Origin of the sequence: Streptomyces sp. AK08-02 (genome assembly GCF_033795085.1) — a bacterium.
In the GTDB taxonomy this organism is placed as follows: Bacteria; Actinomycetota; Actinomycetes; order Streptomycetales; family Streptomycetaceae; genus Streptomyces; species Streptomyces echiniscabiei.
Genome location: NZ_JARAZV010000001.1, coordinates 518,073 through 744,560, shown reverse-complemented (window position 1 = coordinate 744,560; position 226,488 = coordinate 518,073). Strand labels below are relative to the sequence as shown.

General features: G+C 70.6%; 211 protein-coding genes, 7 pseudogenes and 1 riboswitch (2 of these 219 running past the window's edge). Of the genes and pseudogenes, 91 read left to right on the top strand and 127 right to left on the bottom strand.

All coding sequences use genetic code 11. The annotated features are described in order from the left end of the window. Positions 1-781, bottom strand: the 5' portion of a protein-coding gene (locus PV734_RS03330; protein WP_319288711.1) for a PP2C family protein-serine/threonine phosphatase. Its footprint begins 413 nt before the window's first position; 781 of the gene's 1,194 nt are visible here — the first part of the coding sequence; the start codon lies at positions 779-781; its stop codon lies off the left edge, out of view. Positions 782-1,116: 335 nt separating this feature from the next. Here PV734_RS03330 and PV734_RS03325 point away from each other — a divergent pair, with 335 nt between their 5' ends. After that, positions 1,117-2,292, top strand: a complete 1,176-nt coding sequence (locus PV734_RS03325; RefSeq protein WP_319288710.1) for a serine hydrolase domain-containing protein — start codon at positions 1,117-1,119, stop codon at positions 2,290-2,292. Positions 2,293-2,385: 93 nt separating this feature from the next. On the opposite strand, the gene PV734_RS03320 is transcribed toward PV734_RS03325, so the two are convergent. The 7 genes from PV734_RS03320 to PV734_RS03290 all read right to left on the bottom strand — a co-directional run bounded on the left by PV734_RS03320 (position 2,386) and on the right by PV734_RS03290 (position 8,233). After that, a complete protein-coding gene (locus PV734_RS03320; protein ID WP_319091975.1) occupies positions 2,386-2,733 on the bottom strand; it encodes a DUF1330 domain-containing protein in 348 nt (115 codons plus the stop codon). A 70-nt stretch (positions 2,734-2,803) separates the two neighbouring features. After that, positions 2,804-3,409, bottom strand: a complete 606-nt coding sequence (locus PV734_RS03315) for a hypothetical protein (protein ID WP_319091974.1) — start codon at positions 3,407-3,409, stop codon at positions 2,804-2,806. Then, positions 3,406-4,800, bottom strand: coding sequence for a hypothetical protein (locus tag PV734_RS03310; protein WP_319091973.1), 1,395 nt, complete (start codon positions 4,798-4,800; stop codon positions 3,406-3,408). The genes PV734_RS03315 and PV734_RS03310 overlap by 4 nt, the downstream gene beginning before the upstream one ends. Then, positions 4,797-5,630 (bottom strand): ABC transporter ATP-binding protein, encoded by an 834-nt coding sequence (locus PV734_RS03305; RefSeq protein ID WP_319288709.1) that lies wholly within the window; start codon positions 5,628-5,630, stop codon positions 4,797-4,799. Before PV734_RS03305 ends, PV734_RS03310 begins: the two co-directional genes overlap by 4 nt. After that, positions 5,627-6,445, bottom strand: a complete 819-nt coding sequence (locus tag PV734_RS03300) for a zf-HC2 domain-containing protein (protein WP_319091971.1) — start codon at positions 6,443-6,445, stop codon at positions 5,627-5,629. Before PV734_RS03300 ends, PV734_RS03305 begins: the two co-directional genes overlap by 4 nt. Beyond that, positions 6,442-6,993 (bottom strand): RNA polymerase sigma factor, encoded by a 552-nt coding sequence (locus PV734_RS03295; protein ID WP_319288708.1) that lies wholly within the window; start codon positions 6,991-6,993, stop codon positions 6,442-6,444. The genes PV734_RS03300 and PV734_RS03295 overlap by 4 nt, the downstream gene beginning before the upstream one ends. 109 nt (positions 6,994-7,102) lie before the next feature. Then, a complete protein-coding gene (locus PV734_RS03290; protein WP_319288707.1) occupies positions 7,103-8,233 on the bottom strand; it encodes a hypothetical protein in 1,131 nt (376 codons plus the stop codon). Between the two features lie 128 nt (positions 8,234-8,361). On the opposite strand from PV734_RS03290, the gene PV734_RS03285 reads away from it, so the two are divergent. Together PV734_RS03285 and PV734_RS03280 are read left to right on the top strand one after the other, a co-directional pair. Continuing rightward, positions 8,362-9,222, top strand: coding sequence for a metalloregulator ArsR/SmtB family transcription factor (locus PV734_RS03285; protein WP_319288706.1), 861 nt, complete (start codon positions 8,362-8,364; stop codon positions 9,220-9,222). Next, positions 9,219-9,821, top strand: coding sequence for a dihydrofolate reductase family protein (locus PV734_RS03280; RefSeq protein WP_319091967.1), 603 nt, complete (start codon positions 9,219-9,221; stop codon positions 9,819-9,821). Before PV734_RS03285 ends, PV734_RS03280 begins: the two co-directional genes overlap by 4 nt. Before the next feature lie 27 nt (positions 9,822-9,848). Here PV734_RS03280 and PV734_RS03275 read toward each other — a convergent pair whose 3' ends face one another. After that, the gene (locus PV734_RS03275) at positions 9,849-10,466 is read right to left on the bottom strand and encodes a TOPRIM nucleotidyl transferase/hydrolase domain-containing protein (RefSeq protein ID WP_319091966.1); all 618 of its coding nucleotides are present in this window, start codon (positions 10,464-10,466) and stop codon (positions 9,849-9,851) included. A 138-nt stretch (positions 10,467-10,604) separates the two neighbouring features. After that, positions 10,605-11,444, bottom strand: coding sequence for an endonuclease/exonuclease/phosphatase family protein (locus PV734_RS03270; RefSeq protein ID WP_319288705.1), 840 nt, complete (start codon positions 11,442-11,444; stop codon positions 10,605-10,607). A gap of 298 nt (positions 11,445-11,742) precedes the next feature. On the opposite strand from PV734_RS03270, the gene PV734_RS03265 reads away from it, so the two are divergent. Together PV734_RS03265 and PV734_RS03260 are read left to right on the top strand one after the other, a co-directional pair. Beyond that, complete coding sequence (locus PV734_RS03265; RefSeq protein ID WP_319091964.1) at positions 11,743-12,249, top strand: SRPBCC family protein; 507 nt, start codon at positions 11,743-11,745, stop codon at positions 12,247-12,249. 671 nt (positions 12,250-12,920) lie between these two features. Beyond that, positions 12,921-14,261 carry a jacalin-like lectin gene (locus PV734_RS03260; protein ID WP_319288704.1) on the top strand — a complete coding sequence of 447 codons (1,341 nt, stop codon included), beginning with the start codon at positions 12,921-12,923 and terminating at the stop codon, positions 14,259-14,261. Positions 14,262-14,433: 172 nt separating this feature from the next. Here the strand turns inward: PV734_RS03260 and PV734_RS03255 are convergent, their stop codons facing one another. Then, complete coding sequence (locus PV734_RS03255) at positions 14,434-15,210, bottom strand: NPP1 family protein (protein ID WP_319288703.1); 777 nt, start codon at positions 15,208-15,210, stop codon at positions 14,434-14,436. A 253-nt stretch (positions 15,211-15,463) separates the two neighbouring features. Between PV734_RS03255 and ligA the strand changes: the two genes are divergently transcribed. Beyond that, entirely contained in the window at positions 15,464-17,551 is a 2,088-nt protein-coding gene (gene ligA, locus PV734_RS03250) for an NAD-dependent DNA ligase LigA (protein WP_319091961.1), read from the top strand. Between the two features lie 336 nt (positions 17,552-17,887). Here ligA and PV734_RS03245 read toward each other — a convergent pair. Continuing rightward, a pseudogene (locus tag PV734_RS03245) lies at positions 17,888-18,054 on the bottom strand (deaminase); the annotation flags it as partial. Between the two features lie 49 nt (positions 18,055-18,103). Continuing rightward, positions 18,104-19,105, bottom strand: coding sequence for a threonine/serine dehydratase (locus tag PV734_RS03240; protein WP_319288702.1), 1,002 nt, complete (start codon positions 19,103-19,105; stop codon positions 18,104-18,106). Positions 19,106-19,356: 251 nt separating this feature from the next. On the opposite strand from PV734_RS03240, the gene PV734_RS03235 reads away from it, so the two are divergent. From PV734_RS03235 to PV734_RS03220, 4 genes are all read left to right on the top strand, one after another. Further along, a complete protein-coding gene (locus tag PV734_RS03235; protein WP_319091959.1) occupies positions 19,357-19,575 on the top strand; it encodes a hypothetical protein in 219 nt (72 codons plus the stop codon). 270 nt (positions 19,576-19,845) lie between these two features. Then, on the top strand, positions 19,846-21,576 hold the full coding sequence (locus PV734_RS03230; protein ID WP_319288701.1) for a SpoIIE family protein phosphatase: 1,731 nt from the start codon (positions 19,846-19,848) through the stop codon (positions 21,574-21,576). Between the two features lie 283 nt (positions 21,577-21,859). Then, positions 21,860-22,519, top strand: coding sequence for a hypothetical protein (locus PV734_RS03225; RefSeq protein WP_319288700.1), 660 nt, complete (start codon positions 21,860-21,862; stop codon positions 22,517-22,519). A gap of 147 nt (positions 22,520-22,666) precedes the next feature. Continuing rightward, positions 22,667-23,635 (top strand): hypothetical protein, encoded by a 969-nt coding sequence (locus PV734_RS03220; protein ID WP_319288699.1) that lies wholly within the window; start codon positions 22,667-22,669, stop codon positions 23,633-23,635. Positions 23,636-23,663: 28 nt separating this feature from the next. On the opposite strand, the gene PV734_RS03215 is transcribed toward PV734_RS03220, so the two are convergent. Genes PV734_RS03215 through PV734_RS03200 form a run of 4 tightly spaced genes read right to left on the bottom strand, consistent with a single transcriptional unit; the run spans position 23,664 to position 28,425 of the window. Further along, positions 23,664-25,055, bottom strand: a complete 1,392-nt coding sequence (locus tag PV734_RS03215; protein WP_319288698.1) for an acyl-CoA reductase — start codon at positions 25,053-25,055, stop codon at positions 23,664-23,666. After that, positions 25,052-26,404, bottom strand: a complete 1,353-nt coding sequence (locus PV734_RS03210; RefSeq protein ID WP_319091954.1) for a hypothetical protein — start codon at positions 26,402-26,404, stop codon at positions 25,052-25,054. The genes PV734_RS03215 and PV734_RS03210 overlap by 4 nt, the downstream gene beginning before the upstream one ends. A gap of 1 nt (position 26,405) precedes the next feature. Beyond that, positions 26,406-27,170: an ABC transporter ATP-binding protein gene (locus tag PV734_RS03205; protein ID WP_319091953.1), complete on the bottom strand. Its 765-nt coding sequence runs from the start codon at positions 27,168-27,170 to the stop codon at positions 26,406-26,408. 16 nt (positions 27,171-27,186) lie between these two features. Then, entirely contained in the window at positions 27,187-28,425 is a 1,239-nt protein-coding gene (locus PV734_RS03200) for an ABC transporter substrate-binding protein (RefSeq protein ID WP_319091952.1), read from the bottom strand. A 128-nt stretch (positions 28,426-28,553) separates the two neighbouring features. Here PV734_RS03200 and PV734_RS03195 point away from each other — a divergent pair, with 128 nt between their 5' ends. Beyond that, on the top strand, positions 28,554-31,319 hold the full coding sequence (locus PV734_RS03195) for a branched-chain amino acid ABC transporter permease/ATP-binding protein (protein ID WP_319288697.1): 2,766 nt from the start codon (positions 28,554-28,556) through the stop codon (positions 31,317-31,319). Positions 31,320-31,389: 70 nt separating this feature from the next. Here the strand turns inward: PV734_RS03195 and PV734_RS03190 are convergent, their stop codons facing one another. The 5 genes from PV734_RS03190 to fabG are packed head-to-tail and all read right to left on the bottom strand — an operon-like array spanning position 31,390 to position 36,891. Further along, the gene (locus tag PV734_RS03190) at positions 31,390-32,184 is read right to left on the bottom strand and encodes a glucose 1-dehydrogenase (protein WP_319091950.1); all 795 of its coding nucleotides are present in this window, start codon (positions 32,182-32,184) and stop codon (positions 31,390-31,392) included. Positions 32,185-32,200: 16 nt separating this feature from the next. Continuing rightward, on the bottom strand, positions 32,201-33,409 hold the full coding sequence (locus PV734_RS03185) for an acetyl-CoA acetyltransferase (RefSeq protein ID WP_319091949.1): 1,209 nt from the start codon (positions 33,407-33,409) through the stop codon (positions 32,201-32,203). Further along, entirely contained in the window at positions 33,406-34,848 is a 1,443-nt protein-coding gene (locus tag PV734_RS03180; RefSeq protein ID WP_319091948.1) for an OB-fold domain-containing protein, read from the bottom strand. Before PV734_RS03180 ends, PV734_RS03185 begins: the two co-directional genes overlap by 4 nt. Before the next feature lies 1 nt (position 34,849). Next, positions 34,850-36,100 carry an acetyl-CoA C-acetyltransferase gene (locus tag PV734_RS03175; protein WP_319091947.1) on the bottom strand — a complete coding sequence of 417 codons (1,251 nt, stop codon included), beginning with the start codon at positions 36,098-36,100 and terminating at the stop codon, positions 34,850-34,852. A 44-nt stretch (positions 36,101-36,144) separates the two neighbouring features. Continuing rightward, complete coding sequence (gene fabG / locus PV734_RS03170; protein ID WP_319091946.1) at positions 36,145-36,891, bottom strand: 3-oxoacyl-ACP reductase FabG; 747 nt, start codon at positions 36,889-36,891, stop codon at positions 36,145-36,147. A gap of 115 nt (positions 36,892-37,006) precedes the next feature. Here fabG and PV734_RS03165 point away from each other — a divergent pair, with 115 nt between their 5' ends. Next, complete coding sequence (locus PV734_RS03165; RefSeq protein WP_319288696.1) at positions 37,007-38,233, top strand: acyl-CoA dehydrogenase family protein; 1,227 nt, start codon at positions 37,007-37,009, stop codon at positions 38,231-38,233. Between the two features lie 534 nt (positions 38,234-38,767). Here the strand turns inward: PV734_RS03165 and PV734_RS03160 are convergent. Then, positions 38,768-39,349, bottom strand: coding sequence for a DUF2889 domain-containing protein (locus PV734_RS03160; RefSeq protein WP_319288695.1), 582 nt, complete (start codon positions 39,347-39,349; stop codon positions 38,768-38,770). Beyond that, positions 39,346-40,200, bottom strand: a complete 855-nt coding sequence (locus PV734_RS03155; protein ID WP_319091943.1) for an enoyl-CoA hydratase-related protein — start codon at positions 40,198-40,200, stop codon at positions 39,346-39,348. The genes PV734_RS03160 and PV734_RS03155 overlap by 4 nt, the downstream gene beginning before the upstream one ends. Positions 40,201-40,368: 168 nt before the next feature. Between PV734_RS03155 and PV734_RS03150 the strand changes: the two genes are divergently transcribed. After that, positions 40,369-41,172: a FadR/GntR family transcriptional regulator gene (locus tag PV734_RS03150; RefSeq protein WP_319091942.1), complete on the top strand. Its 804-nt coding sequence runs from the start codon at positions 40,369-40,371 to the stop codon at positions 41,170-41,172. Positions 41,173-41,317: 145 nt separating this feature from the next. Further along, positions 41,318-42,499 carry an amidohydrolase family protein gene (locus PV734_RS03145; RefSeq protein WP_319091941.1) on the top strand — a complete coding sequence of 394 codons (1,182 nt, stop codon included), beginning with the start codon at positions 41,318-41,320 and terminating at the stop codon, positions 42,497-42,499. 39 nt (positions 42,500-42,538) lie between these two features. Here PV734_RS03145 and PV734_RS03140 read toward each other — a convergent pair whose 3' ends face one another. The 6 genes from PV734_RS03140 to PV734_RS03115 all read right to left on the bottom strand — a co-directional run bounded on the left by PV734_RS03140 (position 42,539) and on the right by PV734_RS03115 (position 47,435). Next, complete coding sequence (locus PV734_RS03140; protein WP_319091940.1) at positions 42,539-43,636, bottom strand: serine hydrolase domain-containing protein; 1,098 nt, start codon at positions 43,634-43,636, stop codon at positions 42,539-42,541. Beyond that, positions 43,629-45,044, bottom strand: a complete 1,416-nt coding sequence (locus PV734_RS03135) for a class I adenylate-forming enzyme family protein (RefSeq protein ID WP_319288694.1) — start codon at positions 45,042-45,044, stop codon at positions 43,629-43,631. Before PV734_RS03135 ends, PV734_RS03140 begins: the two co-directional genes overlap by 8 nt. A gap of 82 nt (positions 45,045-45,126) precedes the next feature. Next, complete coding sequence (locus tag PV734_RS03130) at positions 45,127-45,549, bottom strand: MaoC family dehydratase (protein ID WP_319091938.1); 423 nt, start codon at positions 45,547-45,549, stop codon at positions 45,127-45,129. Beyond that, on the bottom strand, positions 45,546-45,998 hold the full coding sequence (locus PV734_RS03125) for an FAS1-like dehydratase domain-containing protein (protein WP_319288693.1): 453 nt from the start codon (positions 45,996-45,998) through the stop codon (positions 45,546-45,548). Before PV734_RS03125 ends, PV734_RS03130 begins: the two co-directional genes overlap by 4 nt. Positions 45,999-46,014: 16 nt before the next feature. Beyond that, entirely contained in the window at positions 46,015-46,869 is an 855-nt protein-coding gene (locus tag PV734_RS03120; RefSeq protein WP_319091936.1) for an enoyl-CoA hydratase-related protein, read from the bottom strand. Continuing rightward, entirely contained in the window at positions 46,866-47,435 is a 570-nt protein-coding gene (locus PV734_RS03115) for a PaaI family thioesterase (RefSeq protein WP_319091935.1), read from the bottom strand. Before PV734_RS03115 ends, PV734_RS03120 begins: the two co-directional genes overlap by 4 nt. 147 nt (positions 47,436-47,582) lie before the next feature. Between PV734_RS03115 and PV734_RS03110 the strand changes: the two genes are divergently transcribed. Next, positions 47,583-48,779 carry a CoA transferase gene (locus tag PV734_RS03110; protein ID WP_319288692.1) on the top strand — a complete coding sequence of 399 codons (1,197 nt, stop codon included), beginning with the start codon at positions 47,583-47,585 and terminating at the stop codon, positions 48,777-48,779. A gap of 22 nt (positions 48,780-48,801) precedes the next feature. On the opposite strand, the gene PV734_RS03105 is transcribed toward PV734_RS03110, so the two are convergent. The 4 genes from PV734_RS03105 to PV734_RS03090 are packed head-to-tail and all read right to left on the bottom strand — an operon-like array spanning position 48,802 to position 52,425. Beyond that, positions 48,802-49,557: an SDR family NAD(P)-dependent oxidoreductase gene (locus tag PV734_RS03105; protein ID WP_319288691.1), complete on the bottom strand. Its 756-nt coding sequence runs from the start codon at positions 49,555-49,557 to the stop codon at positions 48,802-48,804. Next, complete coding sequence (locus PV734_RS03100; protein ID WP_319288690.1) at positions 49,557-50,078, bottom strand: nuclear transport factor 2 family protein; 522 nt, start codon at positions 50,076-50,078, stop codon at positions 49,557-49,559. Before PV734_RS03100 ends, PV734_RS03105 begins: the two co-directional genes overlap by 1 nt. After that, a complete protein-coding gene (locus tag PV734_RS03095) occupies positions 50,075-51,256 on the bottom strand; it encodes an acyl-CoA dehydrogenase family protein (protein ID WP_319288689.1) in 1,182 nt (393 codons plus the stop codon). The genes PV734_RS03100 and PV734_RS03095 overlap by 4 nt, the downstream gene beginning before the upstream one ends. 47 nt (positions 51,257-51,303) lie before the next feature. Further along, on the bottom strand, positions 51,304-52,425 hold the full coding sequence (locus PV734_RS03090) for an acyl-CoA dehydrogenase family protein (RefSeq protein WP_319091930.1): 1,122 nt from the start codon (positions 52,423-52,425) through the stop codon (positions 51,304-51,306). Positions 52,426-52,533: 108 nt separating this feature from the next. Here PV734_RS03090 and PV734_RS03085 point away from each other — a divergent pair, with 108 nt between their 5' ends. Both PV734_RS03085 and PV734_RS03080 read left to right on the top strand, forming a co-directional pair. After that, positions 52,534-53,355: an enoyl-CoA hydratase/isomerase family protein gene (locus PV734_RS03085; protein ID WP_319288688.1), complete on the top strand. Its 822-nt coding sequence runs from the start codon at positions 52,534-52,536 to the stop codon at positions 53,353-53,355. 27 nt (positions 53,356-53,382) lie between these two features. After that, positions 53,383-53,883, top strand: a complete 501-nt coding sequence (locus PV734_RS03080; RefSeq protein WP_319288687.1) for a MaoC family dehydratase — start codon at positions 53,383-53,385, stop codon at positions 53,881-53,883. Here the strand turns inward: PV734_RS03080 and PV734_RS03075 are convergent. Both PV734_RS03075 and PV734_RS03070 read right to left on the bottom strand, forming a co-directional pair. Continuing rightward, positions 53,862-55,268 carry a glycoside hydrolase family 1 protein gene (locus tag PV734_RS03075; RefSeq protein ID WP_319288686.1) on the bottom strand — a complete coding sequence of 469 codons (1,407 nt, stop codon included), beginning with the start codon at positions 55,266-55,268 and terminating at the stop codon, positions 53,862-53,864. The genes PV734_RS03080 and PV734_RS03075 overlap by 22 nt on opposite strands. Before the next feature lie 125 nt (positions 55,269-55,393). Then, entirely contained in the window at positions 55,394-56,260 is an 867-nt protein-coding gene (locus PV734_RS03070; RefSeq protein WP_319288685.1) for a crotonase/enoyl-CoA hydratase family protein, read from the bottom strand. A gap of 96 nt (positions 56,261-56,356) precedes the next feature. Between PV734_RS03070 and PV734_RS03065 the strand changes: the two genes are divergently transcribed. Genes PV734_RS03065 through PV734_RS03055 form a run of 3 tightly spaced genes read left to right on the top strand, consistent with a single transcriptional unit; the run spans position 56,357 to position 59,362 of the window. After that, positions 56,357-57,124 carry an enoyl-CoA hydratase/isomerase family protein gene (locus tag PV734_RS03065; RefSeq protein WP_319091925.1) on the top strand — a complete coding sequence of 256 codons (768 nt, stop codon included), beginning with the start codon at positions 56,357-56,359 and terminating at the stop codon, positions 57,122-57,124. A gap of 58 nt (positions 57,125-57,182) precedes the next feature. Then, entirely contained in the window at positions 57,183-58,343 is a 1,161-nt protein-coding gene (locus PV734_RS03060) for an acyl-CoA dehydrogenase family protein (RefSeq protein WP_319288684.1), read from the top strand. Next, the gene (locus PV734_RS03055) at positions 58,340-59,362 is read left to right on the top strand and encodes an LLM class F420-dependent oxidoreductase (RefSeq protein ID WP_319091923.1); all 1,023 of its coding nucleotides are present in this window, start codon (positions 58,340-58,342) and stop codon (positions 59,360-59,362) included. The genes PV734_RS03060 and PV734_RS03055 overlap by 4 nt, the downstream gene beginning before the upstream one ends. A gap of 4 nt (positions 59,363-59,366) precedes the next feature. Here PV734_RS03055 and PV734_RS03050 read toward each other — a convergent pair whose 3' ends face one another. The 6 genes from PV734_RS03050 to PV734_RS03025 form a co-directional block, all read right to left on the bottom strand. Then, positions 59,367-60,116 carry a FadR/GntR family transcriptional regulator gene (locus PV734_RS03050; protein WP_319091922.1) on the bottom strand — a complete coding sequence of 250 codons (750 nt, stop codon included), beginning with the start codon at positions 60,114-60,116 and terminating at the stop codon, positions 59,367-59,369. 17 nt (positions 60,117-60,133) lie between these two features. Then, positions 60,134-60,544 (bottom strand): Zn-ribbon domain-containing OB-fold protein, encoded by a 411-nt coding sequence (locus tag PV734_RS03045; RefSeq protein WP_319091921.1) that lies wholly within the window; start codon positions 60,542-60,544, stop codon positions 60,134-60,136. Beyond that, positions 60,541-61,695 carry a thiolase family protein gene (locus PV734_RS03040; RefSeq protein WP_319091920.1) on the bottom strand — a complete coding sequence of 385 codons (1,155 nt, stop codon included), beginning with the start codon at positions 61,693-61,695 and terminating at the stop codon, positions 60,541-60,543. Before PV734_RS03040 ends, PV734_RS03045 begins: the two co-directional genes overlap by 4 nt. Before the next feature lie 4 nt (positions 61,696-61,699). Then, positions 61,700-63,274 carry an AMP-binding protein gene (locus PV734_RS03035; RefSeq protein WP_319288683.1) on the bottom strand — a complete coding sequence of 525 codons (1,575 nt, stop codon included), beginning with the start codon at positions 63,272-63,274 and terminating at the stop codon, positions 61,700-61,702. Positions 63,275-63,311: 37 nt separating this feature from the next. Then, the gene (locus PV734_RS03030; protein ID WP_319288682.1) at positions 63,312-64,802 is read right to left on the bottom strand and encodes an aldehyde dehydrogenase family protein; all 1,491 of its coding nucleotides are present in this window, start codon (positions 64,800-64,802) and stop codon (positions 63,312-63,314) included. Between the two features lie 93 nt (positions 64,803-64,895). Continuing rightward, entirely contained in the window at positions 64,896-66,038 is a 1,143-nt protein-coding gene (locus tag PV734_RS03025; RefSeq protein WP_319288681.1) for an acyl-CoA dehydrogenase family protein, read from the bottom strand. Between the two features lie 101 nt (positions 66,039-66,139). Between PV734_RS03025 and PV734_RS03020 the strand changes: the two genes are divergently transcribed. The 6 genes from PV734_RS03020 to PV734_RS02995 are packed head-to-tail and all read left to right on the top strand — an operon-like array spanning position 66,140 to position 71,494. Continuing rightward, positions 66,140-66,895 (top strand): glucose 1-dehydrogenase, encoded by a 756-nt coding sequence (locus PV734_RS03020; RefSeq protein WP_319091916.1) that lies wholly within the window; start codon positions 66,140-66,142, stop codon positions 66,893-66,895. A gap of 10 nt (positions 66,896-66,905) precedes the next feature. Beyond that, positions 66,906-67,676, top strand: coding sequence for an enoyl-CoA hydratase/isomerase family protein (locus PV734_RS03015; protein WP_319091915.1), 771 nt, complete (start codon positions 66,906-66,908; stop codon positions 67,674-67,676). Between the two features lie 32 nt (positions 67,677-67,708). Then, positions 67,709-68,863 carry a CoA transferase gene (locus PV734_RS03010; protein ID WP_319091914.1) on the top strand — a complete coding sequence of 385 codons (1,155 nt, stop codon included), beginning with the start codon at positions 67,709-67,711 and terminating at the stop codon, positions 68,861-68,863. A gap of 22 nt (positions 68,864-68,885) precedes the next feature. Next, on the top strand, positions 68,886-69,797 hold the full coding sequence (locus PV734_RS03005; RefSeq protein ID WP_319091913.1) for an SDR family NAD(P)-dependent oxidoreductase: 912 nt from the start codon (positions 68,886-68,888) through the stop codon (positions 69,795-69,797). After that, entirely contained in the window at positions 69,794-70,306 is a 513-nt protein-coding gene (locus PV734_RS03000) for a DoxX family protein (protein WP_319091912.1), read from the top strand. Before PV734_RS03005 ends, PV734_RS03000 begins: the two co-directional genes overlap by 4 nt. A 30-nt stretch (positions 70,307-70,336) precedes the next feature. Beyond that, on the top strand, positions 70,337-71,494 hold the full coding sequence (locus PV734_RS02995) for an acyl-CoA dehydrogenase family protein (protein ID WP_319091911.1): 1,158 nt from the start codon (positions 70,337-70,339) through the stop codon (positions 71,492-71,494). 1,058 nt (positions 71,495-72,552) lie between these two features. Here PV734_RS02995 and PV734_RS02990 read toward each other — a convergent pair. Genes PV734_RS02990 through PV734_RS02960 form a run of 7 tightly spaced genes read right to left on the bottom strand, consistent with a single transcriptional unit; the run spans position 72,553 to position 79,561 of the window. Beyond that, positions 72,553-73,668: an acyl-CoA dehydrogenase family protein gene (locus PV734_RS02990; RefSeq protein WP_319288680.1), complete on the bottom strand. Its 1,116-nt coding sequence runs from the start codon at positions 73,666-73,668 to the stop codon at positions 72,553-72,555. Continuing rightward, entirely contained in the window at positions 73,665-74,945 is a 1,281-nt protein-coding gene (locus PV734_RS02985) for an acyl-CoA dehydrogenase family protein (RefSeq protein WP_319091908.1), read from the bottom strand. Before PV734_RS02985 ends, PV734_RS02990 begins: the two co-directional genes overlap by 4 nt. 16 nt (positions 74,946-74,961) lie before the next feature. Beyond that, complete coding sequence (locus PV734_RS02980) at positions 74,962-76,110, bottom strand: thiolase family protein (protein ID WP_319091907.1); 1,149 nt, start codon at positions 76,108-76,110, stop codon at positions 74,962-74,964. Beyond that, positions 76,107-76,592: a Zn-ribbon domain-containing OB-fold protein gene (locus PV734_RS02975; protein WP_319091906.1), complete on the bottom strand. Its 486-nt coding sequence runs from the start codon at positions 76,590-76,592 to the stop codon at positions 76,107-76,109. Before PV734_RS02975 ends, PV734_RS02980 begins: the two co-directional genes overlap by 4 nt. A 1-nt stretch (position 76,593) precedes the next feature. Beyond that, on the bottom strand, positions 76,594-77,505 hold the full coding sequence (locus tag PV734_RS02970) for an SDR family oxidoreductase (RefSeq protein WP_319091905.1): 912 nt from the start codon (positions 77,503-77,505) through the stop codon (positions 76,594-76,596). A gap of 14 nt (positions 77,506-77,519) precedes the next feature. Then, on the bottom strand, positions 77,520-78,239 hold the full coding sequence (locus PV734_RS02965; RefSeq protein WP_319091904.1) for a hypothetical protein: 720 nt from the start codon (positions 78,237-78,239) through the stop codon (positions 77,520-77,522). Next, the gene (locus PV734_RS02960; protein ID WP_319288679.1) at positions 78,239-79,561 is read right to left on the bottom strand and encodes a phenylacetate--CoA ligase family protein; all 1,323 of its coding nucleotides are present in this window, start codon (positions 79,559-79,561) and stop codon (positions 78,239-78,241) included. Before PV734_RS02960 ends, PV734_RS02965 begins: the two co-directional genes overlap by 1 nt. A gap of 162 nt (positions 79,562-79,723) precedes the next feature. Between PV734_RS02960 and PV734_RS02955 the strand changes: the two genes are divergently transcribed. From PV734_RS02955 to PV734_RS02925, 7 genes and pseudogenes are all read left to right on the top strand, one after another. After that, a complete protein-coding gene (locus PV734_RS02955) occupies positions 79,724-80,488 on the top strand; it encodes an electron transfer flavoprotein subunit beta/FixA family protein (RefSeq protein ID WP_319288772.1) in 765 nt (254 codons plus the stop codon). Between the two features lie 138 nt (positions 80,489-80,626). Further along, positions 80,627-81,583 carry an electron transfer flavoprotein subunit alpha/FixB family protein gene (locus tag PV734_RS02950; protein WP_319288678.1) on the top strand — a complete coding sequence of 319 codons (957 nt, stop codon included), beginning with the start codon at positions 80,627-80,629 and terminating at the stop codon, positions 81,581-81,583. An 85-nt stretch (positions 81,584-81,668) separates the two neighbouring features. Next, positions 81,669-82,751, top strand: a complete 1,083-nt coding sequence (locus tag PV734_RS02945) for an amidohydrolase family protein (RefSeq protein ID WP_319091901.1) — start codon at positions 81,669-81,671, stop codon at positions 82,749-82,751. Between the two features lie 16 nt (positions 82,752-82,767). Further along, a pseudogene (locus tag PV734_RS02940) lies at positions 82,768-84,915 on the top strand (GNAT family N-acetyltransferase); the annotation flags it as partial. A gap of 127 nt (positions 84,916-85,042) precedes the next feature. After that, positions 85,043-85,177 (top strand): hypothetical protein, encoded by a 135-nt coding sequence (locus PV734_RS02935; RefSeq protein WP_319288771.1) that lies wholly within the window; start codon positions 85,043-85,045, stop codon positions 85,175-85,177. Then, complete coding sequence (locus tag PV734_RS02930; protein WP_319091899.1) at positions 85,174-86,148, top strand: LLM class flavin-dependent oxidoreductase; 975 nt, start codon at positions 85,174-85,176, stop codon at positions 86,146-86,148. The genes PV734_RS02935 and PV734_RS02930 overlap by 4 nt, the downstream gene beginning before the upstream one ends. A 16-nt stretch (positions 86,149-86,164) precedes the next feature. Next, positions 86,165-86,701, top strand: coding sequence for a PaaI family thioesterase (locus PV734_RS02925; RefSeq protein ID WP_319288677.1), 537 nt, complete (start codon positions 86,165-86,167; stop codon positions 86,699-86,701). 43 nt (positions 86,702-86,744) lie between these two features. On the opposite strand, the gene PV734_RS02920 is transcribed toward PV734_RS02925, so the two are convergent. Further along, positions 86,745-87,896 carry an acyl-CoA dehydrogenase family protein gene (locus tag PV734_RS02920; protein ID WP_319091897.1) on the bottom strand — a complete coding sequence of 384 codons (1,152 nt, stop codon included), beginning with the start codon at positions 87,894-87,896 and terminating at the stop codon, positions 86,745-86,747. Positions 87,897-88,187: 291 nt separating this feature from the next. On the opposite strand from PV734_RS02920, the gene PV734_RS02915 reads away from it, so the two are divergent. The 3 genes from PV734_RS02915 (at position 88,188) to PV734_RS02905 (ending at position 92,609) form a co-directional block, all read left to right on the top strand. Next, positions 88,188-88,886, top strand: a complete 699-nt coding sequence (locus PV734_RS02915) for a TetR/AcrR family transcriptional regulator (protein ID WP_319091896.1) — start codon at positions 88,188-88,190, stop codon at positions 88,884-88,886. 320 nt (positions 88,887-89,206) lie between these two features. Beyond that, on the top strand, positions 89,207-90,967 hold the full coding sequence (locus tag PV734_RS02910; RefSeq protein ID WP_319091895.1) for a cellulase family glycosylhydrolase: 1,761 nt from the start codon (positions 89,207-89,209) through the stop codon (positions 90,965-90,967). 295 nt (positions 90,968-91,262) lie between these two features. Continuing rightward, positions 91,263-92,609 (top strand): jacalin-like lectin, encoded by a 1,347-nt coding sequence (locus PV734_RS02905; RefSeq protein ID WP_319288676.1) that lies wholly within the window; start codon positions 91,263-91,265, stop codon positions 92,607-92,609. 166 nt (positions 92,610-92,775) lie between these two features. Here the strand turns inward: PV734_RS02905 and PV734_RS02900 are convergent, their stop codons facing one another. The 7 genes and pseudogenes from PV734_RS02900 to PV734_RS02870 all read right to left on the bottom strand — a co-directional run bounded on the left by PV734_RS02900 (position 92,776) and on the right by PV734_RS02870 (position 98,760). Then, positions 92,776-93,903 carry an LLM class flavin-dependent oxidoreductase gene (locus tag PV734_RS02900; RefSeq protein WP_319288675.1) on the bottom strand — a complete coding sequence of 376 codons (1,128 nt, stop codon included), beginning with the start codon at positions 93,901-93,903 and terminating at the stop codon, positions 92,776-92,778. A gap of 28 nt (positions 93,904-93,931) precedes the next feature. Next, a pseudogene (locus PV734_RS02895) lies at positions 93,932-95,028 on the bottom strand (LLM class flavin-dependent oxidoreductase). Continuing rightward, positions 95,025-95,590, bottom strand: a pseudogene (locus PV734_RS02890) (F420-dependent methylene-tetrahydromethanopterin reductase); the annotation flags it as partial. The pseudogenes PV734_RS02895 and PV734_RS02890, both read right to left, overlap by 4 nt. Next, a pseudogene (locus PV734_RS02885) lies at positions 95,586-95,723 on the bottom strand (GNAT family N-acetyltransferase); the annotation flags it as partial. The pseudogenes PV734_RS02890 and PV734_RS02885, both read right to left, overlap by 5 nt. Positions 95,724-95,822: 99 nt before the next feature. After that, the gene (locus PV734_RS02880) at positions 95,823-96,848 is read right to left on the bottom strand and encodes an ABC transporter substrate-binding protein (protein WP_319288674.1); all 1,026 of its coding nucleotides are present in this window, start codon (positions 96,846-96,848) and stop codon (positions 95,823-95,825) included. Between the two features lie 89 nt (positions 96,849-96,937). Next, a complete protein-coding gene (locus PV734_RS02875) occupies positions 96,938-97,732 on the bottom strand; it encodes an amino acid ABC transporter ATP-binding protein (protein ID WP_319288673.1) in 795 nt (264 codons plus the stop codon). After that, entirely contained in the window at positions 97,729-98,760 is a 1,032-nt protein-coding gene (locus PV734_RS02870; RefSeq protein WP_319091889.1) for an amino acid ABC transporter permease, read from the bottom strand. The genes PV734_RS02875 and PV734_RS02870 overlap by 4 nt, the downstream gene beginning before the upstream one ends. A gap of 537 nt (positions 98,761-99,297) precedes the next feature. Further along, positions 99,298-99,407, top strand: a riboswitch (SAM riboswitch). A 34-nt stretch (positions 99,408-99,441) separates the two neighbouring features. Here PV734_RS02870 and PV734_RS02865 point away from each other — a divergent pair. From PV734_RS02865 to PV734_RS02850, 4 genes and pseudogenes are all read left to right on the top strand, one after another. Further along, positions 99,442-99,558: a putative leader peptide gene (locus PV734_RS02865; protein ID WP_319091888.1), complete on the top strand. Its 117-nt coding sequence runs from the start codon at positions 99,442-99,444 to the stop codon at positions 99,556-99,558. A 324-nt stretch (positions 99,559-99,882) separates the two neighbouring features. Continuing rightward, positions 99,883-101,442, top strand: coding sequence for an ABC transporter ATP-binding protein (locus PV734_RS02860; protein ID WP_319288672.1), 1,560 nt, complete (start codon positions 99,883-99,885; stop codon positions 101,440-101,442). Continuing rightward, positions 101,439-102,263 (top strand): DUF1684 domain-containing protein, encoded by an 825-nt coding sequence (locus tag PV734_RS02855; RefSeq protein WP_319091887.1) that lies wholly within the window; start codon positions 101,439-101,441, stop codon positions 102,261-102,263. Before PV734_RS02860 ends, PV734_RS02855 begins: the two co-directional genes overlap by 4 nt. A 74-nt stretch (positions 102,264-102,337) precedes the next feature. After that, positions 102,338-103,260 (top strand): annotated as a pseudogene (locus PV734_RS02850) (LLM class flavin-dependent oxidoreductase). A gap of 347 nt (positions 103,261-103,607) precedes the next feature. On the opposite strand, the gene PV734_RS02845 reads toward PV734_RS02850, so the two are convergent. Next, positions 103,608-105,254 (bottom strand): rhamnogalacturonan lyase B N-terminal domain-containing protein, encoded by a 1,647-nt coding sequence (locus PV734_RS02845; protein WP_319288671.1) that lies wholly within the window; start codon positions 105,252-105,254, stop codon positions 103,608-103,610. A 253-nt stretch (positions 105,255-105,507) separates the two neighbouring features. Here PV734_RS02845 and PV734_RS02840 point away from each other — a divergent pair, with 253 nt between their 5' ends. Together PV734_RS02840 and PV734_RS02835 are read left to right on the top strand one after the other, a co-directional pair. After that, entirely contained in the window at positions 105,508-106,257 is a 750-nt protein-coding gene (locus tag PV734_RS02840; RefSeq protein WP_319288670.1) for a DUF6250 domain-containing protein, read from the top strand. Further along, complete coding sequence (locus tag PV734_RS02835; RefSeq protein ID WP_319288669.1) at positions 106,250-109,012, top strand: Tat pathway signal sequence domain protein; 2,763 nt, start codon at positions 106,250-106,252, stop codon at positions 109,010-109,012. The genes PV734_RS02840 and PV734_RS02835 overlap by 8 nt, the downstream gene beginning before the upstream one ends. Positions 109,013-109,091: 79 nt before the next feature. On the opposite strand, the gene PV734_RS02830 is transcribed toward PV734_RS02835, so the two are convergent. The 4 genes from PV734_RS02830 to PV734_RS02815 all read right to left on the bottom strand — a co-directional run bounded on the left by PV734_RS02830 (position 109,092) and on the right by PV734_RS02815 (position 115,105). Then, positions 109,092-111,329, bottom strand: coding sequence for a S9 family peptidase (locus PV734_RS02830; protein ID WP_319288668.1), 2,238 nt, complete (start codon positions 111,327-111,329; stop codon positions 109,092-109,094). Beyond that, on the bottom strand, positions 111,302-113,086 hold the full coding sequence (locus PV734_RS02825) for an N-acetylglutaminylglutamine amidotransferase (protein WP_319288667.1): 1,785 nt from the start codon (positions 113,084-113,086) through the stop codon (positions 111,302-111,304). The genes PV734_RS02830 and PV734_RS02825 overlap by 28 nt, the downstream gene beginning before the upstream one ends. Positions 113,087-113,263: 177 nt before the next feature. After that, the gene (locus PV734_RS02820; RefSeq protein WP_319092027.1) at positions 113,264-114,451 is read right to left on the bottom strand and encodes a glutamate--cysteine ligase; all 1,188 of its coding nucleotides are present in this window, start codon (positions 114,449-114,451) and stop codon (positions 113,264-113,266) included. Between the two features lie 198 nt (positions 114,452-114,649). Beyond that, positions 114,650-115,105, bottom strand: coding sequence for a DUF4383 domain-containing protein (locus PV734_RS02815; protein WP_319091880.1), 456 nt, complete (start codon positions 115,103-115,105; stop codon positions 114,650-114,652). A 217-nt stretch (positions 115,106-115,322) separates the two neighbouring features. Here PV734_RS02815 and PV734_RS02810 point away from each other — a divergent pair, with 217 nt between their 5' ends. Then, positions 115,323-116,288, top strand: a complete 966-nt coding sequence (locus PV734_RS02810) for a YihY/virulence factor BrkB family protein (protein ID WP_319288666.1) — start codon at positions 115,323-115,325, stop codon at positions 116,286-116,288. A gap of 27 nt (positions 116,289-116,315) precedes the next feature. Here PV734_RS02810 and PV734_RS02805 read toward each other — a convergent pair whose 3' ends face one another. From PV734_RS02805 to PV734_RS02790, 4 genes are all read right to left on the bottom strand, one after another. After that, positions 116,316-116,615 (bottom strand): hypothetical protein, encoded by a 300-nt coding sequence (locus PV734_RS02805; RefSeq protein WP_319288665.1) that lies wholly within the window; start codon positions 116,613-116,615, stop codon positions 116,316-116,318. A 195-nt stretch (positions 116,616-116,810) separates the two neighbouring features. Further along, on the bottom strand, positions 116,811-117,956 hold the full coding sequence (locus PV734_RS02800) for an RNA polymerase sigma factor (RefSeq protein ID WP_319091877.1): 1,146 nt from the start codon (positions 117,954-117,956) through the stop codon (positions 116,811-116,813). Between the two features lie 8 nt (positions 117,957-117,964). Beyond that, positions 117,965-118,372, bottom strand: a complete 408-nt coding sequence (locus tag PV734_RS02795; RefSeq protein ID WP_319091876.1) for a YciI family protein — start codon at positions 118,370-118,372, stop codon at positions 117,965-117,967. A gap of 169 nt (positions 118,373-118,541) precedes the next feature. Next, positions 118,542-119,555 (bottom strand): LacI family DNA-binding transcriptional regulator, encoded by a 1,014-nt coding sequence (locus PV734_RS02790; protein WP_319288664.1) that lies wholly within the window; start codon positions 119,553-119,555, stop codon positions 118,542-118,544. Positions 119,556-119,757: 202 nt separating this feature from the next. Here PV734_RS02790 and PV734_RS02785 point away from each other — a divergent pair, with 202 nt between their 5' ends. From PV734_RS02785 to PV734_RS02775, 3 genes are all read left to right on the top strand, one after another. Beyond that, a complete protein-coding gene (locus PV734_RS02785; protein WP_319288663.1) occupies positions 119,758-122,445 on the top strand; it encodes a cellulosome protein in 2,688 nt (895 codons plus the stop codon). 195 nt (positions 122,446-122,640) lie between these two features. Beyond that, positions 122,641-123,297 carry an ATP-dependent Clp protease proteolytic subunit gene (locus PV734_RS02780; protein WP_319091873.1) on the top strand — a complete coding sequence of 219 codons (657 nt, stop codon included), beginning with the start codon at positions 122,641-122,643 and terminating at the stop codon, positions 123,295-123,297. A gap of 1 nt (position 123,298) precedes the next feature. Continuing rightward, positions 123,299-123,901: an ATP-dependent Clp protease proteolytic subunit gene (locus PV734_RS02775; protein WP_319091872.1), complete on the top strand. Its 603-nt coding sequence runs from the start codon at positions 123,299-123,301 to the stop codon at positions 123,899-123,901. 28 nt (positions 123,902-123,929) lie between these two features. On the opposite strand, the gene PV734_RS02770 is transcribed toward PV734_RS02775, so the two are convergent. Further along, a complete protein-coding gene (locus PV734_RS02770; protein ID WP_319091871.1) occupies positions 123,930-124,337 on the bottom strand; it encodes a helix-turn-helix transcriptional regulator in 408 nt (135 codons plus the stop codon). A 103-nt stretch (positions 124,338-124,440) separates the two neighbouring features. On the opposite strand from PV734_RS02770, the gene PV734_RS02765 reads away from it, so the two are divergent. Both PV734_RS02765 and PV734_RS02760 read left to right on the top strand, forming a co-directional pair. Then, positions 124,441-125,217, top strand: coding sequence for a class I SAM-dependent methyltransferase (locus PV734_RS02765; RefSeq protein WP_319288662.1), 777 nt, complete (start codon positions 124,441-124,443; stop codon positions 125,215-125,217). 288 nt (positions 125,218-125,505) lie between these two features. Further along, positions 125,506-126,393, top strand: a complete 888-nt coding sequence (locus tag PV734_RS02760; RefSeq protein ID WP_319091869.1) for an RNA polymerase sigma factor SigF — start codon at positions 125,506-125,508, stop codon at positions 126,391-126,393. Between the two features lie 76 nt (positions 126,394-126,469). Here the strand turns inward: PV734_RS02760 and PV734_RS02755 are convergent, their stop codons facing one another. Further along, positions 126,470-126,922: an ATP-binding protein gene (locus PV734_RS02755; protein WP_319091868.1), complete on the bottom strand. Its 453-nt coding sequence runs from the start codon at positions 126,920-126,922 to the stop codon at positions 126,470-126,472. A gap of 103 nt (positions 126,923-127,025) precedes the next feature. Beyond that, a complete protein-coding gene (locus tag PV734_RS02750) occupies positions 127,026-128,345 on the bottom strand; it encodes a DUF6777 domain-containing protein (protein WP_319091867.1) in 1,320 nt (439 codons plus the stop codon). Between the two features lie 161 nt (positions 128,346-128,506). Between PV734_RS02750 and PV734_RS02745 the strand changes: the two genes are divergently transcribed. Next, positions 128,507-129,796: a streptophobe family protein gene (locus tag PV734_RS02745; protein ID WP_415924139.1), complete on the top strand. Its 1,290-nt coding sequence runs from the start codon at positions 128,507-128,509 to the stop codon at positions 129,794-129,796. A gap of 146 nt (positions 129,797-129,942) precedes the next feature. Continuing rightward, complete coding sequence (locus PV734_RS02740) at positions 129,943-130,245, top strand: nuclear transport factor 2 family protein (protein ID WP_319091866.1); 303 nt, start codon at positions 129,943-129,945, stop codon at positions 130,243-130,245. A gap of 27 nt (positions 130,246-130,272) precedes the next feature. Here PV734_RS02740 and PV734_RS02735 read toward each other — a convergent pair whose 3' ends face one another. The 4 genes from PV734_RS02735 to PV734_RS02720 all read right to left on the bottom strand — a co-directional run bounded on the left by PV734_RS02735 (position 130,273) and on the right by PV734_RS02720 (position 134,746). Further along, entirely contained in the window at positions 130,273-131,298 is a 1,026-nt protein-coding gene (locus tag PV734_RS02735) for a serine/threonine-protein kinase (RefSeq protein WP_319091865.1), read from the bottom strand. Next, positions 131,298-131,900, bottom strand: a complete 603-nt coding sequence (locus PV734_RS02730; protein ID WP_319288661.1) for a hypothetical protein — start codon at positions 131,898-131,900, stop codon at positions 131,298-131,300. Before PV734_RS02730 ends, PV734_RS02735 begins: the two co-directional genes overlap by 1 nt. 14 nt (positions 131,901-131,914) lie before the next feature. Further along, positions 131,915-134,266: an FHA domain-containing protein gene (locus PV734_RS02725; protein ID WP_319091863.1), complete on the bottom strand. Its 2,352-nt coding sequence runs from the start codon at positions 134,264-134,266 to the stop codon at positions 131,915-131,917. A 69-nt stretch (positions 134,267-134,335) separates the two neighbouring features. Beyond that, positions 134,336-134,746, bottom strand: a complete 411-nt coding sequence (locus tag PV734_RS02720) for a hypothetical protein (RefSeq protein WP_319091862.1) — start codon at positions 134,744-134,746, stop codon at positions 134,336-134,338. A gap of 331 nt (positions 134,747-135,077) precedes the next feature. Here PV734_RS02720 and PV734_RS02715 point away from each other — a divergent pair, with 331 nt between their 5' ends. Further along, positions 135,078-135,374: a DUF1905 domain-containing protein gene (locus tag PV734_RS02715; RefSeq protein ID WP_319091861.1), complete on the top strand. Its 297-nt coding sequence runs from the start codon at positions 135,078-135,080 to the stop codon at positions 135,372-135,374. A 38-nt stretch (positions 135,375-135,412) separates the two neighbouring features. Here the strand turns inward: PV734_RS02715 and mgrA are convergent, their stop codons facing one another. Continuing rightward, the gene (gene mgrA / locus PV734_RS02710) at positions 135,413-136,405 is read right to left on the bottom strand and encodes an L-glyceraldehyde 3-phosphate reductase (protein ID WP_319091860.1); all 993 of its coding nucleotides are present in this window, start codon (positions 136,403-136,405) and stop codon (positions 135,413-135,415) included. Between the two features lie 119 nt (positions 136,406-136,524). Here mgrA and PV734_RS02705 point away from each other — a divergent pair, with 119 nt between their 5' ends. Together PV734_RS02705 and PV734_RS02700 are read left to right on the top strand one after the other, a co-directional pair. Further along, positions 136,525-137,424 carry a LysR family transcriptional regulator gene (locus PV734_RS02705; protein ID WP_319091859.1) on the top strand — a complete coding sequence of 300 codons (900 nt, stop codon included), beginning with the start codon at positions 136,525-136,527 and terminating at the stop codon, positions 137,422-137,424. Positions 137,425-137,452: 28 nt separating this feature from the next. Further along, positions 137,453-137,968, top strand: coding sequence for a mycothiol transferase (locus tag PV734_RS02700; protein ID WP_319288660.1), 516 nt, complete (start codon positions 137,453-137,455; stop codon positions 137,966-137,968). On the opposite strand, the gene PV734_RS02695 is transcribed toward PV734_RS02700, so the two are convergent. Both PV734_RS02695 and PV734_RS02690 read right to left on the bottom strand, forming a co-directional pair. After that, entirely contained in the window at positions 137,950-139,020 is a 1,071-nt protein-coding gene (locus tag PV734_RS02695; protein ID WP_319091857.1) for an adenosine deaminase, read from the bottom strand. The genes PV734_RS02700 and PV734_RS02695 overlap by 19 nt on opposite strands. Before the next feature lie 75 nt (positions 139,021-139,095). Further along, on the bottom strand, positions 139,096-139,491 hold the full coding sequence (locus tag PV734_RS02690) for a VOC family protein (protein WP_319288659.1): 396 nt from the start codon (positions 139,489-139,491) through the stop codon (positions 139,096-139,098). A gap of 193 nt (positions 139,492-139,684) precedes the next feature. Between PV734_RS02690 and PV734_RS02685 the strand changes: the two genes are divergently transcribed. After that, entirely contained in the window at positions 139,685-140,566 is an 882-nt protein-coding gene (locus tag PV734_RS02685) for a phosphatase PAP2 family protein (RefSeq protein WP_319288658.1), read from the top strand. Next, positions 140,502-141,209: a dienelactone hydrolase family protein gene (locus PV734_RS02680; protein ID WP_319288657.1), complete on the top strand. Its 708-nt coding sequence runs from the start codon at positions 140,502-140,504 to the stop codon at positions 141,207-141,209. The genes PV734_RS02685 and PV734_RS02680 overlap by 65 nt, the downstream gene beginning before the upstream one ends. A 152-nt stretch (positions 141,210-141,361) precedes the next feature. Here the strand turns inward: PV734_RS02680 and PV734_RS02675 are convergent. The 3 genes and pseudogenes from PV734_RS02675 to PV734_RS02665 form a co-directional block, all read right to left on the bottom strand. After that, a pseudogene (locus tag PV734_RS02675) lies at positions 141,362-142,309 on the bottom strand (hydrolase); the annotation flags it as partial. 221 nt (positions 142,310-142,530) lie between these two features. Beyond that, complete coding sequence (locus PV734_RS02670) at positions 142,531-143,430, bottom strand: aldo/keto reductase (RefSeq protein ID WP_319091853.1); 900 nt, start codon at positions 143,428-143,430, stop codon at positions 142,531-142,533. A gap of 87 nt (positions 143,431-143,517) precedes the next feature. Further along, positions 143,518-144,888, bottom strand: a complete 1,371-nt coding sequence (locus PV734_RS02665) for an RICIN domain-containing protein (protein WP_319091852.1) — start codon at positions 144,886-144,888, stop codon at positions 143,518-143,520. Between the two features lie 221 nt (positions 144,889-145,109). On the opposite strand from PV734_RS02665, the gene PV734_RS02660 reads away from it, so the two are divergent. The 12 genes from PV734_RS02660 to PV734_RS02605 all read left to right on the top strand — a co-directional run bounded on the left by PV734_RS02660 (position 145,110) and on the right by PV734_RS02605 (position 157,857). Next, positions 145,110-146,276, top strand: coding sequence for an acyl-CoA dehydrogenase family protein (locus PV734_RS02660; protein ID WP_319288656.1), 1,167 nt, complete (start codon positions 145,110-145,112; stop codon positions 146,274-146,276). Between the two features lie 59 nt (positions 146,277-146,335). Continuing rightward, positions 146,336-147,103, top strand: a complete 768-nt coding sequence (locus PV734_RS02655) for an SDR family NAD(P)-dependent oxidoreductase (protein WP_319091850.1) — start codon at positions 146,336-146,338, stop codon at positions 147,101-147,103. A gap of 90 nt (positions 147,104-147,193) precedes the next feature. Continuing rightward, positions 147,194-147,964, top strand: a complete 771-nt coding sequence (locus PV734_RS02650) for a FadR/GntR family transcriptional regulator (RefSeq protein WP_319091849.1) — start codon at positions 147,194-147,196, stop codon at positions 147,962-147,964. Between the two features lie 164 nt (positions 147,965-148,128). Further along, positions 148,129-148,926 carry an enoyl-CoA hydratase/isomerase family protein gene (locus PV734_RS02645; protein ID WP_319091848.1) on the top strand — a complete coding sequence of 266 codons (798 nt, stop codon included), beginning with the start codon at positions 148,129-148,131 and terminating at the stop codon, positions 148,924-148,926. A gap of 3 nt (positions 148,927-148,929) precedes the next feature. Next, positions 148,930-149,898 carry an acyl-CoA dehydrogenase family protein gene (locus tag PV734_RS02640; protein ID WP_319288655.1) on the top strand — a complete coding sequence of 323 codons (969 nt, stop codon included), beginning with the start codon at positions 148,930-148,932 and terminating at the stop codon, positions 149,896-149,898. Next, positions 149,895-151,040, top strand: coding sequence for an acyl-CoA dehydrogenase family protein (locus PV734_RS02635; RefSeq protein WP_319091846.1), 1,146 nt, complete (start codon positions 149,895-149,897; stop codon positions 151,038-151,040). The genes PV734_RS02640 and PV734_RS02635 overlap by 4 nt, the downstream gene beginning before the upstream one ends. A gap of 23 nt (positions 151,041-151,063) precedes the next feature. After that, on the top strand, positions 151,064-152,647 hold the full coding sequence (locus tag PV734_RS02630; protein ID WP_319288654.1) for a FadD3 family acyl-CoA ligase: 1,584 nt from the start codon (positions 151,064-151,066) through the stop codon (positions 152,645-152,647). 14 nt (positions 152,648-152,661) lie between these two features. Next, complete coding sequence (locus tag PV734_RS02625) at positions 152,662-153,873, top strand: CaiB/BaiF CoA transferase family protein (RefSeq protein ID WP_415924148.1); 1,212 nt, start codon at positions 152,662-152,664, stop codon at positions 153,871-153,873. Further along, positions 153,870-154,760, top strand: coding sequence for an enoyl-CoA hydratase/isomerase family protein (locus PV734_RS02620; protein WP_319091843.1), 891 nt, complete (start codon positions 153,870-153,872; stop codon positions 154,758-154,760). Before PV734_RS02625 ends, PV734_RS02620 begins: the two co-directional genes overlap by 4 nt. After that, positions 154,760-155,905: a thiolase family protein gene (locus PV734_RS02615; protein ID WP_319288652.1), complete on the top strand. Its 1,146-nt coding sequence runs from the start codon at positions 154,760-154,762 to the stop codon at positions 155,903-155,905. Before PV734_RS02620 ends, PV734_RS02615 begins: the two co-directional genes overlap by 1 nt. Before the next feature lie 11 nt (positions 155,906-155,916). Further along, a complete protein-coding gene (locus PV734_RS02610) occupies positions 155,917-157,065 on the top strand; it encodes an acyl-CoA dehydrogenase family protein (RefSeq protein ID WP_319091841.1) in 1,149 nt (382 codons plus the stop codon). A gap of 18 nt (positions 157,066-157,083) precedes the next feature. Then, positions 157,084-157,857, top strand: a complete 774-nt coding sequence (locus PV734_RS02605) for an SDR family NAD(P)-dependent oxidoreductase (protein ID WP_319091840.1) — start codon at positions 157,084-157,086, stop codon at positions 157,855-157,857. A gap of 9 nt (positions 157,858-157,866) precedes the next feature. Here PV734_RS02605 and PV734_RS02600 read toward each other — a convergent pair whose 3' ends face one another. Both PV734_RS02600 and PV734_RS02595 read right to left on the bottom strand, forming a co-directional pair. Next, positions 157,867-159,135, bottom strand: coding sequence for an amidohydrolase family protein (locus PV734_RS02600; RefSeq protein ID WP_319288651.1), 1,269 nt, complete (start codon positions 159,133-159,135; stop codon positions 157,867-157,869). After that, positions 159,129-160,133, bottom strand: a complete 1,005-nt coding sequence (locus PV734_RS02595) for a CoA transferase (RefSeq protein WP_319288650.1) — start codon at positions 160,131-160,133, stop codon at positions 159,129-159,131. The genes PV734_RS02600 and PV734_RS02595 overlap by 7 nt, the downstream gene beginning before the upstream one ends. Before the next feature lie 49 nt (positions 160,134-160,182). Between PV734_RS02595 and PV734_RS02590 the strand changes: the two genes are divergently transcribed. Then, the gene (locus PV734_RS02590) at positions 160,183-161,139 is read left to right on the top strand and encodes an enoyl-CoA hydratase/isomerase family protein (RefSeq protein ID WP_319091837.1); all 957 of its coding nucleotides are present in this window, start codon (positions 160,183-160,185) and stop codon (positions 161,137-161,139) included. Positions 161,140-161,252: 113 nt separating this feature from the next. On the opposite strand, the gene PV734_RS02585 is transcribed toward PV734_RS02590, so the two are convergent. The 6 genes from PV734_RS02585 to PV734_RS02560 are packed head-to-tail and all read right to left on the bottom strand — an operon-like array spanning position 161,253 to position 166,235. Beyond that, positions 161,253-161,984: an enoyl-CoA hydratase-related protein gene (locus PV734_RS02585; RefSeq protein ID WP_319091836.1), complete on the bottom strand. Its 732-nt coding sequence runs from the start codon at positions 161,982-161,984 to the stop codon at positions 161,253-161,255. 30 nt (positions 161,985-162,014) lie between these two features. Next, positions 162,015-162,326 (bottom strand): hypothetical protein, encoded by a 312-nt coding sequence (locus tag PV734_RS02580; RefSeq protein WP_319091835.1) that lies wholly within the window; start codon positions 162,324-162,326, stop codon positions 162,015-162,017. A gap of 40 nt (positions 162,327-162,366) precedes the next feature. After that, positions 162,367-162,729 (bottom strand): hypothetical protein, encoded by a 363-nt coding sequence (locus tag PV734_RS02575; RefSeq protein WP_319288649.1) that lies wholly within the window; start codon positions 162,727-162,729, stop codon positions 162,367-162,369. Next, positions 162,726-163,433 (bottom strand): ABC transporter ATP-binding protein, encoded by a 708-nt coding sequence (locus PV734_RS02570; protein WP_319091833.1) that lies wholly within the window; start codon positions 163,431-163,433, stop codon positions 162,726-162,728. The genes PV734_RS02575 and PV734_RS02570 overlap by 4 nt, the downstream gene beginning before the upstream one ends. Then, entirely contained in the window at positions 163,430-164,140 is a 711-nt protein-coding gene (locus PV734_RS02565; protein ID WP_319288648.1) for an ABC transporter ATP-binding protein, read from the bottom strand. Before PV734_RS02565 ends, PV734_RS02570 begins: the two co-directional genes overlap by 4 nt. Beyond that, entirely contained in the window at positions 164,121-166,235 is a 2,115-nt protein-coding gene (locus PV734_RS02560; protein ID WP_319288647.1) for an ABC transporter permease, read from the bottom strand. The genes PV734_RS02565 and PV734_RS02560 overlap by 20 nt, the downstream gene beginning before the upstream one ends. Positions 166,236-166,349: 114 nt before the next feature. On the opposite strand from PV734_RS02560, the gene PV734_RS02555 reads away from it, so the two are divergent. Genes PV734_RS02555 through PV734_RS02535 form a run of 5 tightly spaced genes read left to right on the top strand, consistent with a single transcriptional unit; the run spans position 166,350 to position 170,030 of the window. Further along, positions 166,350-166,820, top strand: coding sequence for a pyridoxamine 5'-phosphate oxidase family protein (locus tag PV734_RS02555; protein WP_319288646.1), 471 nt, complete (start codon positions 166,350-166,352; stop codon positions 166,818-166,820). A gap of 56 nt (positions 166,821-166,876) precedes the next feature. Further along, complete coding sequence (locus PV734_RS02550; RefSeq protein ID WP_319288645.1) at positions 166,877-167,296, top strand: nuclear transport factor 2 family protein; 420 nt, start codon at positions 166,877-166,879, stop codon at positions 167,294-167,296. Then, positions 167,293-168,396 (top strand): acyl-CoA dehydrogenase family protein, encoded by a 1,104-nt coding sequence (locus tag PV734_RS02545; RefSeq protein WP_319288644.1) that lies wholly within the window; start codon positions 167,293-167,295, stop codon positions 168,394-168,396. The genes PV734_RS02550 and PV734_RS02545 overlap by 4 nt, the downstream gene beginning before the upstream one ends. Before the next feature lie 10 nt (positions 168,397-168,406). Continuing rightward, positions 168,407-169,195, top strand: a complete 789-nt coding sequence (locus tag PV734_RS02540; RefSeq protein ID WP_319091827.1) for an acyl-CoA dehydrogenase family protein — start codon at positions 168,407-168,409, stop codon at positions 169,193-169,195. Positions 169,196-169,232: 37 nt separating this feature from the next. Next, positions 169,233-170,030: an acyl-CoA thioesterase gene (locus tag PV734_RS02535; protein ID WP_319288643.1), complete on the top strand. Its 798-nt coding sequence runs from the start codon at positions 169,233-169,235 to the stop codon at positions 170,028-170,030. 17 nt (positions 170,031-170,047) lie between these two features. On the opposite strand, the gene PV734_RS02530 is transcribed toward PV734_RS02535, so the two are convergent. Together PV734_RS02530 and PV734_RS02525 are read right to left on the bottom strand one after the other, a co-directional pair. Beyond that, positions 170,048-171,193 carry a thiolase family protein gene (locus PV734_RS02530; protein ID WP_319288642.1) on the bottom strand — a complete coding sequence of 382 codons (1,146 nt, stop codon included), beginning with the start codon at positions 171,191-171,193 and terminating at the stop codon, positions 170,048-170,050. Next, a complete protein-coding gene (locus PV734_RS02525) occupies positions 171,186-172,631 on the bottom strand; it encodes a class I adenylate-forming enzyme family protein (RefSeq protein ID WP_319288641.1) in 1,446 nt (481 codons plus the stop codon). The genes PV734_RS02530 and PV734_RS02525 overlap by 8 nt, the downstream gene beginning before the upstream one ends. 54 nt (positions 172,632-172,685) lie before the next feature. On the opposite strand from PV734_RS02525, the gene PV734_RS02520 reads away from it, so the two are divergent. Together PV734_RS02520 and PV734_RS02515 are read left to right on the top strand one after the other, a co-directional pair. After that, positions 172,686-173,456: an SDR family NAD(P)-dependent oxidoreductase gene (locus PV734_RS02520; RefSeq protein ID WP_319091823.1), complete on the top strand. Its 771-nt coding sequence runs from the start codon at positions 172,686-172,688 to the stop codon at positions 173,454-173,456. Further along, positions 173,453-174,220 (top strand): SDR family NAD(P)-dependent oxidoreductase, encoded by a 768-nt coding sequence (locus PV734_RS02515; RefSeq protein ID WP_319288640.1) that lies wholly within the window; start codon positions 173,453-173,455, stop codon positions 174,218-174,220. The genes PV734_RS02520 and PV734_RS02515 overlap by 4 nt, the downstream gene beginning before the upstream one ends. Before the next feature lie 72 nt (positions 174,221-174,292). Here PV734_RS02515 and PV734_RS02510 read toward each other — a convergent pair whose 3' ends face one another. The 9 genes from PV734_RS02510 to PV734_RS02470 form a co-directional block, all read right to left on the bottom strand. Beyond that, positions 174,293-175,138 carry an SDR family oxidoreductase gene (locus tag PV734_RS02510; protein ID WP_319091821.1) on the bottom strand — a complete coding sequence of 282 codons (846 nt, stop codon included), beginning with the start codon at positions 175,136-175,138 and terminating at the stop codon, positions 174,293-174,295. Next, on the bottom strand, positions 175,135-175,590 hold the full coding sequence (locus PV734_RS02505; protein WP_319091820.1) for a VOC family protein: 456 nt from the start codon (positions 175,588-175,590) through the stop codon (positions 175,135-175,137). Before PV734_RS02505 ends, PV734_RS02510 begins: the two co-directional genes overlap by 4 nt. Then, positions 175,587-176,681: a CoA transferase gene (locus PV734_RS02500; RefSeq protein WP_319091819.1), complete on the bottom strand. Its 1,095-nt coding sequence runs from the start codon at positions 176,679-176,681 to the stop codon at positions 175,587-175,589. The genes PV734_RS02505 and PV734_RS02500 overlap by 4 nt, the downstream gene beginning before the upstream one ends. Continuing rightward, the gene (locus PV734_RS02495) at positions 176,678-177,634 is read right to left on the bottom strand and encodes a TIGR03564 family F420-dependent LLM class oxidoreductase (protein WP_319288639.1); all 957 of its coding nucleotides are present in this window, start codon (positions 177,632-177,634) and stop codon (positions 176,678-176,680) included. Before PV734_RS02495 ends, PV734_RS02500 begins: the two co-directional genes overlap by 4 nt. Positions 177,635-177,703: 69 nt before the next feature. Next, positions 177,704-178,123 carry a cobalamin B12-binding domain-containing protein gene (locus tag PV734_RS02490; RefSeq protein ID WP_319091817.1) on the bottom strand — a complete coding sequence of 140 codons (420 nt, stop codon included), beginning with the start codon at positions 178,121-178,123 and terminating at the stop codon, positions 177,704-177,706. After that, positions 178,123-179,700: a methylmalonyl-CoA mutase family protein gene (locus tag PV734_RS02485; RefSeq protein ID WP_319091816.1), complete on the bottom strand. Its 1,578-nt coding sequence runs from the start codon at positions 179,698-179,700 to the stop codon at positions 178,123-178,125. Before PV734_RS02485 ends, PV734_RS02490 begins: the two co-directional genes overlap by 1 nt. Continuing rightward, positions 179,697-181,124 carry a FadD3 family acyl-CoA ligase gene (locus PV734_RS02480; protein ID WP_319091815.1) on the bottom strand — a complete coding sequence of 476 codons (1,428 nt, stop codon included), beginning with the start codon at positions 181,122-181,124 and terminating at the stop codon, positions 179,697-179,699. Before PV734_RS02480 ends, PV734_RS02485 begins: the two co-directional genes overlap by 4 nt. After that, positions 181,121-182,299 carry an amidohydrolase family protein gene (locus tag PV734_RS02475; RefSeq protein WP_319091814.1) on the bottom strand — a complete coding sequence of 393 codons (1,179 nt, stop codon included), beginning with the start codon at positions 182,297-182,299 and terminating at the stop codon, positions 181,121-181,123. The genes PV734_RS02480 and PV734_RS02475 overlap by 4 nt, the downstream gene beginning before the upstream one ends. A gap of 36 nt (positions 182,300-182,335) precedes the next feature. Then, positions 182,336-183,889, bottom strand: coding sequence for an AMP-binding protein (locus tag PV734_RS02470; RefSeq protein ID WP_319288638.1), 1,554 nt, complete (start codon positions 183,887-183,889; stop codon positions 182,336-182,338). A 65-nt stretch (positions 183,890-183,954) separates the two neighbouring features. On the opposite strand from PV734_RS02470, the gene PV734_RS02465 reads away from it, so the two are divergent. From PV734_RS02465 to PV734_RS02455, 3 genes are all read left to right on the top strand, one after another. Next, positions 183,955-184,986 carry a ferredoxin--NADP reductase gene (locus tag PV734_RS02465; RefSeq protein WP_319288637.1) on the top strand — a complete coding sequence of 344 codons (1,032 nt, stop codon included), beginning with the start codon at positions 183,955-183,957 and terminating at the stop codon, positions 184,984-184,986. A 47-nt stretch (positions 184,987-185,033) separates the two neighbouring features. Continuing rightward, positions 185,034-185,756: an enoyl-CoA hydratase/isomerase family protein gene (locus tag PV734_RS02460; protein WP_319288636.1), complete on the top strand. Its 723-nt coding sequence runs from the start codon at positions 185,034-185,036 to the stop codon at positions 185,754-185,756. Between the two features lie 112 nt (positions 185,757-185,868). Then, entirely contained in the window at positions 185,869-186,648 is a 780-nt protein-coding gene (locus tag PV734_RS02455) for an alpha/beta hydrolase fold domain-containing protein (protein ID WP_319288635.1), read from the top strand. Here PV734_RS02455 and PV734_RS02450 read toward each other — a convergent pair. From PV734_RS02450 to PV734_RS02385, 14 genes are all read right to left on the bottom strand, one after another. Beyond that, the gene (locus tag PV734_RS02450; RefSeq protein WP_319091809.1) at positions 186,602-187,171 is read right to left on the bottom strand and encodes a TetR/AcrR family transcriptional regulator; all 570 of its coding nucleotides are present in this window, start codon (positions 187,169-187,171) and stop codon (positions 186,602-186,604) included. The genes PV734_RS02455 and PV734_RS02450 overlap by 47 nt on opposite strands. Positions 187,172-187,356: 185 nt before the next feature. After that, positions 187,357-187,668, bottom strand: coding sequence for a DUF1330 domain-containing protein (locus PV734_RS02445; protein WP_319091808.1), 312 nt, complete (start codon positions 187,666-187,668; stop codon positions 187,357-187,359). A gap of 42 nt (positions 187,669-187,710) precedes the next feature. Beyond that, positions 187,711-187,899: a ferredoxin gene (locus PV734_RS02440; protein WP_319091807.1), complete on the bottom strand. Its 189-nt coding sequence runs from the start codon at positions 187,897-187,899 to the stop codon at positions 187,711-187,713. Further along, positions 187,896-189,185 (bottom strand): cytochrome P450, encoded by a 1,290-nt coding sequence (locus tag PV734_RS02435; protein ID WP_319288634.1) that lies wholly within the window; start codon positions 189,183-189,185, stop codon positions 187,896-187,898. Before PV734_RS02435 ends, PV734_RS02440 begins: the two co-directional genes overlap by 4 nt. An 85-nt stretch (positions 189,186-189,270) precedes the next feature. Next, a complete protein-coding gene (locus tag PV734_RS02430) occupies positions 189,271-190,125 on the bottom strand; it encodes an NAD(P)-dependent oxidoreductase (RefSeq protein WP_319091805.1) in 855 nt (284 codons plus the stop codon). Continuing rightward, positions 190,125-190,679, bottom strand: coding sequence for a DoxX family protein (locus tag PV734_RS02425; RefSeq protein WP_319091804.1), 555 nt, complete (start codon positions 190,677-190,679; stop codon positions 190,125-190,127). Before PV734_RS02425 ends, PV734_RS02430 begins: the two co-directional genes overlap by 1 nt. Then, a complete protein-coding gene (locus tag PV734_RS02420) occupies positions 190,676-191,596 on the bottom strand; it encodes an alpha/beta fold hydrolase (RefSeq protein ID WP_319091803.1) in 921 nt (306 codons plus the stop codon). The genes PV734_RS02425 and PV734_RS02420 overlap by 4 nt, the downstream gene beginning before the upstream one ends. Continuing rightward, positions 191,593-193,266, bottom strand: a complete 1,674-nt coding sequence (locus PV734_RS02415) for a thiolase C-terminal domain-containing protein (RefSeq protein WP_319288633.1) — start codon at positions 193,264-193,266, stop codon at positions 191,593-191,595. The genes PV734_RS02420 and PV734_RS02415 overlap by 4 nt, the downstream gene beginning before the upstream one ends. Beyond that, positions 193,263-194,630: a cytochrome P450 gene (locus PV734_RS02410; protein WP_319288632.1), complete on the bottom strand. Its 1,368-nt coding sequence runs from the start codon at positions 194,628-194,630 to the stop codon at positions 193,263-193,265. The genes PV734_RS02415 and PV734_RS02410 overlap by 4 nt, the downstream gene beginning before the upstream one ends. A 19-nt stretch (positions 194,631-194,649) precedes the next feature. Then, positions 194,650-194,841 carry a ferredoxin gene (locus tag PV734_RS02405; protein WP_319091800.1) on the bottom strand — a complete coding sequence of 64 codons (192 nt, stop codon included), beginning with the start codon at positions 194,839-194,841 and terminating at the stop codon, positions 194,650-194,652. A gap of 79 nt (positions 194,842-194,920) precedes the next feature. Beyond that, positions 194,921-196,291, bottom strand: coding sequence for an ABC transporter substrate-binding protein (locus PV734_RS02400; protein ID WP_319288631.1), 1,371 nt, complete (start codon positions 196,289-196,291; stop codon positions 194,921-194,923). A 54-nt stretch (positions 196,292-196,345) separates the two neighbouring features. Next, positions 196,346-197,554, bottom strand: coding sequence for a CoA transferase (locus tag PV734_RS02395; RefSeq protein WP_319091798.1), 1,209 nt, complete (start codon positions 197,552-197,554; stop codon positions 196,346-196,348). Then, positions 197,551-198,987 carry an aldehyde dehydrogenase family protein gene (locus tag PV734_RS02390; RefSeq protein ID WP_319288630.1) on the bottom strand — a complete coding sequence of 479 codons (1,437 nt, stop codon included), beginning with the start codon at positions 198,985-198,987 and terminating at the stop codon, positions 197,551-197,553. Before PV734_RS02390 ends, PV734_RS02395 begins: the two co-directional genes overlap by 4 nt. A 34-nt stretch (positions 198,988-199,021) precedes the next feature. Further along, positions 199,022-199,753, bottom strand: coding sequence for an SDR family oxidoreductase (locus PV734_RS02385; RefSeq protein WP_319091796.1), 732 nt, complete (start codon positions 199,751-199,753; stop codon positions 199,022-199,024). Positions 199,754-200,062: 309 nt separating this feature from the next. Between PV734_RS02385 and PV734_RS02380 the strand changes: the two genes are divergently transcribed. From PV734_RS02380 to PV734_RS02360, 5 genes are read left to right on the top strand one after another with little or no spacing between them, the layout of a single operon-like run. Continuing rightward, on the top strand, positions 200,063-200,773 hold the full coding sequence (locus tag PV734_RS02380) for an SDR family NAD(P)-dependent oxidoreductase (protein WP_319091795.1): 711 nt from the start codon (positions 200,063-200,065) through the stop codon (positions 200,771-200,773). Beyond that, positions 200,770-201,303 (top strand): carboxymuconolactone decarboxylase family protein, encoded by a 534-nt coding sequence (locus PV734_RS02375; RefSeq protein WP_319091794.1) that lies wholly within the window; start codon positions 200,770-200,772, stop codon positions 201,301-201,303. The genes PV734_RS02380 and PV734_RS02375 overlap by 4 nt, the downstream gene beginning before the upstream one ends. A 34-nt stretch (positions 201,304-201,337) precedes the next feature. After that, entirely contained in the window at positions 201,338-202,603 is a 1,266-nt protein-coding gene (locus PV734_RS02370) for an aromatic ring-hydroxylating dioxygenase subunit alpha (RefSeq protein ID WP_319288629.1), read from the top strand. Beyond that, the gene (locus tag PV734_RS02365) at positions 202,590-202,910 is read left to right on the top strand and encodes a hypothetical protein (RefSeq protein ID WP_319091792.1); all 321 of its coding nucleotides are present in this window, start codon (positions 202,590-202,592) and stop codon (positions 202,908-202,910) included. Before PV734_RS02370 ends, PV734_RS02365 begins: the two co-directional genes overlap by 14 nt. Before the next feature lie 6 nt (positions 202,911-202,916). After that, positions 202,917-204,134, top strand: coding sequence for an amidohydrolase family protein (locus tag PV734_RS02360; RefSeq protein ID WP_319091791.1), 1,218 nt, complete (start codon positions 202,917-202,919; stop codon positions 204,132-204,134). Between the two features lie 39 nt (positions 204,135-204,173). Here the strand turns inward: PV734_RS02360 and PV734_RS02355 are convergent, their stop codons facing one another. Genes PV734_RS02355 through PV734_RS02330 form a run of 6 tightly spaced genes read right to left on the bottom strand, consistent with a single transcriptional unit; the run spans position 204,174 to position 210,207 of the window. Next, positions 204,174-204,965, bottom strand: a complete 792-nt coding sequence (locus tag PV734_RS02355) for an enoyl-CoA hydratase (RefSeq protein ID WP_319091790.1) — start codon at positions 204,963-204,965, stop codon at positions 204,174-204,176. A gap of 27 nt (positions 204,966-204,992) precedes the next feature. Continuing rightward, positions 204,993-206,141 carry an acyl-CoA dehydrogenase family protein gene (locus PV734_RS02350; protein WP_319091789.1) on the bottom strand — a complete coding sequence of 383 codons (1,149 nt, stop codon included), beginning with the start codon at positions 206,139-206,141 and terminating at the stop codon, positions 204,993-204,995. After that, on the bottom strand, positions 206,138-206,989 hold the full coding sequence (locus tag PV734_RS02345) for an acyl-CoA dehydrogenase family protein (protein ID WP_319288628.1): 852 nt from the start codon (positions 206,987-206,989) through the stop codon (positions 206,138-206,140). The genes PV734_RS02350 and PV734_RS02345 overlap by 4 nt, the downstream gene beginning before the upstream one ends. After that, positions 206,979-207,920, bottom strand: a complete 942-nt coding sequence (locus PV734_RS02340) for an NADPH:quinone oxidoreductase family protein (RefSeq protein WP_319288627.1) — start codon at positions 207,918-207,920, stop codon at positions 206,979-206,981. The genes PV734_RS02345 and PV734_RS02340 overlap by 11 nt, the downstream gene beginning before the upstream one ends. Then, entirely contained in the window at positions 207,917-208,933 is a 1,017-nt protein-coding gene (locus PV734_RS02335) for a phosphotransferase family protein (RefSeq protein ID WP_319288626.1), read from the bottom strand. The genes PV734_RS02340 and PV734_RS02335 overlap by 4 nt, the downstream gene beginning before the upstream one ends. Beyond that, a complete protein-coding gene (locus PV734_RS02330) occupies positions 208,930-210,207 on the bottom strand; it encodes an acyl-CoA dehydrogenase family protein (RefSeq protein ID WP_319288625.1) in 1,278 nt (425 codons plus the stop codon). The genes PV734_RS02335 and PV734_RS02330 overlap by 4 nt, the downstream gene beginning before the upstream one ends. Positions 210,208-210,383: 176 nt before the next feature. Here PV734_RS02330 and PV734_RS02325 point away from each other — a divergent pair, with 176 nt between their 5' ends. Then, positions 210,384-211,034: a TetR/AcrR family transcriptional regulator gene (locus PV734_RS02325; RefSeq protein WP_319091784.1), complete on the top strand. Its 651-nt coding sequence runs from the start codon at positions 210,384-210,386 to the stop codon at positions 211,032-211,034. 112 nt (positions 211,035-211,146) lie between these two features. Here PV734_RS02325 and PV734_RS02320 read toward each other — a convergent pair whose 3' ends face one another. Continuing rightward, complete coding sequence (locus PV734_RS02320) at positions 211,147-212,472, bottom strand: aldehyde dehydrogenase family protein (protein ID WP_319288624.1); 1,326 nt, start codon at positions 212,470-212,472, stop codon at positions 211,147-211,149. A gap of 125 nt (positions 212,473-212,597) precedes the next feature. Then, positions 212,598-212,951, bottom strand: a complete 354-nt coding sequence (locus PV734_RS02315; RefSeq protein ID WP_319091782.1) for a YciI family protein — start codon at positions 212,949-212,951, stop codon at positions 212,598-212,600. Between the two features lie 98 nt (positions 212,952-213,049). Between PV734_RS02315 and PV734_RS02310 the strand changes: the two genes are divergently transcribed. After that, on the top strand, positions 213,050-214,096 hold the full coding sequence (locus tag PV734_RS02310; RefSeq protein ID WP_319288623.1) for an acyl-CoA dehydrogenase family protein: 1,047 nt from the start codon (positions 213,050-213,052) through the stop codon (positions 214,094-214,096). A 69-nt stretch (positions 214,097-214,165) separates the two neighbouring features. On the opposite strand, the gene PV734_RS02305 is transcribed toward PV734_RS02310, so the two are convergent. From PV734_RS02305 to PV734_RS45765, 3 genes are all read right to left on the bottom strand, one after another. Beyond that, positions 214,166-215,311, bottom strand: a complete 1,146-nt coding sequence (locus PV734_RS02305) for an LLM class flavin-dependent oxidoreductase (protein WP_319288622.1) — start codon at positions 215,309-215,311, stop codon at positions 214,166-214,168. Between the two features lie 94 nt (positions 215,312-215,405). Beyond that, entirely contained in the window at positions 215,406-215,960 is a 555-nt protein-coding gene (gene ssuE, locus PV734_RS02300) for an NADPH-dependent FMN reductase (protein WP_319091779.1), read from the bottom strand. Positions 215,961-216,225: 265 nt separating this feature from the next. After that, entirely contained in the window at positions 216,226-216,303 is a 78-nt protein-coding gene (locus PV734_RS45765) for a putative leader peptide (protein WP_415924147.1), read from the bottom strand. A gap of 245 nt (positions 216,304-216,548) precedes the next feature. On the opposite strand from PV734_RS45765, the gene PV734_RS02295 reads away from it, so the two are divergent. The 3 genes from PV734_RS02295 to PV734_RS02285 all read left to right on the top strand — a co-directional run bounded on the left by PV734_RS02295 (position 216,549) and on the right by PV734_RS02285 (position 218,520). Then, complete coding sequence (locus PV734_RS02295; protein ID WP_319091778.1) at positions 216,549-216,989, top strand: SPW repeat protein; 441 nt, start codon at positions 216,549-216,551, stop codon at positions 216,987-216,989. 213 nt (positions 216,990-217,202) lie between these two features. After that, positions 217,203-217,487 carry a GlsB/YeaQ/YmgE family stress response membrane protein gene (locus tag PV734_RS02290; RefSeq protein ID WP_319091777.1) on the top strand — a complete coding sequence of 95 codons (285 nt, stop codon included), beginning with the start codon at positions 217,203-217,205 and terminating at the stop codon, positions 217,485-217,487. Positions 217,488-217,638: 151 nt separating this feature from the next. Continuing rightward, complete coding sequence (locus tag PV734_RS02285; protein WP_319091776.1) at positions 217,639-218,520, top strand: GNAT family N-acetyltransferase; 882 nt, start codon at positions 217,639-217,641, stop codon at positions 218,518-218,520. Positions 218,521-218,566: 46 nt separating this feature from the next. Here the strand turns inward: PV734_RS02285 and PV734_RS02280 are convergent, their stop codons facing one another. Further along, positions 218,567-219,343, bottom strand: coding sequence for a GNAT family N-acetyltransferase (locus tag PV734_RS02280; protein WP_319091775.1), 777 nt, complete (start codon positions 219,341-219,343; stop codon positions 218,567-218,569). Between the two features lie 199 nt (positions 219,344-219,542). Here PV734_RS02280 and PV734_RS02275 point away from each other — a divergent pair, with 199 nt between their 5' ends. Then, entirely contained in the window at positions 219,543-220,034 is a 492-nt protein-coding gene (locus PV734_RS02275) for a nucleoside deaminase (RefSeq protein WP_319288621.1), read from the top strand. A 19-nt stretch (positions 220,035-220,053) separates the two neighbouring features. On the opposite strand, the gene PV734_RS02270 is transcribed toward PV734_RS02275, so the two are convergent. Next, positions 220,054-220,974, bottom strand: a complete 921-nt coding sequence (locus PV734_RS02270; protein ID WP_319288620.1) for a GNAT family N-acetyltransferase — start codon at positions 220,972-220,974, stop codon at positions 220,054-220,056. Between the two features lie 189 nt (positions 220,975-221,163). Between PV734_RS02270 and PV734_RS02265 the strand changes: the two genes are divergently transcribed. Then, entirely contained in the window at positions 221,164-222,771 is a 1,608-nt protein-coding gene (locus PV734_RS02265; RefSeq protein ID WP_319288619.1) for an alpha/beta hydrolase, read from the top strand. 83 nt (positions 222,772-222,854) lie between these two features. On the opposite strand, the gene PV734_RS02260 is transcribed toward PV734_RS02265, so the two are convergent. Further along, a complete protein-coding gene (locus PV734_RS02260; RefSeq protein ID WP_319288618.1) occupies positions 222,855-223,295 on the bottom strand; it encodes an SsgA family sporulation/cell division regulator in 441 nt (146 codons plus the stop codon). Between the two features lie 484 nt (positions 223,296-223,779). On the opposite strand from PV734_RS02260, the gene PV734_RS02255 reads away from it, so the two are divergent. Continuing rightward, on the top strand, positions 223,780-225,222 hold the full coding sequence (locus PV734_RS02255; protein WP_319091770.1) for a PP2C family protein-serine/threonine phosphatase: 1,443 nt from the start codon (positions 223,780-223,782) through the stop codon (positions 225,220-225,222). A gap of 6 nt (positions 225,223-225,228) precedes the next feature. Here PV734_RS02255 and PV734_RS02250 read toward each other — a convergent pair whose 3' ends face one another. Next, a protein-coding gene (locus PV734_RS02250) for a hypothetical protein (RefSeq protein ID WP_319288617.1) crosses the window boundary here: on the bottom strand, positions 225,229-226,488 show its 3' portion. The gene runs 246 nt beyond the window's last position; only the last 1,260 of its 1,506 coding nucleotides appear in the window; its start codon lies beyond the right edge, outside the window — the gene reads right to left on this strand; the stop codon is at positions 225,229-225,231.

The window sequence follows — 226,488 nt, the reverse complement described above, 5'->3', positions numbered from 1 at the left end:
GCCCGGTGGCCAGACCGTGGTTGTGGCTGAGCAGGGCCTCGTGGGCGTGGCGGGCCTGCTTGAGAGCGTCGCATCCGCTGCGGCGCGCCTGGCGCAGCGCCCCGACCAGCAGGGTGGCCAGCAGCGCGGAGTCCGTGTCGTGTCCCATGGCGTCGGTGATGGACAGGTGGAGGGTGTCGCGGTCGAGGGTGTAGTCGTACGTGTCGCCGCCGATGTCGTCGGCCGGGACCAGTCCGCCGGCGAGGGTGAACTGGTCCGCCTCACAACAGGGAGCCGAAGGAAGCAGCTGATGCTGGATCTCCGCCGCCAGGCTGGTCGCGGTGGTCCGCCGGCCCAGGTGGTACAGGTCGGTGAACCGGCGGTCCGTGACGATGATGTACGCCAGCGCGTGTGCCGCGTCGCGGACCTGTCGCAGCACGGTGTCGTCCGCGGCCTGCAGGGTCACCTCCAGGACTCCGAGGCAGTCGCCACGATTGGTGACCGGCGTGATGACGCGCTCTCCGCCCTCGCCGTCCGGTACCACATGCTGGCGCTGGCTCCGCAGAACACCGTCGTAGACGCTGCCCTGAAGGTCGATCGGCTCGGCGTTGCCGGGCGCCTGACCGTCGGCCGCGGCGAGGCGTACCAGCCGCTGGCCGATCAGGTCGACGAACAGGAAGGACACCTGCTCGGCACCGAACCGCTTCTGCAGGTCGTGCGCCACCACATCGACGGACTCTCCGGGCGGGGCCGCTTCCGCGGCGGCCAGCAACTCGCCCAGTTCCAAATCTCCACCCCTCACGACAACCTCCTATCGGCTACCGCAACTTCTTCCCCAACTCTGCGTGTCCTCACCTGACCCGCCTGTTTTGCCTGGCCAGAGACGGTGCCCAGGCAAGACGACGCAACCGGCACGAGGTGGTGACGACGTACGGACGGCTTCCGCGACGATCCGAAACGGGTGGGCGTGGCGAGAGACCTCGGGGTCGGGATCCGGGCCGGTGGGCGGTCGTCGGAGCCGTGCCGCATCCGGGTGCCCACTCGGCCGTATGCAGCAGCGGCTGAGGCAGTCGAGTGCCGTGCCGCCGATGCTGGGCGTGCCGTGCTCTGCCCTCCCAGCCTTGCCGAGGAGTTCCCGTGCCGCATTCCCCTCTCCCCCGCCTGCGTATTCCGGCCGGCGCCGCGCTGGTCTGCGCCTGTCTCGCAGCCCTGGTGTACGCGCCCGCCGAGGCCGACACGCCCGGCTCCGCCACGGACCGCGCGCTGCGGAGTCAGCTCGAAGAACTGGTGAACGCTCCGGGTGGCCCGCCGGGCGTCATCACCGTGCTCCAGCGGGGGAACTCACGCCGGGTCATCCGGGCCGGAGTCGCCGACCTCGACACCGGCAGACCGGTCGAACCGACCGACCACATGCGTATCGCCAGTACGGCGAAGGCGTTCAGCGGCGCCGTGGCACTGCGGCTCGTGGACCGGGGCGCGCTCCGGCTCGAAGACACCATCGGCCGACGGCTGCCCGCACTCCCCCGGGCCTGGCACGCGGTGACCCTGCGCCAGCTTCTCACCCACACCAGCGGCCTGCCCGACTTCAGCCGGAGTGAGGAGTTCCTCAGCCTCCTCAGGGCAGATCCGCATCACCACTTCGACTCCCGGCGGCTGCTCGACTTCGTGGCCGACGAGCCGCTGCTGTTCCCTCCCGGTTCGCGGTACCAGTACTCCAACTCCGACAACATCGCCGTCGCCCTGATGGCCGAGGCCGCGACCGGGAAACGCTACGAGGAGCTGCTGCGGTGGTTGGTCCACCGTCCGCTCGGGCTGCGCGACACGAGCCTCCCGCAGGGCTTCGAGATGCCGGAACCGTACATGCACGGCTACGACGTCCCCGTCCAGCCGCCGGCCGCGCCGGAGGACGTCAGTGAGCTGATCGGCGCCTCCGGGGTGTGGGCGTCGGGCGGAATCATCTCCACTCCGAGGGACATGACAAGGTTCATCCGCGGTTACGCGGGCGGCGCGCTGATCTCCCGGGCGACCCTGCGCGAGCAGCGGCGTTGGGTCGACGGCGCCTCCGAACCGGCGGGTCCGGGCACGAACAAGGCCGGGGCGGCGATCTTCCGTTACACCACGAGGTGCGGAGTGGTGCTCGGCCACACCGGAAACACACCCGGGTACACCCAGCTGATCGCCGCGACCCCGGACGGAGAAAGGTCACTGACGTTCTCGCTCACCACCCAGGTGAACGAGGCGACAAAGCCCCAACTGCTGGAGAGGCTGCGCGAGATCGAGGAGAACTTCGTGTGCGCGCTGCTCCGGAACTGACACCGGAGCCCCGTCCCCGGCAGGCGGCACATCGGGGACGGGGCGTCGCCATTGGACGGCGGACCGAAGCGGTCGCTGTCCAGGACCCGCGGGTCACTCGGCGGACAAGGCCTCTCGCAGCGCCTTCGCGGAGGCGGCCGGGTCATAGCCCTCGGGTACGCCTTCGACGAGGATGATGTCGCCCTGGATGTGCCGCGAGCGCAACGGGGCGATCTCCTGGTAGACGGGCGAGTCCCACCAGGCCCGCGCCTCGACGATGCCGGGGAAGCCGATCACCACGACACCCCCGGGCCAGCTTCCCTCCTTCACCTCGTGCTGCGCGAAGTGCACGAGGAAGCGGCCGCCGTACGGCTCGAAGGTGGCGGGTATGCGTTCGATGTATTCGGCGATCTCCGGATGCGGGGTTGCCTCTTGTAAGTGGGCGATGGCGTAGGCGGGCACGATGTCCTTTCGGTAGGCCGAACTCTCTACGCCGGAAGCATGGCATGGACCCGACGAACCGGGGAGGCCGCTACCTTTTGGGCATCCGAAGGAAGCGGATCCAGGCGTTCGGTCCCGTCACGGCGTAGGCCACGGTGCCGGTGATCGCGAGGACGAGCGCCGTGCAGCCGGCCGTCGTCGAGTCGGGCGGCAGCACCATCCAGGTCGCCACCCGCATCGGCGCGCTCGTCGCGGGCGGAGCGAAGCACGCGAAGGAGAGCCAGGTGAAGGGCACGGTCCATGCGTACTGACCCCCCGCGAGCACCGCGCCCAGGGCGGCCAGCCCCATCAGACCCGCGCTGTCCCGGACGACGAACGCGGTGGTGGCCATGGGCGGGCCCGCTGTCCGCAGTGTCAGCGGCACCGCCGCGACGACCGCGCCGGCGAGCAGCACATGCGCCGCTCTGCGCGGCACCCAGCGGATCGAGGCCGTCCGGTCCAGCGCCAGGTCCTGCCCGCTGAGCCCGACCGAGGCCGCCATCACCCCCGTAGCGAGAACAAGGACCGGAATTCGCGGATCGACCTGCCCCCCGCCTCCGTCCCTGGCGAGCGCCCACACCGCCACCGCGCTGATCACCATCACGGCGAGCGACGCGGGCACCTGTCGCGAGCGGGCGTACAGCGTCAGCCACCTCACCGGGACGCACCGCCGGACAGCACGTCGAACGGGTCACCCTCGCAGGAGAGTGCGGCGGTGCGCATCGTGTTGATGCGCGAGAGCTGCTCCGCCCGCGGAAGCGACATGAGCTTCTTCCACACCGGGCGGGCCTCGGCGTCCACCTCACCACGCAGATTTCCCGGTGTGCCGGTCAACGGTTCGAAGTCGCCGAGGACCCAGCCCGCCGCGACGGCCTGCGCGTATTCGTCTCCCCCGAAGCCGCTCCAGCCGACGGGAGTGCACCCGGGCACCATGCCCTCGGCGATCAGGGCCCGGGTCAGGTCGTCGCCCTTCGCGGCGGTGACGATGTCGTCGTCGAAGTCGAGGAGCAACGTCTCGCGGGACCACCTCGGTGTGGAGCCGGTCGGCAGCAGAGAGGTGTTCTCACGGATCGCCACCGGCGCCCGGCCGCCCAGGGCACCGTGCAGCAGACGCAGCGCCTCCTTGCCGGGGCCCGCGAGGCCGGCGAGGCGGTCCTGGTGCGTCTTCGTCACGCACACCGGCCCGTCGCACACCGACTCCACGGCGGTCTTGTCGACGACGTAGATCCGGTGCGGGTCGGAGGGGAGGACGAGCAGGGCGATCACCGCACCCGCCATCACGGGGACCAGGGCGGTCAGCCGGGCGCGCCAGGTGGCGGCGACGAGCAGCGCGAATCCCGTCCCGGCCATGCCGAGCACCCAGATCGTCTGCCCGACGTGCACGGACGCGGAGAGCGTGACGAACACATTGCGCACCTCCTCCACCGCCGGTGACAGCAGCGAGACCCGGTTCGGCTCCGTGGTGGGGACGCCCAGTGCCGTGTTGGTCTCCGTCCGGCCCAACGACAACTGCATGAGGACCGTGAACACGAAGGCGGTCATGGCCAGCGCGGGCGGAGTCAGCACCGAGGGCAGAGCCCGCCCGGCCCCCATGCCCAGCACGGCCCCCGCCACGAGGAAGAGCGCCCCGAGGAGCGAGATCGGCAACCACCCGAGGTGTGTGTAGTCGGTGCTGGGGATGACCTGGACCGCGCCGACAAGGACGAGAAGCGCGAAGGCCGAGGCCAGTGTGATCGCCGTCGTGCCCGCCGACGTGGCCGCACGGTGCCAGGGGGGCCGCGGCGTGCTTGTCAGCAGCTCGGACATCTTCGAGCGGTGGTCGCGCAGGCCCTGCAGCGCTCCGAGCCCCACGACGAGCGGCCACAGGTAGAACAGCAGGCCGCGGGTCACCAGGGCCATGGACGTCCACTGAGCCGTCCACGCCGTGGTGCCCTGCCACCACGAGCCGAACAGCAGGTACAGGAACGCCAGTGCCGTCGTCAGTACGAGGGCGCCGGCCCACGGGGCGACGGAGCGTTTCAGCTCGATGCGCAGGACACCGGTGTTCACCAGGTACCCCCTGTCCGGCCGGGGCTCTGCAGCAGCGCCGAGTAGCCGCGCTCCATCGGGCTGTCCCCCACGTCCTTCGGGCCGCCCGCCGCCGCCAGCTCGTCCGGAGAGCCCTGGAAGACCAGACGTCCCTCGGCGAAGAGGACCACGTCGGTGCAGGCGGCGGCGACGTCCTCGACCAGATGCGTCGAGACGAGCACGCAGGTGTCCGTGCCCAGCTCCTGCAGCAGCTTGCGCAGCCGCAGCCGCTGCGCCGGGTCCAGGCCGGCCGTCGGCTCGTCCAGCAGCAGGATCGTCGGGTCGTTGACGATGGCCTGGGCGATCCCGACCCTCCGCACCATGCCACCCGACAGGGCTTTCATCTTCTCGTCGGCACGGTCCGCCAGACCCACCCGCTCGACGGCCCGCTGCACCGCCGCGGGGACATCCGCCTTCGGCACCTCCTTCAGCCATGCCATGTACTCGACGAACTCGCGGACCGTGAACCGCTTGTAGTAGCCGAACTCCTGCGGCAGGTAACCGATCCGGCGCCGCAGCGCACGGTGTTCACCCCTGCCGCCCACGGACTCGCCGAGCATCTCCAGGGTGCCCTCGGTGGGGCACAGCACGGTGGCCAGAGTACGGATGAGGGTGGTCTTGCCCGCCCCGTTGGGGCCGAGGAGACCGTGCACGCCGGTACCCAGTGACAGATCGAGGCCGTCGACGGCCATCCGTTTCCCTCCGACCCTCACCTTCAGCCCGGTGGCCTGGATCTCCCAGGCGTAGGCCGTCGGCGCGATGTCGGCCGCGCTCACCGCGGACGTCATGTCATGTTCCTTTCCGTTGGTCATCGATGGGCTCCCAGTACGGAGTAGGCGCCCCTGCGAGCGATCACGACCCCGCTGCCGAGAACGAGAATCAGCGCCCACGCGGGCAGATTGCCGGCCTGCAGGGCGAAGGTCGTACGGCTGGTGGCGAGGGTCGGCGCCACGACCACGGCGGCCCATACCCCGCCCAGTACGACGGCGGCGCGGGTCACCCCGACCACACCGCCGAGCGCCAGTGTCGCCGCGGTGAAGGCCAGACAGGGCAGCAGCCACTGAGCCACCATCACCCCCGTCATCCATCCGCCCATCAGCAGAGCGGGGACGACCACACCGAGCACGGAGGCGGTGCGCCGCAGCACCAGGTAGAGCCCGGCCCTGGGCACCGAGGCCGTCAGTTCGTAGGCCGGGTCCAGACCGCGTGACCAGGACGCCGCGACGCCGAGCACGGGCAGAACCGGCGCGAACAGCAGCACCAGCGACACCTCCCCGGTGCCGCTGCCGACCGTGTCGAGCAGCAGGGCCAGCAGTGTCACGCCCACGACCATGGCCAGCCACGGCACCATGGTGGGCGTCATCCACCTCGCCAGGCGTGCCGACCAGCGCCGTCCGCGCGGCATCGTGGGAGTGACCGCCAACCGGTCCTCCAGGCCGGACCACACGGTGTCGACCAGCGACGCCACCGCGGGCACCTCGGCATCGACGACCGCCGCCAGCCGGCCACGGCACTCCCGGCACATTTCCAGATGGGCCTCCACGGCCCACACCTCGTCGGCGGCGAGGTCCGTGCCACCGCGCGCGTAACCCTCGATGATCCGCATCGACGCATGTTCCCCACTCACGCCAGTGCCCTCCGCATCGCGATACGGGCCCGGCGCGCACGGGTCTTGACCGTGCCCTCGGGCAGCCCGAGCAGGACCGCGGTCTCGCGGACGGACAACCCGTCGAGGACCAGGGCCTGCAATATCTGTCTCAACTCCGGCGCCAGGCAGCGCAGCGCGTCCCCGACATCACCGCCGACGGTCCCCGCGAGCGCCTCCTCCTCGGCGGCGGGCGCCGCGTCGGGAACGGCTGCGGCCCGCGGTGGCTCCGCGTGGTGAGCCCGTCGCCGGAACGCGTCGACCAGACGGCGCGCCGCGATCGTCCACAGCCAACCGGTGGCCGACCCTCCGACAGCGGCCCCGGCGAAGGCATCCGCCGCGCGCCACACCGCCAGATACGTCTCCTGCATGACCTCCGCGACGATCTGCTCGTCCCCGCACCGGCGGCGCAGCCGCACCGCCATCCACGGCGACGTACGCCGGTACAGCTCCTCGAACGCGGCACGGTCGCCCTTTGCCACCAGCCGGACGAGACGCTCCTCGTCCAACTCGTGCGGCGCTGCCCTCATTGATCTCACGCCCGCTAGACGCCCGAGCCGGGCGACAGGTTTTCCTCCCGGCGTGATCCCCGTCACATGCGGAGGATCCCGTGGGCGCCATTCACCTCAGCCACCCGGCTTACCCACGCTGCCCGTATCGCCGCCATTCGCGTCCGCCGTCGCGGGAGATCCACAGCCCTTCGCCCTTCACCAGGTCGTATGTCGACGTCGTCGCGTCGGCGATGCCGTAGAGGGTGGTGCCGTCGACGGTGAACGAGGTGAAGTTCACCGGTGTCCGCAGTTCGCGGAAGGTGCTGTTGGCGCGGTCGACGGCCAGCCAGTAGCGACCGCCTTCCTCACCGACGAGCAACCGGCCGTCCGCGAGCAGTTCCAGGACCAGCGCGTCGGGGCCGCGTCTCAGGTCCTTCCAGGCGATTCCGCCGGCGAGGACCTTCCGCCAGTGCCTGCCGGTGTCCGTCGTCAGCAACAGGCCCCGCACGCCCTCCCCCTGAATGAGCGACACCGCCGCGATCCCGCCCCGCACGGCAAGGGCACCACCCAAGTACGGCTCGGGGACGGCCGTGGAGCCGACGGTGCGCCCGCCGCGCTGCCGTACGACGCGGTTCGGGGCGTCCGTCAGTGGCTGGTCCAGGCTCCAGACCGTGCCCCGCTCGTCGACGGCGAGGCGGACGGCGCCGTCGGGTACACCGGCCGGGGGCGCGACGGTTCGCGTGGCCGGGCGGTAGATGAGCGTCGGCTCCGGTGCGGCGAGCAGAACGTCGCCGGGGAGGGCGCGCAAGGGGGTTCCGGTCACGACCGCCTTGTGCCGCTCGCCGCGTACGTCGAGAGTCCACGCTCCCTCCGTCCCGTCCGCCTGCGGCACCCGCACGAAGCCCCCGTGCGTTCCCTTGAACGCGGGCGGCACCGCCTCCGCGTCCCCGTGCTCCGCCTGCTCGGCGACCGTGCGGCCGTCTGGGCCGACGATGCGCCAGGCGGTGGCGGCCGGCCCCTCGTCGTCCTCGACATTGCCGGCCTCATACGTCAGAAGCAGCGAGCCGTCGTCCGCGCGGCTCACGCCGAGAGGTGCGCCGGCCATCTCGATGACGTCGGCGGCGCGTGGGTGAGGATCTTCGATGACGCGCTTGTACTTCGCCTCCCGGTCCTCGGGCCCAGCAGCGCCGGAACCACCCTGACCACAGGCGGTCAACGCCAACGCCGTACTCGCCACGAGCCCGACCGTCCGCCTGCCGCGTTTCCTCGACCACACCATTGCCGCATCCTCACACGCGGCGTCCGCCGCCACCCCGACACCTGCCTGCACCTCGCCGGATCGCAAGCTCCGAACCCATGCGAATAATTCCTTGACACGAATATTCTCCACAGTGAATACTTCTCGTCATGGACGCACTCCTCGCCGCACTGGCCGACCCGACCCGCTGGCGTCTCGTGAGCCTGCTGGCCGAGCAGCCCCGTTCGGTCGGCGTTCTGGCTCAGCTCACCGACGCACGCCAACCGCAGACGACCAAGCATCTGCAGACCCTTGAGCGCGCCGGCATCGTGACCTCCCGACGCACCGGCCAGCGCCGTATCTACACACTCCGGTCCGCTCCGCTGCGCGAGCTGGCGGCTGCGCTCGGCCAACTGGCCGACGCCAGGGACCAGGCCGACGGCCCCCATGCGACCCACGACCGCTACGGGCTCAGCGTCCGGTCGGAGCGGCTCGCCGCCCAGGATCCGGGGTGGGCCGACGGCCGCACGTTCGGCTTCCACCGGTCGCTGGCAGGACCCCCCGAGCTGGTCTGGCGCCACCTCACCGAGGCCGCTCTGCTCGCGTCCTGGTGGACCCCCCAGGATCTCCGGGCGTCCGAGCTCGTCTTCGAGGCGCGCACCGGCGGCCGGATCGTCCAGGAGTACCGCGACGCCGAAGACTTCGACGACACGAATCCGGCCGCCGGGCGCGCGGAGGGAGTCGTCGAAGACGTGCGGACCGGTGAGCACCTCGCCTACCGGCTCTCCCCACTACTGCCCGACGGCCGCCCCGCCTTCACCGCCCACGTCTCCATGGACCTCGGCCCCGCCGACACAGGCACGGACCTCGACGTCCGCTGGCGGATCACCGACAGCACTGTCGAGTCCGCGGACTTCGTCGCGGGCATCGAGATCGGCTTCGGGCAGAGCCTCGACAAGCTCGCGGCAACCCTCGACACGTACGCACACGACACCAGCACCAGCACCACCGACACAAGGAGCACGAAATGACACAGCACAGCGCCGGCCGCCGCGTCGTCACCAACATGGCGCTCTCCCTCGACGGCCGCTACGCCGGTCCGGACAACCCGCTGGACATGGGATGGGTGATGCCGTACGCCGTGACCGACGTCGCCCGCGACCATCTGACCAGCCTCTGGGAGCCGGCGACGACGGCACTGCTCGGGCGGGTCAACGCGGAGGGATTCCTGGGTTTCTGGCCCACCGTCATCGGTATGGAGGGTGCTGACCCCCGCGACGAGGGCTTCGCCAAATGGCTTGTCGACACCGACAAGGTGGTCCTCTCCTCCACCCTCACCGAGGCCCCGTGGGAGCGGACGGCGATCGTCAGCAAACCGGCCGCAGAGGCGGTCGCGGACCTCAAGGCCACCGAGGGCGGCGACATCCTCGTACTCTCCAGCGCGAGCGTCATCAAGGCGCTACTGGCGGCCGACCAGGTCGACCGGCTGGCTCTCACCGTCTTTCCGGTCTTTCTCGGCGGCGGGCCGCGCCTCTTCGACGACGGCCTGCCCGCGAACCAGTGGACGCTCGTCAGCCAGACCGCGGGCGAGCACGGCACACTGGCCCTCGTCTACGACCGAGTCCGCTGAGCGGCGGGACTGACGCGGCTGCTCGGTTCAGAGGGCGGCGAAGAGGTCGTCCAGCGGGGCGGGCACCTGGTCGGGCGCGAGGGCTTCGACGAGAAGACGGCCGTAGCGGATCTTGCGGCCCTTCTTCGTGCCGATGAAGCGCCGCAGTTGCTGATGCCGCGGCCGGCCCTGTTGGGCCGGCTGCTGCAGGAAGGTCTGCCACGGGCGCAGTTCGTCCTCGGCCCGGACGATTTCCTCCACCCGCGTCGGGCCCAGCGCACGGATGAGTTCGTCCTCCAGGTCCGCCGCACAGACGAAGACGTTCGGGTGCGGGGCCGAGGCCGAATCGATCCCCCGGTCGAAGAAGGGCTTCTCGCGCTCGTCGCACAGACCGACCAGCCGCAGGCCCAGACCGGCCGGACCGAGAAGCGCCGCGTAGCGTCCGACGCTCATGGCCCCGCCCATCGACATCGCGCACACCCCCTCGGCCGCCAGGGCCCGGTTCCGTCCCTCGGCCAGCGCCTCGACGGCCGCCAGATCGCTCAGCCCCTCCAGCAGCACCGCCGTACGCACCCCGAGCTGCTCCGCCAGCTCTTTCGCCGGACCGCCGGAGCCACCTCGCGCCCAGCCAGCGACCTCGTCCCGGAACATCCCCATGTCGACCATGCCGGGGAGTCTGCTACCTCCGCCGAGGGCAGCGCACGCGATATTCCACTGCTCGACCGCACGAGTGCGTGCAGTACGGACGAACGCCGACCAGAACGTTTCCTCCGACCACGTACCTCTGAGCACCTCGGGTCAGGTTCAGGTCAGGTCCAGGTCGCTGTACACCAGATGGTGGTCCGAGTACGAAGTCGGTTGCACTCGTTGCCTGAGCGGAGTGATGCCTCGCAGGAAGATGTAGTCGAACTTGCTGTTCCAGTCGGTGGTCGGTTCGCAGGTGGCGGCGGCCGAAGCATGGCACTCGGGGTCCGCGTCCACGGCCAGCGCCCACATCCGGGTGAGTTCGGGAGCGTCCGCCACCGCGTTGAAGTCGCCGATGACGATCGCACGCTTGTGCCGGGAGACCTCTGCGGCAAGTACCCGTGTCTGGCCCGCTCGGACCGTTTCCTGTCGCCGCTGCGCGAGGTGGGTGTTGAAGACCCGGACACGCTGGCCGCCGACCATGGTGGTGACTGCCAGGTAGCCACGGTCCTCGGATCCTCCGTCGGGATACTCCACTTTGACGCGGTCGGTCATCGGCGCCGCGGAGAGGATCGCCTGACCGAAGCCTCCCGGATTCCACGGCACTCCCCTGCAGCGGCCCCAACTCTTGAGAACCGACCCGTACTCGACGTGGTAGACCAGCCCGTGCAGATTCCTCAGATACTTCCGGATCTGCTCGACGTCACCCACGCAGGCCTCCTGCAGACCGATGACCTGGGGCGCGTATCTGGCGATCTCCGCCGCCCGGTCAACGTTGCTTTCCTTGCAGGGGTTGCAGATGTTCCACGTCATGACCCGGTTCGGCACCACATCCCTGACGGCCTCGACGGGCAGTGAACTTCCAGAGCGGTCATCACCCGGTGCCCTGGAGCCGACGAGCACCACGCAGGCCACGGTCAGTACGCCCGCGAGCAACCGCGCGCCCCTTCCGAGCATCATCGTCTCCTCAATGTGGACGCACGGCATCGGCCGCTTCCCTGCACGAGATTAGGCGACGAGGTTGTGAGCGACTTGCCGTCGGACCCCTCGCAGTCACCGATCTCCGTACGGTTCAAGCTCGTTGCGCCTGCTCAGGGCCGCTGGTGGGCCGTGAATTCGTACGCCGATGGGCCGACGGGCCGTTGTCCGACACCTCACTCCGGCGGCGGATGCGCCGGACGCTCCGTTCGCCCCGGGTTCGCCCGCTCCGGAATGGGCACTTGGCTGTGAGCCGAGGCAGGACTCCCGGAGGTGTGGCGTGGCGGTACGACATCGTTTGATCAAGGTGAGTCCGCAGACCGTGTGGACCGTCCTCGCGGACGGCTCCCGGTACGCGGAGTGGGTGGTGGGAACGTCGGACTCCGAGCCGCTGCGGGGACAGTGGCCGCAAGTGGGTTCGACGATCGCATACGAGGTCCGCGTAGGCCCCATGCGGCTCACCAACGAGACAGTGGTCCGGCATTGCGTAGAGGGCTCCGAGCTGGGGCTGGAGGCGCGAGCGGGCATCCTGGGCACGGCGAGGATCGCCATCGAACTCCGCCCTTGGGGAGAGCACTGCCTGGTCATCGCGGACGAGCACCCTCTCCAGGGCGCGGGCGGGCTGCTCCACAACGTCGGAGTGGACGCGCTGATCCAGTTGCGCCACCGCGCGATGCTGGCCCGGCTGGCCCGGGTGTGCGAGGCACAGCAAGGGGACCGCCGGCCGGAGCACCTCCAGGCACGGCGCACGGCGGCTGTCCATGGCGCCGACGGCGGTCCCGCCTGACACGGTGGTGAACCGAGCCGGCCTCAACGGGCCGGTGCCCGCCGATCCACCGGCCGACGAGGGACGGGGTGCGCAGGTACCCGAAGAGCAGCCCTGACCGGGGGCATGGTGCGGCACAGCTGGGACGTCGACCGACTTCGCCGGTCATCCCCTCGGCGGCCACCTCTTCAGCTGCCCCGCACCAGCGGCTTCTCTCCGCCCCGGGCCCAGTCCCGCCCGCCCTGAAGCACCTGTCCGAGGGCTGTGTCTCGGGTCCACCTGCGCCCACCCGGGCGGCGCGGTCCACGGGGCTCCGGGCGCCAGTGCCGACCACGCGGCACCGTGCCGACGCCGGCTCGCCGGCCGCACAATCCGTTGCAGGCCGACCGTTCGCGCGGCGTCGGCCGTTTCCCATGTGCGGGATGTACCGGCCTCATCGGATGTGCCGCATCTACGGGCCGCACGGGATGCGCCGTCCGAAGCCAACCGGGTCGGCCCGGCCGCGCCCCCGCCACCCGATTCGACGCGGGCCACGCGGCCAACGCGGGCCGAGGAACGTCCGGCCCGTCCGCGCAGGGCAAGAGACTCCTGTGAATACGCGCCCGCCCCCTCGACAGAACCTGGGTAACCAGCGGTAACTTCTGCCACGTCCCCCACCGCAACCGCTTTCCCTCCCCAGGAGGCACTCCACCATGCGCAGACTCTCCGCCTGCCTCGCGGTCGGCGCCGCCGTCCTCGGCGGGCTCACCGTGGTCGCCCCACCCGCCGCGGCCGCCGACTCGGGCAGCTTCAGCGTGCTCAGCTACAACGTGGCCGGCCTGCCCGAGGCCATCTCCAGCGCGCCCACACCCCGCGAATCCAGCACCACGACGATCGGCCAGCGGATCGCGTCGTACGACATCGTCAACGTCCAGGAGGACTTCAACTACCACTCGTACCTCTACGCGGCCGACACCGCTCACGCCTACCGGACGGCCACGAGCGGCGGCGCCGGCATCGGCAGCGGGCTCAACACACTGTCGAAGATCGCTTACGACGGGGACGACTTCGAGCGGGTCGGCTGGAACTCCTGCACCTACGGCTCCGGCGACTGCCTCACCCCCAAGGGCTTCACCTTCATGCGCGAGCGCCTCGCCGAGGGCGTCTACGTCGACTTCTACAACCTCCACACCAACGCCGGCACCAACGACGACGACCTCGCCGCCCGCGCGGACAACCTCAGCCAGCTCACCGCCTTCATCACCACCCACTCGGCAGGCAACGCCGTCGTGGTCATGGGCGACACCAACACCCGCTACACCCGCTCCGGTGACACCATCGCCGAGTTCACCGCCGCCAACGGCCTCACCGACGCCTGGGTCCAGCTGATCCGTGGCGGCAGCGCACCCGTCAAGGGCAGCGACGCCCTGGTCTGCGACCAGACGGGGACCACCGTCCCCAACACCTGCGAGGTCGTGGACAAGATCCTCTACCGGGGCAGCAAACTCGTCTCGCTCAACGCCACGTCCTACAACAACGAACACGCCAAGTTCCTCACCGACGCCGGGCTGATGCTCTCCGACCACGACCCGCTCACCGCCGGCTTCACCTGGTCGCGCAACGCCGCCTTCCAGCTCAGCGACCAGTTCGGCGGCCCGCACGGCGACTACTACAACGACATCGGCAGCGTCACCGCGGGCGCCCGTGCCACCACCCTCGCGTTGCGCTCCGGCTCCCGGGTCGACCAGATGAGCGTGACCCTGGAGAACGGCACCACACTCGCCCACGGCGGAACGGGCGGCACCGCGTCCTCATTGACGCTGGCCGGCGGCGAGTACGCGACTACGGCGTACCTGTGCCAGGGCGTGAAGGACGATCACACACGGATCTTCTACGCGAAGTTCACGACCAACCTCGGCCGCACCCTGGCCGGCGGCACCACGACCTCCGACTGCGTGACCCGCACCGCACCGACGGGCTGGCAGATCGCCGGATTCCACGGACGCGCCGGTGACGAGGTCGACAAGATCGGCTTCATTTACACCCAGCGCTGAGCGACCGACCCAGGTGTGGCCTGTGCGCGCGGACTTCCGACGAGGGACGAGACCTTCGGCGCGCACATGGCCACGCCCCGCTCCACCGGACCGGGACCGGGAACAACCGGGAACCGGGGAATGGATCGGTCTCCCCTCGGTTCAGCGGGCGATCCATCCCCCAGTGTCTCCGTCAGGCGTAGGGGTCGAAAGTGATGTCGGTCGGCTTGGCCTTGTTGAGATGGTCGGCGAACTTGGAGTCCTGTAGTGGGAAGTTCGCGCTGCCCCAGTCGGAGGCGTTCAGCGTGTCGCGCAGGTGGGACGCCAGGTTGTCCCAGGTGAGCAGGTTCTCCTGGTGCCAGGCGCCGGTGTCGTTCTCCGGAGTCTCGCCCCACTCGGCGAAGCGGAAGGCGTGGGTGCTCGCGCCGTCCTTGTGGTAGACGATCTCGACGCGCTGACCGCTCATCGGTACGTCGGCGATCGGATGGATACTGAAGCCGCCGTGCCGGGAGGCCGACAGGTAGGACGGCGTGTCCGCGCCCTGCCGGGCCCAGACGACGACGCACTCCCAGTCGTGCCGGTGCCCTATGCCGGGCGAGGCCTCGTCCTTCTCGAAGTAGCTGGCATAGACGATTCCGCACCAGCCGTTGTTGCACTTGGCCCGCGAGTAGGTGTTGGCGCGCCCGAGGTGGCTGTCGCGGCACTCGCCGGTGATCGGGCCGGTCGGCTTGAGACCGCCGTTGAGGTTGCCGTCCGGGTCGATGGCGGCGGCCGGGTAGCAGCTGTCCGTGTCGTAGTCGTACACGGGCTCGAAGTACTTCTGGAAGGTGGTCGCGTTCTCGGGCAGGTTCTGCAGGACACCTGCGGAGGCGCTGAAGGGCAGGGCGACGGTCAGGACGACAGCGCTGCCGGCGACGGCGGCAACTCTGGCGACGCGGAAGCTTCTTCCGCTGCTGGCGGCTCGGGGCAAGGGGTGCTCCAGTCTTCGGTCCGTTCATCCCGGACATGACATCCGGGTCGGGAAGGAGACTGGCAGGCCGAGCGATCATTGGAAGGGCTTTCTACCAAACACACAGCGGCTCTTGACCCAACTCGACGGCACGGGCGAAGGCACGGGGCCCCCGCGTGAGTCAGGGGTGTCCCGTAGAGGCGGCCTCGTCCGGCCGGTCGGCCGGACTTCATCGGCCGGGGCATTGTCAGTGGTGGCAGGCAAGATGACCGGCATGACAACACCAGCTGCAGTGATCGTGGATGCCGCCGCCTACGCGCAGGCGGTCGAGGACGCGGTGAAGGCGTCGGCCGGCTACTACACGGGCGGCACCTCGGCGCTCGACGACGACGCCTACGACCGGCTGGTGCGCGCGATCGCGGAGTGGGAGGCCGGTCATCCCGAGCAGGTGCTGCCCGGATCGCCGACCGGGAAGGTCGCGGGCGGCGCTGTGGACGGGGATGTCCCGCACACGGTGGCGATGCTGAGCCTGGACAACGTGTTCTCCCCCGAGGAGTTCACCACCTGGACGACATCGCTGGCCAGACGTATCGGCCACGACGTCTCCCGGTTCAGTGTCGAGCCCAAGCTCGACGGTCTCGCCATCGCCGCCCGTTACACCCGAGGCCGCCTCACCCGACTGGTCACGCGCGGCGACGGGACGGCCGGAGAGGACGTCTCGCACGCCATCGGCACCGTCGAGGGGCTGCCCGACGAACTCGCCGAGCCGGTGACAGTGGAGGTACGCGGCGAAGTCCTCATGACCACCGCTCAGTTCGAGTACGCCAACACCGTACGGACGACGCACGGCGGCACTCCGTTCGCGAACCCGCGCGGCGCCTCGGCCGGCTCCCTGCGGGCCAAGGACCGCGCGTACACCGTGCCGATGACGTTCTTCGGATACGGACTGCTCTCCATGCCCGGAACCGACACAGAACTCGCCGGGCGGCTGGGCGGACTCGCGCACAGCGAACTCATGGCACTGGCCGGCGAACTGGGGGTGAACACCACCGCGACCACCGCCGTACCCGGCATCACCGCCGACACCGTCGAGCAGGTGCTGGCCCGCGTCGGACAGATCGCCGGTCTGCGGTCGGAGTTGCCCTTCGGGATCGACGGGATCGTCATCAAGGCCGACCTCGCCGACGACCAGCGGACCGCCGGGGCGGGATCGAGGGCCCCACGCTGGGCGATCGCCTACAAACTCCCCGCCGTCGAGAAGATCACCCGCCTGCTGGAAGTCGAGTGGAACGTGGGCCGTACGGGCATCATCGCCCCGCGCGGTGTGCTGGAGCCGGTCGAGATCGACGGTGCCACCATCACCTACGCCACGCTCCACAACCCCGGCGACATCACCCGCCGCGACCTCCGTCTGGGCGACCACGTCATGGTCCACCGCGCCGGTGACGTCATCCCCCGCGTCGAGGCTCCTGTCGCCCACCTGCGCACGGGGGACGAGCGGCCGATCGTCTTCCCCGAGGTGTGCCCGCGGTGCGGGGCGGGAATCGACACCAGCGAACAGCGCTGGCGGTGCGAGAACGGCCGCAACTGCCATCTGGTGGCCGCCCTCTCCTACGCCGCCGGCCGCGACCAGCTCGATGTCGAAGGTCTCGGGCACACGCGCGTGGTCCAGCTCGTCGACGCCGGTCTGGTGAAGGATCTCGCCGACCTGTTCTCGCTCACGCGGGAGCAGTTGCTGGGCCTGGAGCGGATGGGCGAGACGAGTACCGACAACCTCCTCGCCGCGATCAGTGCGGCGAAGGATCAGCCGTTGTCGCGCGTGCTGTGCGCTCTCGGGGTGCGCGGCACCGGCCGCTCCATGTCCCGTCGTATCGCACGGCACTTCGCCACCATGGACAACATCCGCGCCGCGGACGCCGAGGCGATGCGGCAGGTCGAGGGCATCGGCACGGAGAAAGCCCCCTCCATCGTCGCCGAACTCTCCGAACTGGCCCCGCTCGTCGACAAACTCGCGGCAGCCGGGGTCAACATGACCGAGCCCGGCGCGACCCCGCCCGCCCCCGCGACCGAGAGCGCCGAGGACATCCCGGAGGGCACCGGGGCGACAGGCGGGCCCCTGACCGGGATGACCGTCGTGGTGACCGGGGCGATGACCGGTGTACTGGAGAACCTCAGCCGCAACCAGATGAACGAGCTCATCGAACGGGCCGGGGGCCGCTCGTCCTCCGGCGTCTCGAAGAAGACCAGCCTGGTCGTCGCCGGCGACGGTGCCGGATCCAAGCGCGCCAAGGCCGAAACCCTGGGCATCCGTCTGGCCACCCCGGACGAGTTCGCCGCCCTCATCACCGACTACGTCGGCTGACCGCTTCCCGGGCGCCGCGGGGTGCCCCAGCTCACACCGCACAGGGCCGAACGGCGGAACATCCAGGGGTGGTTGACGGTTCATCTGTATGTGGCTGCGGAGGGGACAGTGTCCCCGGGCCTCACCCATAGCCCATGGGGAAGATCGTTCGGCTGAAGCCCCATGGAGCCTTTCGCCGCGAGGCGACCGCCCTCCGCACGCCACCACCCCCGCCCCGGCTGGTCTCCCCCGTCCAGCCGGGGCTTCGTGCTGTGCGGCGACCGCTCCAGCGTTTCGCGGTGGCCTTGTCGACCTCACGAGCAGGCCCTGGTGTCACTTTCGCCAGGACAGGCGGTGCACCACGCCGCCGAGCCGGACATCCTTGCCCTGGGCCGCCACCCGCGCCTGTTCGAGCACCGATTCGGGTCACCGTCGACGAAATGGAACGTGGTGCCGGAGAGCGTGAACGAGGGACGCTCATGGTGGGTCATGACGAACACCGGGGTGTGGAAAGGGAGTTCGTCAAGAGAACTCATCGGCGTGTCCACGACCGGTCCGAAGTCGGCTTACCGGCTACCCGCCATCCTTGTCGGCCACGATCTGTGGACGGGCAGCCGCTCCCACCCATCGGCGATAGGTGTCCACGTCGACATTGCTGCCGCACACGATGGTGACCACATGTCGGCCGACGAAGCGCTCCCGGTCTTCGAGGATCGCCGCGACGCCGAGCGCGGCCGATGGTTCGACGACCAGACCCGCGTGATCGAGAAGCATCCGCATACCGGCGATGATCGACGTCTCCTGAACCAGGACGGCGTCGTCGGCGACCACGAGGAGGTCGTCGAGGACGGCGGGGATGGGACGCCGACCGGCGACGCCGTCAGCGATGGTGTCGGTCGAGTCGGTGGTGACGACACGTCGTTCGCGCCACGAGTGTGTCATCGCCGGTGCGCCCAGAGGCTGGACGCAGATCACCTCGACCCCGGGCGCCAGGGCCTTCATCACATGGCCCACGCCGGTGGCCAGCGCCCCGCCGCCGAGAGCGATCAGGACGGCGTCGAACGACTGCGTGGAGTCCGCCAGTTCCAGACCGATGGTCGCCGCACCCTCGCAGGTCTCGATGTCCAGGCTGTCCTCGACCAGTCGGATGCCGTCGAACCGCGCGATGGCCGCCGCCCGCTCGCGAGCCATCTCGTGATCGCCGTCCACCAGCTCCAGCACGGCGCCCAACGCACGGATGCGGTCGAGTTTGGTGGTGGTCGCGAAGCGGGACGCCACGACGGTCACGTCGAGTCCTCGGCCGCGCCCGGACCAGGCGAGGGCCTGGCCGAGGTTGCCCGCGCTGGCGCACACCGCGGCTCGTGCGCCTTCAGCGGCGAGCAGGCTCGCGACCAGCTCGGTGCCGCGGCCCTTGAAGCTACGGACCGGATTGGCCGTTTCCAGCTTGATGCTCACCGTGCAGCCCAGGTCAGGCTCCAGCGCCTCACAGCGATACAGCGGAGTACTGAGGAAAACCGGATCGATCAGCCGACGTGCCGCCCTGATCCGATCGGTGTCGAAGCGTGTCTCCCGCATGGCACAGCAGGGTAACGCCACCACCATTCCTCCCCCGGTGAACGCTTACCGATCTCACTGTTCGCGAATGATCGACTGGCTTGGATCAGGTTGTTCGCGTATCTGTTTTAAGACGTCATGGTTCGTATGAGTTTCAGGCAAGATGGGTAATTCCCCGCTACGGTGCTTGCGTTGCTGTGCACTCAGGGGGGCTCGTGGAACTGGTTGTGCGATTCTTGATTGCGGTCATCGGTGGGCTCCTGTGCCTACTCATGACGTTCCTGGTCGGGGCAAGCGGCTTCCTTTTCGCTGTGGTCTGCATCGTGTTCGCGTGCACCGTCGGGGTCCTCGCCGGCGTACTCGGCGGCAAGGGAGGGCGCGAGTTCGCGATGGACACCGCCCGAACTCCCATCAGGTCCCTGCGGGCCACCGGCCGTGGCGTCGCCGGGATCTGGGAATTCTGGTCGAGCATGGTGTCCAACGACGACTGAGCGCCGGACCCTCAGGCTGGTGGCGCCACATCGCCGACCGCGCCCGCCCTGACGACGTTCCCGCGTCCCGTCGGCGTCGCGACCGACCCGACCACGGGTGGCCGGCGCTCGGGGCCGCCCGGACGCCGACCGAGGCCGACACACGCGAACAGCCCGTGTCGGTTTGCCCACCGTGAGCGAGAGTGGGGCTGAATCGGTCGATGGCGGGGCAGTCGGAAAAGCAGACACCGTCAAGGAGGCGGACCGCAAGCCAGGTAGGGAGATCAGGGCATGGCAGGACCGGAACATACGGATACCCACGGGAAACGGCCCGTGGCGCCGCCGAGCGCCGGGCTCGTGGAGACGTTGGAAGCCGTCGGGACCGGGGCCTACGTCGTGGACGAGCAGGGCCGGATCATCGCCGTCAACTCCCGCGCCGAGCAGCTTCTGGACCGGTCGGCCGGAGATCTTTTCGGCAACGACGCGCACGACCTGTTGCACAGGGACGCGCACGGCCATCCGCTGCCCAGGACCCGGTGCCGTATGCGGCAGGCTTTCCACGCCCGGCGCACCGCTCAGGCCGAGGAGGACTACTTCGCGCGCGGGGACGGCTCTCTGCTGCACATCTCGTGGCTGATCACCCCCTTCGACCTCGGCGAGCACGTCCTCGGCGAGCATGGACACAGCACGCTCGTCATCTTCCACCTGCGGCACCCGCCGGCACTCTCACGGCCGCTGCCGGAGGCCGCACTGTTGCCGGAGATCGAACGGCTCGCTCTGCTGGCCGCGACCACCACACAGCTGACCTCCACTCTCGACGTCGAGGAGGCACTACGGCGGCTGGTGACCCTGGTGGTGCCCCGGCTGGCGGACTGGGCGATCATCGATCTGATCACCGAGCGCGACGAGGTGTGGCGCACTGTCGTGGCCGAGGCGGACGGTGACGGCGTGGTTCATCACGAGGAACTCCAGGGGCCGATGCCACCGGTACCCGAGGAGTCCCCGATGCCCCTGTCCAGGGCGTTGCGCGGGGTCGCGTCGACCCTGGCCGGCCCGCAGACCTACCAGGGGCCACCGGACTCCGGTATCGCCGTCGAACAGCGCCGTCTGTTCGACGCCACAGGCATCCACTCGGCGGCCATCGCCCCCATCCGCAGCACACGTGCCGTCCTCGGCGCGCTGACCCTGGGCCGCGCCAAGCAGTCGGGGGACTTCGCCACCGTCGACCTCCCCCTCATCGAGGACATCGCCCGCCGCGCGGGCCTGGCTCTGGACAACGCGCGTCTCTACCAACGCCAGCGCAAGGTCGCCGAGACCATGCAGAACCACCTGCTCCCCCAGATGCCGCGCGTGCCGGGTCTGCAGATGACGGTGCGCTACCTGCCGGCGCCCGACGCCTCGCAGGTCGGCGGCGACTGGTACGACGCCTTCTCCCTGGCCGACGGTGCCACCGCGCTGGCCATCGGCGACGTGGTCGGCCATGACCTGGAGGCGGCAGCCGGCATGGCACAGGTGCGCAACATGCTCCGCGCCTACGCCTGGGCCCTCCAGGAGCCCCCCAGCCAGATCGTCGAGCGCCTCGACGAGGCGGTCCTGCACATCACGGACGTCTCCATGGCCACCATGATCCTCGCCCGGATCGAAGAAACCCACGACAGCCAGTGGAAGCTGACCTGGACCAACGCCGGTCACCCGCCGCCGCTGCTGATAAGCCACGACGGGCTGGCCGACTATCTCACCGACGGCCACGGCATTCTGCTGGGCACCGGATCCCACAGGCCCCGCTCGGACGCCACCGCCCTGCTGCCACCCGGATCCACTCTCCTGCTGTACACCGACGGCCTGATCGAGGAGCCCGGACACACCCTCGACGAGGGCCTGCACCGACTGCGCCGTCACGCCGCCGCCCTCGCCCACCGCCCGCTGACCTCCTTCATCGACGAGATGCTGAGCCGGGTCCGCCCCAGCGCCAACGACGACGACGTCGCCCTCCTCGCCCTGCGGGTGCCCGCCCGACCGTAGCCGTCCGCTCCGAGGTGCGGGATCCGCCGGTCACGAACGTCCGCCACAGACCCGCAAAGGCGAACAGTCTCGACAGCACTCGACAACAGTGATGCCCGGCAACGCAGTTGTGATCCAGGCCAACCCAACATGAACACCGTCGAACAACCTGCTCCGCGCGCCCGTAGTATCTCTGTACCGAGGCAAGCCCTCACCAGGTGCGACGTACTCACCGCTCGACCCAGGCGCCTGCTCCACGAGTTGACTCACCGCCTGCGGACGCCCCCGAGGAAAGGTCGGCAGCATGCCCGACAACAAGACCACCACCACCGAACTGACATCGCAGTACATGGCACAGGTGGCCAACGACCTTGATCGCAATGCCAAGGAACAGGACCGCATCGGCGCGGAGATCGACGCCCTGCAGGAACAACTGCGCGCTCTGCAGCACGACAACACCGTGCTGACGAACATGCGAAACGCGCTCGGCGCCACGGACACCGCCACCCAGCCCGCACCCAAGTCAGCGGCGGCACCCGCGGTGCCTCGGCAGAAAGCCACCCCGCAGCGCAGCGCGGGCAAAGGGACACGGGCGAAGAAGACGGCCACTGCTCAGGGCAGCGAGCCGACCGGGAAGGTGAGTGCCAAGAAGTCCGAGGCCGTAGTCAAGTCGGCGGCCACGAAGGCGGCTCAGCCCACCCTCGTCGAACTGATCCGCCGCCACCTCGCCGATCAGAGTGAACCCCGCTCCGCGGCGGAAATCGCCACCGCACTGGGTGAGGCCCACCCCGACCGTGACATCAAGACGACCGTCGTACGCACGACAGTCGAGGGGCTTGTCGCCAAGAGCCATGCCCAGCGCACCAAGCAGGGCCACTCCGTCTACTACACCACCACCGACGCGCAGGCCCCGACCCCGCACGCGGCGGCCCCGGCCTCCGACGAGCAGCCCGAGGCGAACTGATCACGGTTCCCCGGCTCATCCCACTCACCCAGCTCGCTGAACTCACCCAACTCACCTGTCCAGCAAGGCAGTCGACGCCGACGAGCCGGGCTCACCGCGCGTCGCGGACCATTGCGCCGAGGGACCCGCGCGATCACACTGGCCCGCATGGGGGACTGGATAGGCCTGTTCAGCGTCTGGGGTGTTTTCTACGCTGTCTACAAGTCGACCGAATGGCACGAGCTTCGGCGCGACAGGCGGATCACCGCCGAGGCCGTTGAGCGGCACCTGGTCGCGGAGCGGCAGCCGGAGGACGCGGGCCCCGGCGGAGAACCCGTGCTCGGGACGACGTCACTGGCCCTGATCGCCCATGGCGAGGGTTGGGCGCTGTCCACCCTCGTCGTCGACATGCTTCTGCACCGCGTTCTGCAGCCGTCGAAGGCCGCCGGTCCCGGCCGGCTGCAGGTGCGGCTGCCTAGATCCCGCGGCCAGGCGGTGTTCGACCGGGCCTTGGCCGAACGCAGCGCGGCATGGTCCCGGGAGCAGCGGATCATCGTCGATGCCTGCGGCGGATCGAACTCCCCGCTGCGCCTTTCCGGTGTGACCGTCATGGGGGCCTTGCGTGCGGAACTGGTCGCCGAGGGGTACATCCGCCCGCCCGACGCCATGACCGTCGAGGTCGAATACCCTGCCTCGCGCACCACGATCGCGGGCTCCGTCGTCTGTCTGCTCCTCACCGGCCTGCACGTGGTGTGGTGGGACCCGGACAACAGCGACCTCATGCCGTGGGTGGTCCTGGGCATCCTCGTGAGCGGATTCTGGACACTGGCCATGGTGGTGGAAGGGAGTACGTCCTTCACCAGGGGTGCCGAGCTCCCCAGCGCCACCGCCCGCGGCGAACGAGTGGTGGCCGAGGCCCGTGCTCACTGGGCAGCGGTGGACCCGGCCGGGCGCTCCGAGCCGTACTCGCCCGACGAGGCCGTGCGGGCCATGGCAGTGTTCGGTCAGGGAGCACTCGACCACGTCACGCGGTTCGACTCCACCGTCAAGGGCCTGTTCGAGGAGCAGAAGGCGTACGACGATCGACGTCACGCCGAGTACCTGAGCCGTCGGTGGGGGGAACGGCCGGACTCATGAGACTCCCGCCGTTCGCACCTCCGTCCGATCACTCGTCGTTCACCCAGCGCATGAGCCGTTGCAGGGGGTAGAAGCCGTCGTGGGAGAGGCCCGGTGGCATGCCGCCCGCTCCGCCGAGGGACACGACGCGTTGCGCTCCGGCGCAGGCGAGGGCGTCGCGCAGTTCCGGTTTGCGGGTGTCGGGGCAGACGCCGACCGTCTGGGTGGCGACCCCTGCGTGGAGGACGGCTTCGGACAGGGCGGCGACCGGGACGACGTTGACGATTTTTCCGTCGGGATGGAAGTCCACCGGCTCCGGCGAGCGGATGACCAGGCCTCGGCCGTCGTATCCGCCCCACACCCGGTAGTCGGGCGCAAGTGAGCGCAGTACGTCGATCTCCTCGCGGAGTTCAGCGGCGACCCGAGGGCCGTCGGCCGAGCTGAACTCCCTGGCGACGCCGAGCCGTTCGCACAGCAGTGCGGCGTACCGGTCGGCGTCCTCCGCCGTGCCCTCGACGAACTGGAAGCGGCTCGCCACGCACGCCTGCTGGTTGAAGAACGTGGCGTCGGCGGCTCCGGCGTCGGCCGCCCGGGCCAGCGACTCGGGAGAGTCGAAGACCTCTCTGCCGATCAGCGAGATGGACGTCTTGGGGTCGAAGGACACGAGCTCGAACCCCGGACCGACGTATCGCAGTGCCCCGCGGACAGTGGACTCGCCGCCCCAGGCGACCAGCTTGTCGAAGAACTGGGGGCGGAACAGCACGCTCTCCACCGTCTCGTCGCCGCCGCGCCAGTACGCGGCGGAGAACGAGCGCACCACGGGGTGGCCGGGGGCGACGGCCGCCATGGTGCGCAGGATCGTGGTCGCCGTGAACAAGTCGTTCGAGGGCAGTTTGAGAAGGTTGACGCCTTTGGTGAGGGCTCCGCGTACGACGGACATCGCGGCCACACCGGGGGCGTTGCCGGCGATGATGTGCACCAGTCGCGGCGGGAAGGCCCGGGTGGCCGCGATCCTGTCCCCGGGCAGCCGTACCTCGCGCCAGCCGTCGAGGACGTCCGCGCCGCCGAGTTCGTGGTCGATCTGGGCGTACAGGCCGGGGCGTTGGAAGGTGCGCCACAGGGCGGCGTAGGCGCGTTCCAGGACCTCCTCGGGGAGTGGACTGACCCGTGCCATACGGTCCAGGGCCTCGGCGAGCAGGCCCTCGCGATCCGCTTTGAGGGCCTCGCCCGTCTCCACCAGCAGGTCGACGATCTCAGCCACGGGCACGTGGAAAGCGGGGCCGGGTTCGGTACGGGGCCACACGAGGCGGTCCAGGTCGAGGGCCGGCGCGGTGAAGGTGGCGCCCGTGCGGCCGTGGGTGGTGTGCGGGCCCGCGTCGACCTCGCCGCGGATGACATGGACGACGGCCACCGGATCCGCCTTGGTTGTCGTGGGCGTCATCCGTGGATCATCCCTCGCACGTAGGAGTCGAGTGTCGCGGCGCAGGTGATCTTGTCGTCGCCGCCGAGGTCGCCGTAGCGCTGGATGTCCGGCAGGACCGTCGGTCCTGATCGGCCGCAGTCGCACGGGGAGAAGTCGACGAAGACCCGGTCGCCGCTGATCAGTCCGCCCCAGCGGCCTTCCAGGGACACGTCCAGGAAGGCGAAGCGCCCTTCCACGACGCCGTGTTCCGTGTTCAGAAGCGTCTCGCCCGGCTCGTCCAGCACGAGCGGGATCACCCACGGTGGAATGTGATACCGGCCCTTCTCGCAGGCGGGGCATGACCCCTGGAGTTCGGTCATGCCGTAGCTGCGGACGCGCCTTACCCCGTCGTAGAAGGCGGTGAACCGGGCCTGGTAGTCGTCGGGCAGCGCCCGCCCTTTGTTGCCGCCGCCGCTGAGGACCAGTGTGTCGGGGTGCAGGCTCCCGTCTGCGACGCCTCGGGCGCGGAGGGCCTGGATCAGGGTGAACTGCTGGTTGTTCATGCCGGCGATCAGCAGCGGCTCGTCGCGGTGGGCGGCGATGTCGTCGACGATCCGGGCGAGAGCCGCGCCCAACTCCTCCTCGCGGCTCCCGGACGCGGCTTCGAAGGAGCTGATCTCCTGCGGGGTCGCGACGCCCTCCGCCATACGGCGCCGCAGCAGGGCGCTGCCCATCAGCTCGGAGACCCGCATGGGGTCCTCGGTGAGCAGCAGGGTCTCCCCGGGCCTCGCGAAGACGTCCGCGTGCCAACGGAAGCCGTCGATGGAGCGCATCGGGCCGCTCGCCGGTGCGAGCAGGTAACCGCGGCGAGTGGGCTCGGGCGGGAGCGGTTCGGGCCAGCAGGTGAGGTGTTCCAGGATGTCGTGGAGGAAACCCAGGTCGCTCGCCGCACAGTTGAGGAAGGAGACCTTTCCGGAGGTGCCGCTGGTGATGTAGGGGCGGTGTCCCGCGGCAGTGATGCGGTCGGTCCACTCGTCGATGTCGGTGACACCGTCCACGTCGACGTCGTCCGGCTCGAGTGCCGACACCGTCGTGTACCAGCGCAGGAGCCGGTCCCATCGGCCCGCGGTGATGAGGGAGACGGGGTACGACTTGTAGCTGGTGTGCGAGAAGAGAAGGGGGACGAGATCGTCCAGTCCCGTGATCTCCCGCACGCCGGTCTCCTCCGCCCGGGTGCGCAACAGCGGGATGCGCTCGCGGTGGGCGGTGAAGGTCTCACGTGCGGCTTCGAGTTGCAGTTCCTTCAGGTCGTCGGCGGGTCGGTCGAAGGCGTTGCCGGACGGGACGAGGGATCGGATCAGCTCACGTGTGCTGGGCAGGGCACCCACCTCAATCGGTCGGGACGGTTGTCTTGTCGGCGAGGTCTGTCCTGACGGCGAGTCGGGTCCTGTCGGCGGCTGCCGTCCCGGCGAGATAGGACGACTCGATCGCGGCCAGCTCGCCACGCAGTTCCCCGGGAGTGCCGGTCATCGTGACGCGGCCCCGGTGCAGGACGTACACGCGGTCGGCGATGTCCAGCACCTTGCGCACATGCTGTTCGACCAGCAGGGCGCCGAGACCGCGGTCGGCCGCCTCGCGCACCGCGCGCAGGAGACGGTCGACCACGAGCGGGGCGAGACCGAGGGACAGTTCGTCCGCGAGGAGCAGCTTGGGGGCGCGGCCCAGCGCGCGGGCCAGCGACAGCATCTGCTGCTCGCCGCCGGACAGCATGCCCGCGCCGGTCTTCAGTCGTTTCTCCAGTTCGGGGAAGAGTGCCAGGGCCGGCCCGGTCGCCACCCGGCCGACCCGCAGGTTGTCCGCGGTGTCGAGCCGGGTGAAGACCGCACGCTCACCGACGTAGGCGAGGCCCTGACGGGCACGGCGGTGCAGCGGTGCGCGGCTGGTGTCACCCAGCCAGCGCACGTCGCCGCTCATCGGGGCGAGGTCGCCCGAGAGCGCCCGGAGTGTCGTGGTCTTGCCCGCGCCGTTGGGGCCGAGCAGTGCGACCACCTCGCCGGGACGGACCTCCAGGTCGAGTTCGCGTACGACGGGCTGGGTGCCGTATCCGGCGGACAGGGCACGGGCTTCGATCAGGGGTGGTCCGGTGTCACGCACGGCCGGTCTCCTTCGGTCAGCCGGCCGACATCGCCGTCAGCATCTTGCGGACGTCCACGAAGGTCGAGCCCTCCTTGGCCCATTCGATCTTCCCGTCCCGGATGGTGAGTTCGGTGGCGGTCGTGTTGTGGATGCGGTTGAGCCCCTTGATCGGCAGGGCGGTCGACTCGTTCCAGGTCAGGGGCGGGGTCAGACCGCCGGTGTCGATGCCCGAGGTGGTGTTCAGCTCCGCCACCAGGGTCTTGGACGTGATGGCCGACAGCTTCTTGGCGGCTTCGGTGAGGACCTTGAAGGCGACCCAGGTCGTCTCGTTCGCGCCGTTGCTCGTGTCGATGTCCGTGCCCTTGGCGGCCTGGACGAAGTCCTTCCAGGCCGCGTCGGCGGTCGGCGGGTAGTAGCCGGTGATCGCGGCGCCCTCGAGCGGGCTGCTGCTGCCTCCGGTCTGGGCGGCCAGCTCCGGGGTGAGGTTGCCGACGACGCTGGCGAGCTCGGTCTTCGCGCCGGACTGGACGTACGACTTCACGAACAGGCCCGAGGCGGTGCCCATGATGACGCTCACGCAGTCGCTGCCCTTGGTCGCGGCGGCGACCTGTGGGGCGAGGTCGGTGGCGGTGAGCGGCACCTTGATGTCCTTGGGGGCCGACCCTCCGGCCGAGACCGCGCCGAGGGTGAGGAACTGGGAGACGACGGCTGCCGCGGCCACGTCGTAGCGCACACCGGAGATCTTCTTGCAGCCGCTCCGCACCAGCTGCTGTCCGTGCGCCGCGAACACCGCCGGGGTGCCGCCGTTGACCGGGAACGACAGGGGGTTGGAGAACTCGGCCGCCGAGACGCCGGTCCCGCCGAGGTAGGGGATACCGGCCTTCTGGAGGATGGGCATGTAGCGGTCGCCGGCGAGGCTGTACGAGCCCACGACCGCGACGACCTTCTCGGCGACCGCCTGCTGGGCGCACTTCTCCGCCTCGTCGGGGTCGTTCTTCTCGTTGCAGGTGACGACCTTCAGCGGGCCGCCCTTGATGCCACCGTTGGCGTTGATCCACTTCTCGTAGGCCTGGGCGGTGAGCCGGACTCCGGGCTGGGCGCTGCCCTGGGTGTCCTCCGGGTCCCAGACCATCACCTTGACCGGTGCGCCCGTGAGCGAGGAGGTCTGGGTCGAGCTGTCGGACGCCTTGCCTCCGCAGCCTGCGGCAAGCAGCGCTCCGGTCAGCGCGAGACAGGTCGCTGCGGCACTTCTGCGTCTGCGTGAGTCGTTCATGGTTCCTCCGCGGAGCTCTTCGTCGAGTTGGCGAACAGCATGGGGTGCGTTTTCGAGTTAGTGAAGTACTCTCGGCACAATTATTTAAATGAATGTGCTGTCTGGCCTCACTCCCGAGAGGTTTCCCGATGGACGACATCCTGCGTTTCGCCCTGCTGGGCCTGGGTCTCGGAGCGCTCTACGCGCTCACCGCGCACGGCATCGTGCTGGTCTACCGCGGCTCCGGCGTCCTCAACCTCGCGCACGGCGCGATAGGGATGGCGGGCGCCTATGTGCAGTGGGAGCTCGCCACCGAGCACGGCGTCCCCTACTGGCCCGCCACCGCGTGCGGGGTGCTCGCCTCCGCGCTTCTGGGTGTGCTCACCCATCTGCTGGTGCTGCGCCCGCTGCGCCGGGCGTCCACCCTGGCCCGGCTCGTCGCCACGCTGGCGGTGTTCATCGTGCTGACCGCCGTCGCCGTCAAACGCTACGGCGCCGGCCTGGAGTTGGTGCCCGGCAAGCTGCCGACCCGGCTGCTGACGATCGCCGGGGCGACGGTCTCCGAGGACCGTCTCTGGCTGATCGGCATCGCGCTCGCCGTGACCGTGGCCCTGCATCTCCTCTACAAGCGAACCCTGTTCGGCCTCGGCACGACCGCCGTCGCGGAGAACGAGGGCGCCGCCGCCTCGCTCGGCTGGTCCCCGGATCTCATCGCCACCGGCAACTGGGCCCTCGGATCGGCGCTCGCGGGACTGACCGGGATCCTGATCGTGCCGGTCATCGGTCTGTCGGTGACCGGCCTGACCACCCTGCTGCTGAGCGCGCTGGCCGCCGCCCTGGTCGGCAGGTTCTCGTCGTTCCCCGTCACCCTGGCCGGCGGTCTGGCCATCGGGATCGTGCAGTCCGAACTCACCCGCTTCGGCTCCGGCGTGACCGGCCTCGCCTCCTCTGTGCCCTTCCTCTGCATCGCCCTGGTGCTGGTCGCACGCGGCCGGGCGCTGCCGCTGCGCGGAACCTTCCTCGACCGGCTGCCGGCCCTGGGCACCGGAAGGGTGCGCCCCGTGCCACTGGCGCTGGCCGTCGTGGTCGCGCTGCTGCTGGTGAGCATGTCGACACCGCTGTGGGCCGACGCCGTCACCAACACCCTGGTGCTGTCGCTGATCATCCTGTCGATCACCGTGGTGACCGGATACGCGGGTCAGGTCTCGCTCGCGGCCTACGCCCTCGCAGGAACGGGCGCCTTCATCGCGGGGCACGCGGCGGCCGACTGGGGCTGGCCGTTCGAACTCGCTCTCTTGGCAGGGGTGTTGGGGACGGTTCCGATCGGTCTGCTGTTCGCGCTGCCGGCGGTCCGCACCCGTGGCGTCAATCTCGCGATCATCACGCTGGGGCTCGGCACCACACTGGAGGCGATGGTCTTCCAGAACACCGGCCTGTCGACCACCCCGGGCAGTGACGGCATCGTGGTGGGCAAGCAGACCCTCTTCGGGATCGGTGTCTCCGGCGTCGACCATCCACAGCGGTACGCCGCCGTGGTGCTCGTGCTGTTCGTCGCGGCAGCCCTCGTCGTGGCCAACGTACGGCGCAGCCGCACCGGCCGTCGGCTGATCGCCGTACGGGCGAACGAGCGGGCCGCCGCCGCTCTCGGTATCGACGTCCGAGCGGCCAAGCTCTACGCCTTCGGCCTGTCGTCGGCCATCGCCGCGCTCGCCGGAGTACTGACCGGCTTCCGCTCGACCTCGGTCGTCTTCTCCGACTTCGCGTCCTTCGACTCCATCACCGCACTCGGCCTCGCCGTCATCGGCGGCGTCGGTTTCCTCGTCGGCCCCCTGTTCGGCGCGACCTTCGCCGCCGGCACGGTGGGTGCACGATTCGGGGACCTGGTGCTGCCCGGGCTGAGCGACTGGATGCCCTTGATCGGCGGGATCATTCTGGTGCTGACGCTGGTGGGCAACCAGGACGGCATCGGCAAGGACGTCGGCAGACCGGCGAAGGCCATCCGGCGGAGACCGGCGCCGGAACGCGGTCGCGTCGCGAGCGCACGGACGGAAACCGTCCCGACCGGAGCGACGGGGACTGCGGAGGCTGCGGGGGCTGCGGGGGCTGCGGACTCGGGGCAAACAGCCGCCTCGGACGTACCCCGTGCCGAGCCCCTCCCCCTCCACGTGCGAGACCTGACCGTGCGCTACGGCGGTGTCGTCGCCGTCGACGGCCTTTCACTGGACGTCGAACCGGGCCAGGTGGTGGGGCTCATCGGCCCCAACGGAGCCGGCAAGACCTCCGCCATCGACGCCGTCACGGGCTTCACCCGGGCCTCGTCCGGCGCGGTCCGCCTGGACGGGCGGGAGGTGACCCGCCTGCCGGTGCACCGGCGTGCCTCGGCCGGGCTGAGCCGGTCCTTCCAGTCGCTGGAACTGTTCGAGGACATGACGGTCCTGGACAACCTCTACGCCGCCTGCGACCGACCCGGCCGGTGGGCATGGCTCACGGACCTGATCCGTCCCGGCAGCCGTCCACTGCCCGCCCATGTGCTGGTCGCCATAAGGGAGTTCGGTCTCCAGGACAGTCTGGACCGGCCGGTGGGCGACCTGTCGTACGGGGAACGGCGGCTGCTGGCCATCGCCCGCTCGGTGGCGGCCTCGCCGTCCGTGCTGCTCCTCGACGAACCGGCAGCGGGCCTCTCCGACGACGAGACACGGGAACTGGCCCAGCTGGTACGGCGACTCGCCGAGGACTGGGGCATGGGAGTGCTGCTCGTCGAGCACGACGTCGACATGGTCATGAGCGTCTGCGACCAGATCGTCGTGCTGGACTTCGGGCACCGGATCTGCGCCGGCACCCCGGAGGAGGTGCGCCGTGACCCGGCGGTACGGGCGGCCTACCTGGGCGACCTGGAGCCGGAGGCGATCACCTGATCACCGTCCCGTGACGAATCGGAGGCGCCTCCCGTGAGGGAAGCGCCTCCGAACCGTTCCACGAGCCGTCTCAGGCGTCGCGCAGATCCGCGACGTACGGCTGGTGGGCGAGCAGGCCGCCGTCCACACGCAGGGTGTGGCCGGTGATGAACGTCGACTCGTCGGAGGCGAGGAAGACGACCGCCGAGGCGACGTCCTCCGGCCGGCCCAGGCGCGGGGTGAGGTGGTGGCGAAGCATCGCCTCCCGGATCGCCCCGTGCGCCGAGCCGGAGCTCGCCGGGGTGACGATGAACCCCGGCGCGACGGCGTTGCAGCGCACGCCCTGTTTGCCGTACTGGGTGGCGACGTACTGCGTGAGGTTGATGAGGGCGGCCTTGGAGGCGCCGTACGCCGGGTTGCGCAGGTCGCCCGCCAGGCCGGCGCCGGACGAGGTGTTGATGATCGAGCCACCACCGCGCGCGATCAGATGCGGGACGGCCGCCTGGATGGCGACCACGGTCCCCCGCAGGTTGATCCGCATCGTGTCGTCCCAGACCGCCGGGTCGGCCGCCAGGACGGCGAGGTCCTGGCGGGCGGCCAGATGGGTGGCCGCCGCGTTGTTGTGCAGGATGTCGAGCCCGCCGTACGTGTCGACGGCGGCGGCCACCATGGCTCGTACGCTGTCGACGTCCCCCAGGTCGACGGTGACGGTCATGGCGGAGCCTCCAGCGGCGCGGATCTCCTCCATGACCGTCCCGGCGCCGTCGGGGTTCAGGTCCGCGAGGACCGTGTGCGCTCCCTCGGCCGCGACACGGCGTGCGGTGGCGGCGCCGATGCCGGAGGCGGCGCCGGTGACGATCGCGATCTTGCCTTCGAGTCGCCCCATGGCCGAACCGCCTTTCTCAGTGCGTGAGTTCGTTGCCGACGACGGAGACGAAGGAGACGCATTCGCCCGGTCCGCCGCCGAGGTTGTGGGTCAGGGCGAGGGAACGGCCTTCGGCCAGGGACGTCACCGTCCGCTCGGGCGGCGCCTCGCCCCGCAGTTGCAGCCATGCCTCGAACATCATGCGCAGGCCGGAGGCGCCGATGGGGTGGCCGAAGGCCTTCAGGCCGCCGTCCGGATTGACCGGCAGCGAGCCGTCCAGGTCGAACGAACCGCTGGTGACGTCCTTCCACGCCTGGCCGCGTTCGGAGAACCCGAGGTCCTCCATCAGCACCAGTTCCGTGGGGGTGAAGCAGTCGTGCACCTCGGCCAGGGCGAGTTCGGTGCGCGGGTCGGTGATGCCCGCCTGCCGGTAGGCCTCCCGGGCCGAGGCGACGACCTCGGGGAAGGTGGTGAAGTCGTACTCGGGATCGAGGAGCCCGTCCGCCGGTCCCGCCACGAAGGACAGCGCCTTCACGAAGATCGGCTTGTCGGTGTACCTGTAGGCGTCCTCGGCGCGGACGACGATCGCGGCGGCCGAGCCGTCGGAGACGCCCGAACAGTCGAAGACGCCGAGCATGCCCGCGATGATCGGGGCCGACCGGATGCGCTCCAGCGGGACCTCCTTGCGGAACTGGGCACGTGGGTTGCGGGCCCCGTTGACGTGGTTCTTCCAGGCGATGCGGGTGATGACGTCCTTCATCTCCTCGTCGGACAGCCCGTACTTGGCGGCGTAGGCCGGGGCGAGGAGCGAGAAGTTGGCCGGGGCCGTGATCTCGCCGCGGCTGTCGTCGCCGGCGCCCGGTATCGCGGTGCCGGACAGCCCTGACATACCGGAGTCCTTGAGTTTCTCCACGCCGACCGCCATCGCCACGTCGTACGCCCCGGACGCGACGGCGTAGCAGGCGTTGCGCAGGGCCTCGGAGCCGGTCGCGCACATGTTCTCGACGCGGGTGACCGGCTTGTTGGGGAGATGGAGCGCCCGGCTCAGGGTCAGCCCCGACACTCCGGAGGCCTGGGTGCCGAACCAGTACGCGTCGATGTCGTCGAGGGTGATGCCTGCCGAGGTCACGGCCTCGCCCACCGCGTCGATGAGCAGATCCTCGGCCGAGCGGGTCCAGTGTTCGCCGAAGGTCGTGCAGCCCATGCCCACGATGGCGACCCGGTCCCGAATTCCGTGCGAGCTCATCCGTGTGTCTCCTCGGTCTCGCCGCCGGTGCGCACCGGCCGGGCCTTCCAGAAGTAGTTGTGGACGCCGGCGGCGGTGACCGTGCGCCGGAACGTCATCTCGACCCGCGCGCCGATGACGGCGTCGGCCTCGGTCGCGTCGGTCAGCTGGCAGCGGAACCGGCCGCCGCCGTCGTAGTCGACGACCACGACGAGCATCGGCGGGCTCGGCGTGTGGGCCAGCCGGTCGACGGTGAACGTGGCGACCGTGCCGCGCACCCGCTCCATCGGTTCGTCGGTCATGGCGTCCACGCTCCGGCACGACGAGCACACCCGGTCCGGCGGCAGATGCCGGGTGCCGCACTTCTCGCAGCGGGAGGCGACGAAGCCGTACTTCCAGGCGGTACGTCGGTGCGCGGGCGGAGCGTAGGGCGGCTCGGGGTCCGGCCGGCGGGGTGGTTCGCGGTCGAGCAGGCCGCGCCAGGTGAGATAGGTGGCGTACGGCATCGGGGCGCTGCCCGCGGCGATCTGGGCGGCGACCGGGCGGGCGGCGCGGTGGGCCGGGAGCGCGTCGGTGGTGCGCAGCAGGAGGACTCCGGCGCCGTCGCCGAGCACGACGAGGGCGATGGTCTCGCCGGGTGCGGCCCGGTCGAGGACGTCGGCGAGGAGCAGGCCCGGCTGGGCGGTGCCGGCGTTGCCTATCACCCCGGTCAGGTCCGGAGTCACCGCCTCGGGACGGGTGCCCGACCCTCGCCTGACGGCGGCGCACGCGCGCGCGTGCAGACCGGAGACGACGAGGTGGTCGATGGCGTCACGCTCCAGTCCGGCCTGGTCGAGGGCGGCGGTGAGCGCCTTGTCCGCGAGGGAGACGTAGATCTCCTCGGCGAAACGCTCCTCCCAGACCCGGGACGCGGGGGCGCCCGGCAGCCGCCAGCGTTCGAGGATCTCGTCGCTGACCGTGTCGTGGGCGAGGAGTTCGGCCAGGACGGGGGCGCCGTTGCGGTGCCCGCCGAAGACGAACGCCGCCGCGCCGTCCCCGCCCGCGACCTCGTCGCTGCCGCCGGGCAGCCCGGTGCGCAGGTCCGACAGGACGGCCAGGGTCGGGACGGCGGAGCGGGCGGCGGTGACCAACGCACCGAGTCCGGAACGTACGGAGCCGGCCATGTCCACGGCGAGCACGTGTTCGTCGAGGCGGAGCGCGGCGTGGACGGCGGTCGCGTTGGTCTTGTCGAGGTACGCGGGTGCGGCGGTGGCGAGGAAGAGCTGCCCGACGCGGGGGCGCAGGCGGTCGCCGGCGAGGGCGTCGCGGGCAGCCTCGACGGCCATCGACGTGGTGTCCTCGTCGTAGCCCGCGACGGCCCTGGTTCCCTTGGCCGCCGGGGTTCCGAGTGTCGCGGCGACATCGGCGCGGGCGAGGCGGTGGTACGGCACATGGGCGCCGTATGCGATCAGTCCGGCCATGTCAGCGTCCTCCGATGGCGTGGGTTGTGTGCGTCGGCCGTTCGAAGACCGCGGCCAGGCCCTGTCCGCCGCCGAGGCACATGGTCTCCAGGCCGTAGCGGGCCTGACGGCGGTCGAGTTCGCGCAGCAGGGTGGCGAGTATGCGACCGCCGGTGGCACCGACGGGGTGGCCCAGCGAGATGCCGGAACCGTTGACGTTGAACCGCTCGAAGTCGGTCTCGGTCAGGTCCCAGGCACGGGTGCAGGCCAGCACCTGGGCGGCGAAGGCCTCGTTGAGTTCGATCAGGTCGATGTCGGAGAGCTTCAGTCCGGCGCGCTCCAGGGCCCGGGCGGTCGCGGGTACGGGCCCGATGCCCATCGTCTCCGGCGGCACGCCGACGACGGCCCAGGAGACCAGGCGTGCCAGGGGGCGCAGCCCGAGTTCGGCGGCGCGTTCCGGGTGGGTCACGACACAGAGCGAGGCTCCGTCGTTCTGCCCGCTGGCGTTGCCGGCCGTGACGGTCGCCTCCGGGTCCTGACGGCCGAGCACCGGACGCAGCTTCGCGAGTTTCTCCAACGAGGAGTCGGGGCGCGGGTGTTCGTCGGTGTCGACGACCGTCTCGCCCTTCCGGGTGCGCACGGTGACGGGCACTATCTCGTCGTCGAAGCGGCCTTCCCGCTGGGCGGCGACGGCCTTCTCGTGCGAGCGCAGGGCGAGTCGGTCCTGCTCCTCGCGGGGGATGGCGTACTCGCGTCGCAGGTTCTCGGCGGTCTCCAGCATGCCCCCGGACACGGGGTGGTTGACACCGCCGGAGGTGACGCGGCCACGTGCCAGCCGGTCGTGCAGGGTGGTGCCGGCGCCGCGTACACCCCAGCGGACGTCCGTGGTGTAGAACTCGGCCTGGCTCATGGACTCGACGCCACCGGCGAGCACGAGGTCGCTCGCGCCGGTCTGCACCTGCATCGCCGCGTTGATGATCGCCTGCAGGCCGGAGCCGCAGCGCCGGTCGATCTGGAGTCCCGGTACCTCGACGGGCAGTCCCGCGTCCAGGGCGGCGACGCGTCCGATGGCGGGTGCCTCGCCGTTGGGATAGCACTGGCCGAGCAGGACGTCGTCGACGGCGGCGGGTGGTATGCCCGTCCGTTCCAGCACCGCGCGGACCACCGTGGCGGCGAGTTCGGCCGCCGTCACGTCGCGGAAGACTCCGCCGTAGCCGCCGACGGGGGTACGCACGGGTTCGCAGATCACCGCGTCACGCAGGAGGGCGGGCATCGCGTGGGCCTTTCATGAGGGGGCCGTATCGCTTTCTTGGGGGCTCACATGTACCGGCCGCCGGTCACCTCGACCACGGCTCCGGTGAGGTAGCTCGCCATGTCGGAGGCGAGGAAGAGGACGACCTGGGCGACCTCGGCGGGTTCGCCCGCGCGGCCCAGGGGGATCTCGGCGAGCTTCGCGTCCCAGGCCGCCGGAGGCATCGCCTCGGTCATGGCGGTGCGGATCAGACCGGGCTGTACGGCGTTGACGCGGATGCCCGCCCTGGCGAGTTCCTTGGCGGAGGCCTTGGTGAGGCCGACGAGGCCGGCCTTGGCGGCGCTGTAGTTCGTCTGGCCGAAGTTGCCGACCTTGCCGGCGATGGACGAGATGTTGACGATGCTGCCGCCCTGTCCGTGCGCCCGCATCGCCTCGGCGGCGAAGCGGGTGCCGTTCCAGGCGCCGGTGAGGTGGACGTCGACGACGGCACGGAAGTGGGCGAGGGGCATCTTGCGGAGGGTCGCGTCCCGGGTGATCCCGGCGTTGTTGATCATGACGCCGACCGGGCCGAAGCTGTCGGCGCAGTGGGCGACGAGGGCGGCGACCTCGTCCTCGTCGGTGACGTCGCAGCGCAGCGAGGTGGCGGTGACGCCGTTCTCACCGAGGCGTTCGGCGGCCTCGGCGGCCGCGGCCTCGTTGATGTCTCCGAGGACGACGCGTGCGCCCGCGTTGCCGAGGACCCCGGCGATCTCGAAGCCGATGCCCTGTGCGCCGCCGGTGATCACCGCGTTCCGGCCGTCCAGCAGTCCCATGTCCGCCCGCCCCTGACTCGACGCTATTCCCGTTAAATAGATAACCTATTATGCTGAAACAATCAATACAGCGATCAGCTGTACGGACAGGGCGTCGGACGAGGAGCGAACACAGGTGGACATCAGCTACCCCCCGGCGACCGAGACGTTCCGTACCGAGGTCAGGGCGTTCCTCGCCGAGACGCTGCCGCCGGACTGGAAGGGCATCGGGGCGCTGGACGAGGACGCGGCCCGGGCGTTCGCCCGCGACTGGCGCGGGCGGCTCGTCGAGCGCGGCTACCTCTCCCTCACCTGGCCCGAGCAGTACGGCGGTCGCGGCCTGTCCAAGCTCCACCAGGTCGTCCTGATGGAGGAACTGGCCCTGGCAGGAGTGCCGTTCGGCCTGCCGCAGGACACCTTCGGCGTGAAGATGCTGGCGAACACCCTGCTGCGCTGGGGCACGGAGGAGCAGAAGAGCCACTTCCTCCCCCGCATCCTCAGCGGCGAGGACACCTGGTGCCAGGGGTACTCGGAACCGGACGCCGGTTCCGATCTGGCCTCCCTCAAGACCCGTGCGGTGCGGGACGGCGAGGAGTGGGTGATCGACGGCCAGAAGGTGTGGACCTCCGGCGCCCATCACAGCGACTGGATCTTCGTCCTGGCCCGCACGGACCGGGAGGCGTCCAGGCACCGGGGCATCTCCTTCCTCCTGGTCCCGCTCGACCAGCCCGGCGTCGAGGTACGGCCGTTCCGCATGATGAGCGGACAGCTGCACTTCAACGAGGTGTTCTTCAGCGGCGCCCGCACCCGCGCCGATCTCGTCGTCGGCGGTGTCGACAACGGCTGGACGGTGGCCCAGAGCCTGCTGGGCGTCGAGCGCGGCGAGGAGGCGGCGACCAACCCGATCCTGTTCCGGGCCGAGGTGGAACGGCTGGTGGAGCTGGCGCGGCTGTACGGCAAGGACCAGGACCCGGTCTTCCGCCAGCGGATCGCCTGGTGCTGGTCCAAGGTCGAGATCATGCGGTGCCTCGGCTACCGCATCCTCACCGGCTGGCTCAAGGGCGCCGAGCCCGGCCCAGAGTCGTCGATCGCCAAGCTGTACTGGAGCGAGTACCACACCGAGGTCACCGATCTGGCGATGGACATCATGGGCCTGCACGGCCAGGTACCGGTCGGCCGGCCCCCCTTGCGCACCTACCGCACCGACGACCCCGGCGCCGCGAACTCCTCGGCGTCCTGGTCGACGACGTATCTGATCTCCCTCTCGGGCACGATCTACGCGGGCACCTCGCAGGTGCAGCGCAACATCCTCGCGGAGAAGGTACTGGGCCTGCCGCGCGAGCCGAGGGTGAGCGCGGGGTAGGGCCGGAGCGGACGCCCGCCGGGCAGGAGCCGGGGCGGGCGAGCCCCGACCGGACGGGCCCTCGCCCGACCCGCCGAGCAGACCCCGTGCGGCCGGGCGTCCCGCCCACGCCGGACGGGCTCCCGCCCGACCCGCCGGGCAGACCCCGCTCAGCCGCGCCTCCCACCCACGGGGGTGGGACATCCGGCCGGACGGGTGCGACGACCCGACTGGTCGTGAGCGGGCCCCGGCCGAACCGGCCCTCCCTTCGGCCGGGCAAGCCGAACACCCTGCCGGACAGTTCGACGCCACTGGCGAGTGTCGGGTGAGCCCCGGCCGAGCCGCACGTCCGACCCCGCCGAGCAGACCCCGGTCGGCCGCGAGCCCGGCCTGACAGGTTCGCCACCCCGGCCGCACCTGGGGCGAACCCCGGCCAGGCGGCACAGCCGGCCTGCCGTTCCGGATGAAGTCCGGGCGAGTGCGAAGCCGGGCGGGCCGGGGCGCCACCAGCGCCGGGCCGGGGCGAGTCTCGGTCGGTCAGGGGTGTCCGACAGGTCAGTGGTGTCCGGGGTGTTCGAAGGCGCTCAGGTTCGGGACCGGGCGGGGGCCCGTGCCCGGGCGCCATCCGGCGGCCAGTTTGCGCAGGCCGGCACCGTCCGGTGCCCAGATGTGGCAGCTGTTCAGCACACCGGCGGTGGCACGCGGATCGTGGTCGTGATCACCGGCGGCGGCCCGGCGCCGAGCCGCCGCCGACATCGCGGCCTGCACGGCCGCGGGGCCGAGGGCGCGGGACAGCTCGTAGAGGTGTGAGCAGCCCAGGACACCGCGAAAGCGTTCCTGGATCGCCCTGTTGTAGCCGGCGGCCACGCTGAGCCCGGCCAGGCCGTCGAAGGCCGGGGCGATCAGCGGGCACTCCGCGTGCGGGAAGCCCAGCATGTCCGCCTCGGCGACCGTGATCACCATGTCGGTGAGCCGGATCCGGACGCTCAGCGCCATGCTGTGGACGATCCCGCCGGGCGGCTCCTCCCAGGGTCGCTCGTCGCGGAGTCGTGCCTCGACGGAGATCTCGCCGCCCGGCTCCTCGTAGGCGGTGACGGTGATCGTACGGCGGTGCAGCGGGAGTTCGGCGCGGGTCATGACGAGGCCTCCTCCAGCTCGGACACGGAATCCACCGGGGCTCCCTCGCTCTCCCCCTCCCCCAGCCCCGGAAACTCCGGTTGTCGGCGCTCGATGAAGCTGCGCACACCCTCCCGGTAGTCCGGGGCACGCTTGGCCACGGCCAGGAGCGCCGCCGCGTTGTCACGGCTCTCCGTGAAGGACCGCGCCTGGTCGTCCGCGAGCTGCCGTTTGATGAGCGACATCGCGTACGGGCTGGCCGTGCGGGCCAGTTCGGTCGCGTAGGCGAGGGCCGCCGGGAGAAGTTCGTCCGGCTCGACGAGTCGGCTGACCAGCCCCATCGCACGGGCCTCGGTCCCGGTGAAGCGGCGCGAGGACAGCAGCAGGTCGGCGGCGTTGCCGTGGCCGACCAGCCGGGGCAGGATCCAGGACACACCGTCCTCGGCCACCAGTCCGCGTGCGCTGAAGGCGGCGGCGAACCTGGCGTGCGGCACGGCGAAGCGGACGTCGCACATCAGGGCCTGGTTGAATCCGATGCCGGCGCAGGCGCCGTTGACGGCCGCGACGACGGGCTTGGGGAAGGTCATGGGGCGGGTGCGCGGGGGCAGCCGGTCGGTGGGCCAGGGGCGGGCGCCGGACGACGCCCCGTCCAGCACGCTCATGTCCATGCCGGGGCAGAAACTTCGTCCGGCGCCGGTGAGCACCACCGCCCGGACCCCTGGGTCCGCCTCCGCCCGGTCGAAGAGTTCGTTGTAGAGCAGCTCCATCTCCAGCGTCCAGGCGTTGTGCCGCTCCGGCCGGTTCAGGGTGATGAGCATGACCCCGTCGGCGGTGAGTTCGGTGAGGATCACCGGGGTCGGATTCTCGGCCATCGAGGTCACTCCCACGGGCCCGTTGGTTTTATAGCTAGATGAATCATCTATATACCAAAGACCGGTCGTGGCACCAGATCAGGTGCCGTGAAGAGAAGATCAATCAACCCTTGACCTGGTACCCTTCATGCACTAAGACGATTCATTTCGCTATATGAGGAGCCCACCGTGGCCGAGGCAGCCCGCGCACGCGAAACGGCGATCGTGCCCGTCCCCGCCCGCACCCGCGTCGGACGCCAGGTGCGAGTACCCAAGACCGCCGAACTGGTCGCCGCGCACCTGCGCCGCCAGATCGTGCGGGGCGAGCTTCAGCCGGATGACGCGCTGCCGCCGGAGTCCGGCCTGATGGAGCAGTTCGGCATCTCCCGCCCGACGCTGCGCGAGGCGTTCCGCGTACTGGAGTCGGAGTCGCTGATCACGGTGCGCCGCGGCGCCCACGGCGGTGCCCGGGTGAGCGCTCCCGACTCGGACGTCGCCGCCCGCTTCGCCGGCCTGATCCTCGAGTACCGCGGGGCGACCCTCGGTGACCTCTACCACGCCGCGGCCCTCATCGAGCCACCCTGCGCCCGCCAGCTCGCCACCAAGCACAGCGCGGGCGACATCAAGCGGCTGCGCGACGCGATCGCGGCCGAGAAGGCCGTCCTGGACGACCCGCTGGCCCTGGTCGAGGCGCAGGACGCCTTCCATGCCCTGCTGGTCGAACTCACCGGCAACCAGACGATGATCCTGCTGTGCGGCATGGTCCGCAACATCATCGACCGGGCCAACGCCTCGTACACCGCGGCCGCCGCCGACGCCGAGGCGCAGAAGACGCAGGCCCTCAAGGGGCACCGGGCGCACGTGCGAATGGTCGGCCTGATCGAGTCCGGCAAGGCGGACGAGGCCGAGAAGCTCTGGCAGCGGCACATCTCCAGCGCCGACGACGTGGTGAACTCCGCCGGACCCAAGACGGTGCTCGAACTCCTCGACTGACCCCACCCCTGCCCCCCTGACCCCGCTCCCCCACCTTCACCGGCACCTCCTCGACCCCGCTTTCGGCCACCCCCTTGCCTCCGAGAAACAGTTAGATAATTATAGGAGGCGTACCGATTAGCTACGGGGTCCGGAGGCGACGGCCATGGCCGAACAGCGCAAACCCATCTTCGACTGCGACCAGCACATGTACGAGGAGCGGGACTCCTTCACCCGCTATCTCCCCAAGGAGTTCCTCGGCTCGGCGGTCGCACCGGTGACACTGCCGGACGGGCGGGAGGTGATCCTCGCCGGGGACCGCATCGTCGTATGCCTGGAGCCGGAGTTCGGGCAGGTCTACCGACCCGGCTCACTGAAGGAGATGCTCAAGGCGATGGCCTCGGGCAATCCCGAGGAGACGTACCAGTTCGAGCCGATGCACGAGTCGTACCAGAACCGCGACGCGCGGCTGCGGGTCATGGACGAGCAGGGCCTCGACCAGTCGATCATCTACCCGGGCGGCTGGGCCCTGGTCGCGGAGGAGTACGTGAAGGGCGTGGAGCCCCTCTACGCCAACTACCACTCGTTCAACCGCTACATGAACGAGGTGTGGGGCTTCGACCACCAGGGCCGCATCTACGCCCCGGCACTGCTGTCGCTGCGCGATCTGCCCAGCGCGGTCAAGGAGTTGGAGTACGTCCTGGAGCAGGGCGCCCGCTTCATCCTGCTGCCCACCGGACCGATGTACGGCCGCTCGCCGGGCGACCCGTACTTCGACCCGTTCTGGAAGCTGGTCAACGAGGCCAAGGCCAGCGTCTGCTACCACATCAGCGAGTTCTACTACAACTCGCAGGTGGCGCCCTCCTGGGGCTTCGACCCCCACCCCATCCACTTCCGTATGTCGGCCTGGCAGTGGCAGAACACCTACGGCCAGCGCCCCATCGAGGAGACGCTGTCCGCGCTGATCTTCGACAACCTCTTCGGACGCTTCCCCGACATCAACGTCCTGGTCTCCGAGTTCGGCTCCGAGTGGGTTCCGCACTTCGTTCGCCACATGGACAAGAGCCGGGGCATGGGCCGCAACGGCCCCTGGATCGGCGGGCAGTTGGACGAGCGGCCGAGCCAGATCTTCCGCAAGCACATCCGCGTGGTGCCCTACCCCGAGGACGACATCGTGGGCGTGGTGAAGCGTCTCGGCTACCACGAGTCCATCGTCATGGGCTCCGACTTCCCGCACGCGGAGGGCCTGGCGCAACCTGCCGACTTCCGCAAGCTCATCACGGAGCTCGACGAGTCGGCGCAGGACGACATCATGTACAACAACGCTCAGCAGCTGATCAGCCGCTGAGCGTCGTACCACCCCGCCTGGCGGCGGGCCTGATCCGCACTAACGGACCAGGCCCGCCGCCAGGTTCGCGACGTCGGTGAGCAGTGCGGTACCGCGGGGCGAGTTGTCGTAGCCGGCGAGCGGGTAGCCGTTGCTCAGACAGGCGAAGGACAGGCCAGACTCCGGGTCCATGAAGCCCAGTTGGTAAGCCGCCCCGGCGCTCCCGAAGAGCGCCGGCGAGCCGGTCGACGGGAGGTTGCTCCCCGCGTCGGGACCGGCCACGGTGACGAACAGTCCCATGCTGGTACGACGGCTGCCGCCGCCTCCGTAGATCCGCTCCCCGTACGGGTGATCGGTCAGCCTGATCCGCGTGCCCTCCGCCACGGCCTCCGGCTTCCACAGGCCGGAGTGGACCAGTGCCTGGAAGTAGAGGGCGACGTCGGCGGCGGTGGCGACCAGGGCGTGGCTGGGCTCTCCGGCCGCCAGGACCTCCGGGTCGGACAGGTACCACGGCCCCCACGGGTCGGGGTCCTGGTCGTCGTCGGTGCGGTCGGTGGCGAGCATCGGGGCGACGCTGCCCGGCTGCCGGTCCACCGGCACCCCCAGCTCGATCGACAACAGCCCCAGCGGTTCCACCACCCGTTCGCGCAGAAAGTCGGCGAAGGCGAGGCCTGTACGCCGTTCGACGATCTCGGCGATCAGCCAGGCCGCCGAGGTGAGATGGAACTGGAAGCGGCTGCCCGGCGGGGAGTCGAGGCGCCAGCGTCCGAAGGCGGCGAGCCGCTGCTCGCGGTCGAGCATCTTCGGGTACCCGAGGGGTGCGAAGGGGAAGCCAGCGGTGTGTGTGAGCACCTGCTCGACGGTCACCGTCTCCTTCCCGTTCGGCGCGAACTCCGGAATGATCGCGGCGACTTGTTCGCCCACGTCGAGCAGCCCGTCGCCGATCAGCTTCCACACCACGCCCGCGACGATCGACCGTCCGACGGACTGCAGGACGTACCGGGTGCCGGCGCGCGCGTCGCCGAAGGTCTCGAAGGCCACCAACCGTCCCTCGTGGGCGACGGCGACCTGCGCGGACGGCAGAGGCCCGTGTTCGACCTCCTGACGGACCCTGCCGAGGAGGGTGTCGAGGCGGAGCGGGTCGACCTGGTCAGGCACTGGTTTCTCCTTCGTGCGGTTCCCGCAGCCGGCGGCGGACGACCTTGCCGTTGGCGTTGCGCGGCAGGTCGGCCACGAACCACCAGCGGACGGGGACCTTGAACCCCGACAGCCGGGCGCGGGTGTGGCTTCTGAGCGTCGCCGGGTCGGGCGGGGCGTCGGGGTCGGCCGGCACGACGAAGGCGACGACGGTCTGTCCGAGCCGCTCGTCGGGCACGCCCGTCACCACCGCGTCGGCCACGCCGGGATGTGTGGTCAGAACCGTCTCGACCTCCAGCGGGTGCACGTTCTCACCGCCGCGGATGATCATGTCGGTGCGTCGGCCGAGGAGATAGAGGTAGCCGTCGTCCGCGATCCGGCCCAGGTCGCCGCTGTGCAGCCAGCCCTCGGCGTCGATCCGGAAGAAATGGCCGGCCCGGGCGTGGATCTCGCCGACGCCGTCGGACCCCGCGTCGTCCACCCTGACCTCGACGCCGGGGGCGGGCCGTCCCACCGAGCGCAGCAGTTCGGTGCGTCCCGCGACCGCCTCCCGGTGGTCCTCGGGGGTGAGCACGCTGATCGGTGAGCCCTCGGTCTGTCCGAACATGTTGAGCATACGGACGCCGGGCATGGCCTCGTACGTCCGTCGCAGGGTGCCGGGGCGTACGGGCGCTCCCCCGTACTGGAGGGTCCGCAGTGTCTCGTGCCGGGCCTCGCCGGCCGCCAGCAGAGTCTCCAGCATCGCCGGGACCATGCTGGTGTGCGTGGTGCCGAGGTGCCGCAGCAGTGTCCAGCCCTCGACGGTGAAGCGGGGCAGCCCGGTGATCAGCGCGCCGGCGGCGAGGGCGACGGCCAGGTTGCCGAGGCCCGCGATGTGGTGGAAGGGCGCACTGCCGCCGTAGAAACTGTCGGGGTCGAGCGCGCACAGGCTTCCGTTGACGCGGGCGCGTGCGGCCAGGCGTCCTTGGGTCATGGGGACGGGTTTGGGTAGGCCCGTCGTGCCGGAGGTGTGGAGGACGGCGGCGAGGCCGTCCGGCTCGGCCGTCAACTCCCGCCCGGACGCGCGCAGTTCGGGCAACACCGCGAGACGTCGGCCCGAGAGTGCGGCCACCTCGCTGCCGAGGCGGGCGAACTCGGTTTGCGCCAGGAGGACTTGGGTATCCGTCGCCTTCACCACCGTGGCGATCTCGTGCGCGGTCATCCGGACACCGAGCGGCGCGAGCGGGTGGCCGGATCCGGCGCCGCCGATCACCAGGGCGAGGGCGTCGGCGGAGGTGGCGACCAACGCGGGTACCGGCGAGCCGGGTTCGAGGCCCAGAGTGTCGAGCCAGTCGGCCGCGCCGGACGCGTGGTCGAGGAGTGCACGTCCGGTCCAGGTCAGGTCACCGAACCGGACCGCGGGCCGGGTGTGGTCGTAGGCGCGGTTCACCTGCGCGGTCCACGTCTCCCGCGTTGCCGGCGGTTCTCGCCTCTCCTCCACGCCCCGCGTTCTCTGTCCGGCGTTCACCGGCTCAGGGCTCCAGGCGGGCCGCCGCCGTGCCGGCGACCACCTCGACACCGTCCTGGTTGACGGTACGCAGCGAGAAGTGGGCGACCGGCCCGTTGCCGGTGTCCTCGACGGACTCGACGGTGGCCGTGGAGGTCAGGGTGTCGCCGGGCCAGACCTGTGCCTTGAAGCGGACTCCGTAGCGCAGGAGCGACTCGGTGCCGACCCAGTCGGTCAGGATCCGGCCGGTCATGCCCATCGTCAGCATGCCGTGCGCGAACACTCCCGGGTAGCCGGCGGCCTCGACGGCGAAGCGCTCGTCGGTGTGGAGCGGGTTGAAGTCGCCTGAGGCGCCCGCGTACTGCACGATCCGGGTGCGCTTCAGGTCCTCGACGAGGACGCGCTCACGTGTCTCGCCCACTTTGATCTCGTCCGTGCTCAGGCTCATCGGGCGTCCTTCGGGGTCGCGGGGCCCTCGGGTACGACGGCCACGGTGACGGCGCTGACGACCGGCTCGCCGTCGGCGTCCCGGTACTCGGTGATGCGCTCGCTGAAGAGGAGCCGGCCGCTGCGGCCCTGCTTCTCCCAGCTGCGGCCAGGCACGGTGTGCGCGTGAAGCGTCTCACCGGCGCGCACCGGGCGGTGGTACTCGAAGTGCTGCTCGGCGTGGAGCCCGCCGCCGCCCTCGGCCATCACGCCGGGGCCGCCGCCGGATCCGTACCACTCCTCCCCCGGCTTGGGCCGCAGGTGGTACTCGGGGTCGTAGTGGGCGCTCGCCATGGTGAAGGTGGGCGGTGCGAGGGCGTTCGCGCCCTGGAACGCCGGGTTCTCGTCGCCGACGGCACGGGCGAACATCATGATGTGCCCGGCCTCGACGGGAAACGGCTGCCCTGTCATCGTCATGCCTCTCGGTTCAGTACGGCAGGAACGCGTCGCGGGTGGCCTCGTCCGGGTCGAAGTCCGGGGGCAGGCCCTCGAACTTCGGCTCGCGTTTCTCCACGAAGCTCGCGACGCCCTCACGGAAGTCCGGCGAGCCAGCGAAGAACTCCATGGCGGAGTAGGACCGGGCGAGCGCGTCGGTGAAGGTGCGGTCGAGGTCGCCGTACACCTGGTGACGTACGACGGCCATGGCGCGGGGGGAGCAGTTGCGGGCGATGTCCCGGGCGTAGGCGCGGGCGGCGTCCAGCAGGTCCTCGGGTTCGACGACGCGGCTGACCAGGCCGAGGTCCTTCGCCTCGTCGGCGTCGAAGACCCGGCCGGACAGCAGCAGGTCGAGCGCCTTCTCCAGGCCGATCACGCGCGGCAGCACGTACGGCAGGTTGTACTCGCCGGCCAGGCCGCGCCGGGTGAAGGCGGTGGTGAAGCGGGCCCCCCGGGCGGCGAAGCGGATGTCGCAGATCAGCGCCTGGATGAGGCCGATGCCCGCGCAGGCGCCGTTGACGGCGGCGATCATCGGCTTCGGCAGCAGCCGCCTGCTGTACATGGGGACGCGGGCCTGGAGGTTGAGGGACTGGCCAGGCCGGGCGTTCTGCTCCAGTCGCTGGACGTCCATGCCCGGGCAGAAGGCCCGGCCCGCACCCGTGACGATCACGGCACGGACGGCCGGATCCTGTGCGGCCTCGTCCAGGAGCGCGAAGAACCGGCGCTCCATGGGCAGGCTCCAGGCGTTCCTGCGCTCGGGCCGGTTGAGGGTGACGGTGGCGACGCCGTCCTCGTCGACCTCGTACAGCACCAGGTCGTCGTCCTGGGCGGGCTGCTCGTCAGTCATCGCGTCATGCCTCCGTCAGCGGTTCGATGGTCGGTGGGCTCTGCGGGGTCGATGGAGCCGGTGGGATCGGCGGGGACCACGGAGTCGGCCGGGGGTATCGGATCGCCGACGCCCTGCCGTTCCCCGGAGATGGTCACGACCACCTGTCCCCGGGCGCAGATGCGCCCGTCGGTCATCACATCGACGTCGGCGAAGTGCAGCCGGTGGCCGCGGCGCACACAGCGTGCGTAGGCGACGGCCTCGTGGCCTCGTGCGGGCGCGAGGTACTGCACCGACATCGACACGGTGCTGAGCCGGCTCCCCTTGGTGAAGTCGTGCCCCGCGATCACGGCTCCCGAGCCGGCGGTGTCGATGAGGGCCGAGATCACCCCGCCGTGGAAGAGGCCCTCGTGGGCGGAGAGGGACTCCGCGTAGGGCAGCACGATCTCGACGGCTTCCGGGTCCCAGCGGGTCACCCTGATACGGCAGCGGCGGTTGAAGGCGACCCCGCGCTCCCAGCGCGCCCGGAACCAGGCCCGGCGTTCGCGCTGTTCCTGTTCGCTGAGGGTCCTCGCCGCGACGGTCATCAGCACGCCCTCCGGTCTCGGCCTGTCGACCGATCCATATAGTTACATGAATTGGATAGTTGAAGCAATCAAGCGGGCCTTGATCCTGGCGCCAGATGTATTATTTATATAACTCATTCGCTGTCTGTGAACAGAGGGAGAACCCCGATGCCGTCGACCGCCCTGGCCGGGATCCGCGTCCTCGATCTGTCCCGCGTGCTCGCCGCGCCCCTGGCCACACAGCTCCTGGCCGACCTGGGCGCCGAGGTCATCAAGGTGGAACGGCCCGGAACGGGCGACGACTCACGGTCGTACGGGCCACCGTTCGCCGCCGGCACGGACACCGCCGCCTTCTATCTCTCCTGCAACCGCAACAAGCGGTCGGTCACGCTCAACCACGCCACCGCCGAGGGGCAGGAGTTGATCCGCGCCCTGGCCGCCCGGTCGGACGTGCTGGTCGAGAACTTCCGCACGGGAACGCTGGCGAAGTACGGCCTCGACCACAAGAGCCTGCGCGAGCTCAACCCCCGGCTGGTCTACCTATCGGTCACGGGCTTCGGCCAGACCGGCCCGTACGCCGAACGCCCCGGCTACGACGGCGTCTTCCAGGCCATGTCCGGGATGATGAGTGTCTCCGGGCACCCCGAGGAGCCGATGAAGGTCGGCGTCAGCATGGTGGACATCCTCACCGGCCTGTACGCCTCGACAGCCGTACTGGCGGCCCTGCGGCACCGGGACGTCACCGGTGAGGGCCAGTTCATCGATCTGTCCCTGCTGGACTGCGGACTGGCCTCCCTGTCGCACTTCGCCATGAACTACCTCGTCTCCGGCGAGGTGCCGACGCGGCGCGGCAACGGCGGCTACGGCGGAATCCCGTCCCAGGCGTTCATGTGCCAGGACAAGCCGCTGTTCCTGGTCGCGGGCAACGACAAGCAGTTCGCCGCGTTCTGCGCCGCCGCCGACCGCACCGACCTTCTCCAGGACCCCCGGTTCACCACGACCTCCGCCCGGATCGCGCACCGCGAGGAGATCCTGCCGGTCCTGGAGGCGGTCCTGCGCACCCGGACCCGGGACGACTGGCTGGCACTGCTCGACCGACACGGCGTTCCGGCAGGCCCGTTCAACGAGATGCCCGAGGTCTTCGCCGACCCCCAGATACGGCATCGGGAGATGCTGGTGGAGGTCGAGGACCCGGTGTCGGGGCGGCTTTCGTTGCTCGCCAACCCGATCCGGTTCACGGCGACACCGGTCGCGGGGTACGCCCCGCCGCCCGCGCTGGGCGAGCACACCGCCGAAGTCCTCACCGGGCTCGCCGGTGTGACGGAGGATCAGCTCGCGGGGCTGCGGGCCCGGGGCGTCGTATAGGCCGTCCTGGGAGGGGCCGGCCTCACCCGATCAGGGTGCGGCCGCCCTCCAGCATCAGCGTCGCGCCGGTCAGATAGGCCATGTCGTCGCTGACCAGCGCGGCCACCCCCCGCCCGATGTCGGTCTCCGGGTCGCCCATCCTGCCGAGCGGAATACCCGCGAGCACGCTCTCCGCCTTCTCCGGGTGAGCGGCGAAGAACGCCTCCGCCGCCGGGCTCAGCGCCGCCGGGCAGACCACGTTCACACGGATCCCGTACGCTCCCCACTCCCGCGCGGCGACCCGTGTCAGCCCCCGGACGGCCTCCTTGGCCATGGCGTAGGCCGCGAAGCCCGTCTCTCCCTGCACCGCGGCCGACGAACCCAGGTTGACGACGCTGCCGCGACTGGCCCGCAGATGGGGCAGAGCCGACCGCATCGCGTGGAAGGTCGCCAACGGGCCGCTGCGGTAGGCGAGTTCGACATCGTCGTACGACGTCTCCTCCAACCGGCGCTGGACGGACGTCTGCGCGTTGTTCACGAGCACGTCCAGTCCGCCGAACGCCCGTACCGTCTCGGCCACCATCCGGTCGACGTCGGCCCGTTCACCGACGTCCCCGATGACGGTGTGGGCCCGGCCGCCGCGCCCGGTGATCTCCCCGGCGGTCTCCTCGAGTGTGGCCTCGGTACGGCCCGTGATCACCACCGCCGCCCCCTCGGCCGCCAGCGCGAGCGCGATTCCGCGGCCCACGCCCTGCCCGCCGCCGGTGACCAATGCCGTCCTCCCCGCCAACCGCCGCATCACGTCTCCTTCCAGAAAGGTCCCCAGGACGGGAACGCGTCGGGCAGCGCCGGATGTCCGGCGCCCTCCCAGCCCTCGAATCCGACCTGCTGGGGACGTTCGGTCACATCGGCCGCGTACCAGTGCTGCTCACGGCGCCGGGAGAAGTACCACTCGCCGTCCACGCGCGCGTAGTCGTCGAGGTAGCGGATCGCCATGACGATCCACCGCTCCCCCACCTCGTGCTCGGCACGGCAGTAGACGGATCCGGTGGCCGTGTCGCCGCCGGAGAACTCGATGCGGTGTCCGCAGATCTGGTGGACGGAGCGGTGAAAGCCCCGGACGAGCGGATCGATGTACGTCAGCAGCGCCTCCCGGCCCTGGCCGTGGCGTCCCATGGACACGTCGGGCCGGAAGCAGCCGGCCCAGGCGTCGAGGTCACGGGCGTCCACGGCGAGCGCGTAGCGGACGGGCAGTTGCTGGATCGCCAGGTGCGACTCGACACGGTCGAGACGTTCCGTGAGCGTGGGCGCCGGGGTCACGGCCTGGGCTCCTTCGGCAGACCGAGCACCTGCTCGCCGATGATGTTGCGCTGGATCTCGCTGGACCCGCCGTAGATCGTCTCCGCCAGGGAGAGCAGGAAGGAGCGCTGCCGGGTGTCGAGACCGTAGTCCGCGCCGCAGATCTGCCCGGCGGGCCCGGCCAACTCCTGTGCCAGATGGCCGAGTTGCTGATGGCGCGTGGACGCGTACAGCTTCGCGGTCGTGGCCTGGGCGCCCGGGACGCGGCCTGCGGTCAGTTCGGCGATGGTCCGCAGGTTGGTGGTGCGCATGATGCGTACGGAGATCCAGGCGTCGACGATCCGGCGGCGCAGCATCGGGTCGTCGAGCGCGCCCCGCTCCCGGGCCAGGTCGATCAGCGCCTCGGCCTCTCGCTCGAACGTGAGCTGCTGGGGCAGGAGGGTGGTACCGCGTTCGATGCCGAGTGTGGCCATCGCGGTGCGCCAGCCCTGGCCGACCTCGCCGACGACCAGGTCCGCGCCGGTCCTGGCCTCGGAGAGGAACACCTCGGCGAACTCGTCCTGTCCGGCGAGGTTGCGGATGGGGCGGATCTCGACGCCCGGCTGGTCGGTGGGCACGAGCAGCATGGTCAGGCCCTTGTGGCGGACGGAGTCCGGGTCCGTGCGGGCCAGGACGTAGAGCCAGTCGGCGTGCATGCCGAAGGACGTCCACACCTTCTGCCCGCTCACCACCCACTCTCCCGCGTCGTCGCGCTCGGCCCGGGTGCGGACCGAGGCCAGGTCGGAGCCGGCGCCGGGTTCGCTGAAACCCTGGCCCCACAGTTCCTCGACGGCGAGGATCGGCGGCAGGAAGCGCTTCTTCTGCTCCTCGCCGCCCACTTCGAGGAGCATGGGGCCGAGCAGGTCGAGGGCGTTGACCGTCGCCCGGTAGGGGGCGTTCACCCGGGCGTACTCGTACTCGAAGACGATCTCCTCCAGCAGTCCGAGGCCTCGTCCGCCGTACTCCGCCGGCCAGCCGACGCCCAGCCAGTTCCCGGCGGACAGCTCGCGGTCCCAGGCGAGGCGGACCTCCCAGGCGGCTCCGTCGGTGGGGCCGCCCACGCCCCGGTGCTCGGCGAACTCGCCCACGAGGTGGTCCGCCAGCCAGTCCCGCAGTTCGTCGCGGAAGTCGCGTACGGCGGGCCCGAAGTCCAGTTCCATGTCTGCTGCCTCCTTGTGGTGTCGGAGTGTGGTGTCAGACCCTGTTGTCAGATGCCGAGCCGGGCCGCGAGCAGCTCCCGGTGGTAGGACGGGGAGCCGAGCAGCACCTCGGAGCTCTTGGCCCGCTTGAAGTACAGGTGCGCGGGGTGCTCCCAGGTGAAGCCGATGCCGCCGTGGACCTGGATGTTGTCGCCTGCGGCCCTGGTGAACGCCTCCGAGCAGAAGGCCTGTGCCAGGGCGGCCGCGACGGCGATCTCCGTGTCGTCGCCGGCGTCCAGCGCCCACAGCCCGCCGTACGCGGCCGAGCGTGCCGCCTCGATGTCCGTCAGCATGTCGGCGCACTTGTGCTTGATCCCCTGGAACGAGCCGATGGGCCGCCCGTACTGCACCCGTATCCCGGCGTAGTCGACGGCGGCGTCCAGGGCCGCCGTCGCGCCCCCGACCTGTTCGGCGGCGAGGAGGACGGAGGCGGTGGCGAGGGTGCGTTCCAGTGCGGGCCACGCCTTCCCCTCGGCGCCGAGCAGCCGGGCGGGGGTGTCCGTGAACTCCAGCCGGGCCTGTTTGCGGGTCTGGTCCAGGGTGGGGAGGGGGGTGCGGGTGAGGCCCGGCGCGTCGGCGGCGTCGACCGCGAAGAGGCTGACGCCGGCGGGCGTACGGGCGACGACGAGGAGCAGGTCTGCGAGGTGGCCGTCGGGTACGTAGGTCTTCGTACCGGCCAGGTGCCACCCTTGGGCGCTGTCGTGGGCGGTGAGACGGATGCCGGGCTCGTCCCAGCGGCCGCTGTCCTCGGTGAGCGCCAGCGTGGCCACCGCCTCGCCGGACGCGATGCCCGGCAGGAGATCGTGCCGGGCCCGCTCGTCGTCGCAGCGCAGCAGGGCCTCGGCGGCGAGGGCGACGGTGGGGAAGTACGGCCCGCACAGCAGCGCGCGGCCCGCCTCCTCGAAGACGATGCCGAGGTCGACGTAGCCGAAACCGGAGCCGCCGTACCGCTCCGGGACGGCGAGTCCCTGCAGGCCGAGTTCACCGGCCATCCGGCGCCAGAGGAAGTCGTCGTGGCCCTCCGGATCGGCGGCCAGCCGGCGTACGGCCGCCTCGTCGGAGTACTTGGCCAGGAACGACCGTACGACTTTGCGCAGTTCGTCCTGTTCCTGAGTGAAGGCGAGGTCCATGCCGACCTTCCCGTTCTCGGTGCGACGCGTCTGCCGATCGCTTGCCGCACTCCGCTCGATACAGTTAGATAATTATAGTATCCGCACTGATTACACCAGGAGCGCGACGTGACCGATCTCTACGCCCCGTTCACGAGCCTGACCTTCGAGCGGCCCTCGCCCGGCGTGCTGCGTGTCGTGCTCGACGCCCCGAACCTCAACGCGGTCGATCCACGCATGCACGGGGAGCTGGCCGAGATCTGGCCGGTGATCGACCGGGACGAGCAGACCCGGGTGGTGCTGTTCCAGGGGGCGGGCCGGGCCTTCTCGGCGGGCGGGACCTTCGACTCCATCGACGCCATGACCGGGGACTACGCGGTGCGTGCCCGGGTGATGCGGGAGGCCCGGGACATGGTCTACGGGGTGATCAACTGCTCCAAGCCGGTGGTCTCGGCGATCCATGGTCCGGCGGTCGGGGCGGGGCTGGTCATCGGGATGCTCGCGGACATCTCCGTCGCCGCCCGTACGGCGAAGATCGTCGACGGGCACACACGTCTCGGGGTCGCGGCCGGTGACCACGCGGCCATCTGCTGGCCGCTGCTGTGCGGCATGGCGAAGGCCAAGTACTACCTGCTCACCTGCGAGGCACTCACCGGCGAGGAGGCCGAGCGGATCGGCCTCGTGTCCAAGTGCGTGGACGACGCGGACGTCCACGCGGAGGCGCTGCGCGTGGCGACCGTCCTGGCGGCCGGTCCCACCAGCGCCATCAGCTGGACCAAGCGGTCCCTCAACCACTGGTACCGCACCGCGCAGCCGATCTTCGAGGCCTCCCTCGGGCTGGAGTTCTTCGGCTTCGGCGGACACGAGGTCGTCGAAGGGCTGGCCGCCCACCGCGACAAGCGCGCCCCCGACTTCGAGGGCGTGGGCGAGAAGCACCCGCTCGATCTCTGACCACCCCACGAGAGGAACCGATCGATCATGACGCCACAGCAGCTCACCACCGAGGTCCCGCCCCTGGTCAAGGGGTTGACGTACGAGGAGATGCCGGTCGGGCAGGTCTTCCGGACCGCCCGCCGAACGGTCACCGAGACCGACCTGGTCAACTTCGTCACCTGGGGCGGCTTCACCGAGCCGCTCTTCTGGGACGCCACGCACGCGGCGGAGGGTGGATACACCGGCCGGCTGGTCCCGGGCGGGCTGACCTACTGTCTCGCCGAGGGGCTCGTCCTGCAGACGAACGTCCTGCACGGCACGGGTCTCGCCTTTCTGCACATGGAGCTGACCGTGCGGGCGCCGGTGTACGTCGGTGACACCCTGCACGCGATCGTGGAGACGACGGGCTGCCGCCCCTCCAGCAGGCCCGGCCGGGGCGTGGTGACGAGCCGGATCACCGTACGCAACCAGCGGGACGAGGACGTCCTCGTCTACTGCCCGGTACGGCTGATCCGCGGCCGGGACTACGAGGCGCCGACGCCCTGACCAGGAGCCCTGGGTACGAGGCTCAGCCCGCACGCCGGACCGGCGGGGGGCGCCCCGGCGAAGGCTCCGCGGTGCAGCCAGTCGGCCGGCATCGCGGGCTCCGGCGCGACCTCGTGGTCCGGGACCGCCATCGCGTAGAGGCGGGTGTAGCGGAACTTGGCCTCCAGGTTGTCGAGGACCGACCAGTACTCGTAGCCGCAGACCTCCACTCCGGCGTCGACGAGCCGGGCCAGCCAGGAGAGCCGGGCGCGGAGCAGACCGCGCCGCCGGGCGTCGTCGCTGCGGCCCGTGTCGTCGACCAGGTCCAGGTCTCCCATGCCGTTGTCGACGACGGCCAGCGGGGGCAGCAGGTCGCCGTACAGCTCGTACAGGCCGGCAACGGCGTCGGCGAGCCCTTCGGGGATGATCGGCCAGCCGTAGGCGGTCGTCTCGACGTCGTCGAAGGGGACGATCGCGAAGCCGAGGCCCACGAACAGCCGGTTGACCTCGTTGAGGGCTCCGCCGCACTTCGCGGCAGGCAGTACGCGGGGCAGGTTCTCCGGCGCGGTGACCCGGAACGGGGTGTGCCAGGACAGACCGAGCAGGTCCTGGGCGGTCGCGATGACCTCCAGGTCACCGGGGTGCACGCAGCCGGTGGCGGCCACAGGACTGTCGTCCTCCTCGGTCACCATGTGCTCGCCGAGCAGCAGGGGGTCGAGGAAGATGCGGTTGGTCCAGCTCTCCAGTCGCTCCAGGGCGAGACGGTCGTAGGGGTCGTCCGTGGCCGCGTAGCCGCCGACAAGCGTGATCGTCGTCCCGATCCGGCCTCGGACGCCGACGGCTCGGAGGGCCTGGGTGGCGAGCCCGTTGGCGAGCAGGATGTGGTGTACGGCGGGCAGCCCCGCGCGGCCCGCGCCCCGGCCCGGGGAGTACATTCCGGCCACATGGTCCGCGAGGGTGGGACCGGCCAGGTCGGTCGAGGTGATCCAGCGCTCCACCCGGTCGCCGAACCGCCGGCCCAGTTCGGCCGCGTACGCGGCGAAGTGCTCGGCGGTGTCACGGGCGAGCCAGCCGCCGGCCGCGTCCAGCCAGGGCGGCAGCGTACGGTCGAACAGGGTGAGCGCGGGGCGGGTCCCCTGTGCGAGCAGGCCGTCGAGCGCGCGGTCGCAGCGGTCCAGCGCCGCCGGGTCCCAGCTGCCGGGGCCGCCGGGCTGGAGCTGCGGCCAGCCGGCGACCATACGGTGCGCGTCCGGGGTGACGCCGAGCAGCTGCCCGATGTCGTCGGTCCACTGCCGGAAGTGCCCGCCGCGTTCCTGCGGGGGTGGCGGCGGGGCCGCGAGAGTGTCCGCGGTGGCGACCCCCCAGTCGACGCCGCGAAGGGATTCGTGCAGGAAACCATCGTTCATGGTTACCGTCCAGGCGGTGAATGGTTCAGCGCATTCAACTGAATGCCCGCCGTCGGGACGCTAACACTTCGAGCAAACTACGACAATGTTTCAGCCAGATCTCCTCGGCTCGGGGAGCTCCGGCCCTAGTCCCCCAGGGGACGGAACTCCTCGTCCTGCCACCAGGGGTAGACGGGCGGCATGTCCTCGCTGATCCGGCCCGGAAACTCGGGGGGCCGTTTGGCCAGGAAGGACTCGACTCCCTCGACGGGGTCGGGGCCGCCGCCGATCTCGCTCATGATCCGCGAGTCGAGCCGGTGCGCGGCCATGGGGTGCGGCTCGCCGAGCATCCGCCACATCATCTGCCGTGCGAGGGCCACCGAGACCGCCGAGGTGTGGTCGGCGATCTCCCGGGCCAGTTCGTACGCCGCCGGCAGGAGCTCCGCCGGGGGGTGGACGGAGCGGACGAGCCCGGCGGCAAGGGCCTCGTCGGGGCCGAAGACGCGGCCCGTCGCGACCCACTCCATGGCCCGCTGCATACCGACCGCGCGAGGCAGGAACCAGCTCGCCGCCGACTCCGGCACGATGCCGCGGCGGGCGAAGACGAAGCCGAACCTCGCCGAGGTCGACGCCAGCCTGATGTCCATGGGCAGGGTCATGCTGGCCCCGACACCCGCCGCCGGGCCGTTGATCGCCGCGATGACCGGCTTGGTGCTGGAGAAGATCCGCAGCGCGACCCGGCCACCGGTGTCCCGGTGCCGTGCGCCCGCCTTGCGGTGGTCGAAGGACGAGCCGCCCGAGCTGACGTCGGCACCCGCGCAGAAGCCGCGTCCGGCGCCGGTCACCACGATCACCCGTATCCCGTCGTCCTCGTCCGCCGCGTCCAGGACGTCGAGCAGGTCCTGCATCATCCGGGGGTTGAAGGCGTTGAGTTTCTCGGGCCGGTCGAGGGTGACGGTGAGGATCCGGTCCGTCACCTCGGCCCGCACGGTCTCGTACTCCTGCTCCGCCACGCGCGTCCTCCGTCACTCCACGGGCCAGTTCCCAGAAAGCTTAATTAGTTATAGCATTCAACTCTAATAACTGATCCCTGGACGATGGCGGTGGAGATGACGGATCTGGTGGTGACGGCCGTCGGGCCGGTCCGGCTGGTCGAGTTGAACCGGCCGGAGCAGCTGAACGCGATGAGCGAGGAGCTGCACACCGGCCTCTCGTCGGTGTGGGCCGAGATCGCCGCGGACCCCGCGGCACGGGCGATCGTGCTCACCGGGCGCGGCCGGGCGTTCAGCGCCGGCGGCAACTTCGAGATCATGACCCGGGTCCAGCGCGAGAGCGCCTTCCGGGAGCGGAACGTCGACGAGGCCCGGCGGATCATCACCGGACTGGTCCGCTGCCCGCTTCCCGTGATCGCGGCGGTCAACGGCCCCGCCGTCGGCCTCGGTTGCAGCCTGGCCCTGCTGAGCGACCTCGTCCTGATCGCCGACGACACCTACCTCGCCGACCCGCACGTCCAGGTCGGCCTGGTCGCCGGCGACGGCGGTGCGTACGTCCTGCCACTGCTCGTGGGGCTGACCCGGGCGAAGGAGCTGCTGTTCCTGGGCGACCGGGTGAGCGCCCAGGACGCGGTCCGGCTGGGCATCGCCAACCGGGCCGTACCCGGGGACAAGCTCCTGGAGGAGGCCATGGACCTGGCCGGACGCCTGGCCGCCCTGCCCGCGCAGGCACTGCGCGAGACCAAGCGCGCGGTCAACCGGCACCTGGAGCAGGCCCTCGACACCGTGATGGAACCGGCCCTGCTCGCCGAGCGGGACACCATGCACTCGCCGGAGCATGTCGCGGCGGTCGAGCGGATCGTCGCGTCGCGCGCCCGACGCTGAACCACCGCCCTGAACCGAGGAGTTCAGCCTGAGAGCTGAGCCGGAGAGGAGTACTCGGATGGACTTCGCGTTCAGCGAGGAGCAGGAGGAACTCGGGCGCACGGTGCGGGCGTTCCTCGCCGACACCTCGCCCGAGACCGAGGTGCGGCGCCTGATGGAGACCCCGGAGGGCTTCGACCGGGCGCTGTGGCGCCGGATGGGCTCGGAGCTCGGGCTGCAGGGGCTGGCCGTGCCCGAGGAGTACGGCGGAGCCGGCTGCGGGCCGGTCGAGATGGGCGTCGTCATGGAGGAGATGGGACGCGCGCTGCTGTGCGCGCCCTTCCTGTCCTCGGCCGTGCTCGCGACGACCGCGCTGCTGCGGTGCGCCGACGAGGAGGCCCGCAAACGCCTGCTGCCGGGTCTGGCCGCCGGCGAGCTCGTGGCGACACTGGCCCTGACCGAGGACTCCGCCCGCTGGGACGCGTCGGGAGTGCGGCTCACCGCCCGCGAATCCAACGGGAGTTGGTTGCTCACGGGGCACAAGACGTTCGTCCTCGACGGCTCCGCCGCCGACGTCGTCCTCACCGTGGCCCGAACCGACGAGGAAAACGGTGACGGGACCGGTGACGGCATCGGCGTCTTTCTGGTGGACGGCGACGCGCCCGGACTGACCCGGGAACCGCTGCCCACGATGGACCCGACCCGCCGGCAGGCGCGCCTCGACTACGTCGGCGTGCCGGCGATCCGGCTGCGGACTCACGGCGGCGGCTGGGAGCTGGTCGCGGAGGTCCTGGACCGGGCCGCGGTGGCGCTGGCCGCCGAACAGGTCGGGGTGGCCTCCCGCACACTCGACACGGCCGTGGAGTACGCCAAGGTGCGGCACCAGTTCGGACGGCCGATCGGCTCCTTCCAGGCCGTCAAGCACCTGCTGGCCGACGTGCTCCTGGAGGTGGAGTCGGCGCGGGCCGCAGCGCACTACGCCCTGCTCGCCGCCGAGAACGACGCCCCGGACCTGCCCGCCGTGGCGAGCCTGGCCAAGGCCTTCTGCTCCGACGCCTGTCTGCGGGCGGCCACGGAGAACATCCAGGTCCACGGCGGAATCGGCTTCACCTGGGAGCACCCGGCCCATCTGTATCTCAAGCGGGCCAAGACGTCACAGCTGCTGTTCGGCGACCCGGCGTACCACCGGGAACTGCTCGCCCAGCGCATCGGCATGGAAGCGGTCGGAGGAGCGGTATGAAGGTCGACGGCAAACTCAACGTGTGGAGCACCGGCGAGGTGGTCGAGGAGGCACGGCACCACGAGAAGGCCGGTTACGACGGCCTGTGGGCCTCCGAGTCCAAGCACGACCCCTTCCTGCCACTGCTGCTCGCGGCCGAGCACACCGAGCGGCTGGAAGTCGGCACCGCCATCGCGGTCGCGTTCGCCCGCTCCCCCATGCAACTCGCTTACACGGCACACGACTTGCAGACGTACTCCGGCGGGCGTTTCTCACTCGGCCTCGGCAGCCAGATCAAACCGCACATCGAGCGGCGCTTCTCGATGCCGTGGAGCCGGCCCGCGGCCCGTATGCGGGAGTACGTGAGCGCGCTGCACGCCGTCTGGGCCGCCTGGAACGAGGGCGTGAGGCTCGACTTCCGCGGCGACTTCTACACGCACACGCTCATGGCTCCCTTCTTCTCTCCCCCGCCCGCGCCCGGCGGCCCGCCCAAGGTGTTCGTGGCCGCTGTCGGGGAGGCGATGACCCGGGTGGCGGGCGAGGTCGCGGACGGCCTCCTCGCACACGGGTTCACCACCGAGCGCTATCTGCGGGAGGTCACACTGCCGACCGTGGAGGCCGGCCTGGCCGCCACCGGCCGCACCCGCGACGAGTTCTCCGTCTCCCATCTCCTGCTGACCGCGACCGGCCGCACCGAGGAGGAGATGGCCCGCGCGGTGGACGGCACCCGTCGGCAGATCGCCTTCTACGGCAGCACGCCCGCCTATCGCGGGGTCCTCGAACTGCACGGCTGGGGCGAACTCGGCGACGAGCTCAACGCCCTCTCCAAGTCGGCCCGCGAGGACAAGTGGGAGGCGATGGGCGGCCTCGTCGACGACGAGGTGCTGCACACCTTCGCGGTGGTGGCGGAGCCGGAGCGGGTGGCGGACGAGATCCGGCGCCGGTACGGGGCGCTCGTCGACCGGGTCTCCTTCTACACCGCGTACGAGATCGGCGCCGAGGTGTGGGAGCCGATCGTGCGGGACCTGCGCGACAGCTGACCGGTCAGCCGAGCAGGTCCAGGACCGTCGTCATGGACCTGCTTCGCAGCAGGTAGTCCTCCGCCTCCTGGAGGTGGACGCGCCACAGTTCCTCGGCGGCCTCGCCCTGGCGCGCGGCGACCAGGTCGACGAGCGCGCCGTGGGCGCGGAAGCCCCGGCGGTTGGCCCGGACGTTCTCGGGGCTGCCGGCGTCGAGGTCGACGTGGGACCAGTTCGCCTGGTCGATGATGTGCCGGACCATGCCGTTGAGGACGGCGAGCGTCTCGTTGCCCGCCAGTTCGACGACGAGGGCGTGGAACTCCATATGGGCGCGGATGAAGGCCGACGGGTCGTCCATGAGCGCCTCGGCCTCGGCGACGGCGGCCCGCAGCCGCTCCAGGTCCTCGTCCGTGCGCTGCTCGGCCAGCAGCCCGGCGCACGGCGCCTCGATCACCGTACGGGCGTCGTACACGTCCTTGAGCGTCGTCCCCCGGTACTCCAGCACCACGCCCGCGTAACGGGCGGCGACCGTACCCTCCGGGATCTGCACCCGGGCCCCGCCCCGGGCGCCCCGGCGCACGTTGATCAGCGACTCCGACTCCAGTACCCGGAACGCCTCGCGCAGCGTCGGCCGGGAGACGGCGAACTCCTCCATGAGCGCCGTCTCGGAGGGCAGCGCGTCGCCCTCGGCGAGTTCGCCGCGCACGATCATCCGGCGCAACCGTGCCGCCACCAGCTCGGCCATCTTGGGGACCCGTACCGGCGTGTTCGCCACCGTGTCCACCTCCGCCCTCAGTGAGTGTTCTCCGGGTTCTCCGGTACGAAATACGGCAGCGCGATCTCGTCGGTGAGGGCGCGGAAGTCCACGCGGACGCGCATCCCGACGACGACGTCGTCGGGGTCCCCGGCGTCCACGTGCGAGAGCAGGGTGCCCCCGTCGTCCAGGTCGATCACGGCCAGTGCGAAGGGGGTGTCGAAGCCGGGGCCCGGCGCGCGGTGCACGACGGTCACCGAGTAGACGCTCCCCCGGCCCGCGCTGGGCGCGTACCGCCAGTCCCGCGACATACAGCCGGGGCAGGCGGGCTCGGGCACGAAGAACCGCAGTCCGCAGGTCGGGCACCGGGGCACGACCAGCTCACCACGCCGGGCCGCGTCCCAGAAGGGCCGGGACAGCTCGGTGGGCACGGGTACGGGCCTGCTCATCGCATCCTCCCGAGGACGCTCATCTCGTAGTGCTGGGCACCCGAGCCGGCGTTCCCGACGACCGCGAGTTCCGCGCCCTGGATCTGATGCACCGCCGTGCCGCGCAACTGCCGTACGGCTTCGACGACTTTGAGGGTCATCTGCTGGGTCCCGTTCCAGGCGTACGCCAGACAGCCGCCGTCCGGGTTGACGGGATGCCTGCCGCCGACGGCGATGGCCCCGCTCGCGGCCAGCGGGCCGCCCTCTCCCTCCCCGCACAGTCCGAGGATCTCCAACTGCCGGATGATCTCGAAGGAGTTGGGGTCGTAGAGGGAGAAGACGTCCACGTCGTGCGGGCTGACGTCGGCCATCGCGTAGGCGCGGGTGGCGGCGTCCCGGCCGAGCCCGCCGACCTCCCGGTGCAGCGCCGGGTTGGCGTACGCGGCCTGGTGGTACTCCATGCCGCCGCCGAGCACGGCGACGGGCGGGTGCGGCAGGTCGCGGGCGCGTTCGGCGGTGGTCACCACGAGGGCCGCGCCGCCCTCACCGACGATGCAGCAGTCCAGCAGATGGAACGGCGTGGCCACCGTGCGGGAGGCGAGTACGTCCTCGGCGGTGTACGGGCCGCGCCCGAACATCATCGCCTCCGGGTTGGTGGTGCCGTTGTTGCGGATGGTGGCGGCGACCTCCGCGAGCTGGCGGGGGGTCGTGCCGTACTCGTGCATGTGCCGTGCGGCCACCAGCGCGAACTGGGCGACGACATAGCTGCCCCACACGTCGGCGAACTCCAGCGGCGTCCCGGCCCCGACCGGGCCCGCCCCGCGCGCGACCAGTTTGCAGCCGCCGACCACCACGGTGTCCGCGAACCCGGCCCGGACGGCTGCCGCCGCTTTCAGCAGGCCTCGCGAGCCCGCGTTGTCGAGCATCGAGTCGCTGGTCCAGCGCAGGTCCCGGCCGAGCATCCGTGCCCAGGAGCTGCCCTCGCCGGGCACGCCGCCCGGGCCGGGCCAGTCGACCTGGGCGCCGTCGATGTCACCCGGGGTCAGTCCGGCGTCGTCGATCGCTCCACTCACGGCTTCGAGGGCCAGGTCCATGGCGTCGCGGTGTGGCAGTGACAGGGCCTGCTCGGTGGCGTACACGCCCGCGACGACGGGCTGTCGGCTGTCCGTCACCGTGTCACCGGCCCGCGCCGAGTGTGTCGCCGCCGGGGTAGCCGCCCCCGCCGAAGCACTCGTCGAGGGCCTCGTAGTCCTTCGCGAAGTCCTTGGTGCGCGGCAGCGCCTCGACGAAGTCCACCGTCTTCGGCTTCTTGTACGAGGCGATCCGGGCCCGGCAGTGCTCGATGACGTCCGCCGCCGTCACCGGCCCGGCGTCGGGCCGCAGCACGACGACCGCCTTGACGTCCTGCGCCCAGCGCTCGTTGGGCACGCCGATCACGGCGGCCTCCTTGACCGCGGGGTGCGCTTCGATGCAGTTCTCGACCTCGGCGGGGAAGATGTTCTCGGCCGCCGACTTGAGCATGCGGGTCGTCGTCCCGAGGAAGCTGATCGTGCCGTCGCTCTCGCGCCGTCCGAGGTCGGTGGTGTGCCACCAGCCGAAGCGGAAGCGTTCCTCGTTGATCTCAGGCCGGTTCCAGTAGCCGAGGTGTACGAGGTCGCCGCGGACGCAGATCTCGCCGGCCACCCCGGCCGCGCACTCCTCACCGGCGCCGTCCAGGACGCGTACGGCGGTGAAGGGGCCGGGGCGTCCCGCGTTGCCGGCGCCCGCGCCGCCGTGGGCGGCGGTCACGGCGAAGCCGGTCACCTCGGTCTGCCCGTAGCCTCGGCCCTCGCCGCCCCCGTTGCGGGTGAAGCGGCTGGTGTCGGTGGGCACGGTGCCCTGCCACAGGGGTGCGGCGACGCTCGCTCGCAGGTGCGAGAGGTCGTGTCCGGCCTCGCGGTTCAGCTCGACGAGTCGCGCGATGGTCGGCGGCATCAGATAGGCGTGGGTGCACCGCTCCGCCGCGAGGAGCGGGAGCAGTTCCTCGGCGACCACGCGTCGGACGACGACGTTCTTGCCGCCGTGGACGAAGGCCGGGACACCCCAGAACTGGTAGTTGCCGATGTGGAACATCGGTCCGGCGCCGAGGAAGGAGGTCTCCGTGCCGATGTCCCCCATCCAGGCGGCGCTCGCCCCCATGGAGAGGAGGTTGCGGTGCGACAGCATCGAGCCGGACTGCCGTCCGGAGATCGCCGCGGTGTAGATGACCAGCAGGGCGGAGTCGGGGTCCACCTCGGCGTCGGGGTTCTCCGGTGACCCGGAGGCCAGGAAGGACTCGTAGGAGTCGGCGCCCTCGGAGTCGTGACGCAGCCACAACGCCCGGGTGTCGCTGCCGAGTTCGGCCCGCGCTTTGGCGACCGTGTCACCGATCTCCTCGTCCTGCCAGACGACGACCCTGGGGTCGAAGTCCTCGACCGCGAACGCCATTTCGGGGGCTGCCCAGCGCCAGTAGCCGGGGCAGACCATGGCACCGATCTTCGCGGCGGCGCCGAGCAGCTCCCAGATCCGGAAGGAGTTCTGGCCCAGCCACAGGATGCGGTCGCCGGAGCCGACGCCCGCGTCCGTGAGGGCGCCTGCGAGTCGGTTGGTGCGCTCGTCCAGCTGGGGCCAGGTCAGCCGGACGTCGCCGTCGACGAGGGCGACGCCGTCGGGAAAGGACCGTCGGTGCTCACGGATGAGGTCGCCGAACGTCAGGCGACGGGCGGAATGCATACTGTTGGCTCCAGGGGCTTGGGAGAGGTGGGGGCCGTCAGACGCGGCCGATACCCACACCCTTGACGTTGACGAACTCGTCCAGACCGGCCTTGCCGCCTTCCCGCCCGAACCCGCTCATGCCGACGCCGCCGAACGGTGTGGCAGGTGAAGTGATGGGATTCGGCCCGGGGTTGACGTAGACCGTCCCGGCCTTCAGGCGCGGCACCAGTCGGTTGACGCGGCCGATGTCGCGGGACTGGATGTAGGCGGACAGGCCGTACTCGCTGTCGTTGGCCAGGGCGACGGCCTGGTCCTCGGTGTCGAACGGGGTGATGGCCAGGACCGGGCCGAAGACCTCCTGCTGGGCGAGGTCGCTGCGGTTGTCGACGTCCGCGAAGACGGTCGGCGTCACGAACCAGCCGTCGGAGTCGATGCGCTCGCCGCCGTACACGAGCCGGCCCGCACGATCCTCGACCGCCTTGCCGACCATGTCCCGGACACGGTTGCGGGCAGCTTCGTCGATGAGGGGTCCGATGTACGTCGCCGGGTCGAGCGGGTCGCCCACGGGCAGGTGGGCGACGACCGCGGTGACGCGGGCGACGACCTCTTCGTAGATCGGGCGCTCGACCAGCAGCCGGGTGGGCAGTGCACAGCCCTGCCCGGTGTTGCTCATGGCGAAGGCCGCGCAGTACGGCACGACCGTGTCGAGGTCGGTGTCGGCGAAGAGGAGGTTGGCGGACTTGCCGCCCAGCTCGAACAGGACGGGCTTGAGGCTCCGGGCGGCGGTCGCCATGATGCGGCGTGCGGTGGCGGGGCCGCCCGTGAAGGAGATCTTGTCGACGCCGGGGTGCGCGACCAGGGCCTCTCCCGCGTCACCGAGTCCGGTGACGACGTTGATGACGCCGTCGGGGATGCCGGCCTCGCGGGCCAGGTCGGCGAAGAGCAGGGCGGAGAACGGGGTGGACTCGGCCGGTTTGATGACGACGGTGTTGCCTGCCGCGAGCGAGGGCGGGACCTTCATCGCCAGGGACAGGGCGGGCGAGTTCCAGGTGATGATGTGGCCGATGACGCCGTAGGGCTCGGCGATCGTGTACTCGACGTTCTCGTGCGGGCTGCAGGCGGCGCCGACCATGCCCTCGATCTTGTCCGCCCAGCCGGCGTAGTACTCGGTCCACTCGGCGACGTGGAGTCCGACGTTCTCGGCCCAGCCGCCGATGCAGACGCCGTTCTCCAGGGGGCAGATCGCCGCGAAGTCGGGGATGTGGTCGCGCAGCAGTCCGGCGAAGCGGGTGAGCAGGCGGCGGCGCTCGGCGGGCCGCATGCTCCCCCACACCTCGAAGGCCTGACGGGCGGCGGCCACGGCCTGGTCGACCTCGGTGGGCCCGGCGAGCGGGACATGGGCCTGGACGAGCCCGGTGGCGGGATTGATGTGCTCGTAACTGCCGCCGCTCGTTTCGTGGAGATCCTTGCCCCCGATGACGAGCCGGGGACGCGGCAGGTCACGCTCGGCACGATCCTGGTGCAGTTTCACGTCGACCGTGACCACGATGCCTCCTGGAGCCCGGTACTCTCGGATCCGTACAGCTTAAATAGATAACCTATTTAGCCGAACCAATCAATGCTGAACACTCACCGCTCTTCACAGCCCCAGCGACCGCCCGACGATCTCCTGCATGATCTCCGAGGTGCCGCCGAACACCCGCTGCACCCGGCTGTCGCGCCAGATCCGGGCGATCTCGTACTCGTTCACATAGCCGTAGCCGCCGAAGAGCTGCATACAGCGGTCGATGACCTCCCACCCGGTCTCCGTGGTCCAGTACTTGGCCGCGGCGGCCTCCTCGGCTGTCAGCTCCCCCTCGAACAGGGCCATGATGCAGCCGTCCAGATGGACCCGGGCGACCTGCAGCCTGGCCTTGATGTCGGCGAGGGCGAACCGGTTGGCCTGGAATCCGCCGATGGGCCGACCGAAGGCGGTGCGGTCCTTGGCGTACCGCAGGGCGCAGTCGAAGGCCCGCTCGGCGGAGGCGAGGGCGGCCACGGCGATGGCGAGCCGCTCGGTCGGGAGGTTGCCCATCATGTGGTAGAAACCGCGCCCCTCCTGGCCGATGAGGTTGTCGGCGGGGACACGGACCTCACGGAAGAAGAGTTCGGCGGTGTCCTGGGCCTTCATGCCGACCTTGTCGAGCTTGCGTCCGCGTTCGAAGCCCTCGGTGCCGCGTTCCACGACGATCAGACTGATGCCCTTGTGCCCGGCGTCCGGGTCGGTCTTGCAGGCGACGATGACCAGGTCGGCCAGGATGCCGTTGGTGATGAAGGTCTTGGAGCCGTCGATCACCCACTCGTCGCCGTCCCTGCGGGCGGTGGTGCGGATGCCCTTGAGGTCGGATCCGGCGGCCGGCTCGGACAGCGCGAGCGCGCAGATCGTCTCGCCGCTGATCACGCCCGGCAGCCAACGGGCCTTCTGCCGCGGGGTGGTGAGGTTCATCAGATAGGGCGGGATGACGTCGTTCTGCAGCCCGAGGCCGATGCCGACCGCGCCCGCGGCCGCCATCTCCTCCGCCATGATCGCGTTGTAGCGGAAGTCCCGGATCCCCTGGCCGCCGTACTCCTCGGGGAACTCCCAGCCGATGAGCCCGGCCTTGCCCGCGGCGGCCCACGCGGCGCGGCTCACCTGCCCCTCGCGCTCCCACTCCTCGGTGTACGGGACGCATTCCCGCAGGTAGTAGGCGCGGGCGGTCTCGCGGAACAGGTCGTGCTCCTCGGTGAAGATCGTACGGTGCATCCTCGGCTCCACTCCTGCATCCCACACGGTCTGCATCTCGCTTATTCAGCTGAAGTAGTTATACGATAGCGCTGTTTCTGGACCTGGGCGAGGGAGGACGCGTGAGCGTACGGGACAAGGTGGCGCTGGTCACCGGAGCCGGGCGGGGCATCGGCGAGGCGATCGCCGACGCTCTGGCCGCCGCCGGAGCCTCGGTCGCCGTCTGTGACGTGGACGCGGAGGCCGCCGGAAAGGTCGCGGCCGGGCTTGCCGAGCGGCACGGGGTACGGGCGATCGGAGTCGGCGCGGACATCTCCGACGGGGCTGCCGTACGCGCGGCGGTGGAGCGGGTGCGCGCTGAACTCGGACCGGTGGACGTGCTGGTCAACAACGCGGCCGTCGACGTCATCGGCCGGTTCGTCGACAGCGACGAGGAGACCTGGGACCGGATCATCGCAATCAACCTGCGCGGGACGATCACGGTGACTCGGGCGGTGCTCGACCCGATGATCGAGCGCGGCGGCGGCCGGATCGTCCACATCGCCTCGGACGCCGGCCGGGTCGGCTCGTCCGGCGAGGTCGTGTACTCCGCGACGAAGGGTGGCGTCATCGCCTTCGGCAAGGCCCTCGCCCGCGAGGTCGCCCGGTACGGCATCACCGTGAACAGCGTCTGCCCCGGACCGACCGACACCGCGCTGCTCGGGCAGGTCGCCGAGTACAGCCAGAAGATGTACGACGCGACCGTGCGGGCCATCCCGCTGCGCCGTGTCGCCCGGCCCGCCGAGATCGCCGGTGTGGTCGCCTTCCTCGCCTCCGACGACGCCGCCTACGTGACCGGGCAGACACTCTCGGTCAGCGGCGGCCTGACGATGGTGTGAGGTGGGTTCCATGTTGCGTGTCGAACTCCGCGACCAGATCGCCGTGTTGACCCTGGACCGACCGGAACGGCTCAACGCCGTCGGCACCGGGATCGTGGAACGGCTCACGTGGGCCCTGCACGACCTCCGCGACAACGACGACGTACGCGCCGTGGTGCTGGCCGGAGCGGGCCGGGCCTTCTCGGCCGGCGCCGACATCGGGGAGATCGAGTCGTGCACCGCACCCGGACAGTTCCGTGCGTTCGTGGGGCGCCTGACGGACGCGTACGCGCTTCTGGAGAACTTCCCGAAACCCTCGGTCGCCGCCGTCCACGGATTCGCGTACGGCGGCGGTCTGGAGCTGGCGCTCGCCTGCGACCTGCGGGTGGCGGAACGCGGTACGCGCCTCGGGCTGCCCGAGATGAAACTGGGCGTCCTGCCGGGCGCGGGCGGTACCCAGCGGCTCCCGCGCCTGCTGCCACCGGCGATCGCCAAGCAGATGATCCTGACCGGCGAACCGATCGACGCGGAGCGCGCCTGGCAGCTCGGCCTGGTCAACGAACTCGCCGAACCCGGCGGAGCGCTCGCCGCCGCCGAGAAGCTGGCCGTCGGCCTGGCCGCCGGCGCGCCGCTCGCGCTCGCCGCGGGCAAGCGGCTGATCGACCACGGGCTCGGCATGGACCTGGAGACGGCGATCGCCTACGAGCGGGAGACCGTCACGGTGCTGTTCTCGACCGAGGACCGGGCCGAGGGGCTCAAGGCCTTCCGGGATCGCCGCCCGGGCGAGTTCCGCGGTGTGTAGCGAACCGTCCCCGACAGCTGTGGAGGTGGGCCGTGCGGCCTTTGGAAGGCGTTTCCGTCATCGAGCTGGGCATGTGGGTGGCGGCTCCGGCCGCGGCCACCATGCTGGCCGACTGGGGCGCGGACGTGATCAAGGTGGAGGCGCCGACCGGCGACCCCAACCGGTACACGCTCAAGCACGTCGGTCAGGAGATCGACAGCGAGCCGCCGTTCGAGACGGACAACCGGGGCAAACGCGGGATCGTCCTCGACCTGCGCTCGCCGGACGGCAAGGACGCACTGGAGCGGCTGCTGGAACGCGCCGACGTCTTCGTCACCAACCTCCGCCCCGGCGCGCTGGAGCGGCTGGGACTTGCCCCGGACGACCTGCGGGCCCGCCATCCCCGCCTGGTCGTCGGCACGTTGACGGGCTACGGCTGGACGGGAGAGGAACGTGACCGGGCCGGGTACGACGTCTCCGCCTTCTGGGCCCGCCCCGGCATCGCCGGGATGCTCAACCCCGCCGGTGAGCCACCCCCCGGAATCCGCCCCGGACTCGGCGACCGCACCGCCGCCTCCAACCTGGTTGCTGGAGTGCTGGCCGCCCTGCTGCGCCGCGAACGCACCGGCGAGGGCGGCGTGGTGGACGTGTCGCTGCTCCGGTCCGGGACGTACGCCAACGGCAACGACCTCGCGCTGCAGAACTTCTTCGGCAAGCGCGGCCGTACCCGGCACCGGAGCGAGCACGAGTCCCCGCTCTACAACTCCTACCGGGCCGCCGACGACCGCTGGTTCTGGCTGGTCGGTCTGGAGGGCAACCGGCACTGGCCCGGCGTGATCAAGGCGCTCGGCCGCCCGGACCTGGAGACGGACGAGCGGTTCGCGACCGGCAGGGCCCGCCGTGGCCACGTACGCGAACTGATCGCCGTGTTCGACGAGGAATTCGGAAGGCTGCCGCTGGCCGAGTGGGCGGCCCGGTTCGATGCCGAGGGCGTGTGGTGGGCGCCCGTGCAGACCCTGGCGGAAGTGTCCGCCGATCCACAGGCGGAGGCCGTGGGGGCGTTCGTCGAGCAGCCCGGTATGGGCGAGGGGCCGCCGTTGCGGACGGTGGCCACGCCGGTGAGTTTCTGGGGCGTGGACGACAAGCCGCGTACCGGCGCACCGACGCTCGGCGAACACACCGACGAAGTGCTCCGCGAACTCAACTGACTCTTACATCTGGAGGTACGGCGTGGGCATCCTCGACGACAAGGTCGCCATCGTCACCGGCGGCGGCAGAGGGCTTGGCCGGGCGCACTGTCTGGCGCTCGCCGAGGCCGGCGCGACCGTGGTCGTGAACGATCTCGGCTCGGGCATACACGGCGAGCAGACCGGCGACTCCCCCGCCGACGAGGTCGTCGCCGAGATCACCAAGCTCGGCGGCCGGGCGATCGCCAACCACTCCTCGGTGACGGACTGGGCGGCGACCGAGACCATGGTCGCGGACACCGTCGCCGAGTTCGGCCGCCTCGACATCGTCGTGAACAACGCGGGCATCGTGCGCGACCGCATGCTGTTCTCGATGACCGAGGCCGAGTTCGACACCGTCATCGCGGTGCATCTGAAGGGCACCTTCGCGCTGACCCGGCATGCGTGCGCGTACTGGCGTGAGGCGTCGAAGCAGGGTGAGCGAGTCGCGGGCCGCGTGATCAACACGACGTCCGGAACCGGCCTGTTCGGCAACCAGGGCCAGTCCAACTACGGGGCGGCGAAGGCCGGAATAGCCGGACTCACCGTCCTCACCGCCCTGGAGATGCGCAAGTACGGTGTCACCGCGAACGCCATCTCACCGATCGCGGCGACACGGATGACGGACGGGCTGGCCGTCGGCGAGTCCCTCCAGGCCGTCGAGGGCTTCGATCCGCGCGATCCCGCCAACGCCTCCGGTGTCGTCGTCTACCTGGCCTCCGACAGCGCGGCCTGGCTGACCGGCCAGGTCCTGCGCATCGAGGGCAACCGGCTGAACCGGCTGCAGGGCTGGACGGTCGCCGCCGTCCACCCGAGCCAGTCGGGGAAGGCCCTCACCTACGACGAACTCGTCGACGCCATACCGCAGTTGTACGGCGCCGTGCCTGTCGGCCGGGCGACGGGGGTCGGCCAGTGAAGGGCCACGACGCCGCCGCTCTCGTGCTGCGCGCGACCCTCGGCCCGATGCTCTTCGCGCACGGCTGGAACAAGGTCGCCGGACCGGGTGGGCTCAAGGGCACCACGGGCTGGTTCGAGGCGCTCGGTCTCCAGCCGGCCGAGGTGCACGCCCGTATGGCGGCGGGCACCGAGATGGCCGCCGGGGTGGGCATCGCGCTCGGCGCCGCCAACCCGCTCCCCGCGGCGGCGGCCGTCGGCCTGATGACCGTGGCCGCGCGGACCGACCATCGGGGCAAGGGCTTCTTCGTCTTCAGGGGCGGCTGGGAGTACGCCGGTGTCGTGGGCGGCGCGGCCGTCGCACTGGCTGCCCTGGGCAACGGCCGGTACTCGCTCGACGGCCTGATGCGACGCCAACACGCGGGCAGCCGGCACGCGTTGCTGGCGGCCGGGATCGGCACGGCGAGCGCGGCGGCACTGTTGGCGCTGTGCTACCGGCCCGCGAAGAAGCCTGACGAGACAGATCAATGAGACCGATGAGGGCAACAAGGGAGAGTCGACATGGACGCGGCTGACTTCAGCGCGGTGCTGTCCGAGGTCCGGCGTTTCGTCCGGGAACGTGTCGTACCGCTCGAAGCGGAGATCGACGAGAAGGACGAGATGCCCGCGGACATCCGCGAGGCGGCGAAGAAGATGGGCCTGTTCGGATTCGCGCTGCCCGAGGAGTACGGCGGGCTGGGTCTGACGATGTACGAAGAGGCCCAGCTGATGTTCGAACTCGGGTACACGACCCCGTCGTTGCGATCCATGTTCGGGACGAACAACGGCATCGCGGGACACGTCCTGATGGTCGGCGGCACCGAGGAGCAGAAGGCGCACTGGCTGCCGAGGATCGCCTCGGGCGACGTCCTGGCGTCCTTCGCGCTCACCGAGCCCGACGCGGGGTCCGACCCGTCGACCCTCACCACGCGTGCCAGGCTCGACGGCGACACCTGGGTGATCAACGGTGCCAAGCGGTACATCACCAACGCCCCGCTCGCCGATGTCTTCATGGTCTTCGCCCGCACCGACCCCGACGCCCCCCGCACCCGGGGCATCTCCACCTTCCTGGTCCCGGCCGACACCCCGGGCCTGACCGTGGCTCCCAGGGACCACAAGATGGGCCAGTTCGGCGCCTGGACGGCGGACGTCCACTTCGACGACGTACGCGTCCCGGCCGCCGCGCTGGTCGGCGGTGAGGACGGACTCAACCGGGGCTTCTCCACGGCGATGGGCTGCATCGCGCACGGACGCGTCCACATCTCCGCGTTGATGGTCGGCATGGCCGAGCGGCTGGTGGACGAGTCGGTCGCGTACGCGAGCACCCGCAAGCAGTCCGGGAAGCTCATCGGCTCCTTCCAGCTCGTGCAGGGCCTGATCGCCGACTCGCAGACCGACTACTACGCCGGCCGCGCCACGGTCCTGGAGGCCGCGCGCGCCTTCGACGCCGGGACCGACACCAAGATCGGCCCGTCCTGCACGAAGTACTTCGCCAGCGAGATGGTCTGGCGGGTCGCGGACCGCGCGGTCCAGATCCACGGCGGGGCGGGCTACATGCGCGGGGTCGCCGTCGAACGCTTCTACCGTGACGCCCGGCTGTTCCGAATCTACGAGGGCACCAGCCAGGTCCAGCAGGTCATCATCGCGAAGGCCCTGCTGGGCGAGGCCGCGCGCGGCTGAGTGACACACAAGGAAAAGGCTCCGGAGATTCGTCACCTGCGGGTTCTCGCAGTTCAGCGGATACGAGGGCGGCCTCCGTCTGATGCCTTGCTCCGTCACAGAGGCGCCATACGCTACCGGGCGGTTGCGGTCGGCATGGCGTCGCATGGACGGGCCCGGCAGATGGGCGACTTCGCATCCTCGATCCACGTGACGTCATCGCTGTCCGGCTACCGCAGACTCAGCCCCATTACGAGCGCCATTCCCGCAGCTACCCGGCCGGACTCATTGCACACAACCGAATTGACGGCTGACAGGGGATGCGTCAGCGGTGCAGCGGTGTGACATTAGAAGGTAGGGCGTCGAGCAATAAGACGGTTTTGAGGTCGCGACGCCCGACTGGAAAGGTCGTGATGCCAGTGACTGCCGACTCCACGCTGACTGACGCTCAGAGCGATGAAATCTTCGCTGAGCTGGATGAGGCCGCGGGGCGTCTTCGAGATGTGCAGCAGAAGGCTCGTCAGCTACTCCTGGGAGAGGACAACGGCAATGACGGGGGCACTCGCTGCTTCGTACCCGAATGCGGTTGCCCCTTCTACAGGTCTCCTGGCTCCGGGCACTCCAGCCTCTGCTCTCGTGTCACCTGTCGTCATCATTTCGCCTCCCACGACTTTCGCTAGCGCTGCAGCCGGAGTTACGGGGGGCCAGGCCCAGAATCCGCTCGCCGCAACCACACCTCTGGAGGGCACCATGCAGCAATACGACCTGACGGACGCCCAGAGGAAGGCGTTCGAAGAGAACGAGGCCGACTTCCGCAGATTCGACGACCAGATACGCGGCGTCCAGGAAACCGCCCGAGCACGACTGACGAACAGCGGCTGGGCTGTCGGCCAGAACGACGGCTTCCCTGTCTGTCCTGCTGGTGCCCCGACTTCCAGGCCGGCGGCCCGCAGGGAAGTTGCAAACGAGTCAGCTGTCGGCATGCGCTCATCAATCACGACATGCCGACCTGAAGCCTGCCTGCGGACCAGGGCGCCACCCTGAATTCCTTGCCGACATCGACAGGAATTCCATCCGGCTCAGATCCCGAGCCGGTCCAGCAGTCGCTCGTGGTAGACGGCCGGTCCCCCGAACAGCAGCTGCGAGGACTTGGCGCGCCGGAAGTACAGATGGGCCGGGTGTTCCCAGGTGAAGCCGATGCCGCCGTGGACCTGGATGTTCTCCATCGCCGCGAACATGTACGCCCGTGAGCAGCACGCGTGGGCCACGGCGGCGGCGACCGGGAAGTCCGCGGCCCCGCCGACGGCCAGCAGTGCCGCCTCCCGGGCGGAGGCCTCCGCCAGTTCGACCTGGACGAGCATGTCGGCGCACTTGTGCTTGACGGCCTGGAAGGAGCCGATCGGCCGGCCGAACTGATGCCGGGTACGGGCGTACTCGGCGCTCATCTCCAGGCACCTGCGTGCCCCGCCCGCCTGTTCGGCGGCCAGCCCGACCGAGGCCGTGTCCAGGACCTTGGCCATGATGCGCCCGCCCGCGCCCTCGACGCCGACGGGCGTCGCGGCCACGGCGTCGAAGGTCAGCCGGGCCATCGCACGGGTGGCGTCCAGGGTCTCCATCGCCACGGACGCCACGCCCGGGGCCGTCCGGTCCACCGCGAAGAGCGAGGGACCGGCGACGGTGCGGGCGACGACGAGGACCAGGTCGGCTGTCGTTCCGTCGATGACGAAGCACTTGCGGCCGGTCAGCGTCCAGCCGCCGTCGCCGTCCGGAACGGCGCGCGCGGAGATCAGGGCGGGGTCCCACGAGCCGTCCTCCTCGGCGACGGCGAGGGTGGCCGTGGTCCGCCCGTCCGCGATACCGGGCAGATGGCGTGCGCAGGCCTCGCTGTCCCCCGAGGCCAGGAGGGCCTGGACGGCGAGCACGACCGTGGAGAAGAAGGGTGCGCACAGCAGGGCACGGCCCATCTCCTCCATGACGACGCCGAGTTCGACCGCTCCGAAGCCGTCACCGCCGTACTCCTCAGGGATCACCAGGCCCGGCAGCCGCAGCTGGTCGGCGGCCTGCGCCCACACGTCGGTGTCGAAGCGCGGCTCGCTCTCCATGAGCTTGCGCACGGCCTCCTCGGGCGACTTGGCGTCCAGGAACTCCCTGACGGACGCGCGCAGTTGCCGCAGCTCGCTCTCGTCGGCGGTCACGACCGCACCTCCTTGGCAGCGGCGCGGGGGGCCACGGGTTCCTTGGGCAGGCCGAGGACGCGCTCCGCGAGGATGTTCTTCATGATCTCCTCGGTGCCGCCGAGGATGCGCAACGCCGGTGTGGCGAGCAGGAGTTCCGACCAGGCGTAGGTGCCCCACCGCCCGGTGTCGGCGATGATCCGCGGGCCGAGGCAGTCGGACACGAAGTGCGCGGCACGGGTGAGGTTCTGGCCGTACAGCAGCTTGGAGACGGACCTCTCGGGTCCGGGGGCGATGCCCGCCCGCAGGGTGCGCCGGGCGCGGTCGTTGAGGTAGCCGGTGGCCATGGCGTCCACGAGGAGCTCGGCGAGGCGTCCGCGCAGGGCCCGGTCGTCCCAGGTCCAGGTGGCGCGCATGAGCGCCGAGAGATGCTCCGGGGACAGGGCGGCCCCCACCGGTCCCGCGCCCTCGCTGCCGACCGTGTTCCGCTCGTTCATCAGGGTGGTCAGGGCGACCGTCCAGCCGCCGTCGACCTCGCCGAGGCGGTGGTCGTCGGGGACGCGTACGTCGGTGAGGAAGACCTCGTTGAAGTCCGCGCCGCCGGTCATCTGCCGCAGTGGCCGGACGTCGACGCCGGGAGCGTCCATGGGGACGAGGAAGGCGGTGATCCCACGGTGTTTGGGCGCGTCGGGGTCGGTGCGGGTCAGCGCGACGCCGATCTCGCTGTGCTGGGCGACCGACGTCCACACCTTCTGTCCGTTGAGCACCCAGGTGTCGCCCTCACGGACGGCCCGGGTCGCCACGCTCGCCAGGTCGGATCCGGCGCCGGGTTCGCTGAACAGCTGGCAGGCGATGGCGTCCCCGCGGTACATCGCGGGCAACCAGCGTTCCCTGATGTGGGGTTGGGCGTGGGCAAGGATCGTCGGCCCGATCATGCCGAGGCCGACGACGCCGAGCACGCCGGTGTCGGGGACGGCGTACTCGGACTCGACGGCGTCGTAGAGCAGGTCGTGGACGGGGGTCAGACCTCGGCCGCCGTACTCGGGCGGGCCGGTGATCCAGCCGAAGCCGTTCTCGTGGCGGATGCGCTGCCACTCGCGCGCCAGCCGCACCTGCTCCGCCTCCTCGTCGGGCGGGAGGCTGCTGAAGTACGCCATCGAGTCGTCGCCCTCACCCCAGGCGACGGCGGTGCGGTCGGGGGCCTTCACCGCCCGTGCGTCGAGGAAGCGGCGCGCTTCGGCGGCGAAGTCCCGCATGTCCTGCGTGTCGTGGCTGTCGTGCTCTTCTCGAGGTCGCATCGCGTTGGCTCCGCTGTCAGGTGGAGAGGATCGTCACCGCCGACGCGCCCGGCGCGCCGTACAGGTGGGTGTAGCCGACGCGGGGCGTGCCGGGGATCTGCCGGGCCCCGGCCGTGCCGCGCAGTTGGAGGACGATCTCGTGGATCTGGCGCAGCCCGGACGCGCCGATGGGTTCTCCGTTGCCGAGCAGTCCGCCGTCGGTGTTGACCGGGAGCCGGCCACCGATCTCGGTGGCGCCCTCGGCGATGAGGCGTTCCTGCTCGCCGTCCTTGCAGAGCCCGTTCTCCGCCATGTGGATGATCTCGGAACCGGCGTCGGTGTCCTGGAGCTGGGCGACGTCGACGTCCTCCGGTCCGATGCCGGCCAGCTCGTAGGCGGCCCGGGAGGCGTCCACGGTCGGGCTGTCGACGACCTCGCCGACCGGGAACGACGGGCTCTGCACCTCGAAGGCGCCGAGCCTGCGGCTGCGCAGGGCGGTGGAGCGGACGCGGACGGGCTTGGCGGCGTACTTGTGTGCCTGGTCGGCGCGGCACAGCACCAGGGCGGCGGCGCCTTCGTTGGGCCCGCAGTACATGAACTGCCGCAGCGGATGGTTGAGGACCGGGGACGCCAGAACCTCCTCCGGGGTGAGGGGGGTTCGGCGCCAGGCCTTCTCGTTCGCCGCCGCGTTGCCGAAGTTCTTCGAGGCCACCCGGGCGAGCGTCTCGTGGGAGATGCCGTGCTCGTGCATATAGCGGTTGATCTTCATGCCGAAGAAGTGGGTGGTGAGGAACAGCCCGGTCTGCCCGTACCAGGAGGGGATGCCCGCCACGGACGGATCGGCCGCGAACGCGCCGCGCGGGTGTTTGTCCAGGCCTATCGCGATGGTGAGGTCGTGCTCACCGGTCTCGATGGCCCGGGCGGCGAGTGCGACGGCCGTGCCGGCGGTCGCGCAGCCGTTGAAGACCCCGCGCAGCGGGATCCCGGTCAGGCCGAGCCGCCCCACGATCGCGTCCGGGTTGGCGACCTCGTAACTGCCGATGTAACCGCCCTGGATCTGCGGCCACTTCACTCCGGCGTCGGCGAGTGCGAGCCGCACCGCGTCCGCGCCCATGTCCAGTGCCGGCTTCCCGGGGAACCGCCCGAAGGGGTGGAGTCCCACGCCGATGATGACGGCTTCGGTCATGCTGTCGCCTCCTCTGACTCGACGGGTTCCTCGGCCGGCGTGAACGCGAACGTGACGACCTCGGTGCCGTCGTCCCGCACGGTGTAGGGCACCAGCGTCAGCCGCATGGCCTGGCCGATGCGCAGCCTGCGCGGGTCGGGTTCGGTGAGACGGGCCTCCACCAGCAGTTCGCCGGGGAGTTCGACGTAGCCGACCGCGTAGGGCTCGAAGGCCTCGGGGCCGTCGTACGGCGGGGACGGCGGGCGGAAGTCCTGGGTGGTGTACGTCCACAGCGTCCCGCGATCCGCGAGCAGCCGTTCCTTCGACGAGGTGCTCGCGCACCGTACGCAGTCCGGGGCGGCCGGGAAGCTCACCAGGCCGCAGTCCGCGCACTCGGAGCCGATCAGCCGGGTGGGCCGGTCCGCGGCGGGCGGCCAGGTGAACAGCCCCTCGGCGACCGGCCGCCCGGACCTGGTCCCGTCCGTGGTCGTCGACTTCGTCATCTCATGCTCCGTTCCGGTTGCCGAGGGCGTCGGCGTTCGGCGCCGCCTTGGCCACCAGGTTGGGGACGACGGAGGTCAGTTCCTCCGGTGTCCACCGGGTCTCCGCGCTCGCGCCGGGACCGTTGACCCAGCCCTCCAGTACGGTGATCCGGTTGCCGACGACGCCGAAGACCCGGCCGGTGACCTCGCGTGACGCCGCCGAGCCGAGCCACACCACGAGGGGTGAGATGGCCTCGGGGGTGAGGTCCTGGTTCTCCGCGGCCCGCCGCATCATCTCGATGTCCTCGGTCAGCCGGGTGAGCGCGGTGGGCGCGATGGCGTTCACCGTCACGCCGTAGCGGGCGAGTTCGGCCGCCGCGATGACGGTGAGGCTCGCGATTCCGGCCTTGGCGGAGCCGTAGTTGGACTGTCCCGGGTTGCCGAAGATGCCGGACGGGGACGTCGTGTTGATCACCCGGGCGTCGTTGGCGTGACCGGCCTTGGCGCGCTCGCGCCAGTACGCCGCCGCGTGGTGCAGGGTGGCGAAGCTGCCCTTGAGGTGGACGGCGAGGACGCTGTCCCAGTCCCGCTCGGTCATCGACACGATCATCCGGTCGCGCAGGATGCCGGCGTTGTTGACCAGCACGTCCAGCCCGCCGTAGGTGTCCACGGCCTGCCTGACGAGGCTGCCGGCGCCGTCCCAGGCGGAGATGTCGTCCGTGTTGGCGACGGCCACGCCGCCCGCCTCGACGATCTCGTCCACCACCGCCTGGGCAGGCCCGGCCGAGCCGCCCCCGCCGTCCCGCGCGCCGCCGAGGTCGTTGACCACGACCTTCGCGCCGTGCGCGGCGAAGGCCAGGGCGTGCGCCCGGCCGATGCCGTTGCCTGCACCGGTGACGACCACGACACGGCCGTCGACCACTCCTTCGGACATCCTCGACTCCTCGCTCATGAAAGCTGATCGGCCTCGCCGAACAGGACCCTCGGGTCCTCGCTGCCGCAGGCGCACCGGCCGGCGACGACGCGACCCGCGACACCCAGCGGTGTCTCGGCGAGCGGCGATGCCCGCTGCTCCCCCGCCGCCACGGACAACTCCCCGTCCCGCTCGCCGATCCGCCACTCGGCGGCGTTGACGTGCGCGCCGGCGCGCTCGGGACACTCCAGAGCGAGCGCCGGTCCGAGCGGCGAGAACAGACAGGCGGGCACGCCCACCGCGCGCAGGATCGGTACGGCGGCGGGCCTGGCCAGGACGACGGCCGTCGGGCGGAACAGCTCACCGAGGTCGGCGGCTCCGGAAAGGCCCTCCAGGGTCTCGGCGGACAGTCCGATCACCGCGTGCGGCCGCAGTTCACGGTGGAAGACCGAGGTACGCCGGTGGTCCCAGCCCATCGCCTCCGCGATCCCGTACGTCACCTTCAGCGAGCGCAGGGCGCCGATCGCCGCGTGTCCCCAGAAGCCCTCGAAGCCGGACATGGTCAGCAGCGCCCGCTGCCCGGCGGTGAGGCCGTGCTCGCGCAGACGTGCGCCGACCCAGTCGGTGTCCCGGGCGAGTTCGGCCCAGGTCAGTTCCGTCTCCCCGGCGCCGTCGGCGGCGGGGAAGCGTACGAGGTAGGCGAGGTCCGGGCGGTCGAGTGCCCTGGCCCGGGCCAGGGTGTCGGCGCGGGCCATCAGCTCTTCACCACCCGGGGGAACTTGGCGACGCTGGTCATGGTCTTCAACAGGTCCTCCTCGGTGCGCAGGTCGAGCACCGGCTCGACCCCGGTCCGGGTCCGCACGGCCTCGCCCAGCCGTCCGGCCAGGGCGTCGACGTCGCCGGTGAGCGCGGGGTCGTAGCCGACGCGCAGCCGCAGTTCGTCGACCTCACGGCCGTTCCTGACGATCTGGAACACTCCGGCCACCGTTTCCGGCTGTTCCTCCACGGCCTGCCAGATGTCCCGCAGCACCACCGAACGCCCCTGGACGAGCGTCTCGTCGCCGCTTCGGCCGGCCACCCACATCCGGGCGTGCGTCCGGCCGCAGCCGCAGGTCTCGCCGGACAGCCGGACCAGGTCCTCGCTGCGGTAGCGGATCAGCGGCGCGGCCCGGTTGTCCAGGTCGGTGGCGACCAGTTCGCCCAGGTCGCCCTCGGGGACCTCGCGCCAGCCGTCCGCGCCGAACTCCACGCACTCCGCGAAGACGGTGTCCTCCCAGAGGTGGAAGCCGTCGTGCTCACGGCACTCCCAGGCGGTGCCGGTGTCGGCGGCGCTGGTGTACTCGTAGACGTCGATGCCCCAGTCGTCGCGGATCCGCTCACGCATCTTGCGGCTGAGGGGCTGCCCCGCGCAGGAGGCACCCTTGAGGGAGGAGAACGCCTCCTTGAGGTCCGTCTTCTCCGCGAGGTGCTCCAGCTCCACCATCTGCGGATACATCATCTGCAGATAGGCCGGCCGGTAGGTGCGCAGGGCCTCGACGACCTCGTGCATCTTCCCCATCCAGGTGTCGACCTCGATCACCACCGCGCCCAGCGCCTGGTAGCCGGGGTCCATGAGGTTGCGGAAGGTGCCGGGCGGACTCAGCACCCGGTCGCCGGGCCGCAGGCCCAGCTCCCACAGATCCCGTACCTGCGCGGTCACGAGCGGCGGGGCGTCCTGCCAGATCTCGGCGAAGAACTCCGGGTCACCGGTGGTGCCCGAACTGGAGGAGACCGAGGTCAGCTCCTCGACCGGCACACACAGCAGGCCGCCGAAGGGGTCGCCGGTACGGGCCCGGTAGGCGCGCACCATGTCCTTGGTGATGAACGGCACGCGTTGGCGGAAGTCGCCCAGGGACCGGATGTCGCGCGGACGGACCCCGTGCGCGTCCCAGAGTTCACGGTAGAAGGCCGAGTTGGTGTAGGCGTACTCGACAAGCTCCAGGACCCGTTTCTCCTGCTCCGCCCGCAGCTGCTCGCGGGGCATGGTCTCCACCTGGGGCTCGAAGTACCTCTCAGCGGTGTCCCTGTCACCGACCATGGCGCCTCCTCGCGGCTCAGTGCCCAGATCTTCCAGCTATCAGCGCAATCAGTCAACCAATTCGACGGATTCACAGCGGGGTCTCGCGCTTCACCCATCTATATAGTTAACTATTAACACTCATTCAACCTGCTGGAGGGTGTCGTGAAGATCGTTGTCTGCGTGAAGCACGTGCCCGACGCCGCGGCGGACCGCACCTTCACCGAGGACGGCACCACCGATCGCGCGTCGGTCGACTCACTCCTGTCCGAACTCGACGAGTACGCCGTCGAACAGGCCCTGCGGATCGCGGAGTCGGACGACGTCGACGCCGAGATCAGCTACCTGACGGTCGGACCCGAGGACGCCCGCGACGCGCTGCGCAAGGCGCTGGCCATGGGCGGTGACTCGGCGATCCATGTGAGCGACGACGACATCGAGGGCAGCGACGCCTTCGGTACGTCGCTCGTCCTGGCCAGGGCCATCGAGCGGCACGGCTTCGATCTCGTGCTCTGCGGGATGGCCTCGACGGACGGCACCATGGGTGTCGTACCGGCGCTCCTGGCCGAGCGGCTCGGCGTCCCCGCCGTCACCCATGTCGAGGAGCTGACCGTCGAGGACGGCCGGGTGACCGGTCGCCGCGAGGGCGACGCGGCGACCGTGCGCGTCCAGGGTGCGCTGCCTGCCGTGGTGTCGGTGACCGACCGTTCCGGGGACGCTCGCTACCCCTCCTTCAAGGGGATCATGGCCGCGAGGAAGAAGCCGCTGGAGACCCTCGGCCTCGCCGACCTCGGGCTCGACGCCGAACAGGTCGGGCGAAGCGCTGCCCGGTCGGCCGTCGGCACCGCGACCCGGCGTCCGCCGCGCACCAAGGGCGAGATCGCCGTCGACGAGGGAGCCGGCGGTACCGGGCTGGCCGCGTTCCTGACCGCGAAGAAGTTCGTCTGACCCGTTCAGGGGCCGTTCCCGACCTACTCCATGGCCGCCCCTGACCTACCCCCGTGCCACTCACGGCCTCCCTCGCCGGACTCTTCCCCGTCCCTCCCCCGCTTTCCCCCGACCCGACCCCGAAAGGAGTGCGGCACCATGGCCGAGATCCTCGTCCTCGTCGACCACAGCGACGGCGCCGTACGCAAGACGACCCTCGAACTCCTCACCCTGGCACGCCGGTTGGGTGAACCCTCGGCCGTGTTCCTGGGGGTCGGCACGGACGCCGCGACCGAGACACTCGGCCGGTACGGCGCCCACAAGGTCTACGTGGTGGCCGCTCCCGAGGTCGACGAGTACCTCGTCACCCCGGCGGTCGACGCCCTCACCCGGATCGCGGAACGCACCGGCCCGGCGGCGATCCTGCTGCCGTCCGGTCCGGACGGCAGGGAGACCGCCGCGCGGGTCGCGCTCCGACTCGGCTCCGGGCTCATCACCGACGCCGTCGACATCACCGCCGGACCGGACGGCCCGGTGACCGAGCAGTCGGTGTTCGCGGCAACCCACCAGGTCACGGCCCGCGTCACCCGAGGCGTCCCGGTCATCACGGTCAAGCCGAACGCCGCCGCGCCCGAACCGGCCCCGGTCACCCCGGTCGTGGAGAAGCAGGACATCGAGTTCGGCCCGGCCTCCGCCACCGTCCGGATCCTGTCCCGCGCACCGAGGGAGCGCGGCGACCGCCCCGAGCTGACCGAGGCCGACATCGTGGTCTCCGGCGGCCGGGGCGTGAACGGCGACTTCGCCGTGATCGAGCGGGTCGCCGACGCCCTGGGCGCGGCCGTCGGAGCCTCCCGGGCCGCCGTGGACGCGGGTTGGTATCCCCACAGTCACCAGGTCGGCCAGACCGGTACGCAGGTCTCGCCGCAGCTCTACCTGGCCGCCGGCATCTCCGGCGCGATCCAGCACCGGGCGGGCATGCAGACGTCCAAGACCGTCGTCGTGGTCAACAAGGACGCCGACGCTCCCCTCTTCGAGCTCGCCGACCACGGCGTCGTCGGGGACCTCTTCCAGGTGCTGCCGCAGCTGGTGGAGGAGATCGAACGGCGAAGGAGCTGATCTCCCGCCCGCACGGCCTTCCCTTCCACCGCTCATACAACTAAAATCGCTAACTGATTGCATCCATTGACCTCGAAGGAGCGTCATGTCGTCGAAGATCTGGGTCAACTCGGGTGACTCCCACGTGATGGAGCCCGCCGACGTGTGGACCGAGAGGCTGCCGGCCCGGCTCGGCGCCCGCGCCCCGCGCAGCGAGCGCGGTGAGAAGTACGAGATGCTCTACATCGACGGTGAGCGCATCGACCGACAGCTCGGTGACTTCATGGACGCCATGCGTCCGCCGGGCGCCTGGGATCTGAAGGTCCGGCTCAAGGACCTCGACCAGGAGGGCGTGTGGGGCCAACTGGCCTTCCCCTCCATGGGGTTCTGGCTCGTGTCGATCACCGACCGGGAGCTCGCCCGGGAGACCGTACGGGCGTGGAACGACTGGGCCTACGACGAGATCCTCAGCAGGAACAAGCGGGTCATCACCACCGCGTGTGTCTCGACCGCCGACATCGACGACGCGGTGGCCGAGCTGGAGCGGGCCGCCGAGATGGGCTTCCAGGCGGTCTTCCTGCCGTGCGCGACCCGACCGGGTGAGGAGTACGCCCTCGACCGCTGGGAACCCTTGTGGACCGCGGCCGAGCGGGCGGGCATCGTGCTCGGCTTCCACATCGGCACGGGCGGTGAGAACGTCGTCTTCCGCGGTCCCGGCGGCGCCGTCGTCAACTACATGGAGACGACCTATCCGGGCATGCGGGTGGTGTCCCACCTGGTCGCGGGCGGCGCCCTCGACCGCCATCCGGACCTGAAGATCCTCATCGCGGAGGGCGGCGCGGGCTGGATGCCCGCCATCGGCGACCGGATGGACGAGGCGTACCGCCAGCACGGCATGTTCGTCCGGCCGAAGCTGAGCCGGCTGCCCAGCGAGATCATCCGGCAGCAGGTGTACGCGTCCTTCCAGCACGACAGGAGCTCGGTGGAGATCGTCGAGTCGACCGGGTACCGCAATGTGATGTGGGGCGACGACTACCCGCACCTGGAAGGCACCTACGGCCACACCCAGTCCACGCTGCACGACCTGTTCGACGGCGTGCCGGACGACATCCGTGAACGCGTGACACGCGGCACCTTCAACGAGCTGTTCAAGCTGCCCGAGCAGACTCCCCAGGAGACGGCGGTCTGAGCGGCGGCCGAACACCGTGACCACTCCCCCCTACCCCGAGGACCTGGAGCGGCCCGGGCTCGTCAGGACCGGGCGGTCGACCTTCCTCCGGCCCATCCGGCCCGAGGACGCCGACCGCCTGGTCGCCTTCGTCGGCAGCCTGTCGCGAGCCACCCTGGCCTACCGCTCCCTCGGCCCGGTGACCCGGCTGCGCGACGACGTCATCCGGCGCGGCGCGCACGTGGACTACCTCAACGAGCTGGCCCTCGTCGCCCTGGCCGGCGAGGAGATCGCGGGCGTCGTCCGCTACGTCCGCGATCCGGCCGAACCGGAGCACGCCGAGGTCACGTTCACCATCCGCGACGACCACCAGAGCGAGGGTTTCGGCCGACTGCTCCTGGAGCACATCGCGGCCGCCGCCCGCACGCGCGGCATCCGGGTGCTGGAGGCCGACGTCCTCGCCGACAACACCCGGATGATCAACGTCTTCCTCGGCTCCGGCTTCCGCGTCGAGGCCGGCCCGCCCGGCCAGATCCTCCACTTCGAGATCGCCATCGACCCGCAGGCCCTGGCCGTCGCCCGGGCCGAGCGCCGTGAGCACACAGCCGTACGGCGCTCCCTGCGGCCCCTGCTGGAACCGCGCTCGGTCGCCGTGATCGGCGCCAACCGCGGCCCCCTCACCATCGGGCACGAGATCGTGGCCAACCTGCTGCGCGGCGGCTTCGGCGGCAGCGTGTTCCCGGTCAACCCGCGGGCCGAGCGGATCGCCGGGGTACGGGCGTACGCCTCCGTCGGGGCGCTTCCCGAGCCGCCCGAGCTGGCGCTCGTCGCCGTGCGGGCCGAGGCCGTGCCCGAGGTCGTACGCGAGTGCGCCGACGCCGGTGTCAAAGCGGTGGTCGTCGTCTCGACGGGCTTCGGTCAGACCCGGGCCGAGGGGCGGGCGACCGAGCTGGAGCTGGCCCGGTTCGCCCGGGCCTCCGGAATGCGGCTGGTGGGCCCGAACTGTATGGGCGTCGTCAACACGACCCCCTCGGCACGGCTGGCCGCGACCTTCTCGCCCGCCCTGCCCACGCCCGGCCGGGTCGCCATGTCCAGCCAGTCGGGGCCGCTCGGGCTCGCCGTGCTCGACTACGCCCGGCGCCTGCGGCTCGGCTTCTCCGGCTTCGTGTCCGTGGGACACGCCGTGGACGTGTCCACCAACGACCTCCTGCAGTGGTGGGAGGAGGATCCGGGAACCTCGGTGATCCTCCTGCACGTCGAGACCTTCGGCAATCCGCGCCGGTTCGCCCGCGTCGCCCGCCGGATCGCGCCGCGCAAGCCGATCGTCGCCGTCCACCCGGGCCACGCCGACTCCACGGTGAGTTCGCTGTTCGCCCAGTCCGGCGTGATCCGCACCCGCGGTCTGCAGGAGCTGTTCGACGTGGCCCTGCTGCTCGCCCACCAGCCTCCCCCGCCCGGGAACCGGGTCGCCGTGATCACCAACGCGGGCGGGCCGGCGGCCCTGACGGCCGGGGCCTGCGCGGCGAGCGGTCTGCGCGTACCGGCGCTCGGCGAGCACACCCGCCAGGCGCTGCACTCGGCGCTCGCGCCCCGGGCGGAGGTCGCCAACCCGATCGATCTGACGCCCATGGCCACCGCCGCCCACTACCGGCAGGCGCTGGACGCGGCCCTCGCGGACGACGGCATCGACGCGGCCATCGTCCTGTTCATGCCGCCGCTGGCGGACAAGGCCGACGAGGTGGCGTCGGCGATCCTCGACGCGGCCTCGGCCCGGCCGGAGAAGCCGGTGGTGGCCAGTTTCCTGGGCGGCGCCGGCGTCGCCGACCTCCTGCACCGGGGCGACCTGGTCGTGCCGACGTACGCGTTCCCGGAGGCGGCGGCCGGCTCCCTCGGGCACGCGGCTGCCTACCAGGCCTGGCGCAGCACCCCGGCCGGTGTCGTACCCGACCTTCCGGGCGTCGACGCCGACCGCGCCCGCTCGCTGTTGGCGGGATGCGCCGCGGGACCGGTTCCCGCGCACCTCGCCGCCGAACTCCTCGCCTCGTACGGAATCGCCGTACGGGACACGGAACCGGGGCCCGGCCCGGACGCGTTCCTCGCCGTCAGCGCCGACCCGGTGTTCGGGCCGGTGGTCGCCTTCGGTCTGACCGGGGACTACGCCGATCTCATGGCGGACGTCGCCCACCGGGTCACCCCGCTCACCGACCGCGACGCCCGCGAGATGGTCCGCTCGCTGCGGGCGACCCCCCCTGCTGGAGAGCCGGGGTGTGGAGTTCGCGGCTCTGGAGGAGACCGTCGTACGGATCTCGGCGATGGTCGAGGACCTTCCCGAGATCGAGTCACTGGAACTGCGGCCGGTACGGCTGCTGCCGCCCGGCGGCGGGGTGGCCGTCGCACACGCGACGATCCGCCTCGCGGCCGATGGAACAGAAGGAGCCCTTTCATGAAGGTGGGCATCTACTTCGACCTGCGCAACCCGCCGCCGTGGCGGCAGAGTTGGTCGCGGGTCTACGGGTTCGCACTGGAGATGTGCGAGGAGGCTGACCGGCTGGGCCTCGACTCGGTCTGGTTCTCCGAACACCACGGCTTCGAGGACGGCTACCTCCCCCAGCCGCTCACCATGGCCGCCGCCGCGGCGACCCGCACCCGGCGGGTACGTCTGGGTACGGCGGTCATCCCCGCCCCGCTGCACGCGGCCCCGGAACTCGCCGAACAGGCCGCGCTCGTGGACATCATCAGCGACGGCCGTCTCGACCTCGGCCTCGGCACCGGCTATCGCGTGCCCGAGTACCGGCTCTTCGGCGCGGACCTCGCCAAGCGCTACACCACGACCGATCAGCGTGTACGGGAGATCCGCGGCCTGTGGGCCGAGTCCCTGGTCACCCCCGGCCCGGTCCAGGACCCGCTGCCGATCTGGCTCGGCTACCAGGGCCCGCAGGGCGCCCGGCGGGCCGGCCGGCTCGGCACCGGGCTGCTCTCGCTCAACCCGGCGCTGCTGACGCCGTACCGGGACGGGCTCGCCGAGAGCGGGTACGACATCTCGACGGCCCGTATGCAGGGCTCGTTCACGACGTTCGTCACCGAGGACCCCGAGGGCGACTGGCCGGTGGTGCGCAAGCATCTGGCGTACCAGTGGGACAGCTACCGCCGCTACATGGTCGAGGGCACCGATCAGCCCCTCCCCCGGCCCATCGATCCCGAGAAGTGGCGGGAGACGGGGCTGAGCGCGACCGGTGTCGGCCAGTTCCTGTACGGCACCCCGCAGGACACGGCCGAGGCCATCAGGGCGTACGTGGCAGGGCTGCCGGTGGAAGGCGTGTTCCTGTGGGCCTCGCTGGCCGGGATGCCCGAGGAGATGGTCGCCCGCCAGGTCCAGCTGATCGCCGGGAAGCTGCGCCCGCTGCTTGCCGATGTCTGACACGAGGGGTTCGAGCATGTCGAGGACGACGCCCGGGCCCGGGCCGGGGTCCGGGCCATGGGCCGGGGCGGACTTCCAGGAGCCGCCCCGCACTCCCGGCGGGGTCGCTCTGTGCGGTGCGTGCCGCGCTGCCGGGTCGTGTCGGCTCGGGGTGGGCCGGGAGCGGCTCGACGAGGACGGCGTGGCGTGGTTCGAGTTGGCCTGCCCACGAGACCAGGAGGGCGGGCCCGAGGTGGCGCACGGTGGCTGGACGGCGGCCGTGCTGGACGACTGCCTCGGCCATCTTCCGCTGCTGCACCGGGTGTTGAGCGTGACGGCGGAGCTGACCGTGAGCTTCGTCAAGCCGGTTCCGGTGGAGCGTCCGCTGGCGGTCCGGGCCTGGGTCGAGCGGCGCGAGGGCTCCCGCTGGTACATCGCGGGCGAGATGACGCTGCTGCCGACGCGCGCCGTGCTGGCCCGGGCCTCCGGAATCTGGGTGACCCGGGACCAGGGCCACTTCGCCCGGCATCAGGAGTGGCTCGCCGGTCAGCGCGCCGACACCGAGGGCCAGTAACGCCCGGGGCGGGCAGGGCGCGTGGGGCGTCTGGGCCCGAGGCTCAGTAGGAGCGGAGTCCCATACTGCGGGCGATGCCGTTGCGCTGGATCTGACTCGTGCCCCCCGAGATGGTGGCCACGATCGACTCCCGGTACCGGAAGCTCATCACGCTCTCCGTGGAGAAGCCGTGTCCCGCGAGGACCTGCATCCCGAGCCGGGCGGCCGCCACATAGGTCTCCGACCCCTTCAGCTTCGCCATCGAGCCTTCCCTGGTGCAGGGCTTGCCCTGGGCGAGCAGCCAGGCGGCGCGGTAGGCGAGCAGCCGGGCGGAGTCGATCTCGGTCTGCAGGTCGGCCATGGCGTGGGCGAGCGCCTGGAAGTTGCCGATCGGCCGGCCGAAGGCATGCCGGGTACGGGCGTACTCCAGCATCTCGTCCAGGGTGGACTGGGCCGCTCCCAGATAGCCGCCGCTGATGATCACCTTCTCCAGCTCGATGTTGGAGAGCATGATCTTCCAGCCTTCGTCACGCGGGCCGACGAGGTTCTCCCTGGGAACCAGGGCGTCGTTGAAGAAGACCTCGTTGGTGCCGAGGATGTGCCGGGCCAGGGTGGGCGTCCGGCGCACCTCGACGCCCTCCGTCGAGGGGTCGACGAGCAGGAGGCTGATGCCGCCGTGCTTGGGCTCGCGAGGCCCGGTGCGCACGTAGGCGGCGATGGTGGTGTCGGGCAGGCCGCCGCCCGTGCACCAGGCCTTCTGGCCGCGTACGAGGAAGTGGTTCCCGTGGTCCTCGGCGGTGGTGCGCAGGGCCGCGGCGTCGGATCCGCTGTCCGGCTCGCTGAGGCCGACGGCGAGCCGGTGCCGACCCGTCATCACCTGCTCGCGGATGAAGTCGCGCTGCGTCTCGTCGCCCCAGCGGAACACGGTGATCCCGGGGATGAGTACGCCGATGTAGCACATGGCGACGTCGAAGCTGGCCCGGCCCAGTTCCTCGGCGATCAGGATCAGTTCGAGCGGCCCGCCGCCGTCACCGCCCTCGTCCTCGCCGAACGGGAGGGAGAACCAGCCCAGGTCGGCCATGCCCCGGAAGAGTTCGGGCGGAAAGACGCCGTCCTCGTCCCACTGCTTGGCCCTCTCGGCCGGACACACGTCGGCCACGAACTGCCGTGCCGTCGCGCGCAACAGGTCCTGCTCGTCGGTCAGCCCGAAATCCACGGCCACTCCTCGCCACTACCAGGCTATTCATCTACCTAATTATTCTATGTTAGCTGATACATCTCCCGGCGTCGCGGCATGGTCACGGAAATCGCCCAACCTTCCCTCCCGGACACCTGTTCACCGACAGGTCGGGCCCGTGCGCCGCGAGACGGGCGCGCCGGTGCCGGCCAACCGTGACCCCGACTCGCTGTTCACGGCCGTCGATGACCTCCAGGCCCACTGCCAACGCGCGGACACGGGCCGACGGTCCTGCGGCTGCACGACAGCGGCCGCGGGCATACTTTTCCCGTGCCGACATCACGAGATCAGACACGAGGAGGTGGGGCGCCGGTACGGCGCTCTCCCGGCCGTCCACCCGTCCCGTTCGAGCGGATCATCGCCGCGGCGGTGCAGATCGTCGACGAGGAAGGGGCCGACGCCCTGTCGATGCGGACGCTCGCCCAGCGTCTGGGCTCCGGTACGGCCACGCTCTACCGGCACTTCGACAACCGGGCGGCCCTGGTGGCCCACGTCGTGGACCGCTTGTTCGGCGGGATCGAGATCACGGACGACGAGTTCGCCGCCATGGGCTGGCGGGAGGCGTGCCGCACCGGGATGCAGGCCATGTTCGACGCCGTGAGCCGGCACGAGAACATGGCACCCCTGCTCGTCGAGGGGATCCCTGCAGGCCCGAGCGCGATGGCCGTGCGCGAGCGTTACATCGCCGTCCTGCTCGCCGGCGGATTCCCGCCCCGGGTGGCGGCGTACGCCTACGCCACGCTGTCCCGCTATGTGCTGGGCTTCGCGATCCAGGTCCACGGGTACAACGGCGGGGACCGGTCAGGCAGCGACGCCCAGGGCTCCGCCGCCTTCCGGGCCGCGGACCCCTCCCTGTATCCCGCCACCTCGACGGTGGCCGCCTGGCTTCCGGTGCCGCTGGAGGAGGAGTTCCGCTTCGGCCTGGAACTGGTCCTGGACGGGCTCGGCCGGCTCCGCGACGGCGACTGACCGTCAGCGACTCGCACACACGCGCGTTCTGCCACCCCCCGACCCGGCCAAGCGGGTTCGCGAGTTGAAGCGCTTCGACGCTGCCATCGGCCTGACGGGCTGTCAATGAGGTGACGGGAAGAAAATTTCCTGACCTCCCTGCCCTTGTCCCGCGAGAGACATGTCATTAGCCTTCCCCGCCAGGTGAAGCGCTTCGACACTCCTCAACCATCCAAAGCCCCCACGTCGTCGGCCCGGGAGGGCCGGCCCCTTCCTCGACCATCTGTCGCCGCATCCCCCACGGGCGGAAACTCCGCTCGGCCAACAGAGAAGGATCAAGGATGAAGGGAACGCACAACCCCACCCGGCGCCGCGGAAGCGGCCCCGGCCGCCTGCTCGGCCTGCTGGTGGCGCTGATCGCCGCGATCGGGCTGACCGGCGCCACCGCGTTCGCCGTCCCGGGCCACAGGGGCACGCCCCTGATACGGCTTCCGCTGTCCACGCTCGCCGCCGGCCCGGTGGACACGGTGGCCGCGATGCAACCCAGCTGGAACCTGGGCAACACCCTCGACGCCATCCCCGACGAGACGTCCTGGGGCAACCCACCGGCCGACAAGGCCCTGTTCGACACCATCAGGGCACAGGGCTTCCGCAGCGTCCGCATTCCCGTCACCTGGAGCGGCCACCAGTCCTCCAACTCCCCCTACACGATCGACGCGACCTGGATGAACCGCGTCAAGCAGGTGGTCGACTGGGCGCAGGCCGACGGACTCCACGTCGTACTCAACGTCCATCACGACTCGTGGCAGTGGATAGCCGACCTGCCGACCGACCACGACAACGTCCTGGCCCGTTTCAAGGCCACCTGGAGCCAGATCGCGGCCAAGTTCCGGGACTCCCCGCAGACCCTGCTCTTCGAGAGCAACAACGAGCCGCAGTTCAACAACACCACCGACACCCAGGGCAATCAGTACAACAACGAGCTCAACACCGCCTTCCACACCCTGGTGCGCCAGTCCGGCGGCAACAACGCGACCCGGCTGCTCATGCTGCCCACCCTCCACACCAATGCGAGCCAGGACTTCCTGGACATCCTGGCCGCCGAGATGAAGTCGCTGAACGACCCGAACCTCGTCGCCACTGTGCACTACTACGGCTACTGGCCGTTCAGTGTGAACATCGCGGGCGGCACGCGGTTCGACGCCACCTCGCAGAAGGACATGACCGACACCTTCACCCGGATCCGCGACACCCTGACCTCCAAGGGGATTCCGGTCTACCTGGGCGAGTTCGGCCTGCTGTCGTACCCCGACCACAACCACCCGGCCCGCGTCGAACCGGGCGAGGCGCTCAAGTACTTCGAGCAGTTCGGCTACGAAGCGCGCACGGCCGGAGTGACCACAGCTCTGTGGGACGCCTTCAACTTCCTGAACCGCACCACCCTGCAGTGGCGCGACCCCGCCCTCATCAACCAGATCAGGTCGAGCTGGACCACCCGCTCCGGAACCGCTTCCTCGGACCGGATCTTCCTGGCGAAGTCGAGCACCATCCCCACCAGGACCCTTGCTCTCAACCCGAACGGCGGCAGTTTCCTGGGACTTTGGCAGGGCGGCACCATGCTCGCTCCGGGCCGGGACTACACCGTCTCCGGCAACCAGCTCACTCTCACGGCCACCGCGCTCACCCGGCTGGCCGGCAACCGGGCCTACGGGGTGAACGCGACCGTCGAGGCCCGGTTCAACCGGGGTCTGCCCTGGAAGATCCTGGTGACCACGTACGACAGGCCGGTGCTCTCGAACGCGACCGGCAACACCAACGGCGTCACCGTCCCCACCCAGTTCCGCGGTGACCTGCTGGCGACCATGGAGGCCACCTACGCCGACGGCGGCAACGCGGGCCCGACGGACTGGACGCCCTACCAGGAGTTCAACGAAGCCTTCTCCCCCGACTACCCGGGCAACGCTCTCCTGCTCACCTCGAAGTTCGTCAACTCACTGCGGGACAACGCGCAGGCGACGCTCACGTTCCATTTCTGGAGCGGTGCCACCGTGACGTACCGCGTGACGAAGTCCGGAGGTTCGGTGACCGGCACCGTCGGCTGACGGACGCTTCCTCGCCCCGGGCGCCGGACCCGGCGCCCGGGGTTCACCCCGATCCGCCCAGGTTCCCGGGTGGCCGCACACTCATGGAACCGGGCCAGAAACATGGAGACATACGGTCGCTGACCTTGCGTCCGTCCGAACGTTCCCTGAAGAGAATCCCGCCGTTCGCACCCCCGAGGAGTCTGGCCCAGACCACCTGGTCAAGTTTCGATCTCGTCCGCCCAAGGCGGCGACAGAAGCGGGTTACCAGCGGTACGTTCCCGCTGCCCCCTCCACATCACAGGAGTTCAGCTTCATGCGCCGTCTTCTCACCTGCCTCACGGCCGCGGCCGTCACCTGCGGCGGGTTCGTCGCCACCGCGTCCCCAGCAGCGGCAGCGGACCCGGCCTCCGGGACCTTCAGCACCCTCACCTACAACGTCGCGGGCCTGCCGGCGATCCTCTCCAGCGCGTCCACGCCACGTGACACGAGCACCACGACGATCGGCCAGCGCATAGCGCCGTACGACATCGTGCACGTCGAGGAGGACTTCAACTACCACTCCTACCTCTACGCCGCGGACTCGGCGCACGCCTACCGCACACCCACCAGCGGTGGCGCCGCGATCGGCAGCGGGCTCAACACCCTGTCCAAGCTCCCGTACGACGAGGACGACTTCGAGCGGGTGCACTGGAACTCCTGCCAGTGGGACTCCGGTGACTGCCTGACACCCAAGGGGTTCACCTTCATGCGTGAGCGCCTCGCCGAGGGCGTCTACGTCGACTTCTACAACCTGCACACCAACGCCGGCACCAACGACGGCGACGAGGCCTCACGCGCCGACAACCTCAACCAGCTCACCGCCTTCATCAAGACCCACTCCGCGGGCAACGCCGTCGTGGTCATGGGTGACACCAACACCCGCTACACGCGCGCCGCGGACACGATCGCCGAGTTCGGCGCCGCGAACAGGCTCACCGACGCCTGGGTCCAGCTGATCCGCGGCGGCACCCCGCCCACCAAGGGCAGCGACGCCCTCGTCTGCGACCAGACCGGCCCCACGGTGCCCAACACCTGCGAGGTCGTCGACAAGGTCCTCTACCGAGGCAGCAAGCTGGTCTCGCTGAACGCCACGTCCTACAACAACGAACACGCCAAGTTCCTCACGGACGGCGGTCTCATGTTGTCCGACCACGACCCGGTCTCGGTCGGCTTCTCCTGGTCGCGCAACGCCGACTTCCAGCTCAGCGACCAGTACGGCGGGCCGCACGGCGACTACTACAACGACATCGACGCCGTACCGACGGGCGCCCGCCCTGTCAGCCTCACGCTGCGCAGCGGCTCCCGCGTCGACAGCGTCGCTCTGACCCTCGACAACGGCACGGCCCTCACCCACGGCGGCACCGGCGGCACGGCGTCGTCCCTGACCCTGGGCAGCGGGGAGTACGTCACCTCCGCCCAGCTGTGCCAGGGATCGAAGGACGGCCACACCCGGATCTTCTACGCCAAGTTCGCCACGAACCTCGGCAGAAGCCTCTCCGGTGGCAGCACCACGTCCGACTGCGTGACGCGCACCGTGCCGTCGGGCTGGCAGCTCGCCGGGTTCCAGGGGCGCGCGGGCGACGAGATCGACAAGCTCGGCTTCATCTACACGAAGCGCTGACACCCCACCCTGTACCGAACGGGCCTCAGGTCCGGCTCCGACCGGGCGGCTCCACCCGAGCCGACCCGGTCGTGGCAGGCGAAACCGTCGGCGGCGGTCGTAGGCGGACTCGGCGCCGGGGTGGTCGACCGCGGGATCGCTGCCCTCGACGCCGAGATCGACCGCCTCACCTCTTGCGCCACTCCTCGGCCAGCAACTCGTAGGACCGCACCCGGTCCTCGTGGCCGTGGGTGATCGTGGTGATCAGCAACTCGTCGGCGCCGGTGGCCTCCTGGAGCTGTTCCAGGTGGTCGGCGACCGTGGCAGGGGAGCCGACGAACTGGGTGTCCACGCGGTCCTGGACCAGGGCCCGGTCCGCGTCGGACCACACGTGGGAGCGCGCCTCGTCGGGCGTGGGGAACGGGATCGCGCCCTCGGCGTTACGAATGCTGCGCACCCAGAGTCCGTAGCCGGTGGCGAGCTCACGGGCGGTCTCGTCGTCCTCGGCGACCACGACGTCCGCGGACACGCTGACGTACGGCTTGTCCAGGACGTCGGAGGGCTGGAACGCGGCGCGATACCCCTCCGCCGCCTCCAGCACCGAAGCCGGACTGACGTGGTAGTTCGCCGCGAACCGCAGACCGTTGCGGCCCGCGACCTCCGCGCTCTCGCCACCGCTGCTGCCCAGGATCCAGATCTCGATGTCGGCGCCCTCTCCCGGCACCACATGGGCCTCGACACCGTCCGCGGAGCGGTATGTGCCCGCCAGCAACGCCAGGATGTCGTCGATCTGCTGACCGTATTCCTGGGACCGGGCGTCCGGCAGCAGGAGCAGCTCGCGCTGCAGGGCGACGCGCGGTGAGTCGAGCAGGTGCTCGAAGGAGAAGCGAGGCGGAATGCGCAGGCCGTTCGGGGTGTGGCCGTCAACCACCTCGGTCGCGTTCGGTACCGGGGTGGCAGGTCCACCGGGCGGGCGTCCACCGGAACGGCCGAGACCCAGGTCGAGCCGGCCCGGGTGCAGCGCGTCGATCAGGCCGAACTCCTCGACCGTGGACAGAGCGGTGCGGTGCCCCAGTTGTACGGCACCGGAGCCGAGCCGGATGGTCGAGGTAGCGGACGCGGTCAGGGCGAGGACGGCTGCGGGCGAGGTACCGGCGACGCCCGGGTTGAGGTGGTGTTCGGCGTACCAGAAGCGGGCGTACCCGAAGCTCTCGGCCTGCCGGGCCAGGTCGATGGAGTTGCGGAGCGCCTCCGTGGCGGTGGAACCGGACGAGATCGGAACCAGGTCGAGGACGCCGAGGGGGATGTCTGACATGGGCGAAAGGACTCCTCGGTAGGTCGGCTCAGTGGTCGGCGGGCACCGACCCGGGCACGGGCAGGGACCCTCCCTGCACCGGGCCCCAGGGAAACGGCGGATCGGGGATCTCGCTGCGCAGCACCGGTGCGATGTCCGACTGGAAGAGTTCGAGGGAATCCCGGTGTTGACGGTCCGTCAGCCCCCCGGCGTCAGCGTGCAGATGCAGCAGGGTGTGCCCGAACTGCTCGTGGTAGCGGTGCACCTTCTCGATGATCTGCTGGGGGCTGCCGATCAGCGCCGAGCTGCGCTCCACGAAATCCTCCAGGGTCGGGAAGACCGGCTCAAGGCCCAGCCTTTTCTGGAACTCAAGGTTCCCCTCGAACACGGGCCGGTAGGCGGCGATCGCCTCCTGGGAGCTGCGGGCCGTGTAGAGGCCCGCCGTTCCCGCGCCGACCGCGACGGCAGCCGGATCGTGGCCGTAGTGCTCCCAGCGTTCACGGTAGTAGCGGATCAACTCCGCATAGGGCTCTATGGGGTTGGTGACGTTCGCGGAGAAGAGCGGGTCGCCGTGGCGGGCGGCGAGGTCGACCGACTCCTTGCTGGTCGCGCTGCCGTGCCAGACCCGGATCGGCTGCTGGAGAGGGCGGGGCCAGACCTCCGCGTCCTTGAGTTCCGGACGGAAACGGGTCTCGGCGGTCACCTTGTCCTGGCGCCAGATCCTGCGGAACACCTCGTAGCTCTCGGCGTTGCGCTCCCACTGGTCGTCGGGGGTGACATGGAACAGGTCCCGCTGGGCGGCCCCGTTGCCCTTGCCGATGATCAGTTCGAGGCGTCCACCGGAGAGATGGTCGAGGGTCGCGTAGTCTCGTAGGCCCGCACCGGGTCGAGAAGGCTGAGTGTCGTGACGGCGGTGAACAGCCGGATCCGGGAGGTGAGGGCGGCGATGTGACTGAGGACGACGGGCGGCGAGGAGGAGATGAAGGGCCGTTCGTGCCGCTCCCCCACACCGAAGCCGTCGAAGCCCAACTCCTCGGCGAGGAGTGCGTTGTCGAGCACCTCACGGAAGCGGTCCTGAGTGGACTTCCGCACGCCCGTCACCGGGTGCGGGGCGTGCACGATCAGGGTGATGGACAGGAACTTCATGACGCCGCACGTGCGTTGCGGACCTCGTCGGGGTGGGTGAGGCCGAGGCGGTCGCGGAAGGTGGTGCCTTCGTACTCGGTGCGGAAGACGCCGCGTTCCTGGAGGAGGGGGACGACGGTGTCGGCGAATCCGTCCAGCCCGCCCGGGGTGATGTGCGGGACCAGGATGAAGCCGTCGCTGGCATCGGCCTGGACGAAGTCGTTGATCGTCGCGGCGACGGTGGCGGGGGAGCCGACGAAGTTCTGCCGGTTGCCCGTCTCGATGACCAGATCACGGATGACCAGTTGTTGGCCTGTGCGCGTTCACGCCATTCGCGGGCGGTGGCGAGCGGGTCGCGGTACATGCGTACCTGGGCGCGGCCGCGGGAGAGGGTGTGTTCGCCGAGGTCGGGGTCGATGTCGGGGAGGGGGCCGTCGGGGTCGTAGGCGGACAGGTCACGGTTCCAGACGAACTCCAGGTGTTTGATGGCGGTGGCCCCGCTGACCTGGAGGCGGCGTACCTCGCGGGCGAGTTCCTCCGCCTCGGCGTCCGTGTCGCCCAGGACGAAACTCGCGGCGGGCAGGAAAGCGGGCGGCACGGCCGACTCGCTCGGCGAGATGGGCGTGCGGGCCTGTCAGCGCGGCCCAGGCCGCGTTGTCCAGGAGGTGCGGTTCCGTCGGGCTCGGGGACGTGGCGTGGTGGACGCTGGTGGACATGTCGGTGCGAGTCTCCGTATCTGAAGCGCGACTCTGGAACGCGGTCGGGCGCGGCCGGGACTCCGCCGCCACGGGCGGAGTCCCTGGGACGGGTGAGGATCAGGAGTTGTCGAGCGGCAACCCGGGCGGGTTGACCTGGGACGTGCTGACGGCCTCGTTGGAGAGGTTCCAGGCAGCGAGCCACTTGGCGTAACTGCCGTTCTTGATCAGCTGGTTGATCGCGTCCGCGATCGGCTTGGCCAGCCCGCTGTCCTTCTTCGCGGTGGCCGCGATGAGACCCTGCAGCGACGCTCCCGCACCGGAGAACTTGCCCGCGTTGCGGGTCGGGTTGGGTGTCTTGGCGACCTGGGTGATGTGGTAGGCGATACCGGGGTTGGGGCCGAAGTAGGCGTCGATCTTCCCGCTGGACAGCGCCAGGTAGAGGCTGTTGTTGTCCTGGAAGTACTTGACGTTGAGCTTCTTGCCCTCCTTCTCCAGCTTCGCCTTCCACTCCAGCAGGATCTTCTCCTGGTTGGTGCCGGCGCCCACCGAGACGGTCTGGCCCGCGAGATTCTCGTAGTTGTCGTCGAAGTTCCAGGTGCTCTTGTTCAACACCTCGAAGGCGAGGTTGTCCTGCCGGTAGGAGGCGAACTCGTACTTCTTCTTGCGCTCCTCTGTGTCGGTGACGTTCGAGAACGCCACGTCGACCTTGCCGCTGTCGATCCCGACGAACAGGTTCTCCCAGGTCGAGTTCTTCACCTCCGGCTTCAGCCCGAGAACCGCGGCCACCAGCCGTCCGAGATCGGGTTCGGCACCGGTGAGGGTCTTCTGGTCGTCGCCCACGTACGCCAGCGGCGGGAACCCGGAGGGCAGCGCACCGAGCCCGATGACCAGCTTGCCGCTCTCGGCGACCTTCTTGGGCAGCTCGGCGCTGATCGACTTCACCTCGGTGACCTTCAGCTGGGTCTCCTTGGCCGCACCGTTGGAGAGGGCGCCGACGGTCACCGTCCCGGCCGGCGCGCTGTCGGTCCTGGTAGCGGCGTCGCTGTCGCCTCCGCAGGCGGCGAGTCCCGCGGCGAGAGAGACGACGGCTGCGGACGCGGTGACGCCGCGGTGGAATCTGCTGCGGAGGCTGAGGGTGCGCATGGCTGTCCTTGGTTTCCTTGTCGGTTGTGCGGCGAGGGTGTGGGGGCGGTCCGGGCGGACCGCGAGCTTGAGGAGGAGAGCCCGGTGGGTCAGAGGACCTTGCTCAGGAAGTCCCTGGTCCGCTCCTGTTTCGGGTGGTCCAACACCTCATCGGGCGGGCCCTGTTCGACGATCCGGCCGGCGTCCATGAAGACCACCCGGTCGGCGATCTCACGGGCGAAGCCGACCTCGTGGGTGACGATGACGAGGGTGGTGCCGCTGCCGGCCAGGTCCTTGATGACGGCCTGTACCTCGCCGACCAGTTCGGGGTCGAGGGCGGAGGTCGGCTCGTCGAAGAGGATGACGCCGGGGCGCAGGGCGAGGGCACGGGCGATGGCCACGCGCTGCTGCTGGCCGCCCGACAACTGCCGTGGATAGGCGGCCACCTTGTCGGCCAGGCCGACCCGGTCCAGGAGTTCACGGGCGAGTTCGGCGGCCTGATCCCTGCCGAGCCTGCCGGTCGCCACCGGAGCAGCGGCCACGTTGTCGAGCACGGTCAGGTGCGGAAAGAGGTTGAAGTTCTGGAAGACGAAGCCGATACGGCTGCGCTGGGTGAGGATCGTCCGCTCGCTGAGCTCCTTCAGACGGTCACCGTGCCTGCGTACGCCGATCAGCTCGCCGTTGACGCTGACGTGGCCGATCTCGGGCTTCTCCAGGTGGTTGATCACCCTGAGCAGGGTGGACTTGCCCGAGCCGGACGGGCCGAGGATCACGGTGACCTCGCCGGGCCGCACGGTCAGGTCGACTCCGTTCAACACCCGGTGGGTGCCGTACCACTTGTGCACATCGTGCACCTCGACGGTGGCGGCCGTGGCCGGCGTGGCGTCGAGCGTCCCGGCGGTCATACGGCGGCCTCCTTGCGGATGCGGGCGTGGAGGTCGGTGACCCCGGTCCGCAGCTTCTGCAACGGTGTGGGCGGCAGGGTGCGGGTGGCGCCCCGGGCGTAGTACCGCTCGACGTAGAACTGGACGACGGACACGACGCTGGTGAGGATCAGGTACCAGACGGTGGCGACCAGCAGCAGCGGCACGATGTCGCCCGGGTAGGTGCTGCCCATGCTCTGCACGCTGCCGAAGAGGTCGAGCAGGGACACGTAGAAGACCAGCGAGGTGCCCTTGATCAGGCCGATCAGCTGGTTGACGTAGTTCGGGGTGATGGAGCGCAGCGCCTGCGGGAAGACGATCTTCGCGAACTGGTACCGCTTCGGCAGGCCGAGGGCGGAAGCCGCCTCGTGCTGGCCCTGGTCGACGGAGAGGATGCCGCCGCGGACGACCTCCGCCGCGTAGGCCGCCTCGTTGAGGCTGAGGCCGACGACGGCGACGACCATGTCGGTGGCGAGCCGCGACTCGTCGAAGGTGAAGAACGCCGGGCCGAAGGGGACACCCAGGCTCAGCGTCTGGTACAGCGCGCTGAAGTTGTAGAGGAAGAGCAGGACGACGATGAGCGGCACCGAGCGGAACAGCCAGATGTAGACCCAGCTCACGGCGCGCAGTACGGGGCTCCCGGAAAGCCGGGCCAGGGCGAGGAAGATGCCTCCGAGCAGGCCCAACACCGCGCTGTAGGCGGCTACTTCGAGGGTGATGAGCAGGCCGTCGAGGATCGTCGGGCGCAGGAACCAGTACTGGAACCGGTCCCACTGGTAGAAGGGGTTGGTCGCCAGCCCGTGGGCGATCTGGGCGACCAGTACGAGGACGACGGCCGTGAGGATCCAGCGGCCGGGACGCCGGATCGGAAGGACTCGCTGCGCGGCGAGGGGCTTCGGTGCGGCCGGGGTGTCGATGGTGTCCCGGGTCTCCGGGGTGTCGGGGCGGGGGATCGCCTCGGTGGGCGGCGCTGATCCGGGGGACACAGCGACGCCGGGAGTTTCGCTCATGGAGGGCTCCAGCGGTTTTGGACACCCAGAACCGCGGAGGCGGCAGCACCGCGCCGCCCGGGAGCGGCTCGGCACGAGGCGGCGCACGGGGTACACGCGGAACGGGGGCTGGGCGGGGAGAGAGCACACCGCGAACGCGGTGGTCGTCGACGAGTCGGAGACTCGGAGAAAGCGGAGGCTCGGGAACAGAGCCTCAGAACGCCGTCAGCCTCGACAGAGGGTGCGGCAAGTGGCCGTACAGAGTGCGCTGTTGACGCGCAGCAGGTCGACGGAGCGGTCCGTGCACAGCAGGACGCGGCTGAGGCGCCGCGGTGCGGTCGTCCCGTCAGCTGCGTGCATCGCTGCCACCATCACTTCTCCGGCCCTGGGGCATCTTGGTCTGCGCCGCAAGTTAGGCATGTCCCAATTGGGGATGTCAATGCGAGTGACCATCAGGTGAGACGGCTGACTCGGGCCGCCCTGGCGGCGGCATGCGAGCTGCGTCCTGCCGCCGCATGGCGTTGACGGATCACGGCGGCGATAGGTAGCGTTTCAAATGGCATTGAGTGTCAGCATCAAGCCCTGGCTAGCTGACCGGCAACCCTCCGACGCGGTGGGGTGCTCCAGGTGAAGGCCCGGCCAGGTCGCCGACCCGGCAAGCGCGTGGCCCCGTGACAGGGGTCCGGACATGGAGGAACGAGCGTGCCGCACAGCAGCGTCTCAAGCCCCTCCGTCGCGACTGTGGCAGCTCGTTCCCGGTTCTCCCGGCGACGACACATCGACCTGCAGCGCATTTCCAGTTGCCTGTGTCGCGGCTGACCACGTCCCACAGCTGACTGCCGACGTCCGGCGTCGGCACCTCTGGGTTCGAACCCGCAGCGGGCTTCCCGCTCCTCCTTCTCGGCCTCTCCTCATCCGGGCTCTTCCTTCGCCTCTTCGCGCGGTGTCGTCGTCCCCTGGGCCCGACACCGTCCACGCATCTCCATTGGTCCGCACGCACCCGTGCGCGCCGACTTCCGAGTAGGAGAAACCTTTCCGTGACAGCGCATCCGGATTCCCGTCCCGGCCCCCGATGGGCCGCGTTGACCGCACTCCTCACCACCGGCGTGCTGCTGACCGCGTGCTCGTCCGGCAGCAGCACCAGTGACCGCGGTGGTCGGCGAGTCCGGATCGGGCAAGAGCACGACCGCGCACGCGATCGTCCGGCTCCTCACGGCGAACGGCGGCATCGACGCCGGGACGGTCCGCTTCGGGCGGCACGACCTCACCACGCTGTCGGAGCAGGAGCTGCGCACCGTACGCGGGGCGCAGATCGGCCTGGTGCCCCAGGACCCCACGGTGTCGCTGAACCCGGTCAAACGCATCGGTGAGCAGGTCGCCGAAGTGCTGCGCATCCACCAGTTGGCGACCCGCCGCTCCGCCCCGGCGGACGCGACAGCGATCCTGGACCGGGCCGGGCTGCCCGACGCGGCCACCCGCGCCCGGCAGTACCCGCACGAGCTGTCCGGCGGGATGCGGCAGCGCGCCCTGATCGCCGTCGCCATCGCCGGCCGTCCCAAGCTGATCATCGCGGACGAGCCCACGAGCGCACTGGACGTCACCGTGCAACGGGTCATCCTCGACCATCTCCAGCACCTCACCGAGGAGTTGGGCACGGCGGTGCTGCTGGTGACGCACGATCTCGGCGTCGCCGCCGACCGGGCGCAGCGGATCGTCGTCATGTCCGAGGGGCGGGTCGTCGAGTCCGGCCCGACCCGTGACATCCTCGGCAACCCTCAGCACGAGTACACCCGGCGACTGCTGGCGAGTGCGCCGAGCCTGGCCACCGCACGCCCCCGGGTCACGGTCACCGCCCCGTCCGCTCCCGGGACGGCGCCGCTGGTCGAGGTGCGCAACGCGGTCAAGGAGTTCCGGCTCCCCCGTGCCGCAGGCTCGGCCCGTACCCTGCGCGCGGTCGACGACGTCAGCTTCACCCTGCACCGGGGCCGCACGCTGGCCCTGGTCGGCGAGTCCGGTTCCGGGAAGTCGACCACCGCCCGACTGGTGCTGCGGCTGACCGACGCGACCTCCGGCCGCATCGTGTTCGACGGCACTGACGTCACGAACGCGCGCGGGGCGCGGACACGGCAGTTGCGCCGCCGGGCCCAGCTCGTCTACCAGAACCCGTACGCCTCGCTGGACCCGAGGTTCTCCATCGGCGAGGTCATCACCGAGCCACTGCGCGCTTTCAGGGTCGGTGACCGCGCCTCCCGGCTCGCGCGGGCGGGTGAGCTGCTCGACCGGGTCGCGCTGCCCCAGTCGATGCTGGAGCGCCGCCCGGCGGAGCTGTCCGGCGGTCAGCGGCAGCGCGTCGCGATAGCGCGCGCCCTGGCGCTCTCCCCCGACCTGGTGGTGTGCGACGAACCGGTGTCGGCGCTCGACGTGTCCGTCCAGTCCCAGGTACTCGAACTGCTCGCCGAACTGCAGGCCGACACCGGGGTGGCGTACCTGTTCATCTCGCACGACCTGGCCGTCGTGCGCCAGATCGCGCACCATGTCGCCGTGATGCGCTCCGGCCGTGTCGTCGAGACGGGCACCGCCGAGGAACTCTTCACCCGCCCCCGCCACGACTACACCCGCGAACTGCTCGCGGCGATTCCCGGCGGCCGATACACCACCGCCACCGTCGAACCACTCGAAGAGGAAGCGAAGGAAAACGCATGACCGTTCAGGACTCCACCACAGATCTGGCCGCCTTCACCCACGACTGGCAGGAGTGGCACACCGGGCAGGAGACACGGCTCGCCGACCCGCACGGGTTCCTCGCCGTCACCGGCCTGCACTGGCTCGCCCACGAGCCGCAGCGCTTCCCGGACGCTCCGGGCGCCTGGTCGACCGGTGCCGACGGGGTCGTGGTGGTCCTCGACGAGGGTGAGGAACTGGTCGTCGACGGCAGCCCCGTCCACGGCGAGCACTCCTTCGGGGTGATCCCGGAGCGCGGCGGAGTCAACGCCGTCTGGGGCGACGCCGTGATCGAGGTGGCCAAGCGCGGCGGACACGACATCGTCCGTCCCCGGCACCCGGACAATCCGCTGCGCACCGCGTTCACCGGCACGCCCGCCTACGCCCCGCACCCCCGCTGGGCGGTGACCGGCCGCTACACGGCTTTCGACGAGCCGCGGCCGACGACCGTGGGCGCGGCGGTCGAGGGCCTTGAGCACGTGTACGACGCACCGGGCCGGATCGAGTTCGAGCTGGACGGTCGTCCTCTGGCCCTTACGGCGTTCCCCGGACACGGCCCGGGCAGTCTGCTGGTGCTGTTCACCGACGCGACCTCGGGGGTCACCACCTACGCCGCGAACCGGGCCCTCTCCCTGGGTGCGCCCGCCGCCGACGGCACGGTCGTCCTGGACTTCAACCGGGCGACCAACCTGCCCTGCGCCTACACCGACCTGGCCACCTGCCCGCTGCCGCCGGCCGAGAACCGACTGCCCGTGGCGATCGAGGCCGGAGAGAGGCTCCCGCGCGAACGCGGCGGTTCCTGAGCGGTCGGCACCACCGGGACGACCCCGAGAAGACCCCGACCCGACCAGGACCGGACCAGGACGGAAATCGCCGTATGAGCACCCCCTCGATCAGTTCGCTGGCCTTTCTCACCCCGGGCAACTTCGCCGACGACGACCCGTACACGGGTCTGGAGGAGACACTCCAGCTGTTCGAGTACGGCGAACGGCTCGGCTTCGACGGTGCGTGGATCAGGCAACGCCATCTCGAACACGGTGTCGGCTCGGCCGCGGTCTTCCTCGCCGCGGCCGGGCAGCGCACCGAACGGGTGATCTGGCCCTGGCCGATGTCCTGTCCCGGGGCCGGCTCCAGGTCGGTGTCAGCACCGGCATGCCGCACGCCGACCTCCTCGGCGACCTGGTGCACGACGGGGACTGGCGCGCCTTCGACCTGTCGTACGGCAGGATCGTCCGCGTCCTCGGCCATCTGCGCGGCGACTACCTCGGCGGCCCGGACACGGTGATCCAGTCTCCCGGCAACACCCAGCGGCCACGCCTGCAGCCGCACAACCCGGGCCTGGCGCACCGGGTCTGGTACGGCGGCGGCAGTCTGCGTTCGGCCCGCTGGGCCGGCGAGCACGGTCTGAACCTGCTCAGCGGCAACATCGTCACCGGCGAGGGCACCGACGACTTCACCACGGCCCAGCTCGCCCTGCTCTCCGCGTACCGGCGCGCCTTCTCCGGGGATCGTCCGCCACGGGTGGCCCTGGGGCGGGTGATCGTGCCCTTCGACAGCGCGGACGCGTCCACCCGGGCCCGCTACCGCGAGTACGCGGCGAGTCGGCACGCCCGAACCCTGGCACCGCAGGGCCCGAAGCGGACTCTGTTCGCCCCGGACATGGTCGGGACGGCGGACCAGATCCTGGAGAGCTGGCCGCGGATCCCGTGGTCGCGGCCGTCCCGGAGCTGCGTCTTGAGCTGCCGTACGAGTTCCACCGGGCCGACTACGAACAGATCCTGCACGACGTACGGCACCTGATCGCACCCGAGCTGGGCCGGCGGCCCGACTCCGCGCTGCTGCACGGAGCCGGCCGGTGAGTGTCGTCGCGCAGGAGCCGCCCGTGCGGCCGGAGATCCGCACCCGTGACCGTTCGCCGGCGGTCATCGCTTCGCCGGGAGCGGGGCCCAGGAGGCGATCACGGCCACGGCCCACTACTCGGTCGATCCGGCCGCGCCCGCCCACGGCTCGATCGACGACCTCGCACTCGCGCCGCGCTTCAGCACGGGCCGGGTGCGGTTCAGCGGGGACGTCGATCGGGCGGTGACAGCGGCAGCGGACGGGTCGGCCACCCGCCACCACTTCGACCTTCCCTGACCGCCCCGCCCTCAGAGCAGGTCGAGGGCGTCGAAGCCGTAGCTGGGGCTGAGGTATCCCCCGCCGCCCGCCGAACCGCTGGCGGCGTCGATGCGCAGGGTGTTGGCACCGGCCCGCAACTGGGCGGCGGGGATGACGTATTCGTACGTGTGGTTGTTGCCGCGGTAGCTGCCGACGGTCAGGGTCCGGGTGGAGGGCTCGGTCGCGGCGGCCGGGATCGCGGAGGTCCAGTCGGTGTTGACGGTGATCTGGGGGCGACCGCCCGCCTTGGCGGTGGTGATGCCGATGCGCAGGGTGCGGTCGGTGGCGGCCTGGGCGGCGGTGAGGGTGAAGGAGACCAGCAGGCCCTGGTTGATCTCCTTGAACTGGTAGGCGGGCCACGCCGAGGCCGCCGAGGTGCCGATGACATGGGTGTCTGCGGTCCACGCGGCGGCGCGGGAGTCGGAGGGGTGGGCGTAGGTGACGAGAGAGGCGTTCCTGAAGCCGGCCGGGGTGCCGGTCCAGTCGCCGATGCGCCAGATGGCGGTGTCCGCGGCGGGGTCGCCGGTGATCGTGATGGTGTGCAGGGTCGTGGCGGCGCCGGCGGTGACCGTGACGTCCTCGGTGTGCACGGCGAGTTCACCCTTGTAGACGGTGAGGGTGTAGGTGCCGGGAAGGATGCCCTTGACGGCGTACTTGCCGGTACCGGCGTCGACCTTGCCCCAGTACTGGGCCTCCGAGTTGGCCACGCCCACGACATAGGGGTAGGAGGTGTCCCGGCCCGCGAGCCCGTTGCCGACGATCCGACCGCGACCGCTCGCGCCGGTCCAGCCGGTGAGGCCCAGGGCGTCCACCCAGGCGGAGTTGTCCCGCCCGGACACGGCGGAGGTCGGCGCGGACCCGTCGGTGAAGGCGAGGACGTACGGGCCGTGCAGACCGAAGCGCTCGGCCTCTGTCTGGCCTTCGGCGTAGTAAAGATGCTCGTAGAGCCCGGCGCCCGACTCGTTGCCGTGGCGCAGGAGTTGACGCACGAAGGGGCCGCCGGAGTCCTTCTCCTTGGTGGAGCGTACGACCCAGATCGAGGCGGCGGAGGCGCTGAAGCCGAAGTAGTCGTAGTCGATGGTCCGCAGGTTGGCGAAGTGCTTGGACCTGGTGGTGCCGTCGGCCTTGGCGAAGACGTCGGCGGACTCGATGACGGTGTCGGAGTTGGACCAGGTGTCCGGGTAGGTGGTGGGGAAGATGCCGGGCTTGAGGCGCGCGATGTAGCGGCTGGCGGTGACGGAGGTGTCGGGCTTGTAGGTGAAGAGGTAGATGTTGTTCTCGCCGCTGCGGGCCGCGTAGTAGTGGATCAGCGTGCCGTGGACGACCTTGATGAGGACGACTCCGGTGGCGGGTGTGGAGATGGTGACCGTCGAGGTGCCGAGGCCGCTCTCGATGTGGGAGTTCTTGCCGTCGTAGCCCTGGTACTGGGTGCCGTTGTGGACAAAGGAGGAGAGGCCGCCGTTGCTGTGGTTGACCTTGAAGACCAGGCCGGCGCCGGTGTCGACCACGTAGTTGGTCCCGTCGTCGGTGTAGCCGAAGCTCGCGGCCGAGGCGGTGACGGGGGTGGCGAGGGCCAGGGCGAGTCCGGCCGCCGAGGCGAGGACGGTACGGCGGGAGAGCGGGCGGTCGTACGACATGCGGACAACTCCTGTGCTGGGCGGGGGCGTTGGTGAGGGGTGCGCCCCAGCCTGCCCGCCCGGACGGATCCGCACGGAGCTCGACAATGGATGATCATGAAGCTGTAACAGCACGTCACATTCGGTCCCAACATGCGGGATTCGACGGCGAGTTCGCTTGATCATGAACGCTTCTTTTCACTTCTGTGGCATTCGCTGATCGGAAGGGTTTGTTTCCGTACGCTTCCGGTCGTCCACAGAAAGGGATCTTCCGATGCGCCACACCTGGGCCACCGTCATGGTGAGCCTCGCCGCCGCGTTCACCACCGCCCTGTCCACCGGCGCCGGTGCCGCTGCCGCTGCCGCTGCCGCACCAAGCAGTCAAGGCCCGTACCACCACCGCCAGTTGCTCGCCGTCGACGACTTCCGGCACGGCACCGGCCAGTGGTCGACCGAGCTGGAGAAGGGCGGCAGCGTCACGGCGAAGCACGGCGTGCTGGACGTCGACGTGCCCGCCGGGGCCTCGGTGTGGTTCAAGCGGCCGTTCGCGGGCCGGTACGAGATCGACTTCACGGCTGCCCCGGTCTCGGCGGGCGGTGTCAACGACCGGGTCAGTGACCTCAACTCCTTCTGGAACGCCCGGGATCCGCGGTCCCCCGAGAACCTGTTCGCCAACCCCCGCAGCGGCGCGCTGGCCGACTACGACCAGCTCACCACGTACTACGCGGGCCTCGGCGCGAACTCCAACACCACCACCCGCCTTCGCCGTTACGTCGGCGTACCGGGCTCCCGGCCGCTGATCTACGACTACACCTCGCCGCTGCTCACCGCGAACGAGCCCAACCGCATCCGGCTCGTCTCCGACGGCAAGCGCGTCCAGTACTGGGACAACGGCGAGCTGGTCTTCGACTACACCGACGAGGACCCGTACACCAGCGGCTGGTTCGCCTTCCGCACCACCTGGAGCCACTTCCACATCAGCGACTTCCGCGTCTGGCGACTCCAGGGCGGACACCGTGGCTGAGATATCGCGCAGAGACGCCCTCAAGGCGGCAGCGGCGGCCGTCGCGGCCACCCAGCTCTCCTGGGCGCTCGCCGCCGCCCCGGCCACGGCGGCACCGGCCGCGGCCACCACCGCGGACCCGGTGAAGCTCACCTGGCTGGAGGGCGGCACCCCCGCCGAGGCCCCCGGCACCACCTTCGGCGTGGCCTGGCCCCAGGGCGCGCTCCCCGCCGACCAGCCCTTCGCCCTCACCGCCGGTGACGGCACCTCCGTCCCCGTCCAGTCCTGGCCCACCGCCCACTGGCCCGACGGCACCCTGAAGTGGACCGCCCACGCGGTCGGCCCCGGCGCCGGGCCCGCCGAGAGCTACACCGTGGCCCCTGGCACGCCCGCGCGGGCGGACACCGCGCTGACCGTGGACACCAAGGGCGGCACGATCGACGTCGACACCGGCGTCATCCAGGTCAGCATCGCCAAGGCAGGCGCACACGACGTCATCCGGGGCATCAGGCGCGGCAACGCCAGGATCGCGAGCAAGGCCGAACTGGTCGTCCTGCGTCAGCCGGAGATCGACGACGACTACGACGCCGGCGGTTCCAGTGCCCGCTGGGAACGCTTCACCGGCCGCGTCGGCTCCGTCACCGTCGAGCAGGCGGGACCGGTGCGGGCCGTCATCCGCATCGAGGGCGAGCACGAGCGTGGACGCCGCTCCTGGCTGCCCTTCGTCCTGCGCCTCTACCTGTACGCCGGGTCCGAGGCGATCCGTGTCGTCCACACCATCACGTACGACGGCGCACAGCAGGCCGGTAAGTCCGGCGGCGACTTCGTCAAGGGCCTCGGCCTGCGTATCCGCGTCCCCCTCACCGACGAGCTCTACAACCGGCACATCCGCCTCGCCGGCGCCGACGACGGCTTCCTCACCGAAGCCGTCCAGGGCATCACCGGGCTGCGCCGCGACCCGGGTACGGCCGTGCGTACCGCGCAGGTCAAGGGTGAGCGGCTGCCGGACATCGCCACCTGGGACACCCGGGTCTCCTCCGCCCTCCAGGACGTTCCCGCCTGGGGCGACTACTCCCTCTCCCAGTTGTCGGCCGACGGCTTCACCGTCCGCAAGCGCACCAAGGCCGGCCACGGCTGGATCCACACCACCGGCGGCACCCGCTCCCCCGGCTTCGGCTACGTCGGCGGGGTCAGTGGCGGACTCTCCTTCGGCCTGCGGGACTTCTGGCAGAAGCACCCCGCCCAGCTCGACATCCGCGGCGCCGCCTCCGACGAGGCGACCGTCACCCTCTGGCTCTGGTCGCCCGAGGCCCAGCCGCTCGACCTGCGCTTCTACCACGACGGCCTCGGCCAGGACACCTACGAGGAGCAGACCGCCGGGCTCAACATCACCTACGAGGACTACGAACCCGGGTTCGCCACCCCGTACGGCATCGCCCGAACCTCCGAGCTCTGCCTGTGGGCGAACGCCGCCACCCCCACCGCCGGCACACTGGTCGCGCAGAAGGACGCGCTGACCGCCCCGCCGCAGCTCGTCGCGGCGCCCGAGACCCTGCACAGGGCCGGCGTCTTCGCCGGGCTGTGGTCTCCCGTGGACCGCTCGACCACAGCCAGGAAGACCGTCGAGGACCGCCTCGACCTGCTCTTCACCTACTACCAGGACCAGCGCGAACAGCGCCGCTGGTACGGCTTCCTGGACTACGGCGACGTCCAGCACACCTACGATCCGGCCCGCCACACCTGGTGCTACGACGTCGGCGGCTACGCCTGGGACAACTCCGAGCTCTCCACCGACCTGTGGCTCTGGCTGGCCTATCTGCGCTCCGGACGGGCCGACATCTACCGCTTCGCCGAGGCCATGACCCGGCACACCGGCGAGGTCGACGTCTACCACCTCGGGAAATGGGCGGGCCTGGGCACCCGGCACGGGGTCCAGCACTTCGGGGACAGCGCCAAGCAGGTGCGTATCTCGACGCCCGTCTACCGCCGTCTCTTCTACTACCTCACCGCCGACGAGCGCACCGGCGACCTGATGCACGCCCAGGTCGACGCGGACGAGACCTTCCTGAGGCTCGACCCCAACCGCAAGGTCCGCACCGACGGCTACACCCCCGGGAACCGCCACGCCCTGTCCATCGGCTTCGGCACCGACTGGAGCGGCCTCGGCTGGGCCTGGTGGACCGAGTGGGAGCGGCGCGGCCCCAAGTGGCGGACAGCGAGGAAGAAGCTGCTGGCCAGTGCGTCGACCATCGCCGCCCAGCCCAACGGTTTCGTCCAGGGCAGCGGCCTGTACGACCTCGACACGGGCGCCTTCGCCGTGCAGACCACCCCCGTCATCGCCGTCTCCCATCTCTCCGCGAGCTTCGGCCTGCCCGAACTGGCCGCCGAGCTGATCGGCGCTCTCGACGAGAGTGACATCCCGGGGTTCCGGGACGCCTGGCTGGACTACTGCCGCTACTTCAACGCCACCTCCGCCGAGCAGAAGGCCCGCTACGGCGCGAGTTTCAAGGTGAGCCTGGTCCAGGGCCACTCCCGCCTGGACGCGTACGCGGCGAGTCTGACCGGCGAGGCCGCGCTGGCCACCCGGGCCTGGAACAAGTTCCGCGCGGGCGACGGCTACCCGGACGCGAGCACCCCGTGGGCGACCACGAGGATCACCGGCCCGACCGTGCTCAACGCCGGCACCGACGCCCCGTGGATCAGCACCAACTCCACGGCGCTGTACGGTCTCGCGGCCATCGAGAACCTCGCCCTGGTCGGTGACACGCTGACCTGAGCCCTTCGCGCCGGGAGGTGCGCGGGGTGGCCGAGGACACCGCGAGACCGCTGGTCAGGCTGATGCGGGCCGGCGCCGGTCAGCCGCCGAGGTGCCGTTGCAGCCAGTCGGCGGCGGCCCGGCGGAACAGGCGCCGGCTGTCCGCGCGCAGGAACTCGTGGCCCTCGTCGCGAAGAGTGAGCAGTTCGGCGGGGATGCCACGTTCCCGGGCGGCCCGTACGAACTGCTCCGACTCGCCCGGCGGCACGTTGTTGTCGTGTTCGCCGTGGACGGCGAGCACCGGGACACGCAGCGCGTCGACGCGGCTCATCGGGGACAGCGCGCGCAGCAGTGCCCGGTCGTGCTCCGGATGGCCGTACTTGTGCACCGCCGAATCGGCGATCCACGGCTCCGTACCGGCGAAGAAGGTCAGAAGGTCGGACATGCCGCAGACGGCGACCCCGGTGCGGAAGAGGTCCGGATGTCGCACGAGGGCCGCGAACGTCAGATAGCCGCCGTACGAGCGCCCCATGACGGCCAGTCGGGTCGGGTCGGCGGGACCCGCGGTCACCGCGTGGGCCGTGCAGTCCGCCACGTCGTCCAGCGCGGCGAAGCGGCCGGCCCCGAGGTCGGCGTCGACGAAGGACCTGCCGTGTCCCGAGGAGCCGCGGACGTCGGGGGCGAAGACGTCAAGACCGCGTCCGAGCAGTTCGTGGTAGAGCGGGTTGAACACGGGGCGTTCCTGTTCCTCGGGGCCGCCGTGCAGATGGATCACACAGGGGGCCGGCTCGCCCGGGGCGCGGCCCGGCGCCCTGTAGTACCAGCCACTCAGGGGCAGCCCGTCCCGTGCCGCGAGGCGCAGGGGAACGGGCCGCACGGGTGGGCGGCCGGGCGGTACGGCGTCCTCGTCGCGGGAGGACCACGGGGTGCGCAGCAGGGACACGCCCTCGTGGGCCCACCACACACCCGGGCGGCGTTGCGAGCCGGAGAGCGCGAGCAGCATGCGCCCCGGGCCTGCCGCCACCACCCGCGTGACGACCTCGTGGGGCAGGGAGACGGGCCTCGCCGGACCGGTGTCGTCCGGTCCGTGGCGCGCGCGGGACGTCTCGACGAGTTCGAGTTCCCCGGCGCCCTGCGCGTTCCACACCAGCACGGCTGTCCGGCCGTCGTGAGCCAGCGCCAGCAGTTCGAGTTCCTGGTCCTCGCGCTGCGCCACGACCGACGTCCCGCGCGGCTCGCCGTCGGGGGCGAGGGCGAGCGCGAACAGCGCCGCGTACTCCCGGTCGGCGTCGCTGCGCAGCCAGAGGGTCCGCCCGTCCGGGGAGAACCGGCCGATCCACGGGTCGCCGTCGGCGACCGGCACCGTGCACATGGTCGCCGAGTCGGCGGTGCGCCGTACGACCGCCTCGCGTCGGCCGCGCGGCCCCCTGCGCAGCAGCGCGAGCGTGCCGTCGCGGCTGAGGTCGCACACGCGCAGGGTGGCGGCGTGTGTCTCCGTGGCGAGGAGTACCGGCGTGGCCGGACCGTCGGGGTCGATCAGGTAGGCCGACAGTCCGCCGCCGGGCCGGACGGCGGGCGCCTGCGGTGCCGTGAGGTCGACCGGCGCCGGCGCGGTCCGTTGTCCGGAGCCGTAGGGGGTGCCGCCCAGGAGCGTCGCGCGCCCGTCCCGGTCCGACCGGTCGGGTGGCAGCGGGGCACCGCCGGGATCCCGGTCGGTCGACGCGTGTCCCCCACGGTCCGGGTGTGCGTGGGTGGTCGCGGCGACGGTGACCGCGACGGCCGACCCGTCGTGCGTCCAGCACCCCAGATAGGCGGAACTTCCAGGATCCGCTCCGGCGAGGATGCGGCGGCCGGTGCCGTCGGGCCGTACGCACAGCACGCGGGAGTGCTCGCCCCCGCCGGGCGCGGTGGTGTACGCGATCCAGCGGCCGTCCGGTGACCAGGACACCTCCTTGACGGGGTCCGGGGAGGAGTCGAGCAGCCGCACCTCGTCACTGTCCACGGGCCCCGCCCACAGCTGCGGGACACCGCCCCGGTCGCAGATGAAGGCCGCTTCGGCGCCGTCGGCGGTGGCGGAGGGGTACCAACAGCCGTGCGCGCGCAGCCGGGTCACCGCGTCGCGCGGGCCTCCCGCGTCGGGCAGCGGCACCGGGACGGGCGCGGCGGCGCGGGCGGGCGCGTGCGTGTCCGCCGACCACGCGTCCGGCGGCTGCGGGGCCTGAGCCGCGAGAGCGGACGTCCCGGGGCGGTCCGCGACCGGCGGCCGGGCGGGCGCCTCTGCCCCCGACGCCCGCGCGCCCGCCTCGGCGGTCACCTGATCCCGTGCGTCTGCAGCCATGTCTCCAGCAGGGCCACCTGCCACAGGGCGTTCGCTCCCCGCTTGGTCCGGTGCTCGTCGGGCGCCGCCAGGAGTTCGGCCACGTACGACTCCTGGAACAGCCCGCGCTCCTTCGCCTCGGGTGCGTCGAGCGTCGCACGCACCCGGTCCAGGACGGGGCCCGCCATGTGCTTGACGGCCGGGACGGGGAAGTAGCCCTTGGGCCGGTCGACGATCTCCGGGGGCAGGAGCTTGCGGCCGGCTTCCTTCAGCACGCCCTTGCCTCCGTCGGACAGTTTGAGTTCCGGCGGGCAGGCGGCGGCGAGCTCCACCAGTTCGTGGTCGAGGAACGGCACCCGGGCCTCCAGGCCCCAGGCCATCGTCATGTTGTCGACGCGTTTCACGGGGTCGTCGACGAGCATGACGTGCGTGTCCAGCCGGAGGGCGGCGTCCAGGGCCGTCTGGGCCCCGGGGACCGCCATGTGGTCCTTGACGAAGCGGTACGACACGTCCTCGTCGGGCAGCAGGTGGGGCTGCAGGATCCGGGCCAGGTCGGCGTGCGGCCGGTCGAAGTACGTCCGGGCGTACCTGTCCGTCTCCTCCTCCCGGGTGACCTCCGCCAGCTCCGGATACCAGTGGTAGCCGGCGAACACCTCGTCCGCGCCCTGTCCGCTCTGGACGACCTTGACCTCCTTCGCCACCTGCTCGGACAGCAGGTAGAAGGCGACCGCGTCATGGCTGGTCATCGGCTCGCTCATCGCCGCGACGGCCCCGTCCAGGGCCGCCGACACGCGTTCGGAGGGAATCAGCAGCCGATGATGGTCGGTACGGAACTCCCTGGCCACCAGGTCCGAGTAGCCGAACTCGTCCCCTGCCTCACCTCCCTCCGACTCGAACCCGACGCTGAACGTCCTGAGGTCGTGCTGGCCCTCGTCGGCGAGCAGGGCCACGACCAGGCTGGAGTCCAGTCCGCCGGAGAGCAGGACACCGACCGGCACGTCGGAGACCATCCGGCGGCGTACGGCGGTACGCAGCGCCTCCAGTACCGCGTCGCGCCATTCGACGGGGGCCATGTCGGCGTACTCGGGCCGCCGGGTGTACGACGGCTGCCAGTAGCGGTGGTCGTGGTGGGTGCCGTCCGGCTCGACGACACGCACGGTGGCCGGCGGTAGCTTGCGGACGCCGTTGAGGACGGTGTGCGGCGCCGCCACTGTGGCGTGCCAGCTCAGATACTGGTGCAGGGCGACCGGATCGAGGGAGGTGTCGACGTCCCCGGCGGCGAGCAGAGCGGGCAGTGTGGAGGCGAACCGCAGGCGGCCCGGCGTCCGCGCCAGGTACAGGGGCTTGATCCCGAGTCGGTCGCGGCCGAGCACGACCCGCCCGGTGCGGTGCTCGACGAGGGCGAAGGCGAACATGCCGTAGAAGCGCTCGACGCAGGCGGTTCCCCACTGCTGGTAGCCCTTCAGCACGACCTCGGTGTCGGACGTCGACTCGAAGCGGTGGCCCAGCTTCTGGAGCTCTTCGCGCAGCTCCTGGTAGTTGTAGACGCAGCCGTTGAAGACACCGGTGATCCGGCCCCGGGCGTCGGTCATCGGCTGGGCGCCGAACTCCGACAGATCGATGATCTTCAGGCGGCGGTGACCCAGCGCGACCGCGCCCCGGGTCCACGTTCCCTGTCCGTCAGGGCCACGGGCGGCAAGCCGCTCGCTCATGCGCTCGACGGCGGCGAGATCAGGTCGCCGGCCGTCGAAGCGGATCTCCCCGCTCAGGCCGCACATGTCGTACCGCCTCCCCGTCGCACGGCCTGGGCGGCCGGGGCGCGTCTTCGGGGCACGATCCGGGTGGTGTCGCTGGACATGACGAAACATCTCCTGTGCGGGTGGGTGAGGGAGAGGGCGCGCCCAGGCGCCGTGACACCCCAGGGCTGTGCCGACCTCATGGCGTTCGTCGCCTCGTCAGCGGCCGATGGTCTCCGGCGCGCCCGAACCGAACGGAGGGCCTGTCGTGCCCGCGCCGGAGTACGGAAGGTTGACGCGCCCGAGCGACGCCGATCTGCGGTTTCTTCGTTCGCCCCGCGTCTCGGCGATCAACAGGTCGACGCAGGCCAGCAGATCCTCTTCCCGTGCCGTACGCCGTATGCGCTCGGCGGCGCTGCCCTCGGCGAGGGCCTCATCGGTCAGCGCGCCGACCGTCCGCCAGTCGCCGTGGGACTCCAGCGCGGGGCGCAGCCGGGCGAGCAGCTTGCGCACGACCTGTTCTGCCGGTGCGTCCCGGTGGGTCTCGGGGTCCACGAGGGTGCCTTCGAGACCCGAGCGGGCGGCCCGCCAGGAGGCGCCGCGCAGCCACTCGTGCCGGCCCTGACAGGGCGGCGCGTCGTCCCGCCGAAGCCGTTCGAGGGCTTCGGTCACCAGGGCGCGGAACAGTCCGGCGACGAGTACGACGGTCTCCGCGCGCGGGCAGGCGTCACAGATCCGCAGTTCGAGGGTCGGCAGATGCTCGGAGGGGCGTATGTCGTAATAGATCATTCCGGCGTCGGTGATGATCCCGGCCCGCACCAGGTCGCGCACCGAGGCGTCGTACTCGGTCGCGCTCGGGAAGCAGCCGATCGGGCCGGCGGTGGGCCACCGCTGCCAGAGCATCGTGCGCCAGCTGGCGTAGCCGGTGTCGGATCCCTGCCAGAACGGCGAGCTGGCGGACAGCGCCAGGAGCACCGGCAGCCAGGGCGAGACCTCGCACATCACCCGTACCGCGGTGTCGCGGTCCGGTACGTCCACATGGACCTGGGCGCCGCAGATGAGCTGTTCGTCGGCGACCTGGCGGTATTCCTCGACCATGTGGTGATAGCGGGCGTCGGCGGTGGGCTGCCCGGAGGAGGCGGGTGCCAGCGGGGCCGTGCCCGACGCCACCGCGGCGAGGCCGAGCGAGGCGGCGGCCCGGTCGAGGCGGCGCCTCGTGCGGGCGAGGTCGCAGTACAGGTCGTCCAGGGACGCGTGCACGCCGCTGTTGGATTCCACGATGGACTGGTGCAGTTCACTGGTGAAGGTCCGCCGGGGAAGCCGTCGCAGGATCGGATCGGCTCGTGGGACGAGCAGTCCGCTCTCCACCTCCAGAACGTGGAACTCTTCTTCCACTCCGATGCACATGCTCACGGTCACTCCTTGAGGGCATCAATGCCTTCCGTCCCGGCAGTGCGGTCACCCACCGGAAGGATGCGACGGCTGTGACAAGCACCGGGTTCCCCGGACAGCGACGAACAAGCTCAGATTTGCACCTTTGGCCTGCTATCTTCCCAGATGAGCGTATGAGCGCATCTTCTGGGCCGCTCGGCTCACGGTCGGCCGTCACCTTCCGGCGGCGCTGCCGCGAGGCCGGGTCAGCAGCCCGCCCAGGGCGATCATGCCGAGGCCGAGAACGAAGTGCAGCCGATTGTCGGCCGTGTTCAGCGGCACGAAGTTGGCCGCGCTGTCATGGCCGACGAACAGGCCGTAAAGCCAGAGCACCAGATAGATCGCCCCGCCGGCCAGCAGGAACGTGCCGGCGCCGGAAGCGGTGCGGGCCATGGCCACCCCCGCCACACCGAAGGCCAGGTGGACGAGGTTGTGCAGGACGGAGACCTGGAAGAGCCCGAGCAGTTCGGCGCCCGATTCGTGCGAGGCGAACGTCATCGTGTCGTAGTGCGTCGTGATCCCCGGGACGAATCCCAGGATGCCCACCAGCAGGAACACCACGCCCACCAGCAACGAGGCCTTTCGTACCGGCGAACGAGAGATGCTCGACGTACGCGCGTGCGTGGTCATGGGAGCCCGGACCTTCCCTCGGGACGCCCCCGTGGGCGCCGTTGCCCGGCGAGTACCCCGCCACCACGACACAACCCCGCCGAGTGCACCGGGCCCGAACGGGCAGGAGCCGCCGTGGCCAGTACCCACGGTGAACCGGCTGTTCGGGGGCAGGCGACATCGCGGACGCCTGGGACCCGGGAGAGGGCCCGGGCCGGGCGGAGGGAGCCGGTACGCGATGGGAACCGCCGTTCACGTTCCGCAGACCAGCGACATGATCGGAGAGGAACTCTCCGGGGACGAGGCGCTCACCGCACTGCGGCGGTACGGCGGCATACGGCTGCTGGTGGACTCGTTCACCCGGTTCCGCTACGCCGACGGCTTCACCAACGCACGCGCCCTGGCGTTCCAGATCGTGCTCGGTCTGGTGCCCCTGAGTCTGGCCCTGGTGGGTCTCGCCACGTCCGTGCACACGGAGGTCGTGGGCCGGGTCATCGAACGGGCGCTCGGTGACCTCGTCCCCGGCGCCGGTGCCGGGGTGTTCGACAAGGCGTTCGCCGGGACGCGGCGCAGCGCCCACGGCGACGTGTGGAGCACCCTCGCCCTGTGGCTGGGGCTGGCCTTCGCCGTGCTGAACCTCGCCTCGGCGATGGGCCAGATCGAGCGCGGCGCCAACCGCATCTACGGCATCGAGCGGGACCGCCCCTTCACCCGCAAGTACGGCCGTGCCCTGCTGCTGTCCGTGGCGGGCGGCCTGCCCATGGTGCTCGGGTTCCTGGTGCTGGTGGCCGGTGAGGCGGTCGGCGACGCCGTCGCCCGGACCCTGGGCTCCCCGGGCGGTGGAACCCGGTGGTGGGTCGCCCTGGAGGTCCCGGTGGGTCTCGGGCTCGCGTGGATCGCCTCCGCCGTGATCTTCCGGTGGTCACCGCGCCGCAGGCAACCGGGCTACACCTGGCTCGCCTTCGGCAGCGGCGTCCATCTCGTCCTGTGGCTCTCCGCCACTTGGCTGCTCGCCCTGTACGTCGGCAGGAGCGCGGCGTTCGGAGCCGTGTACGGGCCGCTCACCGCGTTCGTCGCCCTGCTGCTGTGGGCCAACGTCACCGGCGTCGCCCTGTTCCTGGGCATCGCCTTCGCGGCCCAGCTGGAAGCGCGGCGCGCCGGCATCGAGTGCGCCGTGCGTCCGGATCCCGGGCCGGGTGCCTGAAGCGGCGGCGCACACGCGGGGCGGCTGTCAGGCGGCGCCGGTGATGCCTGGGGCGACGAAACGCCGGTGCAGCGGCGTGAAGGCCGTCTCCGGGGCGCCTTCGATGCCGGCCTTCTCGATGGCGGGGGCCAGCCGCTGGACGAGGAACCTCTGGAACGCCTCCTCCGACTCCCAGACGTCGATCACCCGCAGCCCCTGCGCGTCGAACCAGGCCAGGTGTACCTCACCGCCGTCCGGGGCGACCTCCTCCCAGTCGACCGTGTCCCGCACCATGTCGTACTGCTCAGGGCTGACCCCGGCCCAGCTCATCGTCATCAGGACTGCCATTTTCCCGCCCCCTGTTTCCCGTTCCGGCTGTGCGGGACCATCGTCCCGCCGAAGGGGCCGCCGACGCAGAGCGCACAGGGTCGTGGCATCGCCGGGTTCCGCCCCGCACGCCCGGCGTACGGCGCGTGAGGGGGGCGCCTGCTCCGCCTCTGGTGGCTCCGCGCCGGAGGGTCGAGGAGCGGTGGCCGTCGAGGGTCAGTGGCCTCGGCGTGCGTTGAGCCGGGCCGCCTGGCGGGTCAGGTGGTCGCGTTCGGCGAGGTTGGGCGCCTTGAGGGCCGCCTCGGCGTAGAGACGTGCCGCTGTCGTCAGGTCGCCGTCGCGCTCGTGGAGGTAGGCCGCCACCGCGGTGTGGCGGGGCAGTGTGTCCTCCAGCGCGGCGAGCGCGGCCAGGCCCGCGCGCGGTCCGTCGGCCTCGCCGACGGCCACCGCGCGGTTGAGGCGGACGACGGGACTGTCGGTCAGGCGCGCGAGTTCGTCGTACCACTCGACGATCTGCACCCAGTCGGTCTCCTCGGCGGTGGGCGCGTCGGCGTGGAGGGCGGCGACGGCGGCCTGGGCCTGGAACTCGCCCAGCCGGTCCCGGGAGAGGGCTGCCTGGAGGACGGCGACGCCCTCGGCGATCGACTCGGTGTCCCATCGGCCGCGGTCCTGCTCGGCGAGCGCCACCAGGCTGCCGTCGGGTGCGGTGCGGGCCGAGCGGCGGGCGTGGTGGAGCAGCATGAGGGCGAGCAGCCCCGCCACCTCGGGATGGTCGACCCGCGCCGCGAGCTGCCTGGTGAGCCGGATGGCTTCGGCGGAGAGGTCGACGTCGCCGGAGTAGCCCTCGTTGAAGACCAGGTAGAGGACGCGCAGGACGGTGGCGACGTCGCCGGGCTGGTCGAACCGTACGCCGGAGACGGTCCGCTTGGCCCGGCTGATGCGCTGGGCCATGGTCGCCTCGGGCACCAGGTAGGCCTGGGCGATCTGGCGGGTGGTGAGTCCGCCGACGGCACGCAGCGTGAGCGCGACCGCCGAGGAGGGGGTCAGTGACGGGTGGGCGCACAGGAAGTAGAGCTGGAGGGTGTCGTCCGTCGCGGACGTGGGCCCGGGGGCCGGCTCCTCGTCGACACGGTCCTCACGCCGCCGCCGGGCCGTGTCCGCGCGGGTCGCGTCGAGGAACCGCCGCCAGGCGACGGTGACCAGCCAGCCCTTGGCGTCCCGCGGCGGGTCGTCCGGCCAGACGCGGACCGCCTCGACCAGGGCGTCCTGTACGGCGTCCTCGGCCGCCGCGAAGTCTGCTCCGCGGCGGACGAGGACGGCGAGCACGCTCGGGGTGAGGCTGCGCGACAAGGCCTCGTCCATCGCAGCTGTCACTCCGTCACGGCGCAGTGCTCGGCCATGAACGGGCGCAGTTCGAGCCACTCGTGGATCGGCTTCCCGCCGGCTCCGGGGGCGGCCGACAGTTCGCCGGCCAGCTCGACGGCGCGCTCGTAGCTGTCGACGTCGATCACCATCCAGCCGGCGATGAGGTCCTTGGTCTCGGCGAACGGGCCGTCGGTGACCGGCGGACGGCCCTCGCCGCCGTACTGGACGAACGTGCCCTCGGGAGCGAGCGCCTGGCTGTCCACGAACTCGCCGGTCTCCTCCAGCCGGGCCGCGAAGTCACGCATGTACTGCACGTGGGCCGAGATCTCCTCCGGCGTCCACTTGTCCATCGAGACGCAGTTGACCGGAGCCGGGGCGCCTCGGTAGTGCTTGAGCAGCAGGTACTTGGCCATGGTGGTTCTCCTCGGTGCTGGTGCGGCCCATTGTGGTCGCTTTCACTTCGAGGACGGAGCCGGGCACGGCTTCTCGACATCGTCGGCGGAATTTTCTCGGATTTCCCGGTCAGGCCCTTCGGCCGCGCGACAACCACGATCCACCGGGGTGCCGAGCCGGAGTGCCCGCTCAGGGCGCCGGGGTGGGTCCGGTACTGGCGCGCAGGGAGATCGGCGGGGCGAGGAGGTGATGCCGGGCCGGTGTGTCGGGGTGGTCGAGACGCTCGACAAGCAGGTCGACGGCGAGGCGGCCCATCTGCTCGGCCGGTACGTCGGCCGCGGTGAGCTGCGGGGTCACGGTCTCGGCCCAGCGGCCGGCCACGACCCCGGTGAGGGAGAAGTCTCGCGGAATGTGACGGCCCGCCATGGCCAGGCCCCGGTAGAGACCGCCGAGCGCGGCCTCGTTCAGGGTGACCAGCGCCGTGGTCTCCGGGTCGTCGTGGAGGATCCGCTCCAGGCAATCCTGGCCGGAGGGGGCGTCGTCGCCGCAGCAGTACGTCCGCACGGTGAGCCCGCGTTCGGCCGCCGCCTTGGTGAAGCCGTCGAGGCCGCGGTGCGCCGACTCGTAGCCGGCCCGCAGCAGGTGCTCGGGCCGGTTCACGAGGGCGATACGGCGGTGTCCCAGGTCGGCGAGGTGGTTGACGCAGGCCGCCGCCAGCGCGGTGTGGTCCAGGCCGACCCACCAGTCCCGGTCCGCGTGTGCGGTGCGGCCGATGCAGACGGCGGGGAAGTTCTCCGCGCCCAGGTGGTCGACCCGGTCGTCCTGGAGCCTGATCTCCATCAGGATCGCGCCGTCGACCCGCCGCTCCCCCAGCAGCCGCTGGAACGAACGGTCGCTGTCCACCCCGCTCGGGGAGAGCAGCACGTCGTAGTCGTACGCCGCCGCGGCCTCCACCACACTGCCGATGAACTCCAGCTGCATGCCGGTGTAGTGGTTGCCCGCCGGCGGGAAGACCAGACCGATGGTGCTGGTACGACCGTTGGCCAGGGCTCGCGCACTCGCGTTGGGTCGGTAACCCAGCTCGTCGATCACCTGCTGGATCCTGCGCCGGGTCTCCTCCGACACCGAGCGCTTGCCGCTCAGCGCGTAGGACACGGTGCTCCGCGAGACCCCGGCCCGTTGGGCGATCTCCCCGATGTTCACGGCACTCCTTCGTCGAACCGGTTCGCGTGAGGGCAAATTAGGAGCGGCAGCCGCTCTTGTCAACGGCTGACGCAGATCTGCAAGCACCAGCCACCCTATCCGCGTTGAGGTATTGCCCAGCACTTTTCGGCAGTGCTAGCTTCCGGCACGCATCGTTCGAACCGGTTCGACACTCATCATGGCTCACCCCACGGAGACTTCAGTGCGACGCACCCGCAGCAGAACCAGTGCCGGCGCCACCGCCGTCACCGCCCTCGCCGCCCTGCTCGCCGTACCCGCGTCCGGCGGCACGGCCCGCGCGGCCCAGCCCGAGCAGCTCACCATCGACCTGGCCACCGACACCGGCGCCTTCCACGGCGGCGCCTCCGGCTCGCTGTACGGCGTCTACGGCGACGGCGTGCCCAGCCGCAACGTCCTGGAGGGCATGCACGTCCGCACGGTGTCGACCAAGGCACAGGACGGTCCCCAGCACCCCGGCGCGGACGCCCTCGAGATGCTGCCGCCGTTCGTGGACTCGGGCGGCAAGGACGTCTACGTCTACATGACCGACATCTACCGCGGTTTCCCCTACCAGTGGCCGGGCTCCGACGGGCCGGCCCGGCTCGCCGACTTCAAGGAGAAGATCAGAAAGCAGGTCGAACAGGTCCAGACCCTGGACAGCGCCTACAAGGACCACGTCGTCTACGTCCCCTTCAACGAGCCCGAGGGGAACATGTTCGGCACCGGCGAGTGGAGCTACGACAAGGTCTCCTGGCTGAAGGACCCGGGCGCCTACTTCGCGGCCTGGAAGGACGTCTACCGGCTCATCAAGGGCCTCGACCCCGACGCCCGCATCGCGGGTCCCAACACCAGCGTCCTCTACGAGCAGGTCAAGGGCTTCCTGCAGTACGCCAAGGCCAACGACGTCGTCCCGGACGTGATGACCTGGCACGAGCTGTCGTCGCCCGCCGCGGTCCGCACCAGCGTGGCCAGGTACCGGCAGATGGAGAAGGACGTCGGTGTCGGCCCACTGCCCGTCAACGTCAACGAGTACGGCCACAACTTCCACCTCTCCGTGCCCGGTCAGGTCGTGCAGTGGGTCTCCGCGATCGAGGACTCCAAGATCGACGCGGACCTCGCGTACTGGAACATCGACGGCAACCTCAACGACTCGGCGGTGGAGGCCAACAAGGGCAACGGCCAGTGGTGGCTGTTCAACGCCTACGGCCAGATGTCCGGCCACACGGTCGAGGTGACCGCCCCGCATCCCAACCAGCAGTACACGCTTCAGGGCGTCGCCACCCTCGACGAGGACAAGAGGCAGTCCCGGGCGATCTTCGGTGGCAAGAGCGGTGACGCGGACGTCGTCTTCCGGAACATCGACCCCAAGGTGTTCGGCGGGGCCGTGCACGCCACCGTGCAGGAGATCCCCTGGACCGGCCAGGTCGGCGACTCGGCCCAGCCCCTGCGCCTCGCCGAACAGGAGCTGACGGTCGGCGCGGACGGCACCGTCACCCTCCCGATGACCGGCATGAACGAGATGTCGGCCTACCAGGTCATCCTCTCCCCGGGCGGGCACGGCGCCGTGCCGGCCGAGCCGTCGGTGAGCTGGCGCGGGACGTACGAGGCGGAGAACGCCACCTACACCGGCGGCGGCTACTCGAAGAACGGCCCCGAGGGCACGCCCTCCAACGTCGGCGGGTTCGCCACCTCCGGGACGTACAACGTCGGCGGTCTGCGCACCGGTTCCGACGGGGTCCTCGGTTTCGACGTGGAGGTCCCGCAGGACGGCACGTACGACCTGAGCGTGTTCGCCAACTCCTACAACCTGTACGACCTGGTGAAGGAGCAGGGCCCCACCAACGTGTTCCTGCGGGTCGACGGCGCCGATCCGCAGGAACTGCGGCTGCCGCTCGGTTACAAGTGGGTGGTCTGGGGCCACACCGACACCACGGTGAGGCTCACCGCCGGAAAGCACCGCATCACCCTCGCCGCGAAGGACCCCGACCTGGGCGTCACCAGGGGCGACGCCATCATCGACAAGGTCGACCTGTCACTGCGGGACGCCCGTGTGACCGCACCGGCCGTCTACGAGGCCGAGTACGCCACGCTCACCGGAACCCGGCCCGTCTACACCCGCCCCGGTGCCTCGGGTCCCGGCGCGGTGCCACTGGGCAGGGGCGGCGCCGCGACCTTCTGGGTCCACTCCCCCACCGACGGTGAAGCGACCGTGTTCGTCGACCACCTGGGCGGCGGCAGGGCGAGTCTGTCCCTCAACGGCGAGAAACTCGACGTACCCCAGGTCGGGGGCGACAAGAAGGGCACCGGCCGGATACGGATGTTCCTGTCCGGCGGCATCAACAAGATCACCGTCACCGGCGCCTCCCGCGCCCTGGTCCTCGACCGGCTGCGGGTCGCCCGGACCGGAGACACCCTGACCACCAGGGTCTACCAGGCGGAGGACGGCCGGCTCTCCGGCGCCGCCAGGGTGACCGACGCCTACCCCTTCGCCACCGGCGGCAGGGCGGTCACCGGTATCGGCGACGGCAGGGCGAACGCCCTCACGGTCGACGTCGTCGCGGACCGGGGCGGGCGGCACGCCGTGACCATCCGTTACTCCAACGCCGAGCAGGCGCCCGCCACGCACTACAACCCCGATCCGATCGCCCGGCACGCCGACCTCTCGGTCAACGGCGGACCCGCACACCGGGTGCTGTTCCCGACGACCTTCCACTTCGACAACTTCTGGGAGCTGACCGTCCCGCTCACCCTGAGGAAGGGCACCAACCGGCTCACCTTCACCGCCGAGGAACTGCCCGACTTCAACGGCGACACGTACAACCAGTACGACCAGCGATCCCCGTACGCGCCGGTCATCGACCGGGTCGCCGTCACTCCCCTGGCGCGGTAGCGGTCCGCCCGGCGGGCCGGCCCGGGCCGTTCGCGGCCCGGGCCCTCTGCTGTCGGCGAATCTGCTGCGGGCCGAGAAATCCGCCGACGGCGTCGGGTCGGACCGAGAGTGGGTGAGTGCGGAGAGATCCGCCGCACGAGAACCACGACCCACGATCGACAACCCGAAGACTCGACAACTCGACGAGGAGCCCCGATGTCCCCACTCACCGCCGCCGGTCCCTGGCCGGCGCTGCTGCCCCGGGCCGAGGAGGGCGACACCCCTCCCTCCCGGTTCGACGACCATCTCGCCGCCCAACTGCTCGCCCAGCGCATCGTGTTCCTCGGTACGCAGGTCGACGAGGTCTCGGCGAACCGGATCTGCGTCCAGTTGCTCCTGCTGTCGGCGGAGGACCCGCGCACTGACATCAGCCTGTACATCAACAGCCCCGGTGGCTCGGTGACGGCGGGCCTCGCCATCTACGACACCATGCAGCTGATCCCGAACGACGTGTCCACGCTCGCCATGGGATTCGCGGCCAGCATGGGCCAGTTCCTGCTCAGCGTGGGCGCGCCCGGCAAGCGGTACGCGCTGCCGAACGCGCGGATCATGATGCACCAGCCGTCGGCCGGGATCGGCGGCACCACCTCCGACATCGAGATCCAGGCGGAGAACCTGGAGTTCACGAAACGGACCGTCGAGCGCCTCACCGCCGAGCACACCGGCCAGAGCGAGGAGACGATCTCGCGCGACGGCGACCGCGACCGCTGGTTCACGGCCGAACAGGCGCTGGAGTACGGCATGGTGGACCAGGTGGTCGGCTCACTGGCCGATGTGCGCCCCGCCGCCTCACGACGACGGATGGGGCTCTGACATGGGGACGTACACGATTCCGAACGTCGTGGAGCGCACCCCGCAGGGTGAGCGGTCCTACGACGTGTTCAGCCGCCTGCTGTCCGAGCGGATCATCTTCCTCGGCACCGAGATCGATGACGGCGTCGCCAACGTCGTCATCGCGCAACTCCTGCATCTGGAGTCCTCGTCGCCCGAGCAGGAGATCGCGATATACATCAACTCGCCCGGCGGCTCGTTCACTTCGCTCATGGCGATCTACGACACGATGACCTACGTACAGGCGCCGATCTCGACGTTCTGCGTCGGCCAGGCGGCCTCGACGGCCGCGGTACTGCTGGCCGGGGGCGATCCGGGGCGCCGGTTCGTGCTCGAACACGCGCGGGTGCTGCTCGGCCAGCCGGCCAGCAGCGGACACCGGGGCATGGTCTCCGATCTCGCCGTGCAGGCAAGGGAGATGGTCCGTATCCGCGCGCAGGTCGAGGAGGTGCTCTCCCGGCACACGCACCACGATGTGGCGACGCTGCGCGCGGACATGGACCGCGACAAGGTGTTCACCGCCGCCGAGGCGGTGGCCTACGGGCTGGCCGACGAGGTGGTGAGCCGACGCCTCGTCGGCGTCTGACGGGGAGGCACCACCGACGGGCGAGCCGCTAGGCGACCAGGCACAGCCCGTTGTACGGCGCCGAGTTCGTCGTACGCGCCCGGGTGCGGCCTCGGGTGTGCCGGGTCAGTTCGCTCTGGGCCAGGGACAGCAGATCTCCCAGGCCCAGGCCGAGGGCGTGGGCGGCAGCCGCGAGGACCTCCGAGGAGGCTTCCTTGCGGCCCCGCTCCAGCTCCGACAGATACGGCATGGAGATCCTGGCCTCGTCCGCCACATCCTTCAGGGTGCGTTCCTGGGCGAGCCGTTCGCGACGCAGCACGTCGCCGACCAGGTCGCGGAAGAGCGGTTCCCTGGGAGCGGGCGGCGCCGGGGACTCCGTACGGGCGGGAGCCGGTGCCTGTGTGGTCCTGGGGCGCAGCTGGATGACTCGGGCCTGGTCGGGCGCTTGATTGCTCACCTCCTCAGCCTAAAAGCCGTCGCTTCCGAGGGAAGGGGTCTGCATTCTGCCCTGGGTGGAATCACCACGGCAGGACGCACCGGAAGCCGGAGGAGAGACGGACATGCTGCGTGACACGTTCGACGAGGTGGCGGAACTGTACGACCGGGCCCGTCCCCGGTATCCCCGGGGCCTGGTGGACGACCTGGCCCGAGCAGCCGGCCTCGGTCCGGGCAGCCGTGTCCTGGAGATCGCCCCGGGTACGGGCCAACTCACCGTCCCGCTGGCCGCGTTGGGCTGCGCCCTCACGGCCGTCGAACTGGGCCCGTCCCTGGCTGCCGTGGCCCGGCGCAATCTGCGGACGTTCCCGCTGGCGGAGGTGACGGTCGCGGACTTCGAGCACTGGCCGCTGCCGGCCGAGCCGTTCGACCTGGTCGTCTGCGCGACCGCGTTCCACTGGCTCGATCCGGCGGTACGGCTGCCCAGGATGGCTCGGGCGCTGCGGCCGGGCGGGCTGCTCGCGCTCGTCACCACGCACCATGTCAAGGGCGGCACCGTCGACTTCTTCGAGCGGGTACAGCGGTGCTACGAGATGTGGGACCCGGCCACGCCGCCCGATCTGCGGCAGGTCGACGAGGCCGACACGGCGACGGACATCCGCGAGTTGGAGAACTCCGAGTACTTCGACCGGGTCACCGTCCGCCGCCATGCGCGGGACATCGCGTACTCCGTGGACGAGTACATCGACGTCCTGCTCACCTACTCGGGCCACCGCGCGCTCGACGCGCCCTCGCGCGCCGGTCTGCTCGCCGACATCCGGGACCTGGTGGAGACGCGGTACGGCGGCCGGCTCACCAAGCGCTACCTCCACGAGCTGATCACGGCGACACGGGTTCCCTGATCCGCGCCACGACGGCGGGGAAGCCGGACGCGGCCGGGTTCCCTACGTCGATGCCTCGGCCGGCGCACCGCAATCGCCCCACGGTCCCTACGCCGGTAGCACGACCGGCCCCGTGGTCCTTTCCGCCAGGTCAACACCCGTGATTCCGCGAGCTCATCCCACCTCGTGTCCACTCGTCTTTTGCACGGGGCAACATTTGCGGCATGTATGGCGCTCGACCGGGTACGCGCAGTCGGGAACCGTTCCATCGTCCGCAGCTCGATGTTTTCGTGGGAGAGGTAACAGGTAATGGACACCACCATGATCCGGTCGAAGGCAGAGGTCGTCGAGGACACCGCCGGAGCCAGGACGGGTGACGCCCCGCTGCCCGAACTCGCGGAACCGCGAAAGGTCGCCCCGCGTGACGCGCGGGAGCTGTCCCGCCAGTTCTTCAGGCGCCTGACCGAACTCGAGGAGGGGACGCGGGAATACCAGTACGCGCGCAACACCCTGATCGAGATGAACATGTCGCTCGTGCGGTTCGCCGCCGGGCGTTTCCGGAGCCGTGGCGACGACATGGAGGACATCGTCCAGGTCGGCATGATCGGTCTGATCAAGGCCATCGACCGGTTCGAGCTGACCCGTGAGGTGGAGTTCACCTCGTTCGCGGTGCCTTACATCGTCGGTGAGATCAAGCGGTTCTTCCGCGACACGACGTGGGCGGTGCACGTGCCGCGCCGACTTCAGGAACTGCGTGTCGAGCTGGCCAAGGCCCGCGAGGAACTGGCGAGCAGGCTGGACCGTGATCCGACGGTCGCCGAACTCGCCACCCTGATGAACCTGCCCGAGAACGAGGTGGTCGAGGGCCAGATCGCCGCCAACGGCTACAACTCCTCATCGCTCGACGCCGCCTTGACCGGAGACGGGCCCGATGACGGCGAGGCGGTCCTCGCCGACTTCATCGGGGTCGAGGAGCACGGGATGCGACTGGTCGAGGACTTTCAGTCGCTGGCCCCGCTGCTCGCCGAACTCAGCGACCGGGACCGGCAGATCATCCATCTGCGGTTCGTCGAGGAAGCCACCCAGGCGGAGATCGGTGAGCTGCTCGGCTGCTCACAGATGCATGTCTCCCGGCTGATCAAGCGCATCATCACGCAACTGCGTGAGGGCATGCTCGGGGAACTCGACTACGCCTGATCGGCCGGTCGGCACCCGGCACATCACGTTCGACCAGTTCGGCCGATGAGCCGAGACCCGCAAGTCGGGTCTCGGCTCATCGGCCGAGCGGCACGACCGCCCGGACGTACTTGCCGACCGGCACCCGTCCTGCGGTCACCTCGGCGGCGAGTGCGTGCACGATCTCCAGACCGTGTCGGCCGATCCGCTGCGGGTCCCGGGGGTAGCGGACGGGCAGCGCGGCACTGCTGTCGTACACGGACACCGTCACCGAGGTGTCCGTGCCTTCCAGATCGAGGACGTAAGGGCCGTGGCTGTGCCGGTCCGCGTTGGTGACCAGCTCGCTCACCACCAGAAGCAGATCACCGTCGACGCGCTCGTCGGTCGGGGCGCACCATTCCTTCCTCAGCTGTTCGAGGAAGACCTCCGCGAAGGCGCGGGCCTCGGCGATGCAGCCCGGATCACCGGTGAAGTGCGTCGCCCGTCGCAACGGTTCGACGGAGACACCCGAACCACTCGGTATCACTGGCCCGCCCAGGTGTTCGATCATGTGGCGCTCTCTCGGTGCCCGGGTCCGGCCGGACCCGGTCGCACACTGCTCGTACCCCGAGTCCCGCGTCGCACTCCCCCTGTCCCCGGGCCCCCGCCGTACCTCAGGAGGACGACGGGGCGAAGGCCGACTCCGGCGTCGCGTCGGAGCCGCCGCCGTCGGGCGGCGACTGGGGCGACCCGAGCGCCGAGGACGGCGGCTGGACGGCCGGAGGTGCGGAGGAGGGCGGGCTCGATGTCGGCGGGCAGGGCTTGGCCGACGGGCTCGCGGTGCCCGGCGCTGCCGGGGACGCGGGCGACGCCGGCGGACTGGCCGAGCCGGTGGGCGCGGACACGCACGGCAGTGGGGACTGCGGCGGCACCAGACCAGGGGCCTCGGACGTCGGCTCCGAGGACTCCGCCGAAGGCTCCGAGGGCGTCGGAGAACTCACCGACGGGGTCGGCGGGCCGGTCGGAGGCTCGCTAGGCGGCTCGGTCTTCTGGTCGTGCCTGCCCGTGTCGCCGTGGTGGCGGTGGAACCAGTCGCCGCGGTCGGGGTCGTAGACGACGAAGACGTTGATCACCGTGGTGGCGGGCGCCACGACGACCACGTTCGACGAGCGGTACGCCGGCCAGGTGTCTCCCGCCGGACTCGGGACAGTCCGCTGTCGCACCGGGTCGGTGAGCGGGTTGCCGCAGGCGCAGCGCACGCGCGGCCGGCCCCGGTCGTCGACGAGGACGGCCGTGCCTGTCTGGAGGACCGCCTGATAGTTCGTGGCGGCGGCGTCCCGGTAGCCGTGGTTGGTGACGCGGGTGTCCATGCGCAGTTGCACGGGGGTGAGCGAGCGGAGATACGCGGGGACCCCGGCGGGCCGCAGGCCGAGGACCGAGGCGAACGCTCCGTTCTTCGCGGGTGCGGCGCCGAGTACCCGGATCTGCTTCTCCACGTCGCAGCTGGCGACCTTGCGGGTGCCGCCGTAGAGGCCTGCCGCGTCACCGTCCACGCGTCGGACGGTGTTCGTGGCGACCGTTTCCGAGCCCGTGGCGGTGGGGGGCGTTAGCGGTGGGGCGGAGCTGTCCTTGGCCGTGGACTCGGTGAAGGGGTCGGGGCCCGACCTGTCCGCGGCCTGGAGGAAGACCTCGCCGCCCGCCGCCTGGTCGGAGGTGCCGTCGGGGCGGGTGAGAACGACGATCAGGACCACGGCGGCCATGACCGCCGTGACGAGTACCGCGACGCGGGGCACCGACCTCCACCAGGGCGGGTGCGGCTCGGGCCCCGGTCCGGTTCCGGGTCCGCCGCCCTCGCCTCCGTCACCGCCGTGCGACCCGCCGCCGCGGTCGGCGGGCGGCTGGGTCGGGGGCCCGGCGGGCGGCTGAGAGGGGCCTGACAGGGGGCCGGAGGGCGGTCCTGTGGGACGACCGGAGGACGGCTGTTCGACGCTCACGGGCTCTTCTTCCGACGTGGGCTCCTGCGGCATACGCGCTAACTTCTGCCGCTTTCTTCCACAATGTGCCCATTGTGTACTCCGGCCCTGCCCCCTCCGCAAGCGGACGCCCCTGCTCCTCCCGACAGGCGCACCACCCGTGTGCTGCTTAGCGTGGCAGGGTGAGCACCCGAACCCCCGCTTCCGTGCCGACGCTCGCCGAGGGGCGGACCGTCTCCCGCCACGGCTGGGTACAGGCCATGGCCGCGGTGCTGACCGGACTGGGTGCCATGGTGCTGGTCGCCGGGCTGGGACTGTGGGCGGCCGGCGCGGGCGATCTGCCGGACGGCGCCTTCCCCCGGGTCGTCGCCGCCACCGTCGTCGCGGCGGTCGGCGGAAGCGTCGGCCTCACGGGCGACGCCGGAGACCTCGCCGAGACAGCGGGCGGTCTGACCGTGATGCCGCTGTCGGTGACGCTGGTGGGGGCGCTCGTGACCGGCGCGGGATTTCTGCGCCCGCTGCGGCACCGAGCTGTCGCCGGGGCTCGCGAGCTGGCCGGCTGGGCGGCGCGCGTCGCCGTCCTGTGGCTGCTGGGTCTGACCGGTCTGGCGTTCGCGGCCCGCCAGACCTTCGCGGTCTCGCTGGGCGACGGAACGCTCGGCGACGTCGGCGACCTCCTCGGTGCCTCGCCGCGGATCGGCTTCAGTACGGATGTACCGCCGACGCTCCTCGCGGGTCTGCTGTGGCTGGCGGCGGTACTGGCGCTCGCCCTGCTGGTCTCGCGCGGGGCCCCGCTGCCCGCGCGGCTGCTGCGCTTCCAGGAGTCGGTACGTCCCGCCGCGTACGCCATGGTCGTGCTGCTGCTCGTCTTCGTGGCCCTCGGGATCGTGATCGGTCTCGTCGTGGCGGTGACGCGTGGCCAGCCCGCGCAGTCGCTCGCGCTGGTGCTGCTGGGCATGCCGAACCTGGCCTGGCTCGCCCTCACCACCGGCCTGGGCGCCACCTGGGAGGGGCGCGTCGACGGCCCCTTCGGGCTGCCGATGCCGCACGTCCTCGACGAGGTGCTGCGTACCCCGGACACCGCCACGCTCAACCTGAGCACCCTCTCCGGCTACGACGGCAAGGTGTGGTGGCTGGTGGTCGTCGACGCCGTGCTGCTGCTGGCCGTCGCGTTCCTGATGGCGGCGCGCTCACCGGCCAGGACGCGGGCCTGGCAGCATGCCGTGCACATGGCGGTCGCGCTGGCGCTGACAGTCCTGACGATCTGCCTGCTCGGCCGGATCTCCGCCCACTACGGACTGTCCGTACTCGGCATCGGAGACCTCGGCGGCAACCTCTCCGGCAGCCTGTTCCTGCGCCCGCGAATGTGGGGCGCGCTCGGCCTCGCCCTGCTGTGGGGGCTGGTCACCGGGTTCCTGGGCTCGCTGCTCGCCCGGCGGGTGCACCGGCGGGGAAAGGTCGAAAACCGGTAGGCGGGGTTCCGGCCGCCGTGGGAGCGGGGCCCCCATGGCGCTGACTGTCGAAGACCGGCCGGCCGTCACGGAGTTGATCGCACCGCACGGTCACCTCGTCGACGAAGGACACCTCGAGCGCGCGGCGGAGGTGTTCGCCCCGGGACGTGGTGTACGACCTCTCCGACTTCGGCCAGGGCCGGGTCACCGGCCTCGCCGCGCTCATGGACGCCTCACTCGCGCTCGGCTCGGCGAATCCCGTGGCCCACCACGTCACGAACGTGGTCGTCGCCGAGACGCCCGACGGCCGGGTGCACGCGCGCTCCAAGGGGCTGGGCGTCAGGGCGGACGGAACCTGCGGCTCGGTGACGTATGAAGACACGCTGGTGCGGGTCGACGGGGGCCGGCGCATCTCGTACCGGAAGGTGTCGGCGCGGCGGGTGCCGTTGGGCGGGCTCGGGCAGAGCTGACGCCGACCGCACCGCCTCTAGGCCCGGTCACTCCGGCCGGCCCGGTCGCCGGGGACCGTGCCGGATGAACACCGGGCGCGCCCAGGACGGCGGCCTCGGAGGCCGTTCCTCGCCGGGCTCGGGCAACCGCACCACCTGGGTGGGCGCGTGGTCCGCGTGCACGGCCCCCGTCGAGGCCGCGCGGAGTGCGGCGACGAAGTCGAGGCAGGAGTCGTAGCGGTCGTCGGGGCTCTTGGCCAGGGCCTTCGCGAACACCGGGTCGACGGCTGCGGAGAGGTCGGGGCGCTGCTCGGTCAGCGGGGGCGGCTCGTCGTACTGGTGCGCCCACAACAGGGCCATGTCGTCGTCGCGTCGGAATGGCGGATGGCCCGCCAGGAGCTCGTGGACGACGCACGCGAAGCCGTAGACGTCGCAGCGGCCGTCGACCGGACGCCCCGAGATCTGCTCGGGGGACACATAGTCGAGGGTGCCGACGAACTGGCCGACGGTCGTGAACCCGGTGAGTGACAGCGACTTCTTCGTCAGGCCGAAGTCGGTGAGGTAGACGTGCTCGGGGTGGTCGCTGTCGGTGCCCCTGGCGACCAGGATGTTGCCGGGTTTGACGTCCCTGTGGACCAGGCCGTGGTCATGGGCCGCGTCGAGCGCGGACGCCACCTGGGCGGCGATACGGGTGGCGGCGGCGAGCGGCAACGGGCCCTCCCTGTCGAGGAGATGACGCAGGTCGCTGCCTTCGACGTACCGCATCGCGATGTAGAGGACGCCGTCCGTCTCGTCGGCCTCGAAGACCGGGACGATATGCGGATGGTCGATCGCGGCGGCCACCCGGGACTCGTGTGTGAAGCGTTTGCGGAAGGTGTCGTTGCGGGCCAGTTCCGGGGCGAGGAGTTTCAGGGCGACGGTCCGGTCGAGCCGCAGGTCCCTGGCCCGGTAGACGACGGCCATGCCACCGCGGCCGATCTCCTCCTCGACGCGGTAGCCGGCGATCTGCCTGCCGAGCAGGTCGGAGGGGCGTCCGGAGTGCGACCGCGTGTCGTGGTCCGGGTCGCGTGCCATCAGCAGCCTCCGCCGGCGCTGCCGATGCCGTCGTCCCTGACAACCTGGGTGGGCGCGTGGCCCGGGTCGGGCACCACCTGGGTCGGCTCCCGGGCGGGGGCCGCGGGTTCCCGGTCGGCGGCGTACGTGGTCAGCCGGGCGCCGTCGGTGTACACCCAGCGCTCGTGCTCGGCGTCGTACAGCCACACGGACTCCCCGTCGACGACGATCCCGATCCGCTGTCCGCGCGTGCGCCCCCGGAACGACTCCCGGTCGAGCGCGCCCCCGGTCAGCTCCTCCACGGCGCCGCGGTACCGGGCCAGCGCCTGTTCGGCGCGGGCGAGCAGGGGGCGGGGGTCCGCGGTGCGGGCCAGCGGGGCGCCGGCGGCGGGCGGGTCCTGCGGAACGGCGACCAGGAGCCGTCCGTCGACCCAGGCGGACCAGCCGTTCGCGCACCGGACGTGCCCCCAGTCACCGCGCCGCTCGACCAGTTCGACCGGCAGCAGCGCGTCGAGTGCCACGGTGGGCCGGGAGGGGTCGGGCTCCTCCCAGGCGGCCAGGCCCTCCCCCGGAACGACGTGCGTGGGCCGGAACCCGGAGATCTGGTGTCCCGGGGACGTCATCTCACCCACCCCCTCTACTTCCGCATGACGGCCGGTTCGTGCCGCCGCAGCAGTCGCAGGACCAGATAGCCGAACACCGCCGAGAGGACGAGCAGCATGCCCGCGTCGATCAGCCAGACTCCGGCCGAGTGTTCGAACAGCGGGTCGCCGGTCAGCTCGCCCGGGACGATCCGCGACAGCCCGATCGTGCCCGCCATCGCGCCGAGCGCCCACCGTGAGGGCACCAGCCAGGAAAGCTGTTCGATGCCGGGAACGCCGTCGAGTTTCAGCAGGGCCCCGCAGAACACCACCTGGACGATGGCCAGCAGCACGAGCAGCGGCATCGTCACCTCCTCCTTGCGGACGAGCGCCGAGACCAGCAGGCCGAGCATCATCGCCGTGAAGGAGAGCAGCGCGACGGCGACCGTGATCTCCACGAGGGGTGGCATCAACACGCCTTTGCCGCCGGGCGCGTTGAGGTCGACGCCGAACAGGCCGACGAGGGTCAGCACGACGGCCTGGGCGACGGTGATCGTCCCCAGGACCACGACCTTCGACATCAGGTACGCCGATCTGGACAGCCCGACAGCCCGTTCACGCTGGTAGATGACCCGTTCCTTCACCAGCTCGCGCACCGCGTTGGCCGCTCCGGTCAGGACGCCGCCGACGCACAGGATGAGCAGCGCGTTCATCGCCGTCTCCTGGGTCAGCCGGCTGCCGGCCAGTGCCCTGGCCATGGCGCCCATCACGAACGGCAGCGCGATCATGATGGCGAGGAAGGTGCGGTCGGCGCCGAGCGCGGCCGTGTAGCGGCGGACCAGGGTGCTCAGCTGGGCGCCCCAGCTCTGCGGCTTGGGCGGGGACGGGGCGGCGTCGACCGGACCGGACCTCGGCAGCCGGGGCTGCGCGGTCGAGTCGGCGATGTACTGCCGGTGCAACCGCGAGGTCCGGTACTCCCCCGCCCAGTCCCTGTCCCGGTCGCGCTCGAAGGCCTCGAACGCCTCCGGCCACTGCTCGTACCCGAAGAAGGCGAGGGTGTCCTCTGGCGGCCCGTAGTAGGCGACCCTGCCGCCCGGAGCGAGGACGAGCAGCCGGTCGCACACGTCGAGGCTGAGCACGCTGTGGGTGACGACGATGACGGTCCGGCCGTCGTCGGCGAGGCCGCGCAGCATGTGCATCACCGAGCGGTCCATCCCCGGGTCGAGACCCGAGGTCGGCTCGTCGAGGAAGAGCAGCGACGGCTTGGTGAGCAGTTCGAGGGCCACACTGACGCGCTTGCGCTGTCCGCCGGAGAGGCTGTGCACGGGTTGGCGGACGCGCTGTTCCAGGCCGAGTTCGCGCACCACCTCGTCGACGCGGGCCCGTCGCTCCGCTTTCGCGGTGTCCTGCGGGAAGCGTAGTTCGGCGGCGTACGTGAGGGCTCCGCGCACGGTCAGCTGGGCGTGCAGGATGTCGTCCTGCGGCACCAGGCCGATGCGCTGGCGGAGTTCGGCGTAGTCACGGTAGAGGTCGCGCCCGTCGTACAGGACCGTGCCGTGGTCGGCGGGGCGCTGACCGGTCAGGGCGTTGAGGAGGGTGGACTTGCCGGCGCCACTGGGGCCGACGACCGCGAGCAGGCACTTCTCCCCCACCGGGAAGGACACGTCCTCCAGGAGCGTCTTGCGGCCGTGGTCGACGGCGACGGTGAGGTTCTGGACGTCGAGGGAGACCTCGCCGGTGTCCACGTACTCCTGGAGCTGGTCGCCGACCAGGCAGAACGCGGAGTGGCCGACGCCGACGATGTCACCGGGCATGACCGTCGCCCGGGCGACGGGCCGACCGTTGAGGAACGTGCCGTTGTGGCTGCCCAGGTCGACGATCTCGTACGTCCCGTCCGGGTGGGCCCGCAGTTCGGCGTGCCGGCGGGAGACGAGGAGGTCGTCGACGATCAGGTCGTTGTCGTCGGCGCGGCCGATGCGGACGGTACGGGCGGACAGGGGCCGGACGGTGGTGGGCTGCCGGAAGGTGCCGGTCAGGGAGGGCATCGAGACGCCGGCGACCGCCGAGGGGCGTTCGCGGACGGGCGGGGGCGGACTGAGGAGAACGGCCCGTGGCCCGTCGGCGAGGCTGCCGAAGCACAGCACGCTGCCGGGGCCGACGTCCCGCTCGTGGACGCGCTGCCCGTCGGCGTACGTGCCGTTCGTGCTGTTCTCGTCCTGGACCTTCCAGTGGCCGTCCTCGGGCCGCAGCACCGCGTGGTGCCACGAGACCCGGGCGTCGTCGATGACGATCTCGCTGAGCGGGTCGCGTCCGACGCGATAGTCGTGGCCCGGACTCATCACCGTGGAGCCCGTCTCCGTCTCCAGGACGAGTTCGGGCGCGGTCGGCGCGACCGAGCGGTCTACCATGACCAGAATTCTAGCGATTCGTTCGTATATACGCCTGGCCAGCCTGGATCGGTGCGGGGGCCCGGCCGGTCAGGCGACCGGCACGACCAGGGACGGGTTGGTCCGCTGCATGCGCAGCGCGTCGACGGACTCGGCGAGCAGTTCGTATTCCGTGGTCTCGTCGTACGTGGCGATCCGCACGAGCCGGCCGGCCGCCAACTCGTCGGCTACCAGCTCCTGTTGGTACGGGTCCATCGCCCAGGCGCGCATCAGGCCGGGCACGTCGGGCACGGTGGCGGCGACCGGGACTAGCGAGTTCGGGGGGAAGTACGGTTCGTCGGGCTGCGGATCGAGCCGTTCGGCGATCCAGCTCGCCCGGTCCCGTAACCACCACAGAGCCAGCGCCAGAGTCGGCGCACGGTACGTACCCAGCGGTACCCCGATGCGCCGGCCGGCGCAGACGCCGTACGCCGTGACATGACAAAGGAACTCGTCGTGCACGATCTTTCCCCCGATCGCCTACCGGCCCTGCCTCGCTTTCCCTGCGGCCCACACGCTGTACCGCGTTGGTGCTGGTCACTCGATGGTCCACTTGGTGCAGTGTTCTACCAGTTGAGTATCTTCACTATTGACACTCCGTCACCACGCCTTTCCAGCCAGTTTCCAGGCTTTCTCCTGGCATATTCCTGACAGGTATGGACCGGAATCCGACGCGACGGCCTCTTCTCCCGCCGACGGATCCCGGAGGTTTCACGAAGATCGTGGGATTCGCGATGAGTTTTCCGCTTCCCAGTGGTCTCTTCAGTGAAGACCACTGGAAATGGAGGGCCCCATGGCCACCAGCGAAAAAGTTGACAAGCTCGACGAGGAATTCACAGCCGTGCTGTGCAAAAGCCCGGCAGAGGGGGGCTGGACCTACCTGGTCTGGCCGGAATCCGTCACGTACTTCGGTACCCGCGGCCTGGTCAAGGTCGGCGGGACGATCGACGGACACCCTTTCCGCAGCTCGTTCATGGCGCTGGGCGACGGCACCCACAAACTCCCCGTGAAGTCCGAGATCCGGAAAGCCATCGGAAAGGAAGAGGGCGCCACCGTGACAGTACGGCTGACCGAGCGGTTCCGTTCATAACGGAACACGGCAAGGCCGCCGCCCACGCCGAACGGAGATCAGGCCTTGATGACCGCGTCGATCCGGGCCAGCTCCTCGTCGGAGAACTCCAGGTTGCCGATGGCCGCCACGCTGTCCTCGAGCTGCTGCGGGCTGCTGGCGCCCACCAGCGCGGAGGTGACCCTGCCGCCGCGCAGAACCCACGCCAGGGCCAGCTGAGCCAGGCTCTGACCGCGGGACCTGGCAATGCCGTCGAGGGTGCGCAGCTGCTGCACAAGGTCCTCGGTGATCTTGTCGGAGTTCAGGAAGGGGCTGTCGCTCGCCGCCCTCGAGTCCGCCGGGATGCCGTCGAGGTAGCGGCCGGTGAGCAGGCCCTGCTCCAGCGGGGAGAAGACGATGGAACCGACCTGGAGCTCGTCAAGCGCGTCCAGCAGACCCTCGTCCTCCGGGCGGCGGTCCAGCATCGAGTAGCGGGGCTGGTGGATCAGGAGCGGGGTGCCCAGCTCGGCGAGGATGCGCGCGGCCTCCCGGGTCTGCTCCGCGGAGTAGTTGGAGATGCCGACGTAGAGCGCCTTGCCCTGCTGGACCGCCGTGTGCAGGGCGCCCATCGTCTCCTCCAGGGGAGTCTCCGGGTCGGGGCGGTGCGAGTAGAAGATGTCGACGTGGTCGAGGCCCATACGGGTCAGGCTCTGGTCGAGGGAGGAGAGCAGGTACTTGCGCGAGCCCCATTCGCCGTACGGGCCCGGCCACATGAGGTAGCCCGCCTTGGTGGAGATCACGAGCTCGTCGCGGTACGGGGCGAAGTCGGCCTTGAGGGCCTCGCCGAGCGCGGACTCGGCGGCGCCGGGCGGCGGGCCGTAGTTGTTGGCCAGGTCGAAGTGCGTGACGCCGAGGTCGAAGGCGCGGCGCAGGATCGCCCGCTGGGTGTCGACCGGGCGGTCGGGGCCGAAGTTGTGCCACAGGCCGAGCGACAGCGCGGGAAGCTTCAGGCCGCTGCGTCCGGTGCGCCGGTAGGGCATCTCCGCGTAGCGGTCGGTGTGTGCGGTGTACAACGCGACTCCAGAGGGGTTGGCACAGGTGATGCGATCTTTACCGGTCCCACTCTTCCCCGCGGACGGGCAGTGGTCCAACAGGAGAATCCGATGGTATTCAGCGGCTAGGCTTCTCAATCATGGAACTACGCCATCTCCACCACTTCGTCGCGGTCGCGGAGGACCAGCACTTCACCCGGGCCGCCGAACGGCTGATGGTGTCCCAGTCGGGCCTGTCGGCCTCGATCCGCGCGCTGGAGCGGGAACTGCAGACCCCGCTGTTCGTACGTACCACCCGCCGGGTGACGCTCACCCCGGCGGGACGTGCGCTGCTGGGCGAGGCCGAGCGGATCCTCGCACAGGTGCGGTCGGCCCATGAGGCGGTGGCCGCGGTGCAGGGGGTGCTGCGCGGCATGCTCGCGCTGGGTTCCGAGCAGTGCATCGCGGGAGTGCATGTGGCGGGGGTCCTCGCCGCGTTCCGGCGGCTGCACCCGGACGTCGAGATCTCACTGCGGCAGGCGGGCGCGGGCGCGTTGGCGGAGGAGGTGGCCGCCGGGCGTCTGGACCTGGCCTTCGCGGTCCGTGGGACGCAGGAGGAGACCGACCAGTTGCGCGCCGTACCGCTGAGCAGCGAGTCGATGACCGTGCTGTGCCATCCGAGCCATCGGCTCGCGGTGGCCGGCGCGGCCGTGACCCCGGAGGACCTGGGCGGTGAGGTGTTCGTCGACTTCCACCCGGACTGGGGGCCGCGCCGCACCACCGACGCGGTCTTCGCCGAGGCGGGCGTGCGCCGGACGGTCGCACTGGAGGTCAACGACGTGCACAGTCTCCTCGACCTCGTGGACGAGAACCTCGGTGTGGCCGTCGTACCCCGGCACTTCCGGCACAAGCGCGAGACGCTGACGGCCCTCCCGGTCAAGGGCACCGGCGAGACCGTCTACGAGACGGTCGCCCTGCTGCCGCCCTCCCCGGCGACCAGTCCCGCCGCGCGGGCGCTCATGGCCCTGCTGGAAACCGAGCCGGCGTCCACGGGCGCGTGACGGACCGGAATACGGGAAGGTGGACCCCATGGACGCGAAGGACATCCTCATCGACGGGTACACCCGCATCCGGGAAGAGGTCCACGCCGCCGTCGAGGGCCTGGGCGCCGACGAGCTGGGCCACCGCCCCGGCCCCGACGCGAACTCCGTCGCCTGGCTCGTGTGGCACCTCACCCGGGTCCAGGACGACCATGTGGCCGACGCCTTCGGGCTCGACCAGGTGTGGCTGACCCAGGACTGGGAGAAACGCTTCGGCCTCGGCCTGAAGCCCCATGACACCGGGTACGGTCACACCTCCGCGCAGGTCGCCGAGGTAAAGGTCGACTCTCCCGGACTGCTGACCGGATACCACGACGCGGTGCACGCCCAGAGCCTGGAAGCCCTGCGCGCCCTGACCGCCGAGGACCTGGAGCGCGTCGTCGACGAGCGCTGGGACCCGCCGGTCACTCTCGGCGTACGGCTGGTCAGCGTCCTGGCCGACGATCTTCAGCACGTCGGCCAGGCCTCCTACCTGCGGGGACTGCTTCAGAGCGCCGAGGCGTAGCCCGGCAGGACGACGTCCTGGATGAGGGCGTTGCGCTCTTCGAACGGGATGAACGCGCTCTTGACGGCGTTCACGGTGACCGTGCGCAGGTCCTCGACCGTCCAGCCGGCCTCTTCGACCAGCAGGGACATCTCGCGGGTCATCGTCGTACCGGAGACCAGACGGTTGTCGGTGTTGAGGGTGACGCGGAAACCCAGGTCGCGCAGGGCGGTGATGGGGTGCTCGGCGATCGACGTGGCCGCGCCCGTCTGGAGGTTGGAGGTCGGGCACATCTCCAGGGCGATCCGACGGTCGCGCACCCAGCCCGCGAGGTGGCCGAGCTTGCCGTCCACGATGTCCTCGGTGATGCGGACGCCGTGGCCGATGCGCTGGGCGCCACAGACCTGGAGGGCCTGGTGGATGCTGGGCAGACCGTGGGCCTCGCCGGCGTGGATGGTGAACGGCACGCTCTCGCTGCGCAGGTGTTCGAAGGCGGCGAGGTGGTCGGCGGGCGGGAAGCCGTCCTCGGCGCCCGCGATGTCGAAGCCGACGACACCGGCGTCCCGGAAGGCGACGGCCAGATCGGCGGCCTCACGGACACGGTCGAACATGCGCATCCCGCACAGCAGCGTTCCGACCCGGACCGGGGTGCCCGCGGCGGCGGCTTTCGCCATACCCGCCGCCAGGCCCTCCTGGACGGTCTCGACGACCTCGGACAGGGTCAGGCCGCCGTTCACGTTCAGTTCGGGGGCGTAACGCACCTCGGCGTAGACGACGCCGTCCTCGGCGAGGTCGAGGACGTACTCCTCGGCGGTGCGCAGCAGGCCCTCGCGGGTCTGCATCACGGCGAGGGTGTGCTCGAAGGTGGCTATGTAGCGCACCAGGTCACCGGAGTTGGCGGCCTCGTAGTACCAGGCGGCGAGCTCGTCCGGGTCGGTGGTGGGCAGGGTGTGACCGATCTCCGCGGCGAGCTCGACCAGGGTGGCGGGGCGCAGGCCACCGTCGAGGTGGTCGTGCAGAACGGCTTTGGGGAGGCGGCGAAGGGTGGCGGTGTCGACGGTGGACGCGGTCATGTGCGGTGGTTCCTCGGCAGGTGGTGATGCGGTGGGTGGGTGACGTCGGTGGGGCGGGTCGGTCGGTGGGGCGGGTCAGTCGGTGGCGGGCTGGAGGAGGTCCCAGCGGTTGCCGTAGAGGTCCTGGAAGACGGCCACCGAGCCGTACGGCTCATGGCGTGGCTCCTCCAGGAAGATCACGCCGGCGGCGCTCATCCGGGCGTGGTCGCGGGCGAAGTCGTCGGTGTGCAGGAAGAAGCCGACCCGTCCGCCGGTCTGGTCACCGATCCGGGCCCGCTGGTCCTCGTCCTTGGCGCGGGCGAGCACCAGGCCGGTGCCCGTCTCCGCGGTGCCCGGCTCGACGACGACCCAACGTGAGCCGTCGGGGCGCGGGCTGTCCTCGGCCAGCCGGAAGCCGAGGGCGTCGGTGTAGAAGCGGATCGCCTCGTCGTAGTCGCCGACGACGAGGGTGACCAGGGCGATGCGTCTCACGAACTCTCCTCGGCCTCTCGGCCTTTCGACGTGCTGATTGCGGTGGGCTGTTCGACCGACGCCCGATCGACGTGCGGTTGACGGGTGAGGTTATACGTAACACGCATGGTGTGTCATCTCCGCGCCCTCGGATGTGAGCTCCTTCGCCCCATGGTCCCGGGAACGATCGGCGGGACGAGATCGTCGAGCAGGTGTGAACCGTGAGCAGGCCGTCGCGAGGGCCGGCTCCCCGGCGCTGGGGAGCATGGCCGCTTTCGTGCTGCTCGCGTTGCTGGCCGTCACGATCACGATGCAGGGCGGCGGCACCCTCTTCGGCGACCGGGAGCTGCTCAACTGGTCGCTCGCCCACCGCCCTGACACGGCGGTCACCCTCGCCCGGCTGTTGACCCACACCGGCACGGGCTTCGTTCCGTACGCCCTGGTCGCGCTCGCCGGTTGTCTGCTCGGCCACACCCCACGGCAGCGGATCCAGGCAGCCGCCGCCTGTCTGGCCTGTCTGGTCGCCGCCCAGGCGGTGCGGTTCTCGTTGATGGCGCTGCTGACCCGTCCCCGGCCCGCGACGGCACACTGGGCGACGGACGCCGGCCACTGGTCGTTCCCCTCGGGCCACACGACCACGTCGGCCGTCACCGCGGGACTGCTCGTCCTCGCCGTGTGGATACGGGCCCCTCGCGGCCGGCACCTGATCGCCGCCGGGATCGGCTGCTGGGGCCTGCTGATCGGGCTGACCAGGGTCTATCTGGGCGTCCACTGGTTCTCGGACGTCGTCGGCGGCTGGCTGTTCGCCGTGTGGTGGCTGGGCATGACTGCGTACGGGGTGACGCGCTTCGCACCGGCCGCGTGGGCGGAGGTGCTGCGCGGCGACGGAGTCCGGGCGCGCGGGGTGCTGCTGCCCGGCATGCCGGGGCCGGGATCAGGGGCCGCGTTCGCTCGTGGCAGCGTGGGGATCGCGTCGGGGTCGGATCGCGGCGCGCCAGCACCGAGCACTGCCCTCCCAGGAGTTGACCGCCATGTCAGAGCTGCCGAAGACGACCGGATCGCCCTCCCACCAGAACGTGACGTTCCCCAGCGCTGACAGCACCGCGCACGGCTACTTGGCGCTGCCTCCGTCCGGCAGCGGACCCGGTGTCATCGTCATCCAGGAGTGGTGGGGCCTGACCGACCACATCGCGGACGTCACCGACCGGCTCGCGCAGGAGGGCTTCGTCGCCCTCGCACCCGACCTCTACGGCGGCAATGTGGCGCACGAGAGCGCCGAAGCGCTGCGCATGGTGCAGGCGCTGCCGGTACCGAAGGGCGTCGAGCTTCTCTCCGGCGCGGTCGACCATCTGCTGGCGCGGCCGGAGGTCACCTCGAGGACGGTCGGTTCGGTCGGGTTCTGCATGGGCGGCGGATTCGTCCTCCACCAGGCGGCGGCCGACCCGCGCGTCAGCGCCGCCGTGCCGTTCTACGGACTGATCAGGGGCGAGCTGCCCGACTTCTCCGGGCTGAAGGCCGAGGTGCTCGGACACTACGGCGAACTCGACGCGAGTATCCCGGCGGAGAGCCTCGACGTACTGCGCGAGGCCATCAAGGCACAGTCCGGTATCAGCCCTGACCTGCGTGTCCACCCGGCCGACCACGCCTTCTTCAACGACTCCCGCCCGGTGTACGACGCCGAGTCGGCGGCCTCGGCGTGGCAGAGCACAGTGCCGTTCCTGAAGGAGCGGGTGCGCTGAACGCCGGTGGGCCGAACATGGGTGAGTGACTGACGCGACGGCGGGCGGGCCGGGGTGATTCCCCGGGCCCGCCCTGACCGCAACGGCCGTGTACGCCGGCTCGATCCCGTACGGCGGTGCCGTCTCGTACGTCGGTGCCGTCCCGCAGGTCAGCCGCTCGCGCCCGCGAGCCACGCCGTGGCGTTGAGGGCGAGAGGGGCGTTGGTGGCGCCGCTGTCGTTCCAGCCGTCGTAGAGGGTGTTGCCGGACTGGCCGGTGCCGTCGTCGATCGGGGAGCTGTCGCCCCAGAACGCGATCCGGCCGCTGCCGAAGGTGCTGGTCAGGAAGAAGGCACCGGTGTTGCCCGAGTAACCGGAGCGGTAGAGCAGGCCCTTGACGGCGGAGTTGTCGGCGGGCTTGAGGGTGGCCGTCGTACCGCTGGCGATGAGGCTCTTGGTGACCGTGCCGAAGGTGCCGTGGAGAACCGGGTTCGAGGCGGCGCTGATCGCCGCCGGATACCCGGAACTGATGCTCAGGGAGTCGATGGAGAAGCCGAACGGGTCGGTCGAGTCGACACTGTTGTTGGTCATCAGGTCGTTGAGGATCTCGACGGCGTCCTCGCCGTCGTTGTTGCGGTCGGCGCCCGTGTGGTCGGAGATCATGAAGAGTCCGCCGCCGTTCTGGACGAACTTCATGATGGCGGTCTTCTCGGCCGTGGTGAACAGCGTGTTGGGTTCGGGGAGCACGAGCGTGTCGAACTTGGACAGGTCGGTCGCCGTGGAGCCGCCGTAGGCGAGGGCGGAGCCCGAGGGCAGCGTCTTGAGGCTGTAGTCGCCGGTCTGCTGGAGGGCTACACCCCAGGAGGAGAGCGCGCCTGTCCAGTCGCTCTCGTCGGAGGGTGCGGAGTCCTCGGAGAGCGGATCGGGCTGGCTCTTGGAGATGATCCAGTCGGCGTTGCCGGCCGTCTCGGCGTGGGCGTTGTCGAACAGGATGCGGTGGGGGGTGGCAGCGGTCGCGGCTGTCGCGGTGGCGGTGGCCTGGACTGCGACGCCGGTGGCGATCAGGCCGAGCACGGCCAGGGCCGAGGTGATTCTGTGCCTGGACCCGGTGATTGCGTACATCTGGCATTCCTCCATGGGTGGGGGGAGAGCTGGGGGAAGGCGGTGCGGGTGCGGTGCGTGTGACGAATCTGCGCGCGTAGACCGGGCGTTGACGACCCCCGGGTGCACACAAGGCAGGACCGTACCGACAAGATCGACGCCACGGGGAGGCCCGGCCGGGGTTTCACGTAAAGCTCTTACACGCGTGCAACGCCCGACCGGCAACGGCCATTTGGCAGTGGTTACGGGTGATGTGAGGCGCCGAGTCCGGCCAACTCGTCGTCCGTCAGCCGCAGTCCGCCCGCCGCCACGTTGTCCACGACGTGATCGGGATTTCCCGTGCCCGGGATGGCGAGTACGTGTGCCCCCTGGTGGAGGCTCCAGGCGAGCCGGATCTGGGCGGGGCTCACGCCGTGTTCTCGGGCGACGGTGAGCACCGTGTCGTCGTGGTTGCCGGTGGCGCCCCGGGGTCCGCCGCTGCCCGCGACGGCGAAGAAGGGCACGAAGGCGATGCCCGACTCTCCGCACAGCCGCAGGAGTTCGTCGCCCTGGGGGTCGGGGCGGTCCAGCGTGTACCGGTTCTGCACGCACACCACCGGGGCGATCGCCCGTGCCTCGGCGAGGTGTTTCGGCTCGATGCCGGAGATGCCGAGGTGGCGGATCAGGCCCGCCTCGCGCAGGTCGGCGAGCGCGCCGAAGTGCTCGGCGACGGAGTCCTGGTCCATCCGGCGCAGGTTGACCACGTCGAGGTGGTCGCGGCCGAGCTGTCGGAGGTTCTCCTCGACGTGTCCGCGCAGTTGGTCGGGGCGGGCCGAGGTCGCCCACTCCCCCGAGTAGTCGCGGTGCGGGCCGACCTTGGTGACGATGACGAGGTCGTCCGGGTACGGCGCCAGGGCGCTGTTGATCAGTTCGTTGGCGGAGCGCAGCGCGGAGAAGTAGAAGGCGGCTGTGTCGATGTGGTTGACGCCGAGTTCGACGGCCTTCCGCAGCACGGCCAGCGACCGTTCGCGGTCGCTGGGCGTGCCGAGGTGGAAGGCCGCGCTTCCGGTCAGCCGCATGGCTCCGAATCCGAGCCGGTTGACGGTGAGATCGCCGAGTTTCCAGGTGCCCGCGGCGTCCGCGGTGATCGTTTCCGAGGTCATCTGGCGGAGTCTCGCATGCGTCTCGGTCACCCGACCGGCATTTACCGACACTCCCCTGGCGGCCTTTTGACGTCCTTTTGGCGTCCTTTACGGATAGACGTAGGTGTTCAGTGTGGCCACCGCCGAGGCCGAGTTGCCGAGGTCATAGCGGTCCACCGCGAGGAAGTTGGGCTTCTTGCGGGCGGCCGGCTGGCAGAACCGCTGGGCCCGGTCGGCGAGCTTGGTGTTGTCGGTGGTCGCGGTGGAGGCGATCGCCACGTCCCGGAAGTGGTTCATGACGAAGAGGGGCTTGAACGCGCCCTCGGTCCGGGTGAGCGGGGTGTTGGAGTCGGCGCCGTACCAGCGGCTGTAGCAGGACCAGTCGGAGGTGCCGAGGCCTCCGCCCATGGACCAGTAGTTCTCCACGGTCCACTCGCGTTGGTACATCACGCCGAAGGTGTCCCGGGTGAGACCCGCGGTCTGGTCGGCGGAGCGGCTGTGGTCGGTGAAGATCAGCAGCCGGTCGTTGGCGGCGATCAGGTCGGCGACCTTCGGCCAGCCGTTCTGCCGTACCCCGGTCTGGTCGGGCCGGTAGAGGACGTCCGACAGACCGCTGACGCGGGCGAGTTCACCGCGCAGGACGCCCGGATCGACGTAGTCCTCCAGAAAGACGGTGACCACCTGAGTGGGGTTCTGCTTGAGGAAGTCGACCATCCGCTGGAGGTCGACCCAGAGGGCGACGGGGCTGCCGACGAGGGTGCAGCTGTTGTGGCAGAGGATCGCGCCGTCGGGGGTCTGGTGGATGTCCAGCATGAACCCGCGTACACCGTCGGCGAGTTGCTGGTTGATGCCGCGGGACTGGTTGGGGACGAAGTTCACGAAGGGCGGGGCGAAGCCGCCGTCGACGCCGTTGGCGTAGGCGTTGTGGGCGGTGAGGAACGTGACCTGGTCCAGGGTCCGTTGGTCGGCGCTCGGCATCGGGGCGACTGTGGGGGCGACCGGGGTGAGGTACCAGGCGGCCAGGCCGCCGGAGCCGCCGATGGCCAGCTGGTCGGGGTAGTTGGCGCCGGACGGCTTGGCGGCGACCGTCAGATAGCGGGTCGTCCCAGGCGCCTTGAGGGTGTACTGGTCGGTGCCGGACGGGGTGATCTCCCAGGCCGCGTCGGCGCTGGTGCAGGCGACGGTTCTGGCCTGGTCACCGGAGCGGCCGAGACAGCTGCCCACGGTGTCGGTGCTCTCCAGGAGGTAGGAGGTTCCGCTCGCGCGCAGCGTCCACTGCTGGTGGTCCTCGTTGCCCTTGGGCCTGTGCTGTTCGACGGCTCCGGCGTCGTCGGCGGCGTTGAGTCCGGTGGTGGCGCTCTGGACGTAGTAGGCGCCGGCGGCCGGTACGGGCGCGGCCAGGGCGGGTGGAGCGGGGGCGGCAACCGCCGCTGCCAGTGCGGCTGTTGCGGTGAGCAGCGCGGTGCGGGGGGTCGACATCTACGGGGCCCTTCATCAACTCGACGACACGATGACTCGATGTTTCGGTGATTCGGTGATTCGGTGGCTCTCTCGATCGGCAGGGGCATGACATCACGAAGCCCCGCACCAAGTCAGCACACCCGACACACCCGCAACCCAACCTTCAGCAGTCGTCTACTACTTCGGTCTGACCTTTGATATGTTTCGACGCCACCGAGGCTGCGGAAGGCGTTCGAACTGTGGACTTCGAGCTGACCGAAGATCAGGAAACGATCCGCAAGGCCGTCGCCGGACTGCTGCGCGACTTCGACGACCGGTACTGGATGGAGAAGGACCGGGACCACGAGTTCCCGGCCGCGTTCTACGACGCCGTCGCGCGCGGCGGCTGGCTCGGGCTCACCATCCCCGAGGAGTACGGCGGCCACGGTCTCGGCATCACCGAGGCCACGCTGCTCCTTGAGGAGGTCGCGCGCTCGGGCGGCGGGATGAACGCGGCGAGCGCGATCCACCTGTCGATCTTCGGAATGCAGCCCGTCGTCGTGCACGGCTCCGAGGAGCTCAAGCGCCGGACCCTCCCCCGCATCGCCACCGGCGACCTGCACGTCTGTTTCGGCGTGACCGAGCCGGGGGCCGGCCTGGACACGACGAGCGTCACGACGTACGCGCGCCGGGACGGTGGCCACTACGTGGTGAACGGCCGCAAGGTGTGGATCTCCAAGGCGATGGAGTCGGAGAAGATCCTGCTGCTGACCCGCACGGCCAAGGTCGGCGAGGTCGCGAAGAAGACCGACGGGATGACCCTCTTCCTCACCGATCTCGACCGCGCCCGTGTCGACATCCGCCCCATTCCGAAGATGGGCCGCAACGCGGTCACCTCGAACGAACTGTTCATCGACGAGCTGCGGGTGCCGGTCGAGGACCGGGTCGGCGAGGAGGGCCAGGGGTTCCGGTATCTCCTCGACGGGCTCAACCCCGAGCGGATGCTGATCGCCGCCGAGGCGCTGGGCATCGGGCGGGTCGCGCTCGACAAGGCCGTGCGGTACGGCAAGGAACGGGTCGTGTTCGACCGGCCCATCGGGATGAACCAAGGGGTGCAGTTCCCGCTCGCGGACTCGCTGGCCCGGCTGGACGCGGCCGAACTGGTCCTGCGCAAGGCGACCTGGCTGTACGACCGGGGGCGGCCGTGCGGGCGGGAGGCCAACACCGCCAAGTACCTGTGCGCGGACGCCGGGTTCACGGCGGCCGACCGGTCGCTGCAGACGCACGGCGGTATGGGTTACTCCGAGGAGTACCACGTGGCCCGCTACTTCCGTGAGGCGCGGCTGATGCGGATCGCACCGATCAGCCAGGAGATGATCCTCAACTATCTCGGGTCCCATGTGCTGGGTCTGCCCAGGAGTTACTGAAGGTCACTGACCGGACATCGACCGCCGTTCGCCAGCAGTTTGAGGAGGAGAGGTCCGAGATGAGTGACAACAGCGGGCTGTTCGATCTCACCGGCCGGTCGGCGCTGGTCACCGGCGCGGCGGGCGGTATCGGCGCCGCCGTCGCCCGGGCGCTCGCCCGCGCCGGTGCCGCCGTGCTCGTGACGGATGTGGACGGGGAGGCGGCCGCCGCCGTCGCCGGGAAGATCCGCGCCGCCGGCCTGACGGCGGAGAGCGCCGCCCTCGACGTACGGGACCGGGCTGCCGCCGAGGCGGCGACGGCCCGGGCGGCCGGACTCGCGGGCGGAACCCTGCACATCGTCGTCAACAACGCGGGAGTCACCGCGCCCGCCATGTTCGACAAGCTGGCGGAGGACGACTTCCGGCGGATCGTCGACATCCATCTGATGGGGACCTTCCACTGCTCCCAGGCAGCGCTGCCGCATCTGCCGGAGGACGGCAGGGGGCGGATCATCAATGTCACCTCGTCGGCCGGTCTCGTCGGGACCCTCGGACAGGTGAACTACTCCGCCGCGAAGGCGGGCATCATCGGCTTCACGAAGTCTCTCGCCCGTGAACTGGCGCGTCGGCAGATCCTGGTGAACGCGCTGGCCCCGCTCGCCGCGACGCCGATGACGGAGACGATCCGCACCAACGAGAAGTTCGCCGCCCCGATGCTCGCGCGCATCCCGCTGGGCCGCTGGGCGACGCCCGAGGAGATCGCCGGGAGTTTCGTCTTCCTCGCCTCCGACGCCGCGTCGTTCATCACCGGGCAGGTGCTGCCGGTGGACGGGGGCCTCGTGATGTGACGGACGGGCCGAGTTGGCATGTGACAGGCAGCAGGGCTTTGTATTGAATGGTCCGGCCGAAGTGGTGTCGTCGACGAGAGGCCTGATCCCGTGCAGAGCGCCGGACATTCCGCCAGTGACCCGCGCTTCGACGTGGTGAGGGTGCCCAAGGCGTCGGACGTGCTGGCGGCCGAGGTGCGTGAGCGGATCCTCTCCGGCGAGTTCACCGAAGGGATGGCGCTGCCGCCGGAACGTCAGCTGGTCGAGCAGACGGGGCTGAGCCGCGCGACGGTGCGCGAGGCGCTGCGCATCCTCGAAGTCGAGCGACTGGTGCGGATCAGGCCGGGCCGCGGCGGCGGTGCCTTCGTGCACCGGCCGGGCCACGAGTCGGTGGCGAGCACGGTACGGCTGGTCATCCGGGGCCAGCAGATCCGCCTTGAGGCGCTGCACGAGACGCGCGAGGCGATCGAGCCGACGTGCGCCGCCCTGGCCGCGAAGCGGCGTACGACTGTCGACCTCGCCGAACTTGATTCCGCACAGGCCGAGTTGGTCGCGGCCGACGACGACGTCCCGCGTTTTCTGCGGGCCAACGTCCGCTGGCACACCGCCGTGGCGAAGGCCGGCGACAACGAGCTGCTGATCGGTTTCATGACCGCGCTCTCCCAGTCGATCTACGCCGCCACGGACATCGACCAGTTCATGGACACGGAGATCCGCGAGGTCACCGCCCGGGCCCACGCCCGGATCACCGAGGCGATCCGGGCGCAGGACGGGCCTGCGGCGATGCGGCGGATGGCCCGGCATGTGTGCGGGTTCGCCCGCGCGGCGGCCGAGGTGGACCAGCGGCAGCGGGTGGAGCTGCCCGCACCGACGGACGACTGACCCCGGTTCCGCCGAGGACAAGGCAGCCTTGCCCCCTCCCGAGTGGAGTGCACTCGTGCGAGAATGACATTTCCATTCAGCGTGAACATGGCTCTTCACTTTCGGTCTGACCTTTACTAGCATCCGACCGACCGGTGCTACCAGTGACAAGGGAGAGGGAGCGCATGGGCGAGACCGACTCCGTCCTGACCGTGACCGCCGACGGGGATGTCCGTGTCGTCACCCTGAACAGGCCCGACCGGCTCAACGGAGTCTCGGAGAAGCTGCACCGGCGACTTGCCGAGGTGTGGCGCGAGTTGGCGGACGATCCCCGGGCGCGGGCCGTCGTCCTCACCGGCGCGGGGCGGGCGTTCAGCGCGGGCGGCGACTTCGACCATCTGCGGCGCCATCACACCGACCCCGAGCTGCGGGAGCGGTCGATCCGCCTCGACCGGGCGATCCAGACGGAGCTGATCCGTTTCCCGCTGCCCGTCGTGGCGGCGGTCAACGGCCCTGCGGTGGGCCTCGGTTGCAGCCTGGCGCTGGGCTGCGATCTGGTGCTGATGGCCGACGACGCCTATCTCGCGGACCCGCACATCTCGGTGGGCCTGGTGGCCGGCGACGGCGGTGTGACCCTGTGGCCGTTGCTCACGAGCCTGCTCCGGGTGAAGGAGTACCTCTTCACCGGGGACCGCGTTCCCGCCGAGACGGCGGTCCAACTCGGTCTCGCCAACAGGGTCGTTCCCGCCGCCGACCTCCGCCAGGAGGCGCTGGCGCTGGCCCACCGGCTGGCGGCGCAGCCCCCGGAGGCGCTGCGCGCCACCAAGGCGGCGCTGGCCGTGGTGGTGGAACAGGCGACCCGGGGCGGCATGGAGGCCGCCCTGATGGCGGAGCGGGCCACGATGACCAGCCCGGACCACATCCGGATCGTCGACGAACTGGCGTCGCGGGCGGAGCGCCGGGCCAAGGGCGGGGAGGAATAACCCGTGGAGACCGAGGAGTTCGCCCTCGTACGCGATCTGCTGCGTTCGTTCGCCGCCCGGTTCGCCGTGGGCTCCGCCGACGACGTCAAACCCTCGGCCGGCGCCGCCGCGCAGGAGGCACTGGGCGAGTTGGGCCTCGGCGAACTGCGCCGGTCCACTCCCCCGGCCGCCACCGTGCAGGAGTGCGCGCTGCTCGCCGAGGAACACGGCAGCCTGCCGTTGCCCACCTCCCTGCTCGGTACGGTGCTGCTCGCCCCGGAGTTGCTCCGTCTCCTGGGGACAGCGGCGGCGCCCGGTCGGACCCCGACGATCGCCCTCGCCCGCGACCTGCGCTTCCCCGACGCGAGCTCCTCCCCGCTCGTCGCCTGGGACAGCGAGGGCGCGGGCGAGGCGCTGTGCGTGCTGCCCGACGGGACGGTGATCGCGGCGGTTCTGGGCCCGGCGGCACCGAGCGTGGACCTGCTGCGCGCGATCCGTACGGCGGAGCCCTCGGGGCGCCTGGTCGGCCGGCTCGACCCGGCCGCGCTCAAGCACTGGCAGGCGTACGCGCTGATCGTCGTCGCCTCCGAACTCGTGGGCGCGGCACGGTCGTTCGTCGCGAAGAGCGTGGAGTACGCGCGAGAGCGCGTCCAGTACGGCCGGCCGATCGGGTCGTTCCAGGCAGTACGGCATCTGCTCGCCGACGCGACCGTGCTCGTGGAGGCCTGTGTGAGCGCGACCCGGTACGCCGCCTGGTGTCTCGACCACGAGTCGCCCGAGCGGGCGCTGGCCGCCGCGCGGGTCGCGAAGGCCGAGGTGAACAGGTCGGCGGTGGAGGCGGTGTACGCCGGGACGCAGGTGTTCGGCGGGATCGCGCAGACCTGGGAGCACGTCGCACACCTGTATCTGCGCAAGGTGCGGGTGGGAGCCACGGTTCTGGCCACGACGGCCGATCTGCTGACCGAGCTGGCCGAACCGGAGGCGGCGCGATGACAGACACCCCGCTGGACTTCGGTGACCCGGAGGATCTGAACCGGCTCCGCAAGGAGTTCCGGGCCTGGCTGGTCGAACATCCTCTTCCCGAACGGCGCTTGGACGAGCCGGTCCCTGAATTCCTGCATCGCTGGCATCGGCTGCTGCACTCCGGTGGCTGGGTCGGGCTCGATGTCCCGGAGCTGTACGGAGGTCGCGGTCTGACGGCTCTTCACCAGGTGGCGACAAGCGACGAGTTGGGCGCCTGCCGGGCCCCTGGTGTTCCCCGGATCGGCTATCTCGCCCATGCCCTGCTGGAGTTCGCCTCCGAAGAGCAGCGACTGCGCATGCTCCCGAGGATGCTGGCGGGCGACGACGTGTGGTGCCAGGGGTTCAGCGAGCCGGGCGCGGGCTCCGACCTTGCCGGGATGAGCACCTTCGCACAACGCCGGGGTGACCACTACGTGGTCCGGGGCCAGAAGCTCTGGACCAGTTACGCCCAGTATTCCGACCTGTGTCTACTGCTGGCCCGCACGGACCGCGAGGGCTCACCGCACCGCGCGATCACGGCGTTCGCGCTGCCCCTGGACCGGGCAGGCGTGACCGTACGGCCGCTGCGGGCCGCCAACGGGGACGACGAGTTCTGCGAGCTGTTCCTCGACGACGTCCGCATCGAGGCGTCCGAACGGATCGGCGCCGAGGGCGACGGCTGGCCGCTGGCGATGACGACCGTCTCGTACGAGCGAAACGCCCTCGACACCGGCCATCTGTCGAAGTACGGCCTGCTGGTCGAGCGCCTGCGCGCGACCGCCCGAGAGCGGGCCGGCACGCTCCCGGACGGCCTGCGCTCCGAGATCGGGCAGGCCTACGTGGACTACGAGGTGCTGTTGGCGCATGCCCGGCGCCGAACCGCCGAGCGCCTGAGCGGACAGGGTGCCGGCCCCGAGTCGTCGATCGACAAGCTCCTGATGACGAGGGCCGAACAGCGCCTTTACGAGACGGCACTCAAGGTGTTCCCGGAGCAACTGGCCGCGGACGGCGGCGAGATCTTCGGCGAGTACCTCTATTCGCGGGCCGCGTCGGTGTACGGCGGGACCTCCCAGGTCCAGCGGAACATCATCGCGAAACAGGTCCTGCATCTGCCTTCGTCCGGCCAGTCCTGAGCCCTGGAGCCTTTTCGATGCACATGCGATACGACGAAGAGTTCCGCACCATCCCCCATGTCATCGGATCGGCCGCCGAGCGCTTCGGGGACGACATCGCGCTGATCGACGGGGATAACCGCTGGAGTTTCCGCGAGCTGGAACAGCGGATGCTGGACGCGGTGCGGGCCGCCGTCTCGCTGGGTGTCGAGAAGGGTGACAGGGTCGGGCTCTGCGCGCCCAACTCCGCGGAATGGATCTTCGCCGCTCTAGGAATTCAGGGCGCGGGAGGTGTCGTCGTCCCGCTGAACACCCGTTTCAAGGCGGGCGAGATCGCCTATGTTCTGCGCAGGTCGGGGGCGAAGGCGGTTTTCGCGGCCCCTTTCCTGGACAGCGACTACATCGCCGCACTGCGGAAGCACGACCCGAGCATTCCGGCACTGGACAGAACGGTGTCGATTCTCGGGCCGAAGGGTGCGGCGGACCTGTCGTGGGCGGAATTCCTGCGGGCCGGTGAGAGTGTCCGTGCCGCCACCGCCGAGGAGGCGATCGGGCGGCTCACCCCGGACGACATCTCCGACGTGATGTTCACGTCCGGCACGACGGGCCATCCCAAGGGCGTCGTCCTCACCCACGGCCAGTCGCTGCGGGCGTACGGCTGGATGGCCGAGGAGTACACGTTCCGGCGCGGGGACAGCTTCCTCGTCATTCCGCCGTTCTTCCACTGTTTCGGCTACAAGGCGGGCTGGCTGGCCTCGTTCGTCCACGGCGTGACGGTCATTCCGATGCCGGTGTTCCACCCCGGAAAGGCGCTGGAGATCATCGACAGAGAACGAGTGAGTGTCCTCCTCGGCCCGCCCACCATTTTTCACGACCTCATCAACCACCCCGCGCGCCCGGGACACGACCTTTCGTCGCTCCGGGTTTCCATGACAGGCGGCACCACCATTCCGGAGTCGCTGATCCGCGCCATGAAGTCGGAGTTGTCCTTCGACATCGTGATGAGCGCCTACGGGCTGACCGAGTCGTCCGCGTTGGTGACGACCACCCGCATCGGTGATTCCGAGGAGACGGTGGCCCGCACGACCGGCCGTGTCATTCCGGACGTGGAGGTGCGGATCGTCGACGAGGCAGGTCAGGTGCTCGCGGCGGAACAGGACGGGGAAATACTCGTACGGGGATACAACGTCACGCAAGGATATTGGGACGACCCCGAGGCCACCGCCGCGACCATCGACAGCGAGGGCTGGCTGCACACCGGGGACATAGGGCGGATCGACCCGGCCGGGAATCTCTCGATCGTCGACCGGAAGAAGGAGATGTACATCGTCGGCGGATTCAACGCCTATCCGGCGGAGATCGAGAAACTGCTCCTGGCGTACGAGCCCGTCGGGCAGGTCGCCGTGATCGGCGTGCCCGACGAGCGGCTCGGCGAGGTCGGCTGTGCCTTCGTCGTCCCGAAGGAGGGATACGAGGTCAGCGAGAAGGACGTCGTCGAGTGGGCGCGCGAGCACATGGCCAACTTCAAGGTGCCGCGCCATGTCCGCCTCAGCGACCGACTTCCGCGCAACGCCGGCCAGAAGGTCCTCAAGGACGAGTTGCGCGCCCGCTTCGAAGCGAAGGCCTGACCGACATGGCTGACATGGCTGACGAAGCCGTCCCGGCCGGGGCTGTCGGGCCGCTCGCCGGCATCACGGTGGTGACGTTGGAACAGGCGGTGTCCGCTCCCATGTGCACCCGCACCCTCGGCGACTTCGGCGCCCGGGTGATCAAGGTGGAGAACCCGGCGGGCGGCGACTTCGCCCGGCACTACGACGACGTGGTGAACGGCCTCGCGGCGCACTTCGTGTGGATCAACCGGGGCAAGGAGTCGGTGGCCCTGGATCTCAAGTCACCTTCGGGAATGGCGGTGTTGCACCGGCTGCTCGACCGTGCCGACGTCCTCGTCTCCAACCTGACCCCCGGCACCACGGCCAAACTGGGCATCGCCGCCGCCGACCTCGCCGTACGGCATCCGGATGTGATCGCCGTCGAGATCGACGGGTACGGTCCGGGCGGCCCCCTCTCCCACAAGCGGGCCTACGACCTGCTCGTCCAGGCCGAGGCGGGGGCGTGCGCGGTGACGGGCCTGCCCGGGGCGCCGGCCAAGCCCGGGCCGCCGATGGCCGATGTGTGCGCCGGGCTGTACGCGGCCCTGTCCGTCATGGCGTTGCTGTACGAGCGGGGGCGCGGTCTGCGCGGCGGTCCGGCGTCGGTGGCGGTGAGCCTGTTCGACACCATGACAGAACTGATGGGCTACCCGCTCACGTACACCCAGCACTCGGGGGTCGATCAGCAGCCCTGGGGCATGGGGTCACCGGCGGTGGCGCCGTACGGGGCGTACGCCACGGCCGACGGTCACACCGTCGTCCTCGGGACGACGAACGACCGCGAATGGCAGCGGTTCGCACGGGAGTTGCTGGACCGGCCCGACCTGGCGGACGACGAACGGTTCGCCACGACACCCGGCCGGGTCGCCCACCGGGCCGTCCTGGACGCCGAGATCAGTGCCTGGTGCGCCCGCCACGAGCTGGCGTACGTGCAGAGCAGCGCGGACGCCGCCGGGATCGGCAACTCGCGGTTCAACAAGCCGAGTGAGGTGGTCGCGCATCCGCATCTGAGGGCGCGCGACCGGTGGCGGGAGGTCGAGACACCGTACGGTCCGATCTCCGCGCTGCTTCCGCCGCCGGTGATCTCGGGCTACGAGCAGCCGATGGGTGCGATCCCGGCACTCGGCGAGCACACGGCGGCCGTACTCGCCGAGTTGGGGATCGACGGCCACGGTGAGGAGACGGGCGGGGGCGAGGCACGGTGAGTGGCGGCGAGGAGCCCGTCCTGATCTGCGACGACCGGGACGGCGTACGGACCCTCACGCTGAACCGGCCGCGCCGGAAGAACGCCATCGACGCGGAGTTGTGGGCGGCCTTGCGGGACGCGCTGACGGACGCCGGGCGTGATCGTGCCGTGCGGGCGCTGGTGGTCACGGGGGCCGGGGGCGCGTTCTGCTCGGGAGCCGACATCTCGGGCGGACTCGGCAGCCTCCATCCCCTCTACCGGATGCGGACCTTGAGCGAAGTCGCCCTGCAACTGCATGAGTTGCCGGTGCCCACCATCGCCAAGGTGACCGGGGTCGCGGTCGGCGCGGGCTGGAACCTGGCGCTCGGGTGCGATCTGGTCGTGGCCACGCCCGAGGCGCGCTTCTCGCAGATCTTCGCGCGGCGCGGGCTCTCCCTGGACCTGGGTGGGTCCTGGCTGTTGCCGAAGCTGGTCGGGTTGCAGCAGGCGAAGCGGCTCGCGCTGCTCGCCGAGATGATCGGTGCCGAGGAGGCGCTGGCGCTCGGGCTGGTGACGTGGGTGGTGGGGGCGGACGAGGTGGACACGTTCGTCGACGGGCTCGGGGCGCGGCTGGTGGCCGGTGCACCCGTCGCGCTCGCGCAGACCAAGTCGCTGCTCAACGAGAGTGCCGACCGCACGCTGCGGGACGCGCTCGCCAATGAGGCGCGCGCCCAGGGGGTCAACTTCGCCACTGCGGACGTGTCGGAGGCGTTCACGGCTTTCGTGGAGAAGCGGGAGCCGTCCTTCGACGGACGGTGGGCGGTACCAGGTACGGGGGCCGGGACCGGCCCGAGGGCGCCCGGGGGAACGGTCAAGGGAACAGACAACTCGGCGGCGCCGGGCGCCCCTTCCGTCAGGAGGACGTAGTGCGTGAAGCGGTGATCGTGGCGGCGGTGCGCACCCCCGTCGGGAAGCGCGACGGCGGTCTCGCGGGTGTCCATCCGGCCGACCTGTCCGCCCTCGTCCTGCGCGCGCTGGCCGAACGGACGGGTGTCGACCCGGCTGTCGTGGACGATGTCGTGTGGGGCTGTGTGTCGCAGGTCGGCGACCAGTCGAGCAACATCGGCCGTTACGCGGTGCTCGCGGCGGGCTGGCCCGAGAGCGTTCCGGGGACGACGGTCAACCGGGCCTGCGGGTCCAGTCAGCAGGCGCTGGACTTCGCCGCGCAGGCCGTGATGTCGGGGCAGCAGGACGTCGTCGTGGCGGGCGGGGTCGAGGTGATGAGCCGGGTTCCGCTGGGCTCGGCGCGGTCCTCCGGGATGCCGTACGGGCCCCAAGTGCGCGCGCGGTACGACGACTACTCGTTCAATCAGGGGGTGTCCGCCGAGAGGATCGCCCAGAAGTGGGGGTTCACGCGGACCCGGGTCGACGAGTTCGCCGCGCTCTCGCACGAGCGGGCCGCGGCGGCGCTGGACTCCGGGGCGTTCGAGGAGCAGATCGTGCCGGTGACCGTCGGCGAACTGACCGTGGACGCCGATGAGGGGGTGCGGCGCGGGACCAGTGTCGAGAGCCTCGCGAGGCTCGGGCCCGCCTTCCAGGAGGGCGGGGTGATCCACGCAGGCAACGCCTCCCAGATCTCCGACGGCGCCGCCGCGTTGCTGGTGACGACGCCCGAGAAGGCGAGCGAGCTGGGTCTCGCACCGCTCGTGCGGTACCGCGCGGGTGTGGTCGTCGGCGCGGACCCGGTGCTCATGCTGACCGGGCCGATCCCCGCGACAGAGCGGGCGCTGCGAAAGGCGGGCGTCTGCCTGTCCGAGGTCGGAGTCTTCGAGGTGAACGAGGCCTTCGCGCCCGTACCACTGGCATGGCTCGCCGAAACGGGCGCCGACCCGGAGCTGCTGAACCCGCTGGGCGGCTCCATCGCCCTCGGGCATCCGCTGGGAGCGTCCGGCGCGGTCCTGATGACCCGCATGATCCACCACATGCGGGAGAGCGGCCTGCGCTACGGCCTGCAGACCATGTGCGAGGGCGGCGGCACAGCGAACGCCACCCTCGTCGAACTCGCCTCCTGACGGGAGCAGTTGTGCGCCGAGACATCTTCACGCCCGACCACGAGGCGTTCCGCGGGCTCGTGCGGGACTTCGTGGCGAACGAGGTGGTCCCGTACTACGCCGACTGGGAGGAGGCCGGGCGGCTGCCCCGCGAACTCTTCGAACAACTCGGCTCGCTGGGCCTGTTGGGCATGTCCGTCCCCGAGGAGTTCGGCGGGTCCGGCCTCGACGACTACCGCTACAACGTGGTCCTCCAGGAGGAGGCGGCCCGCGCGCTGGTCACCCTGGGCACGGTACGCACCCAACTCGACGTCGTCCTCCCCTACTTCCTCACCTACGCCGACCAGGAGCAGCGCGCCCGCTGGTTCCCCGGCCTCGCCGCCGGCAAGCTGCTCACAGCCGTCGCCATGACGGAACCCGGCACGGGCTCCGACCTCGCGGGCATCAGGACGACAGCCGTGCGGGACGGGGACTCGTACGTCCTCAACGGGGCGAAGACGTTCATCACGGGCGGGCTGCTCGCCGATCTGGTGGTCGTGGTGGCCCGGACCGGTACCGATCCCGGCGACCGGCGTGCGGGGCTGACCCTGCTGGTCGTCGAGGACGGGATGCCGGGGTTCACTCGGGGCCGGGTGCTGAAGAAGATGGGCATCAGGGTGCAGGACACGGTCGAGCTGGCCTTCGACGGCGTACGGGTCCCGGTCGCCAACCGCCTCGGCGAGGAGGGCGCCGCCTTCGGCTATCTCGGCCACAACCTGCCGCAGGAGCGGATGACCGTGGCGGTCGGCTCGGTGGCGCAGGCACGGGCCGCGCTCGACACGACGGTCGAGTACGTCAAGGAGCGCAGGGTCTTCGGCCGGCCGGTAGCCGACTTCCAGAACACCAAGTTCGAACTCGCCGCTGTGGCAGCCGAGTTGGAGGCCGCGCAGATGATGCTCGACCGTGCGGTGCTCGAACTCGTCGACGGCGAGCTGTCCGGCGCGGACGCGGCGAAGGTCAAGCTGTTCTGTACGGAGATGCAGGCCCGGGCCGTCGACCGCTGCCTTCAACTCTTCGGCGGATACGGCTATATGCAGGAGTACCCCATCGCGCGGCTCTACACGGACGCGCGCATCACCCGTATCTACGCCGGGACGAGCGAGGTCATGAAGGTCATCATCGCCAAGTCGTTGGGACTGTGATGCCGGATGCCACACAACGTGCCAGCGGATTTCGAGGATCGGCCGGGCGCCGCGTTCGTCGCGGGCGGCACCGGCGGCATCGGTGCGGAGGTCGTGCGGATACTGGCCGAGCGGGGCAGTGATGTGGCGTTCACGTACCGCGCCAACGAGACGGCGGCGCAGACGATCGCCGGCGAGGTGAAGGCGTACGGGCGCCGAGTTCTGCCCCTGCGGCTGGACTTGGGCGACGAGTCGGCCACGGCGGAGGCGGTGGCCGGGGCCTGCGAGGCGTTCGGAGGGCTGCACACGGTCGTGTACGCGGCCGGCCCCCACGTACCGATGAGGCACCTCAGCAGGGTGACGCCCAGCGAGTACCGTGCCCAACTCGACGCGGACGCCGTGGCGTTCTTCAATCTGGTCCATCCCACGTTGCCGAGGCTGCGGGAGACCCGGGGCAGCATCGTCGCCGTGACGACGGTGGCCACCCGCCGCTACCCGGTCAGGGACGGGCTGTCGGCGGGCACGAAGGGTGCCGTCGAGGCGGTGGCCCGGGCGCTGGCTGCGGAGGAGGGCCGGTACGGGGTACGTGTGAACTGCGTGGCGCCCGGGATGCTCTACGACGGTATCGCCGGTCGCCTGATCGCCACGGGCGAACTGGACGAGGCCGCGCTCGCGATCACCCGGCGCAACATCCCGCTGCGCCGTTTCGGGGCCGCGACGGACATCGCGGAGGCGGTGGCGTTCCTCGCCTCGGAGCGCGCGGGGTTCATCACGGGTCAGGCGTTGGGCGTGGACGGCGGGTACAGCGTCTGATCCGCCTCCTCACTCGGGTGCGGTGACGCGTTCCCCGGCTACGAACGCCGCCCGTACGGTGTCCGCTGTCAGGACGTCGAGTGCTTCCCGCAGGGGTACGTGGAGCAGGCACAGGTCTGCGTTCGCGCCAACCGTCAATCGCCTTGGTGTGGCGGGATGTTGGGGCTCGCCGGTGAACAGGTTCAGGGCCGCTTCCGCGTCCAGCGCCTCTCCGCCGGTACGTTCGACGGTGGCCCGCATGACCGCCCAGGGGTCGTGGGTTCCATAGGGGGCGTCGGTGCCGGCGGCGAGGGGGATGCCCGCGTCGGCCAGGGAACGGCAGCGGTAGAGATGGGGGCGGTCGTCGGGGTCCACGTCGATGGCGTAGGCGTGACCGCGTTCGGCGGGGAAGTGCGGCTGGGTCACGACCGTCACACCGAGGTGCCTGATCCAGGGGATCGTCTCGGTCGGGACGACGGACGCGTGCTCGATACGGTCGCCGTCGACCGGGCCGGCCTCGTCCAGGGCGAGGAGAGTCACCAGCAGCTGTACCCGGGTGACGCAGTGCGCGGCCACCGGGCGCGGCCTCAATGACGAGATCCTGGCTGCGAGTTCGGCCGGAACGGGCAGGGTGGCGTCGTCGAGCATCAGCTTCACCGGCGCGTCGACCGTCATGACGAGCAGCCGCTGCGGCAGCACCGACAGCAGGTCGAGGAGGCCGTCCGCCGGGTGCGGATCGGCGTTGGTGAACCCCGTGACGCCGAGCGCCGCCGCACGGCTGCCCACACCCTCCAGGTCCAGCCGCACGGGCGGAACATGTCCTCGCAGCCGTTCGTCCTCCCGCCAGAACCGTCCGTCGCCGGCCTCCGTGTTCAGCCCGGCTGCCCGCAGCGCGGCGCTGTTCCACACCCACAGCGCGCCGGTGCGGTGCTGGACGCGGACCGGCCGGTCGGGGACGAGGGAGTCGAGGGTCCATCGGTCCAGCTCGCCCGCCACGCTCTCGTGGTAGCCGACGGCCCGGACCCAGTCCTCGGGCGCCCCACCGCGCAGGGCGGCGGCGAGTCCGTCCCGCCCGGTGATGTCACCCGGGCCGACCCGGACGGACGCGGCGTCGGCGGCCAGCGCCGCCAGGTGGATGTGGTGGTCGTGGAGGCCGGGAAGCAGAACGCCGCCGTGCCCGTCGACTCCGTCGGTCTCGTCCCTCCCGTCCAGTCGCGGCCCGATCTCGGCGATGCGCCCACCCCGGACACGTACGTCGACCCGCCCCGTGCCCCTGACCTCGACGTTCCTGATCAGCACGGCGACGGAACCAGGGAGGCGGCGCAGGCCGACATGGTGACGCCCAGCAGCTCGCCACCCCCGCCGGCGAGGGAGAGGGCGGCGGCGTGGGCGGCGTAGATGCCGGTGACCGGGTCGGCGAGCGCGTCGCCCAGGAATACGGGGTCGCCCTGCGTGTCGACGCCGGTCAGGCCGCCCGCGACGGCGGCGTCGTCGCCGAACGCGCTGCGGTCGTCGTCGCGGCCGTACCCGGTGATACTCACCCAGACCCGGCCCGGACGGGCGGCGAGGAACTCCTCGGCGTGGACTCCGAGCCGGCGCAGTGCCCGGGGCCGGGACGCCTCGATGACGACATCGGCCCCGGCGACCACTTCGGCGAGCGCGCCCGAGGCGAAGTCCAGGACCAGGCTGTCGTGTCCGTCGTGCAGCCAGTGGTAGAAGGCGGGCGATCCGGCGCGGGCTCCGTCCGGGCGGGTGGTGCTCTCCACCTTCGTCACCTGAGCACCTGCCAGACCCAGGAGTCGCGCGCACAAAGGGCCCGCCCAGAGGGCCGACAGGTCGACGACACGGAGGGTGGCCGGGTCGCGTACGCACTGCTCGCCGAGCCGCTCGATCCGTACCGGGGGTCCGCTCGCGGAGGCGTGCTCCCCGGCGGCGATCCCCAGCAGTTGCGCACTCGCCGCCACTTCGGCGGCAGTCGCCCGCTTCGCCACCTCATGGAGCGGCTCGCCCTCGGCACCGGACAGGAGGGCGACGAGAGCCGGTACGGCGGCCAGGTCGTCCGGGCGGGCGAGGTTCACGGCTGACCAGCCGTCGGCCGCTTCGAGGAGGTGGCAGGAGCCGCCGGCCGAGGTTCTGCCGGGGAGCCTGTGGTCCAGCAGCCGGGCACGGAGAAAGAGGGCGGTGGGCAGGTCGACGGGCACGCCCGTGAGAGCGGTGAACTCCTTCGCGAGCGAGGCGAGCGGAGGCAGATACGGCTCGACGGACTCCGTCCATCCGGCGAGAGCGTCATTCTCCAATGGTCAAACGCCCTTCTCCTTCGAGATAACCCCAAATTACACTCCGCCCATGGCCTTGGACTCCCCCTTCGTCCTCGTGGACCTCGACCGTGAACCGCCTTCCGCCCTTGGGCTGGGGACCACGGCAGCGACCGGGCGCGTCCTTGTGGGCATCGCGGAGAAGCCCGTCGTCGCCGCCGAAGGCGACTTCGACGTCCTCCTCACCGCCGCCCCCGATCCTCCGCGCCCCTGGGTGAGCTGCGCCGCCCCGTACGCAGACGCCCGTCGGCTGGGGGAGATCGTCGCGGACCGCCCCGCCGCGTCCGTCGCCCTGACGCAGGTGCTGCGGATGGGCCCGGCACTGGCGCCGCCCGATCGTCTTGTGGCCGAGTCACTCGCCTATTCGACTCTTCAGGCGTCGGCCGTCTTCCGCGCCTGGCTGGACTCGGCGCCCGCTCGTGCTCCGCGCCCCTCCCCCACGCCGGTACGGCTGGGCCGTGACGGTGACCGGCTCGCCATCACCCTGGACCGGCCGGAGGCCCGCAACGCCATGGACGCGGGTACGCGGGACGCCCTGTGCGAGGCGCTCGAGGTCGCCGTGGCGGACCCGTCGATCACTCGGGTCGACCTGTACGGCAACGGGCCGGCCTTCTGCGCCGGCGGGGATCTCAGCGAGTTCGGCACGGCGAGGGATCCCGGACAGGCCCATCTGGTGCGTGTCCGGCGCAGTCCCGCCGCGCTGCTTCAGCGGTGCGGGGATCGCGTCACCGCGCATCTGCATGGTGCCTGCGTGGGAGCGGGCATCGAGTTGACGGCGTTCGCGGGGCGGGTGCTGGCTTCGCCGGACACGGTGATTCGGTTGCCGGAGGTGGGGATGGGGCTGATTCCGGGGGCGGGGGGTACGGCGAGTCTGCCGCTGCGGGTGGGGCGGGAACGTACGGCCTATCTGGCGTTGTCGGGGGAGGCGTTGGGTGTGGGGGAGGCACTTCGGTGGGGGTTGGTCGATGAGGTGGTTCAGGGGGAGTAGGCGTCCCGCGGGGTGGGCGGTCTCTTTTTGTCTGCCGGCCGGTGGGGGCTGGTCGCGCAGTTCCCCGCGCCCCTATCGTGGGCGCCGGCTGGGGAACAGGTGTTTCCTGTCCGTCACTTGCCTGTCCATTGCGGCGTTCTTCGTTCCGCGAACGCCGTCGCGCCCTCTGTCGCGTCCGCGCTGCGGAACACCGCCTCGGTCTCCGACGGTTCGGCCCAACGGCGTTCACGCATCAGCTTCTTGGTCATGGTGACGCCCAACGGGCCGTTCTCGGCGATCCGTTCGGCAAGGGACAGTGCCTCCGCACGGACAGTGCCGGCCGGGACCACCCGGTTCACCAGGCCGAGCTCCCGAGCTCTGGCCGCCGTGATCAGTTCTCCCGTGAGGCCCATTTCCAGGGCGACGGCGAGGGGGATGCGGTCGGCGAGGGTGGTGGCGCCGCCCGCCGCGAAGAGGCCCCGCTTGACCTCCGCGATTCCGAGGGACGCGTTGTCAGCGGTGACCAACAGGTCGCAGGCCAGGGCCAGTTCGAAACCTCCGGCCACCGCGGACCCGTTGAGGGCCGCTACGACCGGGGTGGCCACGCCCTCGCGGAGGAACCAGGTCAGGCCGTCGAAGCGGGCGCCGCGCGCGAAGGCCTTCAGGTCCATGCCCGCGCAGAAGACCGGGCCCGCCCCGGTGAGGACGATCGCCCGGACGGTGGGGTCCGCGTCCGCCTCCTTCAGTACGGCGGAGAGTTCCTGGACGAGCTCCGGGTCGAGTGCGTTTCGCGCGTCGGGCCGGTTCATCGTGGCCACGATGACGTGACCCATCCGTTCGGTCAGGACCAGGTCGTCCTGAGGCATGGCGGCTCCTGTTCGGTTCGGTCCGAAGTGTCAGTCGGAGGCGGGCAGAGGCTTGGCCGCCTTGATCGTCATCGGGGTGCCGTCGCAGGTCAGTTCGCCCGCTCCGGAAGCCGTGCAGAGCAGTTCGAGGGTGCCCGTGGCGTTCACGTACCGCTTGCCGATGATGGTCCCCGAGCCGGGGTCCCTGACCGCCGGCAGGGAGGTGGCGGGCACCATTGGCTCACCCGCGCAGGCGAGTCGCGGGTGGGCGTCGGCAGGGGCCCGGATCACGACCACGCGGGTGCCGCAAGCTGTGCTGGCCAACTGGTCGCCGGGGCGTGGTGTCGTCGCCGAAGTGGTCATGGCAGGGGTCCCTTTCGGGCAGGCGGTCGGGGTCGCAAGGTCACTCGGGGTCACGCGACCGGTCCGGTTCGCGGAGGCTTTCGGCGAGCAGGCTGACGTCGTACGACTGGCGGGCCATCCAGAACCGCAGGAACCCGGTGAGGGAGTAGCGAAGGAAGAGTGCCGCGCCCACCACACCGGCGGCGATTCCGGCGAGGCCGAGGGCGATGCCGTCGTTCTGGACGAGGGGGTCGAGGGTGTTGTGGGTGACCAGATAGCCGGAGGCGCCGAGGATCACGCTCAGTGCCATCAGGGCGCCGCCGAGGCGCAGCCAGAGCTGGGAGCGGGCGGCGGCCGGGTCGGAGATCCTCAGTTCCGTCAGTTCGCGGACGAAGCGGTCCGCACGAGGCTCGGCGGATGTCATGCGGAACTCCCGAGGTAGAGGGCGGACAGTTCGGCGCGCAACCCGTCGTCGGGGTGGCCCTGCCGTTGGACCCGGCCGCGCACGAGTACGGCGGCCCGGTCGGCGATGTCGAGTACGGCGGCGGCGAACTGCTCGACGACCAGGACGGCCACGCCCTGCCGGGCGATCTCGGCGACCTGCTCGTAGAGCCGGGCGACCACCAACGGGGCGAGACCCATGGAGAGTTCGTCGAGGAGGAGGACGGCCGGGTCGGTGGCGAGGCCCCGGGCAAGGGCGAGCATCTGCTGTTCGCCGCCGGACATCGTGCCGGCCGGCTGGGAGGCGCGTCGGGCGAGGACGGGGAAGCGGGTGAAGGCGATCTCCTCGACCTCGGCCCGGGTGCGGCCGGTGTGGGTCATCATCAGGAGGTTGTCGCGCACCGAGAGGTTGGGGAACACCCCGCGTCCTTCGGGGATCAGACAGACTCCGGCGCGAGCCAGGTCGCGTGGGGCGGCGCCCGTCATGTCCCTTCCGCCGAGGCGGAGTTGGCCGGACTCTGCCGGGTGGATTCCGGCCGCGACGCTCAACGTGGTCGTCTTTCCGGCGCCGTTGGGGCCGAGCAGTGCCACCATCTCGCCGGCGGCGACGCTCAGATCGACTCCGTGCAGGACGGTGATCCGTTCGTGGGCGGCGCGGATGCCGCGCAGTTCGAGCAGCGCGTTCACGCGTCCCCCAGGTAGGCGGCAAGGACCGTCTCGTCGTCGCGGATCACCTCGGGCGGGCCGACTGCGATGACCTTCCCCAGGTCGAGGACGTACACGTCGTCGGACACGCTCATGACGAGGCTCATGTCGTGTTCGACGAGGACGACGGCCGTGCCCTCGTCGGCGAGGGAGCGCAGCAGGGCGGCGAAGCGCTCGGTCTCCTCGCCGTCCTGTCCGGCGGCGGGTTCGTCGAGGAGAAGCACCTTCGGGCGCAGGGCCAGTGCCCGGCCGACCTCGACGAGACGGCCGACGCCGGTGGGCAGGGTGTCGGGCGCGGTGTCGGCGATGCCGGTCAGGCCGAGCCGGTCGAGGATCTCCCTGACCACGGCGGCCGCGCGCGGCCGTTCGGGGCCGAGTTCGGCGGCGACGAGCAGATTGTCACGGACGCTGAGCCGCCCGAACAGCTCCAGCCGCTGGAACGTACGGGCGAGACCGCAGTGGGCGCGGGCCGAGGGTCGCATCCGGGTGACGTCCCGGTCGTCGAGGAAGACGCGCCCCGACGAGGGTCTGCGCAGCCCGGACGCGACGTCGAACAGGGTGCTCTTCCCTGCCCCGTTGGGCCCGATGAGCCCGGTGACGCGGCCGGGTTCGGCGGTCATGGCGACCCCGTCCAGGGCCCGGTTGCCGCCGAAGGAAACCGTCACTCCGCTAACTCGCAGCGACGCCACGGGCCAGCACCTCCCCGTCCTCCGGGCGCCAGTCGCGCCGTACGCCCCACCACTCGACCGGAATCTCCGGCTCGGCCGCCGACGTCTGCCGGACGGTGGCCCAGGTCCGTAGTGCCACGGCCACGACGGCGGCTCCGCCGAGGAAGACCCAGCCGTCGATGACGTCGCCCAGGCGCAGCAGCCAGGCCGTGGCCAGCCAGGCGGCGAGTGCCGTGAGCGCGATGCGGTCGCGGCCGAGTGGCTCCCACTGGCGCCGGAAGTGGGCCGCGATGCCGTCGGGGTTCTTGCCCAGGCCCAGGCCGGCGAGGGCCGGCAGCAGGGCGACCGGATTCTGCAGGGCGGGTGCCACGGCGACCAGCGCGTTGGTCGGACCGATGAGCGCTGTACCGGTGAACAGGCCGTTGCCGACCGCTCCGAGTCCGCCGAGCACCGCGACCAGGAAGATCGGCAGCCCGGCCACCAGGTTGAACTGTTCGGGGGTGATGGCCCGTTGCTGCATTCCGTAGAGCGCGCCGCCGAGGCCCGCGATCCCGGAGGCCAGGGCGAACACCAGTACTTTGGCGACGAGCAGGTTGCCGCCGAGCGTGGCGTAGGCGGCCTCGCTGTCGCGCAGGGCGATCAGCCGGCGTCCGAATCTGCCCCGCCGCACCGCCGCCACGCCGATCGACGCGAGGGCGAGACAGACGGCGGCGAGCACCATCAGTTCCTCCCCGCTGTCCAGCCGGATCCCGAACAGCGAGGGCCCGGCCGCCTCCACCGACCCCTGGTCGAACAGCGCGACCTCGACGCCGAGGACATGGAAGGCGGGGAGGGTGAAGATCCATCGGTCGAGTACGACGGCGAAGGCGGCGGTGCCCAGCGCCAGGTACACGCCGGACAGCCGCAGCGCGGGGAGTGCGATCAGCGCCCCGGCGACCGCCGAGACGAGTACCGCCAGGCCCAGCGCCCACAGCTGCCCGTGCGCGCCGAAGTGCGCCCACACGACCGCGCCGATGCCGGCCATGCTCAGCTGACCCAGGGAGATCTGGCCCGCGTACCCGGCGAGGGGGACGTACGAGAGAGCCACCACGCCGAGCGAGAAGATCGGCCCGTAGGTGATGAGGTCCGCCTCGCCGAGCACCGAGGCGAGCACGATGCCGAACACGACGGTCGCCGCCGCGAAGACGAGGGTGCCCCGTGCGGTCGGCACCGGGACCGGAGCCAGTCGCCGGTCGCGTCCGCGCAGCCGCCGGTGCGGGAACAGCAGCAGGGCGAGGAACAGGAGCAGGGCGGGGGCGGCCAGGCGCAGGCCGGGCAGGTAGTCGTTCTGCGGCAGGTAGCCGGTGAGATAGCTCTCCGTGCAGCCGATGACGACGGCCCCGATGAACGTGAGCGGCACGCTGCGCAGCCGGCCGAAGACGGCGGCGGTGTAGGCGCTGACGATCAGGAGGGAGAGCTGGGCGGCGTCGAGGGTGACGCTGGGGGCGATCAGTATGCCGCCGAGTGCGGCGAGTTGGGTGCCCATGATCCAGGCGGTCCTGTTGGCCCGTACGGGATCGGCACCCGTCAGCCCGACGAGTGCGCGGTCGTCGACGGTGGCCCGCATCTCGGCGCCGACCCGGGTGCGGTAGAGCAGGACGCGCAGTCCCGCGGCGACCGCGAGTGCCACGCCCATGGTGATGGCCTGATGCCAGGTGACGGCGGCCGGACCGATGTGGAAGGGGGCGCGGTCGGCGAAGAACGCGGGCAGCGGCCGGGCCACGTTCGGGTCCCAGATCCAGCGGGCGACGCCGATGAGTCCGCTGAGCAGGGCGACCGTCATGACCAGTCGTTCCGCCTCGCCGAGCGCCTGGACGGGCCGCAGGACGAACCGCTCGACGAGGAGTCCGAACGCCGGGGCGAGCAGCAGCAGTACGACGGCCAGGGCGACCGGCACCGGCCAGCCCCAGCCGACGGTGAGCTGCCAGTAGGTGAACGCGGAGAGCATGCCCGCGGCGCCGTGCGCGAAGTTGAAGACGCCGGTGGTGGTGTAGGTGAGCACGAGACCGCTGCCGATGACGGCGTAGATCGCAGCCGTGCTGAGGCCGACGATGCCGAAGGTGAGGAACTGGTCCATGACGCGCCGTCACTCGATGCCGGGGTCGGCCGACCGAGTGGTCCCCTCTCTGGGGGTGGAAACTAGCTTCTCAGTCAGAGAGAATCAAGCATTCGGACAAGGCTGGGAGAAACCATGACCGGACAGCGCAGGGGAACCGCGATCGCCATGACCGACTCGGAGCGTGACACGTTTCTGCGTACGCAGCCCGTGTGCCGGGTGGCGACTCTCGGGGCGGGCGGCGACCCCCATGTCAGCGCCCTGTGGTTCGTGTGGGACGGGACGGCCCTGTGGCTCAACTCGCTGGTCCGCAGCCAGCGTTGGACCGACCTGGAGCGCGATCGGCGGATCGGCGTGATCGTCGACGACGGGGGCGGCGACTTCGTGCGACTGCGAGGCGTGGAGCTGCGGGGCGAGGTGGAGGTGGTCGGCGAGACTCCCCGGAAGGGGGCACCCGTGGATGAACTCCGGGAGCCGGAGAGGCTGTTCGCCGACAAGTACGCGGACGGCCGGGACTTCCCGTACGACGGACGGCACGCGTGGCTGCGGGTGACAGCTCAGAAGGTGGTGAGCTGGGACTTCTCCAAGCTGCGGCGGGACCGTTGACGCCTTCGCGACCTCCGTGAGAATCTTCCATTCACTTTGAGAGAATGGAATTCTCCGTGTCCACTGACGACCTGATGGAGATCCAGCAACTGCTGGCCCGGTACGCGGTGTACATCACCCAGGGAAACCTGGACGGCGTGCTCGCGGTCTTCACCTCCGACGGGACCTACAGCGCCTTCGGCGACACCTATGCCCTCGACGAGTTCCCGGCGCTGGTCGCGGCGGCCCCCAAGGGGCTCTTCCTCACCGGGACGGCCGTCGTCGAGCCGGGCTCGGACGAGAACTCCGCGTCCGGCACCCAGCCCCTGTGCTTCGTCGACCACTCCACCCACGACCTGCGCATCGGCTACTACAACGACGCCTACACGCGCACCCTGGACGGCTGGCGGCTGCGCACACGTGCCATGACGTTCATCCGCCGCAGCGGCACGCACGACTCGGGGCGCCCGCACGCCCACCGGGGCCCGGGCACGTGAACGTCACCGGGTTCCGCACGGACCTGCGGCGCTGGCTCGACACGAACGACCTCTCCCCCGGCGCGGGCGACTCGCTCGACGCGCAGGTCGCACAGCTCGCCCGGGTCCGGCGCGCGCTGTACGAGGCGCGGTGGATGCGGTACGGATGGCCCGCCGAGGTGAGGGGGCTCGGCGGGCCCGCCGTGCTGCGCGCGGTGCTCGGCGAGGAGGTCGCGACCCGGGGCCTGGCCGAGCCGGGGATCTACTCGATGGTCGAGGTGCTGGCCCCGACGATGATCTCGTACGCGCGTCCCGAGCTGGCCGCCGAGATGGTCCCGTTGCTGCTCGGCGGCCGGGAACAGTGGTGCCAGGGCTTCTCGGAACCGGGCTCCGGCAGCGATCTGGCCTCGCTCACCACCAGGGCCGTCCCCCGGGGCGACGACTGGGTGGTGACCGGCCAGAAGGTGTGGACGAGCCTCGCCCAGTACGCCGCCCGCTGCGTCCTGCTCACCCGCACGGCCCCCGGCCACGCGGGCATCACCGCGTTCTTCGTCGACATGGACACCCCGGGGATCACCGTCCGTCCGCTGCGCACGATGCACGGAGTGGACGAGTTCGCGGAGGTGTTCCTCGACGATGTGACCGTCCCCGGCGACCGGATGCTGGGCCGCCCGGGCGACGGCTGGCAGCTGGCGATGGACCTGCTCCCGCACGAGCGCTCGACCTGCTTCTGGCACCGTATCGCCCATCTCTACACGCGACTCGACCACCTGCTGGAACAGACGCACCCGTCGGACTCCGCCCAGGACGACGACGCCCTCGGCGCCGCCTATCTCGCCCTGCACACCGCCCGCTGCCGCTCCCACACGACGCAGCGGCGCCTGGCGGAGGGGGACCGCCTGGGCCCGGAGACCTCCATCGACAAGGTGCTGCTGGCCACGGCGGAGCAGCACCTCTTCGACACCGTGAGGGACTTGCTGCCCGGGGTGCTGGAGCTGACCCGGACGCCCTGGCGCTCGGAGTATCTGTACTCCCGCGCGGCGACCATCTATGGCGGCACCGCCGAGATCCAGCGGAACATCATCGCGCGCCGCTTGCTGGACCTCGGAAGGGAGCAGTGAGGGAGTGGCCGTGGACGCCGCCGAACGGGATCTGCTGGCCGCGACACTCCGCGGGACGATGACGGCTGCGACGGGGCCGGCCCTCGACGCCGCGCTGGCCGACCTGGGCTGGGCCGACCTGCTGCGGGAACTGCCGGACGTCGCGGTACCGCTCGCCTTCCGGCTGCTCGGCGAGACCGGCGCGCACGCCCCGCTCCTCAACGACGTGCTGCTGCACGCGGCCGGCCGACCGATCGGGGGCACGCTGCCCCTGCCGTACTCGGGCGGCGCGTGGGTGGTCTGGGAGCGCGGCGGTAGCCGGACGCCGAGTCTCTGCCTCGACGGTGAACTGCCCTGGCGGAACAGCCCGGTGGGTGGGCCGGTCGCGCTGGGTGCGGGCCGGCGGGCGCTCGGGTGGTGGCTGCTGGGCACCGGGCGGGCCATGCTCGCGCTGGCCCGGACGCATGTGCTGGACCGCACCCAGTTCGGCCGGCCCCTCGCGTCCTTCCAGGCAGTACGGCACCGGCTCGCGGAGACGCTCGTCGACCTCGAAGGCGCCGAGGCGACTCTCGTGGCCGCCGACGACGACCTGGGTGCGCTGCTGGCCAAGGCCGCGGCCGGACGGGCGGCGCTGACGGCGGCCCGGCACTGTCAGCAGGTGCTGGGCGGTATCGGCTTCACCGCCGAGCACGATCTGCACCGGCATGTCAGGCGGGCTCTCGTGCTCGACGGACTGCTGGGCAGCGCAAGGGAGTTGACGCGGGAAGCGGGGGCGCTCGTACGGGAAGGGCGCTCGGCTCCGCGGGTGGTTCAGCTCTGACACACGTCCATATGTCTGTCTGCGTCTGGGAGCCCCTGTGACGGATCTCTGGAGTGATCTGCTCGCGTGCCTGGAACTCCGCCCCGAGGAAGACTCGGTTTTCGAGGGAGGCAACCAACGTCTCGGTTACCACCGGCTGTTCGGTGGACAGTTGCTCGCCCAGTTCGTGCGGGCGGCCGCACTCGCCTGCCCGGGCAGGACGGTGAAGTCCGTGCACACCCTCTTCGCGCGCGCGGGACGGCCCGACGAGCCCGTCCGGTACGAGGTGACGGTCCATCATGAGGGCGGCACCTTCGCGACGTTGGCGATCGTCGCCCGTCAGTCCCCCGGTGTCATGGCCACCGCCTCGGTGTCGATGCACGCCCTGGAAGCCGGTCCCGACCACCAGACACCGTTCCACGTCCCTGTCGTGCCCGGCGAGGAACACTCCGTGGACCTGGATCTGCTGCCCTGGGAGACCCGCGCGGCCACCGGCCTCGACACCCCGAAGGCAAAGACGCCCGAGTACGAACTCTGGATGCGCACACCGGCCGTACGCCCCGAGCTGGCGCCGGCCCTCACCGCGTACGCCACCGATCTGAGCCTCATCGGCACCGCGCTGCGCCAGGTCGAAGGCGTCGGCCAGCACGATGCGAACACGGCGTTCACGGCGGCGGTGACGGCGCACACCGTGAGCTTCCACCGGCCCTTGCGCACCGACTCGTGGCTGCTGCTGCGTCAGCACGCTCCCCTGCTGGCGCACGGGCGTTGCTACGGCCGAGGTGACGTCCTCACCGCAGAGGGCTCCCTGGTCGCCTCGTACGCCCAGGAAGCCCTGCTCCGCTTCAAAAACTGACGTCCGGTCACCTCACCTCAGGGCGCCGGTACTTCGATCACCGTCGCCGAGCCCATCCCCCCGCCGGCGCACATGGCGGCGACGCCGATCCCGCCGCCGCGTCGGCGCAGTTCGTGCACGAGGGTGACCAGCATCCGGGCACCCGTGGCGGCGACCGGGTGCCCCAGTGAGCAGCCGCTGCCGTTCACGTTGACGCGGTCCGGGTCCAGTCCGAGCCGCTTGACGGCGGCCACGGGTACGACGGCGAAGGCCTCGTTGATCTCGTAGAGGTCGACGTCGGTGAGCGAAAGACCGGCCCGCTTCAGAGCCTTGGGGATCGCGGTGACCGGGGCGAGGCCCATCTCGGCGGGGTCGACGCCCACGGACGCCCACGCCCGGACCGTACCGAGAGTGGGGAGCCCGAGACGGTCGCTGGCGATGACCAGGGCCGCCGCCCCGTCGTTCGCGCCGCCCGCGTTGCCGGCCGTGATGCTGAATCCCTCGATCTCCGGGTGCAGGGGCTTGAGCGCGGCCAGTCGCTCCGCGCTCGTGTCGCGGCGCGGGTGCTCGTCGACGGAGAACAGGCCGTGCGGGGTGTCTATCGGGACGAGTTCGGCGTCGAACCGGCCCTCGTCGATGGCCCGTACCGCGTTGCGGTGCGAGCGCAGCGCCCAGTCGTCCATCTCGGTACGGCTGATGTCTGCCCGGACGGCCGTGTTCCAGCCGACGGTGATCGACATGTCGGTGTTGGGCGCGTCCGGCCGGGCGGGGTGGGTCGGCGACATCCAGGTTTCCCACTCGCCGTCGGCCTTCGTCACCGAACGCGGCGAGGTGGATGCCGAGTTGACGCCGCCGGCGATGACGAGTTCGTCCATGCCGGCGCGGATGCTCGCCGCCGCGCTCTGGACGGCGGCCTGGCCCGCCGCGCAGTGCCGGTTGTGGGCCAGCCCCGGCACCCAGGTGAGACCAGTGGTCACGGCGGCGTGCCGGGCGATCACACCGCCGCCGTACAGGCCCTCGCCGAGGACGATGTCGTCGATGAGGGACACGTCCACACCGTCCGTGGCGGCTGCCGCTGCGACGATGTGGTGGGCCAGGTCGAAGGCCGAGGTGTCACGCAGGGTGCCCTTGAACGCGGTGCCGACGGGAGTGCGCAGGGCGGACACGATGACTGCTTCAGGCATGGGTGGTCTCCAGGTCGGCGAGCAGGGTGCGACGCAGCAGTTTTCCGGTGTCGGTCTTCGGCAGCTCGGCGCGGAAGACGACGGTGTCGGGCGTCTTGGCGGAGCGCAGGCGGTCCCTGACCCAGGCGCGGATCTCTTCCGGGTCGCCCGTCCCGACGAGGACGGCGACGATCCGCTGCCCCCACTCGGGGTCGGGCAGCCCGATCACCGCCGCCTCGACGATGCCGGGATGAGTGAGCAGGACGTCCTCGATCTCGGCCGGGGCGATGTTCTCGCCGCCCCGGATGATGGTGTCGTCGGCGCGTCCCTCGATGAACAGATAGCCGTCGGCGTCGAGCCGTCCCCGGTCCCGGGTGGCGAACCAGCCGTCGCCGTCCAGCGCGGTGGCCCGGCCCCCGTACTCGCCGGAGATCTGGTCCCCGCGCACGAACACCAGCCCTGTGGTGCCGACTTGGGCAGGCTGTCGGCCCTCCTGGTCCCGGATCTGGATCTCGACGCCGGGCAGCGCCCGTCCCACCGAGCCGAGCCGGTCGCGTACCGCCGGCTCGTCGGACACCAGTGCCTCGCGGTGGTCGTCAGGGCCGAGGACGGCGATCGAGGACGTGGTCTCGGTCAGCCCGTACGCGTTCACGAAGCCGGTGTCCGGGAAGATCCGCAGCGCCCGTTCGACCAGGGGCCTCGGGGTGCGGGCGCCGCCGTACGCGAGGCTTCGCAGGGTCGGTGTCCGGGCGGTGGCGCCGTCCGGGACCTCGGCGACGATCCGGGCGAGCATCGTCGGCACGACGAGCGCGTGGGTGACCCGTTCGCGCCGGACGGCCGCCAGCCACTCGGGCGCGTCGAAGGCGGACTGGTACACGATCCGACGCCCCGAGTAGAGGTTGGTCAGCAGGTTCATCAGACCGGCCACGTGGTACGGCGGCACCGCCACGAGCGTCGCCGCGTCGGGCTCGGCCGACCCGAACTCCTGGGTGTTGAACACGTAGGCGAGCAGGTGGCGGTGGCGCAGGACAGCCGCCTTGGGCTCCGCCGTCGTCCCGCTGGTGTAGAGCACGACGGCGATGGCGTCCTGGTCCTGCGGGGCCGGTTCGTCGTCGCTCCGGCCCGTCTCCCGCTCGGCCTGCAGGAGTTCGTCGAGGTCGTCGGCGCGCAGCACCAGCGCGCCCGGGTGGCGGTCCAGCAGTCGGGTCAACTGGTGTTCGCCGAGGCGGTAGTTGAGAGGGATGAAAGGGACTCCCGCGAGGGCCGCGCCGAACAGGGCGACGGGGTGGGCGAGATGGTTGGCGCCCAGGTACAGCACGGCCGACCGGTGCCGGAAGCGGTGCGCGGCGGCCCGGGCGCGGTCCAGCAGCTCCGAGGCGGTCAGGGAACGGCCGTCCACCGTCACCACCACCCGGTCCCCGGCGGAGGTCGCCATCTCCAGAATCATGGTTATATTCATGAGAATGCTATTCTCATCTTACTAGAGCCCTGCTTGCAAGAGAGGAAAACCTTGATGCAGATCAGTGGCAGCTCGGCAGTCGTCGTCGGTGGGGCCGGAGGCCTGGGCGAAGCCACCGTCCGCCGGTTGCACGCGGCGGGCGCGAAGGTGGTCGTCGCCGACCTCGCCGACGAGAAGGGCAAGGCGCTGGAGCAGGAGCTCGGCGTGCGTTACGTACGGACGGACGCCACCTCGGAGGACGATGTCCTCGCGGCGCTGGCCGAGGCGGAGTCGGCGGGCCCGCTGCGGATCTCGGTGGACTGCCACGGCGGGCCGGCGAGCGGCGGCCGCCTCATCGGCAGGGACGGCACACCGATCGGCCTCGACGGCTTCAAGAAGACCATCGACGTCTACCTGACCGGCGTCTTCAACGTGCTGCGGCTGGCCGCCGCGGCCATGGCTAAGCAGGAGCGAACCGACGACGGCGACGACGGCCGAGGGGTCATCGTCAACACCGCGTCGATCGCGGCGTACGAGGGCCAGACCGGCCAGCTTCCCTACGCGGCGGCCAAGGGCGGCGTCGTCAGTATGACGTTGGTGGCCGCCCGGGATCTCTCCCCGCTCGGCATCCGGGTCGTCACCATCGCTCCCGGCACCTTCCTGACTCCGGCCTACGGCAAGGCGGGTGACCAGTTGGAGGCCTACTGGGGTCCGCAGGTTCCCCATCCCCGGCGGATGGGACGCTCCCCCGAGTACGCGGCGCTCGTCGAGCACATATGCGAGAACGGCTATCTCAACGGCGAGGTCATCCGCCTCGACGGAGCGCTCAGGTTTCCGCCCAAGTGAGCGACGGCAGGGGTTCGTTGAAGGGAAAGATCGCCTTCGTCGCCGGCGCGAGCCGGGGTATCGGGCGAACGGTCGCCGTGGCGTTGGCGGAGGCCGGGGCGTCGGTGGCGGTGGCCGCGCGGTCCGAGGAGACGGGCCGGCTGCCGGGGACGATCCACTCGGTCGCCGACGGGATCACGGCGGCCGGCGGCCGGGCGCTCGCCGTGCCCTGCGACGTCACCAGCGAGCAGTCGGTGGAGGCGGCCGTGACGGCGACGGTCGCCGAGTTCGGCGGCATCGACATCCTGGTCGCCAACGCAGGGGTGCTGTGGCTCGGCCCGGTCGAGTCGACGCCGCTCAAACGCTGGCAGCTGTGCCTGGACGTCAATCTGACCGGCGTCTTCCTCGTCACCAAAGCCGTGATCCCGTACGTCCGGCAGCGCGGCGGCGGATCGCTGGTCGCCGTGACGACGAGCGGGGTCGGGATGACCGACCGGGGCGCCAACGCGTACTGGGTGTCCAAGGCGGCCGTCGAGCGCCTCTATCTCGGCCTCGCCACCGACCTGCGGGCCGACAACATCGCCGTCAACTGCCTTGCCCCGTCCCGGATCGTCCTGACGGAGGGGTGGCAGGCGGCGGGTGGCGGTCGCGAGATCCCGCCCGGGATGGTGGAGCCGCCCGAGGCGATGGGCCGGGCCGCGGTACTGCTGGCCGGGCAGGAAGCGAGCGGGATCACGGGGACCGTACAGCGCTCGGAGTCGATCGGACGAGAAGCACCTGCCTGACGCCCGACCACGCGACGGGGAGGCAGGGTCGGGCATCAGGCAGTTGATCGGGCACCTCCCTCGCCCGGCACCTCAGGCGTGCGTCCCACCTCCCCGCGCCTCCCGTGCCGCCGCGCAGGCACCGCCGTCCACGAGGAGGTCGATGCCGGTGACGAAGCTCGCCTCCGCCGAGAGCAGGAAGGCGACCGCGGCGGCGACCTCCTCGGCGCGGCCCGGGCGGCCGGTGGCGGACCGGCGTACCAGGGTGTCCATGGCCGGCTGGGTCGCGGCTTCCCGGCGGCCCTGCGGGGTGTCGATGACGCCGGGCGAGACCGAGCAGATACGGGCGCCCAGCGGGCCGAGCCGCAGCGCCTCCCGGCGTACGAACCGGTGCACCCCGTGTTTGGCCCAGGCGTAGGCGACACCGCTGTCCTCGACGGCCGGTCCAAGGGCGTCATGGAGCCGGTCGAGGAAGCCGTCGGCGAGCGGGTCGTCCAGGACGGCCGCGACAGCCGGGGATGCCTCCAGGTTGCCGAGCAGCGGGGCCATCGAGGCGAAACAGACCATCGCCGTGCCCTGCGTGGCCTGTGGGCGCAGGACCTCGGCGAGCAGCGCGGTGCCCACCAGGTCCACCGTGAAGACGGTCCGCCAGTCGGCCATGGTGGGCGAGATGCCGGCGGCGTGGGCGACGGCGCGCAGAGTGCCGAGTTCGGCGGTGCGCGCGGCGAGCCGGGCCAGGCCGTCCCGGTCGGTGACGTCGAGGACGAACGGCTCGACGGTCGTGCCCCCGCCGGCAGTCGCGAGGTCCGTCGCCGCCGCTGTCACGGTCGCCTCGTCCCGGTCGACGAGCAGCAGCGTGTCCACCGTGCCGGCCAGGCGCCGCGCGCACTCCAGCCCCATTCCGCGTCCGGCCCCGGTGGCGACACCCACGGTGTTCATGTCCTGCTCCCGCCGTCGGCCCAGAACCTCTCCAGCATCGGCCGCGTCGCCCGGTCCACGAGCTCGACGAGGACTCCGCCCGGGCCGCGCAGGAAGGCGAAGTCGGACCCGGCCGAACCGATGCGGGACGCCTCGACCGTGTAGCCGAGCCCGGCGAGTTCCGCGCGGTCCGCGCCCACGTCGTCGGACCAGTAGCCGACGTGGTGGACACCTCCGGCGGGTCCCGCCTCCCAGAGGGTGCCGGGGACGCTCCGCAGGATCTCCAGCCGGGGTTCGGTCCGCGAGTAGACGCAGGCGAGTCGCACTTCGGCCTCGCCGGTGGGCAGCGTCATGGTCAAGGGGCCGGCGATCTCCGCGCACCACTCGTACCCGAACGCCGCCGACAACGCGGTCAGGGTGCCCTCGAAGTCCTCGACGACGATGCCGAGATGGAACTGGTCCTCGCCCCTCATGACCCGGCCACCTCACTCTCGCCGGAGGAGCCGCGCGGGACAGGGCCGTTGTGCTCGCCCAGCCGGGGCGGCGGCCCGTAACCGGGCTCGTGGCCCGCGATCCGTACCGGGCTGCGGACGAGTCGGTACTCGCCCGCCGTCACCACCGCCTCGGGGGTGGCCGCCAGCGCCTCCGGCAGCGTGCGTACGGCGGCGGCCGGGACTCCCAGGGGCCGTAGCCGGGCTTCCCAGGCCGCGGCGGTGTCGCCCGCCAGGGCCCGCGTCACGGCCTCCAGCACCTCTTCCCGCCGTGCCGCGCGCTCGGCCATGGTCGGGAACCCCTCGACGCCCGCCTCCGCCGCGAAGGACTTCCAGAAGCCGTCGTGGGTGATGAACAGCGCCAAGTGCCCCTCGGCGGTGGGGAAGAGCTGCGCCGGTACGTAGTAGGAGTGGGCGCCGAGCGGCAGGCGCCGTGGCTCGGTGCCCTCGTTGAGGTAGGCCGAGGCACGGTAGTTGAGCTGGGAGAGCATCACATCGCGGAGGGAGACGTCGACTTGGCCGCCGTGTCCGGAGACGATCTGCGCGAGGAGGCCCAACGCGGCGGTCAGGCCTGTCGAGTTGTCGGCGGCGGAGTAACCGGGCAGCGTCGGCGGGCCGTCGGGATCGCCGGTGAGCGCGGCGACTCCGGTGGCCGCCTGGACGACGTAGTCGAAGGCGGGTTCGTCGCCCGTCGCCAGCCCGAAGCCGGTCAGCGCGACGCACACGAGCCCCTCGTTCCACTTCCGCAGCGCCTCGTAGGTCAGCCCCAGCCGATGTATCGCCGACGGCTTGAGATTGACAAGCAACGCGTGCGCGTCGGCGGCGAGTTCACCGAGCCGGTGCTGTCCGGCGTCGGTCGTCAGATCCAGGCAGACGCTGCGTTTGCCCCGGTTGAGGCTGGCGAAGTAGGCGTCGCTCACCTGCCGCGAGATGTCCCCGCCGGGCGGCTCGATCTTCGTGACCTCGGCGCCCAGGTCGGCGAGCATCATCGTGGCGTAGGGGCCCGCCAGCATGTGGCCGACCTCCAGGACGCGGATGCCCGCCAGTGGCCCGGACTTCGGCCCGGAGCTCATCGCACCTCCGCCGCGAGGGCGGCCAGCATGTCCCGCGTGCGGCGCTTGGAGGCGATCAGTTCGTCCCTGCCCTCGCCGATCGGCAGCAGGCGCACCGACAGGTCGGTGACTCCGGCGTCGGCGAAGCCGCGGAACCGGGCCAGGACGGCCGCCTCGTCGCCGGCCGCGCACAGGTCGCCGATGTCGCGGGCGTCGCCGTAGTCCAGCAGGCGCTGGTAGTTGGGTGAGATCTCGGCCTCCCCGAGGATGCGGTTGGCGCGTTCGCGGGCCGCGTCGACCTCCGACGGCCGGCACAGACACACGGGGATGCCCGCGACGACCCTCGGCGCGGGTCGGCCCGCCCCCTCGGCCGCCTTGGTGATGCGCGGGACGACATGGTCGGCGACCGCGCGTTCGTCGGCCATCCACAGGACGGTGCCGTCAGCACGCTCGCCCGCGAGGGCCAGCATGACCGGGCCGAGCGCGGCGAGCAGGACGGGCAGTGGGCCTACGGGGCCGAGGTCGAGCGGGTTGTGCACGGTGAAGGTGCCGTTCTCGACGTCGACCGGGCCGGGGCCGCGCAGAGCCGCGTCGAGGACGTCGAGACAGTCGCGGGTGAACGCGGCCGGCCGCTTGTACGGCAGCCCGAGCATGTCCCGGACGATCCAGTGGTGCGAGGGGCCGACGCCCAGGGCCAGCCGTCCCCCGGTCGCCGCCTGGGCCGACAGCGCCTGGCGGGCCAGGGCGATCGGGTGCTGGGCCTGGAGCGGTACGACCGCCGTCCCGATCTCGATCCGCCCGGTCCGCGCGCCCATCAGCGCGACGGCTGTCAACGCGTCGAAGTCCGTGGGTATCTGGGGCACCCACGCGGTGTCGAGGCCCGCCTGCTCGGCCCATGTCACGTCGTCGATCATCCGCGCGACCTTGCGCGCGGAGTCCCCACGCTCCGGCCCGATCATCACACCGACCCGCACAGTGCCTCCAGATGTCGACAGGTTTCCGAGCAGAGTTCGAGCAGAGTCAGAGCGGGGTTCCCGCAGGTCTCAAGAGCCGGTGGCCGCGCTGCTCGCGTTCCCGGTGAGCGCCCGCATCTCCGCCACGAGCACGTCGAGCGGCGTACCGGTCGGGAAGACCGCCGCCGCGCCCGCCGCCCGCATCCGGGGCACGTCGGCCGGCGGGATGGTGCCGCCCACGACGACGGCTATGTCCTCGGCTCCGGCGGCCCGCAGAGCCTCGACCACCTTCGTGGTCAGGGCCAGATGCGCGCCGGAGAGGATGCTGAGCCCGACCACGGCCACGTCCTCCTGGACGGCGGTCGCCACGATGGTGTCGACGCGCTGGCGGATGCCGGTGAACACGACCTCGAAGCCGGCGTCACGCAGGGTCCGCGCGACGATCTTGGCTCCGCGGTCGTGCCCGTCCAGTCCGGGCTTGGCCACCAGGATCCGTGTGGCGGCGCTCATCAGAACACCACCGGCTGCTGGAACTCGCCCCAGACGGCCTTCAGCGCGGCGACCATCTCGCCCACCGTGCAGTAGGCCTTGGCACAGTCGATCAGTACGGGCATCAGGTTCTCCGTCCCGTCCGCCGCGCGCGCCAGCCGGAAGAGCTGTTCGCCTACGAGGGCGGCGTCCCGCGTGGCCTTCACGTCGGCGAGGCGCTTCAGCTGCCGGTCGCGGCCCTCCGCGTCGAGTTCGTACGTCGCCAGGTCCGGCGGCGGCTCGTCGGAGACGAACCGGTTGACGCCGACGACCGGGCGCGTGCCCGCCTCGACGTCCAGGTGCAGTCGGTAGGCCTCGTCCGCGATGAGTCCTTGCAGGTAGCCGTCCTCGATGGCGCGGACCATGCCGCCGTACCGCTCCAGGTCGTCCATGATCTCGACGATCCGTGCCTCGGTCGCGTCGGTGAGCGCCTCGACGAAGTACGAGCCGCCGAGCGGGTCCGCGACCCGGGTCACGCCGGTCTCGTGGGCGAGGATCTGCTGGGTGCGCAGGGCCAGGGTCGCCGACTCCTCGCTGGGCAGCGCGAACGGCTCGTCCCAGGCGGCCGTGAACATCGACTGCACGCCACCGAGGACGGAGGCCAGCGCCTCGTACGCCACCCGGACGGTGTTGTTCTGCGCCTGGGGCGCGTACAGGGAGGCCCCGCCGGCCACGCAACCGAAGCGGAACATCGACGCCTTGTCAGTCGTGGCGCCGTACCGCTCCCGGACAATGGTCGCCCAACGTCTGCGCCCCGCACGGTACTTGGCGATCTCCTCGAAGAAATCGCCGTGGGTGTAGAAGAAGAAGGAGATCTGCGGGGCGAACTGATCGACCGTCATCCGGCCGCGCTCCAGCACCGTGTCGACGTACGTCACTCCGTCGGCGAGCGTGAACGCCATCTCCTGCACGGCGTTGGCGCCCGCGTCACGGAAGTGCGAGCCGGCCACCGAGATCGCGTTGAACCGGGGTACCTCGGCGGCGCAGAACTCGATGGTGTCCGCGATCAGGCGAAGGGACGGCTGCGCGGGCCAGATCCAAGTCCCCCTGGACGCGTACTCCTTGAGAATGTCGTTCTGGATCGTGCCGGTGAGTTTCGCGCGCGGCACGCCCCCCCGTTCGGCAGCGGCGACGTAGAAGGCGAGGAGGATCGCGGCGGTGCCGTTGATGGTGAAGCTGGTGCTGATCCTGTCGAGGGGGATGTCCTCGAAGAGGATCTCGGCGTCGGCGAGGGTGTCCAGGGCGACGCCGACGCGGCCGACCTCCTCGGTGACCTCGGGGTCGTCGGAGTCGTAGCCGCACTGGGTGGGCAGGTCCAGGGCGACCGACAGACCGGTGCCGCCCTGGTCGAGCAGATAGCGGTAGCGGCGGTTGGACTCCTCGGGCGTGCCGAAGCCGGAGTACTGGCGCAGCGTCCACAGTCGTCCCCGGTAGCCGGTCGCGTAATTGCCGCGGGTGAAGGGGTAGTTGCCCGGCTCGGGCGGGTCGGCACCCCGGTCGGCGGGTCCGTAGACCGCCTGGAGCGGGATGCCTGAAGCGGTCTCGTCCGGTCGTGTCATCTCAGCTGGTCCTTCATCACCTTGCCGGTGGCGTTCAACGGCAGCTCTTCGAGGAACTCCACGAACCGGGGCGCCTTGAACCCGGCCATCCGTGCCCTGCTCCAGGCGATCAGCTCGTCCGCCGAGACGTCCCCGCAGCGCACGACGAACGCCTTGCCGACCTGCCCGAGCCGCTCGTCCGGTACGCCGATCACGGCGGCCTGCGCGACGGCCGGGTGTTCGAGGAGGAAGCCCTCGATCTCCGCCGGGTAGGCGTTGAAGCCGCCCACGATGAACATGTCCTTCTTGCGGCCGACGATCCTCAGGTGTCCCCGGTCGTCGAGGGTGCCGAGGTCGCCGGTGTGCAGCCGGCCGTCCGCGTCGATGGCCTCGGCGGTGGCGGCGGGATCGTCGAGGTAGCCGCGCATGACGCTGTAGCCGCGGAGGAGGACCTCCCCGTCGTCGGCGATGCTCACCTCGACGCCCTCGCAGGGGGTGCCGACCGTGGTGGCGATGTCCTCGAAGGAGTCGCCGGGGCGGGAGGCCGTTGCCGTGCCCGCCTCGGTCAGGCCGTACCCGGTCATGATGTGCCGGAAGGGCAGGTCGCTGACTATCCGGCGGATCAGCTCGACGGGGATGTCCGCAGAGCCGGTCACCGCCACCCGTAGCGAGGACAGGTCGTACCGGTCCCCCGCCGCCAGGAGCGAGTGGTAGAGCGTGGGCGGGCCCGGCAGGACCGTCACCTTCTCGCGCTCGACCAGTTCCAGGACGCGGTCCACGTCGAAGACGGGCACCGGCAGAACGGTCGCGCCCCGGATCAGGGAGGCGATGAGGCCCGCCTTGTAGCCGAAGATGTGGAAGAACGGGTTGACGATGAGATAGCGGTCGCCCTCCCGCAGGGTGGCGAGGTCGCACCACTCCCCGTACAGCCGGAGCGTCTGCGCGTGGGTCATCAGGACGCCCTTGGGCCGCCCGGTGGTGCCCGAGGTGAACGCGATGTCGCTGACGTCGTCGCCGCTCACCGCCCGCTCGAACGGCGAACCGCTGGCCAGGAAGCCCGACTTGAGGTCGATCACCGGCACTCCCGGCGGGCCCTCGAAGTCCAGGCCGAGGAAGCCCGCCTCGACCAGGAGGAGTTTGGCCCCGCTGCGGCGGACGATGTCGTGGGCCTCGTCCGCCTTGAACCGGGTGTTGACCGGGACGAGCACCCCGCCGGCGGTGAGCAGCCCGAAGGCGGCGACGATCCAGTCGGCGGAGTTGGGCGCCCAGATCGCGGCCCGGTCACCCTTCCCGACCCCGGCGGCGGCGAACGCTCCCGCGGCCATGCGCACCCGGTCGACCAACTCGGTGAAGGTGAGCCTGAGTCGGCCGTCGACCACCGCCTCGGCGTCACCGAAGCGGTCGGCCGCGCTCAGCACCATCCGCGGGATGGTCTCCCAGGTCATCCCGGGATCAGCCGGGAGAGGTTGCCGCCCATGATCTTGGCCTGGTCGGTGACGCTCAGGTGCTGGATGGCGTCGACGTAGCTCTGCGGCTGGGCCAGGCCTTCGGGGTGCGGGTAGTCCGAGCCGAACAGCACCCGGTCCACGCCCATCAGGTCGATGAGGTCGCCGAGGTCGTCCTCGTAGAACGGGCTGACGTGGATGCTGTCCTTGACGGCCTGTACCGGGTCGCCCAGGAACTCGTTCGGCATCTTCTTGTAGACGTCGCGGAGTTGGTCGAGCAGCGGTGCCACCCAGGAGGAGCCGTTCTCGATGAGCGCGATCTTCAGACCCGGGACCCGGAAGAGGGCGCCGTGACACACCCAGGCGGCGACCGCGTCCTGGATCGGCCGCCACTCGGACACCGTACGGAAGGCGTTGGGCTTGAACGGGAGCATCTCGTTCGTCCCGCCCTCCCAGTCGCTGGTGTACCGGGCGTAGCCGCTGTCCGAGGAGTGCATCGCGACCAGGACGCCGGTCTCGACGCAGCGCTTCCAGAACGGGTCGAACTCGGGCGCGGCGAAGGAGCGGGAGCCGCCGTACCCGGGCACGGGAGCGGGGCGCACCAGGATCGCCCGCGCGCCGCGCTCGACCGCCCAGTTCAGCTCCGCTATCGCCTTGTCGACGATGGGCAGGGTGATGACCGGGGTGGTGAGGATGCGGTCCTTGTAGGTGAAGCCCCACGTTTCGTACAGCCACTCGTTGAGCGAGTGGATCACCGCGTGGATCAGTTCGGGGTCGTCCCGCATCCGCTCCTCGATGAGACTGGCGAGCGTCGGGAACATCAGCGTCCGCTGCACGCCGAGCTCGTCCAGCAGCTCCAGCCGGGGCCCCGGTTCACGGAAGGCGGGGATGGAGCGCATCGGCTCGCCGAAGATCTCCCGGCGGCTCTTCCCGTCCGGGTTGCCGAACTTGAAGTAGTCCTCCATCGCCCCGGGGCGGGCGACCACCTCGAAGGTGGGGTTGGGGATGTACTCGCTGATCTGCCCCCGGATCGCGATCTTCGTACGGCCGTTCACCTGCACGTACTGAATCGCGCCTTCGTATTGCCTGGGGAGGTGTTTGGTCAGCGCCTCTTCGGTCTCGTACAGGTGGTTGTCCGCGTCGAAAAGCGGATACGGCAGCTCGCGCGACGGCATCGAGATCCTCCTTCGCAGATTGCGAGAATCTTATTCTCACTTCTTGCGGGCCGCAATATCCTTACGGAGAACGAACTTCTGAACCTTGCCGCTCGCGGTGCGCGGGAAGTCGTCGACGACGTGCACTTCCTCCGGCCACTTCTGCCGGGCGAGGCCCTCCCGGTCCAGGTGGGCGCACGTCTCGTCGAGGGTGGGCGCGCGGTGACCGGGTTTCAGCCGCAGGACGGCCGCCGCGTGTTCACCGAGCCGCTCGTCGGGCGCGGCCACCACCGCGGCCTCGGCGACGGCCGGCAGGGTCAGCAGCACCTCCTCGACCTCCAGCGCGCCGATGTTCTCGCCGCCCCGGATGATGATGTCGGCCTTGCGGTCGGTGATCGTGAGATACCCGTCGCCGTCGACGACCCCGATGTCACCGGTGCGGTACCAGCCGTCCGCGTCGAAGGCCCGGGCGGTCAGCGCCGGGTCGGTGTAGCCGAGGCAGAGATCCGGTCCCCGGCTGAGGATCTCGCCGTCGTCCGCGAGCCTGACCTCGACGCCGGGCAGGCAGTCCCCGTCGGTGTGGAGCCGCTTGGCCTCGGGCGCGGTGTGGCGGGAGCCGGTGATCGAGGGGTGCTCCGTGCTGCCGTACGAGCGGAAGACGGTGATCCCGAGGCGGGCCAGTCTGTCGGTGACGGCGGCGGGGATCGCGGAGCCGCCGAGGCCCGCGTACTTCATGCCGGCGAGGTGGGCGGGCGTGAAGGCGGGGTGATCGAGGAGGCTCGTCATGTAGTACGCGGCGCCGCCGCCGACCGTGAGCCCCTCGCTCCTCATCAGGCCGAGGGCCGCACCGGGGTCCCACACGTCGGCGAGATTCACCGGCGTGCCGTCCAGCACCGGGATGAGGAAGGCGTTGACCATGCCGATGAAGTGGCCGACGGGCGCCGAGGTGAGCTGGCGACCCCGGTCAGACGGATAGAGCCCGGACAGTTGCCGGGTCTCGAAGCCGAGGGTCTGGTGGCTGTGCACAACTCCCTTGGGATCGCGGGTCGTTCCGGAGGTGAACGCGATCAGTGCGGGACTCGCCGGATCCGTCGCGACAACCCCGGGGAGGGGTTCGTCGGCGAGCAGGTCCTCGAAGTCCCGCCCCACGACGCCGACCACGGGCACGCCCACGCTGAGGCCGGGCTGATGTTCGAGGTGACCGAAGCGGTCGGCGGTGACGAAGACGCGCGGGCGGACGGCTTCCAGGATGTAGCCGACCTCCTTGCGCCCGTAGAAGTGGACGACCGGCACGACGACCGCGCCGAGCAACGCCGACGCCCAGAAGACCGCGGCCGCCTCCATCCAGTTGGGCAGCTGGAAGACGACCACGTCCCCGGGGCCCACCCCGCGCGCCCCGAGCCCGGCGGCCAGCCGACGCGCGACCCGCTCGACGTCCGCGAACGTTCCCGTCCACGGCCGCACCGACGAGTGCACCCGGAACTCCGTGTCCGGGGCGGCCGACAACCCGTGCGCCAGCAGGTCACCGAGCGTGTCGCGGGTCCACCAGCCTGCCGCCTCATAGCGCTTCGCCAGCTCGGCGGGGACTGTGCGTGTGGGGATCGTTCGCATCACGGGAACTCCCTCCCTTGTGAAGAGAATTGCACTCTCGCAGAGGGAGAAGGTAAATTCCAGACATGGTACGAGACCACGGGTTCCACCCGGTCCGGATCAAGCGGATCGTCCAGGAGACAGCCGACACGCGCACATACGTTCTCGACGCTCCCTTCCCCTATCGCGCCGGACAGTTCCTGACCGTAAGGGCGTGCGGTGCCCTGCGCAGCTACTCCATGTCGAGTTCCCCGGACACCGACAGCGAGTTGACGACCACGGTGAAGCGGGTTCCGGGCGGCCTGGTGTCGAACTGGATGCACGACCACCTCGCACCCGGCGACCTCATCGAGACCACGGCCCCGGCAGGGGTGTTCTGTCTGCGCGAGGGCACCGCGCCGCTGGTGGCGCTCTGCGGCGGCAGTGGGGTCACGCCGATCCTCTCCCTCGTGAAGACCGCGCTGGCCACGACCGGACGGCTGGTGCGGGTCCTGACCGCGAACCGGGACGCGGACTCGGTGATATTCGGCGACACGCTGGCCGAGCTGGCGAAACGGTACGCGGGCCGGTTCGAGATCCGCCACCATCTCGACGACCGCCAGGGGCTCGTCACCGAGGCGGAGATACGGGAGTTCATGGGCGGCGACCTGAACGCGGACGTCTACCTCTGCGGGCCGGCACCGTTCATGGCCCTGGCCGAGGGCACACTGCTCGGGCACGGAGTCGGAGCCGGGCAGATCGTCGCCGAGCGCTTCACACCGCCGGAGCCGGAGGCCGGGGAAATCGCGGGAGTCGCCGACCCCGGCCCCGACCCCGCAGCCGAACCCGGTCAGGAGAGCGGCGGCGGCACGGTCACCGTCGTCCTTGCCGGGAAACGGCGCACAGTCGGCCAGCATCCCCGCGAGTCGCTGCTGGAGAGCGCCCGCCGGGCAGGTCTCATGCCGCCCTTCTCCTGCGAGATGGGCAACTGCGGCACCTGCATCGCCCGCCTCACCGAGGGCGAGGCCAAGATGCGCGTCAACAACGCGCTCGACGACGACGAGGTGGCCGAGGGCTGGGTCCTGACCTGCCAGGGCGAACCGGCGACCACCCACGTCACCGTCGAGTACGAGGCCTGAGTCCGAGAGCCGCCGAAGTCCACGCCCCACCGACCGAAGAGGCACACATGGTTGATCTGGAACTCGAACCGGACGAGGGCCTGGCGGTCATCACCATCAACCGGCCGCACGCCCGCAACGCCATCGCGCCGGCCACCATGGACGAGCTGGACCAGGCCCTCGACGCGGCGGCGGGTGCCCGGGCCCTGGTCATCACCGGCGCGGGCGACAGGGCCTTCGTGTCGGGCGGCGACCTCAAGGAACTCGCCGCGATCCGTACCGAGGACGAGGCGCTGGCGATGGCCCTGCGGATGCGCGGCGTCTGCGACCGGCTGGCCGCCTTCCCCGGCCCGGTGATCGCCGCCCTCAACGGACACGCCTTCGGCGGTGGCGCCGAGGTGGCGGTGGCCGCCGACATCCGGATCGCGGCCGACGACATCAGGATCGGCTTCAACCAGACGGCCCTGGCGATCATGCCCGCGTGGGGCGGTGCCGAGCGGCTCGCCGCTCTGGTCGGCAGGGGCCGGGCACTCCTGCTCGCCGGAACCGCCCAGGTGCTCGACGCGCCGGAGGCCGAACGTCTCGGGCTGGTGGACCGGGTGCTGCCCCGGCCCGCCTTCGCACAGGGCTGGCGCACGCTGGCCCGCCAACTCGCCACCCGCCCGGCCCAGGAGATCAAGCGGGTGGTGTCGGGAGAGCTCACACCGGACGAGGCGGCCCGCGCCTTCGCCCGACTGTGGGTGTCCGAGGAGCACTGGCAGGCAGCGGAGAGGGTGATGTCCCGTGGATGACACACGAGTTGAGACCACAGGCCGACGCGGCGTAGCCGGCGCTCCCGGCCCACTGACCCGGGCCGGGGCCAACCGGTCGGGCCGGGGCGAACCCGGCTGCCCACAGGGCGACTTGACCGACGTACGACGCGACTCGGCGGGCGGCCCGGAGCCCGAGACTCACCAGGTCGGCTCCGTGCTGGTCGAGTCGAGCCCCGTCGGGCCGGTCGTGACCCCACCGGAACCGTCCGGTCTCGTGGTCCTCTATCTGCACGGCGACCGGCGTCTCGCCGGGACCCCGGAGTCGGTGCTCGGTCCGGCCGAGCGGCTCGCGCGCCGTACGGGAGCGGTGGTCGTCTGCCCGCGCTACCGCTCCTCGTTCCCGGGGGCCCTCGACGACGTGCACGCCGTGTACGACTCCTGCCGGGCCCGGGGTCCGGTGGCGCTGGCCGGGGAGCGCCTCGGCGCCGGGCTCGCGGCGTCGCTGCTGGTGCGGCTGCGGGACATGGGGGCGGCGGCGCCGCAGTGCGCGGTGCTCGGCTCGGCGCTGCTCGATCTGACGCTGGACGCGCCGAGCCTGTTGTTCAACGCGGCGGCCGAGCCCTCCTTCGACCTCGCCGAACTCCGGCTGCGCGCCTCCCTCTACGCCGCCGGCACCGAGCCGACCAACCCGCTGCTCAGCCCCCTGCACGCCAATCTGCACGGGCTGCCACCGGTCCAGCTGCTGGTCGCGGGCACGGATCCCCTGCTGGACGACTCGCTGGGGTTCGCCGCCCGCGCGGCCCGTTCCGGGGTCGTCGTGGATCTGCGGGTGTGGGAGGACACCGAGCGGCTGCGGCTCGGGACGGTGACGGCCATGGCCGGGTTCATCCGGGCGTGGACCCGATCAGAAGGGTCATCACGTCCCGCATGATCTCGGGGTAGTCGGACTGCTCGTCGTCCAGCAGCCACTGCAACTGCATCCCGTCGAGCATCGCGACCAGGGCACTCGCCGCGGCGCGTGGGGTGAGTCCGCTGGGCAGGCGGTCGCCGTAGATGCCGGTCAGATGAGCGACGGTGCTGTCCTGGATCGAGCGGTAGTGGTCGTGGAAGAACGCGTGGGTGGGATCGTCACCGACGATCCCCTCGGCGACCAGCACACTGTGGATCTGGACCAGCCCGGCGTTCTGATGGTCGTAGGCGACGACCTCGGCGACCAGGCTCGGCAGGTCCTTGTCCCGGTGACCGTCGGCGAGATGCTCCCGGGCCAGGTCCTCCCGGCGCTGGAGCAACGCGTGCAGGAGGCGCTTCTTGCTGGGGAAGTAGTGCAGGACACCCTGCCGGGTCAGTCCCGCCCGCTCGGCGACCGCGTCCATCGAGGCCCGTCTGTAGCCGCGCTCGGCGAACACTTCCAGGGCGGCAGCCAGGATTTCCGCACGCCGGGTCGTCGTCTCCACACGTCACCCTCTTCGCACTGACACACCGATGTGACAGTACGGTCACCACACCACACAAGTGGCCTCCGCGGCCACTGTCGGATGCCTGCCATTTCCCGCGAGGCGCACGTCCGCATGGTCAACGCCCGCCGGGAAGGCGGGCGTTGACCATGCGGGCAGGGCGCGGTCCGGGTGACGGACAGGCGTCAGCCGTTCCCGGTGGGCGGCTCGAAACCGGCGACGATCACCATGTTGGCATCGGCCGCCGCATGCCGCAGCGGCTTCGCCTCCCCGTACTCGGCGGAGTCGTACCAGGCGCGGGCCGCCTCCACCGACTCGAACTCCAGGACGACGGTCCGGTCACCGTGCCACTCGCCCTCCAACTGCTGCGGCCCGTCGTCGACCGCCAGGATCGACGCGCCGCTCGCGGCCAGGGTCGCCCCGGCGAGGCGGGCGTAGGCCTCCAGTCCCACCGGGTCCTTGATGGTCTCGGTGACGATGATGTAGCCCTTGGGCATCCGCTGTCCTCTCGCATCGATGTGCCGACGTGCCGACGGGTCTCAGCTGAGCACGATGGCCCGCTCGGGGCAACTGCCGGCCGCGGTGCGCACCGCGCCCTCGTGCTCGGCGGGAATCTCGGGCACCAGCACCTCGGCGTACCCGTCGTCGGTGAGGTCGAAGACCTCGGGACACAGGGTCCAGCACACGCCGTGCCCCCGGCAGCGGTCCTCGTCCACGGCTGCCTTCATCGGGCGGGCTCCTGCGACAGCGTGAACTGCAGACCGAGGTGGGTCAGTCCGCGCAGGATGTACGTCGGCAGATAGCGGTACTCGCGGGCGTCGGCGGGGCCGTGCACCGCCTCGGAGATCCTGATGTCGGTCGTACGGTCGAGGATGCGCTCGATGGCCACGCGGCCCTCCGCCCGGGCCAGGGGCGCGCCGGGGCAGGTGTGGACGCCTCGGCCGAACGCCAGGTGGTGTCGTGCGTTGGCGCGCGTGGCGTCGAAGGTCTGCGGGTCCTCGAAGTGGCGCGGGTCGCGGTTCACGGCGCCGTTCAGGACCATGAGCGTGGTGCCGGCCGGGATGTCGACCCCGCCCACCGTGGTTGGCACGCGGGAGAGCCGGAAGTCGCCCTTGATGGGGCTCTCCATCCGCAGCACCTCCTCGACGAAGTTCGGGATGCGGTCCCGCTCGGCTCGCAACAGCGCCTGGATCTCCGGCTGTTCGGCAATGACCTTGAGCGCGTTGCTCAGCAGTCGGACGGTGGTCTCCTGGCCGGCCGCGAAGAGGTTGGTGGCGACGCGGGCGACGTCCGCGACCTCGGGTGTCGAGCCGTCGGGGAAGGTGCCGATGGCGAGGCCGGTGATCACGTCGTCGCGGGGTTCCCGGCGACGGTCCTCGACATAGGCCGCGAAGCGTTCGTACAGGTACTCAAGTGGAGTGTGCGCCATCTCGCCCCGGGTGCTGCCGACGCCCCCGTCCGCGTGCGGGCGGTTCTGGAGCTTCTCGGCGAACTCGTCCCGGTCGGCCTCGGGAACGCCGAGCAGGTCGGTGATGACCCGCAGGGTGAACGGGCCGGCGAAACCGCCGATGAAGTCACCTTCCCCGGCGGCCAGGTACTCGTCCAGCTGGGCGTCGGCGAGGTGCCACATGGACGCCTCGTTCTCCTTGAGGCGCCTCGGCGTGATGAGCCGCATCAGCAGCCCGCGGTGAGCGGTGTGCATGGGCGGGTCGAAGGTCGGCAGCTGGTCGCTCATGGGGAGTTCGTCCCGATGCCGCTCGATCAGCTCGCTGACGTCGTCACCCTCCAGCGGAACCGGGAACCCGGGGAAGGGCCCCGTCACCGACACGCACGAGGAGAACGTCTCGGAGTCGCTGAAGACCTGTACCGCCTCGTCGTAGCCCGTCACCATCATCACGTCGTGATGGTTCTCCCGCCGCACGGGGCACTGTCCGCGCAGGGCCTCGAAGTACGGATAGGGGTCCGCGACCACACCCTCGTCCCGGAAGAAGTCGATCGCCTCGAAGTCGTTCACGGTCTGTACGGCTCCCTTCGTCGCCCTGACGGCAGACGATAGCAGCGCTCTTCATTAATGAGAATGGCATTTTCAGGCAGGGGTTTCACCCTGGGCCCCGCCTTGCGGAGATCAGTGGCCGGTCGATCCGCGCCATGGCGGCGAGGGCGTCGTCGGCGGTCCGCATGACGGTCTCGCCCACCGGGGTACCGGCTCCTTCGGCGAGGTCCGCGAGCAGCCGGGCGTCCTTGCGGAGCATCGGTCCGCCATGGGCGGCGATCCGGTCGAGGGTGCCTCCGGCCTCGGCGACCCGACCCAGCGCGAAACTGGCGCCGCTGCCGTGCGCGATGACATGGGCGAGGCCCGCCGGGTCCACGTCGAGGCTGCGGCCGAGGGCGAGCACGTCGGCGGAGGTGGCCAGATTCGCCGTGAACAGGGCGTTGTTGAGCAGCTTGGCGACCTGCCCCGAGCCCACCGGGCCCATGTGGACCACCGGATCGCCGTATGTCTCGAACACCCGTCGGCAGAACGCGACGGTCCCGGACTCGCCCCCGACCATCACCAGCAGGCGCCCCTCGGACGCCGCCCTGCCGCCTCCGCTGACCGGCGCGTCCACCAGGGCGACTCCGCGCAGCCGGGCCCGGTCGGCGAGCCGACGGCAGGTGTCGGGGTGGACGGTGCTGTGCACGGCGATCACTCCGCCGCGCCGCAGCCCGGCCAGCACCCCCTCGTCGCCCGCGATGACCTCCTCGACGTCCGCGTCGTCACCGACACAGACGCTCACGAGGTCACTCGCCGCGGCCAACTCGGCCGCGGAGACTGCACGTCGGGCCGAGGTTCCGGCGAACGGGGTGAGCGAGGCGGGTCTTCTCGCCCACAGCGTCGTCGTGAACCCGGCATCGACGATCCGCCGTGCCATGGGTCCGCCCTGACTCCCGAGCCCGATGAACCCCACCCGCATCAGCCGGTCTCCTGTCCCGCCACTCCGGTGACCGCCGGGTCCGCCTTCGCCGCCGCTTCAGGACGCTCGGGCCGCCAGAACGTCGCCAGCAGCCCCGCTGTGGCCACCACGGCCACGCCGAGGGCGATCGCGCCCCCGGCCCAGCCGGTCACCTCGATGTCGGCGGCGTGGTCCAGGGAGACCTTGCCGGGCCCCAGTACTCCGAGTGCCAGCGAGATCGCGGCCAGCGCCAGGACGTACTCGTAGCCGTCCTTGAACACGAAGAACCCGTTGGGCCGGTGGGCGAGGAGCCCCGCGACCAGCATCACCGAGATCACCGCCGCACAGGCCAGCGGGGTGAACAGCCCGAGGACCAGCAGCGCGCCCGCGCCGATCTCGGTGACCACGCTCATCCACGCCTGCAGCGTTCCGTGCCGCAGCCCGAGCCCGCCGAACCAGCGGGCCGTGCCCTCTATCTTTCCGCCGCCCCGCCAGTGGTTGAGCCCGTGCGCGATCATGATGACGCCCAGGACCACTCTGACGACCAGCACCGCGACCGCTTCCGCGTTCGTCAACTCGCCCTCCCCTGCTGCCGTTCGGCGACTTCTGCCGCCGCTGCCGCTGTCGTTTCCGCTTCCTCGCGTGCGAGTACGCACTCCTCAACGAACGACAGCACCTTGAGGTGATAGGCCATAGACGTCAACCCAATGCTCAAGTTGTGTCCGCCGCGCGTCTGTTCGTCGACGGCGACCCGGGGCGACGCGGTGAACAGGGCGGCGATGTCGGCGAGCGCCGAGGGCCCCGAGTTCCACACCCGTTCGTGCTCGCCGAGCGTGTAGTGGACGGGGACGCGGATCAGCGGGGCGAGCTGGGGGAACGTGTCGATCCAGCTCCGGGCGACGACACCCTCGTACGCGGGTGAGCGCGAGGAGATCCGGGCACCGCCGACCACGTCGTCCGCGTACAGCCGGGACGGCTGCCACAGCAGGTCGCGCACCCCGCTGTTCGGCGGCCGGCGCCGCCAGTCGCCGAGGATTCCGGCCGCGTCGTCGTGGTGGCGGCGTCCGGTGCCGGCGATCTCCAGGCCGAGCAGCTCCGGTCCGCGCCGCTCGTCGGCGGCCATACGGACCCCGAGTTCGCTGCCGATGGAGTGGGCCAGCACGAACACGCCGGCCCCGTGCGGCCGGGCCGCGAGGAGTCGCTCCAAGGCCCCGTAGCCGACATCGACCCGTCGCTCCGGGGACGTGAACTCGTCGGCGTACGGGGCCGAACTGCCGTACCCCGGACGGTCGATGGCGATGACGGTGAAGCCGAGGGCCTCGCCGGTGCGCAGCAGGGACAGCCGGGGCCGGTCGGGGTAGTCGAAGTATCCGGAGAAGGCGGCCCCGCCGTGCAGCGCGAGGACGACGGCGCGCGGTTGCCGAGCCTCGCGCAGCAGCGCCGAGACCGGGATGCCCTCCACGTCGACGACGACACGTGAGGCACCGGTCATGCGTCGGCCCGGAAGAGGATCGCCCCGCTGGGGGTGAGTCCTCCGGTGCTGACCACGGCAACCCGGGCGCCCGTCACCTGGCGCGCTTCGGCCTCGCCGCGCAGTTGGGTGATCGCCTCGTGGACCAGTCCCAGGCCGTGGGTGCGGCCGTGCGAGAGCTGCCCTCCGTGCGTGTTCAGGGGCAGCAGTCCGTCGCGGGCGATGTTCTTGCCGCCGTCCAGGAAGTCCTTCGCCTCGCCTATCCCGCAGAAGCCCAACGCCTCTATCCAGGAAAGGCAGTTGAAGGTGAAGCCGTCGTAGAGCTGTGCGACGTCGACGTCCGAAGGCCGCAGCGAGGTCCGGGTCCACAGGTGCGCGGACTGGCCGAGGACCTGGGGTTCATGGGTGAGGGTGCTCTGGTCCCATTCGATGCGTTCGAGGATCTGGGTGCCGACCGCCTCGACGAGGACAGGCGGTTTGGCGAGATCGCGGGCCGCGTCGACGGCGGACACGATCACGGCGACCGATCCGTCGCAGGGCACGTCGCAGTCGTACAGCCCGAAGGGGGTCGTGACCGTTCTGGCCTGAAGGTAGTCGTCCATGGTCATCGGGTCGCGGTAGATCGCGGTGGGATTGAGCGCGGCGTTCGCCCGCTGATTGAGGGCGATCCAGCCGAGGGTCTCGCGGGTGGTGCCGTAACGGTCGAAGTGGCGCTGCGCGTTCATGGCGAGGGTGTGCGAGGCGGAGATCGCGCCGAAGGGCTTCATCCAGCCCGCGGCCGTGCCGCTGCCGGGCGGGGCGATCCGGCCGCGCTTGACCAGTTCGCCGTACGACGACTCCCAGACCGTACGGAAGCACAGCACATGCCGGGCGAGGCCGCCCGCGACCGCGAGCATCGCCGCGATGAGTGAGCCGCCGGGGCCGAAGGTCTCGCTGCCGCCGTTGTACCAGGTGGGCCGGACACCCAACGCGGCCTCCAGCGCGGTGACTCCGCCCTCGGCGAAGCCTCCGTACGCCCCGGCGCCCGGGTAGGCGGCCAGGCCGTCGACGTCGGCGATGGTCAACCCGGCGTCGGCGATGGCCCGTTCACACGCCTTGACCGTCAGCGACAGGGGCGGTACGAGGAGACGGCGTCCGACCTCCGAGGCGCCCACGCCGGTGATCGCGACCTTGTCCTCGAACTTCTCCGGCGTCACCATCGAGCGTACGTGGGACCGGAATCGGCCGGGTTCGATGGCGTCCGCGGGGAAGGGCGCCGGCGATTCCTGGTCGGCCGCCGGGCGGAACAGGGGCAGCCACGCTGCCCCGGCCCGCTCGAAGACGACCTCCATGCGCATGCCCAACTTCAGTTCGTCCGGGGCGCATTGGACGATGTTGGTGGTGAGGCGGACCCGGGGATCCTCCTCGACGGCGACCTGGGCGACGACGAACGGGGTCGGCAACCCGGGTGCGGGGAAACGGTGGTTGACGGTGAAGCCGATCAGGGTCGCGAAGCCGGAGACGGCCCGCACGCCGGTCTCGTGCCCGTGGCAGTAGCGGCACACCGGCTGCGGCGGATGGATGAGGGCCACGCAGGACCCGCACTCCGTCAGGCGCAGCCGGCCGTCCGCGCCGGAGGTCCAGAAGAAGGCGTTCTCCTCCGTGATCTCCGGCGCGGCGCGGCCCGACGTGTCGGGTGTCTCGTCGTTCATTCGGCGATCTGCGCCTTCGCCTTGCGGACCGTCACCGGTTCGGCGATCCGCTGCTCGTCGCAGACCCGCTGCAGCTTCTCCAGCGTCTCGTCGAGCCCGGCGCCGAGCCGGGGGCCCGGAGTGAAGGTCGCCGGGAGGTGGCGCATGCCCTGGATGATGCCGATGGTCTCGTAGTGCACTGTGCCCTCCGGGTCGCACCGGTAGTCGGGCATACGGTCGAACACCTGAGTGACCATGCGCTTGAAGACCGTCCGGGCGACGTTGGATCCGATGCAGCGGTGGATGCCCAGGCCGAAGCTGCTGTGCCGGTTGGCCGGGCGTTCCAGGTGGATGGTGTCGGGGTCGGGGAAGACGGAGGGGTCGCGGTTGGCCATCGCCCAGGACAGCCAGAGCCGTTCGCCCTCCTTGAAGCGTGTTCCGGCGATCTCGCAGTCGGCGGAGAACGTGCGTCCGTCGCCCGGCGCGGGTGCGAAGAACCGCAGGAACTCCTCCGTGGCAGAGTCCAGCAGGGTGTCCCGGTCGCGGCTGAGTCGGTCCCGCTCAGCGGGATTCTCCCCGAGCCACTCCAGCGCGTGCGCGGTGAGCGCGGTCGTGGTGTCGAAGCCGCCGCCGATCAACAGGGCGAGGACGCCGAGGAGTTCACCGTCCGGTGGAGTACTGCCGTTGATGTCCGCGTGGATCAGGGCGTCCACCAGGCCGGGCCTGGGGTTGGCACGGATCTCGGCGATGGCCCTGGCCAGGCCGATGCCCATGTCCCGGGCCATCTCGGCGACCCGTTTCATGTCGGGCGAGTTGGGGGGCGTGTAGACGGAGGCATGGGCCGGCTCGTTGTAGACGGTCCAGTCCTTGAGCGGGATGCCCATCATCGCCAGGGTGAGAACGGCCGGAACCACGTTGGCGAGGTCGTCGACGAAGTCGATGCGGCCGGACTCGATCTTCTCGTCGATGGCGGCCCGCACCACCTCGTCGATGACCGGGATCCAGCGGCTGATGGCAGCCGGGGAGAGATAGGGGTTGAGCGCCTGGCGGTAGTGTCGCTGCTCCGGCGGGTCCATCTCCAGGAACCCGCCCTGGACCTGCCCACGTTCCTTGGACGGCGGCGGGATGGTGATGCCCTGGTATCCGCGCCGCTCCCCCCTCACATCGTGGTCGTTGGAGATGAACTCGGCGGCCCGGGCCAGTTCGAAGACCTCCCGGTTGCCGCTGGCGACCCAGTGACCGCCGTGCGTCTCGGTCCAGGCGATCGGGCACTTGGACTGCAGCTCGTGGGTGGTCTCGGTGAACTGGTGCCGGTACTCGGGGGTGTGCCGGTCGAAGTGGACGGTGTGCTTCTTACGGTCGGCGGCGTCGTCGTCCGTGGTCATCGTGGTGTTGTTCTCCCCTTCAGGAAACGAAGATCGCGCGTTCCGGACAGGACCTGACCGCCTCGACGACCTGGTCCTGCTGGTCGTCCGGAACCTCCTCGTCGGTCGCCGACGAGTGACCGTCGATCTCGCTCAACTCGAACACCTTCGGAGCTCTCATGGCGCAGAGCGTGTGGCCCTGACAGCGCTCCGGGTCGACCCGTACCTTCACGACCTGATTCCTTCCTCCCGCAGTTCGGGCGTGCTGCCGCGACTTCGCGTTTTCCACCACTGCTTCGCGCGTTCTGGCGCTACTTGAGATCCGCCATCGACTTGCCGACGTCGGCGAGCGTCATCGGCCTGCCGTAGGACCCCTTGTACTTGTATGCCGGGATGTCGCAACGGTAGGAGCCCTGATCCGGCTTGAAATCGGCGACGGTCCAGCCCTTGTCGGTCGCCTGCACCACGTTGAAGCACGTGGGCGGGTTGGTGACCTTCGTCAGATCCCTGGGCGCCTGGAGTCCGCCGGCCGTCCACTCCGTCTGCTTCGTCGCGTTCTCGTACACGCACTTGCGGGTCAGGTCGGTGCACTCGCCCGCGGCTGTGGCGAACAGCAGCCAGTTCGCGAAGGAACGCAGTGCGGGCAGGGTGACCTGGGCGTCGGGCGCGTACTTGGCGAACAGGTCCTGGACCTGCTTGGTCGCCGGGTTGTCGGCGGCCTGCTCCAGGGGGGCCACACCGCCGAGGTCGGCGTAGTTGTTCTGCTTGGCGAGGGAGGTGCCCGCCAGTTGGAGGAGGGCGGGGCCGTAGGCGTTGTTGTTGGTGTCGATCCAGTCGAGCTTGTAGCCGGTGTTGGTCAACGCCTGTTCCAGTTTGGCGAGTTCGGTGAAGGCACCGTTGAAGATGAGGCCCTTGACCTTCTTGCTCTTGATGGTCTGCGCGTACGGCGTCCAGTCGGAGACTCCGGCCGCCGGGTAGACGTCCGCGTAGGCCACCTTGCCGCCGATCGCGGGGATCAGTTCCTTGACCTGCTCGGCGATGATCTTGGTGACCGGTACGTCGCCGGAGATGACGCCGACGTGCTGGGCGGAGTCCGGGTGGGCCTCCTTGGTCAGCCAGGTGTAGTACCCGGTGTAGGGCGCGTAACCGACTCCGGCGCCCTGGGAGAGCACCTGGAGGTCCGCGCCGAGGGCGTTGATCGTGCTGGACTGTGCGGGGAAGTCGGGCAGCAGGCAGGTCAGCCGTGTCTTGACGCCGATACCGTCGAAGGCTGCGCCGCCACCGACGAGGGCGAAGTCGTCCCGGCAGGCCTCGATCATCCGTTGCTGGACCTCCATGAGCTTGGAGTCCCGGGTGACGGGGACGATCTTGCGGCCGTTGATGCCGCCCGCCGCGTTGCACCACGAGGTGAACACCTTGGCCGTGTTGACGAACTCCGGGTTCTTGGTGAACCCGATGTCGCTGAACACACCGACCTTGATCTCGCTGTCGGTGACTCCCTGTTCGGTGACGGCCTTGGGGCTGCCGGAGTGGCAGACGTTCTTGAGTGTGCCGAAGTCCGCGTTCGCGGCGGCGCCGGACGCGGAGGTGGACGGCTCGCCGGCACTGGACGTGTTCGTGGAGCGATCGGAACACCCGGCCAGGGCGAGGACGAGCGCGGTGGCGATGAGCAGTCGTCTCATCGGTCCTCCCGGAGGAATGGTTCTGGAACTGCGGAAATCACCCGGTGACGGTGATCAGGTGACCGCGCCCGCCTCTTTCAGTTCGAGGATGCGGGGCCAGTCCAGGCCCAGTTCGAGAAGGATCTCCTCGGTCTGGGCGGCGAACTCGGGCGCGGGCCCGAGCGGTACGGGGGCGGTGACGTCGAACTGCACGGGACTGGCGGCGAGTTCGAGCTCGCCGGCCGTGACGAGGTACTCGTTGGCGCGGACCTGGGCGTCCTCGCCGACCTGAAGGGTGTTCTGTACGGGGGCCCATGGTCCGGCGAGGGTGGCGAAGCGCTTCGTCCAGTCGGCGAGCGTGCGGCCCGCGAGCACCTCGCGCAGGATCTTGACGGCCTGCTCGGTGTTGGCGGCGATGAGTTCGGCGGTGGCGAAGCGGGGGTCGTCGGCGAGTTCGGGGCGGTCGATGTGGTGGCACACGTCGGCCCAGAACTTGCCGGGCTGCATCATCACGAAGGCCAGATGGTGGCCGTCGGCGGTGACGTACAGCCCGGACAGGGGGTTGGCGACGGAGCCGTGGGCGCCCGCCGGGGGCGCGGCCCAGGGCCTGCCGAGGTGGAGGGAGAGCGCGGTCGCGTGTCCCATGGCCCAGACGCCGCTGCCGAGCAGGGAGACGTCGACGACCGCGGCTTCGCCGGTGCGTTCGCGCCGCAGCAGCGCCGCCGCGATACCGCCGGCGAGGTTCGTCCCGGAGATGGTGTCCCCGTAGGCGGGCCCGGGCGGGTTGACGAGACCCTCGCTGCCGGCCGGGGTGATGCTGGCCGCGGTGCCGGCCCGGCACCAGAAGGCGGTCATGTCGTAACCGCCCTTGACCGCTTCGGGGCCACGCGGTCCCAGGGCGCTCCCCCGGGCGTAGACGATGCCCGGGTTGACGGCGCGGATGTCGTCCACGTCGATACCGAACCGTTCACGGTGTCCGGGCAGAAAGCTGGTGAGGAACACGTCCGCGCGTTTGACCAGGTCGTCCAGCACCTCGCGGCCCTCGGGCTTCGAGATGTCGAGGCCCAGGCTGCGCTTGCCCCGGTTGGCGTGCTCGACGTTGGGGTTCGGGTCGCCCTCGACGACGAACGTGCCGGTGCGCCTGAGCCCGCGCTGCGGGTCGCCGTTGACGGCGTGCTCGACCTTGATGACGTCGGCTCCCCAGTCCGCGAGGACGGCGCCGGCCGAGGGGACGAAGCCGTACATGGCGACTTCGAGGACGCGGATTCCTTCCAGGGGCCTCACCGGACGACCGCCGCGAAGGACTTGTACTCCAGGAACTCCTCCAGCCCGGGAACGCCGCTCTCGCGGCCGATCCCGGACTGCTTGTAGCCGCCGAACGGGACGTCCACGGCGAAGTAGTTGCCGCCGTTGATGCTGAACGTGCCGGTACGGATGCGGCGGGCCAGGGCGAGGGCCCGGTCGTCGTCGGCGCTCTGGATCGCGCCGGAGAGGCCGTAGACCGAGTTGTTGGCGATGCGTACGGCGTCGTCATCGTCGTCGTACGGGATGACCACGAGCACGGGCCCGAAGACCTCGTCCTGCGCGATCTCGCTGTCCGGGTCGACGTCGGTGAGCAGGGTGGGGGTGAAGTAGAAGCCGGGGTCGACCGACGCACCGCCGGTGACCAGTCTGGCGCCCGCGGCGACGGCCCGCCGGACCATTCCGTCGACCTTGTCGCGCTGTTTGGCGCTGATGAGCGGGCCGGCGAGGGTCTTCGGGTCTGCAGGGTCACCCAGGGGCATCCGGGCGAGGCCTGCGGCGACCTTCTCGACGATCTCGTCGTGGTGTGCCCGGGGCACCAGGAGACGGGTGGTGAGCGCGCAGCCCTGACCCGAGTGGGAGCAGATCATGCCGGCCGCGAACATGGCGGCGGTGGTGAGGTCGGCGTCGTCGAGGATGATCATCGCGGACTTGCCGCCGAGTTCCAGGAAGACCTTCTTCACGGTGCGGCCTGCGACCTCCATGATGCGGCGGCCGGTGGCGGTGGAGCCGGTGAAGGAGACCATGTCGACGTCGGCGTGGCCGGTGAGCACCTCGGCGGCCTCGATGGAGGTGGACGTCAGCACGTTGACGACGCCGGGCGGGATGTCCGTGTGCCCGGCGATCAGTTCACCGAGGAACAGGGTGGTCAGGGGGGTGTCCGGGGCTCCCTTGAGGACGACCGTGCAGCCTGCGGCGAGCGAAGGAGCGAGCTTGGCCAGGGCCAGCTGGTTCGGGTAGTTGTACGCGGTGATCGCGGAGACGACCCCGACGGCCTCCTTCTCCACCCAGCGCCGGTGACGCCGACCGCGGATCTCGACCTCGCCGAGGTCCTCGGTCAGGGGGTACTTGCGCAGCAGGTCGGCGTAGTAGCGGACCAACTTGACGGGGTCTTCGAGCTGGGGGCCGTAGGTGAGCATGCGGGGGGCGCCGACCTCGGCGATCGTCAGCTCGCGCAGCCCTTCCAGCTGGTCGGTCAGCGCCTGGTGCAGCTGGTCGAGACAGCGGATCCGGAACTGGACGTCGGTGGACCAGTTCGTGGTGTCGAAGGCCCGGCGGGCGGCGGCCACCGCGGCTTCGGTCTGGGCGACCGTGGCATCGGGGGCCTGGCCGAGTACCTCGCCGGTGGCGGGGTTGAGGGAGGGGAAGGTCTTCTCCGTCCCGACGAGCGATCCGTCGATGAGCAGCCGCTTCACCGCGAACCCCCCGGTACGCCGTTGACTTGCCGCCTCACAGCCGGACCCCCTGGCCGCCGTCGACGGCGATGACCTGGCCGGTCAGCCAGCGCGCCGCGTCGGAGAGCAGGAACAGCACGGTCGGGGTGAGGTCACCCGGCTGCCCCATCCGCCCCAGCGCCAGCCGCTGCGCCATCGCGTCCCGGTGCTCCTTCGGCACGATGGTGCCGGTCGCCTCGGTGTCGGTCGGTCCCGGGGCGATGCCGTTGACCCGGATGTCGCGGCCGCCGAGTTCGGCGGCCAGCGAGGCGGTGAGGTGGTTGATGCCGGCCTTGGCCAGCCCGTAGTACCCGGTGGCCATGTAGGAGGCGGTGGACGACTGGTTGACGATCGCGCCGCCCTCGGTCATGTGCGGGACGACGGCCCTGGTGCAGTAGATCGCGCCCATCAGGTTCACCTGAATGAAGCGGTTGAGGTAGTCCAGGTCGACGGTGGTGATGCCGTCGCGCTTCATGCTGTGGTAGATCGCGGCGTTGTTGACCAGGTAGTCGATCCGGCCGAACTCCGCGACCGTGGCGGCGGCCAGCGCCTCGGCCGACTCCGGGTCCCCCACGTCGACATGGACGAAGATCGCCCCGTCGATGTCCTTGGCGACCCGCTGCCCCTGCTCCTCGTTGATCTCGGCGACGACGACGCGGGCACCCTCGGCGGCCAGCGCCCGCGCGTAGTCCTCGCCGATTCCCTGTCCCGCGCCGGTGACGATCGCCACCTTGTCCTGGAACCGCATCCTGTCTCCTTGCTCGGATGGACGGCTTGCCCCAATGCGGCGGAAACTACATTCTCACTTTCAGCAAATCAACCATCCGAACACGAGAATGTGCAGCATCACAGCAAGTTGAGGGGGAGTCGAGCGCCCTGCCCCCGACGCCGACCTCCCCCGCCCCGATGAGAGATCCGCGCGACACTTCCCGGCGAGCAGTTGCGAGAATAGCATTCTCGCTCACGGAAGGAGTATTTCCATGGCTGACGCGAGGGTGTCGAGTCCAGCCCGGGGCCACAACCACCAGACCAGCGACGGCACGACGTGGGAGACCGCATGAAGACCGCAGTTGTCACCGGAGGCAGCTCCGGAATCGGGCTGGCCGTCGCCGAGCGGCTGAAGGCCGACGGCTACCACGTCGCGACCCTCGACCTGAACCCCTCCGACCCGGGCCCCGCGTTCTCGCGCGTCGCCGACGTCACCGACCGGGCCCAGGTGGACGAGGCACTGGCCGCGGTCCGGGAGCGACTCGGACCGGTCACCATCCTGGTCAACGCGGCCGGGGCGGCCGGCTACAAACGCTTCCAGGACCTCACGTTCGCCGCGTGGCAGCGGGTCGTCGACGTCAACCTCAGCAGCGTCTTCCACTGCGTCCAGGCCGCGCTGCCCGACATGCTGGAAGCCGGCTGGGGGCGGATCGTCAACATCTCCTCCTCCAGCGCGCAGTCCGGACAGCAGTTCATGACGCACTACGTCGCCGCCAAGTCGGCCGTGAACGGGCTGACCAAGTCACTCGCGCTCGAACTGGGGCCGGCGGGCATCACCGTCAACGCCGTCCCGCCGGGTTTCATCGACACCCCCATGCTCCGCAGGGCCGAGTCGCGCGAACTGCTCGGCGGGACGGTCGAGGAACACATCCAGCGCACTCCCGTACGGCGGGTCGGGCGCCCCGAGGACATCGCCGCGGCCTGCGCGTTCCTGATCTCGGAGGAGGCCGGGTACATCACCGGGCAGATCCTGGGTGTGAACGGCGGGCGCAACACGTGAACCGCGCACGCCGCATCACCCCGCTCCCGCACGCCGAGTACCTCAAGGCACTCGGCACGTCGGCCCCCGACGCGCGAAAACCGCCCTCGAACGCGCTCGGGCTGCTGGCCCACCACCCCGATCTGGCCAAGGCGTTCCTCGCGTTCAACAAGTACCTGCTGGTCGAGTCGACGCTGCCGAAGCACACCCGCGAGCTGGCCGTCCTGCGGGTGGCCTGGCGGCGGCGCTGCCGGTACGAGTGGGCGCAGCACGTCCTGATCGCCAGGCGGGCCGGCATCACCGACGCGGAGATCGACCTCGTCCGGACCGGCGCCCCCACCCCGCTCAACCGGGCCGTGGACGAGCTGGAGACGGACTCCCGGCTGTCCGACGCGACCTACCGGGCGCTCCGCACGGACCTGGACGACCGCCAGCTCATGGACCTGGTGTTCACGGTGGGCACCTACGGGGCGCTGGCCACGGCCCTGAACACCTTCGAGGTCGAACTGGACCCAGGAATCCCTGACGAGAACTTCAATAGCCACATATGAGAATGCTATTCTCGTTCTGGAGAAGGGAGTGATCATGCCACACTTCGCCAAGCCGGCGGCCGGAAGCTGGACCGAGCAGTACCCCGAGTTGGGCACGAGCCCCGTGAACTACGAGGACTCGATCGACCCCGCGTACTACGAGGCCGAGCGGGAGGCCGTCTTCAAGCGGACCTGGCTGAACGTCGGCCGCGTGGAACAGGTGCCCAAGACCGGTAGCTACTTCACGAAGGAGCTCGCGGCCGCGGACACCTCGCTGATCATCGTGCGGGGCAGGGACAAGGAGATCCGCGCCTTCCACAACATCTGCCGGCATCGCGGCAACAAACTGGTGTGGAACGACTTCCCGAACAAGGAGGTCAAGGGCACCTGCCGTCAGTTCACCTGCAAGTACCACGCCTGGCGCTACAGCCTCGACGGCGATCTGACCTTCGTCCAGCAGGAGCAGGAGTTCTTCGACCTGGACAAGTCGGACTACGGGCTCAAGCAGGTCCGCTGCGAGGTCTGGGAGGGCTTCGTCTTCGTCAACCTGGACCCCGACGCGCCGCCCCTGCGAGAGTACCTCGGCGATCTCGCCAAGGGCCTGGAGGGGTATCCCTTCCACGAGATGACCGAGGTCTTCACCTACAAGGCCGAGATCGGCAGCAACTGGAAGCTGTTCATCGACGCGTTCGCGGAGTTCTACCACGCTCCCGTCCTGCACATGAAGCAGGCCGTCAAGGACGAGGCCGACAAGCTCCTCGACGTCGGATACGAAGCCCTGCACTACGAGATCCACAGCCCGCACTCGATGATCTCGTCCTGGGGAGGCATGTCCCCGCCCAAGGACCTGAGCATCGTCAAGCCCATCGAACGGGTGCTGCGCAGCGGCCTGTTCGGTCCGTGGGAGGCGCCCGACATCGAGGGGCTCGACCCCCTCCCCCCGGGGCTGAACCCGGGCGCGCACCGGGCCTGGGGGAACGATTCCTTCGAGTTCTTCCCCAACATGACGCTGCTGATCTGGAAGCCCGGCTGGTACCTGACCTACCACTACTGGCCGACGGCGGTCGACAGGCACGTCTTCGAGGCCAACCTGTACTTCGTGCCCGCGAAGACGGCGCGGGAGCGGCTGAGGCAGGAGCTCGCGGCAGTGACGTTCAAGGAGTACGCCCTCCAGGACGGCAACACCCTGGAGGCCACCCAGACCATGCTCAAGAGCCGGGTCGTCACCGACTTTCCGCTCTGTGACCAGGAGTTGCTGCTCCGCCATCTGCACAAGACGGTCGCCGACCATGTCAAGGAGCACACCGATGCTGCCCAGTGAGTTCGCGGCGCTCGAACCGTTCTCCGCCTGGATCCTCGCCTCCGAGCGGGACCGCTACAGCAAGCGGTTGGCCAGCTCCATGGAGGACATGCAGGCCTTCTACGACGCGGCGTTCCCGCTCCTCGATCAGGCCTCCGACCACCTGGACGGGTTCCCTCTCGACGAACTGCCGGAAGCCGAGCGCAATCTGCTGCTGCTGATGTTCTCCCTGGTGAACGTCTCGTTCCCGGTTGAGGTGTGGAAGCAGGCCCGGGTGCCGGACAGTGGGGCCGCCTACATGGACCTCGTCGTCGAACCCAGGGTCTGACCGGTCGTGGTCACGCTCAAGGCGGCGCGTGTACTGCACGTCGAGACCGGGGAGTTCGAGGAACCCGGCCTCGTCCATGTCGACGGCGACCGCATCACACGGGCCGGTGCCGACGCCGTGGGTGACGTGCTGGATCTGGGGGACGTCACCCTGCTGCCCGGCCTGATGGACATGGAGGTCAACCTCCTCATGGGCGGCCGGGGCGAGACCCCGGTCCTGTCCATGGTCCAGGACGATCCGCCGCTGCGTATGCTGCGGGCCGTGGGCAACGCCCGGCGCACCCTCCGGTCGGGCTTCACCACGGTCAGGAACCTCGGGCTGTTCGTGAAGACCGGCGGCTATCTGCTCGACGTCGCCCTGGCCAGGGCCGTCGACGCCGGCTGGATCGAGGGGCCCCGGATCGTCCCGGCGGGACACGCGATCACCCCGACCGGCGGTCATCTGGACCCGAGCGTGTTCGGCGCGCTGGCCCCCGGCATCATGCCGCTCTCCCTGGAGGAGGGCGTCGCCAACGGGGTCGACGAGGTCCGCAAGGCCGTGCGGTACCAGATCAAGCACGGAGCCCGGCTCATCAAGGTCTGCGCGTCCGGGGGTGTCATGTCCCACACGGGCACCCCCGGCGCGCAGCACTACTCCGACGCGGAGCTGCGGGCCATCGTCGACGAGGCCCACCGGCGCGGGCTGAAGGTGGCCGCGCACACCCACGGCGCCGACGCGGTGCGCTCGGCGGTGGAGGCGGGCATCGACTGCATCGAGCACGGCTTCCTCCTGGACGACGAGACGATCGCGCTGATGGCGGAGCGCGGCACCTTCCTCGTGCCGACCACCGCGCTGATCGAGGGCATGGACATGTCGCGGGCGGCGCCCGAACTGCGCGCCAAGGCCGCCGAGGTGTTCCCGCACGCCCGGTCCGTCGTCGCCAGGGCCGCCAAGGCGGGCGTCCGGATCGCGGTGGGCACCGACGCTCCGGCCATTCCGCACGGGCGGGGCGCCCAGGAGATGGTCGCGCTCGTCGAGCGCGGCATGGAACCGCTGGAGGTGTTGCGGGCGGCGACGGTCAACGCCGCCGAGCTGATCGACGCGGACGACCGCGGGCGCGTCGCGGAGGGCCTGCTCGCGGACCTGATCGCCGTACCGGGCAACCCTCTCGACGACATGTCGGTACTGGCAGACGTGCGGTTCGTGATGAAGGGGGGCAAGGTCTTCCGCAACGAACCGCGGTGACACGACGGCAGCGTCGAACAGGGTCGTTCGGCGCTGCCGTCACTGGCCCTTGATGTGCTCCTTCATGCCCTCCAGCCGGGTCAGCACCGGATACCCGCTCACGCTCAGCGCGTTCCCGTGTCCCGTCTCGTGGATGTCGAACACCGACTGGACGGCCGCGTAGAAGCCCTGCACGTCCAGGCTCTGGTTGACGGCCCGCTTCGCCTGGCGCAGCCCGAAGGGGGGCATCCGGGCGATGCGGTCGGCCAGTTCCATGGTCGCCGCGTCGAGTTCGTCGAGCGGCACGACCTGGTTGACCATGCCGACCCTCTCCGCCTCGGCCGCCGTGACAGCCCGCCCGGTGAAGAGGATCTCCTTGGCCTTGCGGGCGCCCAACTCCCAGGTGTGGCCGTGGTATTCGACTCCACCGATCCCCATGTGCACGACGGGGTCGGAGAACTCGGCGTTCTCGGCGGCCACGATGAGATCGCAGGGCCAGCAGAGCATGAGTCCGCCCGCGATGCACTTGCCCTGCACCGCGGCGATCGACGGTTTGGGGATGTTCCGCCAGCGCAGGGTGTACTCCAGATACCGGCGGCTCTCCGCGTTGTAGATCCACTCCAGGGTGATCTCCTTGGGACCCGGCCAGCGGTCCTTCAGGTCGTGCCCGGCGGAGAAGTGCTTCCCGTTGCCGCGCAGCACGATGACGCGTACGTCCTGGTCGGCCGCCGCCCGGCTCCACGCGTCGTCGAGATCGTCGAGGAGCGACATCGTCTGGGCGTTGGCGACCTCGGGCCGGTTGAGGGTGATGACCGCGACCCGGTCCTTGACCTCATACAGAATCTGGTCCATCCGCGTGCTCCTTGTCGGTCCCGGCGGCTATCTGGGCAGGCCGAGGATGCGCTCGGCGATGATGTTGCGCTGGATCTCGGAGGTGCCGCCCGCGATGGTCCCGCCGAAGCTGCGCGCGTACCGTTCGAACCAACTGGAGGAGAACACCTCCATGTTCATGTGGAAGTGCGGTGCCGTGGAGGCGGGATGGCGCAGCGCCCCGGTGCCGTGCGCCTCCAGGGCGTGCAGGCCGGCCGTCTGCACGGCCTCCGAGCCGAAGAGCTTGAGCACGGACACCTCGGCGGGGTTCCGGTCGGTGCCGAGTTGGCGGTAGCCCAGCAGCTTCAGCGCCTGGAAGTCCATCTGGAGCGTGGCGTACCACTCCTCGTCGCTCGGCGCGTCCCGGATCAGGTCCTCCAGCCGCTCGGCGTAGCTCAGCCACAGCAGGGTGCGTTCATGCCCGAGCGAGCCGTTCGCCACCTTCCAGCCCTCGTTCAGCGGGCCGATCAGGTTCTCCCTGGGCACCCGGACGTCGGTGAGGAACACCTCGTTGAAGTCGAGGTCGTCGGGATCGGCGATGGACCCGAAGGGCCGTCTGACCACGCCCTCCGTGTCGGTGGGGACGATCAGCACGCTGATGCCCTGGTGCTTGGGCGCCTCCGGATCGGTGCGTACGAAGGTCAGCAGCACGTCCGCGTCATGGGCGCCGGAGGTCCACACCTTCTGCCCGTTGACCACGAAGTGGTCGCCCTCCAGGGCCGCGCGGGTACGCAGTCCTGCGAGGTCGGACCCGGCGCCCGGTTCGCTCATGCCGAGGGCGGCCGTGAGCTCCGCCCGCAGAATGGGCGCCGCCCAGCGCTGCTTCTGCTCCTCGGTGCCGAAGCTCAGGATCGAGGCCGCGACGATGCCGACGCCCTGCGGGTTGAAACTCTGGTAGATGCGGCGCCGGGACATCTCCTCGGCGTGGGCCAGCAGTTGGGGCAGGGTGGCGTCGCGTCCGCCGTACTCGGGCGGGTTTCCCGGCACCAGCCAGCCCGCGTCGAAGAGCTTCCGTTGCCATACGCGCGCCCAGGGCGGCACGTCCGCGCTCGACCTGGCGCGGGGCACGGCCTCCTCGGCGGTGGGCAGGTTGGCGTCGAGGAAGGCGGCGAACTCGGCCCGGAACTCCTCGATCCCGGGGTCGGCGGCGAGTCTCATACCAGCAGCGCCTTCCTGTGCACGGCAGCCGTCCCCAGCAGCAGGTCACCGGCCTTGGCCCGTTTGAGATGGATCTGGAGTTCGTTCTCCCAGGTGTAGCCCATCGCGCCGAAGAGCTGGAATCCGCTCTGGAAGCAGAGCCGTTGGCACTCCCCGGCCGCCGCCTTGGCCATCGCCGCCGCCCTGGCCCGTTCCGGGTGGTCCTCGGCGATGGTGAGGGCGCAGTAGAGGGCGAGCGCCCGGGCCCGTTCGATCGCGACGTACATGTCGGCGGCCTTGTGCTTGACCGCCTGGAAGGATCCGATGGGCACCCCGAACTGATGCCGCTGCTTCACATGCGCGACCACCAGATCGAGGATGCGCCGACAGCTGCCGACGGTCGAGACGGCCAGCCCCATCAACGCCAACTCAGGTACGGCGCAGGCCAGTTCGGGGTGATCGACCCGGGCGACATGGATCGTCGGGTCGAAGACGGCGATGCGCTCGGCACGTATCTCGGTGCCGTTGCGGACGACCACACCGTCCGGCGTCAGTAGAGCGACCTCGTCCGCCCGGTCCGCGTCGAGGACGAACTCACCGAGGCCGTCGAAGACCGCTGTGCCCGAGCCGTTCGGCAGCCGTCCGGCAAGCGGCGCGAACCAGGTGGCCGTGGCCAGGAACGGCGTCGGATCGGCGGCGTACCCCAACTCCTCCAGGATGATCGCCAGTTCCACCGGAGGGGCCTCAAGCCAGCCCAACTCCAGGTAAGTCGACCAGAGTTGCTCCTCGGGCAGGGCTCGCGACTTCGCCACCGTCTCGCGGACCACGCGTTGCAGCAGCCGCTGGTCCTCGTCGAATTCAAACTCCACGGGCGACCTCCAGAAGGACCTTGCCGATGGCACCGCGGCCCAGCCGCAGCGCGGCGCCCACCTCGTCGAGCGGGTGGACGGCATGGATACGGGGGTGAACGGCCCCCTCGGCGAACAGTCGGTGCAGTTCGGTGCGGGCGGCGACCAGCTTCGCCCGGTCGTGCCGGGCCCAGCCGCCGAAGTCGAAGCCGTGGATCGTGACGCCCTTGAGCATCGCGAGGTTCAGCGGGATACCCGGGATCTCGCCGCTCGCGAACCCGACGCTGACGAACCGGCCGCCCCAGCGCATCCCGCGCAACGCCTGCTCGGAGTGCGCCCCGCCGACCGGGTCGACGACGACATCGGCGCCGCCGGCCTCCTGGAGCGCCCGTTTCAGGTTCTCGTACGGCAGCACGGTGTGGGCGCCGAGACTGGCGCAGGCGGCGCGTTTCTCCTCGCTCGACGCGACGGCGACCACCTCCGCGCCCAGCCGCAGGGCGAGTTCGACGGCGGCGAGACCCACCCCGCCGGCCGCGCCGAGCACCACGACCCGCTCGCCCTCACGCACGTCGCCGACCATGCGCAGGGCGTTGAAAGCGGTGGCGTGGGAGACACCGAAGGCCGCCGCCCGTTCCATGGACACAGCGTCGGGGACGCGGTGGAGGCTGCCGGCGGGGACGGCGACACGTTCGGCGAAAGCGCCGACGAACGCCGAGCCGAAGACCCTGTCCCCGGTGCGGAAGCCGTGCCCGTCCCGGGCCACCACCCCGGCGAACTCGCTCCCCGGAGTGAAGGGCACCTCGGCCTTCACCTGGTAGGCGCCCTCGATCACCAGCACGTCGGCGAAGTTGACCGCCGCGAAGTGCACGTCGACGGGTACCTCGCCCCGCGGTTCGGGGATCTCCTCGACGGTCACCGGACCGCCGAGGGTGTGACAGCGGGCGGCCCTCACAGCCGGGTCGTCGCGGCCAGTTCGGCGGCCTGGGCGGCCATCGTCAGGACCGTGTCGCCGTAGAAGGCCATCTTCGGGTTGCCGCCGTCGCCCTTGACGTGCCGGGCGTAGCCGCCTTCGAGGACGATGGCCATCTTGAAGCGGGCCAGCACCACGTAGTAGTCGATCTCGCCGACGTCCCGGCCGCTGACCTTGGCGTAGTGCTCCAGCAGGTCGGCCCGGTCTGGCATGCCCTCGTAGCTGACGTAACCCTTCTGTGTGCGGTCCTCGTCGGCGTCCGGCCAGCCCATGATCACCCAGGCGAGGTCGAGGAGCGGGTCGCCGACGGTGGCCATCTCGAAGTCGACGAGGGCGGCGAGGCGGGCGGGGGCCCCGTGCTGGAACATCACGTTGGCGAACTGGTAGTCACCGTGGATGATGCCCGGGGTCCAGTGGCTCGGCCGGTGGGCGCGCAGCCAGGCGGCTGCGGTGTCCAGTCCGGGTATCTCGCGGAACGAGAACCTCGCCAGGTGGGCCTGCCAGCGGTCCACCTGGCGGTCGTGGAAGCCGTCGGGCCGGCCGAAGCCCTCCAGACCCTGGGCACGCCAGTCGACGTTGCCCAGCCGGGCGATGCCCTCCACCAGCTCGTGGGCGAGGCCGGGGCGCAGGGAGAGGTCGCTCCTGAAGGGCTCGGGCCAGCCGCCCTCGACGTTCATGGGCGACCAGCCGTCGACATGGCCCATGAGGTAGAAGCAGGACCCGATGACGTCGGTGTCCTCGCACACCGCGACGGCCTCCGGGTGCGGAACGTCCGTCCCGTTCAGGGCGTTCAGTACCCGGAACTCACGCAGCATGGTCTCGTTGCGGCCCGGCGGAACCTTCTCGGGCGGCTTGCGCAACACCAACTGCCTGTCTCCGCGCCGGAGTTCGTAGATGTCGTTGGAGGTGCCCCCGGAGATGAGGGAGACCTCGACGGGTTCGCCGGGGGCGATGTCCCGGTCGTCCAACCAGCGGGCGAGCGACTCGGTGTTCACATGTTCTCCAGCTGCTTGCGGGCCCACTCCCGGCGCGCGGGCAGATGCTGGGTGGGCCAGAGTCCGGGGGTGGCCTCGTAGCCGCGCAGCAGGTCGCGGGCCACGGTGATCTTGTGGACCTCGGTCGGTCCGTCGACGACGGCCATGACGGCGGCGCCGGTCCACATGTCGGCGAAGGGCATCTCGTTCGAGACACCCAGGGCGCCGTGCAGATGCATCGAGCGGTAGACGATGTCGTGCAGCACCTTCGGCGTCAGGAACTTGATCGTGGCGATGTCCTTACGGACCCGCTTGTAGTCGTTGTACCGGTCGATCTGCCACGCCGTGTGGAGTACCAGCAGCCGGAACTGGGCCAACTGCGCGTAGGAGTCGGCGAGATCGGCCTGCACCAGCTGCTTGTCCGCGAGCCGGCCACCCTGTGTCTCGCGCGAGAGGGCACGCTCGGCCATCATGTCCAGCGCCCGTTGGCACTGCCCCACGACGCGCATCGCGTGGTGGACGCGTCCGCCGCCCAGCCGGGTCTGCGCGACGGCGAACGCCTGTCCCTCCCCGCCGAGGAGCGCGTCACCGGGGACGCGGACCCCGTCGTAGGCGATCAGCGCGTGCATGCCGTCCTCCGGGCCCTCGCCGAGCAGCCCGATGTCGCGCTCGATCCGGATGCCCGGGCTGTCGCTAGGCACGAGGAACATCGACATGCCCTTGTACGGGCTGACGTCCGGGTCGGTCACCGCCATCACGATGACGAACTTCGAGGTGCGGGCGTTGGAGGAGAAGTACTTGCGGCCGGTGATGACCCAGTTGTCGCCGTCGCGCACGGCCCGGGTGGTGAACATCGTCGGGTCGGCGCCGGCCTGCGGCTCGGTCATCGAGAAGCAGGAGAAGCACTCGCCTTCGAGGAGCGGGCGCAGGTAGCGCGCTTTCTGTTCCTCGGTGCCGTAGCGGGCGATGATCTCCGCGTTGCCGGTGTCCGGGGCCGCCGTGCCGAAGATGACGGGGGCCCAGCTCGACGCACCGAGGATCTCGTTGATGAGGGCGAGTCCGACCTGTCCGAAGCCGCGCCCACCCAGTTCGGGGCCGAGGTGCGGCGCCCACAGTCCCTGGTCGCGCACCTGTTGCTTGAGTGCCCGGACGATCGGGCCGGTCTCGTCGTCGAGGGGATGGTAGGCCCGGTCGGGGTAGAGGAGGTCCAGCGGTTCCACGCGCTCGGCGCGGAAGCCTCTGATCCACTCCAGCTTCTCCTCGAACTCGGGCTCGGTGGAAAAGTCCCATGCCATGTCAGACGACCCTCGATTCGACAGCTCGATGCCGCGCGGGCACTGCTCCGGAACGTCCGCGATGCAGGTGAGAATAACATTCTCATTCAGCGCGAGTAAGGGTCTCGAAAGTTGCGGTGCGTGATTCGGTAGGGAGCTTCGACTGATTACCGCCCAAGTGCAGTATCGTTCTGCCGGTGACCGCCATCCCCGAAGAGCCAGCCTGGCGCCAGCGCGCCGTAGAGCGATCCACCCGCGCCGCCAAACAGCGTGCCGAGCAGCGCGTTCAGCGCTTCCTGGACGCCGCGCAGGAACTCATCGCGGAGAAGGGGACGACGGACTTCACCGTCCAGGAGGTCGTCGACCGTTCGAAGCAGTCGCTGCGCAGCTTCTACCAGCACTTCGACGGCAAGCACGAGCTGTTGCTCGCCCTGTTCGAAGACGCGCTGTCCACGTCGGCGATCGAGATCCGCGAGGCCACGTCGGGCACGGGAGAGCCGCTGCCCCGGCTGCGTATCGCCGTGGAGATGCTGTTCGAGCAGTCGCTGCCCAACCCCGGTGTCCAGCGCCCCCTGTTCAGCGACTTCGCACTGCAACTGCTGGTCAAGCACCCCGCTCAGGTGGCGACCGCGCACCTGCCGCTGCTGAACCTCTTCACCGAGCTGCTGGAGCAGGCCGCCGAGGCGGGCAGCGTCCACGCGGACAAGCCGCGCAGGCTGGCGGCGCTTCTCATGCAGACCGTCATGTTCGCCGCTCAGGCCAACGGCGTCCCCTCGGGCAGCCACGCCCAGCCGGTGACCGCCGACGAGGTCTGGCAGTTCTGCCTCGGCGGCATCTCGGGCGCGTGAGCCACTCCGGGTACACCACGCCCACCTGACAACTGATCGCCCGCAGTGCCGAGAACATCGTTCTCAGTACTGCGGGCGATCGGCGTCCCGGCCGGGACCGGGGGGCGTCGCTTCAGCTCAGCGGCTTGGACAGTACCGCCTTGCGGTGGCTGAACGTCTCGATCGAGTAGCGGCCGTGGTAGTTGCCCATCCCGCTCTCCCCCACCCCGCCGAACGGCAGGTCGGAGACGGTGAGATGGGCCAGCGGCAGGCCGTAGCCGACCGCGCCGGAGGACGTCTCGGCGGCGATGCGCTCACGGGTCGCGCCTGACTCGGTGAACACGTAGAGCGCGAGCGGCTTGTCGCGGTCGTTGATGAAGCCGATCGCGTCGTCCAGCCCGGGCACCGTGACGATCGGCAGGATCGGGCCGAAGATCTCCTCCCGCATCACGGGCGAGGCGGGGTCGACATCGGCGAGGACGGTCGGCGCGATGTACTTCGTCGTACGGTCCTTGACGCCGCCGGTGACGACCCGGCCCGAGTCGAGCAGACCGCCGAGCCGGTCGAAGTGACGCTCGTTCACGATCCGGCCGTACTCGGTGGAGGTGGCCGGGTCCTCGCCGAACAGGTTCTCGACGGCCTTGGCGAGCGCGGGCTCCAGCGCGGCGGCGGTCTCCGGGTCGGTCAGGACGTAGTCGGGGGCGACGCAGGTCTGGCCGGCGTTGAGGAACTTGCCCTTGACGAGCCGGTCGGCGACGACGTCCACATCGATGCCGGTGTCGACGAACGCCGGGGACTTGCCGCCGAGTTCGAGGGCGACCGGGGTGAGGTGCTCGGCGGCGGCGCGCAGCACGATACGGCCGACGGCGCCGTTGCCGGTGTAGAAGATGTGGTCGAAGCGCTCGGCGAGCAGGGCGGTGGTCTCCGGGACACCACCCTCGACGACGGCGACCGCGTCCGTGTCCAGGTACTGCGGCAGCAGCCGGGCCACGATCTCGGAGGTGGCGGGAGCCAGCTCGCTCGGCTTGACCACCACCGCGTTACCGGACGCCAGCGCGCCGACGACCGGGGTCAGCAGGAGCTGGACCGGATAATTCCAGGGGGCGATGACCAGGACGACACCCAGGGGGTCGTACTGCGTCCAGGCGGTGGCGTCGGCGCCGAGGCGCTCGGGGACCGGCGCGGCCTCGGGGCGCAGCCAGCCGTCGAGGTGGTCGAGGGTGTGGTCGATCTCCCGGATCGTGAAGTCGATCTCCGTGCGGTAGGCCTCGGTCGAGCTCTTTCCGAGGTCCGCGTGGAGCGCGGCGGCCACATCCTTGCCGTGCTCCGTAAGCAGTTCGCGCAGGCGGCCGAGCTGGGCCCTGCGCCACTCGACGGGCTTGGTACGGCCTGCACGGAAGGTCGCGCGCAGCCGCGCCACGATGTCGCCGGGCTGCTCGGGGGACGTGGGCTGGTTCACGGTGCCTCGCTTGACTCGATGTACTCGACGTACATGCCAACCTGCCACAGGGTGAAATATATTCCATATACATGAAGATAACTTTAAGTATGCATTCAATCGCTTGAAGTGCTGTCCCATCTCCGTCAGTCGTCGACCTCGCCCAGGAACGGACGGACCTCGACCGGCAGGGTCGTCGCCAGGGCGGCCTTGCGGCCCCACTCCAGGGCGGCGTCGAGGTCCGGCGCCATGAGGAGGCAGATCCCGCCGAGGAACTCCTTGTTCTCGGCGTAGGGTCCGTCGATCACCTCGACCTCGTCACCCTGGGGTCGCAGTACCGTCGCCGCGTCCGGGCGGTGCAGTCCGCCCGCGAAGACCCAGGCCCCGGCGTCCCGCAGCTCCTCGTGGAAGACGTTCAGCCTGTGGTTGATCTCCACCATCGTCCGGGGCGCGGACGGCTCGCCGACCGGCTTCATGGCGCTGAGCAGGTAGTACTTCATCGCGTCCTCCTGGGCATCATCACTCTGCCCCATCTCCTACACGAAGGGAGCACCTCCGCGGAGGCGCAACGCACCGTGGCACCGGGAGAATCGTCCCCATGACCGCCACCGCGCACCCGCTCGTCACCGTCGCCCGTCGGCTCGCCGCCGAGGTCCTGGCCCCGCAGGCGAGCCGGGTGGACCAGGAGGGTGTACCCGCGAGCAGCATCAAGGCCATCAAGCAGGCGGGCCTGCTCGGGGTGAGCGCACCGAAGGAGTACGGGGGTGCGGGCGCGCCCGCCGCGGTCGCCCGGGAGATCGCCGAGATCCTGGCCGGGGCCTGCTGCTCGACCTGGTTCGTACAGACCCAGCACCACACTCCGGTGAAAATGCTGACAGAGTCTCAGTTCCCCGTACGGGAGCGCCTGTTGGGCCCACTGTCGACGGGCGCCCTGTTGTCGGGTATCGCGTACGCGCACCTGCGGTCCTTCCCTCGCGTGCCCGTGCGGGTCGGCTACGAGCGTGGCGGCTGGCGCTTCGACGGGACAGTCCCCTGGTACACGGGCTGGGGGCTGAACGACGTCATGCTGCTCGCGGGACTGTCGGACACGGACGAGGTGGTGTTCGCCTTCGCCGACGCCCGCGAACAGTCGGGGCTGCGCGCCTCGCCGCCCATGCGGCTGGCGGCACTCACGGCCGCCCGGACGGTGTCCCTGGAGCTGAAGGGCCTGCGCCTGCCGGAGGAGGCGGTCGTCCTGCGCATGCCGCGCGAGAAGTTCGCCCTCGTCGACCTGCCCCGGGCCACCAACACGAACCCGGCCGTGTTCGGGGTGGCGTACGCGGCCCTCGACCTTCTCGCCGCCCACCCGGACGCCACGGCGACCGCACGTTCACTGCGCACCCGCCTGGACGCCGTACGACGCGGCGCGTACGCCCTCACGGACCACCGCCGGCCGCAGGAGCACATCGCGGACCGGCTGGCGCTGAAGACCCGGGCGTACGAGCTGATGCGCACGGCGACGACCGCGGCGGTCGTGGCCGGGGGAGGCCGGTCCATGGACCTCGACAGCCCGGCCCAACGCCTGGCCCGCGAGGGCCTGTTCCTACTGGTCCAGGGCCAGACGACGGATGTACGCGGCGCACACCTCGCCGCACTGGCCGAGTAGCCCCTGAGGGGCGCGGGAACCTGCGCGACAAGCCCCACCGGGCCCGCGGCCGAAGCACCACCTGACCGCCTAACGACTGAACGGCACCTGTGCCGCCGGGGCGACGGCCGACGCGAACGGATGCCGCCACAGCCCCCGCGCGGCAAGCCGCGGCAGCACCCCCTCGCCGAACCAGTACGCCTCCTCCAGATGCGGATAGCCCGAGAGGACGAACTCGTCGATGCCCAGGGCGTGGTACTCGGCGATACGGTCGGCGACCTCGTCGTGGCTGCCGACCAGCGCGGTGCCCGCGCCACCGCGCACCAGGCCGATTCCGGCCCAGAGGTTCGGGTGGATCTCCAGCCCGTCCCGGTTGCCGCCACCGTGCAGGGCGAGCATCCGCTGCTGGCCCTCCGACTCGCTGCGGGCGAGCCCGGCCTGGATGTCCCGTACGGTCCCCGGGTCGAAGCCCGCGAGGATCCGGTCCGCCTCCGCCCAGGCAGCCTCGGAGGTGTCGCGGGTGATGACGTGCAGCCGGATACCGAACCGCAGGGTGCGCCCCTGCCGGGCGGCCAGCCCCCTGACCCAGGCGATCTTCTCGGCGACCTGGGCCGGCGGTTCGCCCCAGGTGAGATAGACGTCGACGTGCCGGGCGGCGACCTCACCGGCGATGGGCGAGGAACCCCCGAAGTACACCTCGGGGACCGGATCGGGGACACGGGCCAAGGTGGCCTCCTCGACCCGGATGTGTTCGCCGGTCAGGCTGACCGTCTTGCCCTCCCACAACTCCCTTACGACTTCGAGGAATTCGCCGGTACGACGGTATCGCGCGTCCTTGTCGAGGAAGTCGCCGTAGGCCTTCTGCTCATGGCTCTCGCCGCCCGTGACCACGTTGAGGAGGAGCCGTCCGCCGGTCTGGCGCTGGAAGGTGGACGCCATCTGCGCGGCGAGGGTCGGGGAGACGGAGCCCGGGCGGAAGGCGACGAGGAACTTCAGCCGCTCGGTGTGCCGGCTGACCATGGCGGTGGTCAGCCAGGCGTCCTCGCACCAGGCGCCGGTGGGGGTGAGCGCGCCGACGAAGCCGAGGTCCTCGGCGGCGCGGGCGATCTGGCCCAGATAGGCGACCGTCGGCGGCCGGTTCTGTCCGAAGGCGGTGGCCGGGGTGCCGTGGCCGCCGCCGACGACATGGCGGCTGTCGCCGTTGGTCGGGAGGAACCAGTGGAAGGTGAGGGACACCGAAGATCTCCGATCGGGACGGGCGTCGTACGTGACAGCGGGCGCCGGGCCCGCGAGCGGGGTGGGTCGTCGTCGGGGTGAGCGGTGGTCGGGGTCAGCTCGCCGCGGCGAGGAGCGGGGAGCGGCCGAGCGCTGCCGAGAACTGGTCGAGGACCTGGGTGAGGGCCTCCGCGGTGGCGGGGGCGACCGCGATGGAGCCGTCCTCGTGGGCGGTGATGTCCTTGTCGAGGGTGAACCAGCCCTGGACGATGTGGGCGGCGCCCATGGAGTTGAGGACGGGGCGCAGCGCGTAGTCGATGGCCAGCACATGGGCCGTGGTGCCGCCGGTGGCGAGCGGGAGCACGGTCTTGCCGGTGAGGGCGTACTGCGGGAGCAGGTCGAGGAGGGCCTTGAGGACACCGGAGTAGGACGCCTTGTAGACGGGGGTGCCGATGACGACACCTTCGGCGCGTGCGAACAACTCGGTGGCCTCGACGATCGCCGGGTGCCGGAAGTCGGCGCCGAGCAGGGCCTCGGCGGGAATCGTGCGGACGTCGAGCGGAATCACCTCGTGCCCCTGCGCGGTCAGGCGGGTGTCCAGGTGCCGTAGGAGCTTTCCGGTGCGGGAGGAGACGGAGGGGCTGCCGGAGACGGACAGGACGGTGGCCATGGGTCCTCTTTCTGGAGGCTTTCTTGGAACCGGTGTCGCCTGCGACACGCCAGGAGACCCCGGTGAAGTGATCGGGGTTGCCAGGTCGGTCGGGGCTCTTCGCCACCGAGGACCCTGCGGCCGACCGCGCGCCGGCCGCAGGCGACGAGGTCGTGGAGGAGGAGGGCGCGGACATCGCGCCGGAGGGCACGCCCATTGCCGTCCGGAGTGAAGTCCGGCGGTTTGTCAGGCGGTCAGGAAAGAGCGCGGCGGATCAGGACGAGGATCAGACCGCGGGGCGACAGGCGGCACTGGAGACGCGCGCGAGGTCGACGTGCCGTCGCCGCGTGAGGTCCAGTCGCATGTTCATGCATGGATCCTGACAGTCGCCGAAGACGGCAGTCAAGGAAAAGCCGACCGGTCTCGTATCGCGGACCGTCCGGCACGAACGGACCACGGGACACGCACCGTACAGGATCGGTCACCCAGCATCATTCGTCGTTTTTCAGCTGCACATAAGGGAAAAGTAAGAGCACAATGTAGGTACGCGGCATTTACCGCATACCGCATCAGAAGCGGTCAGGCCTGCACAGTCGAAGGAGACGAGTCATGGCCAATGTCTCGCACACCAGAGGTGACATCCACAGCCACCCTGATGTATCCGAAATGCGAGCCCGGTACGCCCGCATGCTCGGCGGTCGCGATGTCGCGCTCGTGGACGGACCGGTGTTCCTCGTCGGTCTGTACTGCGCGGCATCCCCCTGGATCCTCCACTACACGACAAGCCAGCCCCCGCTCGTGACCCACAACCTGATCATGGGCATCGCGATCGGCCTGCTGGCCCTCGGGTTCACCAACACTCCGGAGCGCATGTACGGCCTCAGCGGCGCCCTGTGCGCGATGGGTATCTGGATGATCGTCTCGCCGTGGATCGTCGGCGACAGCCCCGACGCGGGTGTGGTGCTGAACAACATCATCATCGGCGCCCTGGCCCTGTTCCTGGGGATGTTGAGTGCGGGCGCGACAGCGAGAAGCGCACCCAGGCCGTAGGCACGCGCGGTAGGTACGCGCGGAGAGAGGACGACGACAAGCACCTGTGCGTCGAGGTGAGAAGCGGGCCCGACCCCCTCCAGGGGCGGGTCCGCTCTCCGTTCGGCCCACCCGCCGTCGAAGGGCGCACGGCGACCTGGGGCCGCGCGGACTGTCCCGCGCCGGAGCGGGCAGTAGTCAGGAGGTAGGCAATACCGGCGAAGAGGGGCGGAAATGACGATCTCGAGCATCATCGGTGCCATCATCATCGGCGCCGTCATCGGCATCCTGGGCCGGCTCGTCATCCCGGGGCGACAGCGCATCGGAGTCCTCTGGACGATCGCCGTCGGTATCGTGGCCGCACTCATCGGTTCGGCGATCGCGGCCGGGTTGAATGTGTCCGACACGGACGGCGTCGACTGGGTCGAGTGGCTGATCCAGATCGGGCTCGCCGCCCTCGGTGTGGCCGCGCTGGACCGGGCGAAGGCACCGCGTCGTGCGCACGGCAGGCGCCGGTGACCGGGCGAGGGTGAGCGCTTGAGGCCGGGGCCCCCGCGTCGGGCCCGGGTCGGGCCTGGCCCCCCCGAGGTCCGGAAACTCCTTTGTGGGTGGTGGTCCGCCGAGACTAGTTTCGGCGGACCACCACCCACGTCCATGTCACGGAGCCCTCTTGACCCCGCGTATCACCGCACTCACCGATCCCGAACCCGGCGCGTCGAGCCGGCGGCTCGCCTGGCTGGCGTCCGACCAGGTCGGTGTACCGCTCGGCTCCGCCTACCTGCGCCTGTTCAGCCGGGAGGGCCAGGAGCATCTCGCCGAGGTGGAGATCTCCGTCCACCCCGCGGAACGGCGGCGGGGCGTCGGCGCCCTGCTCCTGGAGGCCGCCGTCTCCGCGGCCCGCGGTGACGGTCGACGGTCACTCCTGGCGCAGGCCGAGGAGGGCTCCGCCGGCGACCGTTTCCTGGCGGCCCGGGGATTTCACCGGGTACTGACTCTGACGTACGCCCGGTTGACACTCGCCGACGTGGACCTCGCGGAGATCACCCGGCTCGCCGAACTCCCGCACCCCGGCTATCGCTTGACGGCCTGGGAGGGGGCCGTGCCGTCCGCACTGGCGCGGAGCTATGCCGACTCGCGCCGCGCCATGGACGACATGCCGATGGAGGACACCGACTACGGCACGGTCGTGTGGGACGTCGACCGCGTCCTGGCGGCGGCCGAGGCGGTCGCCAAGCGCGGCGACCTGCTGTACACCGTGGCCGCGCTGGACACGGCGGACGGTTCGGTCGCCGGTTTCTCCGAGCTGGTGGTACCGGGCGACGGACAGGGCGACGGGCAGCACTACGGCACGGCGGTGCTGCCCGGGCACCGCGGCCGAGGTCTCGGGCGCTGGATGAAGGCCGAGTCGATCCGCCGGGCCCGTGGACGCCATCCCGGACTCACGGGACTGCTCACCGACACCGCGACCGGCAACGTGCCGATGCTCGGCATCAACGACGAGCTGGGGTACGCGCCCACGCACAGAGCGGTGGAGTACCAGCTCGGGTTGTGAGACAGGCACCGCCGGGCGATCCGGCCACCGCTCCAACTGCCAGGGCTCAGGGCTCGTACACGTACGGGGTCGTCGTGGTGAGGGGCTCGAAGCCGAGTCGCTCCAGGACGGGCCTGCTCTGGTGGGAGGCGTCGACCTGGAGGTAGCGGTAGCCGCGCTCCACGGCGTCGCGGGCGCGGTGCGCGACCAGGGCGCGGTAGATGCCCTTGCCGCGCCAGGCCTCGACGGTGCCGCCGCCCCACAGCCCGGCGAACCGCGTACCGGGCACGAGTTCCATGCGGGCCGCGCTCACCGGCTCGTCGCCGGCCAGCGCCACCACGGCCGTGATCGTGTCCGGGTCGTCGGTGAGCCGGGCGAGCAGTTGGTGCCGCATCCGGGAGCTGTCGGTGCCGAACGCCTTCTCGTGCACGTCCGCCACGAGCTCGACGCCGGTCCGATCGGTCACCGGGACGAGGCGGATGCCCTGGGGCGGCTCGGTCTCGAAGGTCAGACCGGAGACCTCACCGATCATCAGCGTCTCCTCGGGCTCGGGCGTGAACCCCGCCGTCCGCAGCCGTTGCCCGAGGTCGATGGGCAGGTCGTGGCCGTAGAGCTTCCACTCAAACGTCCGTCCGAGGTCGCCGTAGTGGCGGATCTGCTCGGCGATCGCCTCGTCGGCGCGTGCCGCGTCGAGGTCGGACCAGACGACCCCGTTCCACCCCTGGGCATCGGCGACCTGGCGCACCACCCCGCCCACTCGTTCGATCCGAGCGCCTGGCCCGTCGGGCTGCGCCCCTTCGCGCATGTCCCGGTCGTAAAGGGCTAGCACCGCTGCATGATCCATGTCGTTACTCCAGCACCCCGATGCGGCAAGCGCAACGGTATTGGCGACCGCGATACGTCACGCTTCAGGTTATTCGCATATGCGAAACATTGTTCGGCGCCACCAGAGCGCTCCGGGCGCCTGTCCCGCTCTCAGGGCCTACGGACGTACCCTGCACCCCGCACCCTGGAACCGCACCGCGAGGGAGACCCGATCAGTCATGATCAGGAACGATGAACTGGCCCACCTGCGCCGCTGCGTGGAACTGGCCGCCGAGGCCCTGGCGGCCGGCGACGAACCGTTCGGTTCCGTTCTGGTGGGCGGAGACGGTGCGGTGCTGGCGGAGGACCACAACCGAGTGGCCTCCGGGGACCGCACCCGCCACCCCGAGTTCGAACTGGCCCGCTGGTCCGCCGCCCACCTGACTCCGGAGCAGCGGACGGCGGCCACCGTCTACACCTCGGGCGAGCACTGCCCGATGTGCGCCGCCGCGCATGCCTGGGTGGGCCTCGGACGGATCGTCTACGTCGCCTCGTCCGAGCAACTGGCCGCCTGGCTGGCCGAGTTGGGAGTACCCGCGCCCCCGGTACGGACCCTGCCCGTCAACGAGGTCGCGCCCGGTGTGACGGTCGAGGGCCCGGTGCCGGAACTGGCCGCACAGGTGCGCGACCTGCATCGGCGCTTCCACACCACCGCACCCCGCCAGGTCTGACCCCCAAGGACACTGCCCGCTAACCGAGTTCGAGCGTGGTCACCCCGAAGACCCGCTCCCCCGCGAACTCCCGCACGGGACCGGTGTACATGCGTGCCGTCTCGAAGGACGGCGAGAAGCCCGCCTCCCGCACCATCGCGACGGCAGCCGCGTTCGGCTCGGGGACGTCGATGGCGACCTCCGTCCCGGCCGCGTCGGCGGTCAGCGCGGCGAACAGCGCCCGGGCGTCGTCGGCGGTGTCGGCGAACAGCGGGCCGATGCGGGGCGCGTCCCGGCCGGGGCGGACGACTCCGTAGCCGGTGACGGCACGGGTCCCGGGACCGGCCCCGGTGCCATGGGCATCGGCATCGGCATCGGCATCGGCTTCACACACGAAGGCGCGGTGCCCGGGAGCCGTCAGCCAGTAATCCAGGAAACGGGGCCGGTCGGCAGGGGTGCACAGGGTGTCGTACGCCGTGATCGCCGCAAGGTCCGTCGGCCGCACGGGACGCACGCGCGCCGGGGTGTCGGCGGCGGGGGCGGTTCCGGTGAACCGGACGGTTCGATGGGCGGGCTCGAAGCCCGAGCGGCGGTAGTTGTCCTGCTGGGCGACGACTCCGTCAAGGCCGACGGTACGGCTTCCGGCGTGGGCCAGTGCGGTCTTCCAGGTGGTGATCCCGTAACCGCGGCCCCGCAGGTCGGGACGCACGAGATAGAAACCCAGAAAGGCGTACGCGTCACCGTAGTTGACGACCGAGATCGCCGACACCGGCTCCCCGCCGACCCTGCCGACGAAGAATCCCTCCGGGTCCTGCGCGAAGAACCCGGCACTGTCCGACAACCCCGGGTTCCAGCCCTCGTCGGCCGCCCATCCGGTGACGACCGGCCAGTCCTCGGGCATGGCCCGGGTGACGACGAGGTCGTCGGAGACCGGGGAGACGGGGCCGGCGGAGGAGATCATGGAGGTGCTCCGTTCCGTTCAGTGGGGGGATGCGGCCCCATCCGACCATGGATCCCGAAGGCCGCGCGACCACCCGGCGCCCGGCCCTCCCGGCGCCCCGGCCTACCGGGAGGCGGGGCCCTGCCCACCCGCTTATCGTGATCAGGGCGCCGTCCCGGTCCGCAGCCGGGACCGCCTCAGGAGGCATTCATGCGGTCCGCGTACCGACGCCGGGCGCTGGCCTCGGCCACGACACTCGCCCTGCTCGGGGCAGGTGCGCCGACGGTGGCCGCGGCCGACGACGGGCCCGGCCTGTCCCGCTTCTACCACCAGCGGGTCAAGTGGTCGGCCTGCGCCGACCAGGCGGCGATGGACGACGTGCCGACGACCGACCTCCAGTGCGGCAAGGTCACCGTCCCGCTCGACTACGCCGAGCCCCACGGCGGCACACTCGACCTGGCGATGGCCCGCTATCGGGCGACCGGGAGATCCCGGGGTTCCGTGCTGCTGAACTTCGGCGGGCCCGGCGGCGCGGGGGTCAGCCAACTCGCTTATGAGGGCAAGGACTTCATGGGCCTCACGAACGGCTACGACGTCGTCACGTTCGATCCGCGCGGTGTCGGCAGGTCCTCCCCCGTCAGCTGCGGCGAGAGCGCGGAGACGGACACCGACACCGAGGGGACCGGTGGCGGGGCCGACGACGATCCGCGTGCCGTCCTCGAACATCTGCGCAGGGCAGCCGAGGCCTGTGTGCGCCACTCCGGGCCCGTGCTGCGCCACATAGGGACCGTCAACGCTTCCCGCGACCTCGACGTGATGCGCCAGGCCCTAGGCGACAAGAAGCTCAACTACCTCGGATTCTCGTACGGGACCCGGCTCGGCGCGGTCTACGCGGCCCAGTTCCCCACGAAGGTGGGCCGGTTCGTCCTCGACGGCGTCGACACCCTCACCGAGTCGCTCGCCGAGCAGGGCCTCGCGGGCGCCGCCGGGCAGCAGACCGCGCTGGAAGGCTTCCTCAACTGGTGCGTGGCGGACATCGCCTGTCCGTTCGGGCAGGACGCGCGCACCGCCCGCGAGCGGGTGGTCGCCCTGGTCGGCTCGCTCGACAGGGACCCGGTGCCGAGCGGTTACGGTGACCGCTTCTCCGGGCAGGACCTCGTGGGTGCCATCGGCCAGGGCCTCTACAGCAAGCGGATGTGGCCTCCCCTGGAGCGGGCCCTCGCCGCGTTGGTCGAGGACGGCGACGCGCGCGGGATCATGGGGTTCGGCGGCGGAGGCGCCGCTGTCCCCGCCCTGCCGAGACTGACCGTCGAGCGGCGGTCCCCTTCCCCGGACGCCGGCGGCGGGCTCGTCGACGAGGCCGAGGTACCCATCGACAACTTCCCCGCCGCCCTGATGGCGATCAACTGCGCGGACGATCCCGACCGGCCCACCGCGGCCCGGATCACCAAGGACTTCGCCGCCCTGCGCGCCACGTACGAGAAGGCGTCCCCGGTGTTCGGCCGCTACCGCCTGACCGAGGTCCTGACCTGCTATGGCCGTCCGAGGGGTACGGACTTCATCCGTACGGAGGTACGGGACGTCGACACGTCGAAGATGCTCCTGGTGGGGACACGCGGCGACCCGGCCACGCCGTACCGCTGGACCACGGAGACGGCTGAGCGGCTGGGTTCGTCGGCCGTCGTCCTCGACAACAAGGGCGAGGGCCACACCGGGTACGGGTCCTCGAAGTGCGTGCACCGCACGGTCGACGCGTTCCTGCTGGACGGCTCCCTCCCGGCCGACGGCAGCTCATGCGGTCCGGACGGCGCCGGGTGAGGCCCGCGCACGGGCACCGGGCAGAACCCCACTGCCGTTGGATCATCACGCCGGGGCCGCGGCAGCCGTCGCACTGCTCACCCCTACTGCTCCCGGCCCTCACTCCCCGCCGAAGGGGCGCCGAGGAGGTCGGACAGACCGCGGTCGACGGCGTCGCCGAGGTCCTCTTTGCCGGCGGCCACCACGGCGAAGGTCCGCAGCAGGAAGCGGCGCAGGGCCGGTGTGCCGAACTGGAGCAGGGCCAGGCCGTGCGGCGAGTGGAGTTCGAGGACCGTTCGTGCGGGCCCGCACGGCCAGATGTGGACGTCACCGCTTCCGGCGGGCCGCCGCACTCCCTCCTCCAGCAGGCTCCGGGCGAAGGTCCAGCTCACCCCTTCGCCGTCCAGGGCCGCCTCGGCCGGGAAGTCGATGTGCACGGCCAGCGGATCCGTCGAGTCGTAGCGGAGCGTGGCGCGGACGGGGAGCTCCTGCTCCTCCGAGGTGATCAGACGTGCCCGCGCGGGCTGTTCGAGGGTGACATCCATGGCAGTCTCCGCTCCGGTTCGGGCCGACGGTCGTGATGCCGACGCGTTGTGCCGACGTGGTGTTACGACCCCGAAATGGCCTCTCCGATTACGCGGAATCCACAGCTTTTAATGTGAGCTGCGTCACTGACATGCGTGGTTTTCCGCAGGGATCACGGACCCTTGGGCGATTCGGGGGCAACCTGACGATGCGCCCCCACAACACATCACCGCGCATCGCACAAAAGACCGTCGAACACGCGACTGAATGAGCGACCACTCATCTCCATCGATCCACCAAGTCGCGTACCCCGTCTACGACTTGACTTACCGGACGCGTACCGTTTCCGTAGCAGGAAAACCGTCCAAGAAGACTGTGGCATATGCCAGAAGCACCACCGTCCCGTGTGTTGCCAAATCCCTTACAGGGCGTCGCAGGCTGTGCAACAGTCGTAACCGGTCTTCCGTCAGCCTTGGTCGTACCGTCCCTTCATCGGAGTGCGTCATGCCGCCCCATCTCTCCGCGGACCGTCCAGCCGCCCAGCCGCCCGCGCGCGGCTCGGTCGACGCTCTCATCACGCAGGCCCGACAGCTCAAAGGTGACGTGGACGCCGTACGACGAGACACACCGGCCGACGGATCGGACCCGCAGGGACGCTGGCAGCGCGCTCTGTACGACCTGGCGATGCACCAACTGAGCGACCTCGACGAGCATTTGGCCCAACTGCGGGACGGACCGCAGCCCCTGCCCGAGGCCCCCGCGACCGCCGGGACACTGCCCGCCGTAGCAGCCGTGCCGACCGCTCCCCGGCACGACTCGCTCCTCAGCCGGGTCGGCAGCGCCGAGTGGAACCTCCTTACGGACGAGGCCAGTTGGTCCGGTGAGCTGTACCAGATCCTCGGCCGGGATCCCGCCGCGGACCCCCTCACCCTCGACGAGCTTCCCTCCCTGGTCCTCGACGAGGACCGGCCGAGGCTCACCGCGATGGTCACGGACTGTCTGATCGACGCCAAGCCCATCGACGGCGAGTTCCGCGTCGTGCGGCCCGACGGCGGCGTACGGACCGTGCACATGATGGGCGAGCCTGTGCTCGACGCCGACGGCAGCACCGCCTCCATGTGGGCCGTGCTCCGCGACGTCAGCGAACTGCGCCGCAGCCAGCGGACGGTGAGCGAGACCCGTGACTCGTTGCAGCGTCACCGGCACCACGCGCAGTCCGAGCGCCGGCTCGCGGTCGAGTTGCAGGAGGCTGTGCTGCCGCCGTGGCGCGGCTCCCTGCGGCTCCCGCACCAGGGCCCCGAGTCCCTCGATCTGGCCGCCCGCTACCTCCCCTCCTCGACGAGCGCACTGATCGGCGGCGACTGGTACGACGCGCTCGAACTGTCCGACGGCGACACCCTGTTGAGCGTCGGCGACCTCACCGGACACGGAGTGACCGTGACCTCCGGCATGGCGATGCTGCTGGGCGCGCTGCGCGGCATGGCGGTGGCGGGCACCCAGCCGGGCCAACTCATGACCTGGCTCAACCAGTTACTCGACGCGTCCGTCCAGCCGGCTCTGGGCAGCGCGGTCTGCTGCCGCTACCGGCCGAACACCCGCACTCTCACCTGGGCCCAGGCGGGACACCCCGCCCCGCTGCTGTTCCGCGACGGGACGGGGCGCGTGCTGAACCCACCGGACGGCGTTCTCCTCGGCGCGACCTCGGGCGCCGTCTACGGACAGGCCGAAGAGACCCTCGAACCCGGCGATGTGCTCCTCCTCCACACCGACGGACTGGTACCCGGACTCCGGGAAGGCACCACCGCCGCGCACCGTCTGCTCGAACTGGCCCCACGCTTCGGCGAGGCGCGGACCGCGCAGGACTGTGTACGGGCGGTGGTGGAGGAGTTCGGGGAGACCGAGCGCGAGGACGACGCCTGTGTACTCGTCGCCAGGGTGACCCCGTAGAGAGGCCTAGACCCGCGCGTTGTTCCCGCCCCTCCCCCTCGTCTGCTTGGGCAGCGACAGTTTGATCTCCTCGCGGAGTTCGTTGATCTTGGGAAAGCTGGAGTACTCGGCGGTGAGCCGGTACATCTCGCGCAGCCGGTCCCAGGTGCGACGGGACGAGTTCGAGCCCATCGACACCAGGGCCAACCGCGCGTACCCGGCCGCCTGTTCGGGGTCGTCCGCGATGAAGCAGGCGGAGGCCATGGACAGGAAGTCGAAGATCTTCGACCGCTCCCGGCCGTCGACCCTCAGTTCGAGGGCCTTCTGGGCGTAGTACTGGGCCTGCACGGCCGCCGTCGGCTCGTGCTCGGCCAGGGTCCGGTAGGCCAGGGCCTGCATGCCGTACAGGTCCTCCGCCTTGAACATCTGCATCCAGCTCGGCGGCGGCACATCACCCTTGTCGGAGACGAAGAGGTCCTCCGCCTGGCCGAGGGTGCGGCGCATCGCCTGACCGCGCCCCATCGACGCCTGCGCCCAGGCCTCGACGGTGTACAGCATGGCCTGGGTGCGGGGCAGGGTCTCCTCGCCCGAGCCGGAGTTGGCGAGCTTCATGAGGTCGAGCGCGTCGTCGGGCCGGCCCAGGTGCACCATCTGGCGGGCCGCCCGGGAGAGCGCCTCCCCGGCACGCGGCCGGTCGCCGCCCTCTCGGGCCGCGTGGGCGGCGATGACGAAGTACTTCTGGGCCGTGGGTTCCAGGCCGACGTCGTGCGACATCCAGCCGGCGAGGACGGCGAGGTTCGCGGCGACGCCCCACAGGCGCCGCTGAAGGGGTTCGGGATGTCGGTAGGCGAGCATGCCGCCCACCTCGTTGAGCTGACCCACCACCGCCTTGCGCTGGAGTCCGCCGCCGCGGGCGGCGTCCCAGGCGCGGAACACCTCGACCGCGCGTTCCAGTTCCTCGATCTCCTGCCACCCGATGGGGGCGGCCTCGTACCGGTCGAAACCGGCGGGGTCGGCGGGATCCGTGCGCAGTGGATCGTCGAGGTCGGGTGCGTCTGCGGAGAGAGTCGGGTCGGTGTGCAGCCAGTCGTGCATGGCACTGCTGAGTGCGGAGCCTGCGGTGAGAGCGACGCCCGCTCCCACCAAGCCGCGTCGGTTGAGCATGAGGTCCATTCCCGTGAATTCGGTGAGGACCGCGGCAGTCCGTTCGGGCGCCCACGGCACGCCGTCGGGAGTTTCCGCACTCCCGCCGCCCGGCCGTTTCCCCACACGCCCGTGCCGGACCAG

Excerpts from the sequence above, each read along its gene's own strand:
- PV734_RS03305 (WP_319288709.1), bottom strand. The coding sequence starts at position 5,630 with ATGACCAACGGAAAGGAACATGACATGACGTCCGCGGTGAGCGCGGCC.
- PV734_RS03295 (WP_319288708.1), bottom strand. The coding sequence starts at position 6,993 with ATGAGGGCAGCGCCGCACGAGTTGGACGAGGAGCGTCTCGTCCGGCTG.
- PV734_RS03290 (WP_319288707.1), bottom strand. The coding sequence starts at position 8,233 with ATGGTGTGGTCGAGGAAACGCGGCAGGCGGACGGTCGGGCTCGTGGCG.
- PV734_RS03285 (WP_319288706.1), top strand. The coding sequence starts at position 8,362 with ATGGACGCACTCCTCGCCGCACTGGCCGACCCGACCCGCTGGCGTCTC.
- PV734_RS03280 (WP_319091967.1), top strand. The coding sequence starts at position 9,219 with ATGACACAGCACAGCGCCGGCCGCCGCGTCGTCACCAACATGGCGCTC.
- PV734_RS03275 (WP_319091966.1), bottom strand. The coding sequence starts at position 10,466 with ATGGTCGACATGGGGATGTTCCGGGACGAGGTCGCTGGCTGGGCGCGA.
- PV734_RS03270 (WP_319288705.1), bottom strand. The coding sequence starts at position 11,444 with ATGATGCTCGGAAGGGGCGCGCGGTTGCTCGCGGGCGTACTGACCGTG.
- PV734_RS03260 (WP_319288704.1), top strand. The coding sequence starts at position 12,921 with ATGCGCAGACTCTCCGCCTGCCTCGCGGTCGGCGCCGCCGTCCTCGGC.
- ligA (WP_319091961.1), top strand. The coding sequence starts at position 15,464 with ATGACAACACCAGCTGCAGTGATCGTGGATGCCGCCGCCTACGCGCAG.
- PV734_RS03240 (WP_319288702.1), bottom strand. The coding sequence starts at position 19,105 with ATGCGGGAGACACGCTTCGACACCGATCGGATCAGGGCGGCACGTCGG.
- PV734_RS03235 (WP_319091959.1), top strand. The coding sequence starts at position 19,357 with ATGACGTTCCTGGTCGGGGCAAGCGGCTTCCTTTTCGCTGTGGTCTGC.
- PV734_RS03230 (WP_319288701.1), top strand. The coding sequence starts at position 19,846 with ATGGCAGGACCGGAACATACGGATACCCACGGGAAACGGCCCGTGGCG.
- PV734_RS03225 (WP_319288700.1), top strand. The coding sequence starts at position 21,860 with ATGCCCGACAACAAGACCACCACCACCGAACTGACATCGCAGTACATG.
- PV734_RS03220 (WP_319288699.1), top strand. The coding sequence starts at position 22,667 with ATGGGGGACTGGATAGGCCTGTTCAGCGTCTGGGGTGTTTTCTACGCT.
- PV734_RS03215 (WP_319288698.1), bottom strand. The coding sequence starts at position 25,055 with ATGACGCCCACGACAACCAAGGCGGATCCGGTGGCCGTCGTCCATGTC.
- PV734_RS03200 (WP_319091952.1), bottom strand. The coding sequence starts at position 28,425 with ATGAACGACTCACGCAGACGCAGAAGTGCCGCAGCGACCTGTCTCGCG.
- PV734_RS03195 (WP_319288697.1), top strand. The coding sequence starts at position 28,554 with ATGGACGACATCCTGCGTTTCGCCCTGCTGGGCCTGGGTCTCGGAGCG.
- PV734_RS03190 (WP_319091950.1), bottom strand. The coding sequence starts at position 32,184 with ATGGGGCGACTCGAAGGCAAGATCGCGATCGTCACCGGCGCCGCCTCC.
- PV734_RS03185 (WP_319091949.1), bottom strand. The coding sequence starts at position 33,409 with ATGAGCTCGCACGGAATTCGGGACCGGGTCGCCATCGTGGGCATGGGC.
- PV734_RS03180 (WP_319091948.1), bottom strand. The coding sequence starts at position 34,848 with ATGGCCGGACTGATCGCATACGGCGCCCATGTGCCGTACCACCGCCTC.
- PV734_RS03175 (WP_319091947.1), bottom strand. The coding sequence starts at position 36,100 with ATGCCCGCCCTCCTGCGTGACGCGGTGATCTGCGAACCCGTGCGTACC.
- fabG (WP_319091946.1), bottom strand. The coding sequence starts at position 36,891 with ATGGGACTGCTGGACGGCCGGAACGCGGTGATCACCGGCGGCGCACAG.
- PV734_RS03160 (WP_319288695.1), bottom strand. The coding sequence starts at position 39,349 with ATGACCCGCGCCGAACTCCCGCTGCACCGCCGTACGATCACCGTCACC.
- PV734_RS03155 (WP_319091943.1), bottom strand. The coding sequence starts at position 40,200 with ATGGCCGAGAATCCGACCCCGGTGATCCTCACCGAACTCACCGCCGAC.
- PV734_RS03145 (WP_319091941.1), top strand. The coding sequence starts at position 41,318 with ATGGCCGAACAGCGCAAACCCATCTTCGACTGCGACCAGCACATGTAC.
- PV734_RS03130 (WP_319091938.1), bottom strand. The coding sequence starts at position 45,549 with ATGAGCCTGAGCACGGACGAGATCAAAGTGGGCGAGACACGTGAGCGC.
- PV734_RS03125 (WP_319288693.1), bottom strand. The coding sequence starts at position 45,998 with ATGACAGGGCAGCCGTTTCCCGTCGAGGCCGGGCACATCATGATGTTC.
- PV734_RS03120 (WP_319091936.1), bottom strand. The coding sequence starts at position 46,869 with ATGACTGACGAGCAGCCCGCCCAGGACGACGACCTGGTGCTGTACGAG.
- PV734_RS03115 (WP_319091935.1), bottom strand. The coding sequence starts at position 47,435 with ATGACCGTCGCGGCGAGGACCCTCAGCGAACAGGAACAGCGCGAACGC.
- PV734_RS03110 (WP_319288692.1), top strand. The coding sequence starts at position 47,583 with ATGCCGTCGACCGCCCTGGCCGGGATCCGCGTCCTCGATCTGTCCCGC.
- PV734_RS03105 (WP_319288691.1), bottom strand. The coding sequence starts at position 49,557 with ATGCGGCGGTTGGCGGGGAGGACGGCATTGGTCACCGGCGGCGGGCAG.
- PV734_RS03095 (WP_319288689.1), bottom strand. The coding sequence starts at position 51,256 with ATGGAACTGGACTTCGGGCCCGCCGTACGCGACTTCCGCGACGAACTG.
- PV734_RS03090 (WP_319091930.1), bottom strand. The coding sequence starts at position 52,425 with ATGGACCTCGCCTTCACTCAGGAACAGGACGAACTGCGCAAAGTCGTA.
- PV734_RS03080 (WP_319288687.1), top strand. The coding sequence starts at position 53,383 with ATGACGCCACAGCAGCTCACCACCGAGGTCCCGCCCCTGGTCAAGGGG.
- PV734_RS03075 (WP_319288686.1), bottom strand. The coding sequence starts at position 55,268 with ATGAACGATGGTTTCCTGCACGAATCCCTTCGCGGCGTCGACTGGGGG.
- PV734_RS03065 (WP_319091925.1), top strand. The coding sequence starts at position 56,357 with ATGACGGATCTGGTGGTGACGGCCGTCGGGCCGGTCCGGCTGGTCGAG.
- PV734_RS03060 (WP_319288684.1), top strand. The coding sequence starts at position 57,183 with ATGGACTTCGCGTTCAGCGAGGAGCAGGAGGAACTCGGGCGCACGGTG.
- PV734_RS03055 (WP_319091923.1), top strand. The coding sequence starts at position 58,340 with ATGAAGGTCGACGGCAAACTCAACGTGTGGAGCACCGGCGAGGTGGTC.
- PV734_RS03045 (WP_319091921.1), bottom strand. The coding sequence starts at position 60,544 with ATGAGCAGGCCCGTACCCGTGCCCACCGAGCTGTCCCGGCCCTTCTGG.
- PV734_RS03035 (WP_319288683.1), bottom strand. The coding sequence starts at position 63,274 with ATGCATTCCGCCCGTCGCCTGACGTTCGGCGACCTCATCCGTGAGCAC.
- PV734_RS03025 (WP_319288681.1), bottom strand. The coding sequence starts at position 66,038 with ATGCACCGTACGATCTTCACCGAGGAGCACGACCTGTTCCGCGAGACC.
- PV734_RS03015 (WP_319091915.1), top strand. The coding sequence starts at position 66,906 with ATGTTGCGTGTCGAACTCCGCGACCAGATCGCCGTGTTGACCCTGGAC.
- PV734_RS02995 (WP_319091911.1), top strand. The coding sequence starts at position 70,337 with ATGGACGCGGCTGACTTCAGCGCGGTGCTGTCCGAGGTCCGGCGTTTC.
- PV734_RS02985 (WP_319091908.1), bottom strand. The coding sequence starts at position 74,945 with ATGCGACCTCGAGAAGAGCACGACAGCCACGACACGCAGGACATGCGG.
- PV734_RS02980 (WP_319091907.1), bottom strand. The coding sequence starts at position 76,110 with ATGACCGAAGCCGTCATCATCGGCGTGGGACTCCACCCCTTCGGGCGG.
- PV734_RS02975 (WP_319091906.1), bottom strand. The coding sequence starts at position 76,592 with ATGACGAAGTCGACGACCACGGACGGGACCAGGTCCGGGCGGCCGGTC.
- PV734_RS02970 (WP_319091905.1), bottom strand. The coding sequence starts at position 77,505 with ATGTCCGAAGGAGTGGTCGACGGCCGTGTCGTGGTCGTCACCGGTGCA.
- PV734_RS02965 (WP_319091904.1), bottom strand. The coding sequence starts at position 78,239 with ATGGCCCGCGCCGACACCCTGGCCCGGGCCAGGGCACTCGACCGCCCG.
- PV734_RS02960 (WP_319288679.1), bottom strand. The coding sequence starts at position 79,561 with ATGGTCGGTGACAGGGACACCGCTGAGAGGTACTTCGAGCCCCAGGTG.
- PV734_RS02950 (WP_319288678.1), top strand. The coding sequence starts at position 80,627 with ATGGCCGAGATCCTCGTCCTCGTCGACCACAGCGACGGCGCCGTACGC.
- PV734_RS02945 (WP_319091901.1), top strand. The coding sequence starts at position 81,669 with ATGTCGTCGAAGATCTGGGTCAACTCGGGTGACTCCCACGTGATGGAG.
- PV734_RS02935 (WP_319288771.1), top strand. The coding sequence starts at position 85,043 with ATGGTCGAGGACCTTCCCGAGATCGAGTCACTGGAACTGCGGCCGGTA.
- PV734_RS02930 (WP_319091899.1), top strand. The coding sequence starts at position 85,174 with ATGAAGGTGGGCATCTACTTCGACCTGCGCAACCCGCCGCCGTGGCGG.
- PV734_RS02925 (WP_319288677.1), top strand. The coding sequence starts at position 86,165 with ATGTCGAGGACGACGCCCGGGCCCGGGCCGGGGTCCGGGCCATGGGCC.
- PV734_RS02910 (WP_319091895.1), top strand. The coding sequence starts at position 89,207 with ATGAAGGGAACGCACAACCCCACCCGGCGCCGCGGAAGCGGCCCCGGC.
- PV734_RS02905 (WP_319288676.1), top strand. The coding sequence starts at position 91,263 with ATGCGCCGTCTTCTCACCTGCCTCACGGCCGCGGCCGTCACCTGCGGC.
- PV734_RS02900 (WP_319288675.1), bottom strand. The coding sequence starts at position 93,903 with ATGTCAGACATCCCCCTCGGCGTCCTCGACCTGGTTCCGATCTCGTCC.
- PV734_RS02880 (WP_319288674.1), bottom strand. The coding sequence starts at position 96,848 with ATGCGCACCCTCAGCCTCCGCAGCAGATTCCACCGCGGCGTCACCGCG.
- PV734_RS02875 (WP_319288673.1), bottom strand. The coding sequence starts at position 97,732 with ATGACCGCCGGGACGCTCGACGCCACGCCGGCCACGGCCGCCACCGTC.
- PV734_RS02870 (WP_319091889.1), bottom strand. The coding sequence starts at position 98,760 with ATGAGCGAAACTCCCGGCGTCGCTGTGTCCCCCGGATCAGCGCCGCCC.
- PV734_RS02855 (WP_319091887.1), top strand. The coding sequence starts at position 101,439 with ATGACCGTTCAGGACTCCACCACAGATCTGGCCGCCTTCACCCACGAC.
- PV734_RS02845 (WP_319288671.1), bottom strand. The coding sequence starts at position 105,254 with ATGTCGTACGACCGCCCGCTCTCCCGCCGTACCGTCCTCGCCTCGGCG.
- PV734_RS02840 (WP_319288670.1), top strand. The coding sequence starts at position 105,508 with ATGCGCCACACCTGGGCCACCGTCATGGTGAGCCTCGCCGCCGCGTTC.
- PV734_RS02830 (WP_319288668.1), bottom strand. The coding sequence starts at position 111,329 with ATGGCTGCAGACGCACGGGATCAGGTGACCGCCGAGGCGGGCGCGCGG.
- PV734_RS02825 (WP_319288667.1), bottom strand. The coding sequence starts at position 113,086 with ATGTGCGGCCTGAGCGGGGAGATCCGCTTCGACGGCCGGCGACCTGAT.
- PV734_RS02820 (WP_319092027.1), bottom strand. The coding sequence starts at position 114,451 with ATGTGCATCGGAGTGGAAGAAGAGTTCCACGTTCTGGAGGTGGAGAGC.
- PV734_RS02815 (WP_319091880.1), bottom strand. The coding sequence starts at position 115,105 with ATGACCACGCACGCGCGTACGTCGAGCATCTCTCGTTCGCCGGTACGA.
- PV734_RS02810 (WP_319288666.1), top strand. The coding sequence starts at position 115,323 with ATGGGAACCGCCGTTCACGTTCCGCAGACCAGCGACATGATCGGAGAG.
- PV734_RS02805 (WP_319288665.1), bottom strand. The coding sequence starts at position 116,615 with ATGGCAGTCCTGATGACGATGAGCTGGGCCGGGGTCAGCCCTGAGCAG.
- PV734_RS02800 (WP_319091877.1), bottom strand. The coding sequence starts at position 117,956 with ATGGACGAGGCCTTGTCGCGCAGCCTCACCCCGAGCGTGCTCGCCGTC.
- PV734_RS02795 (WP_319091876.1), bottom strand. The coding sequence starts at position 118,372 with ATGGCCAAGTACCTGCTGCTCAAGCACTACCGAGGCGCCCCGGCTCCG.
- PV734_RS02780 (WP_319091873.1), top strand. The coding sequence starts at position 122,641 with ATGTCCCCACTCACCGCCGCCGGTCCCTGGCCGGCGCTGCTGCCCCGG.
- PV734_RS02775 (WP_319091872.1), top strand. The coding sequence starts at position 123,299 with ATGGGGACGTACACGATTCCGAACGTCGTGGAGCGCACCCCGCAGGGT.
- PV734_RS02765 (WP_319288662.1), top strand. The coding sequence starts at position 124,441 with ATGCTGCGTGACACGTTCGACGAGGTGGCGGAACTGTACGACCGGGCC.
- PV734_RS02760 (WP_319091869.1), top strand. The coding sequence starts at position 125,506 with ATGGACACCACCATGATCCGGTCGAAGGCAGAGGTCGTCGAGGACACC.
- PV734_RS02755 (WP_319091868.1), bottom strand. The coding sequence starts at position 126,922 with ATGATCGAACACCTGGGCGGGCCAGTGATACCGAGTGGTTCGGGTGTC.
- PV734_RS02735 (WP_319091865.1), bottom strand. The coding sequence starts at position 131,298 with ATGGCACGCGACCCGGACCACGACACGCGGTCGCACTCCGGACGCCCC.
- PV734_RS02730 (WP_319288661.1), bottom strand. The coding sequence starts at position 131,900 with ATGACGTCCCCGGGACACCAGATCTCCGGGTTCCGGCCCACGCACGTC.
- PV734_RS02725 (WP_319091863.1), bottom strand. The coding sequence starts at position 134,266 with ATGGTAGACCGCTCGGTCGCGCCGACCGCGCCCGAACTCGTCCTGGAG.
- PV734_RS02715 (WP_319091861.1), top strand. The coding sequence starts at position 135,078 with ATGGCCACCAGCGAAAAAGTTGACAAGCTCGACGAGGAATTCACAGCC.
- PV734_RS02705 (WP_319091859.1), top strand. The coding sequence starts at position 136,525 with ATGGAACTACGCCATCTCCACCACTTCGTCGCGGTCGCGGAGGACCAG.
- PV734_RS02700 (WP_319288660.1), top strand. The coding sequence starts at position 137,453 with ATGGACGCGAAGGACATCCTCATCGACGGGTACACCCGCATCCGGGAA.
- PV734_RS02695 (WP_319091857.1), bottom strand. The coding sequence starts at position 139,020 with ATGACCGCGTCCACCGTCGACACCGCCACCCTTCGCCGCCTCCCCAAA.
- PV734_RS02680 (WP_319288657.1), top strand. The coding sequence starts at position 140,502 with ATGTCAGAGCTGCCGAAGACGACCGGATCGCCCTCCCACCAGAACGTG.
- PV734_RS02670 (WP_319091853.1), bottom strand. The coding sequence starts at position 143,430 with ATGACCTCGGAAACGATCACCGCGGACGCCGCGGGCACCTGGAAACTC.
- PV734_RS02665 (WP_319091852.1), bottom strand. The coding sequence starts at position 144,888 with ATGTCGACCCCCCGCACCGCGCTGCTCACCGCAACAGCCGCACTGGCA.
- PV734_RS02655 (WP_319091850.1), top strand. The coding sequence starts at position 146,336 with ATGAGTGACAACAGCGGGCTGTTCGATCTCACCGGCCGGTCGGCGCTG.
- PV734_RS02645 (WP_319091848.1), top strand. The coding sequence starts at position 148,129 with ATGGGCGAGACCGACTCCGTCCTGACCGTGACCGCCGACGGGGATGTC.
- PV734_RS02635 (WP_319091846.1), top strand. The coding sequence starts at position 149,895 with ATGACAGACACCCCGCTGGACTTCGGTGACCCGGAGGATCTGAACCGG.
- PV734_RS02630 (WP_319288654.1), top strand. The coding sequence starts at position 151,064 with ATGCGATACGACGAAGAGTTCCGCACCATCCCCCATGTCATCGGATCG.
- PV734_RS02625 (WP_415924148.1), top strand. The coding sequence starts at position 152,662 with ATGGCTGACGAAGCCGTCCCGGCCGGGGCTGTCGGGCCGCTCGCCGGC.
- PV734_RS02590 (WP_319091837.1), top strand. The coding sequence starts at position 160,183 with ATGGCCTTGGACTCCCCCTTCGTCCTCGTGGACCTCGACCGTGAACCG.
- PV734_RS02585 (WP_319091836.1), bottom strand. The coding sequence starts at position 161,984 with ATGCCTCAGGACGACCTGGTCCTGACCGAACGGATGGGTCACGTCATC.
- PV734_RS02580 (WP_319091835.1), bottom strand. The coding sequence starts at position 162,326 with ATGACCACTTCGGCGACGACACCACGCCCCGGCGACCAGTTGGCCAGC.
- PV734_RS02575 (WP_319288649.1), bottom strand. The coding sequence starts at position 162,729 with ATGACATCCGCCGAGCCTCGTGCGGACCGCTTCGTCCGCGAACTGACG.
- PV734_RS02560 (WP_319288647.1), bottom strand. The coding sequence starts at position 166,235 with ATGGACCAGTTCCTCACCTTCGGCATCGTCGGCCTCAGCACGGCTGCG.
- PV734_RS02555 (WP_319288646.1), top strand. The coding sequence starts at position 166,350 with ATGACCGGACAGCGCAGGGGAACCGCGATCGCCATGACCGACTCGGAG.
- PV734_RS02530 (WP_319288642.1), bottom strand. The coding sequence starts at position 171,193 with ATGCCTGAAGCAGTCATCGTGTCCGCCCTGCGCACTCCCGTCGGCACC.
- PV734_RS02525 (WP_319288641.1), bottom strand. The coding sequence starts at position 172,631 with ATGAATATAACCATGATTCTGGAGATGGCGACCTCCGCCGGGGACCGG.
- PV734_RS02520 (WP_319091823.1), top strand. The coding sequence starts at position 172,686 with ATGCAGATCAGTGGCAGCTCGGCAGTCGTCGTCGGTGGGGCCGGAGGC.
- PV734_RS02510 (WP_319091821.1), bottom strand. The coding sequence starts at position 175,138 with ATGAACACCGTGGGTGTCGCCACCGGGGCCGGACGCGGAATGGGGCTG.
- PV734_RS02505 (WP_319091820.1), bottom strand. The coding sequence starts at position 175,590 with ATGAGGGGCGAGGACCAGTTCCATCTCGGCATCGTCGTCGAGGACTTC.
- PV734_RS02500 (WP_319091819.1), bottom strand. The coding sequence starts at position 176,681 with ATGAGCTCCGGGCCGAAGTCCGGGCCACTGGCGGGCATCCGCGTCCTG.
- PV734_RS02490 (WP_319091817.1), bottom strand. The coding sequence starts at position 178,123 with ATGAGCGCCGCCACACGGATCCTGGTGGCCAAGCCCGGACTGGACGGG.
- PV734_RS02485 (WP_319091816.1), bottom strand. The coding sequence starts at position 179,700 with ATGACACGACCGGACGAGACCGCTTCAGGCATCCCGCTCCAGGCGGTC.
- PV734_RS02480 (WP_319091815.1), bottom strand. The coding sequence starts at position 181,124 with ATGACCTGGGAGACCATCCCGCGGATGGTGCTGAGCGCGGCCGACCGC.
- PV734_RS02475 (WP_319091814.1), bottom strand. The coding sequence starts at position 182,299 with ATGCCGTCGCGCGAGCTGCCGTATCCGCTTTTCGACGCGGACAACCAC.
- PV734_RS02470 (WP_319288638.1), bottom strand. The coding sequence starts at position 183,889 with ATGCGAACGATCCCCACACGCACAGTCCCCGCCGAGCTGGCGAAGCGC.
- PV734_RS02465 (WP_319288637.1), top strand. The coding sequence starts at position 183,955 with ATGGTACGAGACCACGGGTTCCACCCGGTCCGGATCAAGCGGATCGTC.
- PV734_RS02460 (WP_319288636.1), top strand. The coding sequence starts at position 185,034 with ATGGTTGATCTGGAACTCGAACCGGACGAGGGCCTGGCGGTCATCACC.
- PV734_RS02445 (WP_319091808.1), bottom strand. The coding sequence starts at position 187,668 with ATGCCCAAGGGCTACATCATCGTCACCGAGACCATCAAGGACCCGGTG.
- PV734_RS02440 (WP_319091807.1), bottom strand. The coding sequence starts at position 187,899 with ATGAAGGCAGCCGTGGACGAGGACCGCTGCCGGGGGCACGGCGTGTGC.
- PV734_RS02430 (WP_319091805.1), bottom strand. The coding sequence starts at position 190,125 with ATGCGGGTGGGGTTCATCGGGCTCGGGAGTCAGGGCGGACCCATGGCA.
- PV734_RS02420 (WP_319091803.1), bottom strand. The coding sequence starts at position 191,596 with ATGACCGGTGCCTCACGTGTCGTCGTCGACGTGGAGGGCATCCCGGTC.
- PV734_RS02415 (WP_319288633.1), bottom strand. The coding sequence starts at position 193,266 with ATGAACGACGAGACACCCGACACGTCGGGCCGCGCCGCGCCGGAGATC.
- PV734_RS02410 (WP_319288632.1), bottom strand. The coding sequence starts at position 194,630 with ATGACCACGGACGACGACGCCGCCGACCGTAAGAAGCACACCGTCCAC.
- PV734_RS02400 (WP_319288631.1), bottom strand. The coding sequence starts at position 196,291 with ATGAGACGACTGCTCATCGCCACCGCGCTCGTCCTCGCCCTGGCCGGG.
- PV734_RS02385 (WP_319091796.1), bottom strand. The coding sequence starts at position 199,753 with ATGCGGTTCCAGGACAAGGTGGCGATCGTCACCGGCGCGGGACAGGGA.
- PV734_RS02380 (WP_319091795.1), top strand. The coding sequence starts at position 200,063 with ATGAAGACCGCAGTTGTCACCGGAGGCAGCTCCGGAATCGGGCTGGCC.
- PV734_RS02370 (WP_319288629.1), top strand. The coding sequence starts at position 201,338 with ATGCCACACTTCGCCAAGCCGGCGGCCGGAAGCTGGACCGAGCAGTAC.
- PV734_RS02365 (WP_319091792.1), top strand. The coding sequence starts at position 202,590 with ATGCTGCCCAGTGAGTTCGCGGCGCTCGAACCGTTCTCCGCCTGGATC.
- PV734_RS02355 (WP_319091790.1), bottom strand. The coding sequence starts at position 204,965 with ATGGACCAGATTCTGTATGAGGTCAAGGACCGGGTCGCGGTCATCACC.
- PV734_RS02350 (WP_319091789.1), bottom strand. The coding sequence starts at position 206,141 with ATGAGACTCGCCGCCGACCCCGGGATCGAGGAGTTCCGGGCCGAGTTC.
- PV734_RS02330 (WP_319288625.1), bottom strand. The coding sequence starts at position 210,207 with ATGGCATGGGACTTTTCCACCGAGCCCGAGTTCGAGGAGAAGCTGGAG.
- PV734_RS02315 (WP_319091782.1), bottom strand. The coding sequence starts at position 212,951 with ATGAAGTACTACCTGCTCAGCGCCATGAAGCCGGTCGGCGAGCCGTCC.
- PV734_RS02310 (WP_319288623.1), top strand. The coding sequence starts at position 213,050 with ATGACCGCCACCGCGCACCCGCTCGTCACCGTCGCCCGTCGGCTCGCC.
- ssuE (WP_319091779.1), bottom strand. The coding sequence starts at position 215,960 with ATGGCCACCGTCCTGTCCGTCTCCGGCAGCCCCTCCGTCTCCTCCCGC.
- PV734_RS45765 (WP_415924147.1), bottom strand. The coding sequence starts at position 216,303 with ATGCGACTGGACCTCACGCGGCGACGGCACGTCGACCTCGCGCGCGTC.
- PV734_RS02295 (WP_319091778.1), top strand. The coding sequence starts at position 216,549 with ATGGCCAATGTCTCGCACACCAGAGGTGACATCCACAGCCACCCTGAT.
- PV734_RS02290 (WP_319091777.1), top strand. The coding sequence starts at position 217,203 with ATGACGATCTCGAGCATCATCGGTGCCATCATCATCGGCGCCGTCATC.
- PV734_RS02280 (WP_319091775.1), bottom strand. The coding sequence starts at position 219,343 with ATGGATCATGCAGCGGTGCTAGCCCTTTACGACCGGGACATGCGCGAA.
- PV734_RS02275 (WP_319288621.1), top strand. The coding sequence starts at position 219,543 with ATGATCAGGAACGATGAACTGGCCCACCTGCGCCGCTGCGTGGAACTG.
- PV734_RS02270 (WP_319288620.1), bottom strand. The coding sequence starts at position 220,974 with ATGATCTCCTCCGCCGGCCCCGTCTCCCCGGTCTCCGACGACCTCGTC.
- PV734_RS02265 (WP_319288619.1), top strand. The coding sequence starts at position 221,164 with ATGCGGTCCGCGTACCGACGCCGGGCGCTGGCCTCGGCCACGACACTC.
- PV734_RS02260 (WP_319288618.1), bottom strand. The coding sequence starts at position 223,295 with ATGGATGTCACCCTCGAACAGCCCGCGCGGGCACGTCTGATCACCTCG.
- PV734_RS02255 (WP_319091770.1), top strand. The coding sequence starts at position 223,780 with ATGCCGCCCCATCTCTCCGCGGACCGTCCAGCCGCCCAGCCGCCCGCG.